This is a genomic window from Nocardiopsis sp. NPDC055551 (assembly GCF_053619415.1).
In genome coordinates, this window is the sequence record NZ_JBSHJJ010000001.1 from 613627 (window position 1) to 841726 (window position 228100).

Below are 228100 nucleotides of genomic sequence, written 5' to 3' on the forward strand. Positions count from 1 at the left end.
GGGCCCAGGGGAGCGGTGGCCCGCGCTTGGCCGTCGGCGTCCTCTCGCAGCGCGAGCCACTCGGCGGTGAAGGCCTCGGGCGCTTGGTCGGATGTCGGGCTCAACGGGATTCCTCCGTGCGGAGAGGGCCGCCGGGGGCGGATGTTCTTGCCTCCACAGTGCCGGTTCGGTCGGGTCGAAGTGGGTGGTTCACCGAACTGCGACCCGTGTTCTCCCTCTGCGCCGGGTCCTACCCGTTGAGCCGCGGTTTCATGGGGCGGTCGGTTCCTCAGACCTTCTTGGCCAGCTCGGCGTACTGGGGCAGGTCGCGGACGGTGCGGCGTAGGAAGACCCGGTCCGCGAGTGCGACGTCGACGACTTGGGGGGCCAGTTCCTTGATCCTGTCGCCGATCTCGCGGTCGACGGGGTAGTTGTCCTTTCCGCCCAACCAGTGGTTCCAGACCCGTGCGGTGTGGGCGATGGTGGAGTCGATGGGGGAGTCGGTCATGGGGGGCCTTTCAACTCGGATGCCCGTTGTGGGGCGGGTTCTGCATCCGGAGTCTGGTGCCCGGGTGGGCCGGTGGGCAAGCCCGATCAGGTGGGAAGTGGGCGGTTTCCGTCCTTGTTCCGGGGTTCGGGGTCCTGGGTGGTGGGCTCGGGCATGTCGATGGTGTCGCGCAGGCGGACGTCGGGCAGGAAGAACGCCACGGCCAGGCCGACGACGGCGATGCCGGTGGCCACGAGGAACAGGTCGCCGGTGGCCGATCCGTAGGCGTTCTCGACGATGGTGCGCAGGAACGGCGGCATGCCGGCCAGGTCCAGGGTGTCGGCGTCGGCGCCGCCCTTGGGGAGTGTGACGCCGGAGGCGGTCAGGCCGTCGGTGATGTTGTCGGCGACCCGGTTGGCGAGGATGGCGCCCAGGACCGAGACGCCGATGGTGCCGCCCAGGGATCGGAAGAAGGTGATCGCTCCGCTGGCGGCGCCGAGTTGGCTCAGGGGCACGGAGTTCTGGACGACCAGGACGAGGTTCTGCATGGACATGCCCACACCCATGCCGACGGCGAGCATGCCCAGGGAGACCAGGAGTAGTGGTGTGTCGGCGTCGATGAAGGACAGGGCGACGAAGCCGATGGTGAGGGTGGCCAGGCCGGTCAGGACGTAGGGCTTGACGCGGCCGGAGCGGGAGACCATCCAGCCGGCGATGGTGGAGGCGCCCATGGTGCCGAGCATCAGTGGGGTGGTGAGCAGGCCGGCGGCGGTGGGGGAGTAACCGCGGGCGAGTTGGAAGTACTGGCCCAGGAACACGGCTCCGCCGAACATGGCCATGCCCACGGCGACGCTGGCCAGGATGGCGATGGCGGTCTCTCGGCGGGTGACCAGGTGCAGGGGGATGACGGGCTGGGCGACTCGGCCTTCGACCCATACGGCCAGGGTCAGGAGGATGACGCCGCCGGCGACCATGGCGGCGCTCTGCCAGGAGAGCCAGGCGAAGGATCCGCCGACGAAGGTGACCCACAGCAGCAGGGTGCTCACGCCCGCGGCGATGAGGGTGGCGCCGACGTAGTCCACGCGGGTGTCGAGCTTGCGGACGTCGTTCAGGTGCAGGGTGCGGGCCAGGACGACGAGGGCGACCACCATGAAGGGGATGCCGATGAAGAAGCACCAGCGCCAGCCCAGCCAGGAGATGTCGGTGAGGGCGCCGCCGATGAGGGGTCCGCCGACGGTGGCCACGGCCATGACCGATCCGAGGAGGCCGTTGAGCCGGCCGCGTTCCTTGGGGCTGACGAGCGCGCCGATGATGGTCTGGACCAGGACTTGGGAGGCGCCCATGCCCAGGCCTTGGATGGCGCGGAAGCCGATGAGTTGGCCGGTGTTCTGGGCCAGGCCGCACAGGAGTGAGGCCAGGATGAACAGGACGATGGAGATCTGTAGGAGCAGTTTCTTGTCGAAGAGGTCGGCGAGTTTGCCCCATACGGGTGTGGACGCGGTGGAGGCGAGCAGGGTCGCGGTGACCACCCAGGTGTATTGGGACTGGGTTCCTTGGAGGGAGCCGACGATCTGGGGGAGGGCGACCGAGACGATCGTGCCGCTGAGCATCGTCACGCCGAGCACGATGAGGAGTCCGGTGAGGCTGCGCCTGACGGTCTTGCGTGCGGTTTTGTGGGTTTGAGGGGTACTCAAGGGCCGACCTCGGGAAGCTGAAGGCGCAGGTGGAGAAATCCTGCTTGCGGAGCAAAAATACAGAGTAAGAATTTTTGCAGTGAGTGCACGATATCATCGCGGATGTCCGTACCACGTGCGAAGCGGGCGAGAAGCGGATCACACCCGGGGTGGACTCAGACCTGGTCCAGGACGTGACCAAGGGCGCGGGCGGACTCGTCCCAACCCCGCAGGGTGGTGCGGCGCGCGTGCGCCGCGACCCGCCATCGGTGGCGCGTGCGGGGATCGCTCAGCCAGAGGCGTAGTGCCCGGGCCCATTCCTCGACCCTCCCGGCGGGCACCGACATGCCGGGTGTGCCCGAGTGGGAGGATCCGCCCAGGGCCTCGGGAACCCCGCCCACGTCACTGGCCAGAACCGGGACGCCCCGGGCCAGGGCCTCGGTGACGACCATTCCGTAGGTTTCGGCCAGGGAGGGCAGTACCAGCAGGTCGGCCCGGTCGTAGGCGGCGTCCAGGTCCGCGCCGCGCAGGGGGCCGGTGAAGCGCACACCCGCGGGTGCGGGTGGGGGCCTGCCCGGGCCCACGCACACGCATTCCCAGTCCAGGTCGGTGAGGTGTCGCAGTGCCTCGAAGAGCACCCGGTGTCCCTTGCGAGGGGTCAGTGAGGCCACGCAGAGCAATCGGGGCGGGGTCCCGGGCGCCGTGCCACGGGCGAGAGGGGCCGTTTCCACGCCCGGGGGCACCACGGCCACCTCGGGCAGGCCATGGTGCGCGCTGAGGTGAGCGGCCGCCCACCGGCCGGTGGCCACCACCGCGGAGCACGATTCCAACACCCGGCGTTCGCGCGAGTCCAGGTCACGTGCGGTGTCGGGGTCCAGTCCGCCTTCCATGGCCAGCGGTAGGTGGACCAGTACCACCGGGCGTAGCCGCCGCGCGTGGGGAACGATCACCTCGGGCAGCGCGCAGGCCACCAAACCGTCGAGCAGCACCCGACCGCCGTCGGGCACCCGGTCCAGGGCCCGCTCCAACGCCCGTGTCCCCGCCGGGCCCGGGCACGGCCACGCACCCGGTAGGGCGACGATGCCCAGCCCGGTCCCGGCCCGGGCCAGGCGCAGGTCGTACAGGGTGCCGCCGCTGGGCGTGGTGGAGTCGGGGACCAGGAACGGGATCGTCAAAGGTCGCGTTGGTAGCGGGCCCAGGCCACGTGGGACTCATGCAGGGTCACCGAGATCGAGGTCAGGCCCCGCGCGTTGGGTCCCATCGCTCCTTGGGCGACGCGTTCGGCCAGGCGGTCGGCGATCACCTTGGCCAGGTACTCGGTGGAGGTGTTGACGCCGGCGAACTCGGGGACCTGGTCGAGGTTGCGGTGGTTCAGCTCGCCCACGACCCGGCCGAGTTCGCGGGTGGCGGCGCCGATGTCCACCACGATGTTGTCGGGGTCCAGCTCGGGTCGGTGCAGGGTCGCGTCCACCACGAACGTGGCCCCGTGCAGGGCCTGGGCGGGGCCGAACACCTCACCGGTGAGGCTGTGGGCGACCATGAGGTGGTCGCGGACGGTGACGCTGAACAAACGGTCCTCCTCGCTTCGGGTCAGTGCCGGGGCGGGTCGTAGGAGATGCGGTGGCACAGCGCGGGCCGGTGCCCCTGGGCGAGTTCGGGCAGCAGTGCGGGCAGTTCCTCGAAGTGGCTGTGTCCGCTGAGCAGGGAGTCGAAGGCCGGGTCGGTGAGCAGACGCAGAGCCAGCGCCAGGCGTTGGGCGTGGTCGTAGCGGGACCTGCGGGCCGGGGAGATCATGCCGACCTGGCTGGCGCGTACGGCCAGGCGGTGGGAGTGGAAGTCCTCGCCCAGCGGCAGGATGACCTGCCGGTCTCCGTACCAGCTCAGTTCCACGACCTCGCCCTCGGGGTGGAGCAGTTCCAGGCAGCGGATGAGGCCCGCTTCGCTGGCGCTGGTGTGGAAGACCAGGTCGCGATCGCCCACGGCGTCGTCGGGCAGGGCGAACTCGACCCCCAGGCGTTGGGCGACCTCGGCCCGGTCGGGGTCGATGTCGACCAGTTGTACGTGGGTTCCGGGCATCTGGGAGAGCAGGCGGGCCACGCAGCAGCCCACCATGCCGGCGCCGACGACGGTGACCTGGTCGCCGATGAGGGGCGCGGCGTCCCAGAGGGCGTTGACGGCCGTTTCGACGGTGCCTGCCAGGATGGCGCGGTGGGCGGGAACACCTTCGGGTACGGGGGAGACGGCCGCGGCGGGGACCACGAAGTGGGTCTGGTGGGGGTAGAGGGTGAAGACGGTGCGCCCGAGCAGGTGGGAGGGGCCTTGTTCGACCACGCCCACGTTGAGGTAGCCGTACTTGAGGGGCCCGGGGAAGTCGCCCTCTTGGAAGGGGGCGCGCATGACGCCGTACTGGTTGGGTGGGACCCCGCCGCCGAAGACGAGGGTCTCGGTGCCTCGGCTGATGCCGGAGTGCAGGGTGCGCACCAGGACCTGGTCGGGGGCGGGTTCGGGTAGGTCGACCTGTCGGATCTCGCCTTGTCCGGGTGAGCGTACCCAGAAGGCGCGTGCGGTCCGTCCCATTGACTCAGCTCCCTTCGGTGGCGGTGGTCCGGGGTGGGCGCGGGCGCCACAGTCCCGCCACGTCGCGTGTGAACGACCACGACAGCGCGGTCAATGCCGTGGCCACGGTGATGGTCGTTGCCGGTGGGGGAAGTATGCCCGAGACGGCGACGGTGAGCACGATGGGTTGGGCGGCGGCGATGGTCTTGCGGGCCGGGGCGGGCGGTAGGGGGTCGTGTAGTCGGGGCAGGACCAGGGCGGCGGCGCCGAACAGGTAGCGCATCGCGCCGATCAGTAGTACCCAGGGCCCCAGGTCTTGGGCGACCTGGACGCTGAGCACGAGGATGAGGAAGGCGTCGGCCTCCATGTCGAAGCGGGCGCCGAAGTCGGAGCAGGTGCGGGTGCCGCGTGCGACGAGGCCGTCGACCGCGTCCAGCGCCATCGCGGGCACGGCGAAGACGATCAGGGCCCAGGTGTGGTCGCCGTCGGCGACCAGGGCGGTGACGACGCCGATGAGGACGACGCGGGCCGAGGTGACCAGGTCGGCCGGGCCCAGGGGCCGGTGGTGGTAGCGGCGAAGGGCCGCCCCCAACAGTGCCGTGGCCAGGAGCGTGTACAGGATGGCGGCCGTCCAGCCGGGTGCGCCCAAGCCGGTGGTGAGGGTCAGGAGCGCCAGTAGGGCCGCTCCGGCGCACACGGCGATGGTGAGCGCGGTGGCCGGCCGGGCGCTCAGGTGGTGGCCGGCGCGGTCAGTCACGGGTGCCGCCGGCTCCGAGGCCGGGGGAGTGGTCCAGGTGGGGGAGGTCGTGGCCGAGCCGGTCGCGTTTGGCGGTCAGGTAGTCGATGTTGTCGGTGTGGGCGTCGACCAGTAGCGGTAGGCGGGTGGTGACCTTGAGGCCGTGGTCTTGGAGGGCGAGGACCTTGTCGGGGTTGTTGGACAGCAACCGGATCGAGCGCACGCCCTGGTGGCGCAGGATGCGGGCGGCGGGGGCGTAGTCGCGTACGTCCACGGGCAGGCCCAGCGCGGTGGCCGAGTCCACGGTGTCCAGGCCACGGCGGTCCTGTAGACCCATGGTGCGGACCTTGTCGAGCAGGCCGATGCCGCGGCCCTCGTGGCCGCGCAGGTAGACCAGGACACCGCGTCCCTCGACGATGACGCGGTCCAGGGCGGCGTGGAGCTGGTCGCCGCATTCGCAACGCAGCGCGCCGAAGACGTCACCGGTGACGCATTCGGAGTGCACGCGCACGAGGACGTCCTCGACGTCGGTGACCTCGCCCAGGACCAGGGCCAGGTGTTCCCTCCGGTCGACGGGGTCGCGAAAGGCCAGACACCGCAGGTGTGCCCCTCGCAGGGCCAGTCGGGATTCGGCGACGTCGTCCTCGCCCAGTGGGTGCTCGCTCATCGGCCTCCTTCTCCCGCCGCCGGAGGCGGCACACCCGGGCGCTTGCCCCATCGCCGTGGCCACGAAACCTGGTCCGGGCCCTGGCCCATGATCCACGGGGGTTATCGTTCGGGCGCCGTCAAGGTTCTGGAGGTGCCGGCGGTGGGATAGCACGCTTTTTCGCTATCACGCCAAAGGTGCCGAAGGTTCTTGACTCCCAGGCGCCCGAACACGCTGAAGCGCTAGCGGAGGCGCTTAGAGATAGGGCAGTTGGATTCGGATCTCTCCGCCCAGGGTGGACTCGCCTTGCAGGGTCAGGGAGTCGCCGCTCCAGAACCGGCCGGGGTCGTAGTAGCCGGGGCTTTTGCCCTTGGGCAGCAGGCCCATCTCCTCGTAGGTCAGGGCGACGACCTCGGCGCAGTAGGCGGTCTCCAGGCGTCGCTCGCGCGCGGCGCGGCCGAAGGGCATGCGTCCCAGGGCCCAGCGTCCGGCCAGTTGGGCGGTGGAGGGGAAGGGGGTGCCGTTGAGTCGGGCGACCGTGCGCAGGGCGGCGTCCTCCATGGCCCGGTCGGCGAGTGGGTCGAGTTGGCGCAGCCAGCCCTGTTGGCCGTAGCGGCGGCCCCACACCAGGACGGCGTCGCGCAGGTCGTGCAGTTGGACCCCGCGCTGGTGGGTGCCGGTCCACATGTCCACCAGGGAACGGCCCAGTTCGGCGTGCCACATCAGCGGGGGCAGGTCGTCGATGACCAGCGACATCCCGACGTGGTTGACGGGGCTGTTGGTGGTGATCTGGATGGCCCGGTCGGGCACGCTGGTGCCCCGGAAGACCCACAGGTCTCCGGTGCGGGTCGACTCCACCGCCTCGTCCAAGGACATGCTCATGTTCGTCACAAGGCCTAGCCTAGGAGCCATGAAGTGGTGGAAAGCGTTGGGAGTGGCCGCTTTCGTGGGTGTGGCGGCCAGTGGGGTGGCGATCGTGCGTGCCGAGCGGCAGCGTCGTGCCTACACCCCGGACCAGATCAGGGAGCGTCTGCACGCCCGGGCGGCCGAGATCGGTCAAGGTGAGGGCGGTGGGGTGGGGGCGCCGGACGTGCCCCAGGAGAGGGCCGAGGATCGCTCTTGGGTGGGTCGGACGCGGGCTCTGTGGCGGCGTCTTTCCCGGGCGGCGCGCCCAGGGGTGGGGCGCTCCGGTCGGGACGGGTAGCGCGAGGCCTCGCCCTCGCCCCCACCTCCGCCGGGTTCTCACGTGCCCGGCGCCCTAGCCCTGGATGTAGGCCAACAGGTTGCGTTCCACCTGCGGGTCGGGGGCCGGCTCCAGGGGTGGTTCGCCCCGTTCGCGATCCCACGCCAACACGTCGGCGGCGGTGGTCTCCAACGGGGTGGAGGGCAGTCCGACCTCGCGTGCGCGACTGAAGTCGCGTTGGAAGGACTGTTCCCAGGTGCGGTCGGAGCGCACCAGGGGGAAACGGGCCATGACGGTCTCCGGTGGCACCAGCACCAGGTCGATGCCGGCCCGGGCCGCCCGGGCGCAGGTGTGGATCATCTCGGACAGGGTGAGGGGGCGGGCCGGGCCCATGGCGTTGTACACCCCGCCCAGGTCCTGTTCGAGCAGGCGCACCACCAGGTGGGCCAGGTCGCGCACGTCCAGGATCTGCACGGGTTGGCCGGGGTCTCCGGGTAGGACGACCTTCCCGCCCCGGGCGACTCTTCGTACCCAGTAGGTGAACTGGTCGACGTTGTCGTGGGGTCCGGCGAGCATGCCGGGGCGCACGATGGTGGCGCGATCACCGAAGTGGGTGTCGAGTTCGTGTTCGCAGGCGACCTTGAGCGTCCCGTAGGTGGTCGCGCCGATCACCTCGGTGTTCCACTCCGGTTCCTTCAAGGGGGCCGTCTCATCGGCGCCGGGGCCGGCCCCGGGGGCGTACACGGCGTTGGTGGAGATGAACAGGTAGCGGTCCACCCGGTCCTGGAGAACCCGGGCGGCCTGGCGCACGTGACGCGGGACCATGCCGCTGACGTCCACCACGGCGTCGAAGGAACCCTCCTCCAGGGAGGACAGTTCCCCATCATCACGGTCTCCGACCAGGCGTTTCACCCCTGGGAAGAGCTCGGTGCCGGTCCGGCCCCGATTGAACAGGGTGACGTCGTGGCCCCGCTCTATGGCGTTGGTGACGATGAACCGGCCCACGAAGGAGGTACCGCCCAGTACGAGAATCCGCATGAGTGTCGACTCTAGCGGGAGGTCATCGCACCGCCCCGCACCGGCACCAGTGGTGGTTCACATGGGTTTGTCCAAGAACCCGACGTTTTCGAGCAGGGTGATGTGGTCGGTGTTCAGAGTGTGCAGGAAAGCGCCGATGTCGCGGTGCGGGGCCCGGTGCAGGGGAGCGCTGGTGCGCACCAACCCCACCTGGGACAGGCCCTCGCCGCCCAACCGGGAGGCGGGGGTGGCGGGTGGATCGACCCGGTACAGACGCCAGGCGCTGCCCCTGGGGGCCGAGGCCAGCAGCATCATCGGTCGGCTCCACACCAGCAACGCCCAGGCCTTGGGGCCTTGGGCGTGCACCAGCACGGGCCCCGGCCCCTGGACTCGCCGGTCCAGGAGTTCGACGACCCGGGCCGCCACGGGTACGGGGTTGGTGAAGGAACCGTGCACCCGGTACAGGCCGGAGTCGAACCCCACGGTCCAGCCCGGATCACCCGACTCCACCAGGAGGTCGGCCAGGTGATCGTCGTCCTGGGCGGTGACGGGTTCCGGTGGCGCGGTGGCCGGGACCAGGGCGGTGAGCGTGCCCTGCCCGGTGCGGGTCAGGGCGCTCAGGCGCGAACCCAGGGTCAGGGCGTATCGCCCCTGGTGGTCCTCCCACTCCAGGAGCCCACCGTGCGCGGGGTGGCCGTCGGGGACGGTGCGGGCCTGGGCCTTCAACCCCGCGTCGGCCAGGACGCGCAGCGCCCGCTCGGTGTCCTCGTCGGGCCAGTCCGGGGGCAGGGCCAGCACCACCCGCTCCGGGGCCAGGTGTCGGGCCAGGGACCGCAACGTGGGCGCGTCGGCGCCGCGCAGCGGGGCGTACAGGCACAACTCGCTCACGGGGCCTTGCGGTAGCCGGGTCAGCAGGGAGTCCTCACCGTCGTGCAGGATCCGGGCGTCGGACTCCACCGGGTCGGTCAGCAGCAGATCCTCCACGAGGTCGGCCACCAGGGAGAGACGCTCGGCCATGGCGGCGGGCACGGCGGGCGCGCTCGCGCGCAGACGCAGCCACGCGCCCAGGTCGGCCAACGCCCAGGGCACCCCTTGGGGGCCACCGCTCAGTACGGTCCAGGGACGTCGCTCCGCGGCCGGGGCGCCACCGCCGAAGGCCGCCACCACGTGTGCTCCACCCACCAACAGCGCCAGTTCGGGCAGTGGGTCGGGGGCATCGGCCTCGATCAGGGCCAGGGTGCGGTCGGGCCGGGACAGCGCCGCCGGTTCGGCCCCGGGCGCGGTGGCGCCGAGCACGGTGATCGCGGCGCCCATCTCCTGTGCGGTGGGCAGCACGTGACGTTCCAGGGCCGGCAGGTCGAGCCGGTTGCCGATGAGCACGAACTCTTGGAGGGCCGTGTCATCGGTACGCGCGGGCCACTCGCGCAGTAGGGCGAGCGGGGACAGGGTCACAAGCGGGCCTCTTCTCACACCGGGAACGTCGTCGAGTCTAGAACAGGGGACGAGGAGTCCTCCTACCCCGGTACGCGGGTGGCGTGAGCGGGTGCGACGATGAGGGCGATGTCGAAGAGTCCGCCTTGCCGAGCGCTGCGCGCCGGGGTGTTCACCCTGGTGTGCGCGAGCCTGTCCGCGATCGGACACGCGCTGAGTTCGGGGCAGGACGTACCACTGCTCGGATTGGTGCCGGGCGGCGCGCTGGTGTGGGTGATGGCCTGGGCCTCGACCACACGGCGTCTTGGGGTGTGGGCGTTGACCGCCCGCATGCTCTGGGGCCAGTTCGCGCTGCACGTGACCTTCAGTGCCGCCCAGGGATGGGGTGGCGGCCACGGTGGCCACGGTGTGGGCGAGATGGCCGCGCAGTCGATGCCGGCGTGGGCCATGATCGCGATGCACGTGGTCATGGCGTTGGTGAGCGCCTGGTGGTTGCGGTTGGGCGAGGACGCCCTCTTCGCCTTCTTACGGTTCATGGCGCTGTCCCTGGTGCCGTTGTTGCTGGTGGTCGGGGCGCTGCCGAGCCCGGAGCCGGTGCTCGCCTCCCGGTTCGCTCCACCGGACCGGCCGTTGCCGGCCGGGCCTTCGGTGCTGCGCCACACCCGGGTCCTGAGAGGTCCACCGGTCCTGCTCGCCGCCTGAGGGCGAGCGTGAACCGGCCCCTGTGGCGCGCCCGGCGCGCCGTGGCTGTGGTCGGCGTGTTCGTCCGCGGGGCGGCCCTGGCGTGTTCCCTCGGCGCCTCGTGGCGTCGCCAGGACGCCCGCGCCCTCCTGACCTCGGTCATGCCCTCCATGGGTCGTGCCGTGGTCGGGTGTGGACGCGTGCGATGACCGAAGGCTCGAATGTGATGACCGTGGGTGAAGGCGGTGTGCGCGCGACAGTGGCGACCACACCGGTGACCTCGAACGAAGAAGACCCCTCGAACCTGTCCCGTCTGGCGTTGCGCGCCGGGCGGGGCGCCCCCGAGGCGATCGACGCGCTGTTCACGCTGACCCGTGAGGACGTGCGGCGCTACATCGCTCGCAGGGTCGACCCGACCTGGGTGGACGACCTGACCCAGGAGACCTACACCCGTGCCCTGCGCGGCCTGCCCCGCTACTCGGGTCGGGCACCGGTGCGGGCGTGGTTGTTGTCGGTGGCCCGCCACACCGTGGTGGATCGCTACCGGGTGCGCGAGCGCACCCCGCGTACCGATCCGGTACGGGACGTGGAGGGCTGTCTGGGCGACGGGGCGGCCTCCCCTGGCCGTTTCGACGAGTACCTGGCGCTGGCGGCGCTGCTGGAGGAGTTGCCCGAGCAGCGCCGCCGGGCCTTCGTGCTGACCCAGGTGCATCGGGTGCCCTACGCCGAGGCCGCGGCGCTGTTGGGGGTGCCGGTGGGCACGGTGCGCTCGCGTGTGGCGCGCGGGCGCAGGGACCTGGCCCGGCTGGTGCGCGAGGCGGCGTGAGGGTCCACCGCGTGTCCTTGGACGTTGATCAGATGAGAACGGAAAGACCTGACATGAATGAACCCGTGACCGCCCGATCCGCCTCGTCCCGGCTGTGGCGGCCTGTAGGTGCGGTCGTGGCCGCGACCGCGCTGTTGAGCGGGGTGGCCTGTTCCGCCGGTGGTGGCCTGGACGAGGTCGAGCACTACATGGACCTGTCCGATGAGCCGATGGCGGCCTCCGCGGCGGAGTTGGTGGACGTGGACGGTGAGGCCTGGCGGTTCACCGACGTGGACCCCGACCGGCTCACCCTGTTGTTCTTCGGATACACGAGCTGCCCGGACGTGTGCCCGATGACCATGGCCGAGATCGACCTGGCCCTGGAGGAGGCGGGGGAGGTCGCCGATGACGTGGACGTGGTCATGGTGACCAGTGACCCGGCCCGGGACACCGACGAGCAGTTGCGTTCCTGGTTGGACCGCTTCGACCCCGGGTTCCAGGGGGTGCGGGGCGAAATCGAGGACATCGTGGCGGCCGCCGGCGACTACGGGATCCCCATCGAGGCGCCGCAGGAGACCGAGGGCGACTACCTGGTCTCCCACGGTGGGCGGATCATCGTCCTGACCGAGGGTGGTGAGGCCGCCGGCATGTTCGACGAGGGGGTGGAGGCCGACCAGGTGGCCGAACTGCTTCCGGTGTTGGCCGAGGAGTTGTTGTGAGGGGGCCCTCCCGGCGTGGACTGTTGACCGGTGGAGCGGCCGGGGCGGTGGGGTTGGCCGCCGGTGGCCTGTTGGGTGCGGGTGTGAGCCGCCCGGAGCCCGACCCGGCCTTGGCGGTGACGCTGTCCCGGGGCGGGTACCGGGACGGGTTGCCGCCGGCGTTGCTCACCCCCACCCCTTCCCATGTGCGGGTGGTGGCGCTGGAGGTGGTCGGGGACGGCCCGGAGGAGGTGGCGGCCCGGGCCGGCGAGGTGTTGGAGTCCTGGGGGGAGGAGATCCGGGCGTTGCACGAACACGGGCTGGAGGGGGTGGTGGAGGGCGCGCCCACCCAAGGGCTGCGTCCGGCCTCGTTGGGGGTCACCCTGGGGTTGGGCGGCTCCCTGTTGGAGCGGGCCGGTCTGGGCGATCGGAGACCCGAGGAGCTGGAGGATCTGCCCGACTTCGCCGGCGACCGACTCCGTGAGGAGTGGTGCGGCGGGGATCTGATGCTGCACGTGGGCGCGGAGGACCCGGTGGTGGCCGGGGCCGCCGCCCGCCACCTGGTCGACCTCGCGGGAGGGCGTGTGCGGGTGCGGTGGGCGCTGCCGGGCTTTCGGCGCGGCGCGGTCACCGCCAAGGACCCCTCGGCCACCCCGCGCAACCTCATGGGCCAGGTCGACGGCACGGTCAACCCGCACCCGGACCAGGCGGTGTTCGCCTCGCAGGTCCTGGCCGCCCACCCCGAACCGGCCACGGCGTGGATGGACGGTGGCACCTACGTGGTGGTGCGCCGGATCCGCATGCTGTTGGAGGGCTGGTTCGCGCTCTCCGAAGACGAGCGGGAACGTGTGGTGGGTCGGCGTCTGGACGATGGGGCGCCCCTGGGCGGTTCGAGGGAGGACGATCGGCCGAACCTGGTGGCCCGGGACGATGGGGGGCGGCCGGTGATCGCCCCGGACGCGCACATCCGGTTGGCCTCCCCGGAGAACACCCTGGGGGCGCGCATGCTCCGGCGCGGCTTCGACTACGACCTGGGGTGGGACTCGGAGGGGAGGGTGGACGCGGGATTGTTGTTCACCGCCTGGCAGGCCGACCCGCGTACCGGTTTCACCGCCGTGCAGCGGAGTCTGGACGAGGGCGGGGACGCGCTCGGTGAGTACATCCGCCATGAGGGGAGCGCGGTGTTCGCGGTGCCGCCGGTGAGGGACGAGGGGCAGGTGCCGGGATCGGAGTTGTGGGGGTGAGCGTCGGTGGCCTGTGGCACCACCACCGTCGAAGACGTCCCCGGCCCGCTGCGGGTCGGGGACGAGGTCACCGTCACGATCGATTTCGCGAGTGGGGTCGAGGCGCGGTTGGAGGTTCCGGCGCGGGAGATGACCGGGGGGTCGGACCAGGGCGAGCATTCCGAGGGGCACGACCACCACTGAGGTCACCCGAGCGCCACCCCGGAACCGTGTCCATGACCAGGAACAACAGCAGGGACGCCCCCAGGACCGGCATGGTCCGGGCCAGGGCGGTGGACTTGCGCACCCGGGTGAGCAGGGCCCCGGTCAGCAGTGCGAACAGTGACCCCGCGGCCCCTCGTACCCCCAACACCAGGCCCAGCAGCAGGGGGCCGTGTTCGACCAGCACCAGGCCCACCATCGCCACGGGGAGCATCTCGGCCCCCAGGTCGCCGAGGCCACGGCCTGCCGGCAGCAGGCGCAGACGCCGATGCCGTAGTGCCCCCGGAACCCACCCCACCGCACGCCCCTCGCCCCAAATCATCGACCAGCGGCCAGTGTGCCGGACCCGGAGCCGCCCACACGAGTGGTTTTCGCGCCTGCGGGGGGGTGGGCAGGCGAGGTGGTACGGGCCGGTGTGGTCCGGTGCCGAGGCGAGAGCGGGTGGACGGCTGATGGACGTGTGCGAGTTCGGTCACGGGGAGGAGGCGGGTGGGTGCTCCCGGTTGTCCGAAAATGATTACCGACTGGTAGGTTCGCTTTGTTACCCGTAAGTAAGAAGGCGAGCAGACCCGTGCACGAGGGCGCCCTGACCCGGCTCAGATCCGTACCCCACAGCCGTTTTCGGCTCTTCGTCCTGCACCACGCGGGCGGCTCGCACCTGGGATACCGCGGGTGGGTTCGGCACTTTCCCTCCGACTGGGAGATCTGCCTGGTGGACGCCCCCGGGCGGGCGCGCAGGTCCGGCGAGGAACCCTTCCGCGAGGCCGGATCCCTGGCCGATCACCTGTGCGACGTCGTGCGTCCCGAACTCGACCGCCCCTACGGTCTGTTCGGGCACAGCATGGGCGCCCTGATCGCCTACGAGATGACCCACCGCCTGACCGAAACACCGCCCGCCTGGCTGGGCGCCTCCTCTTGGAGCCCCGCCCCCGGCCCCGAACGGGCCCAACCCCGACATCGCGTCCCCTCCGGACGCCTGCGTGAGGCCATCGCGGAGATGGGCGGCACCCCGCACCACGCGCTGGAGGACCCCGAGCTGTGGGCCTACGTCGAACCGCTGGTCCGCGCCGACCTGCAGGTGGTCGACACCTGGAGCCCCGACCCCCAGGCCCCGCCCCTGCGGGTTCCGCTGTCGGTCTTCGGTGGCGCCGAGGACCTCGGTATGACCCCCGAGCGCCTGTCCGGTTGGGGCGACCACGTCCAAGGCGACTTCGCACACCACACCCTGCCCGGCGGTCACTTCTACTTCACCGGCCGCACCGGCGAGCTGGTCGCGCGCATCACCAAGGACATCCAGGCCGTCCTTCCCTGACCCCCGGACTTGTCCACAGGCCACCTCACCGAGGGTGGCGCGGGGGCCTTCGTTGTGGTGACCTGGACCTATCGGGGGATCTCGCGCGCCGCCGGCCGCGGTGTGACCGCTCCCTTCCACGAAAAAACCTTCGCCCGGATGTCGAGAACCCGTGGCCCGCTCCGTCCCAGGGATGAAGGCGACCATGATGGGTCGCGGAGACCGAGGAGGATCACCATGGCCAAGTATCTGTTGCTCAAGCACTACCGGGGCGCTCCGGCGGCGGTCAACGACGTGCCCATGGACCAGTGGACGTCGCAGGAGATCTCCGCGCACATGAAGTACATGCGCGACTTCGCCGACCGGCTGGAGAAGAGCGGGGAGTTCGTCGACGCCCAGGCCCTGGCCCCAGAGGGCACGTTCGTGCGCTACGACGGAGAGGGCCGGCCGCCGGTCACCGACGGTCCCTTCGCCGAGACCAAGGACCTCATCGCCGGATGGATGGTCATCGACGTCGACAGCCGTGAACGCGCCCTGGAACTGGCCGCGGAGCTCTCGGCGGCCCCCGGCGCCGGCGGGCGGCCCATCCACGAGTGGCTCGAACTGCGACCCTTCCTGACCGAGCCGCCCACCATCGAGGACTGAGCCGGTGGACGAGGTCCTGCTGCGCGGCCTCACCCCGAGCGTCCTGACGATCCTGGTCCGTCGCGGAGCCGAATTCGCGGCGGCCGAGGACGCCGTGCAGGACGCCCTGGTCGAAGCCCTACGTGTGTGGCCCACCGATCCACCCCGGGACGCCAAGGGGTGGTTGGTCACCGTGGCCTGGCGACGGTTCCTCGACGCGGCCCGTTCCGAGAGCGCCCGCCGTCGACGAGAGGAACTCCTCCAAGGAGAACCGGAGCCCGGGCCCGCGCCCGGGGTGGACGACACGCTCCGGTTGTACTTCCTGTGCGCCCACCCGTCCCTGAGCTCCTCGTCGGCGGTCGCGCTCACCCTGCGCGCGGTCGGTGGGCTGACCACCCGCCAGATCGCTCGCGCCTACCTGGTGCCCGAGGCGACCATGGGTCAGCGCATCAGCCGCGCCAAGCGCACCGTGGCCGGGGTGCGCCTGGACCGTCCTGGCGACGCGGCCACCGTGCTGCGCGTCCTCTACCTGGTCTTCAACGAGGGCTATTCCGGTGAGCTCGACCTGGCCGCCGAGGCGATCCGGCTCACCCGCCGGCTCCACGCCGCCTTGGACCATCCGGAGTCGGCCGGGCTGCTCGCCCTCGTGCTGTTGCACCACGCCCGGCGCCCCGCGCGGACCACGTCCGAGGGGGCTCTGGTGCCGCTGGCCGAACAGGATCGGCGTCGTTGGGACACCGGGGCGATCTCCGAGGGGATCGGGATCCTGCGGGCGGCCCTGGCCCGGGACCGGTTGGGCGAGTACCAGGCCCAGGCCGCCATCGCCGCGCTGCACGCCGACGCGCTCAGGGCCGAGGAGACCGACTGGGTACAGATCGTGGAGTGGTACGACGAACTCGTCCGGCTGAACCGGAGCCCGGTGGTGCGACTGAACCGAGCGGTGGCCGTCGGGGAGGCCGACGGACCGGCCGCCGGCCTGGCGGCGCTCGCCGAACTGGACGAGTCGTTGCCCCGCCACAGCGCGGTGGCGGGGCATTTGCACGAGTGTGCCGGTGACCTGGACACCGCGGCCCGCTTGTACGCCGAAGCCGCCCGCAAGGCCACCAACCTGGCCGAACGCGAACACCTGACGCGCCGGGCGGCACGTCTCAACCACCGCCCGGGGCGTTGAGGTTCGACCATCTCAGCCGAGGGTGGGCAGGGTGCTGGTGCCCAGGGCCACCACGAACCCCGGACCGTCGGCCTCCAGCGCCACCTCGCCCTCCAACCGGGCCTTGACCCCGCCGCCGCTCTCGACCACCTTCAGGGCTCGGGCGTCCAGGTCGCCCAGGGCACCACCGACCTCTCCGTGCGGCCCATCGGTCAGGTGCACCAACACCACCTGCTCGCCCAGGGTGCGCAGGAACGTCATGTGGTGCTCACCGGTGTCCAACCAGCGCAGACCCCCCGACTGCAGCGCCGGCAGCTCCCGGTGCAGCGCCAACAGTCGACGGTGGGCCGCCAGCACCTCGGTGTCCCAGTCCCGGGTCCGGTGCCAGGGCATCGTGCGCCGCGAGTTCTCCCCATCGCGCCCCAGCAGCCCGATCTCGTCCCCGGCGAACACGAACGGGACCCCCGGCAGGGTGGCCTGGGCGGCCACACCCACCGCCTGGCGCACCGCGTCACCCACCACCGTGCGAAAACGCGCCGAGTCGTGGGTGCTCAGCGCGTTCACGCTGTGCGTGCGCACCCGCCAGGGCAGCCCCGCGTTGGCCGCCCGCAGCGCCCGCACCGCCTCGGCGGCCCCGCTGGAGGGCAGCGGAGCCGAGGTGTGCGTGGCCGCGTACCGCACCCCCTCGGGGCCGGTGTTCAGCCACGCCCACACCGGGCGGGTGAACCCGGCGTAGTTCATCACACCGTGCCAGCCGTCGTGGCGGGTGTCGGGGCCGGCGTCGTAGAAGTGCTCGGCCAGCAACCATGCGCGTGGGGCGGCCTCGCGCATGCGCGAGGCGATCTCACCGGACACTTCGTGGTTGAGGTCCAGGGCGCCCAGGCGACCGGTCATGTTGGCCACGTCGATCCGCCACCCATCCAGCGGATCCTCGCCGACCAGGCGTGAGACCAGTACCGAGTCATCGGCTCCGTACACGCGCTCGCGCAGTTCGGTGTCGGTGTAGTCGAGCTTGGGCAGGGAGCGCACCCCCAGCCAGCTCACGTACTCCTCCGGATGGGAGGTGAAGTGGTAGAAACCGGCCTCGGCCGAGTCGGCGTCGGCCTTGGCGGCGCGGAACCACTCGTGCTCGTCGCCGGTGTGGTTGGTGGTCAGGTCGCCCATCACCCGCATACCGCGCGCGTGCGCCTCGCGGACCAGGGCGCTCAGTGCCGCGTCGCCGCCCAGCCAGGAGTCGACCTCGTCGAAGGAGGAGGCGTCGTAGCGGTGGGTGGACCTGGCGGGGAAGAAGGGGGTCAGGTACACCACCTCGGCGCCCAGGTCGGCCAGGTGGTCCAGGTGCCGGCGCACGCCTTCCAGGGTGCCGCCGTAGAACTCCCGGGACGCCAGGAGGCCGGACCCGGCGGGTTCGTGGTCCCAGTCCCGGGGCAGGGCCCACTCGGGGTGGTCGGCCGGGGAGTCGACGGAGTCGTCATCGCGGGCGAAGCGGTCGGGGAAGATCTGGTAGACGGTGGTCGCCGGTACCCAGTCGGGTGGCGCGGGGGAGTCCAGGAGCCGGAAGTCGCCGTCGTCGGTGACCTCGTGGTCGTGCGGGCCCTCCTGGTTCAGCCAGGTGTAGTGGCGATCGCGCACGATGGCGAACCGGTAGGTGGTGACCACCTCCAGCCGGGGCAGGTCCACCCCGTACCAGCTCACCCCTTCGGCCTGGTGTTCCAGGCGGGCCTCGACCAGTACGGCCTCGCCGTCCTCCACCAGGCGCGCGTACACCCCGTCGGCGTCGCCGGGGACCCGAACCCGCACGTGGACGTGGTCCCCGTTCACGGTCAGGTAGTCGGGGGAGCCGTCGTGATGGGGGTCGTGGCTGAACCGCATGTGGGGACACTCCAATGAGGCCGGTTGGAAGAATCTCCCACATCATTGCAAGAAAACGTCGCGTACGCGAAAGAGTTTTCGCCCGTTTCTTGCGTTGAGGGGTGTGAAGGCCGCCGGAGCCGGAACCGGTCGGCTCCGGCGACCTCCTTCACGCGACGGGAACCGGCCGCCGCGTGCGTTCGGTCAGGCGCCGGCGTTCTCGGCCAGTTCGTGGGCGATGTCGGGGATGAAGGAACCGGCCGGTCCCGCGCACCCGTCGGCCTCGCCGGGCAGCTTCACCCACACGAAGGCGTCCACGACCGGGCTGCCGGTGTCGGAGGTGGTCGGGGTGCCCAGGGCGCGGCCGGGCGGGTCGCACCATTCGCTGTCGTCGGCGGGGCCGTTGCCGTTGCGGCTGGTGTCCACGATCGCGGTCAGGTCCAGGCCACTGGCGGCCACGATGGCCTCGGCGTGGGAGACCTCGTCGGCCGTGGTGCGGTAGTTGGAGACGTTGGTGGCGATGCCGTGGGCGGTCTCGCCCGCGTCCACGCCGTGCAGCAGCTCGGCGATGTCCTCGGGGGTGTGCCAGTTCGAGTTGCCTACGTCGAGGTAGACGCGCGCCTGGTCGGAGGCCTGCCGAAGGGTGCCGCCGGCGTAGGAGATGGACTCCATGACCTCGGCGGGCGGTTGGCCCTCGCAGCTGCCCATGAGCGAGAGCGCGTCGGGCTCGATCACGATGGTGGCGGGGCGACCGTCCAGACCGGCGGCGAAGGAGTCGATCCAGGAGCGGTAGGACTCGTGGTCGGGGGCGCCGCCGTCACTGTGGTTTCCGCAGTCACGGCCGGGGACGTTGTAGACGACCATGACGGGTACGGTGCCGTCGGCCTCCGCGGCCGAGGCCAGGGCGTCCACCTCGGCCTCGATGGTGGTGGGGTCGTAGTTGGCGAACCAGGTCGCCTGGGCCACGCTCGCGATGCGCTCCTCGATGAGCGCGGCCCGTGGGTCGTCGGGGTTGTCGGCCACCCATCGGGCCGCGGAGGCGTCGGGGTTGACGTAGAACCCGCTGTCCTGGGTCGCTTCGGGGACTTCTTCGGCGTGGGAGACGGTCTGTGCGGGGGTGGCGCAGCCTGCGACGAGCAGGCCCAGCGCCACTGTGGTCACGGCCCTCAGGGCCGTGCGTGGTGTCGTCATCTCTCGTTCACTACTCCTAGCGGATCGGAGTCGGGGGATAGGGATGGACCAGAATGTGGGAGCGCTCCCAATTTGGAACCCTAGCGACCGCCGCGCTCCGTGTGAAGGGGGTCACGGAAAGCTTCCAGCGTCGGAACCTCCGGTCGAGGAGGCCCTGTCGGTCAACGCCCAGGCCTGCCGGGGCAAGGTATTCGGACTCATGTGGCAGCCCCCCTGTGCCGGTGCTTCGTAGAGCGCTAACGTTGTGATATGAGCCTTGAGCTGCCAACCGACCGACTCCTGATCAGGGAGTGGGAGCTGGACGACGCCGAATCGGCCCTGAGGGTGTACGGGGCCGACGAGGTCGCGCACTGGCTGACGCCGGAATGGCAACCGGTGACCGACGACAGCGCCATGCGCTCGGTGCTCCACGCCTGGATCGAGGCGGGACCGAACCTGATCCCACCCGCCGGGCGCTGGGCGATCGTTCGCAAGGAGGACGGAGAGCTGGTGGGAGGGCTTTCACTGAAGCTGCTCCCGCCCTTCGAGGAGGACTTCGAACTGAGCTGGGCCCTTCGACCGGAGGTGTGGGGCCAGGGGTACGCGACCGAGGCCAGCCGGGCCATCATCGCCTGGGCCTTCGAGCAGGGCATCGAGGAGGTGTTCGCGGTCGCCCGGCCCAAGAACGAAAGAGCCATCGCGGTGGCCCGAAGACTGGGTATGGAATGGGTCGGCGAGACCGAGAAGTACTACAACATGCGTCTGCAGGTCTTCCGCCTGCGACCGGGATAGTCCCACCTTCCACAGGCACGGGGTCCGCCGGAGGCATCGACGGGCCCTTCGCCATGGCGGGCTCGCCCCCGCCGACTCAGGGTGCCGTCGGGCGCGGGGGATCGGCGACCACGCCCACCCCCACCAGGTACCGGTACACCTGGCCGGCCAACGCCGAGGCCAGCCCCACCGGCACGGCGTTGCCGATCTGGCGGGCGATCTGCAGCTTGCTCCCGCACCAACGGAAGTCCTCGTCGAAACCCTGGATGTGGGCGGCCTCCATGTGCGTGATCGGCCGGTGCTCACTGGGATGCAGGTAGCGCCCCTTCTCGGGTTTGAAGAACTCGGTGCGGATGGTGACCGAGGGGCGATCCGTGCGCAGACGGCCCATGACGTCACCGGTCCCGGTCCGGTGCCGCAACCAGGCACGCGTGGACAACTCCGGTGGCAGGTCGTTGCGGTTGCCCCCGGGCGGGATCGCCTCATAGCGCAGGCGCGACAGGGGCCTGGGGTTACGGCCCAGGTGCAGCTCGAAGGTCCGGTAGGCCCCGGGAAGCTCGACCCCCAACGGTGCGCAGGAACGCGCGGGCAGTTCGGTCGTGGTGGTCGCGCGCGGGGTCTTGGCGAAGATCGACTCCACCGTCTCCCACGGCGACAGCGGCGCGCCGCCCCCCAACATGGGTTCGACCGGTCCGGGCATCGGGCCACCGTGCCGGACGCGGGTGTGCGTGGGGCGGGGGTGGTCCAGGCCCGACCCTTCGGGGGCGGCGGCTAGCACGTCTCGTCGGGTGGCCAGCACGATGGCCCGCCGGCGGGCCTGGGGGACCCCGTAGTCGGCCGCGTTCAGCACCCGGGCCTCGGTCAGTTCGTACTCGCCCAGCAGCCCGCCCGGGTCCTCGGTCTCGGCGCGCAACAGCGCGTACTCTCCCGAGTCCAGGAACCTCGCCACGTTCTCGATCACGAACACCTTGGGACGCAGGGCCCGCACCACCCGCACGTACTCACGCCAGAGCACGTTGCGCACGTCGCCCTGGTCGCCGAGCAGGTTCTTCTTGTTGAGCGCCGAGAACCCCTGGCAGGGTGGGCCGCCCAGGATGACGTCCACTTCCTCTTGGACCACACCGGGATCCCAGGCCTCGATGTCACCGGCGTGGACGCGTTCGATACCGGTGTGCTCACCGAAGTTGGCCGCGTAGGTGGAGGCCGCCGCCAGGTCGTGCTCGACCGCGCCCACGGTACGGAAAGGGGAGTCGTCGCGTCCTGGTGTCCGGTAGGAGTGGAAGCCCGCGGTGAGCCCGCCACACCCCGAGAACAGGTCGACGATGGTGATCGAGTCGTCCGTGAGCATGAGGTTCAAGATAGATGAGGCGTCTCGCGTGGGCGAATCGTTAGGATCGAGGGCGATGGACGCGCGACGGCCGACACGAGCGGCGAACGAGGGCACCCGTAAGAGCATGCGGTCCAACAAGGGGCGTGACACCCGGCCCGAGTTGGCGATCCGCCGCAGGCTGCACGCGGCCGGGTTGCGCTACCGGGTCTCGGCGCGGCCCCTGGCGGGGTTTCGGCGCACGGCCGACCTGGTGTTCTCCCGGATCAAGGTCGCGGTGTTCGTCGACGGTTGTTTCTGGCACGGTTGCCCCGAACACCACACCAAGGCCGCCACCAACGCCGGCTACTGGGCGGAGAAGGTGCGCGTCAACCGGGCACGCGACGCCGCGACCAACGCCCGGCTGAACGAGGAGGGGTGGCACGTGGTGCGGGTGTGGGAGCACGAGGACCCCGACGCCGCGGCCGCGCGCGTGATCGCCGAGGTCCGCGCCGTGCGCGGAACACGCCCTAGGACAGGAAGCGGCTGATCCGCTCGACCTCTTCCTCGGAGAGCCGTACGGCGGCCGCGGCCGTGTTCTCCTCCAGGTGCGCCACCCTCGAAGTGCCCGGGATGGGCAGCATCACGGGGGAGCGGTGCAACAGCCAGGACAGTGCCAGCCGGACCGGGCTGATGTCGTGTTCGGCGGCGATGGAGGCGAGTGGGGAGTGGGGTGAGGCCATCTCCCCGCTCCCGACCGGCGCCCAGGGCAGGAAGGCGATGCCGTCCTTCTCACACTGTTCGAGTACGTCCTCGGACTGGCGGAAGGAGGGGGCGTACTGGTTCTGTACCGAGACGATCGGGGTGATGGCGCGGGCCGCCGAGAGCTCGTCCACACTCACCTCGCTCAGCCCGATGTGTCGGATCTTGCCCTCTTCGCGCAGCTCCACCAGGGCGCCGAGCTGGTCGGCCAGCGGCACCTGGGGGTCGATCCGGTGCAGTTGCAGCAGGTCGATGCGTTCCAGGCCCAGGTTGCGCAGGCTCAGCTCCACTTGCTGCTTGAGGTAGGCGGGGTGGCCCAGTCTGTGCCACTGGGAGGGGCCGGTGCGGGCGAACCCGGCCTTGGTGCCGATGACCAGGTCCTCGGGGTAGGGGTACAGGGCCTCCCTGATGAGCTGTTCGCCGATCTGGGGGCCGTAGGAGTCGGCGGTGTCGATGAAGTCGATGCCCAGTTCGACGACGCGGCGCAGCACCGCCAGGGCCTCGTCGCGGTCACGGGGCGGGCCCCACACCCCCTCGCCGACGAGGCGCATCGCCCCGAACCCCAGGCGATGGACGCGCAGGTCACCGCCCAGTGTGAGTGAGCCCGCCTGCCGTGCGATGGGGGTGGTGATGTGTGCGTCGGTCACGGTGTCCCTTCCGAAGCGGCGCCAGGGCCGGATTCCCGCCATGGTGTCAGTTCACCGGCGGCGCGGCTCGTTCTCGCGTGGTCGTGTCGCCGCCGGGTTCGGGCAGGATCCCAGCCCGGGCTCGGGCCCCGCAAGGCCCGAGCCCATGCGCGGGTGCGAGGTTCCGGGTCGGGTGAGGCCTTCAGCGGGTGGCGTCGCGGCGGGCCACGGCGGCCAGGTCGGCCTCGATCCGGGCGGTGGTCTCCAACAGCGCGGGCAGCAGGTCGCGGCGCACGTCGTCGATGGAGGAACGGTTGGCGTGGGCGGAGACGTTGGCGGCGGCGATGACCTTGCCGTCGGTGTCGCGGATGGGCGCGGCCAGGGAGCGCAGACCTTCCTCCAGTTCCTGGTCGACGATGGCGTAGCCCTGTTCGCGTACCTTGAGGATCTCCGAGCGCAGCCGGGCGGTGTCGGTGATGGTGAAGCGGGTCAGGGAGGGGAGTTCGACCCGGTCCAGGTAGCCGGTGAGGGCGGCCTCGCCGAGCCCGGCCAGTAGGACACGGCCCATGGAGGTGGCCGCGGCGGGGAAGCGGGTGCCCACGGTGATGGCCACGGCCATGATCCGGGAGGTGGCCACGCGGGCCACGTAGAGGACGTCGTCGCCCTCCATCACCGATACCGAGGCGGACTCGCGCACGCGCTGGGAGAGGTCCTCCAGGTGTGGTTGGGCGACGTCGGGCAGGCCGGCGGAGGCCACGTAGGCGTAGCCCAGTTCCAACACGCGCGGGGTCAGGCAGAACATGCGCCCGTCGGTGCGCACGTAGCCCAGGTCCACCAGGGTGAGCAGGAAGCGTCGGGCGGCCGCGCGGGTGAGGTCGGTGGCGCGGGCGACCTCGCTGAGGGTCATGGAGGGTCGTTCGGCGGAGAAAGCGCGAATGACGGTCAGTCCCCGTTCCAGGGACTGGACGAAGTGGGCTCCGCGTCGAGGCGCGTCTTCGGTGGTCATGGAGCCTTCCGGGTCGGGGGGTCGGGTGCGTTCCGCCGTCGGGCGCTGCTCGGCCCACGGACGATGTTCTCATACCGAACACATGTCGAATCTCTTGACCCGTTCTGTGACCGGCGCTACTGTCGTACCCAAGATGTTCGCACTGTGAACATGCATTCGCTATACGAACGGGAGGGTAGCTATGGCCGTGCCCCTGGACGAGGCGGTCGGGCAGCTCGTCCACGACGGAGACACCGTCGCCTTGGAAGGCTTCACCCACCTCATCCCCGTGGCCGCCGGGCACGAGATCATCCGTCAAGGTCTGCGCGACCTCACCTTGGTGCGGATGACGCCCGACATCGTCTACGACCAGCTCATCGGCGCCGGTTGCGCGCGCAAGCTCGTCTTCTCCTGGGGTGGCAACCCCGGGGTCGGCTCGCTCCACCGTTTTCGAGACGCCGTCACCCACTCCTGGCCGGTCCCGTTGGAGATCGAGGAACACAGCCACGCCGGGATGGCCAATCGCTACGTCGCGGGCGCCTCCGGGCTCCCCTTCGCCGTGCTGCGCGGCTACAGCGGTACCGACCTGATCGGCAACAACCCCCACATCAAGACCATCGTCTGCCCCTTCACCGGGCAGGAGTTGGCCGCCGTCCCCGCGCTCAACCCCGACGTGACCGTCATCCACGCCCAGCGCGCCGACGCCGCCGGCAACGTGCAGCTGTGGGGCATCACCGGGATCCAGAAGGAGGCCGCCATGGCCGCCGACCGGGTCCTGGTCACCGTCGAGGAGGTCGTCGACGAGCTCGAAGCCGTGCCCGGCCAGGTGGTCCTGCCGGCCCGGGTCGTGGACGCGGTCAGCGTGGTCCCCGGTGGGGCCGCCCCCTCCTACGCCCACGGTTACTACGAGCGCGACAACGCCGCCTACCGGGACTGGGACGCCGTGGGGCGCGACCGTGAGGCCTTCGGCGCCTGGCTGGCCGAACTCACCGGGCCCACCGGTTCCCAGACCCCATCGACCTCCGACCCCGAACCCGTGGGAAAAGGCGCATGACCACCCTGACCTGGACCTCCGACGAGATCATGACCGTGACCGCCGCGCGCTCGCTGCGCGATGGCATGTCCTGCTTCGTCGGCATCGGTCTGCCCAGCACCGCCGCCAACGTGGCGAGCCGCACCCACGCCCCCGACCTGTGGATGATCTACGAGTCGGGAACCCTGGGCGCCTCCCCGGACCACCTGCCGCTGTCCATCGGTGACGGGATCCTCGCCGAGACCGCCGACACGGTGGTGTCGGTGCCCGAGGTGTTCAACTACTGGCTCCAGGCCGGGCGGATCGACGTCGGTTTCCTCGGCGCCGCCCAGATCGACCGCTACGGCAACATCAACACCACCGTCATCGGTGACTACGCCGACCCCAAGGTGCGTCTGCCCGGAGCGGGTGGTGCCCCCGAGATCGCCGCCTCCTGCCGCGAGGTCATCGTGATCATGCGGCACGGTCGACGGGCCTTCGTCGACAAGGTCGACTTCGTCACCTCGGTCGGGCACGGCGCGGGCCCCGGTGATCGGGAACGGTTGGGGCTCACCGGTGCCGGACCGGTGCGGGTCATCACCGACCTGGGCGTGCTCGAACCCGACCCGATCACCCGCGAGCTCACCCTGGTGGGCGTGCACCCGGGTGTGGAGGTCGCCGACGTGCGCGAGGCCACCGGTTGGGACCTGAGGGTCGCCGAGGATCCACGGCGCACCCCCGAGCCCACCGGCACCGAACTGTCCGTTCTGCGCTCCCTGACCGGTGCGGCCCGACCCTGACCCGATACCGTTTACCTAACGCCGTTAGGTAACTGTACGCCCCACACCCCAGGAGACACCGGTGACCGACGTCCACGTTCTCGACGCCGTCCGCACCCCCTTCGGTCGATACGGCGGCGCCCTCTCGGGCGCCCGCCCCGACGACCTGGCCGCCCACGTGGTCCGCGCCCTGGTCGAGCGCGCGCCCCACCTGGACCCCGCCGCCCTCGACGAGGTCCTGCTCGGCAACGCCAACGGCGCGGGCGAGGAGAACCGCAACGTCGCCCGCATGGCCGCCCTCCTGGCCGGCCTTCCCACCTCCGTGCCCGGGGCCACCGTCAACCGACTGTGCGGCTCCGGGATGGAGGCGGCCGTCCAGGGCGCCCGCGCCGTCCAGACCGGCGACGCCTCCCTGGTCCTGGCCGGGGGAGTGGAATCCATGAGCCGGGCCCCCTGGGTGATGCCCAAACCCACCAAGGCCTTCCCCGTCACCGACGGCACCCTGCACTCCACCACCCTGGGCTGGCGCATGGTCAACCCGCGCATGCCCAAGGAGTGGACGCTGTCGCTGGGGGAGAGCACCGAAAGACTCGCCGACCGGTACGGCGTCGACCGCGCCGACCAGGACGTCTTCGCCCTGGCCAGCCACACCAAGGCCGCCGACGCCTGGGCCAAGGGCGTCTTCGACGACGAGATCGTCCAGGTCGAGGGCGCCCACCTGGAACGTGACGAGAGCATCCGCGAGACCTCCCTCGACAAGCTCGCCTCCCTCAAGCCCGCCTTCCGCGAGGAGGGCACCATCACCGCGGGCAACGCCTCCCCCCTCAATGACGGCGCGGCCGCCCTGCTGTTGGGTGACGACGCCGCGGTCCGGGCCACCGGGCACGAGCCCCTGGCCCGCCTGGTCAGCCGGGGCGTGGCGGGGGTCGATCCCGACGTCTTCGGCATCGGCCCCGTGCGCGCCGCCGAGATCGCCCTGGACCGAGCGGGCATCACCTGGTCCGACCTGTCGGCGGTGGAGCTCAACGAGGCCTTCGCCGCCCAGTCCCTGGCCTGTATCCGCGGTTGGAAGGGGCTGGACCCCGACATCGTCAACCCCAATGGCGGCGCCATCGCCATCGGTCATCCCCTCGGTGCCTCGGGGGCGCGCGTCATCGGCTCACTGGCCCACCAACTGCGCCGCAACGGTGGCGGTTGGGGGTTGGCCGCCCTGTGCATCGGGGTCGGTCAGGGGTTGGCCGTCGTCCTGCACGCCTGAACGGGCACGCCTGAAAGGATCAGCACCATGTCCGACACCTCCCACGAGGGTCTGTACGTGCCCGGCTACGTGCGCGACCACGACACCCATCCCCCGCTGGACCACCCGTTCTACAAGAGCACCTCGCTGCGCCACCCCCGGCGTCCGCTCACCCTGCTCCCGCACATGCTCACCGAGATCACCTCACCCGTTTTGGGCGAGGACCGCGTCGTCGGTGGCGACCACGACCTGACCCGCCAACACGACGGCGAAGCCCAGGGTCAGCGCATCATCGTGCACGGGCAGGTCCGTGACAGCGACGGCCGCCCCGTCCCGCACACCCTCGTGGAGATCTGGCAGGCCAACGCCGGTGGCCGTTACCGGCACACCGCCGACAACTGGCCCGCGCCCCTGGACCCGAACTTCAGTGGTGTGGGCCGTGTCCTCAGCGACGACCAGGGTCGCTACCGGTTCGTCACCATCCGCCCGGGCGCCTACCCCTGGAAGAATCACCAGAACGCCTGGCGTCCCGCCCACATCCACTTCTCGCTGTTCGGCCGCGCCTTCACCCAGCGCCTGGTCACGCAGATGTACTTCCCCGACGACCCGCTCTTCTTCCAGGACCCCATGTGGCAGTCGGTCCCGGACGAGAGGGCCCGCGAGCGCATGCTCGCCCGTTTCGACTACGACACCACCGAACCCGAGTGGGCCCTGTCCTACCGGTGGGACATCGTGTTGCGCGGACGCGAACAGACCCCGTTCGAGTCCGAGGAAGAGGTCCTGGAGGACGACGAGTGAGCACCCATCCCACCACCCCGTCCCAGACCGTGGGCCCCTACCTGCACATCGGCCTGCCCTGGCCCGACGGCCCCTTCGCGGTCGCCGAGGGCACTCCGGGCGCGGTGTGGTTGCGCGGCACCGTCTACGATGGCGCGGGCTCGCCGGTCACCGACGCCCTGATCGAGACCTGGCAGGCCGACCCCGACGGTCGCTTCGACCACCCCGACGACCCGCGTGGGGCCCGGCACCTGCCCGGCTTTCGTGGGTTCGGGCGCTGCCCCACCGACGACACCGGCTCCTACGCCGTCCTCACCCTCAAACCCGGCCCCGTCCCCGGGCCCACCGGGGACCAGGCCCCGCACGTGGACGTGTCGGTCTTCGCGCGCGGCATGCTGCACCGCGTGGTCACCCGCCTGTACTTTCCGGAGGAGGAGGGCGCCAACGCCCAGGATCCGGTGTTGAACACCATCGAGGACCCGAGGGCGCGCGCCACCCTCATCGCCCACCGTGAGGACGACGGCTACCGCCTGGACATCCACCTGCAGGGCGAGGACGAGACCGTCTTCTTCGACATCTGAGCACAGCGAGGAAACCGCCATGACCGGCCTGTTCGACGGGGTTCTCGACCGAGGCCCCGTGGGTCCGCTCACCGACGACACCGCCTGGCTGCGGGCTCTGCTGGAGGCCGAGTCCGCCCTGGCCGGGGCGTTGGCCGACACCGGACTCATCACCGTCGAACAGGCCGGTGCCATCGCCGACGCCTGTGTCGCCGACCGCTACGATCCCGTGGCCCTGGGCGCGGCGGCCGCCGGCGGGGGCAACCCCGTCATCCCCCTGGTCAAGGAGCTGACCGCACGGGTCCGTGCGAGGGACCCCGAAGCCGCCCGGCACGTACACCGCGGTGCCACCAGCCAGGACGTCATGGACACCGCCGCCATGCTGGTGGTGTGCCGGGCCGGTCGCGCGTTGCACACCGACCTGACCCTGCTGAGCGTCGACCTCGCCGACCTGGCCCACCGGTACCGCACCACGCCCATGCCGGGGCGCACCCTCCTCCAACAGGCCCTGCCCACCACCTTCGGCGCCGTCGCGGCCGGCTGGGCCCAGGGGTTGAGTTCGGCCGCCCGGCGGCTCGACGAGGTCCTCACCCACCATGTGGCCGCCCAGCTCGGCGGCGCGGTGGGCACCCTGGCCTCCCTGGACCCGCACGGCCCCGACGTGGCCGCCGCCTACGCCGCCCGCCTGGAACTGCCCGAACCCCCGTTGCCCTGGCACACCGAACGCGGGCGCGTGGCCGAGGTCGCCGCCGTCCTGGGACGGGTGTGCGGTGCGGCCGGAACCGTCGCCCAGGACGTGGTCCTGCTCGCCCAGACCGAGGTCGGGGAGGTCACCGAGGAGGGCGGTGTCGGGGTCGGGGGGTCCTCCACGATGCCGCACAAACGCAATCCGGTCGCGGCGGTCTCCGCCCTGGCCAACGCCCGACAGGCCCCCGGGCTGGTCGCCACCCTCCTGGCCGCGCAGATCCAGGAACACCAGCGTGCGGCCGGTTCCTGGCACGCGGAGTGGCTGCCCCTGACCGACCTGCTGCGCCGGACCGGTTCGGCCGTGTCCTGGCTGCGCACCGGCGTCGAACGTATGCGCGTGCACCCCGACCGAATGCGCGCCAACCTCGACCTCACCGGCGGCCTGGCCCTGAGCGAACGCCTGACCACCGACCTGATCCCCGAACTGGGTCGTATGGAGGCCCACCGCCGGGTCACCGAGGCCTGCCGGGAGGCGGTGGCCCAGGGCCGCGACCTCGTCGACGCGGTCACCGAACGCCTCGAAGGGGCACGCACCTCCGAACAGGTCCGTGCCCTGCTCGACCCGTCCGCCTACCTGGGCGCCGCCCCCGTGTTCACCGATCGGGTCACGGGTAGGACCGGCCCGGATGGGATCGGCCGGCCGAGTCGTACCGACAGTGAAGAAGGAAGTCCATGAGCGTTGAACTCCACCACACCGTGAGCGGCCCGGCGGACGCCCCGCCCCTGGTCCTGGGGGGTTCCCTCGGTACCACCCTGGACATGTGGGAGCCGCAGGTCCAGGCCCTGTCCACGAACTTCCGGGTGATCCGGATCGACCATCGCGGACACGGGGACTCGCCCGCGCCGGAGGGCCCCTACAGCATGGCCGACCTGGGCGGGGACGTGTTGGCCCTGCTGGACCGGCTGGGCATCGAACGCGCCCACTACGCGGGGCTGTCCATCGGTGGGATGGTCGGTCAGTGGTTGGCGATCAACGCCCCCGAACGGATCGACCGGCTCGTCCTGTTGGCGACCTCTCCCCACATGGGTCCGGCGCGGAACTGGCGCGACCGCGCCGCCACGGTGCGGGAGAAGGGCACCGTCGCCCTGGCCGGCACCGTGGTGGAACGTTGGTTCACCCCCGGCTTCGTCGAGGAGTATCCCGATGAGGTCCGTGTGCTGCGCGAGCAGATCGTGGCCACCCCCGACCAGGGGTACGCGGGCTGTTGCGGGGCCATCGAAGGCCACGACACCCGCGAGGACCTGCACCGTGTTTCGGCCCCCACCCTGGTGGTCTCCGGGGCCCAGGACCCTTCCACCCCGCCCGAGGAGCACGGCGCGCTACTGGCCGAACGCATCCCCGGGGCCCGCTCCGTGGTGCTGGAGGGTGCCGCGCACCTGCTCTCCTGGGAACGCGCCGGCCGGGTGAACACGCTCATCACCGAACACCTGACCGCCGCGGACCGGTACGCCGCCGGCATGCGGGTGCGCCGGGGCGTGCTCGGTGACACCCACGTGGACCGGGCCGAGTCGCGCAAGACCGAGTTCACCGAACCCTTCCAAGACCTGATCACCCGGTACGCCTGGGGTGAGATCTGGACCCGCCCGGGGTTGGATCGCCGTACCCGCAGTTGCATGGTGCTGACCGCCCTGGTCGCGAAGGGGCACTGGGGCGAACTGGCCATGCACGTGCGCGCCGCGCTGCGCAACGGGTTGAGCCCGGACGAGATCGGTGAGGTGTTCTTGCAGGCCGCCATCTACTGCGGGGTGCCGGCCGCCAACAAGGCCTTCGCCCTCGCCCAGGAGGTCTTCGACGAACAGGACTGATCCCCTACCGGGCGGTCCAGGGTCGGAAGTACCCCACGCGGGGGTGCGCCGGTCATGGCTTGAAGGCGACCCCGGAGAGCTCCCAACGTTTGACGCCGGGATCGGCCGGCCGGGAGATGGGGTCGCGGTCGGGGTTGCGCCAGGTGGAGCAGTCCACCTTGCGCGGCTCCTCCTCGCGACCGTCGGTCCAGGCGCTGACCACCTCCAACCCCTCGAATACGGCGGCGGCCTCCTGGGGACTGCGCACCCGGCCCCAGGGGGTGCCGAAGGACAGGATCTTGTCGGTCATCCAGGCTGCGGCCTCGGGGTCGTCGGAGACGATGTGGGAGAAGATGATCGCAGACCCGGGGGCGAGCCGTTCCACCAGCCCGCGCACCATCCCGAAGGGGTCGCTGTCGTCGGGCAGACAGTGCAGCAGGGACACCATCATGACGCAGACCGGCCGGTCGGGGTCGATGAGCTTGACGGCCTCGGGCGAGCGCAGGATGCGGTCGGTGTCGCGGATGTCGGACAGCAGGAACGCGGTGGTGTCGGTGTCACCGAGCAGGGCGCGTCCGTGGGCGAGCACGATCGGGTCGTGGTCGATGTACAGGACCCGGGCCCGGGGGTTGGCCCGTTGGGCGACCTGGTGGGTGTTGTCGGTGGTGGGCAGGCCGGCGCCCAGGTCGAGGAACTGGTCGATGCCGCGCGAGCTCACGTAGTCCACGGCCCGGCCCAGGAAGGCCCGGTTGTCGTTGGCGAAGGAGACGAGTTCGGGGATGCCCGCGGCGAGTTCTTCGCACGCCTTGCGGTCGGAGGCGAAGTTGTCCTTTCCGCCCAGCAGGTAGTCGTACATTCGTGCGATGCTGGGGGTGTCCATGTCGATGTGCGGGGGGAAGCGATCGGCCATATGAGAATACCAATCAGGGCTAGTTGTTCGAGTTCGTCTCCAGGTGAATGGTAACCGTGTTTCGTCGGACTTACCGGCGTTCGGCGAAAGAAAAACGGGTGGGCCGTTCAGGGGGTCTCGAATTGGGGGAGCTCGTCGGCGACAAGTCCCGGTGCGGCGGCTCTGACGCGGTCTCCGGTGCCTGAGGGGAGGGTGGGAACAGGGGGTTGTGGTATCGGGTTCCAAAATGAGTCGGGCGAAAACCGATCCGTGGTTATCGCCCCCGCGGCCAAAACATCACCGGAGCCTTCTTCCCTCGAATACGAAGAGTCCTCCCCGTCGTTCTCGACGCTCGGAAGTTCCCTATCACCCGTGGAGAGGTCCCGGACCAGCGCGACCAACGACCGTCGGTCCAGGCCCGCCCACCGGGTCAGCACGAACGGGTCCGCGTCGGCCTGTTCGCCCAGTGCCGCGGCCACCGCTCGCAGATGGGCGCACCGTCCACGCCAGTGCTCGCACGAACAGGTCGTGACCAGGTCCCCCCACCCCGCCGGGACCAGGTCCAACCCCAACAGCGCGAACACCCGCGCCGCGGCCTCGGGCAGTTCACCGGCCAGTAGCCGGGCGCGGAAGAGCGGTTGGGAGGCCAGCGCGGCCCCGACCCGGGACCACTCACGCTCGGGCCACACGGCGCGGATCAGGCTCACCTCGTGAGGGCCCACCCGGGCCAGCGCCTCGCCGGGGCGCACCCGCAACCCGGTGACGGTCTCGGCGCCCCCCGAACCCGCCAAGGCCTCGCCCACCAGAGTCGACCAGCTCATCCGGCCACCGCCTCGGGTGCCAGGCGCACCACCTCGCGCAGGTCCTGTACCGACAACCCGCCCAGCCACTCCTCGCCGGTGGTCACGGCGGCGTCGGCCAGCGCGCTCTTGCGTTCGATCATCTCGTCCACACGTTCCTCCACGGTGCCCACGCACACCATCTTGCGCACCTGCACGTCGCGGCGCTGACCGATGCGGAACGCCCGGTCGGTGGCCTGGTTCTCCACCGCCGGGTTCCACCAGCGGTCCACGTGCACCACGTGGTTGGCGGCGGTCAGGTTCAGGCCGGTTCCGGCGGCCTTGAGGGAGAGCAGGAACACGGCCGGTCCCCGCAGCGTCTGGAAGTGCTCGGTCATGTGCTCGCGGTCGGCCCGGGAAGTGCCCCCGTGCAGCCACAGCACCGGAACCCCCAGACGAGAACGCAGGTAGGGCGCCAGACGCTCGCCCCAACGCGCGTACTGGGTGAAGCACAGCGCCTTGTCGCCCTCGGCCACGGCCTCGCCCAGGATCGCCTCCAACCGCTCCAGCTTGCCCGAACGCCCCGCCAGGGCCGACCCGTCCCCCAGGAACTGCGCCGGGTGGTTGCAGATCTGCTTGAGCCGCGACATCGTCGCCAACACCAGCCCCTTGCGCTCCTTGTCGTCGGCCTCGGCCAGACGCTCGCCCATCTCGTCCACCACGGCCTTGTACAGCGAGGCCTGCTCGGGGGTGAGCGTGCACCAGGTGCGCATCTGGTGCTTCTCGGGCAGGTCGGCGATGATCGACCGGTCGGTCTTCAACCGGCGCAGCACGAACGGGCCGGTCAACCGGCGCACCAGGTCCGTGCCTCCACCACCACCGTCGCCGCCCGAGCCGCCGGGACCGTCCAAGGACGCCGCGCCACCGTCCACCTCGGCCTCGGCGCGGTCGGCCACCGCGCGTTGGAAGTCGGCGGACGTGCCCAACAGCCCGGGGTTGGCGAACTCCATCACCGACCACAGCTCACCCAGGTTGTTCTCCACCGGGGTTCCGGTGAGCGCGATACGGGTCGCGGCCGGCAGTGAACGCACCGCTCGCGCCTGGCGGGTGTCGTGGTTCTTCAACGCCTGCGCCTCGTCGCACACCACCCGGTGCCAGGGCATGCCCGCCAGTTCGTCGGCGTCGCGCGCCACCACTCCGTAGGTGGTGACCACCAGGTCGCAGTTGCCGACGATGCGCGCCATCGCGTTGCCCGTGGGCCGGTCCGGTCCGTGTTGGACGTGCACCCGCAGGTCGGGGGCGAACCTCTCCGCCTCGCGCCGCCAGTTGCCGACCAGCGACACCGGGCACACCAGCAGGGTGGGACCGGGGGCGGACCCCTCGGCGCGTTCGTCGGTGAGCAGCGCCAACAACTGCACGGTCTTGCCCAACCCCATGTCGTCGGCGAGCACCGCGCCCAGGCCCAGTTCGCCCAGGAACCGCAGCCAGGAGGCACCGCGGTCCTGGTAGGGGCGCAGCGCCCCCTTGAACCCGACCGGGGTGCCCATGGGGCGGGGCTCGGCCTTGGCGCCACCGTTCAGCAGGGCGCCCAGGGGGCCGTCGGCCACCACGTCCGCCACCGGCAACGGGACGGGCGCGGCCCCGATGGCGGCCCTCAGCGCCTCTTCCCGGCCCATCGGTCGCCGTGCGCCGCGCCGCATCAGCTCCAGCGCCGAGGCGACCCGCTCGGGGTCCATCTCCATCCATCGGCCGCGCACGCGTACCAGCGAGCGTTTGAGCCGGGCCAGTTCGGCCAGCTCGGTGAGTTCGTCCTCGCTCAGCGCGGTGGTGTCCTCGGGGCCGGTCAGCAGCGCCTCGAAGGACACGTCCACCAGGTCCATGGGGCTCACCCCGCCGCGACGGCGGCGCGCGGGTTCCTCGGCGACGGTCATCCGCAGGGCCAGGCCGTCGCGCCGGCTCCATTCGGGCAGTACCACGGAGAACCCGGCCTCGGTCAGACGTCGGGCCCCCTCGCCCACGAAGGCCTGGGCCCCCGCGGTGTCCATGAACAGTCGGGCCGGGGCCAGGTCGGCCAGGGCCCGGCTCAGGGCGGGCAGGTGGCGGGCGGCGCGGCGCAGGTCGGCCAGGGCCGTGCTGGCCACGTCCCGGGGCAGCCACGCGGCGCCCTCGCCGAGCCAGACCTGTTCCAGGGGCAGTCGCAGGCCGGGATCGGTGGTGGAGCGGACCCAGAACTCCAGGGTCCAGGGGCGAGGGCCGTTACGCGGCCCCTCTGGTTCGGGTTCGCGCAGTACGAACACCAGTCGGGCGCGGCCACCGCCGCGCACCCGGTCCCGCCACTCGCGCAGGGGGCCGCGCAAGGCGTCTGCGGCGTCGTCGTCCAGGCGAGTGCGTTCGGTGGTCAGGGCGGTGGCCAGCCGTGCGGCGGGGGAGGGGAGCCCGTCCCCGTGGACGTGTTCGGGGGCCCGGGCCAGCCGGCGGGCCACGGCGTCGGTGAGCAGTTCCAGGGGCGCCAGCACGCAGGAGCGGGCGGCCTCGGCGCGTTCGGGGCCGTTCAGGTGGGCGATGGCCGCCGGTGGCAGTGCTTCGGTGAGGGCGGACAGGTGTTCCTCGGCGGTGTCCAGCGGGGCGGGCCGCCAACGAGCACGCGGTGGGGTACCGACCAGGTCGGGTAGTACGCACCCGGCGTGGACCAGGCGTTCGGCGAAGGCGTGCACGCCGCACAGGTGGGTCAGGGCCGGTCCGATCCGGGGTGCGTCAGCGTCGGTCGGTCGCGTGCGCAGGGAGCCGAGGAGGAGGTCGGCTCCGACCGTGTCCAGTGCCAGGGCGGGGACACGCCAGGTCCCGAATCCGCCGGCCGGTCCCGACGTTCGTTCTCCAGGGGCGGGGGAGAGGGAGCGCAGGGGGAGACCGTCGGCCTCGGGCAGGGTCAGGAAGGACTCGTTCGGTGCGAGGCGCTCCGGTGGAACCCCGGCCCGGGTGAGCAGCGCGCGCAGCCCGGCCAGATCCTCGGCGAAGGGGTGCGCGCCCGGTGCCGGGTCGCTCACCGCCTCGCCCTCGGCCCACACCATCAGTGTGTCCCTGGACCACATCCCGTGCAGAACCCGCACCGCGCCCCCCTGTTGAACACGCCCGACGTCGCCGGCCCCCAGTATGGCGGGGACCGGCGACGTTTCCGTGTTCGGGTGGGGAGGCCCGCCCTCAGAGCCTGGCGGGCACGGTGTTGCCCACGGCCAGGATGCCCTCGCGCATACGTACGCGCCACAGCAGGAATCCGCCGAGCACGAAGAAGGCCAGCAGTGACAGGATCGCCACCCGGTAGCCGCCGGTCATGGCGACCGCGATGGTGACCACCAGCGAACCCAGGAACGTGGAGCCCTTGTCGGAGATCTGGAAGAGGCTGAAGTACTCCGCCTCTCGACCCTTGGGGATGAGCTGGGAGAACATCGAACGGGCCAGGGACTGGGTACAGCCCAGCACCAGGCCGATGCCCACGCCCAACGCGATGAACAGGGGCACGTTGCCCTCCGGCATCACGTAGCCCAGGCCCACCAGCAGGCCCCAGACCACCAGGCTGCCCAGCACGGTCTTCTTGGGGCCGATGTGGTCGGCGATCCGGGCGGTGGCGAACGCCCCGGCGAAGGCCACGAACTGGATGATGAGGATCGTGACGATCAGCACGTCCTGGCTCAGGCCCAGGTCCTGGGTGGCGAAGGGCGCCGCGTAGCGGATCGCGGCCTGGACGCCGTCGTTGAAGAAGATGAAGGCGAAGAGAAAAAGCACCGTATTGGGATATTTGCGCATGTCGCGCACGGTTCTCCCGAACTGGCGCAGTGACTCGCCGACCTTGGCGCGTCCGTCCCCGCGCGCGGCCAGTGCCCCGTAGCGGTTGCGCAGCGGTTTGATCGCCACCACGGTGAACCCGGCCCACCACAGGCCGACCGTGACGAAGGCGATGCGGGCCGCCATACCGATGTCGTCGGAGGTCAGCACCAGAACCAGGTGGACCGCCAGCAGCAGGGCGCCGCCCAGGTAGCCCAGGCCCCAACCGAAGGCGGAGACCCGGTCGCGTTCGTCGGCCGTGGCGATCTCCGGCAGGAACGCGTTGTAGACCACGATCGACAACCCGAACAGCAGGTTGGCGCCCAGGAACAGGACCGAGGCGAGCAGGTAGCCGTCGGTGGCGAAGTACAGCCCGGTGGTGCAGGCCGACCCGGCCACGGCCAGCCACAGCAGCCAGCTCTTCTTGTGCCTGGTGTGGTCGGCCAGGGCGCCCACCAGCGGCAACAGGATGATCTGTAGCAGGATCGCCACGGTGGTCAACGCCGGGTACAGCGCGTTGGGGTGGACGCTCAGGAAGTCCAGGCCCAGCGGGGTGAGGGCCAGGGAACCGTCCCGGCACGCCTCGGCGTTGGGGGCCCCGGCCGACGCGCAGGCCAGGTTGCTCAGGTAGGGGCCGATGAGGACGGTGACCACCGAGGTCATGAACACCGAGTTGGCCCAGTCGTACATGTACCAGCCGCGTTGTTCGCGTTTGCGCTGGGCCGGGTCGGGCGAGGGGTCCTGCCCTTGGATCCGGTCGGGGGTGGTGGACATGGGGGGCTATCCGTTCTTCGGGGTGGGGCGCGTGTCCTGGTTCCAGCGGCCCCGTCGGATGAGCAGGTCGCGCAGGGCGGAGGTGTTGTCGGTGACGATGCCGTCGACACCGGCGTCCAGGAGGCGTTCCATCACCTCGGGTTCGTTGATGGTCCACACGTGCACCTGCATGCCGATCCGGTGCGCGGTGCGGATGACGTCCCGGCTCAGCAACGGGAACCCGTTGCGCTCCAGCGGGATCTGGGCGCACACCGGGGTGCGCCCGGCGATGGGACGCAGCAGCGTCGACAGGGAGGCCACGCGAAGGCGGGCCACGTCCACGGGGCCGCAGGAGGTGGCCACGCGAGGACCGTACAGCCGGCGGGCCCGGTCCAGACGGTCCTGGTCGAAGGAGCCCACGCACACCCGGTCCCAGGCGTTGGTGCGGCGCAGCACCTCCAGCAGGGGCAGGACGGCGCCGTCCGACTTCAGGTCGATGTTGAAGCGGGCCTCGGGCCAGGTACCGAGCAGGTCCTCAAGGAGGGGCACGGGTTCCTTGCCGGCCACCCGGGCGCGGGCCACCTCGGCGTAGGGCAGGGCGGAGATGGCACCGGTGCGGTCCGTGGTGCGGTCCAGGGTGTCGTCGTGGAAGGCCGTGAGCACACCGTCTCGGGTGGCGTGCACGTCCGTCTCCAGGTACGTGTAACCGAGGTCGACGGCGTGTTGGAAGGCCACCGCCGTGTTCTCCAGTTCGGTGCGGCGCACTCCCTGGTCGTCGGTGAGCCACCCGCCTCGGTGCGCGAGGGCCACGGGGACTGGGGAGGAAAGGTAGGCGTGTGTCACGTGGCCCAGTATGACGGTTGTGGTGTTGAGGCGTTCGCGGTGGTCGGGTCGTGCCCGAGCGGGAAAAGCCGGAATGCCAGGTGGCACGGGCGCGGGTTCGGCCGCTCCTTGAAGGGGTGTAGGTAGTTCGTCCCCCCGAGGAAGGGAACTGTTCATGTCGCACACCTGTGGGACCCACCGTTGCCACCGTGCCTCCTGCGAGGGTCGGCGCTCGCCATGGGCGCCGGTGCGCACCCCCGCGCGCACCCCGCTGCGGCGCATGTCGGTGGGTCGTTGCGGCGCGCCGCTGTTGGAGGGCCACCGCACGCCGGCCGACGTGCGCCGGCTCGCCCAGCACATGGCCGAGGTGCTCGTGGGTCGCCGTGCGCCCGAGGTGCTGCGCGCGCACCTGACCGTGCCGGTGCGCGAGGAGTTGCGCCGGTTGCGGGGCAGCGTCGTCTGCGTGATGACCCCGCGTCTGACCAGGGTCTTCCATCAACCGCTGGGCGCCGGCGGGATGGAGGCCAGCGCGGTGATCGACTGTGGCGACCGCGCGCGGGTGTTCGCCTTCCGGCTGCGCAAGGAGGAGGGGCGGTGGGTCTGCACGAGGTTGGAGACCGACCGACGCCGCTGACGGTGCGGGGATGGAGCACACGCCGAATCTGTCCGGAAAGCCGGAATAGTCATGGATTTTCCATGGTGGGCGCGGATAAGGTCCCCAAGGAAACGTCCCCCGGACCGGGGGCCGGCCCGGCCGACGGGCTCCCAGTACCCAAGGGAAGGAGACGGCGGGCGGCACCCCGCGCCCGCCACTCATCGAATGAAACCCGCTGACATCGCACACCTGCACGGCATCAGCGCACCGTCCCTGGCACCCGACGGCTCCCGCGCCGTCTTCGCCCTGGTCCGTCCGGACCTGGAGGAGGACGCCTACCTCGGTTCCCTGTGGAGCGTGGCCACCGACGGTTCGGAGCGACCGCGTCGGCTCACCCGGGGGCTTCGCGACAGTGCGCCCCGTTACTCCCCGGACGGTCGTTGGATCGCCTTCCTACGCCCGGACGAGAACAAGAGGGCACAGATCCACGTCCTGCCCGCCGATGGCGGCGAGGCCTGGAAGATCACCGACCATCCGCTCGGCGCCGGTGACCTCTCCTGGAGCCCCGACTCCACCCGGCTGGCCTACACCGCCCGGATCCCCGAGGAGGGGCGCTACGTCGACGGCACCCCCGGCCAGGAGGCGCCGCGCCGGATCAGCACCCTCAAGTACCGGATCGACAACCTGGGCTTCCTCGTCGACCGGCGACAGCAGATCTTCGTCAGCGCCCCGATCGATCCCACCGGTGAGGTGGGCGAACCGGTTCAGGTGACCGACGCCGAAGCCGACCACGGACGTCCCCTCTGGACGTCCGACGGCACCGAGCTGGTCTTCGACGCGTCCCTGCACGAGAACAGGGAGTACGACCTCTACGAGGACGTGTGGGCCTGCGCACCGGAGAAGGGCGCCGAGCTCCGCCGTGTCACCCGAGGCGACCTGGGCGTGACGTCGGTGGGCCTGTCCTCGGACGGCTCCACGGTGTACTTCGTCGCCGACGAGCTCGGCGACGAAGGCACCGACTTCGTGGGCAGGGTCGGTGGTCTGTGGTCGATGCCCCTGGACGGCTCTCGCGAGCCTCGGCGCCTGACCGACACCGAAGGTCCGCGTATCAACGGCCTGGGCACCCTGGCCACGGACCGGGGCGTGCTGGTGGCAGGGGAGAACCGCGGGGCCCTCGAACTGTACCGGGTCACCCCCGAGGGGGAACGTGCCACCCTGCTGGGCGGGCGCGTGGAGGTGCAGGGCTTCGACCACGCCGGCGGGGTCACCGTCGCGGTGGCCGCGGGCGAACACGACAGCGGTGAGCTGTACGTGGTCGGGGACGGCGGGACCCGTGCCCTGACCTCGTTCTTCGAGGGTGTGGAGCCGCTGCCGGTCACCGAACTGCTCGCGCACGCCCCCGACGGTCACCCGGTGCACGGTTGGGTGTCCACGCCCCGGGGCGAGGGCACCCACCCGGTGATCCTGATGATCCACGGCGGGCCCTTCGCCCAGTACGGGTGGCAGCTCTTCGACGAGACGCAGGTGTACACCGAGGCCGGGTACGCGGTCGTCTACTGCAACCCGCGGGGTTCGTCCGGCTACGGCCAGGAGCATGGACGGGCGATCATCGGTTCGGTGGGGTCGGTCACGGCCACCGACCTGCTGGCCTTCCTGGACGCGGCGCTGGAGGACGAGCGGCTGGACGGTTCCCGGGTCGGCGTGCACGGGGGCTCGCACGGCGGGTTCATGACCACCTGGATGGCCGCGCACCACGGTGAGCGGTTCCGGGCGGCGATCAGCGAGCGCGCCGTCAACGCCATCGACAGCTTCCAGGGAGCGTCCGACATCGGGGCGTTCTTCCCCGAGCCGCTGTACGGGCCGCCGGACTCCTGGCCCAAGGAGAGCCCGCTCACCTACGCCGACCAGATCGACAAGCCGTTCCTGATCATCCACTCCGAGCAGGACTGGCGCTGCCCGCTGGAGCAGGCCCAGCGGTTGTTCGTCTCGCTCAGGAAGCGCGGGCACCAGGCGCAGATGCTGCTCTTCCCGGGGGAGGGGCACGAGCTGTCGCGTTCGGGCCTGCCCAGCCACCGGGTGGCCCGCTTCGAGGCGATTCTGGACTGGTGGGAGAACCACCTGTAGGGGTCGCTCGTGGGGGCGCCCGATCAGGGCGCCCCCAGGGTCGGGGGCCGGATACGCACGTGTGTTCGGCCCCCTTCCCCCGTTCGATGTGAGTCGCGTCACGGTCAAGCGGGGGCTTGGTCTGGTTTTGACCCCGATTCTTCGGGAACAATGAGCCCTCATCCTCGCCTGCTGGGGGATTCCCGAACAAATGACACTCACTCGCAGGTCAGCGGGGGTCCCAATGGAAGGTCACGAAAAGGTCGCGTCCACCCCGGGGGATGAATTAGTGTTCCCTCAGGTCGGTTCGCCCCGATTCGTCACCACCCGGTGACAGTGTTCCGGCCTGCCGTTGCACTCTGCTCAGCTCGCTCAACAGCCGCCCTTTTCCCAGGAGCAGAGGCCGTCACGACGCTCGGCGACCCCTCGCGGCCCATCTTCGCCGCCCGCCGGATCCCCCTTACTCGCAGCCCCACGCCGACCCTCGGCGTGCCTTCGGGCTGCCCTGTGTCGGTAAACGGGTGTGGGAGAAAGGCAGTCGGTGTCTTGACTCGCAACCCCGAACCCACCCGCCGTCTCACCACGGTCGGCTTCGTCGCGCTGGGCGCCGTGGTGCTCTCCAGCGGTGTGGCGCTGGCCGACCCCTCCGAGTCGGAGGCCCGGGAACGTTACGAAGAGCTCCAGGAAGAGTTGTCGGTCCTCAACGAGGCCTACAACACCGCCGAAGAGGACCACGCGGCCGCCGAGGAAGAGCTGGAGGAACTGCAGGAGCAGCTCGAAGAGGCGCAAGAGGCCCTCGATGACCGCTCCGAGCGCATTTCCAGCATCGTGCAGAGCTCCTACACCAACGGCTCGGGCGACAGCTTCGGCATCTTCTTCGGTGGTGACGCCGACAGCGCGCTGCAGAACATCGCCGACGTCGACTTCATCTCCACCGGCCAGCAGGAGATGCTGTCCGACTACGTGATCGACGTCGACCACTCCGAGGAGCTGTACAACGCCGCCCAGGACACGGAGGAGGAGGCCGCCGAGGCCCTCACCGCGGCCGAGGAGGCCATGTCCCAGGGCGAGAGTGCCCTGGACGAGCAGGCCGAGGTCCTGGAACAGCTGGGCGGGGTCGATCCGACCGCCTCGCAGGCCTCCACCTCCGCCGACGCCGGTTCCTCCGGTGGCACGGCCGCGGTCTCCGGCGACGTGCAGGCCGTCCTCGACTTCGCCCGCGCCCAGATCGGCAAGCCCTACGTGTGGGGCGGCACCGGACCCGACGGCTACGACTGCTCCGGGCTGACCCAGGCCGCCTGGGCGCAGGCCGGCGTGAGCCTGCCGCGCACCACCTATGACCAGGTCAACGCGGGCACCTCGGTCTCGCGCGACCAGCTCCAGCCGGGCGACCTGCTGTTCTTCTACAGCGCCTCCGCCCCGAGCCACGTGGGCATCTACTCCGGCAACGGCATGATGATCCACGGCTCCAACCCGTCCAAGCCGCTGGAGGAGATCGACCTGGCCTCCTACTGGGACAGCGTCTTCACCGGAGCCGTCCGGCCGGGCTAGACACCGGTTCCCGCGCCAGGGCACGAGCTTGATTCGGGCCTGCGCGTCCTCGCTCCGACGGGTCGCGTATTCTTCCCCGCATGGGACGACTCATCCTCCAGATCGCCGCGGGTGTGGCGGTGGTGATCGGAGTTTTCTGGATCCTGTCGGTGCTGGTGGGACTACTGGTGTGGTTGTTGATGATCGCCCTGGTCATCGGTGTGGTCTTCCTGGGCGTCAAGATGCTCCAGACCGATTCCCGCCGCTGAACCCGCCCACGCGCCCCTCCGCCGGCCCCTCTTCGGGGCCGGTGGAGGAAACGGCGAGAAACCGACACAGCGGGCGAGCGTGACGCTCACACTCGGTGAGGAATCATCGCTATAGTGACTCTGTGTCACTGAATAAGCACGTGGGGTCTCATGTCGACGGGGTATCGCACCGCGGCCGGGTGGAACGCGTCAGCGCCCGGGTCTTCCGCAACGACTGGAACGCGCTGACGCCCCCCATCACCGGCCGCTGGACACCGGAACTCACGGTGAGCGTCGTCATCCCCGCCCGCGGCGGCCAGGACCGACTCGACCTCGCCCTGGCCTCCCTGTCCGTCCAGACCTACCCGGACCACCTCCTGGAGGTCGTGGTCGTGGACGACCACTCCTCACCACCACTGCTCCTACCCGAACACCGCCCCCGCCGATGCCGGATCGTGCCCGCCCCCGGTCACGGCTGGGGCGCCGGATACGCCCGCGCCTACGGAGCCCACGCCAGCACCGGCGACATCCTCGTGTGGATGGACGCCGACATGGTCGCCACCGGCGACTTCGTCGAGGCGCAGGCCCGCTGGCTGCACACCCACGCCGAGTGCGTCACCCTGGGCCGCGTCCGCTTCAGCGACACCGAACCCGACAGTGTCGGGTCCCTCCTGGACGCCCTGCGTTCGGGCGGGCCGGAGCGGATCCTGACCGACGACCGACGCCATACGTGGGTCGAGCGACTCCTGGACCACAGCGACCGACTGCGCGAGGCCGACCACCTCGGCTTCCACGCCCACATCGGCGCCGCGGCCGCTCTGCGACGCAGCCTCTACGAGGCCGCCGGTGGTGTGGACCCCGACCTCGACCTGGGGCAGGACACCGAGTTCGGCTATCGCCTGTGGCAGGCGGGTGCGGTCATGGTGCCCGAACCCGCGGCCACCGCCTGGCACGTGGGCCCGGCCGTCACCGCCCGCACCCGTCTGCCCTCCGAGCGCTTTCGCACCGAGGTCCTGGCCGAGCTCATGCCGCACCCGCACGCCTACCGCGAACGGGTGCCCGTCGAACGGCGCCGCATCCCGCTGGTGCACGCCGTGGTCGAGGTCTCCGGCGCCTCCTACGACCTGGTGCGCGGCTGCGTGGACCGGCTGCTGGGCGGTACCGAGGCCGACCTGGTGGTCACCCTGGTCGCCGACTGGGCGGGGGTGCGTGAGACGACCCTCGAACACCAGGGTCTGGACCTGCGTCTGATCCAGGCCAACTACCTGCGCGAACCCCGCATCACCTTCGCCTCGGTCGCCCCGCGCACCGGGTTCCCCTCCCCGTTCCTGTTCCAGCTGCCGGTGGCCTGGGGGTTGGGCGAGCTGAGCCTGTCACGGTTGCTGGCCGGCGCCGAACGCTCCCGATCCGGTCTCATCGAGCTCTTCCAGGCCTCCTCGCCCACGCGGGACACGAGGGTGCGATTGTGGCGCACCCGTGCCCTGGCCCGGGCCATGCGGGTGCGGCGAGAGGACGAGGAACTGACAGACGTGGTCGCCCAACTGCACGGGCGTTACCGCATCCACGGCGGCGAGGGCACCCTGACCGATCTGACCCTGCACCGTTCGGTGCCGCCGATGCCCGTGCCGGCGTCCGAGATCCGATACGAGGAGGATCCGGGTGTTGCGGGCGGCCCGAAGGGGGAACCGGAGGAGGAACAGGACGGGCGTGGAGCGGCCGAGGACCATCACCCGAAGGAGGAGCCCCCGCACGGCATGGTGCGACGGCGCGGCCTGGGGCGAAGGATCCGGGCGCTGTGGCACCGGGCCTGCCGTGCCTGTGGTCGGGATATGCCCGAGGGCGACGAGTCCGCCGACCCGGGAGGTCCGCCCACGGCCGGGTAGATGGGGGAAGACACCCACCCGAACGGGGACGGACCCCTTCGTATACCGCCACTTCGCGCCATCGGTGACTCTGCGCGATACGGTCTGCGCACAAGGTATCGGATCGCGAACGTGAAAGGGGCGCGCCACAGTGGTGACGCGCCCGCGATTCCCACACCTGTCGAAGATCCCCGCAGTTGGCGGACGGTGCCCTCAGATCAGGAGTTGATCGCCTCGATCGAGTCCAACAGGTTCTCCCGCAGGTTGTCGTTGACCGGCGTGGAGTCGGTCTCGGCGGAGGCCGCCTCCTGACCCTCGGGGCTGACCACGTAGTTCAGGAACGCCTTGACCCGCTCGGCCTCGCCCTCGTCCGGGTAGTCCAGGCAGGCGGTCTCATAGCTGACCAGGACCAGCGGGTAGCTCCCCGGCTCGGTGGTGCCGTAGTCCAGGTCCAACGCCAGGTCGTACTCGCTGGTGTTCTCCTCGCGGCGCGGGGAGTCGGCCACGACCTGGGCGGCCGCGTCGGGGGCGATCTCCACGAACTCGTCGCCCACACCGATGTTCGCGGCGGGCAGGCCGTGCAGGTGCGACATCTCCACGTACCCGATGGCGCCCTCGGCGCGCGAGACGGTGTCGGCGATACCGCTGTTGCCCTGCGCGGACTCGCGCGGGGCCAACGGCCACTGGCCGCCGGGCTCGTGCGGCCAGGAGTCGGGAGCGGCCTCGGACAGGTACTCGGTGAAGTTCTCCGTGGTACCGGAGTCGTCGGCCCGACTCACCTGGGTGATGGCCAGGTCGGGCAGGTCCGCGTCCGGGTTGTCCTCGGCGATCTCGGGGTCGTTCCAGTGCGTGATGTCCTGGTTGAAGATCTTGGCCAGGACGTCCGGGCTCAGATTGAGCGAATCCACGCCCTCGACGTTGAACACCACCGCGATGGCCACCACGTAGGCGGGCAGGTTGATGGTGTCGGAGTCACCGCAACGCGCCAGGGCGTCGGTGTTCTCGTCGGGGTCCATGGCCGCGTCCGTCCCGGCGAAGGCCACCGCGCCGTCGATGAACTGGTTGCGCCCACCACCCGAACCGATCGAGTCGTAGTAGATGCGCGCGTCCTCGCAGGCCGACTGGAAACCCGCGATCCAGGTGGTCATCGCGTTCTCCTGGGCACTGGAACCGGCGCCGTTCAAGCTGCCGGAGAAGCACTCCAGGTCGTCGGGGACCGCCGGCCCCGCGCCCTCGACGGCGTTGTCGCCGCCGCAGGCGGTGGTCGCCAGCATCAACCCGGCCAGTGCGGCCGAGGCGGCGCCCCGGTAGACGTTGGCCCGGCGTCCGGGACGGTCCTGGGTGCGGGTGCGCTTGTTGGGCGGGAGCACGCTGCTTCTATCCCCTTCGTCGGTGGCGGTGGTCCTCGTCGTCTTCACCGTCGGCCGCCGATATCCGGCGCGTTGTCGCTGGTAATGGAACACCGCCGATGAATTCAACCATGATCGGACCGCCTTCCCCAACGCGGGTGTGTGTGGAACCGGACGCATCCGTGGCGACTCGGGGGACTATAGGTGTACAAGAGATGAACTAGGGGTTTTCGACCGGTGAAAGGTAGCGGGACGCGCCCTGGAAGCGGGTTCCGTTCGGGCCCCTCACCAGGGCCGGAACCGTGTGCATGACACGCCGACGACCGGGGCACGGAATCGGATGATGAGCGCTGACAGAACGCCCCACCGCACACCCGAGTCCACCTACCGCCTGCAGTTGGGCCCCGATCTGACCCTGGACGAGGCCACCGGAACGCTCGACCACCTGCACCGGATGGGAGTGGACGCCGTCTACCTCTCACCCGTGCTGGCCGCCACCCCCGGATCGGACCACGGGTATGACGTGGTCGACCCCACACGGGTCTCCGATGTCCTGGGCGGGCCGGCCGCGCTGCGGGCGTTCGCCGAGAGAGCCCACGCCCTGGGACTGGCGGTGGTCGTCGACATCGTCCCCAACCACATGTCGATCGCCCGACCCGACGCGAACCCGTGGTGGTGGGACGTGCTCGCCAACGGGCGCGATTCCGTCCACGCCCGATGCTTCGACATCGACTTCGACTCCGGGCCCATCCTGGTCCCGGTCCTGGGCGACGACGGTGACGACGGACGCGCCGCCTTGAGCGAACTCACCATCGCCGACGGCCACCTGGTCTATTTCGACAAACGCTTCCCCCTGGCCGAGGGCACCCACACCCCTGGCGAGGACGTGGCCGACGTCCACCCGCGTCAGCACTATCGGCTGGTGTCCTGGCGGCGCGGTGACGGCGAACTCAACTACCGGCGCTTCTTCGACGTCGACCACCTCGCCGCGGTGCGGGTGGAGGACCCCGGGGTCTTCGACGCCACCCACGCCGAGATCCTGCGCTGGGGCCGCGAAGGCCTGGTCGACGGGCTGCGCGTGGACCACGTCGACGGACTCAGCGACCCCGGCGGATACCTGCGCCGCCTGGCCGAACGCTTCGGCGGCCGGATCGTGGTGGAGAAGATCCTCGCCCCGGGGGAGAACCTTCCCGCGTCCTGGCCGGTCGCCGGAACCACCGGCTACGACGCCCTGCGCCAGGTGTGCGGGGCGTTCGTCGACCCCGGAGCCGAACCGATCCTGACCACCCTGGCACGCGACCACGGGGTGGCCACCGACGTCCCCGAGATCGACATCCAGGCCAGGGGTCACGCGGCCGGGGAACTCCTGCACACCGAGGTGCGCCGCATCGCCGCACTGATCCCGCCGGAAGGAACCGACCCTCGCCGGGCGGAGGAGGCGGTGGCCGAACTCCTGGTCTCCTTCGACGTCTACCGCTCCTACCTGCCCGAAGGCGAGGACGACTGGGCGCGCGCCGTACGCGCCGCCGCCGACCGCCGCCCCGACCTGCAACCGGTCCTGAAGGGCATCGACCGCTCGGTGCGCACCGACCCCCACGGTGAACTCGCCCGCCGCGTCCAACAGACCAGCGGCATGGTCGTGGCCATGGGCACCGAGAACACCGCCTTCTACCGAGGCACCCGGTTCGTGGCCCTCAACGAGGTCGGCGGCGACCCGGCCGCCTTCGGGACGAGCGTGGCCGACCTGCACACCGCGCAACTGCGCCGAGAGGCCACCGAACCGCACACCATGACCACCCTGTCCACCCACGACACCAAACGCTCCGAGGACGTGCGCGCCCGCTTGGCCGTGCTTTCGGAGATCCCCGGCGACTTCGCCGACGCCGTACGCCGATGGAGTCCGCGCGCGCCCCTGCCCGAACCCGCCCTGGACCTGCTGGGCTGGCAGACCCTCCTCGGCGCCTGGCCCATCGACGACGAGCGACTGACCGACTACCTGCTCAAGGCCGCCCGCGAGGCGCGGCTGGGCACCTCCTGGACCCACCAGGACCCCGAGTTCGAGGAACGGATCCGTTCCTGGCCCGACCGGCTGCGCGCCGACGCCGACCTGTACGCCCAGGTGCGCGCGTTCGCCGAGTCCATCACGGCGCCCGGATGGAGCAACTCCCTGGGCCAGAAGGCCGTCCAGCTGCTCGGTCCCGGCGTGCCCGACGTCTACCAGGGCACCGAACTGTGGGACCTGTCCCTGGTCGATCCCGACAACCGGCGCCCGGTCGACCACGAGGCGCGCGCCGAACCACTGGCCCGGATCGAGGCGGGGTGGCGTCCGCGCGTCGACGCCGACGGCGCGGCCAAACTCCACCTGGTCCGCACCTGTCTGATGGCCCGCCGCGACCTGCGACCCACCGGCTACCTGCCGTTGAGCGCGCAAGGGCCGGCCGCCGACCACGCGTTGGCCTTCGCCCGTACCACCCGCGGCTCCCACGGCCCGGCGCTGGCGGTGGTCGCCACCCGCCTACCGCTGACCCTGGCCGACGCCGGTGGTTGGGCCGACACCGTGCTGCCCTTGCCCTCGGGGCCGGGGGGCTGGGTCGACCTGCTGACCGCTCGCCCCATCGTGCCCGAGCGCGTGGACGGCCTCACCACCGCCCACCTCGCCGAGGTCCTGGACCGCTACCCGGTCGCGGTGCTGGCCAGAGGTCGAACGCCGGTAGGCTGACCGCGATCATGACGAACACCCACACCGGTCCCCGCCTGCGCATGCCGCAGCGCGTGGCGGACGCCCTGGCCTGCCCCGTCTGCGGGAGCGCACTGTCCCGGGACCCTCGCGGGCTCACCTGCGCGGCACGGCACGGCTTCAACGTCGCCCGCGAGGGTTACGCCGGGCTGCTCACCGGAGCCACCCCGCCCGGAACGGGGGACGGCAAGGAGATGGTCGCCGATCGGCTGCGCTTCCAGGCGGCCGGGCACTACGACCCCATCGGCCGGGCCTTGGCCGAGGCCGTGGCGGGCGTCGGCGCGGACCCGTTGATCGTGGACGTGGGCGGTGGCACCGGCCATTACCTGGCCCAGGTCCTGGAGGCGACGCCCGGCGCGGTGGGACTGACCACCGACGTGTCCAAGTTCGCCGCCCGCAAGGCGGCCAAGGCGCACCCCAGCGCCGGGGCGGTCACCGCCGACTCCTGGCGCGCCCTGCCCCTGGCCGACGGGGTCGCCGACGTCCTGCTCAACGTGTTCGCCCCCCGCAACGCCGCCGAGTTCCACCGCGTCCTGGCGCCCACCGGGACGCTGCTGGTGGTCACCCCCGAACCCGACCACCTCACCGAGCTACGTTCCGCCCTGGGGTTGTTGGACGTGGACCCCCGCAAGGAAGAGCGCCTGGCCCAGAGCCTGCACACCCACTTCACACCGGTCCAGGCGCGACCGGTCCGTTTCGAGATGGACCTTCCGCACCCGGACGCGCTCACCGTCGTGGGGATGGGCCCCAGCGCCCGCCACATCACCCCCGAGGAGCTGGCCGAACGCGTGGCCGTCCTGCCCGACCCCGTGCGCGTCACCGCCTCGATTCGCCTGGGAACCTACCGCCCCCTGCCCCAGGGCGCCTGAGCGGGAACGGTCAGAGGAGCCTGCCCAGGGGCAGACCCGCTCGCCTGCCCTCGGCGTAGGACAGCGCGTCCTCCAGTTCGGCCACGGCCAACCGCATCCGCTCCACCACCGCCGGGTCGTCGTACTCACCTCGTTCGTCCACGCGTGACCCGGCCCGGGAGACGACCACGCAGTCGACCAGCACCGCGCCCAACAGGGTCAACGTCGGCATCAAGGGCGCGTGGGCCCGCATGCCGCCGGCCTGCCCGGGGGAGGCGCTCACCAGCAGGGTCGGCTTGCCCACCAGTCCGCCCGAACCCACCAACCAGTCGATGGCGTTCTTGGTGACCCCGGCGGGACCATGCGCGTACTCGGGCGTGGCGATCACCAGCCCTTGGGCGCGCGCGGCCAGGTCCCGCAGCTCACGCACCGAATCCGGCCAGGATCCCTCGTCGTTCTCGACGTCAGGGTTGAACAACGGCAGCCGACCGGCCAGATCCTCGCCGACCACGGTGACGGCCGTACCCACCCGTGGCACCAGTCTCAACAGGGCCGCGTTGAGCGAACCCCGCCGAAGACTCCCGCAGATCCCCAACACCAGACGTTCTTCCATCACCCCACGGTCTCATGGCGCCCCGGTCCGAACACCCCGGTTTCCGGGGTCCGGGCCGTCAGGGCGGCGCGCGAACACCCTCGGTAGGCTGCCCGTCATGCGCCGCTCCTCCATCCTCCTCCTTCTCGCCGTATTGTCGTCCGGTTGCGCGGTGGCCCCCGACATCACGGCGGACGCCGATACCCCCACGCGTCCGTTGGAGGAGTACCTCGCCGATTTCGAGGACCCCGACTCGGAGATCTCCGAGATCGGCCCGGACGAAGAACTCCTGTGCCGGGGGGAGCGCTCAGAGGAATGCGCAGAGGACGGCGCACTGCGTTGGTCGTTGCCGTTGGAGGGCACGTACCTGCTGCGGTCCGCCTCGTACGAGCCGTTGGCCCTGCGGCACGTGGACACGGGTGCGCACGGTCTGCTCGCGGATCCCTGGTCGGATCTCGGCCTGTTCACCGCCATCGAGATCGAGGGTCGGGACACCGTGGTGTACGCGGAGAACGCGCGGATCCGGGCGTTGGACGCCGCCACCGGCGAACTACGGTGGCGGGTCGACCTGGGGGAGGCCCTGGACGACGGATCCTTCCTGCACTCGGGATCGGGCGGTCTCCACCAGGAAGGGGACGACCTCCACGTCATCTTCGACCGGGGGCTGGTGGTGCTGGCCCTCGACGACGGGGAGGTGGACACGGTGGTCGAGACTTCGCACTCACTGGGCACCCTTTCCTCGGTGGCGGACGGCCACGCCCTCTTCCGACAGGGCCGGGAGGACCCCCTGTTCACCGCGATCGACCTGGAAGAGGCCGAGGTCGTCTGGAACGGGCGTGTGCGCGACGACGTCGCCGAGGAGGCCCCCGAATACGTGGGCGCCTACGGGACCCACGCCTACTTCACCTGGAACACCGAATACGACCCCGCACTTCTCCACCTGTCCCGGTGGGAGGGCTGGTTCGCCCGTGTCGATGTGCGCACCGGAGAGCTGGAGCATCTGATCGTGGACGACTTCGAAGGGGTACGGAGCTTCTCGAAGCTGTCCGGGATCCACCCGGACGGCTACGTCGTTCTCCACGCGGTGGAGGACGACGTGCAGTACGCCTACGACTTCGTGACCGAGGAACTCCTCTGGGAGGCCGAAGGGACGCGAGGCGACCTGACTCCGGTGAACACACCGTCGGGGCCCGCCTTCGAACATCGGGGTGGAGAGATCCTGGACGCGGTCACCGGCGAGTCGCTCCCAGAGGACACCGAGGTCCAGGCACTGTCGCCGGCGACACCGCGCCACGTGTCCCTCACCGACCACGACCGTGAACGTGACCGCCTTGTCTCCTGGGTGGAACTCAGGGACGGCCAGCCTGGGCCGGTGGGGCTGGGCACCTACGGGTTGCTGAGCACCGACGAGATCGTTGTGGCGTTGGCCTGCGCCCCCGACGGCATCGGGGAGATCGGCGCGGAGAGCCCTTTCGAGGGCGTTCCGTGTGAAAAGCCCCGTCTGTACGCCCTCAACCAGGTCGCCTGACGCCCCCTCAGGGGCGGACCGACCGCGCCCCGACCCTCAACTCCGGCCGGCGGGCGTCAACATCGAACACGCGGTGTCCCCGCAACGCACCAGTTCCGCGGTGTGCGGGTCCTCCTCCTCTCCCACACGCAGCCACGCCATGACCGGCCGGCCTCCCTCGTCCACCCGCAGTGACACCCACCCGGGGGACACCGGGTAGGACCCCACCGTCACCGACTCGGTCTCCGCGCAGGAGGTGTCGGCGCAGCTCACGTATTCGACCGTGCGTGAGGTCAGGTCGTGTCCGAGCAGCCGGGGCAGGCCCTGTGGGTCGAGATCCAGAGCCGGGGCCGGTCTGTTCCATCCGGGACCGAACACCTCCACGGACTCGAACCGCTCGCAGTGCTCGTCGGCGCAGTCCAGGAAGTGGACGGCACCATCCAGGGTGGCCCGGTAAGCGATGGCGGGCGTCCCATCGGGACGCACCCGCACCTCCGCTCCGGCGTGACTCCGATGGTTCAGGTCCCAGGCCCGGGTGACGTCGGACGCGGGGACCAGGACGGTCTCCGTCACGTCGGCGCAATCCACCCCGGCGCACGAGTACAAGGTGAGGGCTCCAGAACCCGGATCGTGCACGGTGACCCGCGCGTCGCCGTTCGGGGCGACCGCGACGTCGACGAGGCCGTCGTGCGCGGTGCGAGGTCGGGCGAAGCCGATCCAGGGGGCTCCGGCGGCCCTGGTCAGCTCGGTGGAGGTGTACTCGCCGCAGTCGGTGTCCTGACAAACGAACAGCGTCAGCATGGTCTCGCCCAGACCGACGGAGGGGACGGCGCTGACCACGTGGGCGCGCCCGCCGCCTTCTTCGAGCCACACTCGGGATCGACTCTGCCAGTCCAGGGTGGTCCGGTCGCGGCCGGGGACGTCCTCGTACGCTCCCCATTCCCCGTCGACCTCACCCTCGGGGACCAGGAACACGTGGTCGTCCCGGCAACGGTCCTTCCCACCACAGCCGGCCTCTTCCCAGATGACGGAACCGGGGGGCGCGTCATCGGGGTAGGGGAATCTGACCGAGCGCAGACCGTCTTCGGTGGCCATGGCCAGACTGTCGGCTCTCCCCGCACCCGGGATCGCACATCCCTCGGGGAGGTCGCACAGGGCAGGCTCCGAGCCCAGGACGACAGAGGAGCGGTCCGGGACGAGAAACAGTGAAGGCTCACCCTGGTCCTCGTCCATGGGCGAGGACCACCGGTCGTAGGCGGGTATCTCCCAGGGCCCATCGGTCAAGACCAGATCGAACAGGGGAGCGGGCACCCACAGGCCGACCAGGAGCACCCCCGACAGGGCCACCGGCGCCCAGCGGTGACCCGACCCGGTGAGGTCGTCCTCCACCGGAGGGCTGTCCTCGCCTTGCTCGAAACGATGTGCCTGCCGGTGGTACAGCGAGGCCAGGGTGAGCGCCCTGGCCGAGACCGTCAGACCGATCATCGCCAGGGTCCAGACGAGTACCGCTCCAGCGGGCCCGCTCACCTGGTGGAAGCCGAACACGACCACCGCGAAGGTGAGGGGGAGGGGGATCAGGCACACGACCCACCCACGCCGTAGGGGATGCCGGCGCAGGATCTGTAGGACCTCCCGCCATGAGCCTGGGCCGAGCGCGACCCCGGCGAGGGGGAACCACAGGGGTGGCAGGGTGATGAACAGCAGGGACCACAGAGCCACGGTCCATCCCGGATGTACCTGTTGGTCGAGGATCAGGTACAGACCCGACGGGAGTGCGAACGCCGCCATCGTGGCGGGCGACGTCGTGGCCGCCTCACGCAGGGCGGTGCGCAGTGGTCGGTTCCGGCCGTCGTGGACCAGGGCGAGGAAACGTACCGCCACCGTCCAGGAGCAGGCCATCAGAACGAACGCCAGGGCCGCCGTGATCCACAACGCCCACGGGGGAAGGGTTTCCTGCAAGGGCGCGTACAGGTGTGGTTCACCGTTGATCAGCACCCCGTGGTGGGACAGGAACCAGGGCGCCGCCACGGCCAGGAGCACGGCCACGACTATTTGGGGCAGCGCGAAGACGGCGAACACCGGGCAGACCAGACCCAACGGCAGTCGATCCAGGAACTCCTCCGGCGGCGGTTGAAGCGGAGGGTGTGCGGGGGCGTGGTCACTCGCGGTCATATCGTAGGACCCTAGCGAGCTCCCCTCGACCGGCCGATCCGGGCCCTGACAGACTCGGGTCGAACCACCACCGGCCGAGGAGGACCCGCTTGCCCAGAGAACACGAGGAGACCGTCGCCGCGCAGCTGAGACCGGAGGCCTTCGACGCCCAGTTCCGCGCCCAGCACGGCAGCCCCTTGCTCGCCGAACTGTGGGCTCGGGCCTGGGGCGATCAGTACCCGGCCGAGGTACGCCCCGACAGCGGATGCCCCTGGCGTCTTCTCGGGCTCATGGTCGCCGACCTGCGCCCGACCCCTGGAGCCACCGTCGTCGACCTGGGCTGCGGTCCGGGCGGGCCCGGCCTGTGGCTGGCCCGCGCCACCGGAACCCGGTTGATCGGGGTGGACTGGTCGGCCGTCGCGGTGGAGATCGCCACCGAACGCGCCACCCACTGGCTGCCCGCCGAACGGGTGGAGTTCCGCACCGGCTCGTTCACCGACACCGGGCTCGCCGACGGTGTCGCCGATGCGGTGATCAGCGTCGACGCGCTGGCCCTGGCCACGGACCCTCATGAAGCCCTCGCAGAGGTGCGCAGAGTGCTGCGCCCCGGCGGCGCCCTGCTCTTCACCGGTGTCGAACCCCGCACATCGGACGAGGCGGCCACGGCCTGGGCGGAGCCGCTGCGCACCGCCGGATTCCACCCCGGACCGCGCACCGAACTGCCCGGCGAAGGCGCCGCGTGGGGCCGTCTCTACAGCTCGATCCGCGAACACGAGGCGCCACTGCGCGAGCAGATGGGGGACCGGGCCACCGAGATCCTGCTCGCCGAGGCCGACATGATCGAGCCCCACATCGAACAGCTGTCCTGGGGCGTGGTCCGCGCGCAGGCCGTCGGGTAGTGCGGGGGGCGGTTCGACCTTCCCCACCCCGGGGTAGGTCACCGTGCGTGAACGAACCGAACCACCCCGCCACCCCCGGACGCGGCGTCCACGGCGACTTTTCGGTCTGGGTCCCCGAAGCCCACCGGGTGCGCGTGCGCGTCGACGGCAGCGACCACCCCATGGACCGCGACGACCACGGCTGGTGGCACGTCACGGTCCATGGGGCCGGACCCGGATCCGACTACGCCTACCTGGTGGACGAGGACGACCAGGCCCTGCCGGACCCGCGCTCGCTGTGGCAACCCGAGGGCGTCCACGCCCCCGGCCGCGTCTACGACCACGACGCCTACGCGTGGGCCGACGGGGACTGGACCGGACGCCCCCTCTCCGGGGCCGTGATCTACGAACTCCACGTGGGCACCTTCACCCCCGAAGGCACCCTCACGAGTGCCGTGGACCGCCTCCACCATCTGGTCGAACTCGGCGTCACCCACGTCGAACTCATGCCGCTCAACGCCTTCGACGGCACCCACGGTTGGGGCTACGACGGGGTCCTGTGGTCCGCGGTCCACCAGCCCTACGGCGGACCCGACGCCCTCAAGGGGTTCGTCGACGCCTGCCACCGGCGTGGGCTCGCCGTGCTGCTCGACGTGGTCTACAACCACCTGGGCCCCTCCGGCGCCTACCTGCCGCGTTTGGGCCCCTACTTCCTCGGTGAGAACGCCTGGGGCCCCTCCCTCAACCTGGACGGCCCCCACTCCGACCCCGTCCGCGACCTGGTCGTCCAGGGCGCCTTGGACTGGCTGCGCCACTACCACCTGGACGGGCTGCGCCTGGACGCCGTGCACGCGATGAGGGACGACCGCGCCGTACCGATCCTGGTCGAACTCTCCGACGCCGTCGACGCCCTGGCCACCGGGCTCGGCCGCCCCCTGTCCCTGATCGCGGAGTCCGACCGCAACGACCCGCGCACCGTCCTGCCCCGTGAGGCCGGCGGATCGGGCATGAGCGCCCAATGGTCCGACGACCTGCACCACGCCCTGCACGTGGCGCTCACGGGGGAGACCCACGGCTACTACGCCGACTTCGCCGGTCCCCAGGTGCTCGCCGACGTGCTGCGGCACGTGTTCCGGCACGACGGAGGGCCCTCTTCGTTCCGAGGGCGAAGCCACGGCGCACCTGTCGATACCCACCGGCTCCCCGGCAGCCGGTTCCTGGGCTACCTGTCCACCCACGACCAGATCGGCAACCGCGCCCGCGGCGACCGCAAGGGCGAACACCTCTCACCCGGTCTGCTCACCTGCGGCGCCGCGCTGGTGCTGTGCTCGCCCTACACCCCGATGATCTTCATGGGCGAGGAGTGGGGCGCCACCACCCCCTGGCCGTTCTTCGCGTCCTTCACCGACCCGGCCCTGATCGAGGGGGTGCGCGCCGGGCGCCGCCGCGAGTTCGCCGCCCTGGGGTGGGCCGAGGAGGACATCCCCGACCCCATGGACCCGGCCACCCGCGAGGGCGCCGTCCTGGACTGGTCCGAGCCCGAGCGCGAACCCGGGGCGGTGGTCCTGGAGACCTACCGGGCGCTCATCGCCCTGCGCCGCGCCGAACCCGAGATGGCCGACCCGCGCCTGGACCGCTTCGAGGTCACCGCGGGCGAGGACGGCCGGGTGCTCGTGCTGCACCGTGGTCGCCTGCGGCTGGTGTGCAACCTGTCCGCCGATGAGGCCGCGGTCGAGTTGGACGCCACCCCCGGGGAACCGTTGCTCGCCACCGGACACCCCAGGGTCGAGGGCACCAGGGTCGAGGTGCCGGGCGAGTCCTTCGCCGTCCTACGTGTTCGACCCGCCGGTTCGGGCCGTTTCCGGTAGGAAGGCCCGCACCCACTCGGTCAGGTGCTCCAGCACCATCTGCCCGGTGGGGTCCTCGGCCCGGTCGATGACGGCGGCCTGGAAGGCGTGCGACATGGCCTCGTACACCCGCAGGGTCACCGGGCTTCCGGCCTCGTCGGCGGCCTTCGCGAACCGCAGGGTGTCGTCCAACAGGGTCTCGTCCTCGCCCACGGCCAACAGCAGGGGCGGCAGCCCGGTGAGATCGCCGAACAGCGGGGACTGCGGGGCCTGGTCGGGGCGCGCGCCGTCCAGGTACCCGCCGATCAGGGTGGTGAGCATCTCGCGGTCCACACCCGGATCGTGCGTGGTGTTGGTGTCCACCGATGGGCTGGACAGGGTCAGGTCGGTGGGCGGGGAGTAGGAGATGACCGATGCGGGCAGAGTCACGCCCACGGCCTTGAGTTCGAGCAGCATCGACAGGGCCAGGGTGCCCCCGGACGACTCGCTGAGCACCACCACCCGTTCCGCGGGCACCCCCTGGTCCAATAGGAAGCGGTAGGCGGCGACCGCGTCCCGCAGGGGCGCGGGGAAGGTGTGCTCGGGCGCCAGACGGTAGTGCGCCACGAACACCGGCAGGCCGGTGGCCCGGGAGACGTGAGAGGCGAACAGGTTCATCAGGTCCGGCATGCGGTGGTGGAATCCACCGCCGTGCAGGTACAGGATCACCCCGTCCCGGGCGGGTGCTTCGGTCGTGCTGATCCACGTGCCCTCGCACGCTCCCTCCCCTGCCGGGACCGACTCGGCCACCACGTCCTTGGGAAGGTCGAAGGTGCGTTCGTGCAGGGTGGACAGCCTGCGCATGAGGCCGGCGCGGGCGGTGTCGAGGTCGATGGTGGCGGGTACGCGTGTTGGATCCATGACGCCGGTCTATCAGAGCGAAGATACGCCGGACAACGGGTTTTCGCTCCGGCGTCACCCGCTTCCCCGCCCGTGGTCTTCGCCGCCGTCACCGACGTGGCCCGACCGATCGCTGTGAGGGGGAGCCCCGGCTGTTCACGGGGCTCCCACGGCTCAGTTCACGCCTGCCGGGACGGAGCCCGGCGTCGAGACGTCCTCGGGGCCGACCGCACGCCCCGCCACGTAGGTGCGGCGCACCGCACGATCATCTCCCAGGATCGACAACGCGAAGATCAGGTCGGAGACCGACTCGGCAGTGTTCGTTCGCCGTGACAGCAGCGGGGTGGCGTGTGGGTCGAGCACCACCAGGTCGGCCTCGTGCCCCGGTGTGAGGGTGCCGACGTGGCGGTCGATGTCCAGGGCGACGGCGCCGCCCAGGGTGGCCAGGTACAGCGAACGCAGGGGATCCAGGCTGTGGCCGCGCAGCTGCGCCACCTTGTAGGCCTCACCCATGGTGGAGGGCAGCGAGAACGTGGTGCCCGCGCCCACGTCGGTGCCGAGTCCGACGTGCACGGGACGCTCGGGGTCCAGCGCCTCGTGCAACGGGAACAGACCACTGCCCAGGAAGTTGTTGGAAGTGGGGCAGTGCGCGATGGCGGTATCGGTGTCGTGGCAGAGCCGGAGTTCGTCCTCGCCCAGGTGCACGCCGTGGGCGTACACGGCGCGCCGACCGGTCAGACCGTGGTGGTGGTACACGTCCAGGTAACCGGAACGCTCGGGGAACAACTCGCGCACCCACGCGACCTCGTCCCGGTTCTCGGACAGGTGACCGTGCACGTGGACGTCGGGGAACTCGCGCCACAGCTCACCGGCGGCCGCCAGCTGTTCGTCGCTGCTGGTGGGGGCGAAACGCGGGGTGATCGCGTACATGTTCCGGCCCTTCCCGTGCCAGGCGCCGATCAGGTCCCGGGAGTCCCGGTAGCCGCTCTCCACCGTGTCGCGCAGGGCCTCGGGCGCGTTGCGGTCCATGAGGACCTTGCCGGCGATCATCCGCATACCGAGGGTGGAGGCCGCACCGAACAGGGCGTCCACCGAGTGGCGGTGCACGGTCGCGAAGGTCAGCGCCGTGGTGGTCCCGTTGCGCAGCAGCTCCGAGAGGAACCGGCGGGCCATCGCGGTGGCGTGCGTCGGATCGGCCATCTGCTCTTCGGCGACGTAGGTGTGGTTGCGCAACCAGTCGATGAGTTGGTCGCCGTGGGCGGCCATCATGTCGCTCTGCGCGTAGTGCGCGTGGGAGTCGATGAAGCCGGGCCCGACCAGACAGCCCGGGTGGTGATCCACCCGTGTGCCTTCGGGGAGTCCGGGCAGGACGTCGGTGGCCGGTCCGACCTCCCGGATCAGCCCGTCCTCGACCACGACCACCCCGTCGACCTGGTGGACGAAGCACTCCCGTATCGGTACGCGGAAGGGATCACCGGTGAAGTAGACGAGGTCTCCGCGTACGGCCGAGAGTTCACCTGCGGGGCAGGGCGGTGTGAGGGGCATCGGTCACGTCCTTGATCGGGTCCGGGGACAGGAGCGTGTCCGCGTAGACGGGGTAGGGTCCCCGCGGAACGCGGTGGGCTCCTCCTCACCGAGCGTATCCAGGCGGCCGCCCTCGAACAGGGCGGCCCCGGCGACGAGGCCGGCCACGGTGATGGGCCCGATGTCCCGGTCCGAAGGGTCACTCCAGGGGGCCGGTCCAGGTGGCCTCGTCCTCGGCGTTGGTCATCACCACGGTCAGGTCCTGAGCGCTCTGCGGCGCCTCGCACTCCATGTCCATGGTGTGGGTCCCCGCCTCGGCCTCCGTGACCGGAGCGTCGCTGGTCGCGGGGGTGCCGGCCTCGTCGAAGAAACACTCCACGGACATGTTGCCCAGGCCGAACACCCGGCCGAGTTCGGGCACATCCACGGTCAGGGTGAAGCCGGCGTTCCCGGCTCCGTCGGTGGTGACGTCGTCCACGGTGTAGACCACGTCCTCCTCGATCCCTTCCTGGAACTCCTCCTCGTAGGCGCCCACCGGGTGCGGGAAGACGGCCGGCTCCCCGAAGGCCAGAGTGTCCCCGGCGTCGGGAGCACCGCTCTGGTCCGAAGTGCCCGGGGCGCCGCCCTCCCCCTCGTCGGCCTCATCGGTCGGGGCGGACCCGGTGGTCTCCTCCTCGGTGGCGGAGGTCTCCACCGGGTCCTCCAGCGCCATCTCCGCAGGGGAGGCGCACGCGGCAGCGGCGAGGACCAACGGCAACAACAGTGCGTAAGGCATTATTCGTCGCATAAACCCACGTTAGGTGAGGTCGGTGCGCGATCCCCGGCCTGGCCGGGGCCTCAATCGGTCAGAACACGCGTCAACGTCACCCACTGTCCGGGCGTCACCAACCCCACCGGTGCGCCGGCCGCGACCCGCGCCGTGCCCAGTGCCCTGGTCACCTTCCGTGCCGGGTACGCGCGGCGCAGGGACGCCGAAAGCGAACCGCCCACCCCACCGAAACCGAGTTCCACCAGGCACCGGTACTCGTCCAAGTGCTCCCGGGGCAGCAACGGTTCCTCCCGGGCGCGCAGCACCAGAACACCCGAGTCCACCCGTGGCACCGGACGGAACCTGCGCCGGTCGATCCGCCCGGCCAGGGTCCAGGACCACTCCGGCCAGCTCAGCACGGTCACCTTGCTCCACCGCCCGTAGGCCCCGGTGCGTTTGCGGGCGTACTCCAACTGGGTGACGAGCGTGGCCGAGGTCAGGTGGCGGGCCTCCAGACACCAACGGACGATGTCGGAGGTCCGTGAGTACGGGATGTTGCCGACCACCACGAAGGGGGAGCCCGGTGGACGCGATCGGGTGAAGTCCCCGCGCACCACCCGCAACCCGGGTGCGCGCTCCCGGTAGCGTTCGGCCAGTCGGTCGGCCAGACGCGGATCGAGTTCGTGGGCGATCACCCGCCGCGCGTCCCGGGTGAGGTGGCGGGTGAGGGCGCCCTCACCCGGACCCACCTCCAACACCAGGTCCTCGGGTCCCACTCGCGCGGTGCGCACCACCCAACGGGCGGTCGCCGGATCGGCGAGGAAGTTCTGGGACAGACGTCGACGGTCGTTGTTCCTGGCGCGTGCCATGCGTGCGTGGTCCGTTCCGCCACCGGGGGTGGCCGACGAGGGCGTGAACGGCACGACGGGACCCACGCCCGGCCAGGGCGCGTCAGAAAAGGGACAGGGTCCGCCGGCCGACCGCCCGAAAGGGAAAAGGGGCGTCGGCTGAGACCGGACCGGCGAAGACGCGGGTGCGACGAAGGACGAACCCGGCACCGCCGACGTCGCGCCGATGAGGACGCGGGAACGGCGGTGCGCTCAGAGGGGTTCGGCTACCGGGCCGGCTGAGCGGACCGGAGTCGTGCGTAGGCGACCGCGGGCCAGGCCTGCGGACCCTGGAAGATCGCGTGGAATGCTGCCATGACGTCCACGTTAGGGGAGGGCCATCCGCGCGGGCAACGCATTTTCCGCGAGGGCCATACTCCGGAAAACGGGTGGCCGTACCCGTCCCGAACACGGGATACTCGTCGCCATGGCCGACTTCTCCACCTTCGACACCCGCCACTATCGCACCGTGGACGTGGCCACCGGCTACGACGGATGGTCCACCACCTACGAGGACTCCGTCCTTGACGCGATGGACCTGGGTCTGCTCGATGGGCTCACCGCACCCGACTGGGGCACGATCGACCGCGCCGCCGACCTGGGGTGCGGAACCGGGCGCACCGGCGCCTGGCTTCGAGAACGCGGGATCTCACACGTGGACGGTGTGGACCTGAGCGCCGGGATGCTCGCGCTGGCCGAGAAGCGCGGCGCCCACGCCACCCTCGCCCGAGGCGACGTGCGCGCCACCGGACTGCCCGCCGGTTCCTACGACCTGACCATCGCCTCGCTCATCGACGAGCACCTGCCCGGGCTCGACCCGCTCTACGCCGAGGCGTGGCGGCTCACCCGCCCCGGCGGGTACTTCGTCCTGGTCGCCTACCACCCGCAGTTCATCATGGTCTCGGGGATGCCCACCCACTTCACCGACGCCTCCGGTGAGGACGTCGCCATCACCACGCACGTCCACCACGTCGGCGACCACGTGCGCGCCGCCCTGGCCGCCGGGTGGCGGCTGGTGGCGTTGGAGGAGGCCGTGGTGGACGAGGGCTGGGGGGCGGCCAAACCCAAGTGGGAGAGGTTTCGCGGTCATCCCATCTCGGCCGCCTTCGTTTGGACCCGCCCCGCCTGAGGGGCCGCCGTCAGGGCGCGGTGAGCATCCGCGCCCATAGGTCCGCGTGGTGTTCGATGTGGTCGGCGGCCGGGCCCCAGTGGTCGGCGTGGCCCTCGGCGTGCAACCGCGCCCAGGGTTGTGCCCCGGTCCGCGCTCCCTCCTCCAGCAGTTCGAACATGCCGCGCACCCGGTGCAGCGCGGCCCAGGGCAGCGCCGCGCGCTGTTCGAGGTCGCAGCCGTAGCCGTCGGCCAGCGCCCGCAGACGCCGGCCGTCGATGTCGGGATCACCGCCGGCGTGCAGGGGTGCGAACCCGTGCGCCGCGTAGCCCAGATCGCCCATCCGGGTACCCGGGGCGGCGCCGTCCCAGTCGATGAAGCACCAGTGAGGCTCCGCGTTCCCGGTGTCCCGCCCGCCGACGACCAGGTTCCACGGGGCCAGGTCGTAGTGGCAGATGACCTCGCCCTCCTCCGGCGGGAAGACCGATCCCCACACGGGTTCGCCTCGCGGGATGAAGTCGGTGGTCAGGTCGTGCAGGCGCCGGATCAGCGCGCCCACCCGCCGCAGCCCGGCCGTGGACATCGGCGCCATCCGGTCGGCCAGGGTCCCGGGCACGTACTCCAGACACTGGGAACCCTCCGGGTGCCGCCCGTGCGTGGCGGGTGCGGCCGGATAGCCGTGCCGGTTCAGGTGACGCAGGAGTTCGGTGACGGCGGGGGAGGAGGGCAGCCACGGCTTGCGCACCGTGGCGCCCACGCGCAGCACGCTCTCGGCGACGTTGCCGCCCTCCAACACCTCGACGTCGTCCGGGGCGGGTTCGGTGGAACTCATGCGCCCCATCCTGACCGGGCGAGCGCCCATGGTCCATCGAATTCAGCGGGCTTCCCGGGCGAGGGCCTCTGCTTCGGCGGCGTCGAAGCGCGCGTCGCTCAGCCGGATCAACGGCAGCAACAGCAGCAACATCGACCCGCCCAGCAGCAGGTACATCGGCCTGAGCCCCATGAGGGAGGCGAGTACCCCGCCGGTGGCCGCGCCCAGCGGCATGGTGCCCCAGGCCAGTAGCCGGAAGACGCTGTTCACCCGGCCGAGAAGGTGGTCGGGGGTCAACCGCTGGCGTAGCGACACCACGATCACGTTCCAGACCATGATGGCGACACCGCCCGCGCACAGGCCCGCCGTCACCACCCACAGGTTCGTGCTCAGCCCGGGTACCCCGAGCAGCAGGGCGAACCCGACCACGGAGACGCGTAGCGCCCAGGTGCGCCCGCACCACCGTTCGGCCCACTCGACCAGGAAGGACCCGATCAGGCTGCCCACGGCGGTGGAGATCAGCAGCAGGCCGAACGCGGCCTCGTGCAACCCCAGGTGCGAACCGGGGCCCACCGCGTAGAGCACGAACACCGCGAAGGCCGCCTGGGTGGCGAAGTTGGACGCCCCGACCATGAGGGCGAACCGGCGCAGCAGTCGATTGCCCCATAGGAACCGCACTCCTTCGGCGATCTCGGTGCGCATGGTGGTGGCCGGCCCGGTCCTCTTCACCCGGAATCGGCCCTTGACCAGCAGCAACATTCCCACGGCGGCGGCCCACAGCGCCGCCGGGGTGACGAAGGCCAAGGCGACACCGACCGCCACCAGGGCGCTGCCGAGTGGCGGGCCGATGAACTCCTGCCCGGTCAGTTCCGCCGCGTACAGGCGGCCGTTGGCCCGGGACAGACTGCTCCGGGGGACGATCTGCGGAAGGATCGACTGGGCGGAGGTGTCGTAGAGGGTCTCGGTGACCCCGATGGCGAAGGCGAACGCGTACAGCAGCCAGATCGAACCGAACCCCAGGGACAGGGAGAGCACCAGCAGCACGAGGAGGGCGGCGCGCACGACGTTGGCGCCGACCATGGCCACTCGGCGGTCGAGCCGGTCGGCCAGGGCACCGGAGGGTAACGCGAAGAGTAACCAGGGCAGGCTCAGCGCGGTGGCCACTCCGGCGATCAGTAGGGGTGAGTCGGTCAGGCGCAGGGCCACCAGGGGCAGGGCGGCCTTGAGGGCGCCGTCGGCGAGGTTGGACAGCCCTGAGGAGGTCCATAGCCGCCAGTAGGGGCCGCCCAGTGGTCCGGGGGCGGTCGTGGTGGTGCCGGACGGAGGGGTGGAGGGCGTGTGCCCGTCGTTCTCGGCCATGGATCGACGATGACAGATCGATTGATAAAACTCAATCGATTGGCTTCAATCTATCGACCCGGTAGCGTTGCCCACATGAGTGAGTCGGAGCCGGCCCCGCCCGCCGCGTTCGAGCCGGGCAAGCGCCGCCCCGCCACCGCCCAGGAGGCCAAGGCCCTCGGGCACCCCCTGCGCCTGCGCATCCTCCGCGAGTGCCGATTGCGCGAACTCACCAACAAGGAGCTCGCCGACCGCCTGGAGACCTCACCCGGCACGGTCCTCTACCACGTCCGGCAGTTGGTGGAGGCGGGGCTCCTGACGGCCGCCCCGGTCCGCACCGGCAGTGGGGGAGCCCTGGAGAAGCCCTACCGTGCCACCGCCGTGACCTGGTGGCTGGACGGTCCGCTCGCGGACGAGGAACCGATCGCGCGGGCCGCGCCGGTCCAGGCCTTCCAAGACGAACTCGCCCAGGCCGGGCCCGAGTCGCTGCGCACCTACGCCCGCTTCGTCCTGCACCTGAGCGACGACGGGCTCCAGGAACTGGACCGGCGAATCCTGGCCATTCTGGACGAATACGTGGCCACCGACGAGGAACGCCTCGACCAGCCCGCCTACGGCGGCATCTTCGTCCTACACCGCCCCGCGGACTGACCCCGCGGTCATCCGTTCGGCCTCGTCGGCTCCGCCGGCCCCGGGCACGGTCGTGGCGGGCTCAGAAGAACTGCCAGGGCCCCTTCGGCGGTCGCTGATCCACCCCCGGACGCGACCAGTCGCACACCCCTTCCGCGAAGACCTCCCGGGCTCGTTCGGCCTGTTCGTCGTCGAACTCCACCGGATGCTCACTCTCGTCGAAGGGGGTGAGCCGGCACTTGACCACGTCCGAAGCGAGCGGGCCGCCCGCCACCGTCCGCGGCGAACCGTGCACGGGGAAGGCGTCCGCGCACCGGTCGCCCTGACCGGCCGGCAGGGGCAGTTGGGGCGCGACCACACGCTCGCCCCCGATCCAACAGGAATCGGTCAGCCAGTCCGGGCGGGTGCGCTCCACCCGCTCGATCGGGGTGGAGCGCGGGCGCACCCGCGCGTCGTCGGCGGCCGCGCTCACCCAGGAGTCCAGCTCCCTCAGTGCGCGCCCGGCGACCGGGCTCGATGAGTCGAAGACCCCCGACCGGTAGGGCTCGACCAGCATCACGTGGTTGGCGTCGGTGCCGTTGGCCTGGACCAACCGCTCCCGGGTGGAGAAGGAGTGGTAGCGCATGTGGATGTCACCGCCCGGTGTGTCGTCCTGGTAGGGGCGGTGGTCCACCACGGGGACGTCGGCCAGCCCGCCGCCCCCGTGCAACAACCGGCCGCTGCCGTAGGCCGCCGCGATGGCCTCCGGGTCGCCCTCGGTACGTTCGGCCACCACCTGACCGTCCGCGTCGAGTCCACCGATGTGCTCGTTCAGGTGCAAGAACGCGTCCACGTCGATGTCCCCGGCCATCAGCGCAGACAGACCGTACTGGACACCGACGTTGTCCAACGGCCGCCGGGGCAGCCCGGTGCCGGGATCGGTCCCGTAGACGTTGACGGTGTGCGAGTACAGGTCGCAGCGCGCCCCGTCGGGGTTGTCCTCGGGGTGGTAGCGCTCGGATTCGGGCAGTGAGTCCGGGCACACGCCCCGCGGATCGATCCGCGACGCCGCGCCGGCCATCGCCGTCACCCCCTCGGGGCCACCGAACCCGGAGACCTCGCCCACCTGATCGGGGGTGAGCGCCTCGGGGTGCCTCTCGGCGTAGGAACGCAGCAACAGCGCGTCGGTCGCCGCCGGAGTGGTCGCGAAACCCACGTCCGGGTAGCTCTGCGAGACCAGGATCCCGTCCAGCAGCCCGGGCTGGTTGTCGGTGATCTGGTGGGCCTGGTACGAACCCCCGGAGGACCCCCAGCCCAGGGTGTGGTCGGGGGAGCCGTAGGCGAGGGTGAAACGTTCCTTGGTGGCCGCCATGGTCTCGGCGGCGAGGAGGTCGTTGCAGTTGTTGCCGAACACGTTCAAGGACGCCGAGGCCACCGCGTACCCCTGGGAGAGCATGCCGTGGTCCACCACCCCGGCGGTGTGGTCGCCCTGCGTGTACCAACCGCCCGGGCAGCCACCGCCGAACTTGTACACCAGGCGCCGATTCCAACCTTCGGGGGAGGTCCACGGGTCGGGTTCGGGGTCGCGGGGATCATGCAGTAGGGCCGTCTCGTACACCGAACGGTTGGCCGTCCCGGTCTCCACCCGCACGGTGTAGGGCACCTCCGCCCCGGTGGAGGTGGTCGTGGTGGCCACGTCGGTGGGCAGCCGGTCCCGGTCCGGCAACGCCTTGAACTCCTCGTCGGTGGATCGGTACACGTACCCCACACGGGTGGTGACCGAGCAGTCCTCGTCCAGGGCGGCGCCCAGCGTCCCGCCCCAGGCCAGGTCGAAGTCCTCGGTCCGACACACGAACGGTTCCTGGTGCGGCCCGGAGAACACCGGCCCCGACAACGGGTGGGCGGTCACGATCAGCTCCACCGGTTCGGGCGCGGAGCCGCCCTCCCGGGTCGTCTCCTCCTCCGCGGCCTCGATCGAGGCCACCAGTGAGTTGGTCCCCTCGGACAGGTTCGAGACCGTCCCCTCCAACACCGGGCCCACCCCGGGTAGAAGCACCCGCCGCAGCGCCTCGGTGACGTCATCGCCATTCGATTCCAGCCGCACCCGGTGGGGTTGGTGGGGGGCCGGCGGCGTCACTCGGACCAGTACCGTCTCGCCCATGACGGTGTCGGGCCGAGAGGACAGCACCTCGACGGCGAGCCCGTCCTCGGCGGTCCGCGAAAGGGGCTCCAACGGCGCCGCCGAAGGGGGAGTGTTCAGCGCGGTGGCGTGTTCGGGCACCGCGGCGCCCGAGACGGAGAACAACGTCGCGACACCGGCCGCACCCGCGCCCAGGGCCACTCGTCGCCAGGTCGTCCTCATCACGGCGCCCCCGGACATGGAGGGGCGGCGGCGAGGGTCGGGGGCCGAAGAGGAACGAACCGGTCGATGGCACATGCCGGCATGCTCTCCGCGCCACGTCCCCGCGAAGGGGGGACGCACCGTGTCGGGAACCGGCTTTGCATTCCCATGCCGCCATCGATACCCGGAAAGACGACAGAACGAACAAAAAGGCCGGGTGTTCGGATCCTTCCTGATCCGGACACCCGGTCCATGTGCGTGTTCGCGGGATCAGGCCCGCTGGATCTCCCGACCGCTGATCCGGGCCGGGACGATCTTCAGGACCTGGTCCCGCGGGCCGGCCGCCCATGGTCGCGGCATACGGCCCTGCGGGACGCGTTCCAACTCCCCGTCGTCACGGACCCACCGGCAACGCCCCGAACACAGCACGCTCCACCCCTCACGGCGTTCCTCGTCGAGGTGGTCGACCTGGAAGGCCGCGTACCCGCGCGCGTAACGCATGATGGAGCCGGCCAACGTCGAGCGGAACACGATCGTGTCGTTGAGCAGCGCGTAGTTGACGGGCAGCACCGTCGGCGCGGCGTCCCCGTCGATGGTGAAGGCCACCCGCCCGATGTCCCGTGTGGCCAACAGGTTCAGACAGGTCTGACGCTCCAGGACGGTGAACGAGACCTGCCCGCCGGTGGACAGGTCCGCGCCCAGCGATCGCCGCTCGCCCTCGTGTAGACGTTCGGTGCCCGCGAACTCCTCCGACGCCGTGCGCTGTTCCGGTGGCGATCCGGGTCCCGTGTCCCGCCCGCTCCTGGACGCCCCGGCGTCGCTTGTTCCAACCACCACAAGCCCCCCGAAATCCGGTACCTTCCGTGCATCCGCCCTCTTCATCGTCGTCCGTCCACGAACACCGGAAAAGGGGCCGGGATCCCCCTGATCCACGGCGAAGGTCCTCGTTCGCGCATTACCCGTCGGGACACAGGACTCAAACGGGAAGGGACGTTCGCCCCCTCTGGTGGCGAACACACCCGGATAGGGTGGTAACACCTGGTCCGAGCCTTCGGACCGAGGGCGAACACACGGCTCGCAACCGCCCGACGGTGCGCCACAACGGGCGGCGAAGGCCCACAACCCAAGGCGGCGCTGCCGCCTCAGGTCACCAGTGCTATGGAGGTGCGCACCTGATGGGCGGCGACAGATCGATCCGGGTGTTCCTGGTCGACGACCACGAGATCGTCCGGAGAGGCGTGGGGTCACTCCTCGACGACGAGGAGGGCATCGAGGTGGTCGGCGAGGCCGGTACCGCCGCGCAGGCCCTGGCCAGGGTGCCCGCGCTCCGACCCGACGTGGTCGTACTCGACGTTCGACTCCCCGACGGTGATGGTGTCACCGTCTGCCGGGAGATCCGGTCGATGCTTCCCGACACCCACATGCTCATGCTCACGTCCTACTCCGACGATGAGGCCCTCTACGGGGCGGTCATGGCGGGTGCCGCCGGCTACATCCTCAAACAGATCCACGGAACCGACCTCGTCGGCGCCGTCCGCACGGTCGCCCAGGGGCGATCCCTGCTGGACCCGGAGTCGACCGCGCGCATGCTCAAGCGATTGCGCGACGAGGCCGGCCGCAAGGACCCGCTCAGCGAGCTCACCGAACAGGAACGCCGTGTCCTGGAGCTCATCGGTGAGGGACTCACCAACCGGGAGATCGGCGCCAGGATGTACCTGGCGGAGAAGACCGTGAAGAACTACGTGTCCCGAGTCCTGGCCAAGCTCGGCATGGCCCGCCGTACCCAGGCGGCGGCCTACGCGGTGCGTCTGTCCATGGACCAGAGCGCCTGAGCCGTGCGGAACGGACAAGGAGTCGGGCCTCCCGAAGGGGGCGGGCCCGGCTCCTTGTCCGCTCTCAGGGGTTGTCGAGGCAACGGGATTTCGAAACGCCTCGGATCCGACCGCCGGGCCCGATCAACCTTCCAGGGTCTGTCCCTCACGCTGGACGGGCGCGGACCACTCCACCACCGTGCCCTCGCCGGGGCCGGAGGCCACCGCCATCGCACCGCCCAACTCCTCGGCGCGCGAGGCCAGGTTGCGCAACCCGCTGCGCGCCACTCCCTCGGGGACGCCACGGCCGTTGTCGGACACCCGCAACACGACCTCACCGTTGTCCACCGACAGCTCCACGTCCACCGAGGTCGCCCCCGAGTGCCGGGCCACGTTGGACAGCAGCTCACGCAGCACCGGGATCAGGTGCTCGCCCACCCGCTCGTCCACGGCGTTGTCCACCGGGCCCTGGGTGAGCAGCCTGGGCGCGAAGCCCAACGTCTCAGCGGAGGCGTTGACCAACTCCAGCACCCGCGAACGCAACCACGAGGAGTCGTCCTCACCCGAACTCTGTAGGGCGAAGATGGTCGACCGGATCTGTCGGATGGTGTCGTCCAGGTCGTCCACCGCGCCCTGCACCCGCTTGGAGGAGGTCGCGTCGTCGATCCGTCGCACCGTGCCCATCAACGTGATGGCGGTGGCGTACAGCCGCTGGATGACGGTGTCGTGCAGGTCGCGGGCGATCCGGTCCCGATCCTCCAGCACGCTCAACCGTTCCGAGTCCAGGCGGGCCTCGGCCAACTCCAGGGCGACCGCCGCCTGGTTCGTGAACGACGACAACATGTTCGACCAGCTGTCCTGGAAGTCCTCTCGGCCGCGGTCCCGGGCCAGCACCAGCACACCTCGGGCCCCGTCGGGCGGACCGAACGGCAGCACCAGCACGGGACCGACCCCCATCCGGGTGAGGAAGCCGACCCCGAGGTGCTCGAACTCGGACACGTCCGTCTGAAGTGGGGTGCCGCTCAGGTAGACCCGGCCCAGCAGGGTGTCCTCGGCCCGGGTCAGGGTCGCCCCGCGCGCCCCCGCCGCCAAGGACTCGCACTGGTCCTCGGGGCCGTCCCACACCCGCACCGTGAGGGTCTCGGGGTCCTCGCCGGGCATGGCGATGATCGCGATGTCGGAGTGCGCCATCACCCGGGCCCGGCGCGCCACCAGGCGCAATACCTCCTCGGGTGCGGCCCCGGACAGCAACCGGGTGGTGATCTGCCCGGAGGCGTCCAGCCAGGTCTCACGGCTCTGGGTCTGCGCGAACAGTTGGGCGTTCTCGATCGCGGTGCCCGCGGCCGTCGCCAGGGCGCGCATCAGGAGTTCGTCGTCGCCGGTGAACTCCGTACCGTCGTGCTTGTCGGTCATGTAGAGGTTGCCGAACACCTTGTCGCGGATGCGGATCGGCACCCCCAGGAAGGTGTGCATCGGCGGGTGCCCCTCGGGGAACCCCCGCGACTCGGGGTGGTCGCTCACCTCTTTGAGCCGCAACGGCTCGGGTTCCTTGATGAGCAGCCCGAGGATGCCCTCGCCCCGGGGCCAGTGGTCGATGGAGGAGATCTCGTGGGGTTCCAGACCCACCGGGATGAACCGACTCATGTTCCCGTCGGGACCGATCACCCCCAGGGCTCCGTAGCGCGCGTTCACCAGTCCGGTGGCGGTCTCGGCGATCCGCAGCAGGAGGGGGTCCAGTTCGAGGCCCTCACCGATGGAGATGACCGCTTCCAGGAGGGTGTGGACGCGTTCCTGTTTGCGGGAGATCTCGGTCAATCGGGACCGGACCTCGTCGAGCAGGTCGTCCAACCGAACCTGGGGCAGGGACAGCCGGTCGTGTTCGTGAGGATCGAAGTGGTCGCCGTCTGTCTCACTCATGGGGACTCTTTCCGGCTGCTGTCCAAAGGTTCCACAACCGAGTCTATGGGCGTTCTGTACGGGTTCGACTCGCCCCCACGAACTACGACGTGCCTCAAGTCACCCACCCTGACCGGCTACTTTCCCGAGCTGTCACTCCGTCGCACGCAAGTGCCGAAGGCCTCCGGTAAAGGGGTCTTTGGACCATTCTTCACGGCGGTCCCACCCATGTCCCTTTCCCGCCGGACTTCACCTGCTCAGTGCTCCGTCGACAGGTGGCCGGCCTTACCGAGAGCGCTTCGGTCTCTTCCGCTGAGAACCTCGGAGCAATGCTGGTGGACGTTCGCGTACCACTTGAGACCCGGGGCCGAGGGATTCGGCCCCGATGACCTTCCGGCGCCCGAACCCGGCGACCTCGATGGTGAGGTCGGTGGCCCCGGCCAGGTCGGTCAGGTCCACCGGACCTGGTCCACGTACCAACAATGTTCGTAGGCGCGGCATGTCCCGAAGCCACATGGGTGGGCGCATGGTCGCCGCACCATGAATCAGTTCCAGACGACGTACCGCCGGTAGCGACGCGAGTACCTTCGCCGATGCCGGGGTGGTCGCCAAGGCTTCGCTCAGCTCCAGATCCTCGAGCAGTGGAAGTTCCCTCAGCGGAGTCAGATCCAGTTCCGGGTTCACCTCTCCGTAGTAGAAGAAATGGGACAGAGATTCGCTCTGACTAGCGATCCCTTCGATGTCCTTGAGTTCCGGACAGCTCAACAATCGGACCTTCTCCATCGAATCCGGAACGGTCGCAAGGTAGTTCAGATCGGAAATTGTCTTGTCATGCCGGATCGAGAATTCGCTCAGGCGATCCACCGGAAGGAGGTCTCGGAGCGGCTCGCGCGGGAGCCCGTACCCGAACCCCATCTCTTCCAGGGTCACCATCTCGCTGAGGAGTCCCAGGTCATCGGTGAGGGCAGGGTGCGAAAGCACGATTTGCTCGAGAGGACTGTCGATGAGGGGTGCGATGCTGGGGGTGAAGGTGAGGCCGAGGCACATCAGGAGACGCAGCGAGGGCATTCCGCGTAGTGGTTCCAGATCGATGTTCCACTGCTCGTCAGACGAATCCGGGCTCAGGATGAGCGAGACCAATCGGGATATCCTCGACAACGTCTTGACGGAGTCGTTCGCACGACCCCTCAAGACAAGTGATCGGATCGCTTCGATTTCATTGTGGGAGGCGATGAGATCGAGGTGTTCGGCCCAGATGGGGAAGGCGTAGGTATAGGTGGTGAGGGTGTCGACCAAGAGCACTTCGGCGAGCTCTACTGAGGGGTCGCGCTCCCATGCTTCGTCCACCGCGAAGAACGTGTCCCTGCCGCGGAAAGGTAGAGCCTGTTCGATGACGGAATATGATCCGGGCCCGCCGATATGGGACGCCGCCCTGATCGACTTGGCGGCCTCTCGCGCGTTGGTCGGTGGGGTACGGGCCAGGAGCGGCAGAGCGGCCTCGCCCACCAGACTCAGTGCGTGCACGTGTTCCTTGGTTCTCGGCGGGAGGATGCGCTGAACCCTCTCGGTCACCTCCGAGTGGAGCCGTTCGGCGAGTTGAGGTGAGGTCTCCAGGCAGGCGAACGCCACCAGCAGTAGCCGGTCGTGGTGTTTCTTGACCTGGTCCGCGCGTTCCAGTAGCCCGGTGACCAGTTCCTCGCGCTGGGCCGGGGTGGCGTGTCCGGCGGCCATGACCACGACCTCGTGCCACTGGTCGTCGTGGGCGTGCTTGACCAACAGCGGGAGACTGTCCTCCTCCACCAGGGCCTTGGCCGCCAGGTACTCCTCGAAGGTGCGGTGCAGGAAGCTCACCCGGTCGACGGTCGGGCACTGGAGCAGCCCGCTGCGCACCCTCAGATGCGTGAAGACCTCCTCCGGGCCCTCTTCGATGTGGTGCATCGCGGCCAGGAGCCTGCCGACCTGACGCTTGGCGGTGGTGATCGGGGCGTCCGAACTGCCGTTGAGGATCAGCCACTTGGCCAGCTCCTGCAGCAGGAGCACCAACTCCCGGCGCGAGAGGTCCACGCCCGGGACCCCGCGCTGGTGGTCGCGCTCCTTGAGCAGCATGGCCAGCGCCGCCTCGTACACCTCCATCCGATCCCGTGGCAGGGACGTGTGCCGATCCCGGTGCAGCGCGCACAATAGGGCGCAGAGCAACGGTGTGGAGGCGATGGATCTCAAGTGGCGTTGGCCCAGCACCTTCCGAGTGAGTTCGGCTTCGTGCCGGGTCAGCACCGCGCGTTCGGTCTCTTCGGTGACCTCACCGCGTACCGCTTCGTGCCAATGGTGGATGAAGGCCCGTACGTCCTCCTCACCGAGTGGTTGGAGCTCGGCGGCGGTGAACCCCTCCGTGTCCAACCAGGACTCCGAGGCCGCACCGGGCCTGGTGGTGACCACGTAACGGCAGTCGGGAAAATCGGTGAGCAGGCCACGCAGCCAACGGCGGGCGGCCTCACGCTGGCTCTGTGGAAGTTCGTCCACCCCGTCAAGCAGAACGATGCCCCGGCCCTGGGACATCACCGTGGTGGCCCAACCCGCAGGGGCCTGATCGGCCAGGTGACGGCCGGTGTGCCGGACGAAGTCGGCGGGCTCGGGCAGGTCGCGGTCCACGTACTCGCGCAGCGGAACCAGGAAGGGCACCGACCCGGTCCAGGAGGCCATCGTCTCGGGGAAGTCTCCCTGTCCGGCCCGCACACCCACCCAACGGAGCAGGGTGGTCTTGCCCGAACCCGCCGGACCGCGCAGGAAGGTGCGCCGGTGCAGGGCCAGGACCTGCTCCACACGAAGATCACCGGTCGGGTAGGGAGAGTCATGATCGAAGAGGTCGAGCTCCCTCTCCCGCCACTCACCGGACACCCGCAGGCTCAGATACGCCGTGCTCAGCGGATATCTCCTCGTTCCCGCTTCGGTGCCGAACAGCTCCAGCACGTCCCACCGCTCCGCCGCCTTGCGGCGGTAGGCGGTCAGGAAAGCCGCGTCCTCGTCACGCTCGCGTCCGGCGAGTTCCTCCTGCCTCGGCACCCGGTCCAGGAGTTCCTCGACCTTGCCCAGGAGCAGCGTCTCCCGCCGCAACAACTCGGTGAACGCACCCGTCTGGAACCGTGGCAGCGCCGACAGGGTCGCCATCACGTACGCGCACGACTCCGGCAGCACCCGGTCGTATAGGGCCACCGCCGCCTGACTCAGGTCCCGGGTCGCCCGTGGCGCCTTGGCGCGCAGGTACCGCTCCAGGTACAGCGGATCCAGGTCCTGCTCGAACAGGGTGCGGTCGGTCAGCCCGGCCTTGTCGAAGGTGTCGGCCACGGCGAGCACCGCCGCCTCGCGTTCGTTCTCGGCCAGTCCGCGGAACTCGTGATCGAGGTAGCCGAGCACCCGTTCTGCGACGCTCTCCTCGATCTCGTCGAAGCGGCGCTTGAGTCTGCGCCGCTCACGGCTTCCGGTGACCTTCTCCTGCACGAGGTCGGCCACGGTGGTCGCGGCGCTCTCGGCGAGCGGGTTGCCGATCCAGATCCCACAGGCGGCCTTGACGACCGACACGCCCAGTTTCAGCGCGGCTTCGAACACGAACGCTCCGGAGGGGGAGGGGACAGGGGGTCCCTCCAGATTAGAACGAGAAGGGCCGGTTCGGTGGGTTTTCCACAGCCCGAACCGGCCCGGTCCCTCGGGCCCGCCCGCTCCGTGCGGGCAGGCCTCGTCCTCCCTACAGCCCTTCGGTGGTGAAGACCGTGTCCGGTTCGTCGGCGAATCCGTCGGGCCCGCCCAGGAACACGGCGTACTCGTCGTCGGCCGTGCGGTACATGGACTGTTCGGCGGTGCTCAGCACCAGGTCGGCGTGCCCGTCACCGTCGTAGTCGGCCAGCGAGTGGTGGCGCAGGTAACCCAGGTCGGAGGAGGGCACCGGCACGGTGACCGCGCCCTCACCGGTCGGTCCCTCGGCTCCGCCCAGGAGCAGGGTGGCCTCGGAGTAGCCGTGGAACGGTCCGGTCATGGCGACGACGTCATCGACACCGTCGCCGTCGACGTCGCCGGCCAACAACCCGTTGCCGAACCCGTCGCCGTCCTCGGCCGCGCCGGGAACGCCCTCGGTGTCACGGTCGACGCGCACCGGATCGGCGTCCAGGTAGCCCTCGGCGGAGAGGTGGGTGTCCACGTACCCGGGGTGCAGTTCGTCGTCGTGGCCGGGCTCGTTGTTGGGGATTCCGCTCACCCCGACGAGCAGGTCGGTCGCGCCGTCGCCGTCGACGTCGGCGGGCACGTGTTCGTGTCCGGGCGCGGTGTCGCCCACGATCTCCTGGGCGGGGCCCTCCGGACCCGAACGCAGTACCACGTGGGATACGGGCGACTCGTCGGAACCGCGGACCAGCAGTAGGTCCTCGTAGGCGTCGCCGTCGGCGTCGAAGGACCTGATCGTCGCGTCGTCCGCGTCGCTCGGCAATGGAAGTTCGTCGGTGGCGGCGGGGGCGCCCTCACGGTCGAAGGGGCCGTGGTGGAAGGTGCTCTCCCATTCGTTGGTGGGGGTGCCCATGAGGCTGTCCAGGACCGCGACGTCGGTGTCGCCGTCACCGTTCATGTCGCCCACGGCAAGGGAGATCGCGTTCATACCCGAGGGGTGGTCCACCGAGAGCCAGGGCAGCGGGACGGCCGGCCCGACGGGGCCCTCCGGACCGCCCCACACGAGGTATCCGCCGTCCTGGGCGTCGACGATGAGGTCGGTGTGACCATCACCGTCCAGGTCGCCGGTGTCCATGACCAGCATGTATTCCTGTTCCCCGGACAGCTCCAGGTCGGATCGGGTCAGGACCGCGGAGCGTTCGACGTCGAGTCCGCCCTCGCCGCCGAAGAGCGCCCCGACGTACGGTTCGCCCTCGAACTCACCGCCCACATACCCATGGACGGGCAGCAGGGGGAGTCCGTCCACGAGGATGCCGGTTTCTCCCCGGGCGGGGGCGGCGTCGGACAGGTCGGTGGTGGCGTTTGCACAACCGGCCGCGGCGATCAGGGTGAGGGCCAAGAGCGGTGGGAGGGTGAACCGTTGCTTCATGCGGGAGGTCTTTCGACGGAGTGGGTGCTCGTGTGGGTTCGACGCGCGGGCATCGAAATCCGTTGACGGAACCCTACTTATGGGTGCAGGTTTCCTACGGAACCGGGTGTCGAAAGGGGTCGGTCCCGTTCGGGCGCACGAGGAAGCGGGCCGGGCGGCGATGCCGTCCGACCCGCTCGGGGTGGGGGAGTGATGCCTTCCAGGTGCTACCGGGTGACCTTCGCGGAGATCTCGTCCAGGTCGGCGTCACTGGTCTCCTTGCCGACCAGCAGGGCGCCCAGGGTGATGCACCCGACCAGGATCAGGTAGCCGCCGACCCAGGCCAGACCGAAGGTGCCGGCCAGCCAGGTCGCGATGTAGGGCGCGAAGGAGGCGCCCAGCAGGCTGGCCAGGTTGTAGGCGGCCGAGGCGCCGGTGTAGCGGACCCTGGTCGGGAACAGCTCGGGCAGGACCGCGGCCATGGGGCCGAAGGTCAGACCCATCAGGGACAGACCGATGATCAGGAAGGCCATCACGCCGAAGGTGCTGCCGCTGCCCAGCAACGGGCCCATGGCGAAACCGAACACGATGATGGCGACGGTGACCGTGACCAGGGTGGGTTTGCGACCGAAGCGGTCGGCCAGCAGACCCGAGATCGGGGTGAAGATCCCGAAGAACACCACACCGATGAGCAGGAACACCAGGAACTGCGAACGCTCGTATCCCAGACCGGTGACCGGGTCGGTGCCGAAGCCCAGCGAGAACACCGTCATCAGGTAGAACAACACGTAGGTCGCCAGCATGATCAGGGTGCCGATGACCACGGCCGGCCAGTTGCTGCGGAACAGCTCGACGATGGGGGTCTTGACGCGCTCACCGGAGGCGACGATCTTGGCGAAGGCCGGGGTCTCGTGCAGGGTCAGGCGCACCCACAGGCCGATGACGATCAGCACGATGGAGATCAGGAAGGGGATCCGCCAGCCGTAGGCCAGGAACGCCTCGTCGCTCATGGCCTGGCTCAGGATGAGGAAGACCCCGTTGGCCAGAAAGAACCCGATCGGCGCGCCCAACTGTGGGAACGTGCCATAGAAGCCGCGCTTGCCGGCGGGGGCGTTCTCGGTGGCCAGCAGTGCCGCGCCGCCCCACTCGCCGCCCAGTCCCAGTCCCTGACCGAACCGGCACAGCGCCAGCAGCAGGGGCGCGGCCACGCCGATCTGCGCGTAGGTGGGCAGTAGGCCGATCGCCACGGTGGCGATGCCCATGGTCAGCAGGGACGCCACGAGGGTGGTCTTGCGTCCGATGCGGTCGCCGAAGTGACCGAAGAGCCAGGAACCGATGGGGCGGGCCACGAAGGCGATGGCGAAGGTCGCCAGCGACTGCAGGCGGGCCGCCATCATGTCGCCCTCGGGGAAGAACAGGTAGGGGAAGACCAGGACCGCGGCGGTCGCGTAGACGTAGAAGTCGTAGAACTCGATGGACGTGCCCACGAGGCTCGCCGTGAGGACCTTCCGCTTGGGGTTGGTCGGGGGTTGCGCCGACTCGGCCGGTGGCCGTTGCGGCGACGGTTTCCCTGCGGAGACGTCCGTCATTTGACTTCTTTCCAGGTCAGTGCGGGTTGATGGCTGGATATTAGTCCCCGTGGACACTATGTGGAACATTTGTCTCGCCATGTGGACGCATGGGGGCGATGTCCATGTCGGGGGTAAGGCTTGAACGCGAAAACCCCTGCCATCTCGGGCTTTTGGCGTCCTGGGTGATCAGGGCCACTCGGCATGATCGATTCTTGGCGGTGCAGACCCCCGGCTTCAGCCGTGGGGTTAGGTGCTCTCCGTATCCGGTAGACTACTTTTCGTCCACGACAGCCAAGTGGACACGCGCCGCAGGGCATGCGGTGCCAGCCTGTGGAGACCTCGGGGTTGCCCGGTCTGTGAAGCAGGAACCAGCTACGGCCGCGAGGCGCGTAGCGCCACCCGGCCGTCAGGCCGGGTCGGAATCCCCCGGCTTCAGCCACGGGGAGGAAGTCAAGTCACGCCCGCCGGAGTCCGTCTCGTCATGTGGATGGAAAGCGGCTCTCCGAGCCGAGGAGGACCCCATAGCACAAGGACTCCTGGTGCTCAGCGGCGCCGCCTATTCCGGACTCGCCGCCACCGCTCGCGGGCCGGGGCCCTGGTCGCTTGACGGGGCGCGGGGTCAGCGGCGGCGGGTCGGGGGGTTCTTCCCCGAACGGATCCGCGGCACCCCGCTGACCCGGACCACCCGGGTGCAGTTGTCCCGGAAACGCTTCACCAGTTCGCCGTTGGGTCGATCACTGCGTTCCACCCACTCCCGGGCGGCGCTCGCCCCGGCGCCGCCCGCCCGCTGTCGCCGGTGCAGTCGGCGTTCGCGCACCAGGTCGGTGGCCTCCACGTACCAGAGTTCGGCCAACAATCCCCGAACCTGATCCCAGGGGGCGTGATCGGAGGCCAGGTAGTTGCCCTCGGTCACCACCAGCCGGGTGTGCGGTTCGATCACGTGGCGCGCGGCGACGGGTTCGTGCAGCCGACGGTCGTAATCGGGCACGTAGACCGGGTGGTCGGTCTCCACCGGCAACCGGCGCAGCATCGCCAGGTAGCCGTGGACGTCGAAGGTGTCGGGGGCGCCCTTGCGGTCGCTCCTGCCCAACCGTTCGAGCCGGGCGTTGGACAGGTGGTAGCCGTCCATGGGCAGGTAACCGGCGGTGTCCGGGCCCAAGGTCTCGTTCACCGTGTGCACCAGGTAACGGGCCAGGGTGGACTTGCCGGCGGCCGGTGCACCGGCCAGCCCGAGCACGGTACGGCGGGTGTTCTCCCCACCGGCGGGGGGAACCATGGCGAGGACGTCGGCCACGAGGGAGTCGAGCATGGACTCCAGCCTACGTCGAACCGGGGCCCTACACCCGATCGGCCCGCAGATCGGACAGGCACGCTCCGATGATCGGGGCGCAGAGGTCGGGCAAGGGCACCGACGGATCGATGAGCCACCGCACCAGGCAGCCCTCGATGGCGCCGATGAGTACGGCCGCCTCGGCCGGGCCCGAGCCGGGGCGTAGGTCACCCTCCCGGGCGCCTTCGCGCAGCAGTTCGGTGAGCATGGCCCGGTGGTCGCGGTACACGGAGTCCATGTCCGGGGTACCGGCCGGCCTCGGGGTGTGTTCGGCCGCCCACAGGTCGGTCAGGACCCGGGCGGGGTCGGGCTGTTCGGCCCACGACTCCAGGGTCGATCGCAGTAGTTCGGTGAGCCGCTCCACCGCCGGGCGGTGCGGCTCTCGTGCGCCGCGCGGCGGGTGGGCGGTGCGTTCGGCCACGAGCGAGACCTCGGCGGCCACGTCCTCGCCCCCGGTGGCGGCGAGGCCCTCGCGGTACAACACCCGGATTGCCGAGGAGCGGATCTCCTCACGCCGTGCCGCTTGGTCGACCCGTTCGGGAGCCATCCGCGCCGTCCTCCTGGTGTGCCGGGTGCGTCTTCGGAAGCATAGGGCCCGGTGCAGGCCGGTCCGGACCCTGGCGAGTGCCGCCAGGCGCGGAGCCGAGGAGGGGCGGGGCCGCCGGCGATCGGCGGCCCCGCGAAGCGTCAGGGGGCGTGCCCGACGAAGGCCAGGGCCTGGCGCACCAGGACACCCTGGCCACCCTGCATCTCCTCGCGCACCTGAGGGCTGGTGGCCTCGTCCGGGGTGAACCACACCAGGTCCAGGGCGTCCTGGCGGGGCTGGCAGTCACCGCTCACCGGAACGACGTAGGCCATGGCCACCGCGTGCTGGCGGGGGTCGTGGAACGGGGTGATCCCGGGGGTGGGGAAGTACTCGGCGACCGTGAACGGCTGCGGGGAACTGGGGATGCGGGGCAGGGCCACCGGGCCCAGGTCCTTCTCCAGGTGGCGCAGGAGCGCGTCACGCACCCGTTCGTGGTAGAGAACCCGGCCCGAGACCACCGAGCGGTTGAAGCTTCCGTCGGAGCCGGCCCGCATGAGCAGGCCCACGTGTGTCACCTCGCCGCTCTCGTCGACTCGGACGGGCACCGCTTGGACGTAGAGCACGGGCATGCGGCCACGGACATCCTCCAACTCCTCGGAGGAGAACCAACCGGGCTGGGTGTCGGCGGTTTCGGTCATGGGGTGCGCGGCCGTCGTCCGCTCGGGACGGTCGATGGGCCGCTCCCTCCCTTCGCTCTGGTCGTGTCCCTCGATGCGGTCATCCTCCCGTGCCCCGAGGGGTTCGGGAGCACCGGCCGTCACATGGGCGTCCAAGTACCGCTTTTACCGCACGGGAGTCGAGAAAGCACGGTGCGGGTCCGTCTTCGGGAGTGTCCGAGAGGGATCTGTGTGGGCTCTGTGGAGCGTGCCCCGGGTCGGGATGGTCGGGAGAACGCGCGGTGAGGTGAGACCGAACCATCCGCGGAGCCACATCGACGAGATTTCGGGGGTTTTTCTCATCAAAAGCCTCCCGCAACCTCTCTGAAGAGGTTACGATCTCGTACGCGGTTGCGTAGTGGAAAGGTTACGTCCGGTGAGAGGTGGCCCGAGTGGCGAAGGATGTACCGTTCTCGGCCCGGGAACGTATCTCCTGTACGGGGGTGACGGTGGTGCGCGTCCACGGCGAAGTGGACCTGGCCACCGCCGACCGGCTGCGTGAACGTCTCCTCGACGTGGTTCGGAACTCCCGTTGCGACTGCCTGGTCGTGGACATGTCCGGGCTCGGGTTCTTCGACGCCAGCGGCGTGCGCGCCCTGGTAGCCGTCCATCGAGTCCTCAAGGCGCGGGGCGCGCACATGGTCCTGGCCGAACCGTCGTCCATCGCCGAACGGGTCCTGGAGGCCCTGGGAATGCGGCGCCTGTTCGACGTCTATCCGATCGTGGAGATGGCGCTGACCCACACCAGCGGGCTGTGCGCCGACGGTCCGCCCTTCAGGGACAACCCCGTCTCCTGACCCGTGTGACCCGGTCAACGAGGTGGCCTCGATGTCGGGCGCCCGCGGGGAAGCCGGGTGCCCGACATCGAGGCTCCACCTATCTCGCTCGGACACTCGGCCCCGGCGTTCGACACCGCCGCCCGGTCAGGGAAGTACCGTGGGGCGTGAGCCCTCGGCCTCGCCGGTGGTCTCGGGGCGTTCCAGGAAGGGCGCGAGCAGTTCCGGGACCGCCTCGTCCGCCCAGGCCAACCCCTGTCCCAGCCCCACGTCCAGGGCGGCGTACATTCCGTCGCCCGCGGCCGTGGTCGCCGCTACGTCGGCCAGCCCCAACCTGCGCTGGAAGGGCGATCGGGTGATCCGCCAACCGATCACCGCCGACCGTTCCAGGGTGACGGTGTCCCGCACCGCCATGCCCTTGCGCAGCACCAGGTACTTCGGGTGCAGGCCGTGCCCCAGACCTCGGTAGGAACCCACCGCGTACCAGAACGCCAGCACGCCCAGCACGATCGCGAGCGCGAACCAGCCCCACCCGGGGGTGGCCTCCACACCCTCGACGACCAGCGGGATCGGCACGATGTTCTCCTCGATCGTGCGCGCCATCTCCCACCAACTCTCGGTGGCGACCATGTGCAGCCACGCCAGCCCGCCGGCCAACGCCACCCCCATCAAGGTCACGAAGGTCGCCCGGGTGAACCGGCGGCGCAACGCGGCCCTGGGGTGCGTGGCCAACGGAACATCCAACGGGGACCGCTCCTGACGCATCAACGCCGCGCCCAGGGCGCGCGCCCGGGAGCGGGGCATGGCCGGGGACAACCTGCTCTTGGCGCTGGTCTTCTTGTCGTCGCCGCTCTCCAACCCGGTCGCGACCGCCTGGATGCTCGCCCCGCGCACCGAACGCAGCACGAAGGGCTCGTGCAGGACCACACCGTTCAGGCGGCGGCCCTCGACCGACAGGGAAACGCTGGTCAGCAGGCCCCGGCGCAACCGCACCGTGCCATCGGGTTCCCGGGTCAGGCGGTAGTTCCACCAGGTCTCCAAAGCGGCCAACAACAGGATGACCACACCGGACAGCAGAAGACCCACCAGGAACAGGGGAACCACGAGCAGCAGCCGGGACATCACGAAGTCGGCCATCTGCTGTGAACCGGGCAGCCCCGCCTGTTCGGAGATCCACTCCCACCCGTGCCCGCCCGACTGGGCGTTGGCGCCGATGAGGGCGGCGATGACACCGAGACCGATACCGAAGGTGGCGGTGGTGGCGGGCGCGTAGGCGAACCAGCGCGGGTTCAGTCGGGCCAGCTCGACGCCGTCCTCGTCGAGCGAACCGTCCTCCCCCTCGGCCGGTGCCCGGGAGGCGTCGTCGGCCCCGGACCGCCGCAACAGCTCACGGCGCAACCGCTCGCCCTGCTCGGCGGTGACGAACTCCAATTTCAGCTGGTCGGCGCCGGACCCCACCTTCTCGCCGGTGCCCACGGTCACCGTGCACAGCCCGAAGACCCGCACGTAGATCGGGGCGGCCACGTCCACACTGCGCACACGTTCACGCGGGATGGAGCGGTAGGCCTTGGCGATGATGCCCGAACGCATCTCCATACGGTCGGCGGTGACCCGGTAGCGCACCGCGCGCAGCCGCAGCATGTCCAGGTAGGTCATCAGGGCGATGAACGCGCCGGTGGCCGGCAGGGGCAGCAGTGCCCACAAGGGCTGGTCGACCACGACCAGGACGACGGTGGCGACGATGGCGGAGGGGACCATGAACAGCGCCACGATCACCGTGTTGGCCCACACCGACAAGGGGCTCAGCCCCGGCCAGTCGCCGGTCGGTTCACCGGTCTCGGCGGGGACCTCCTGCCCTGGCGGGTTCGGTTCCGGTGCGTGCGCGTCCGCCGGGGTCGGGTCCGTCTCGGGGCGTGCGACGTTGGGGACGGGTTCTTCGGGTCGGTGGTCGTCGTGGGAGGTCATGTCGCGTCCCCCGGAACCGCTTCGGTGTTGTCGGTGAGCTGGTCGGCCACCTCGGTGGCGAGGGTGTGGTCGAGTCCGCTGATCTCGATGGGTCCGGCGGCGGAGGCCGTCGTCACGGTCACGCTGGACAACCCGAAGGCTCTCTGTAGTGGTCCGCGCGCGGTGTCCACGGTCTGGATGCGCGACATCGGCGCGACCCGCCACTCCTGCCACAGCCAGCCGCTGGAGGTGTACACGGCGGTGTCGGTGATCTCCCAACGATGCACGCGGTAGCGCCACCGCGGCATCACGACGGTGATGAGCAATCCGATCCCGCCCACGATCCCGGCCGCGACGAGGAACCAGAACCGCACGGGTTCCCAGATCAGCGCGGGCACGACCGGGATGACGGTGAGGAGGACCGTCACGGACAGGGCCTGGGTCGACCACCAGCCCACCGCTCGACGGTCCACTCGGTGGTTGGGCGGTCGCAGGCGCAGAGCGTCGTTGCTCATGGCGTCGACGTCTCCTCTCGGTAGGGGGCCGCCGGGGCGGACTTGCCATTAAAAGTGATATCACAATGCTATGATCAAGTCATCACCTAAGGAAGGGACCGAGATGAGTGAGACCCCCGGCGTCACCAGACCCGAACCCCAGTACCGCGAACGCGCCGCCTTCGGGTACGGCGGGATCCCCATGTTCGTGGTCGCGATGGTCCTCCTCTTGGGCGGCGTCGGCATCGCCCTGCTGCCGCTGCTGGACCTGCCCATGTTCCTCATCGCGCTCGGTGTGGTCGTGGCGCTGATCGGCGCCGTCCTGTCCTTCGGGCTCACCATGGTCGCCCCCAACGAGGCCCAGGTCGTGCAGTTCTTCGGCCGCTACATCGGCACCATCCGCACCGACGGCCTGCGCTGGGTCAACCCGCTCACCGTGCGCAACGCGATCTCCACCCGGATCCGCAACCACGAGACCTCCGTCATGAAGGTCAACGACGCCTCCGGCAGCCCCATCGAGATCGCCGCCGTCGTGGTCTGGCAGGTCGAGGACACCGCACGCGCCTCCTTCGAGGTCGACGACTTCATCCAGTTCGTCTCCACCCAGACCGAGGCGGCCGTGCGCCACATCGCCGGCAAGTACCCCTACGACTCCTACGGAGAGGGCGACGGCACCTCCCTGCGCGACAGCGCCGACGCCATCACCGAGCAGCTGTCCAAGGAGGTCGCCGAACGCGTGGACGCCGCGGGTGTGAAGATCGTGGAGTCCCGGTTCACCCACCTGGCCTACGCGCCGGAGATCGCCCAGGCCATGCTTCAGCGTCAGCAGGCCGGTGCGATGATCGCCGCCCGCGCCGAGATCGTGGAGGGCGCCGTCAGCCTCGTGGACCGCGCCTTGGAACGTCTGGCCGACGAGAACGTGGTGGACCTGGACGAGGAGCGCAAGGCCGCCATGGTCAGCAACCTGCTCGTGGTGCTGTGCTCCGACCGCCCCGCCAGCCCCATCGTCAACGCCGGGACCCTGTACCAGTAGATCCGGGTGAGGTGCCTTGTCCGAGCGCAAGAAAGTGCTGCTGCGGCTCGACCCCGCCGTCCACGACGCGCTCGCGCGCTGGGCCGGGCATGAGTTGCGCAGCACCAACGCCCAGATCGAGTTCCTGCTACGCCGTGCGTTGGACGACGCGGGCCGGATGCCCAAAGAGGTGCGGGACATTCCGCGTCGTGGCAGACCACGAAAGCCCGAGGCCGCCTCCGATGAACCCGAAGCGGAGCCCGAGGAGGGGCCGGAGCGGACATGACGAAGCCGGGTGCCCGAGGGGGACACCCGGCTTCGTGTCGTCGTGGTGGGGGTTACACGCTGTTCTCCGGCTTCTGCGTTTCCTGCGCCGTCTTCGCATCCTCCGCCTCCTTCGGTCCGCCGACGTGCCGACGCCAGTCACCGTCCAAGCGCAGGAGCCACTGCGGTACGACCCGTACCGGGAAGGGCAGTTCGGTCTCCAGGACGTCCTCACCGAACACCGGGGCCACCTCCGTGTACTCACCGTCCTTCAACCGGAATTCGATGATGCTCGGCTTGTCGGGATCGGGAGTGAGGACCCAGTACGAAGGAATGCCGAAGGCGGCGTACTCCTGCCGTTTCGTGTGGTGGTCCCGGAACACGCTCTCGGGTGAGACCACCTCCACCGCCAGCAGCGGAGGTGTGGTCGTGTAGGGCATCTGGAAATCCTCGCTACGAATCACGGCCAAGTCCGGGACTCGGTAACGCGTGCGTTCCGCATTGAGAATCACCCCTGGACCGTCCATGATCAGGAGCCCAGACGGCGCGCAGTTGCTGAGGTGGGCGGTGAGACGTGCGGTGGCCAGTGTGTGGAAGCTGACGGGGGCGGGGGACACGTCAAGCCTCCCGTCGACCAGCTCGTAGCGCCGCCCGTCGTCCGGAATCTTTCGCAGATCCTCCACGGTGAGCGGTGCCGGTCCCGGGTCCGTCTTGTCGGTGGTCATGACAGTCGTCGCTTCCTCATTCGCATGGAGACCAGCGTTGCGGAGTTCTGGGGAGCGTGAGGTGGAAATAGCGAAATTCGCGAATAAGAACCCACATCATTCGGCTCCTGGTATCGGCCAAAAAAGAAGGGGTGGGACCGGCCGGTGCCGATCCCACCCCCTTCCGCGTCGTGCCTAGCCGAGCGCCGCCGCGGCGGCCCTTCCGGCCGTGCGGCCGGAGAAGATGCAGCCGCCCAGGAAGGTGCCCTCCAGGGACCGGTAGCCGTGCACGCCACCGCCGCCGAACCCGGCGACCTCGCCGGCCGCGTACACCCCCGGCAGCGGGGTGCCGTCGGCGCGCAGCACGCGGGCGTCCAGGTCGGTGTGTAGGCCGCCCAGGGTCTTGCGGGTGAGGATGTGCAATCGCACGGCGATCAGCGGGCCCGCCTTCGGGTCCAGGATCTGGTGCGGGGTCGCCACTCGGGCGAGCTTGTCACCTCGGTAGTTGCGAGCGCTGTGGATCGCCATGACCTGGAGGTCCTTGGTGAAGGTGTTGACCATCTCGCGGTCGCGGGCCACCACCTCGCGCGTCACCGTGTCGGCGTCGAGGACCTCGTCACCGGCGACCTCCTTCATCTTGCGGATCAGCTCGGGAAGCCGGTCGGCGACCACAAAATCGGCGCCGTGCCGTTTGAACGCCTCCACCGGGCCGGGGGCGCCCGGCAGGACCCGTTGCAACACCAGCTTGAGGTCCTTGCCGGTCAGGTCGGGGTTCTGCTCCGAACCCGACAGGCCGAACTCCTTCTCGATGATCTTCTGGGAGAGGACGAACCACGTGTACTCGTGGCCGCTCTTCATGATGTGGTCCAGGGTCCCCAGGGTGTCGAACCCGGGGAGGTAGGGAGCGGGCAGCCGCTTGCCGGTCGCGTCCAGCCACAGTGACGACGGGCCGGGCAGGATACGGATGCCGTGCTTGTCCCAGATGGGGTCCCAGTTCTGGATGCCCTCGGTGTAGTGCCACATCCGGTCGCGGTTGATGATCTCACCGCCGGCCTTCTCGGTGATGCCGAGCATCCGCCCGTCCACGTGGGCGGGCACCCCCGAGAGCATGTGCTCGGGGGCCTTGCCCAGACGCTCGGGCCAGTTCTGTCGGACCAGGTCGTGGTTGGCGCCGATCCCGCCGGCGGTGACGACGATCGCCTGGGCGCCCACCTCGAACTCGCCCACGGCGTCCCGATTACTGGCCCGCCCACGCTCGACGTCGCTGGGGGCCAGCACCGTGCCACGCACCCCGCTGACCGTCCCGTTGGTCACGACCAGTTCGTCCACTCGGTGGCGGAAGCGCAGCTCCACCAGTCCCTTCTCGACGGCGGCGCGCACCCGGCGCTCGAAGGGGGCGACCACGCCGGGGCCGGTGCCCCAGGTGATGTGGAAGCGGGGCACCGAGTTGCCGTGCCCGTTGGCCAGGTACCCGCCGCGCTCGGCCCAGCCCACGACGGGGAAGATCCTCAGTCCCTGTTGACGCAGCCACGAGTACTTCTCCCCGGCGGCGAAGTCGACGTAGGCCTCGGCCCATTTGCGCGGCCAGGCGTCCTCGGGTCGGTCGAAGTCGGCGGTGCCCATCCAGTCCTGGAGCGCGAGCTCCTTGGAGTCCTTCACACCCATACGGCGCTGTTCGGGGGAGTCCACGAAGAACAGTCCGCCGAAGGACCAGAACGCCTGGCCGCCCAGGGACTGTTCGGGTTCCTGGTCCAGCAGGATCACCCGCTTTCCCGCGTCGGCCAGTTCGGCGGCCGCGGCCAGTCCGGCCAGCCCTGCCCCGACGACGATCGCGTCGGTCTGGTCGGTGCTCATGGGTGACTCCTCGCCGGTCCTGGTACGTGGTGGTCAAGACTGTGCACCGGCCCGGGTCCAACGGCAAGGGGCATGTGCGCCGTGCGCCACATCCTTTGTCAGGGTGTGACAAACCGGCCGTCACCGGGCGTGAGCGCGCGGCGTGAATTCGTGAGAAGGGTGAACACCCGAGAGCGCGCCAGGCCGCGAGGACGTCCCGCGCACTCTCTCCGTTCATCTCGCGGGCACTTTTCCCTTGCTGGGGGTGTTCGGATCGTCGCCCTTCGGGGTCGATCGAGGTCAGGTGTCGAACCTATTTTTTCCTCCCGTGGGGCGCGTGGACTCCCGATGGCGCAAGGGTTCCCGCGAAATCGGACATCGGGCACATGGAACACGTTATGAACCAACAGTTGACACGCGTCACACCGTGATCCAATCTGGTTAACCGTTAACAGTTAACCGAAAGGACGACATGTCGGAGATCCTGCCCATCAGGCAACGGGCACTCGGCGAGAAGGTCGCCGGAGAACTCCGGCGCCTGATCATCACCGGGCGCTACGCCCCCGGTGCGTCACTGGTCGAGGGCCACCTGGCCGAGCAGTTCGACCTGAGTCGCGGACCCATCCGCGACGCCCTCAAGGTCCTCGCCTCCGAGGGACTCATCGACACCAACCGTCGCAGCGCCACCGTCGTGGGCCTGGGCGGGGACGACATCGACGAACTCTTCTCGCTGCGCGGATCCCTCGAACGGCTCGCCTTGGAGATCGGGCTGAACAAGGACCGGGACAGGCTCACCGACGGCCTGCGCGCCCCCCTGGAGCGGATGCGCAAGGCCCGAGAGGACCGGGATCCCGACGCCTTCACCGCCGCCGACGTGCACTTCCACTCGGTCTTCTACGACGTCGCCGGCCACCGGCGCCTCGCCGACGTGTGGGCGCAGTACCGGCCCACCATCGAGGTGCTCCTGCTGGCCTCCAACGAGCGCTACGAGGACCTGGGCCCCTCCGTCCGCGCGCACGAGATCCTCGCCGACCTGATCGAGACCGGTGAGCCCGACGCCGTCTTCGACGAGCTCCGCGGCCACCTGGACAACGCCAGGCTCCGGCTCAGAGCCCCTTACACGCAGCCCACGTCCAACTGACCCCACGGGACGGTCCCGTCCCCAAGACCCTCGGCCCATGTTCCGCGACCCTTCCACGGAGCCGGTTCCACCGAAAACGGAGAACACCATGCGTTCCACCATCTTCCGCCTGTCCGCGGCCGCACTGGCGGTCACCGCCCTCACCGCCGGTTGCGCCGACCGGGGCGGCGTCAGCGAGGACGCCTCGGACTACCCCAGCCAGGAACTCACCCTCGTCGTGCCCTATGACGCGGGCGGCGCCTCCGACCTGGCGGCCCGCACCCTGGCCGCCGAAATGGAGGACACCCTGGGACAGGGCATCGTCGTGGAGAACCGCAGCGGCGGCGCCGGGTCCGTGGGCCTGGAGAACCTCGCCGGACAGTCCGCCGACGGCTACACCATCGGCTACCTGCCGGTCGAGAGCGTCATGCTCGGCTACCAGGGATACGAGGTCGACCCGGCCGACTACGACCTCATCGGCCAGATGGTGTCGGTGCCCGCCACCATCGCCGTCCCCGAGGACAGCCCCTACGAGACCCTGGACGACCTCGTCGAGGCCGCTCGCGTCGAGCCCGGTTCCATCGCGGTCTCCAACTCGGGCGCCGGTTCCATCTGGGAGGCCGCCACCACCGAGCTGGGCCAGGTCACCGACACCGAGTTCCAGCCGGTGCCCTTCGACGGCGGCGCCCCCGCGGTCACGGCCGCCGTGGGCGGTCAGGTCGACGCCGTGGTCGCGGGCATCTCCGAGACCGCTCCGGCGCACGCCGACGACCAGCTCCGTGTCCTGGCCGTCTTCGATGCCGAGCCCTCCGAGTCGCTGCCCGACGTGCAGACCGCCACCGAGCAGGGTGTGGACATCGTGATCGGTGGCTGGGGCGGCATCGGCGCGCCGGCCGGTCTGCCCGACGGGGTCCGTTCCACGCTGGAGGAGGCGTTCAGCGAGGGGGCCTCCTCCGAGGAGTTCCAGACGATCATCACCGACTCGGGCAACATCCCGGTCAACGTGCCCTCGGACGAGTTCGCCGAGTTCGTCGACGCGGAGTACACCCGCTTCGGTGAGCTGCTCGAAAGCCAGGACTGAGCCCCATGGGTGACACGACCACGAACCCGGACGCGCCCGTCACGAGCGCGGCGCGTCCGGGACGCAGACTGCGGGACCTGATTCCCGCCTTGGCCGCCGCGGCCTTCGCCGTGGTCGCCTTCGTCTTGGCCTCGCAGGTCCCGGAAGGGGCCCGACTCACCCAGTTCAGCCCGAGATGGTGGCCGGAGATGTTGGCCGCACTCGTCCTGGTGCTGAGCGTGTGCCTGGCCGTGGGGGCGCTGTTGCGCCCGACCGTCAGGGTGGAGGAGGACGTGCCCGAGGAGGCCACCGGCGAGGGGACGTGGCGGCTCACCGCGATGCTCGCCTCGATCGTGGGCTACGGCGTCCTTTGGTACTTCATCGACTTCCGGGTCTCCACGGCGTTGCTGTTCATCGCCCTGACCTGGTTGGGCGGCGGCCGCGGGTGGAAGGCACTGCTCCTCTTCCCGATCGTCGTGACCGCGATTCTCTACCTTCTATTCGGCGTCCTCCTGAGAGTGCCACTTTGACCTCTCTCCTGGCTGAAGCAGGGAGATTCTTCCCTCGCGGGTCGAGTTTTCTGTTTCACGGCCGGTCGCCGACCCGAACCAACGGCCAGGGACGGAATACCGCCCATCGGTCTCACACCGGCTCCACAGACATCACTTTCCGCCGGCCCGGCGGTAGGCCGGCTCGGACTTGGTTCTCGTCCGAGCCGACGCAGGTCAGGTTAACAGCGGCTCAGGTATCGGTGTGCGGGTTCGGCGATTCCGATGGGCGGTGGTTCGCCCCGGGAACAGTTCACCGTTCCCTGTCCTGCTCCGCAGGGGCTCTATTCCTCACTGGCCTGAAGACCAGTGTCTCCTCGAAGGGATTCCGATGAGTCCGATCGTCGAGGGCTTCAGCGCCCTCCTGGACCCCCTGGTCCTGCTGTGCATCGCCGCGGGCGCCCTGCTGGGCATGCTCGTCGGCGCCTTCCCCGGCGTGACCGCCACCATGGCCGTCGCCCTGGCCAGTGGTTTCACGCTCTCCCTGGACCCGCTTCCAGGGTTGGCGGTCCTGCTGACGATCTACGTGTCGGCGAACTTCGGTGACCGGGTACCGGCGATCCTCGTCAACACCCCGGGCACCCCGGCGTCCATCGCCACGACCTTCGACGGCTACGCCATGGCCCGCCAGGGCAAGGCGGGACTGGCGCTGACCTCGTCCGCGTTCGCCTCGGCGTGGGGGACGCTCGTCGGCGTCGTCCTGCTCATGGTCGCCGCGATCCCGCTGTCCAGGCTGGCCCTGAACTTCGGCCCCGCCGAGATGTTCGCGCTGGTCGTGTTCGGTCTGACGATGATGATCGGTGTGTCCGGCGGGCGGATCGTCAAGGGCCTCATCGCGGGCGGCTTCGGTCTGCTCCTGGCCACCGTCGGCCGGGACCCCATCACGGGTACGCCCAGGTTCACGTTCGGTGCGTCCGAGCTGTCCGACGGCATCCCCTTCATCGCCGCGATCATCGGCCTCTTCGGTATCGCCGAGGTGATGAACCAGATCCTCGTGCACCGCAAGGGCAAGGGGGTGGAACCGATCAAGGAGTTCGGTCGCTGGTTCCCCACCCGTCGGGACTGGCGCACCATGCTCAAGCCGATGGCCATCGGCAGCGGCGTGGGCGGCGTGGTCGGCATCGTGCCCGCCACCGGCGGTGACATCGCCGGAATCCTGGGCTGGGACCAGGCGCGCCGCCTCTCCAAGCGACCCGAGGAGTTCGGCAAGGGATCGCTGGAGGGCATCACCGCCGCGGACACCTCGTCCAACTCCACCCTCGGCGGTTCGGTCACCACGACCCTGGCCCTGGGCCTGCCCGGCGACTCCGTGATGGCCGTGATGATCGGTTCCATGGTGGTCTGGGGCATCCAACCCGGCCCGTCCCTGTTCTCCAACCAGCCCGACCTGGTCTACAGCATCGCCGGGATCATGCTCATCGCGACCGTGGTCGCACTCGTGATCAGCGTCCTGCGCATGCGCGGTGTGGCCAAGCTCCTGGAACTGCCGCAGCACTTCCTGTGGGCCGTCATCCTCGTGTTCTGCATGGTCGGTACCTACGCCGTGAACAACAGCGTCTTCGACGTGGCCGTGATGCTCGTCTTCGGTGTCGTCGGCCTGTTCCTGAAGCGCTTCGGTATCCCGCCCGGCCCGGTCGTCCTGGGCCTGATCCTCGGTGGTCTTGCCGAGGGCAACCTGCGCCGAGCCCTGGAGATCGGTGGGCCGGCGAACATCCTGACCAGCCCCATCGCGCTCGGTCTGCTGGCCGTGAGCGCGCTCGCCCTCATCGTGCCTCCGGTGCGCAACGCCTGGCTCGCACGCCGTGCCCGATCCGCCGAGCGCGCCGCCACTCCGACGTCCTGACCCGGCGGCGGCCACCCTTTCCGCACCCTTTTCGCCCCTTTTCCACCCGAGGAGAAAAACCCATGTCCGTCCCCGCCAAGGTGATCACCGCCCTGCCCACCCCGTTCGCCCTCGACGAGGCCCTCGACCCGGGCAGCGCCACCGCGCTGTTCACCGCGGTGCGCGACCGCGGGGTCGACGGTGTGTTCGTCGCCGGCACCACCGGCGAGTTCACCGCCCTCGACGACGCCGAGCGCATCGAGGTGATCCGCCTGGCCCTGGACGTCTTCGGGCCAGAGGGGGTCTACGCCCACGTCGGCGCGGCCGCGCCTCGTCAGGCCGAGTCCCTGGTCCGTGCCTCCGTGGCCGCCGGGGCGACCCGGCTGGCGGCCATCACCCCCTACTTCCTGCCCTCGCCCGAGGACGCGATGGTGCGCTACTACGAGCGCCTGGTGGCGGCGGCCGGCGACGCCGAGGTGCACGCCTACCTGTTCCGGGCACGCTCCACCACCCCGGCGGACCCCTCGGTGCTGCGTCGTCTGCACGAGGCCGGTGTCCGCGGCGTGAAGATCAGCGGGGAGAGCGACGAGTCGGTGGCCGCCTACCTCGCGCGGGCTCCCGAGGGGTTCGACGTCCTGTCCGGCAACGACATCGCCTTCGAGGAGTTCGTGCGCGCGGGCGGCCTTGGCGTGGTCTCGGGTGTCTCCTCCGTCTTCCCCACGCCGTTCGTGGCGCTGCGCGACGCCCTCAACAGCGGTGACGTCGAAGGAGTGCGCGCCGCACAGCCCCTGGTGGAGCGCGCCGTGGCGGCGGTCAAGAGCGGCAGCATCCCGCACCTGAAGGCGGGCCTGGAAGTACAGGGGATCTCCGCCGGGCCCGCCCGTGTGTGCGGCGACGCCGTCTCCGAGGCCGACCTGGAGGTCCTCAAGGAGACCGCGCGGGCCTTGGCCCTGGCCTGAACCCGACGACGGTGCTAGTGCGAGAGGTGTGTGAGCGCTCATGGCGCTGAAGAAGATCATCAACCGGCCCGAGGACTTCGTCGACGAGGTCACCGAGTCGCTGCTCATGGCGCACCCCGACCGGCTGCGCGCGGCGACCGGGGACCGCAGGGCGCTGGTGCGCGCCGACGCGCCCGTCCGGGGACGCGTCGGCATCGTGACCGGGGGCGGCTCCGGCCACCTGCCCCTGTTCCTGGGCTACGTGGGGCAGGGCCTGGCCACCGGTGTGGCCGTGGGCAACGTGTTCTCCTCCCCGTCCGCGGAACAGATCGCCGCCGCCACACGCGCGAGCCACGGTGGGGCCGGGGTGCTGTACCTGTACGGCAACTACGGCGGTGACGTCTACAACTTCGACCTGGCCGGGGACGTCGTCGCGGCGGAGGGCGTGGCGACGGCGACCGTTCTGGGGACCGACGACGTGCTGTCCGCGCCCCGTGGCAAGGAGGCGACCCGGCGCGGGGTGGCGGGGTTGTTCTTCGCCTACAAGACGGCGGGCGCCTCCGCCGAACGCGGCGACGACCTGGAGAAGGTGCGGTCGGTCGCCCAACGCACCGTGGACGCCACACGCACGATGGGCGTGGGCCTGTCGCCCACCATCCTGCCCGCCGCGGGGGAGCCCACCTTCACCCTCGACGAGGGGGAGATGGAGGTCGGGATCGGCATCCACGGCGAACCCGGGAGCCACCGGGGCCCGTTGGAGACCGCCGACCAGATCACCGACCGCTTCCTCACCGAGATCCTCGGCGAACTGGAACCCGAGGCGGGGGATCGGGTCGCGGTCCTGGTCAACGGACTGGGCTCCACTCCGCTGGAGGAGCTCTACCTGATCTACCGTCGGGTCCACCAGGTCCTGGGGGAGCGTGGCGTGCTCATCCACCGGCGCTACATCGGCGAGTTCGCGACGAGCCTGGAGATGGCGGGGGCCTCGGTCTCCGTGCTGTCGCTCGACGACGAACTGGCCGAACTGGTCGACGCCCCGGCGGCCTCCCCGTTCTTCGGCCAGGGCAACACTCCCGCGCCGAGCGCGCCTACCGAGGAGACGCGTGCGCCGGGCACCGAGTCCGGTGCGGGAGCGGCCCCCGCCGTGCGCCGCACCGGTTCGGTCAGCGCGCTGCGCACCACCCTGATCGCCGTCATGGAGCGCATGCCCGCCCACGCGGAGGAGCTGCGTCTGCTGGACTCGCGGCTCGGCGACGGCGACCTGGGGATCACGGTCTCCTCGGGCGCGTCGGCCGTTCGTGAGGCGCTGCTGACACTGCCCGAGGACGCGCACCACGCCGACGTGCTGCGCACCGCGGCGACGGCGTTCGCGGCGGCCAACCCCTCCACGTTCGCGGCCTTGACCGGCGCGGGTCTGCTCGCCGCGGCGGCCGAGTCCGAGGAGCTTGCCTCCGTGTCGGTCCGTGACGCCGAGCGCCTCACCAGCGCCGTGTCCCGCAGGGTGCGGGAGAGGGGCGGAGCCGAGCCCGGCGACAAGACGTTCGTGGACGGCCTGCTGCTGGTGGAGGAGGCGTTGGCCGACGCCCGGGACCCGAAGGCGGCCGCCCGGGACGCGGTGTCCGCGGCCGGACGCGCGGTGGAGGAGACCAGTGGACTGACGTCGGCCAAGGGCCGTGCGGCCTGGGTGGGTGAACGCGGGGCCGGTGAGCGTGACCCCGGTTCGGTCGCCCTCCTGCGGTTCCTGGAGGAACTGCGCGACGTCCTGTCCTGAGACGGGTCCCCGTGGTGTGCCGTGAGGGGAACACCATGGGGACGCCGCCGCTCGGGAGCCCGTGATGTCGGTCCGACACCACGGGCTCCCGAGCCCCCTCCGTCAAGCCCCGAAACGCACCAGTGACCGGCCGCCCTTGCCCTGCCGCATGCGTTCGAAGGCCTCGGGGACACCGTCCAAGGGGATCTCGTCGGTGACCATCGCCGACAGGCGCAGATCACCGGAACGCACCGACTCGGCCAACAGCGGGATGTCGCGGTCGGGGTCGCTGGAGCCGTACACGCATCCCTGGACGGTACGACCCTGGTGGAACAGTTCCAGGGCGTTGAAGGACACCTCGTCCTTGACCGATCCGAGGCCGACCACGGTCACGGTCCCGCCCCTGCGCACACTGTTCCAGGCCGTGCGCACCACCTGGGCCTTGCCCACCACCTCGAAGGCGTGGTCGGCCCCGCGCCCGCCGGTCAGCCCTCGCACGGCCTTGTGGGTGCTTCCATCGGCGACCAGGAAGTCGGTGGCGCCCAGGGAACGGGCCAACTCCTCCTTGTCGGGGGAGACGTCCACCGCGATGAGGGGGCCGGCCCCGGCCATCCGGGCGGCCTGGAGCACGGACAGACCGACCCCGCCCAGCCCCAGGACCACCGCGGACCGTCCCTCGCGCAGGCGCGCGGCGTTGTTGACGGCGCCCCATCCGGTGACCACCGCGCATCCCAGCATGGCCCCGACCGCCGGGTCGATCCCGTCGGGAAGCGGGATCACGGCCTTGGCCGAGACGACGGTGGCCTCGGCGAAGGCTCCCGTGCTCAAGCCGGCGTAGACGGGGGTGCCGTCGGTCAGCTCGGCGTAGGGGACCAGGGTGCCGTCCAGGGCGTGCTCGCACAGGTAGGGCTCCCCTTGGAGGCAGAACCAACACTCCCGGCAGGCGGGCGCCCAGTTCAGGACGACCTGTTGACCGGGCGTCAGGTGCTCGACCCCGGGGCCGACCTCTTCGACGGTGCCGGCGCCCTCGTGGCCCAGGACGGCGGGCCAGGACTGGGCCAGGGTGCCGTTGGACAGTGACAGGTCGGAGTGGCACACGCCCGCCGCCGCCAGACGTACCCGTACCTGTCCGGGGCCGGGGTCGGGCAGGACCAGGGAACGGATCTGGGGGAGTGCGTCGGTCTCGTGGAAGACGGCGGCCTTGACGGTCGTGCTCATGATGGGGGTACTCCAATCGGGGAACTGGCGCGACTCTAACAATACCGGCCGGTCGGTCTGTTGGTCGGGGGTGTGCTCGAATGGGCCGGGCGAGGCGCGCCCACGCCCGGAAAAGTCCGTTTCAGGGAGGTTCGTGGAAAAGTCGATATTGGCGCCCGCACGGTGTGGGTATCCAATGAATGTCCGCCCGGAAACGCGCGGTGGTAAAGGCCTGAACCACCGCGGGCCGTTCGGCCTCCGGGGCACCTCGATGGGGAGGTTCCATGGCTCCACCCACAGACCCGGCGCCGGTGGCGGCGCCCCGGCACTATTTGATGTGCCGTCCCACCTACTTCGCGGTGGAATACGCGATCAACCCCTGGATGAACCCCACCTTGATCGTGGACCGCGACCGCGCCGTTCGCCAATGGGAGGGGCTCCGCGACCTCTACCTGTCCCTGGGACACCGCGTGAGCGAGATAGCCCCCATCGAAGGCCTGCCCGACATGGTCTTCGCCGCCAACGGTGGCCTGGTCGTGGACGGTCGGGTCTACGGGGCCCGGTTCGCCAGCGCCGAACGTACCCCCGAAGGGCCCGCCTACCTCGACTGGTTCCGTAAGGCCGGCTTCGTGGAGACCAAGGAACCCAAACACGTCAACGAGGGTGAGGGCGACTTCATCACCCTGGACGACGTCATCCTGGCGGCCACGGGCTTTCGCACCGAGGCCGCCGCCCACCAGGAGGCCGAACGACTCCTGGACCGACCGGTCGTCACCCTGCAACTGGTCGACCCGCGCTTCTACCACCTGGACACCGCGCTGTTCGCCCTGTCGGGGCGGCGGATCGCCTACTACCCGGGCGCGTTCTCCGAGGGCAGCCGCCGGGTGCTGGGCGCCCTGTACCCCGACGCTCTCCTGGCCACCGAGGAGGACGCCGCCGTCCTGGGCCTGAACGCCGTCGCGGACGGCCACAACGTGGTCATCGCCGCCGAGGCCACCGCGCTCGCCGACCGGATCCGCGCCCTGGGATACACGGTTCACCCGATCGAACTCGACGAACTCCGCAAGGCCGGGGGCGGCGCCAAGTGCTGCACCCTGGAACTGCGCGACCCACCCTCCTGAGGACCGAGCGAAAGGGGCGGACGCCGCGCACCACCGTGCGGAATCCGCCCACTCAAACATGCCCGAATGTGGGATGTGCCACCCGGCGAAACCATTGCGGGCACGGGCGCACAGGTCACACGCGCGACGCCGGGCGGCCCCGAGACACGCGGCCCCACTCGCCTCCGGCGTCCCCACGCCACTTCCATCGATCCCATTAGGGTCGGTTCCCGTGACGACCAAACAACGCAGACTCCCGCGCCAGGTCAGGGAACAACAACTGATCGACGCCGCCGTCTCCGCGTTCTCCCGGGGCGATTACCACACCGTCAGCGTGGAGGAGATCGCGGCGGCCGCCGGGACCTCCAAACCGACCGTGTACCACTACCTGGGTTCCAAGGAGGGCATTTTCACCGCCTGTGTGCGCCGGGAGATGGAACGACTCATCGAGGCCATCCGCGGCGCCGTGCACGCGCCCCACCCCGCCGACGACGATCCGCTGCGCCGAGGCATACGCGCCTTCTTCGCGTTCGTGGTCGACAACCGCGAGAGCTGGACCGTGCTCTACCGGCGCGCCGCCGCCCAGGGACAGCCCTTCGAGGCCGAGACCGTCCGCGTGCGCGACCGTGTCACCGCGGAGATGGCCGACCTCATCACCGCCTGCACCCGCGACGACTACGGCGACATGGACGCCCGAGACGCCCAACTACTGGCCCGGGTGGCGGTGAGCACCGCCGACGCCTTCGCCGACTGGCTCCTGGACCACCCGGACGAGACCCCCGACACCATGGCCGGACACGTCGCCGAACTCACCTGGTCCCACCTGCGCACGCGCGGACCCGCCGGGGTCTGAAAAGCGGCCCGAGCATCGAAGTCGGTGGGTGAATCTCTTGAGGGGACGAGCGCTCAGACGCGGGGCTCCCGCGTCACCAAGCCGCAGTCGTTCAGGATCCGCACCGCGCTGTGCTCGACGCCGCTGTGCTCGTCGATGAGCTTCTCCACTCCGTCGGGGAGCAGGTCGCGAGGCCGCCACCACCGGCGCAGTTCGGCTTCCCCGACCACGTCGGCGATGGGCTTGGTGGCGTGCCGCTCCAGTGTGGTCGCGAACGGGACATCGAAGTAATAGCAGTGCGCCGTCTGCCGGTAGTCGCCCACCAAGCGGGTGAGCATGTCCCCGTAATGGTCGACGTAGAGGATGCCTTCCACCACCACATGAAAGCCGTGTTCCAAAGAGTGGCGGGCCATGAGGTCGAGCAGGTCGATGTTGACGCCGCCCGGGAGGTCCCTCTCCCTGAGGATGTCGCGACGCACCACGTCCTGGGGGATGATCGCGAGGCCGCGCCCGTACCTCGCCCGCAGCTCTCGGGCGACGGTGCTCTTGCCCGACGCGGAGTTTCCGCGCAGCACGATCAACCGAGGGCGGCAGGGGTGGAGTTCGTCGCCTCCCAGCGGAGTCATGGTCATGACCCTAGGCCAGAGCACATCACCCAAGGGCCGCAGCGAGCCGGTCCCGAATCCCCGACATGGGCGGATCCGTGTGATCACACCATCTAGGACGTCGGAGACCTTTAGGTTCGGGATATGGCCCTCAGCTACCTCTGGCACGGCGACCAGTATCCCCCGGCAGACCTGCCCGTCACGCAGGTGTACGGGTACGTGTTCGACGACCTGGGGCGCGTGGTCGTGCTCTACGACGAGGAACCCGGTGCGTGGAACCTGCCGGGAGGGACACCAGAGCCCGAGATCGATCAGGGTTCCGTTGCCACGCTGGAGCGGGAAGTGTGGGAAGAGGTCCAAGTCCGCTTTGACGACGCCGTGTACCTGGGCTATCAGAGCGTGAGCGAGGCTGACGAGCGGCCACTGCGTGCCCAACTGAGAATGGCCGCCCGCTTGGTCGCGGTCGGCGAGCGAGCCCCGGACCCGGACAACGGCCGGGTTCACATCCGGCGCCGGTGTTCCCTGCCTGAAGCCGAGCGCCTGCTCGACTGGGGTGCGCCGGCACGGGAACAGTTCAAGAGGGCTGCGAAGGTCGCCGAACAGCGGTGGCGATTTCCTGTTCGCGAGCAGGCCCTTGCGGTGGTGGACTGAGCCTCCACGACATCCGGTGCCACCTGCGCACACGCGGATCCGCCCTGGACCCGGGCGGATCCGCGTACGGCGTCAGGCCAGGGCGCTCATCACGTGCTTGACGCGGGTGTAGTCCTCCAGGCTGTAGGCCGACAGGTCCTTGCCGTACCCGGACCGCTTGAAGCCGCCGTGCGGCATCTCCGAGAGCAGGTCGCCGTGGGTGTTGAGCCACACCGCGCCGAAGTCCAGCTCGGCACAGACCCGCAGGGCCCGCGCGTGGTCACGGGTCCACACCGACGAGGCGAGTCCCTGCTCGACCCCGTTGGCCAGTTCGATCGCCTCGCTCTCGTCCGCGAAGCGCTGCACGGTCACGACCGGGCCGAAGACCTCCTCTAGCACGATCTCGTCGTCGGCGCGCAGCCCGGACACGACCGTGGGCGCCAGGAAGAACCCGGCCTCGCCCACCCGGTGACCACCCGTCTCCACTCGTGCGTGCGCGGGCAGGCGTTCCAACAGTCCGGTGACACGGTTGAACTGGTCGGCGTTGTTGAGCGGCCCGAAGTCGCTCTCTCGGTCCGAGGGCAGGCCGGTGACCTGGGCCGACGCCAGACGGGTCAGTTCGGCGACGAACGCGTCGTGCACCCCCTCTTGGACGATGACGCGGGTGGCTGCGGTGCAGTCCTGTCCGGCGTTGAGGAAACCGCCCGCGATCACACCTGCGGCGGCGCCGGCCACGTCGGCGTCGTCGAAGACCACCGCCGGGGCGTTGCCGCCGAGCTCCAGGTGCACGCGCTTGATGTCGTCCGCGGCGGCCTTGGCCACCTGCGCCCCCGCCCGGGTCGAACCGGTGACCGAGACCAGGCGCGTGGCCGGGTGTTCCACCAACAGGCGGCCGGTGTCGCGGTCGCCCACCACCGTGTTGACCACACCGGCGGGAAGCGCCCGTGCGGCGATCTCGGCGAGCAGGACCGTGGTGGTGGGCGTGCTCTCCGCCGGTTTGAGCACCACGGTGTTGCCCGCGGCCAGCGCGGGACCGATCTTCCACACCGCCATCATCAGCGGATAGTTCCATGGGGTGATGCCCACGCACACGCCCACCGGTTCGCGGCGGACCCAGGAGGTGCGGTCGGTGGCGTACTCGGCCGAGGCCTTGCCCTCCAGGTGCCGGGCGGACCCGGCGAAGAACCGCAGGGTGTCCACGCAGAACGGGATCTCCTCGTCCAGGAACGAGGCGCGCGGCTTGCCTGTCTCGCGGCACTCGGCGTCGGCGAACTCCTCGGCGCGTGCGGCCAGGTCGTCGGCGATCGCCAACAGGGCGTCCTGACGTTGTGCCGGTGTGGCCCGGCGCCAGGATCGGAAGGCGCGTGCGGCGGAGTCCATGGCGGACTCCACCTCGGCGGGTCCGCAGATCCCGGCCCGACCGGCCACCTGTCCGGTGACGGGGTCGACCAGGTCCAGGGTCGCATCGCCCGCCGGGTGCAGGGGCTTGCCGCCGACCAGGCTGTGCAGGGGCTCGTGGCTGTCCATGGTGGTCCTTCACTCGAAGTCGTTGGTGGTCAGTGCGACGCGGTCGTCGGCGCGTCCTCGGTGGCGGGCGCGGGGGCCGGTTCGGTCTCCTCCCGGGCCGGCACCAGGCGTGGCCGCTGCGGGCCGAACACCGAGCGCGGCTCGGGGAAGAGGAACAGCGCCGCCGGGTAGGCGACCGCGGCGGTCACCAGCGCCACCGGGAGGCTGATGTCGATGCCTGCGGTCAGGTTCCCCAGGGGTCGACCAGCAGCGGGGTGTTGGCGAACAGCAGAGCGGCCACCGCCGACAGCGATCACGCCGCAGGAGATCGCGCGCAGCAGGGCCTCGCTGGACAGCCCCAGCCGGCGCGCGGCGCCGTTGACGCGCGCCCCGAGAGCGGGGTCGACCGTCCGGTGCGGACGGCGCTGTCCCGGAACGGGACACGGGGTTCGGTCAGGACATGGGACCGTCCAGGCGCGTGGGGGCGAAGCCCGCCCGTCGCCCACCACCACCCTCAACGGACGCCTACGGCGCGAATATCTTTATGTGCATGGGCAGCACCACCACGCTCGGGCCCGGGGCGGCCAGCGCCGCGGTCAGGTCGGCTCCCACCGTCTCCGGTGAGGTGAGGGTCGCGGGCACCCCGAACGAGGCCGCCAGGGCCACGAAGTCGGGTCGGGTCAGCTCGGTGTGGGTGGCCTCCCCGAAGGCGCCCTCCATGTACTCGCGCAGGATGCCGTAGCCGCCGTCGTCGACGATCAGCCAGGTCACGTCCAGGTCGTGCTGGCGGGCGGTGGCCAGTTCCGCGATCGAGTACATGGCACCGCCGTCACCGGAGACCGCCAGCACCGGACCGTTTCCGGTGGCGGCCGCGCCCAGCGCCGCCGGGAACCCGTATCCGAGCCCGCCGGAGCCCTGCGCGGAGTGCATCGCACCATCGCGCGGGTCCCACGCCGACCACGCCCAGTACGCCAACACGGTCATGTCCCAAAAGCTCGGCGCGTCGTCGGGCAGGGCATCGCGTACCGCGGCCAGGACGGTTTGTTCGGCGGCCAGGTCCTGCCCGGCCAGCCGTTCGGCCACCCGGGCCAGAACCCGGGCGACCTCGGTCTCGACCTCGGGGTCCTTCGGGCGTGGCCGAACCTTCGCGGCCAGCGCCTCCAGGGTCAGGGCCGCGTCGCCGTGGATCCCCAACGCCGGGACGTTGGATTCGAGCTTGCCGAGGTCGGCCTCCACCTGCACCACACGCCCTCGGGGCGCCATGGTGTGGTAGTTGCTCGACAACTCGCCCAGACCCGAACCCACCACCAAGAGCACGTCGGCGTCCTCCAGGTACTCGGTGGTGTACCGGTCCTCGATCCACGAGCGCAACGAGAGCGGGTGGTCCCACGGGAAGGCGTCCTTGCCGCCGAAGGTGGTGGCCACCGGAGCACGAAGGGCCTCGGCCAGCTCCAGCAGCGCCTTCCGCCCGCCCGAGCGGCTCACCCCGCCACCGGCCAGCACCACCGGACGCCGCGCCCCGTCCAGCCACCGGGCGGCCTCGTCCACCACCTCCGCGCGCGGAACGAGCGGGGCGGGAGTCCCGGACACGTCCGTCACCGGCGGCACCACCGTCGGCTCCAGCAGCACGTCCTGTGGGATCTCCACCAACACCGGGCCCGCGGGCGCCGCCGCGGCGATCCGCCAGGCCTCGGTCAGCGCCGAGGGGATCTGCGAGGCGTGTCGGACCGTGAACGTCGACTTGGTGACGTTGCCGAAGGAGGCCGTCTGTTCGGGAAGCTCGTGCAGGTAGCCGTGCCGGCCACCGCCCAACCCCGCCCGCGGCACCTGGCTGCTGATCACCAGCACCGGCGCGGAGGCCGCCCGGGACTCCTGCAACGAGGCCAGGGTGAGCAGCGCGCCGGGCCCGGTGGAGACCAACAACGGGGTGACCTCATCGGTCACCCGGGCGTGCCCGTCCGCGGCGAAGGCCGCGTTGTTCTCCACCCTGGCCGACACGAACCGCAGCCCGGGCGCTCGACGCAGCGCGTCGAACAGCCCCAGCGCGTGCTGGCCGGGGATACCGAAGCACACCCGGGCCCCCAACGCGGTCAGGGTCTCGGTGACCAGGTCGCCACCGTTGCGCGGCGCGCTCTCACCCATGTCGATCAGCCCTCCGTCTTGCGCTGGTGGTTCAGGGCCAGCAGGCTCACCAGGTCGTAGGCCACGTGCGAGGCCGCCGTGGAGGTGATCTGGGCGTGGTCGTAGGCCGGGGCGACCTCCACCACGTCGGCGCCCACCAGGTTCAGGTCGGCCAGCCCGCGCAGGATCTCCAGCAGCTCTCGGCTGGTGATCCCGCCGGCCTCCGGGGTGCCGGTGCCCGGGGCGTGCGCCGGGTCCAGGACGTCGATGTCCACCGACACGTACAGTGGCCGGTTCCCGATGCGCTGACGCAGCGCGTCGGCGATCTCGTCCACGCCCTTGCGCAGCACGTCGGCGGCGGTGACGATGCCGAACCCGAAGCGACGGTCGTCCTCCAGGTCCCGCTTGCCGTACAGGGGGCCACGGGTGCCCACGTGGGCGATCGCCTCGGTGTCGAGGATGCCCTCCTCCACCGCGCGTCGGAACGGGGTGCCGTGCGTGTAGGGCTCACCGAAGTAGGTGTCCCAGGTGTCCAGGTGGGCGTCGAAGTGCAGCATGGCGATCGGGCCGTGCACGCGGTACAGGGACCTGAGCAGGGGTAGCGCGATCGTGTGGTCGCCGCCCAGGGTCACCAGGCGGGTCCCGGCGCGCACGAACTCCGAGGCGCCCTGGTCCAGGGTCTCCACGGCGTCCCCGACCGAGTACGGGTTCACAGCGATGTCTCCGCCGTCCACCACCTGGAGGCGCTCGAACGGGGACACGTCCAGGCCGGGGTTGTAGGGACGCAGCAGCCGGCTGGCCTCACGGATCGCCGAGGGGCCGAAACGGGCGCCGGGACGGTAGGAGACACCGGTGTCGAAGGGCACCCCGACCACGGCGATGTCGGCTCGTTCCACCTGGTCGATGCGGGGCAGGCGGGCGAAGGTCGCCGGGCCCGCGAAGCGCGGCACGAGGCTGGAGTCGGTGGGTCCGATCGGTGCGTTCATGTGATCCATTCCTGTGTCGTCGGTTCCGCGATGGGTGTCAGCGGTCCCGGGTCGGGTCGGTGGACGCGACGCTCGTGGCGTCCTCGTCGGTTCCCGTCGCGGTCTCGTCGCCGGTGTCCTGGCCGCGCAGGCGGCGCTGCCACAGCTCCAGTACCGCGGGGTCGGTGGGCGGGGTGAGCAGACTGACGGCCACGTAGACCACCAGCGCGGTGCCCAACCCCACGTAGATGGGTTCGTTGGCGAGCAGGCCGGTGATCGCCATGGTCACGATGACGGCCACGGAACCGGCCAACATCGAGGCCAGGGCGCCCGCGCGCGTTCCGCGACGCCACACCAGGCCACCGAGGATCGCGACGAGCAGGCCGCCGACCAGGATGTTGTAGGCCAGGGTGAGCGCGGCGACCACGTCGTCCACGGCCAGCGCCACACAGATGCTCGCCATACCCAGGACCAGTGTGAACACCCGGTTGGCGGCCACCTCGTCCTCCTTGTGGTCGTCCTCGGCGGACCTCTTCGCGCCGAACAGGGCGCGCACGCGCGGCCACAGGTCGGTGGAGGTCACCGTGGAGCAGGCGATGAGGGCGCCGCTGGCGGTGGACATCACCGCGGACAGGGCGGCGGCCAGGACCAGACCGGCCACGCCCACCGGCAGGGTCGCCTCCACCATGAGGGTGAAGGCGTCGTCGGGGTTGGCCAGGTTCGGGAACATCACCGCGCCGGCGGTGCCGATGAGCGCGCCGCACACTCCGTAGATCAGGCAGTACACGCCCGCGCCGATGCCGCCCACCTTGGCCACCTTGTCGTTGCGGCCGGTGAAGACGCGCTGCCAGATGTCCTGGCCGATGAGCAGCCCCAGCGAGTAGATGACGAAGTAGGTGAGGATGGTCTGCCCGCCGATGGCGGTGGGGTCGAAGTAGGTGGGGTCCAACGACTCGCGCATCCCGGAGAAACCGCCGGCCGACCACACCGCCACCGGGGTCAGGATGAGCAGGAGCCCGATCGTCTTGATCGCGAACTGGGCCATATCGGTCATCGTCACCGACCACATGCCGCCCATCGTGGAGTACAGCACCACGATGGAACCGCCCAGGATGATGGCGACCACGCGCGGCAGTTCGAACAGACCGCTGAAGATGGTGGAGAAGGCCAAGGTCGAGGGCACCGTCAGAACGAAGGTGTAACCCCACATGACCAGGGCCGACACGATCCGGGAGTCACCGCCGTAGCGCAGGTTCAACATCTGGGAGACGGTGAAGACCCTCAGCCGCGAGATGCGCTCGGCGAAGAACAGGTGCAGGGCCAGGATGCCCACGCCGATGGCCACGACCAGCCAGGCGCCGGAGATCCCGTAGGTGTAGCCCAGGCCGATCCCGCCAACGGTGGAGGCGCCGCCCAGGACCACGGCGGCCATGGTGCCCGCGTACATCAGCGGACCCAGGCGGCGGCCGGCGACCAGGTAGTCGGACTTGCTCTTGGCGCGACGCATGCCCCACCAGCCCAGGCCGATCATGCCCAGGAGGTAGGCGGCGATCACCGCGGTGTCGATGAGCATGAAGCTCCTTTGCGGGGAGTGGTTCGGGGGCAGGCGGGGGCGTCGTGCGGGGGTCGGGCCATGGAGATGTTGACGCAGGTCACATCGCTTCGGTCAGCGTAGGTAGTCGGTAGGCTCCACTCCAGTGGCCGAACCGCACCACTTCCCGGTGAACTTTGGATGAATCGTCCAGTCGTCGCGGAAGGCGTCCTCGTGTACGTCATGTCCAGGACACGAGGATCGGCTCGGACGGGTCGGCGGGACGAGGGGGACCAGGACATGGCGAAGAGCGGGGGCGACACCCACCACGTGCCGTTGAGCGTGGTGGTGGCTCGCCGCGACCTGGGCCTGACCACGGTGGTCGAGGCCGGGGACCCACCGATCACCTGGGCGGTGGCGAGCGAGCTCGTCGTGGCCGCCGACTATCTGCGCGGTGGAGAACTCCTCCTCACCTCCGGGGCCAACCTGCCCACCGACACCGATGAGGTGCGCACCTACGTGGCCTCCCTGGTGCGCGCGGGGGTCGGGGCACTCGGCTTCGGGGTGGCGCCCGTCCACCGGGCCGTCCCCGCCGACCTCGTCGAACAGTGCCGGTCGCAGGGCCTGCCGCTGCTGGAGGTGCCACGGAACTCGCCCTTCGCCGCGGTCAGCCGCGCCGTGGGCGAGGAACTGGAAGAGCGCCACCTGCGCGACCTGCGCCGTTTGGGCGAGTCCCACCAGGCCCTGGCCCGCGCGGTCACCGCGCCCATCCCCGCCGAACGGGTGCCCGCGGTGTTGGCCGACGCTCTCGGAGCCTGGGTCGCCCTCGTGCCCGCCGACCCCACCGCATCCGTGCGCCGTACCGCGGGGGCCCCGGCCGACCTGGACCCCGAACTGCGTACCCTGCTCACCAAACTCACCGCCCCCACGGGTCCGCGCAGCGCCAAGGCCGACAGCGGCCCGGACGAGGTCTTCCTGCACACCGTGGGCACCCCACCCGAACACCAGGGCGTGGTGCTGGTGGGTCGCCCCGAACCCCTGGGCATCACCGACCGGGAGGTGCTGCGCACCGCCACGGCCCTGCTCGACCTACTGCTGCGCGCAGAGGGTGAGGAACCGCCCGCCCCGAGCCTGCCGCTCATCGCGCTGCTGTTGGACGGCGAACTGAACCCCCGCGCCATCGCGGCCCTGACCGGGCTCACCGACACCCGCGCTCCCGATCCCCGCTCCGCCACCTCGGGTGAGGCCCCCCGGGGCGGCTACCGGGTCCTGCGGGCCGCACCCGCTTCCCGAGGGCACCGAACCGCCGCCGCGGCCCTGCCCTTGGGCACCCACCTGAGCGACCTGGTCTCCGGCGCCGAGGAGGGCGGCGGTGTCGTGCGCGCCGTCCTCGCCGACCGGGGCGAGCGGTCCCATCACGACCATCTCGAACTCCTGCGTTCCCACGGGTGGATCGGCGCCCTGAGCGCGGCCGTGGCGCCCGAGGATCTGCCCGACGCCGACCGCCGGGCCGCGACCCTGCTGGTGCGCGCCCGCGTCGTGGGCGAGCCACGGCTGTGGTCGGCCGCCACCGACCCCTTCGACGCGCTCATCGACCCCGAGGGCGCCGGGCGGCCCGCCCGGGAGATCCTCGGCCCGCTCGACGAGGACACCCCGGCCGCGCACACCCTTCGTGCGACCCTGCACACCTGGCTGGCACGGCACGGCAACTGGGATCGGGCCGCCACCGACCTGGGCGTGCACCGCAACAGCGTCCGCTACCGGATCGGTCGGATCGAACGGGACCTGGGCGTGGACCTGGCCGACCCCGAACAGCGCATGCGCCTGTGGTTCGCCCTGACCCGGCGCCCTTGAGGGGCACGGGAACCTTCACGGGAGCTCGCACGGGCCGATGCACGTGCGAGCAGCCGACCGAAAACCCGTGAAAACTGGGTTCACCTGTGCGAACGAGCGAATGACAGGGTGAATTAGGGTCTCGCCGATTGGCCGCATCCGGCCATTTTCGTCGACGTTTCGTGAGCCGCTTCGATTCTGGGGATGTTACCCATCTCTAACCCCACCCGTATGACCTGCGCACCCCCGCGCCGAAACCCCCATCGGTGGCACGAAACCGGTTATCTCGCCGAAAAAACCGCACGAGTGCGTTCGGTGTGACCCAAGGATAATTCGAGCAGGAATCGGAAGGATCGAACCGGAATGACTTCCGAAACAAGGGCCTGTCCCGGTTCTCTCGGTCCCGCCGCAGCCGAACCAGGAAACTGATGCCCAACGGGAACCCCGGTCCTTCGGGGCCCGGCCACGTAGAAGGAGGAAGGGGCGAGCCCTCCCGTCTCCAGACGGGGGCACATGCCCCGAGGACCCACATGACGTTTCCATCACTGGACACGGCACTGCCCTCCGGGGTGGACGCGCGCGAGCACGCCGATCTGCTCCGCCGATCCCACGACGCGCTGCTCGCGGGGCGCCCCACGCCCACGCCGTTGCGTCCGGTGATCGAGGACTCCTGGGAACGCATGCGCGGATTCGGCATCGATCCCGACTGCGGACCCCCACCACGGATGGCCCGCCTGGACGAACTCCAACGCCAACGCGACGCCTCACCCATCGCCGAGGTGTTGCCGCTGATCCGTCGTTCCCTGGTCTCGGTGGCCGACCAGGCCGACCACATCATGCTGGTCACCGACGCCTCGGGGCAGGTGCTCTGGCGCGAGGGATCCCATCGGATGCGATCGGTCGGCGACCGGGTCGGGCTGGTGGAGGGCTCCTTTTGGAACGAGGGCAGCATCGGCACCAACGCCATCGGCACCGCGCTGGTGGTCGGTCGCCCCGTGCAGGTCTACTCCGCCGAACACTTCGTGCGCAACCTGCACGCCCTCACCTGCGCCTGCGCCCCCGTGCACGACCCCCGGGACGGGCGACTGCTGGGCGCCATCGACGTCACCGGTCCGGTCTCCACCATCCACCCCTCCACCCTGGCCCTGGTCAACGCGGTCGCCCAACTGGCCCAGGCACATCTGCAAGGGCTGCACCACACCCACCTGGAACGGTTGCGCTCGGTCGCCGCGCCCCTGTTGGCCGGACTGACCCGACCCGCCCTGGTGGTGGACGACAGCGGTTGGACCGCCGCGGCGGTGCACATGGAACCGGTCCGGCGGGTGCTGTTGCCCAAGCACTGCGAGAGCGGGACGGCCTGGATCCCCGCCCTGGGCGAGTGCGGCCTGGAACCCCTGCCGGGCGGCTGGCTCATCCGCCCGCGCCCCGGGGAGCGGGCCGGTTCCACCTCGGTGACCCTGGATCTGCGCAGACCCGGGGCGTCCACGGTGACGGTGGCCGGCCCGAGCGGCGAGTGGGTGCACAACCTGACCCCGCGCCACACCGAACTCCTCCTCCGGTTGGCGGTGCACCGGGCGGGGCGTTCGGGCGCCGAGTTGTCCAAGGACGTGTTCGGCGCCGACGCCCACGTGGTCACCGTGCGCGCGGAACTGTCCCGGATCCGGCGCAACCTGGGTGGCGTGATCGAGAGCCGCCCCTACCGTTTCGCCGACGATGTCATGGTCCGGGTGATCGGTTCACAGACGTCGGTGAACCTGCTCCCCGCTTCGTTGGCGCCGGGGGTGCGGGCCCTGCTGGAGCGGGACGGGAGCACGCCCCTGTGCGACCACCCCGGCTGAATCCCCCGACGTCCCGACGCGTCGCCATATCGCCACTCTGGGTGGGAAAGTCGCAACCTGTTGCAACCGTTGCCGAGCGTGGGCCGATGGGATCAACTTGGGGATGCGCGGCCCGCCCACCGGTGGAGGCCTCCGGGCAAGAGAGGGCACGGAGGAGTTCACCGGTGCGGGGCGCGTCCGTGTCCTACGGACCTTGAGGGGGGTTACGGGGGTAAGGGCGGACGCGTTTTCGGGGAGTGCTCCACGGGAGGTTCGGGGGAATCCTCCGGCGAGCGTACGCGTATGATGCGGTGCGGCCCGGACCGTCGTGTGAGTTATCGGGCCGCACCGCCATAGGCGACTTCAGCCGGATTCGGGGGCGGCGGACCCCTCTTCGCCCGCGAGTTCGTTCGGCTCTGCCGTCTCTTCTGGCTCCGGTTCCAGCGGCGCGCACTGGAAACAGTCCATGGTGAAGACCTCGTCGCCGTCGACGGCCCCGGTGAAGACACCGGACAGGCTGTCGTCGCCCGCGGCGCGTTCGGCCAGGGCCTCGGACGAGAGTCGGCCCTCGAAGCGCAACTCGGCGCCGTCGCGGTCCAGTCCCTCACAGACCACCTCCAGGCCGCCGCTGACGGGCTCCGCGTCCTCTTCGGCGGTCCCGCCCCGGATGCCGTCGGCGGTGACCGTGTGCTCCTCCTCCCGTGTCGGCTCCGCCGATGGGGACGGTGATGGGGAGCCGGAGGCCTCGGGTTCCCCGATGGCAGCGGGAGGGGCGCAGGTGAGCGTGCCGTCGACCGGATGGCCCTTGCGCGCGAAGGCGCGTTCGACGCCCGGTCGTAGCACCGAAGCCGACAGGGCGTCGGCGGCCCGTGCCAGTTCCAGTCGTTCGGCGTCGATCTCCTGCTCCGTGGGTGCCGGGTCGGTGCACGAGGTCAGCGCGCCGCACAGCAGCAGCGTCGCGGAGATGCTGAGGGTGGTCGAGCGGACGCCCATGGTCTCCTCCGGTTCTCGGGTGACGCGCCCGTCACCGGGAGCGATGGTCCATCGCACCAATGTCCTCGAAAGCCCAGGAAACACCCATGTCCGACTCGGGTGGTAAGGGTGAAAAGTGCGTCATGTTCTGGTCATTCATGTGTGAGTCGGGTCGCGCACCCGGGTACCGTCACCGACGCGGCGCTCGAACGCCCGCGACGATGTGCGTCAGAGCACAGGAACGCCCTGATGGGGGGTGCCGCACGACCACTGGGCTAGACTCCGGATATTTCCCGAACCGTGTTCCACGGTTCGACACGACCCGACCGACTCACCGAGAACCGCATACGGCCCGGCCGTCACGGTGGCCTCGCGTGAACCAAGGGGACCCGCCCGGCGTCGAACCAGGAATCAACGAAGATCTCCCGGGACGACCCGGTAGACCCCACAAGACCGTCCTTCCTTCGGAGGTGGACCGTGTCCGCTGACCACCGAGAACAGCAGCCCGGCCAACAGGGCTCGCGTATCGACCCGCACGTCGGCCGCTACGCACATCGAGCACAGGGCATGGTCGCATCGGAGGTCAGGGCACTCTTCGCAGTCGCCTCCCGCCCCGAGATCGTCTCCCTGGCGGGCGGCATGCCCAACGTCGCCGCCCTGCCGCTCGACCAGATCGGTGACCTGGTCAAGGACGTGGTCTCCGAGGAGGGTGCCGCCGCCCTGCAGTACGGCTCCGCTCAGGGCGACCCCGTCCTGCGCGAGCAGATCTGCGACTACATGACCCTCGAAGGCGTCCAGTCCGTCCCCGACGACGTCATCGTCACCGTCGGATCCCAGCAGGCCCTGGATCTGATCACCCGCGTCTTCGTCGACCCCGGCGACATCGTGCTGACCGAGGCGCCCACCTACGTCACCGCGATCAACACCTTCGCCGCGTTCCAGGCCGACATCCGCCACGTGAGCATGGACGACGAGGGCGTCGACGCCGACGAACTCGACCGCGCCCTCACCGCGGCGGCCAAGGCCGGGCGCACCGTCAAGTTCTTCTACACGATCCCCAACTTCCAGAACCCCGGCGGCATCACCATGTCCGCCGAGCGCCGCGTGCGGGTGATGGAGGTCTGTCGGCGCCACGACGTCCTGATCATCGAGGACAACCCCTACGGCCTGCTCCGCTATGACGGCGAACCACAGCCCACCCTGTACTCGCAGGGCGACGGCAACGTCATCTACCTGGGGTCGCTGTCCAAGACGCTCTCGCCGGGCCTGCGCATCGGCTGGGCGTTGGCGCCCTCGGCGGTGCGCGCCAAACTCGTGCTGGCCGCGGAGTCGGCGATGCTCAGCCACTCCACGTTCAACCAGCTCGTGGTGCGCCGTTACCTCAAGACCTTCCCCTGGCGCGAGCAGATCAAGGCGTTCAACAGCATGTACGGCGAGCGGCGCGACGCCCTGCTCGGCGCGCTCAACACGATGATGCCGGACGGCTGTACCTGGACCCGGCCCGAGGGCGGGTTCTTCGTCTGGGCGACCCTTCCCGAGGGCATCGACGCCAAGGCGATGCTGCCGCGCGCGGTCAACCACCGTGTCGCCTACGTACCCGGCACCGGCTTCTTCGCCGACGGTCGTGGCCGTGACAGCATGCGGTTGAGCTTCTGCTACCCCACACCCGAACAGATCCGGGAGGGCGTGCGCAGGCTCGTCGGAGCCATCGAGGGCGAGATGGACCTGCGCGACACGTTCGGTCCCGCCATGGCCATGCCCACCGAGGGCAGCCAGGCCCCCACCCCCGACCTTCCCTGACACCCCGTGAGGGGCACCAGCCACCATGACAGCAGCACAGAAGGAGGTCCGCGCCGTGGCCGACCTTGACCGGGTCCTCGTCCTCGCCGGGGGACTGTCCCCCGAACACGAGGTGAGCGTCCAATCCGGCCGCAGCGTGGCCGAGGCCCTGCGCCGACTCGACGTCGAAGTGCAGGTCGCCGACGTCGACTCCGGCCTTCTCCAGCGCTTGGCCGACGACCCGCCCCAGGTGGTCTTCCCCGTCCTGCACGGCTCCGCCGGTGAGGACGGCGCGATCCGTGAGGTCCTGGAATTGGCCGGGGTGTCCTACGTGGGCGCCCGCCCCCAGTCCTGCCGGCTCGCCTACGCCAAGCCCGCCGCCAAGGCCCTGCTGGCCGAGAAGGGCGTTCGGGTGCCGCGTGGCGCCACCCTGCCCAAGTCCGCCTTCCACGACCTGGGCGCGCCCGCGCTCCTGGACAAGCTCATCGAACGGCTCGGGTTGCCGCTGTTCGTCAAGCCCGACCGTGGCGGTTCGGCGTTCGGCGCCACCCCCGTGACCTCGGCCAAGGACCTGTCCACCGCGCTGATGTCCTGCTTCGCCTACAGCGACTCCGCGCTGGTCGAGGAGTTGGTCCAGGGCACCGAACTGGCCGTGGGCGTCCTGGACACCGGTTCGGGGCCAGTGGCGCTGCCCCCGGTGGAGATCGTTCCCGACGGCGGGGTCTACGACTACGCGGCCCGCTACACCGCCGGTCGCACCGAGTTCTTCTGTCCGGCCCGTCTGGAGGAGTCGGTACTGGCCGCGGCCACCGAGGTGGCGCTGACCGCGCACCGCGCCCTGGGCCTGCGCGACCTGTCGCGCACCGACCTCATGGTCGCCCCGGACGGCGAGGTCGTCTTCTTGGAGACCAACGTCGCCCCGGGCCTGACCGAGACGTCCACCTTCCCGATGGCGGCCGCGGCCCAAGGGCTGGACTTCGCGGTGCTGTGCCGCGAACTCGCCCACCAGGCGCACCTGCGCGGCTGAACCGACACCGGCCGATGGAACACCGACCGACGAAAACCGGGTGGGCCGCCACGCCACGGCGGCCCACCCGAACACGGTCCCGGAAGGGGCCCGAACCCGTGTCACCGGCTCGGAACCTCCAGGGCCGTCTCGATCGCATCACGGACCGTGCCCTGGAGCAAGGGGACCTTGTACCCGGTGGCGGGCAGGGGAGAGCACCGATCGGCCAGGGCGGTCAACGCCTCCTCCACCCGATCGGGCAGGTCCCCGCCGGGTGCCGCGTCCACCAGGGCGCCTTCCACCTCGGGTAGTCGCAAGGGGGTGCGCGCCACCGCGCCCACCGCCACCGCGGCCCGCTCCACCGGCCCGCGGCCCTGGTCGGCGCACTCCAGCCGAACGACCACCTCCACCAGCGGCCACTCCGCCCGGGAACGTCCGGTCGCCCTTCGATGGGCGAAGCGCTCGCCCGGGGACGGGACCGGCAGTGACACGGCCGTCAACAACGTGCCCGGACCCAACGTGTGGTCACGTGTGGGATCGGTGCCCTCGTAGAGGTCGGCCACCGACACCTCGGAGTCCGGGCCGCCCTCCAGGCGCACACTCGCCTCGTAGGCCAGCAGCGCCACCGCCAACGTCGACGGGTGCGGGGCCACGCACGGGCCCTGGTCCACCACCACTCCGCGCAGGTGGTCGCCCTCCCGGGCCGGACAGGAGTCCCCACCGGTCTGGAAGCAGTCGAAGGCAGGGTTGCGCAGGTAGGCGCAACGATTGCGCTGGAGCAGGTTGCCGCCGAGGGTGGCCGTGCCCCGGATCTGCGGGGTGGCCAGGGCCCGTGCGGTGGCGGCCAACGCCGGATAGGCCGTGGCCAGGGCGGGGTCGGCTCCCAACGTGGCGACGGTGGTCATCGCCCCCACCAGGGCCGAACCGTCGGCCTCCCAGACCACCTCGTCCAGGTCGGACACCCCCAACAGGTCCACCAGGGGTCCGGGGGCGATCACCCCCGCCTCCAGGCAGGCGGTCAGGTCGGTGCCCCCGGCGCGCGGGCGCACCCCCCGCCGGGCCAGGTCGGCCGACACCTCGGTCACACTCGTGGGTCGGGTCACGGTCATCGCGTCGCTCCGATCAGTCGGTCCGGGCGCAGGGGCAGGTCGTGGTGGCGGACGCCGGTGGCGTCGAAGACGGCGTTGCCCAGCGCGGCGGCCACCCCCACCACCGACACCTCGCCGAGCCCGATCCCACCACCGGGCACGTGCTCGAAACCCTCCTGGTGGAAGTACACCTCGGTCTCGGGAACGTCGCCCATCCCGGGTAGCCGGTACTCCTCCAGGTCGTCGGAGAGCACCACCCCGGTGCGCGGGTCGTCGCGCCGTTCCTCGAACAACGCGTAGCCCACCCCCTGGACGACGGCGCCCTCGCACTGGTTGCGGGCCATGCGTTCGTTGTAGATGCGCCCGGCGGCGATCCCGGCCCAGCACCGGGTGGGGCGCACCCGGCCCAACAGGGTGTCCACCTCCACCTCCATCACGTGTACCGCTCCGCTCATCCCGCGTCCCACCGCCAGGTCGCCGGCCATGTTCGGGGTGAGCCGCCCCCAACGGTCCAGGCCACGCTCGCCCACCACCGAGGACCCCTCGGCCAGGGACAGGGCCTCCTTGAAGGTGTGCTCGGGGATGGGGCCCGACGCCGGCACGGCGGGGGAGTGCTCGCGCAGGGCCTCGCGCAACCGGTCGGCGGCGTCGGCCGCGGCCGGTCCCATCGAGGTGGTGGTGCGGCTGCCGAAGGAACCGGTGCCGTGTACCGAGGACCCGTGCCCGATCTCCACGGTCAGGCCGTCGGCGCCGATGCCCAGCCGCTCGGCGACCACGTCGCCCAACACCGTCCGGATGCCCGTGCCGATGTCCTGGGTGCTCGAACGCACCACCAGCTCACCGCCGCGCACGGTCAGTTCCACCCGGGCCTGGGGACCGAGCAGGTAGGGCCAGCCCGCGGCGGCCAACCCGACGCCGCGTCGGAACCGGCCGGTGCTCTCACCACGAGGACGGTCCCGCCACAGCGGCAGCTCCGCCACTCGTTCGTACAGTGCCCGACGCTTGGGGTTGCCGTCCCACCGACGCCGTAGCGACAACGGGTCCTCGCCCAGCCGCGTCGCCATGGTGTCCACGGCCTGTTCCAACGCCCACGCCATCGGTGGTCCGCCGGGTCCGCGCATCGGCTCGCCCGGGGGTCGGTTGGTGACCACGTCGAAGTCGCGCACCCGTCGAGGTGAACGCCCGTACATCAGCGCGGCCAGGGTGGCGACGTTGGAACCGACCGACACCCCGCCGTCGCCCACCGAGTCCACGGCCAGCGCACGCAGGTCGCCCTCGGAGTCGGCCAGCAGGGCCACCCGGGTGCGGTTGCCGGGCCGGTGGCCGGCGTCGACGAGCTCCTCGGAGCGTTCCAGCGACACCCGCACCGGCGCGTCCACCAGCCGGGACAGTTCCACCGCGGCCACCGTGTCCGGGGACAGGGCGCCCTTGGCGCCGAACCCACCGCCCACGTACTCGGTCACCACGTGCACCCGTTCCCGGGGCAGGTCCCAACGCTCGGCGACCTTGTCGACCATCCGGCTCAGGGCCTGGGTGGACACGTGCAGGTGCAGGTCTCCACCATCCCAGGAGGCCACGCTCACGTGCGGTTCCAAGGGGGTGTGCACCTGGGTGGCGGTGGTGTACTCCTCGGCCACCAACAGGGGGTCCTCGCGCAACCGGGCGGCGCGCAGCCGGGAGACGGCCGTGGGGCCGCGCCAGCTCACCACCCCGGGACCGCGCACGTTGCCGTTCCACGCGGACCTGGGACCGGGCGCCTCACCGTAGTCGAGGGCGGCGGCGCGTTCGGCCTTGGTCGGGTACACCAGTGGTGCCCCGGGCTCGCGGGCGGCGTCGACGGTGGTCACCGAGGGCAACGGCTCCAGGTCCACCCGTACTGCCGCGGCCAGCCGCCGCGCCTCGGCGCGGGTGGGCGCGGCCACGGCGGCGATCGCCCGCCCCACGTGGCGGACGGTACGGTCCTCGCCCAGCAGGTCCACCAGGGGAGCCCGACCGCCGTCGCCGTCGGGCGCGGGGCGCACCTTCAGGACCCGGGCGTGGGCCACGGTGGAGCGCACGATCACCCCGGTCCAGGTGCCCGGCGGGGCGTGGTCACCGCTGAAGCGGGCGCGTCCGGTCACCTTGGCGGGGGCGTCCGCGCGCGGCGGCGCCTCGACGGGTTCGGTGTCGAACCCACCGGCGCAAGCGGCGGCCACGGCGGAGAAGATCCCCTCGTAGGCCCCGCATCGGCACAGGTGTCCGGCCAGGGCGTCGGCGATCGTGTCGCGGTCCGGCGCGGTGTCGCCGTGCTCGGCCCGCCAGGCGTCCACGAACACGGAGGCCTCCACCACGAAGCCGGGTGTGCAGTAGCCGCATTGGAGGCCGTCGTGCGCGGCGAAGGCGCGCTGGACGGGGTGGTCGCCGCCCAGTCCTTCCACGGTGGTGACCGAACGTCCGGCCAGGTGGGCGGAGGGAAGCAGGCAGGAGGCGGTGGGGGAGCCGTCGACCAGGATGGTGCAGGCGCCGCACACTCCGCTTCCGCAGGCGATCTTGGTGCCGGTCAGGCCGAGCGTGTCGCGCAGGTGCTCGGCGGCGTTGACTTCGGGTTCGTCGGGGGTGGGCGTGGGGGCGCCGTTGACCGTGGTGTCCATGGGGCGTCTTCCCGGGCAGACGAAAGTTGTCACTGTCAACTTAAGTGGCGCTTTCCTCCGCTGTCAAAGACCTTTTCGCCCGAAGCAGCGGCTCGGACCCGAATTCGCGCCCGGTTCGACCGCCTCGCCGCCTCGGGCTTCGCATACTGTGGCGGGCGACGAAAGTACACGTCATCCCCCTCCCGAGGATTCCCTTCATGTACCTCACCCCGCCCCCTCGCATCCATGGCTGGGTCGAGTCCGGCTTCGAACCGGTCCGCGAGGCCTTCCAGAACAACTTCGCCGAACACGGGGAGACCGGCGCCGCCGTGGCCGTCCACCACGCCGGCCGCCCGGTGGTCGACCTGTGGGCGGGGACGCGCGACCCCGAGACCGGGGCGCCCTGGGAGTCCGACACCCTCACCCTCGTCTTCTCGGCCACCAAGGGGGTCACCTCCCTGGTCCTGGCACACGCCCACTCACGGGGTCTGTTCGAGTACGACCGACCGATGGCCCACTACTGGCCCGATTTCGCCCGTCACGGCAAGGATCGCGTCACCATCGGCGAACTGCTCTCCCACCGGGCCGGTCTGCCCTACCTGGACACCGAACTCACCCCCGACCTGCTGGCCGACCACGACCGGCTCGCCCAGGTCCTGGCCGACCAGGCGCCCGCCTGGAAGCCCGGCACACGGCACGGCTACCACAGCGTCACCATCGGCCTCTACGTCAACGAGCTGCTACGCCGGGTGGACGGGCGCACCGTCGGCGCGTACCTGGCGGAGGAACTCGCGGGCCCCCTGGGCCTGGATCTGTACGTGGGACTTCCCGCGCGGATCGGCGATGAACGGTTGGCCCGCCTGACCGGAGGATCCTGGCGCGACCTGGCCACCGACCCCACCGCCGTCCCCCTCGGTCACGTACTCGCGCGCTGCCTGCCCTGGAGCATCGCCGCGCGCACCTTCGCCAACCCACCGCTGCGCACCGCCGACGAACTCGCCGGCCCCGCCTACCGATCGGTGGAGTTGCCGCACGGCAACGGCTTCGCGACCGCCCGCTCGTTGGCCGCGCTCTACGGCGAGTTCGCACAAGGCGCGCCGATACTGGGTGTGCGCGACGAAAGCCTGCGGGCCCTGGAGGAACGGCCCGCACCGCCCCGCGAGGGGGAACGCGACGTCAACCTCAAGGTCCGCACCCGCTACTCGTCAGGACTGTGGAAACCCTTCCCCGAATGGCGGTTCGGCACCGACGACCGCGCCTACGGCAGCCCGGGGGCCGGTGGCTCCTTCGGCTTCGCCGACCCGGCGACCGGCACCGGCTACGGCTACGTCCCCAACCGGATGGGTCTGCGGATCTGGAACGACCCGCGCGACGTGGCCCTGCGCGGCGCCCTGGATCGCTGCCTGGCCACGGTCATCCCCTGAGGCGGCGGACCCACCCCGAACACACCCGTGGCCGGGGTACCGAGCCCCGGCCACGGACGAACGGAACCCCTTACAAGCCCATCGCGTGCATGGTGAAGTGGAAGGAGAACACCGCGGTCAGGATCCACATCAGCCAACCGACCTCGCGGAAGCGGCCCTGAGCGGACTTGATCACCGTGTACGCGATGATGCCGATGCCGATCCCGCTGGCGATGTCGTAGGCGAACGGCATCATCACGATCGTCAGGAACGAGGGGATGGCCACCGAGAAGTCGTCCCAGGCGATCTGCCCCACGTGCATCATCATCATGGCGCCGACCAGCACCATCGCCACCGATGCGGCCTCGGCCGGCACCATACCGAACACCGGGGCGAAGAAGATCGCGCTGAGGAAGAACAGCCCGGTGACGACACTGGCCAGACCGGTACGCGCCCCCTCGCTCACCCCCACGGTGGACTCCACGAACACCAGCGTCGCCGAGGAACTGGTCAGACCACCGGCCACGGCGCCGGCGCCGTCGGTGATGAGGATCTGGTTGACCCGGGGCATCTGCCCGTCCTCGTCGGCGATGTCGGCCTTGGTGCCGATGGCCAGGATGGTGCCCAGCGCGTCGAAGAACCCGGCCAGCACCAGGGTGAACAGGATGACCCCGGCGGTGGTCGGTCCGGCCGTGGTCCAGGCACCGAACAGGTCCACCTGGAACAGCAACCCGAAGTCGGGGGCCGCGAACGGGCTGTCGGGCAGCTCCGGCACACCCCCGCCCCAGGACTCGGGGTCCAGGCTCAGCGCGTAGTGCAGGACCACCGCGAGCACGGTGGCACCGATGATCCCGTAGAAGATCGCACCGGGAACCCGGCGGGCCAGCAGCACCGAGGCCAGGATCAGTCCGGCCACGAACACCAGGATCGGCCACCCGTCAAGGTGTCCACCGCCGCCCGCGGCGCCGATCTGTAGGAGGCTGTCGCCGTCACCGGCGCTGACGAACCCGATGTTGGCCAGGCCGATCAGGGACACGAACAGGCCGATGCCCACGCCGATGGCGAGTTTGAGGTTGTACGGCAACGCGTTCATCACCGCGGTGCGCACCCCGGTCAGGACCATGAGGATGATGGCGATGCCCTGCCACACGACCAGGCCCATCACTTCCGGCCAGGCCATCACCGGCGCCGCCTGGTAGGCGACCACCGCCATCACGCCGAGGGCCGCCGCGCAGGCGATGGGGGCGCGGCCCACCACACCCATCATGATGGTGACCAGCCCGGCGGCCAGGGCGGTCATGGTGGTCAGCTGACCGGCCGAGAGCTGGTCGCCGTTCACGTCGGTGACGCCGCTGAGGATGATCGGGTTCAAGACGATGATGTAGGCCATCGCCATGAACGTCGTCAGCCCTCCGCGGACCTCCTGACCGAAGGTCGACCCCCGTTCGCTGACGAGGAAGAAGCGGTCGAGCCAGGATCGATCCGTTGGGGAGCGCTCCGCGGAACGCGCTCCGGAGTCGTCGAGTCGGGTCATGTCCCCTCCTGGAGGGATATGAGCACGGCGAAGCCGTGTTTTAAGGGGGGTTGACTACTCTGTGTAGTCGGATTCGGGCACGAGGGGACGTCGTCGTCCCCTCGGCCGCCCACCCCGGGGCCGAGGGCGTCGGCAGGATCCGAGGCGGGCGGGTCTTGGTGGGGAGGGACGACGGGCGCTTGCCGCCCCTCCCCGGTCCGATGGGTGCCTCAAGGCACGCCGGGCGACCTACAGGTCGATCCCCACGATGTCCTCCGGACGCACCGGCGCGTGCGTGAGCGGACGCCTGGTCGCGTCGCGCACCGCGGCCACGATCGCCGGGGTCGACGACAGCGTCGGAGGCTCGCCCGCGCCGCGCAGACCGTACGGAGCGTGCGGGTCGGGTCGCTCCAACACGTCGATGCGCATCGGCGGGGTGTCGAGGATGGTCGGGATGAGGTAGTCGGTGAAGGACGGGTTGCGGATCTCGCTGTCCTTGACCTGGATCTCCTCCATCAGCGCCAACCCCAGACCCTGGGCGGAACCACCCTGGATCTGACCGGCCAGCTGCTGCGGGTGCAGGATCTTGCCCACGTCCTGGACGGCGTCCAGGGCCACGACCTTCACCAGGCCCAGCTCCACGTCCACGTCCACCACGGCACGGTGCACGCACATGCCGAACTGGTTGTGCGAGTCGCCCTGCCCCAGATCCGGGTCGATCATCTCGGTGGGCCGGTGGTGGTACTCACGGGTGTGCTCCACCACCTCGCCGCCCTGGGCGGACTCGCCCAGGAGGTCGGCCAGGGACACCAGCACACCGTCGGTGGCGGAGACCAGCTTGCCGCCGTCCAACGCCAACCCGGTGTCCCCGATCCCGGCCGGAACCAGACCCTTGTCCCGGGCCAGTTGGAACACCTCGGCGCGCACCGACGCGCACGCCGTGCGCACCGCGCCACCGGTCATGTACGACTGACGCGAGGCCGACGAGGAACCGGCCGAACCCACCTGGGTGTCGGAGGGCGCGATGACGACCTTCTCCACACCCAGTTCGGTGCGGGCGATCTGGCCCTTGACGGTCACCAGTCCCTGGCCGACCTCCGCGGCCGCGGTGTGCACCAGCACCACCGGTTCGCCGTTGACGACCTCCAAACGGACACGGGCGGTGGAGTAGTCGTCGAACCCTTCGGAGAAGCACAGGTTCTTGAGGCCCACGCCGTACCCCACGCCGCGCACCACACCCTCGCCGCGGGTGGTTCCGGCCACGCCGCCGGGCAGGGTGCGCTGGTCGGTGGGATCCTCCAGCTCGGTGCGCTCCACCGGCATCGGCAGGTCACGGCATCGCTCCAACATCTCCGCCATGGGCAGCGGCATGTCGATCTCCTGGCCGGTGATGATCCGGGAGCCCTGCGCCATGGCGTTCTTGACCCGAAGGTCCACCGGGTGCATGCCCAGCTTCTCCGCGAGCTTGTCCATCTGCGACTCATAACCGAAGCAGGCCTGCACCGCGCCGAAACCGCGCATCGCCCCGCACGGCGGGTTGGTGGTGTACACCCCGTAGGCGTCCACCAGCACGTTCGGCACCTCATAGGGGCCGATTCCCAGGGAGGAGGCCACGCCCACCACCGCGGGGGTGGCCGACGCGTACGCGCCGCCGTCCACGATGATCTCCAGGGTGGCGTACAGCAGGGTGCCGTCCGCCTTGGCGCCGTGCTCGTAGCGCATCTTGGCCGGGTGGCGGTGCACGTGCCCGTAGAAGGACTCCTCCCGGTTGTAGACGAACTTGACCGGCTTGCCGGTGTGCAGCGCCAGCATGCACGCGTGGATCTGCATCGACAGGTCCTCGCGGGCACCGAACGCGCCGCCCACGCCCGCCAGGGTCAGCCGCACCTTGTCCTGGGGCAACCCCAGGGCCGGCGCGATCTGCTTCTGGTCCACGTGCAGCCACTGGGTGGCCACGTACAGGTCCACCCCGCCGTCCTCGGCCGGGACCGCCATGCCCGACTCCGGACCCAGGAACGCCTGGTCCTGCATGCCCACCTCGTACTCGGTGGCCACCACGGCGTCGGCCTCGGCGCGCAGCCTCTCCAGGGTCTCCTCCTGACCCTCCTTGGAGCCGGCCACGTCCACGAACGAGCCGGTACGGATGGGCTGGTAGCGCAGCCGGTTACCGCTCTGGTTGTACTCGGGGTGCTCGGGCAGTTCGCCCTTGTCGTGCACCAGCGGGTAGTCGGGGTCCAGGGCCGCGCGCCGGGAGTCGCTCACCGGGGCCAGCACCTCGTAGTCGACCTTGATGCGCTCCATCGCCCGTCGGGCGGTCTCGGGGTGGTCGGCGGCCACGATCGCCACCGACTCGCCCTTGTAGCGCACCTTGTCGAAGGCCAGCACCGGCTGGTCCTGGTGCTCCAGGCCGTAGCGCTTGGTGCCGGGAACGTCCTCGTGGGTCAGCACCGCCTGCACACCGGGCACCTTGAGCGCCTCGGTGATGTCGATGCCGAGGATCCTCGCGTGCGGGTGGGGGCTGCGCAGGGTGGCGCCCCACAGCATGTCCTCCATCCACATGTCCGACGAGTAGGCGAATTCGCCGGTCACCTTCAGCGTGCCGTCCGGGCGGCGCGGGCTGGCGCCCACGCCGTCCTTGGTCGTGCTGGAAAGGTCCGTGACGGTACGGGTCGTCGCCGCCATCAGCGGCTCACCTCCTGGGTCAGACTCCGGTGTGCGGCGCGGCCGCGCGCGGCGGCGCTCTGGGCCGACAAAGTGCGCATTTCGCCGTGGTCGACGACGGTGTTCCCGCCGACGAGCAGGCGCTCCAGGGGCGGCGTGGGACCGAACACCATCGCCACCACCGGGTCGTCGATGACATCGTGGCCGAACCCGTCCACCCGCCACAGGGCCAGGTCGGCGAGCTTGCCCACCGACAACGACCCCAATTCGCGGTCGCGGCCCAGCACCCGGGCGCCACCCAGCGTGGCCATCTCCAGGGACTGTCGGGCGGTGAGGGCCTGCGGCCCCTTGCGGGCCCGGGCCATCAGCAGGGCCTGGTGCATCTCGCCGGCCATCGAGGTCAGTTCGCTGGAGGCGGGACCGTCCACGCCCAGACCGACCTTGGCGCCGGCCTCCAGCAGTTCGGTCACCCGGCAGATGCCCGCGCCCAGGCGGGCGTTGGAGGTGGGGCAGTGCGCCACACCGGTGCCGGTGGCCGCGATCCGGCCGATCGCGGAGTCCGACAGGTGCACCGCGTGCGCGAACCACACGTCATCGCCCAGCCAGCCCAGCTTCTCGGCGTACTCCACGGGGGTGCACCCGAACTCGGCCAGGCACTTCTCCTCCTCGTCGAGGGTCTCGGCCAGGTGGGTGTGCAGCCGCGCCCCCTTGTCACGGGCCAACGTCGCGGCGTCGACCATCAACTCCCGGGAGACCGAGAACGGTGAGCAGGGGGCCACCGCGATCCGGGTCATGGAGTCGAAGGAGGTGTCGTGGTAGGTGTCGATCGCCGCGGCGGTACCCGCCAGGGCACCCGCCAAGGACTCCACGACACTGTCCGGGGGAAGACCGCCCTGGCTGTGGCCGCGGTCCATCGAACCGCGCGCCAGGTCCAGACGAATACCCACCTCACGGGCGGCCTCGACCTCGGCGGCCACGATGTCACCGCGCCCGGCCGGATAGATGTAGTGGTGGTCCGAGGCGGTCGTGCAGCCCGACAGCGCCAGGTGCGTCAGTCCGGCCGACGTCGTCCCGGAGACCACCTCGGCGTCCAGACGGTGCCAGATCTCGTAGGAACCCACCAACCACTCGAAGAGGGTGCCGTCGGCGAACAGGCCCTGGGTCGCCCACTGGTAGAGGTGGTTGTGCGTGTTGACCAGACCGGGGGTGACCACGCATCCACGGCCGTCGATCCGCTCGAAGTCGCCCTCCACGATGGGGGCGGGGCCGGCGCCCACAGCGGCGACGCGCCCATCGCGCACCACGACGTGACCGTCGGCGTACTCGGGGCCGTCCACCGTCACCACGTGGGCGCCCTCGATCACGATGGCCTTGCTCATGAGGCGCTCCCGGCCTCGGCGCGGCGCTCGGCGGCCAGGTGCACCGCGTCGATGATCTTCTCGTACCCGGTGCAACGGCACAGGTTGCCGGCCAGGGCCTCACGGATCTCGGCGTCGGCCGGGGCGTCCTTGCCGCAGCCCACGGTGCGCTCCAGCAGGTCGTCGGTCTGCACCAACAGACCGGGGGTGCAAAAGCCGCACTGCACGGCGCCCGCCTCCACGAACGCCTCCTGAACGTCGCCCAGGGTACGGTCGCCGCCCTTGCCCGGCTCCTTGGCCAGACCCTCCACGGTGCCGACCTCGCGGCCCTCGGCCTGCCCGGCGGCGATCATGCACGAACACGCGGTCACACCGTCGAAGTAGACCGTGCACGACCCGCATTCGCCCTGTTCACAGGCGTTCTTGCTGCCCGGCAGGCCCAAGCGCTCCCGCAGCACGTACAACAGGCTCTCGCCCGGCCAGACGTTGTCGGCGGTGACGTCCTCACCGTTGACCTTGAAATTCACGCGCATCGTGAGGACTCCTTCCGGTAGTCGGTGACGGACCAGCTCAGGGCACGGCGGGCCATGACCGACAGGGCGTGCTTGCGGTAGTCGGCGCTGCCGCGCTGGTCGTCGATGGGACGGGCGGCCGCGGCCACCAGATCACCGAAACGGCGCACCACGGACTCGGCCAGGGGACGACCGTCCTCCCAATCGAACTCGGCCTCCAAGAACTCCTCGGCGGCCTCGGCGCGCAGCGGGGTCGGCCCGGCCGAGCCCACCCCGGTGCCCACCTTCCGGTTGTCGGTGTCCAACGCCAGCGAGAAGGAGGTCACGGCGATGACCATGGCGTTGCGGGTACCGATCTTGGCGAATTGTTGCGGCCCGGTGGCGCGCGGAAGCAGGATCGCGGTGATCAGCTCGTCCTCGGCCAGGGCCGTCTTGCGCAACGACAGGTAGAAGTCGCGCGCCTTGACCCTGCGGGTGCCGCGCACCGACGCCACCTCGATCTCGGCGTCCGTGGCCAGCAGCGGCGGATGAGACTCCCCGGCGGGGGAGGCCCCGCCCAGGTTGCCGCCGACGGTGCCCCGGTTGCGGATCTGTGGGGAGGCCACCGAACGGGAGGCCTTGGCCAACGCCGGCGCGGCACCGCTCAGGTGCTCGATGACCTTGGTGTAGGGGACCCCGGCGCCCAACCGGGTGTGGTCACCGTCGGTGCCCCACTCGGTCAGCTCCGGGACCCGGGTCAGGTCGATCAGGGCCGGAGGTCGGCTCTTATCGAAGTTCAACGCCACCATCACGTCGGTACCGCCCATGATGGGCACACCGTCGGGGTGGGCGCTCCTGGCCTCTAGGGCCTCCACCAACGTGGAGGGCCTCAGGAATTCCATGCTCGTCCTCGTCCTGCGCTGTGGTCCGGCCGCGTCCTGGTCGACGCGAACCTTCGATGGAACCGGCGATCTCGGTTACTAGGGGGCGATCTTGTGAAGTACACCACTCGAAATCCAGACCAGACCAGGCGTCGATGACATGAAGTGACCTGGGAACGAACAGCGATCGTTGGTCGTTTCCTCCAAATGACATCGGTGAGAACATCGAGGGACCCGGCCGCGGTGCCCCACGGGCCCATCTTGGGACACACTGTGTCCTGAGCCGGAGCCATCCCAGGTGGGGACACGCCCACACGAACACGAAGGAAGTCCATGCAGATCAGTGACCTGCTCGCCGTCAAGAGACTGCACCTGCGGTTCCTGACGGGGGCGGAGCACGCCCACCGCGACATCCGGTGGGCCTACACCACTGACCTGCTCGAACCCGCGCGTTACCTGCGCGGCGGCGAATTCGTGCTCACGGGCATGATGTGGCGTACCCGACCAGAGGACTCCGAGACCTTCGTGACCTCGATCCTGAGCGCGGGCGCCGTGGCCGTGGGCGCCGGAACCGCCTTGGGCGAGATTCCCGACGACCTCATCGCCGCCTGTCGCGCCCACGACGTACCCCTCGTGGAGATCCCCGCGGAGACCTCCTTCGGCGCGGTCACCGAAGAGGTCCTGCGTTCGCTCACCCAACGCCGCTTCACCACCATCGCCGAGACCCGCGACCGGCACCGTCGCCTCATGGCCGACGTCGCCTCCGGAGCCGACTTCCCCGGGGCGTTCGCCGCGGCCGCGACCCAGGCCGGACTCCGGGCCTGGGTGCTCTCCTCCACCGGCCGCACCATCGCCTCCGTCGAGGACCCGCTCACGGCCACAGAACGCGAACACCTCGCCGCCAAAGCCCTCACCTGGTCCTCCTTCCCCCACGGCACCCGGCTTCCGGGGGAGAACGACGGCGGCCGCGCCGTCACCGTCCTTCCCGTGCGGGCCAAGGAGTCCCACCCGCTCTCCGGGTGGCTGCTGGTGGTCACCGGCGACCACACCGACTGGAGCGAGGAGGTGCACGAAACCGTCGCCGAACTCGTCTCCATCGGCGTCCTGGCCCGAAGCCGCGAGGAGGAACGCGCCCTGACCACGGCCCGGCACCTGGAGGGCCTGCCGCGCCTGCTCGCCGCCCAGCGCTTCGACGAGGTCACCGCGCTGCTGAGGGGCACCGGTGACAGACCCGCGCCCGACGACCGCTCCCACGTGGTGGTCAGCGCCATGATGCTGCCCGAACCCCGGGTGCCCGATCTGGCCCGCCGTGTGGTCGCCGAACTGGTCGCCGACCACCCCGGCGCCGTCGTCACCGGCGACAACGACGCCCTGGCGGTCATCCCCGTGGAGGGCACCGACGAACAGGCCCGAGCCCGGGGCGAGGCCCTGCGCACCGAACTCGTCCACCGTGCCCGGGTCCTGGAACCCGGCCTGCTCGACTACCGGCTGGCCATCGGCCTGAGCTCCGCGGCACGCGGCATCGGCGAACTGCGCGGCGCCGCCGTGGAGGCCCGCCACGCCCGTCGCCTGGCCGAACTACGCGGCGGCCGCTCCCGCGTCATCGCCGGAGCCGAGATCGACTCCCACGAACTCTTGCTGGCCTCGGTCCCCGAGGAGGTGCAGACCTCCTACCGCGAACGCCTCCTGGGCCCGCTCATCGTCTACGACCGCGACCACCGCTCCGAGCTGGTGGAGACCCTGGAACGGTTCCTGGACCACTCCGGTTCCTGGCAGCGCTGCGCCGCCGCCATGCACGTCCACGTCAACACCCTGCGTTACCGCATCGGTCGGGTGGAGGAGTTGACCGGGCGCGACCTGAGCAACCTCGAACATCGCGTCGACCTGTTCCTGGCGCTCAAACTGCGCGACTGAACGCGGTCTGTCACCGGCCGGGTCTAGGGTTCGGTGCGTGAGCACCGACCTTCTCGCCAAGACCGAGATCACCGACGCCGACCTGTCCGAACTCGACCTGCGTGACGCCCTGGCCGAGGACCCGGGCGCCCCTCGGATCCTGACCCGCTGCGACCTGCGCGGGGCCGACCTGCGCGACGCCCACCTGGTGAACGCCCGCCTGGTCGACTGCAGGTTGGACGGTGCCCGCCTGGAACGGGCGGTGCTGGAGGGAGCGGTGGTGACCGGTGGCAGCGCCTCGGGTGCTTTCCTGAACCACTCCGACTGCACCGACGCCCGCTTCGAGCGCGTGGACCTGGCCAACACCCGCTGGCAGGGCGCCCTGCTCACCGACACCGCCTTCCACGGCTGCCGGATGACCGGCGCGGGCCTGAACTCGCTGCGCGGCATCGGCTACACCTTCGCCCAGTGCAACCTCATGTTGGCCCGCTGCAAGGGGATCGTCCTGCGTGGACAGACCCTGGAGGGCCTGCGCATGGACGAGGCCGACCTGGCGGCGGCGGACCTGCGCGAAACGGTGTGGGTGGAGTCGCGCCTGCGTGGCGCGCACCTGGTGGGCGCGAAGTTCGGCGGGGCCGACCTGCGCGGCGCGGACCTGGGGGAGGTGCCCCTGGAACAGGCCGGTTACCTCAGGGGAGCGACGATCGGCCCGGTCCAGGCCGGACTGATCCTGGCCTCTTTGGGCATCACCGTCGCCGAGTAGGCGGGACGAGGGGCGAGGCGTCGCAGGCCCCGCCCCGGCAGGTTCAGCGATCGGAATTTTTCGGGTGGCGCAGACCCGGGGCTTCAGTCCTGGGGATAGCCGCCTTTCCGCGAACGGGAACATTAAACAGCCCTTTGCCATACAGTGAGTTGCACGTCCGTCACCCTGTGCTCGAACCGCAACATCACCTTCCAGTGCGCCTTCCACGTGGTCTGGTGCCCCAAGTACCGGGGCCGCGTCCTCGGCGGTCGCATTGAGGAACGGCTGAAGCAGATCGTGCGCGAGGTCGTGACCGACAAGGAAGCGTGGCTGGTGGAGACGGAGGTCATGCCCGACCACGTGCACCTGCTTGTGGAGGTCGCCCCCCAGTTCGGAGTGCGCTGGCTTGTCAAGGCCATCAAGGGCCGCTCCTCCCGACTGTTGCGCGACGAGTTCCCGCACTTGAAGTCCCGTCTGCCGCTCCTGTGGACGAACAGCTACTTCGTGGCCACCGTCGGAGGCGTCCCGCTGGTAGCGATCAAACAGTACGTGCACAACCAGAAGAGCCGCTGAGAGAGGAGGTGTTCCACGATGTTGACGGGTCGCCGCTACCGGCTTGCCCTGACCGACGATCAGGAGGCGATGTGCACCGAGTTCGGTGACATCTGCCGGGCCGTGTGGAACACCGCCCTGGATCAGCGCCGCCAGTACGTGGACCGCCACACCCGGGGCCGAAACGGTGAGTTCTGCGGATACCACCTTCAGGCCGGGCAGCTCGCCGAAGCCAAGGCGGAAGAGACCTGGCTCAAGGCCGCCCCCTCGCATGTGCTTCAGCAGACCTTGAAGGACCTGGACCGGGCCTGCCGGGAGAAGGGCACCTTCAAGGTGCGGTGGCGGGCCAAGCACCGGTGGATGCCCTCGTTCCGGTTCCCCGCTGGGAACCTCATCACCATGGAGAAGCTGAACCGCAAGTGGTCACGGGCCAAACTGCCCAAGCTCGGATGGGTGCGGCTGCGCTCCTCCCGCCCGATCGGCGGAACCATCCGCTCGGCGACCGTGTCCCGCAAGGGCGGTCACTGGTCTGTGTCGTTCCTCGTGGAGGACGGGCTGTTCACCCCCGAGCACCACCCGGGCACCCCGGTAGGGGTGGACCGGGGCGTGGCCGTGGCGGCAACCTTGTCCACGGGCGAGTTCCATGACCGGCCCTTCGTCACTGACGGAGAGAAGTCCCGACACATGCGGTTGCAGCGCAAGCTGTCCCGGCAGAAGAAGGGGTCGACGAATCGGACCAAGACGCTCAAGGCCATGGGCCGCATCACCACCCGGGCTGTGGACCGGCGCGGCGATTTCACCGCACAGACCGCTCACACGCTGACCACCCGGCACAGCACGGTCGTGTTGGAGGACCTTCGCACCACCAACATGACCGCTAGTGCCTCGGGCACCGTGGAAGCACCCGGCAGGCAGGTACGCCAGAAGGCCGGGCTCAACCGGGCCATCCTCGACAAAGGGTGGCACCGGCTCGAACTCGCGCTGCGCAACGCCGCGCGTGAGACCGGCACGCAGATCGTGTTGGTCGATCCCGCGTACACGTCTCAGACGTGTCACCGGTGTCTGCATGTGGATCCGAAGTCCCGCAAGAGTCAAGCGGTCTTCGAGTGCACCAGGTGCGGTCACCGGTGTCACGCCGATGTGAACGCGGCCAAGAACATCCTTCGCGCCGCAGGGCATGCGGTGCCGGCCTGTGGAGACCTCGCCGTTAGGCGGTCCGTGAAGCAGGAACCAGCGTCCCCGCAAGGGGCAGCGCACCAACCGGCTTTGCCGCTGGTTGGAATCTCCCGCCTTTAGGCGTGGGGAGGAAGTCAAGCACAACCGGCCGGCCCACCCCTGGACGGTGGCAGAACTGGCCGAACGGTGCGGGATCTCCCGATCGGCCCTGGCCCGCGCCTTCACGGCCCTGGTGGGTACCCCGCCCATGACCTACCTGGCGGAGTGGCGGGTGTGCATGGCCGCCGAGCGGTTGCGCACCACCGACGAGACCGTGGACACCATCGCCCGCCGGGCCGGCTATTCCACCGCCTTCGCTCTCAGCGCCGCCTTCAAACGCGTTCGCGGCACCACCCCCACCGCCCACCGGCGCGGAAAACCGGTGGAGACGCCCGCCCCGGCCGCCCTGACCTGAAACCGAGGATCGGGGGCGGTCGCAGTCGCAGTCGACATGGTCGACGACGTAGGCCTTGAAGAAGTCATCGCCGCTGACGGTATCGGCGCCGCGGACCGGGGTCAGTCGGTCAGGACGCGGCGCAGCCACGGTAGCCGCTGACCCCGCGCGCTGCGGCTGAGGGCCGCGTCGGCGGCGATGGCGTCGAAGGAGTGGTAGCCGCCCGGCCACACGTGCAGCTCGGCGTGCCCGCCGACCTTCCAGATCCGGGATGCGAACTCGACCACCTCATCGCGGAAGGTCTCCGCCGTCCCCACCTCCAGGTAGGCCGGGGGCAGGTTCGACACGTCCTTCGCCCGGGCCGGTGCCGCGTAGGGCGAGGTGTCCGGGCCGCCCTGCGCGCCCTGGAGCAGGCAACCCCACCCGGTGTCGTTGGAGGTGCGATCCCACGTGCCCACACCCGCCATCTGGTGGGCGGAGACCGAGTCGTTGCGGTCGTCCAGCATCGGGTAGAGCAGCAACTGCGCGCGAACCGCCGGACCACCGCGATCACGGGCCAACAGGTTGACGGCGGCGGCCAGACCGCCTCCGGCGCTGGCACCGCCCACCACCACGCGTTCGGGATCGACCCCCGACTCGGTGGCGTTCTCGTGCAACCACACCAACCCCGCGTAGCAGTCCTCCACCGGGGTCGGGTGCGGGTGCTCGGGCGCCAACCGGTAGCCCACCGACACCAGGACCAGGTCCAGTTCACGTGCGAGCTGAAGCAGTTCGGGGATCTCACCGCCGCGATGGGTTCCGCCGATCATCCCGCCGCCATGGATCCAGTACAGCGCCCCGGTGGTCGCGGTGGTCTCCTTCGGCCGCCACACGATCAACGGCACCGGGTGCCCTTCCGGTCCCGGCGCGGTGCGCTCGGACTCGACGAAGTCCCCGCCCAGTGTCATGTCGGTCTCGTCCCCGGGGGCCAGACGAGCGGCGCGGGCGCGTATCGCGTCGATCTGCTCCGGGACGATACCCGGCGGCATCTCGGCGTTGACCTGGGCCAGGGCGGGCAGCAGTTCGGGGTCGAAGGACGGGCGGGGAGTGGACATCGAGGCCTTCCACGAAGGAGTGACTGAGGTGGCGGAACCCTACCGAAAGCGACATCGGGGCCCGGTCGGCACCCCGCCCCTGGGCGTCGAATTCCCCGGCCCCTCAGCCGTCCAACGCCCGATCGATGAGTGCGTGCGCGCGCGGCACCCGCCGACGCCCCTCGTCCATCCACAGGCAGTCCTGGAGCAGCCGCACCCGCGTCCAGGCCCGCGCGCGGTCCCGGTCCAGCCCGGCCACCTCGGTGAGCAGGTCGAACCTGCGCCTGGTGGCTCGCACCGGGTCGCCGGTCTCCTCCGCCTCGACCCATCGGTTGCGCAGGGCCGGCAGCAACTCGAAACCGGGATCGCCCACCAGTGGCTTGGGATCGATCGCCAACCAGTCGCCCCGGTCGGTTCCCCGCAGCGGTGCGAGCACGTTCTCGTAGTGCAGGTCCCAGTGCAGCAGTCGGTCGCCCGGGTCGGCGGCGAGCTCCTCGGCGATGGCCGCCCAGCGTTCCAGCACCGATCGCCAGGGCTCCTCCAGATGGGCGGCCCTGGCCTGTCCTCGATCGGCGATGTCACGGGTGATGGGCCCGAGCCCGCGCATCCCCTCCGGGCCCGGGTGGGCGGTCAGCCGAGCCAACAGGGAACCGATGACCTCCAGGGCCGGTTCCAGGGGTTCCTCGTCCAGACGTCGACCCGGGTCGAGGGCCTCCAACAGCATCGCCCCGGTCCGAGGGCCGTGGTCGAGCAGTCGAACCGCGCCCTCCCCGTTCCAGACGCGCAGGGCCAGGGGCTCCCCTTCGGTCTCGGGATCCTGGGGCTGGATCTTGAGCACCGCCGAAGTGCCATCGGCGCGACGTACGGGCACCACCAGGGCCACCGCCCCGTGCATGCTCTCGCCGGCCACGGTCAGCCCCCACTCGTCGAGGTGCCGCACCGTCAGCCCGGGAAGCCGGCGCGCCCACTCCGGGCCGAAGAAGGAGGTGACGGATTCGACCAGGGCCCGTGGCACGGTGACGGGGTGGACGGAGGCGTTGTCCATGAAAGGTCTCCTCGGGTCGGGTCCGCCCCACGATGGCGGGTACGGGCCGGTGCTCGCACCCGCTTTTCGTCATCCGTTCCGCACCCTCCGACGCACCGGGCGCCCCTGTGCCCGTCGTCCCCTGCTCAGCGCGTCGACCATCCCGCCCAGCGCCGGTTTGCTCCGGTAGTCCTCGTCGAAGGGCAGCGCGGAATCGTAACCGGGGAACCATTCGGGGATCCACGAATGGGCGTCGGTCACCCCCCACACGCTCACGCCCACACAACGCGAGACCTCCAGGCACGCCTCCACGGCCCGCCGGTACTCCTCGGCCTGGTCCGAGACCGCATCGTCGGTGACCGGTTCGGCGATGCGCACGTCCAGTTCGCTGATCTCCACGTCCAGGCCCAGGTCCGTGAAGCGTCGCATGTTCTCGGCCAGGTCCTCGGGTACGTCGCCGTGCACGAAGTGCCCTTGGAACCCGATGCCGTGCAACGGCACCCCCTGCTCCAACAACCCGGAGGCGAGCTCGTACAGGGCGTCGGCCTTGTCCCCGCCACCCTCGATCCCGAACTCGTTGATGTAGAGCCGGGCCTGTGGGTCGACCTCGTGCGCCATCCGCAACGCCTCGGCGATGTAGTCCTCGCCCAAGGTCTGGTACCAGAGGTTCTCGCGCAGCTCGGGGCCGCCGTCCTCGAAGGGTTCGTTGATCACGTCCCAGGAGTCGACCCGACCCTGGTAGCGGCCCAGCAACGCCTCCATGTGCTCGCGCATGACCTCGCGCAGCTCGTCGGCGTTGTAGAAACCCTGCGCCAGCCACTCGGGCTGCTGGTTGTGCCACAACAGGGTGTGTCCGCGGATGTCCAGGCCGTGCTTCTCGGCGAAGTCGACCACGGTGTCGGGGCCGCTCCAGTCGAACTCATGACGCTCGGGCTGGACGTGCACCCACTTCATCGTGTTCTCCGCGGTCACCGCCGTGTAGTGGTCGGTGACAACGTCCTGGTAGTCCGAATCGTCCCGCAATGGGTCGACCGCCACGGCCACACCCAACTTGATGCCGTGCGACTCGGCCAACCCGGGCAGGTCGCTCCCCGGTTCCTCCGCCGGTCCGGGCAGGACCAGCACCGCCACCGCCACCACCACGAGGACCACCACGCACACCGCCCCCACCGCGAGCAGCGGCCCTCGCCCGCGTATGGTCGTGCGCCCGATCCCCTCGGCCGTCTTCCGCACCCTGTGGCCCCCGCCCTCTAGTGACCGACGGTGACCGGGAACGTGGCCAGACCACGGACGGTCAACGTGTCGCGCCGGGTGGGCATCGCCGTGGGCCGCAGCCCCGGGACCCTGCGACTCAGCGTCCGCAGGGCGATCTGCCCCTCCAACCGGGCCAGCGGGGCGCCCAGGCAGTAGTGCGTTCCGCCGGAGAAGGCCAGATGCTCCGCGGCGTCGGGCCGGGTGATGTCGAAACGGTCGGGGTCGTCGAAGTGCTCGGGGTCGCGGTTGGCGGACCCGAGCAGGCAGATGACCTGCTGACCGGCGCCGATGGGAACCCCTTCGACCTCGGTGTCCGCACGGGCCCAGCGCCCGGTGAGCTGGACCGGCGAGTCGTAGCGCAGGGTCTCCTCCACCGCCCCGGCCGCCATCTCCGGGTCATCGGCCAGGCGTTCCCACTCCTCACGGTGGCGAAGCAGCGCCATCGTCCCGTTCCCGATCAGGTTCACCGTGGTCTCGAACCCGGCCACCAACAACAGACGGAACATCGACCCCAGCTCGGAGGCGGTCAAAGCGCCCTCATCGAAGTGGGCGACCAGATCGGAGACCACGTCCTCACGCGGGTCCGCCCGCCGTTCGACCATCAAGCGTTCGAGTAACGCGTCCAAATCCGCCGTAGCCTGTCGGATCCGGCCGAGCTGGCGCGCCGAACGGGCCCCGTCCAGGGCGGCGCCGATGACGTTCCCGATGCGGTCGAAGTCGGCCCGATCCTCCTCCGGAACCCCCAACAGGTGACTGATCACCATGATGGGCAAGGGCTGGGCGAAGTCGCGCATCAGGTCGAACCCACCGCGCCGCACGGCGCTGTCGATCAGATCGTCGGCGATCTTCTGGATCACCAACCGGTAGTCCTCCATCCGGCGAGGGGAGAAGGCCGGCTTGGCCAGCTTGCGCAACCGGGTGTGGTCGGGCGGGTCGCGCTGTAGGAACGACAGGTCCATCACGTCGAACTGATCGGGGACCGCCATCTCCGAGGGCGGCGCGACTCCGAAGGCACGGTCGCGCAGGACCCGATGGACGGCCGCGCGCGTGGTGGCGGCGTGGAAGGGCAACCTGCTGGAGACCACCGGACCCCGCTCGCGCAGCCGCCGATAGGTCGGAAAGGGGTTCTCCCGCCAAGGCCAGTGCAGGAGGCGGCTGGGGTGGTCCCCGCTCTGGGCGGCCAACCACGACACGCCGTTGGCGGTGCGCAGTCGCGCGTCGATACGAAGGGTCTGGAGAGTCTTCACGGGCACGCCTCATCCTGTCGGTGGTGTGTTACGACCCTAGATCGGCCTTCCCCCGTGAACCGGTCCGCCCGCCTGGTTGGCCGTGTGTGGCCAGGTGGGAACCATCGGTCCCGGTCCACTCGTTCCCCGAGCCCTTTCGCAGGTGTGCGGTGGACGCGGCGAACTCCACGCACCGGCACGGGATCACACACGTCGACGGTGGTTTCGGTGGGGGCGCCACGCCCTAGACTGGGGCCTCGTTCCACTAAGGACAACGCCGTACAGGCCGGAGGTAGAGGACGTTGGGGCCGCTAGAGAGCACTGATCCGGAGCGGATCGGCCGTTACCGGCTGATCGGGCGCTTGGGCGCCGGTGGTATGGGTCAGGTGTTCTTCGGACGCTCGGCCGGCGGCCGCGCCGTCGCGATCAAGCGCATCCATCCGCACATGGCGGCGGACACCTCCTTCCGGGAGCGGTTCGCCCGCGAGGTGAACGCGGCCCGTCAGGTCAGTGGTGCGTTCACCGCACCGGTGATCGACGCCGGGCCCGACGACGAGGTGCCCTGGCTGGTGACCTCCTACGTTCCCTCACTGCCCCTGGACGAGGCGGTGCAGGCGCACGGTCCGCTGCCGGAGTCGTCGGTGCGGGTGCTGGCCGCCGGCCTGGCCGAGGCACTGGCCGAGATCCACCGGGTGGGGTTGATCCACCGCGACCTCAAGCCCGGCAACGTACTGCTGTCCGAGGACGGCCCGCGAGTGATCGACTTCGGGATCGCGCGGGCCACCGACGGCACCGCGGCCACCCAGTCGGTGATCGGCACCCCGGGCTTCATGAGTCCCGAACAGGTGCAGGGCGAGGCGCTCACCCCCGCCAGCGACCTGTTCGCCTACGGAGCGGTACTGGCCCACGCGGCCTCGGGTGGCGGGCCCTTCGGCGAGGGCAACATGCCCACCATGGTCATGCGCATCATCAGCAAGGAACCCGACCTGTCGGGTGTGCCCGAGTCGCTGCGGCACCTGGTGGCGGCCTGTCTGTCCAAGGACGTCAAGGGTCGCCCCGGCCCCGGCGAGATCCTGGACTACCTGGGCGACGTGCACGCCGGTTCGTCCTGGCTGCCGCCCGCGGTGATGATGGGCGTGCAGGAACAGGTGGCCAAGGTCAACAAGGCCCTGGCGACCTCGGCGGCCGACCCTGGCGCCACCGGTGGTCACCAGCGCACAGAGGTGCTGGGCGCGGGCGGGGTCGCGGCCCTGGGCGGGGCGGCCGGAGCGGTCGCCGGAGCCGCCGCCGCGGGCGCGATGGGTGATGACCAGGCCACCCGGGTGGCCGGCCATGGGCAGGACCCCTCGGCAGGGGAGACCTCGGTCCTGGGCGGTCAGGGGCAGCAGACCGGGCAGGGATATCAGCCCACCCAGCAGTATCAACAGGGCTACCAGCCCACACAGCAGGGATACCAGCCCACGCAGCGGTTCCCGGGTGCCCAACAGCAGGCGGGTCCGCCCGCCACCGCGGGTTATGACGCCACCCGACAGCAGCGGCCCGCGGACGATGACCCCTACGCCGACCTGTACGGGGAACGTCGCGGTGCGACCGATCCGCGCCAGGACCAGTATCGCCAGGCCGAGGAACAGCGTCGCCGGCAGATGGAGCAGCAGCGCCATCAGGCCGAGGAACAGCGCCGTAGGCAGGAACAGCAGGACGAACAGCGCCGTCGGCAGGAGGCCGAGCGTGCCCACCGTGACCGGCTGCGCGCCGAGCAGGACGCGGCCCGTCGGGCGCAGTCGGAGGCCCGCCGCGCCGACCAGCCCGGCCTGTGGGGCTTCGTCAAGTTGCTGCCGTTGCTCATCATTCCGCTGATCCAGATCCCGCTGGGTTATGGCGCGGCGCTGGCCTGGACGTGGTTCACGACCGAGACCGACGTGTGGACGGGCGTTCCGTACTACTTCGAGCCCTGGAGCATGGACTCGTTCTGGCACGCGACCATGCTGGGCTACTTCATCCTCAACAACCTGGTGGCGTTGGAGTTCCTGGTGCGGTCGTTGCGGACCTCGTTCGTGACCGGCGCGGTGCTGGCGCTGGGTGTGATCGCCGCGACCAACGGGTTGCTGTACAGCTTCGGTTTCTGGGCCTGAGGCTCCGAAGGCACACCGAACCGACTCAAGGCGGGGGCGGGGGACCGACAAGGTTTCCCGCCCCCGCCTCATTGGTGTGATCAGTCGGCGTCGACGCAGCTCGTAGCGGCTATGGCCTCGAAATTCGGGTTCACTTAACGTGTGCTCAGTTGAGCTGTGCGTGAAAAATCAGCCCGGAACCCTATTGTGGCGGGGTTTCGCTCTTGTTAAGTTGCACCACAAGCTGCATGGGAACGCTCCCAAATTCGGGTTCCCGTGAATGGTAGTCACAAAGACCGACGGAGAAGCACCGTGCACCGACCCCGCTCCCTGGTGTCCCTGGCGGCTCTCGCCCTCACCATCCCCCTCCTGGCCCACGCCGCGCCCGCGTCGGCCGAGACCGGACTCCACGTCGACGACCAGGGTCGCCTGGTCCACGCCGACGGCACCGAACTGATCATGCGCGGCGTCAGCCACCCCCACGCCTGGTTCACCGATCGCACCCCCACCGCCCTCGTCGACATCGCCGACCTGGGCGCCAACACCGTGCGCGTCGTCCTCAGCAGCGGCGACCGCTGGGACCGCACCGACGAAGACCAACTCCAGGACATCGTCGCCCAGTGCGCAGACCTGGGTCTGGTGTGCGTGTTGGAGGTCCACGACACCACCGGCTACGGCGAGGACGCCGAGGCGGCCACCCTGGACCAGGCCGTCGACTACTGGATCGACGTCCAAAGCACCCTCCAGGGCGCCGAAGACCACATCATCGTCAACATCGGCAACGAGCCCTACGGCAACGACGAGACCACCAACCAGGGCTGGGCACCCGACACCTCCGACGCGATCGTGCGCCTACGCGAGGCCGGGTTCGACCACACACTGGTCGTGGACGCCCCCAACTGGGGCCAGGACTGGCAGGGCACCATGCGCGAGGCCGCCCCCGAGGTCGCCGACGCGGATCCCCACGACAACACCGTCTTCTCCATCCACATGTACGGCGTCTACGAACAGGAGTCGACCGTCGTCGACTACCTGGAACACTTCACCGACGCCGGAGTTCCCCTGATCATCGGCGAGTTCGGCCACGACCACAGCGACGGCGACCCCGACGAGGACGCCATCATGGCCCACGCCGACCGCCTGGGACTGGGCTACATCGGCTGGTCCTGGAGCGGCAACAGCGGCGGCGTGGAATACCTCGACATGGTCGAGGACTTCGACGCCGACCGGATGACCGGGTGGGGAGAGCGCATCTTCCACGGCCCCAACGGCATCGCCACCGGTGACTGAGGAACGCGCTCCGCTCAACACCGAACCCCCGCGAACCCCCCTCGAAAGGACACCCCCATGAGAACGCTCGCCAGGACCGGAGCCCTCACCGCCTCGGCCGCCCTCGTCGGCGGCCTGGCCCTGACCTTGAGCGCGGAGTCGGCCGAGGCGCACGGCGCCTTCACCTACCCGGCCAGCCGCACCTACGCCTGTTACGCCGACGGCATCGAGGGCGGCCAGGGCGGCAACGTCGAGCCCACCAACCCCGCCTGCGCCGACGCCCTGGAGGAGGGCGGCAGCTACCCGTTCTGGAACTGGTTCGGCAACCTGATCAGCGACGCCGACGGCCGCCACCAGGAGGTCGTGGCCGACGGCGAGCTGTGCGGTCCCACCGCCGACTTCGCCGCCTTCAACGCGGTGCGCTCGGACTGGCCCACCACGTCGCTGCCCTCGGGGCAGACGGTCGAGTTCCACCACAACGCCTGGGCCCACCACCCCGGCACCTTCTACACCTACGTCACGAGCCCGGGTTGGTCGCCCGACTCCCCGCTGAACTGGTCCGACCTGGAGCTGATCAACGAGGTCACCGACCCGCCGCTGAGCGAGGGCGGAGTCGAGGGCGCCGAGTACCGCTGGGACGTCGACCTGCCCGAACGTTCGGGTCAGCACATCATCTACGTGGTCTGGGAGCGCTCCGACAGCCCCGAGGCCTTCTACAACTGCTCCGACGTCGTCTTCCAATAGGCGGCCTTCGTCTCGCGCCGCCGCTTCGCCCGGGCCCATCCGTCGCCCACCACCGGCTCTCGGCGAAGGAGACGCTCTGGCGCCTTCGGTGTGATGGTGAAAAGCGTGCCATCCCACCGTCGGCACCTCCTCGGGTTCCCGGAGGACAGGGCCTGAGGGCGCCCGAAAGGCGACCCCTCGTGATCCTCCCTCTGGGGATGGGGCCCGGTCTCGCAGGAGGAGGCCGGGCCCTCGACCCGTTCACCGCCCGGGAGCCACCCGGCGCACGACCCGGTCACCGGCGCCGAGGCGCCTGGCCCAGCAGGTGGACCAGGGCGCGGCGAGCCGAGTCCACGTGCTCCTCGGCGGCCCGGGCCGGCTCCTCGCCGGGGCCGCGGCTCATCAGGCGCACCAGGTGGTGGTGTTCGGCCACCAACAGGTCGCGATAGTGGGCCTGGTCGTGTTCGATGCGGGTCAGCTGGATCAGGCGTACCTGGGAGCGCACGCCGTGCCAGGCGTCGGTGAGGCGGCTGTTGTCGGCGATGGCGTAGACACGGTCGTGGAAGGCCAGGTCCAGGGCGATCAGGGTCAGTCCGTCGGCGTCACCCTCCAGGGCGCGTGCCATGGCCTGGACCAGTGATTCGAGTTCGGCCAGGTGGGCGGGGGTCATGCGGGAGGCGGCGGTGAGGGTGGCCAACCGGTCCAGGGCGGCCCGCACGGTGTAGACCTCGTCGACGTCCTTTGGACCCACATCGATCACGCGGGCGCCGCGGTGCCACTCGCTGCGCACGAGCCCCTCGCGTTCGAGCATGGCCAGTCCCTCGCGCACCGACCCGCGGCTCACGTCCAGGGAGGCGGCCAGTTCGACCTCGCGCAGGGGAGAGCCGGGGGAGACCCGTCCGTCCAGGATGGACTCTCGGACGCGGTCGGCCGCTTCGTGGGCCAGGCCCCGTCTGCGGGCTCGTCGCATTCCACCGTTATCGCCGTCGTCTCGTGCCACGTCGCAAAAGTGTACGGCGTACACCGGCGCGGACAAGAATCCTTCGGGTCTCGGTACCGCTTCGATGTACAAATGTTGACATTGTGACAACACAGGGTCGAATATGGGGCCCCGTACGGGGTTTCGACTCCGTGGTCCGGGTCCCGTCCTGACCCGGACCACGGGCTCTCCGATTCTCTCAGGGTGCCCCGGCCCTTCTTCACGCCCGCGCTCGTTCGCGGTGCCCTTTCCTCTCTCGCGTCGCCCTCGAAGGCGCTGCCCAGGCTCGGTCATCCGACCTTTTCGCTGTTCACGTGTCTGAAATGTGCCTCAAGCACGTCTTGACCCGGTGATCGGGATCACTTATGTTCACCTTAAGAACACGTGTTCGCAAAGCGTACATCCGTGTGTTTCGCGCCCCCCGTTGGAGATCCCATGCGCCTGTCCCCGGCACTCGCGGTCGCCGCGTCCGCCGCACTCCTGGCCACCGCGGCCTGTTCCCCCTCAGAGGAGGGCACGGGCGAAGGAGAACTCACCACCGTCACCGCCGGCGTCATCCCCATCGTGGACGTCGCCCCCATCTACCTGGGCGTCGACCAGGGGTTCTTCAGTGACCGCGGCATCGACCTGCGACTGGAGTCCGGTTCCGGCGGCGCCGCCATCGTCCCCGGCGTCATCAGCGGTGAGTTCGACTTCGCCTTCAGCAACATCGTCTCGCTCATCGTCGCCCGCGAGCAGGGACTGCCCCTGACCACGCTCACCAACGGCGTCACCAGCGCGGGAGAACAGGGCGCCGACTTCGGTGGCGTGTTCGTCCTCGACGACAGCGACGTCACCGGCGCCGCCGACCTCGAAGGCCTGACCGTGGCCGCCAACAACCTCAACAACATCGGCGACACCACCGTCCGCCAGTCCGTGCGCGCCGACGGCGGCGACCCCGCCGAGGTCGACTTCGTCGAACTGCCCTTCCCCGACATGCCCGCCGCGTTGGAGACCGGCCAGATCGACGCCGTCTGGGCCGTGGAACCGTTCGCCTCCACCATCCGAGACGCCGGCCACCGCGAGATCGCCTCCAACTTCGTCGACACCCACCCCGATCTGTCCGTGGCCGCCTACTTCACCGGCGAGGACCGCCTGGCCCAGGACCCCGAACTCTTCGCCGACATCACCGCGGCCCTGGAGGAGTCCCTGGCCTACGCCGAGGACAACCCCGACGAGGTCCGCCGCATCCTCGGCACCTACACCGAGATCGACGAAGCGGTCATCGAGCAGATGGTCCTGCCCCGCTTCCCCGCGCGGATCAACGACGAATCCGTCCAGACCCTGGCCGAACTGATGGTCACCGACGGACTCATCGAGTCCGAGCCCGACCTGGACGCGCTCCTGCCCTGACCCGCCCACGCCCCACCTTCCGAACCACCACAGCCCCCCGCCGGTGTCCCCATCCAGTCCCTGTCCCGTCCCAGGAGAGAACACATGACCGCGAACAAGACCACCCTGGGGGTGCTCGCCGCCGGCGCAGCACTCACCCTGACCGTCACCGCCTGTGGCGGTGAGGCGGACGGCGCCGCCGACGAGGGTGGACTCACCCCCATCACCGTGGGCGTACTGCCGATCACCGCGGTGGCCCCGCTCTACCTGGGTGTGGAACAGGGCCTCTTCGAGGAACAGGGTCTGGACGTGACCATCGAGACCGGCGGCGGTGGCGCCACCACCGTGCCCCGTGTGGTCAGCGGCGAACTCGACTTCGCCTTCGGCAACCTCGCCTCGGTCATCATCGCCCGTGAGCAGGGACTACCCCTGACCGTGGTCGCCAACGGCATGACCACCACCGGCGACGCCGCCACCGACTACAGCGCCCTGGTCGTACCGCCCGACAGCGACGTCACGAGCGCCGCCGACCTCGACGGCGCCACCGTGGCCATCGACAACCTCAACAACATCGGCGACACCTCCGTGCGCAACTCGGTGCGCGTGGCCGGTGGCGACCCCACCGACCTCGAATTCATCGAACTCGCCTTCCCCGACATGCCCAGCGCCCTGAGCAACGGCCAGGTCGACGCCGCCTGGGTGGTCGAGCCCTTCCTGACCATCGCCCTGGAACAGGGCGCCACCGAGATCGCCGGCAACTTCGTCGACCTGCACGAGGACCTGTCCATCGCCGCCTACTTCACCGGCGAGGAACTCCTCCAAGGCGACCCCGAGACCGCGGACGCCTTCACCGAGGCCATGGACGCCTCCCTGGCCTACGCCGAGGACAACCCCGACGAGGCGGCCCAGATCCTCACCACCTACACCGAGATCGATGAGGCGATCATCGACGACCTGCGCTGGCCGCGCTTTCCCACCGAGATCGACACCGACGCCGTGGCCACCCTCGCCGACCTGATGGTCACCGACGGCATCCTCGACGCCGACCCCGACCTGGACACCCTCATCCGATGAGCACCGCCACCACTTCGGCCCCGACCCCGGGTGGCACCCGCCGCCCGGGCGCTCGGGCGCGCACCGCACCCAATCGGCCCCTGCTCGGTCTCCTGGGCGTCGCCGTCTTCCTCCTGCTCTGGGAAGCCACGCCCCGCCTGGGCGTGGTGCCCGAACGCTACTTCCCGCCCGTCTCCGAGGTCCTGACCACCCTCGCCGAACGCGCGCTCACCGCCCCGTTCTGGCAGGCCGTGGGGCACACCCTGTACGGATGGGCCCTGGGGCTGGCCATCGCCTTCGTCGCCGCCGTCCTCCTCGGCTTCGCCCTGGGAGCGGCACCACGCGTGCGGGCCTTCACCACCTCCACCGTCGACTTCCTGCGCCCCATCCCGTCGGTGGCCCTGATCCCGCTGGCCGTGCTCATGTACGGCACCGACATCCGCTCCACCCTGCTCCTGGTGATCTACGCCTGCTTCTGGCTCATCTACATCCAGGTGCTCTACGGGGTCGCCGACGTCGACCCGGTCGCCGAGCAGACCGCCCGTTCCTACGGACTGGGACGTCTGGCCCGCATCCGCCACGTCGTGTGGCCCACCACGCTGCCGTACCTGATGACCGGGCTGCGCCTGGCCGCCGCGGTCGGACTCATCCTGTCCATCACCGCCCAGCTCATCATCGGCTCACCCGGCATCGGACAGCAGATCACCACCGCCCAACAGGGCAACGCCATCGCCCTGGTCTACGCCTGGATCATCGCCACCGGCATCCTCGGCGTGGTCATCAACATCGGTGTGCGCGCCCTGGAGCGTCGAGTCCTGCGCTGGCACACCTCCGTGCGCGGGGAGGCCACCACATGAGCCGCACCACCCTGGGCGAGTCCACGCCCCCCACCCACACCCCGCCGACGAACCCGACCGAACAGGAGAGCCCCGTGGCCCGCACCCGGCGGCGCCGCCCCGGCGGCCGAGGACCGGCCGGCGCGGCCCTGCGCACCGCGCACGTCCTGCTCCTACCCGCCGTGCTCATCGGCGTGTACTGGGCCTTCACCGCACAACCCGGCGCCGGCTTCTACACGCCCACCCCGTCCGCCATCGGCACCGCCTTCGTCGAACTGTGGTTCTCCGAGCGGTTCTTCGTCGACGTCCTGCCCAGCCTGGGCCGCCTCGCCATCGGCTTCGCACTGGCCGCCCTCATCGGAGTCGGCCTCGGCGTCCTCCTGGGTCTGGACGCTCGCGTACGCGCCGCCATCGAACCCGTCCTGGAGTTCCTGCGCGCCATCCCGCCGCCCGTCCTGGTGCCGTTGATGATCATGCTCGCCGGCATCGACGACACCATGAAGATCACCGTCATCGTCTTCGGGTGCGTGTGGCCCGTCCTGCTCAACACCGTCGAGGGCGTGCGCGCCGTCGACCCCGTCCTGTCCGACACCGCGCGCTGCTACGGCATCACCGGCACCACCCGCCTGCGTGTGCTCATCCTGCGCTCGGCCAGTCCCCAGATCATGGCCGGCCTGCGCCTGGCACTGGCCCTGGCCATCATCCTCATGGTCATCAGCGAGATGTTCGCCAGCTCCAGCGGCCTGGGCTTCGCCATCGTGCAGTTCCAGCGCACCTTCGCCATCCCCGAGATGTGGGCCGGCATGGTCCTGCTCGGAATCATCGGCTTCCTGCTCTCGGCCCTGTTCGAACTCGTCGAAGGCCGCGTCCTGGGCTGGTACCGCGGCCTGCGCGCCGCACACCGGGGAGAGTGACCCATGACCAGCACCCACGAACACGCCTCGCACCACCTGGGAGAACGCCCCACCATGCTCAAGGTCACCGGTCTGCAGAAGATCTACAACGGGGGCGCCACGGCGGTGGAGGCCGTGCGCGACCTGACCTTCGAACTCGCCGAAGGCGAACTCGTCTGCCTCGTCGGACCCTCCGGCTGCGGCAAGACCACCCTGCTCAAGTGCATCGCCGGCCTCATGGCCCCCACCAGCGGCACCGTCGAGCTGGACGGACGGCCCGTTCTCTCACCACCACCGGGCATGGCCGTGGTCTTCCAGGAATATGGACGCAGCCTCTTCGCCTGGATGAGCGTGCGGGACAACGTCGAACTCCCCCTCAAGGAGAAGAAGCTCCCCAAGGCCCGCCGCGCCGAACTGGTCACCGAATCACTCGCCGCGGTCGGCCTGACCGACTTCGCCGACGCCTACCCCTGGCAGCTCTCCGGCGGCATGCAACAGCGCGTGGCCATCGCCCGCGCCGTGGCCTACGAGCCGCAGGTGCTGCTCATGGACGAACCCTTCGCCGCCGTGGACGCCCAGACCCGAGCCGACCTGGAGGACCTGGTCCGCCGGCTCTGGAAGCGCCTGGGCGTGACCGTCCTGTTCGTCACCCACGACATCGACGAAGCCGTCTACCTGGGCGAACGCGTCCTGGTGCTGTCCAACTCACCTACAGTCGTCCAGGACGACATCACCGTGGACCTGCCCGCCGAACGCGACCAGCTCACCACCCGCCAGGACGAACGCTTCACCCACCTGCGCGCCCACGTCTACGCGCAGATCCAACAGGCCAAGAAGGGCACCACCGAACCCGCCGCCTAGGGCCTGACCCCTCCGAACGGCCGCATCACCAACGAAACACAAGGAGCCCATCGTGAGCCTGCTCGACGCCGACAAGTTCACCTCCGCCGTCTTCACCGGCACCTGGACCCCGGCCAAGGGGGGCGACACCGAGGTCGTCTCGCCCTCCTCGGGCACCGTCCTGGGCCGCATCGGCATCGCCGACGCCGACGACGTCCACGAGGCCGCCGAACGCGCGGCCAAGGCCCAGACCGGCTGGGCCGCCACCTCCTTCGAGGAACGCGCCGCCATCCTGCGCCGGGCCGGAGACATCCTCAACGCCAACGCCGAGGAGATCTCGTACTGGTTGAGCCACGAGGGCGGCGCCGCCGCCGGCATGGCCGGCTTCCAGGTACACGTGGCCTCCGAGGAGTGCTACGAGGCCGCCGCCCTGGCCTCCCAACCGCACGGCGAGATCCTGCGCACCGCCAAGCCGCGCCTGAGCTTCTCCCGCCAGGTGCCCGTGGGCGTGGTCGGGGTCATCGCGCCCTTCAACGTCCCGCTCATCCTGGGCATCCGCTCCGTGGCCCCCGCGCTGGCCGTGGGCAACTCCGTCATCCTCAAGCCCGACCCGCGCACCGCCGTCTGCGGTGGCGCGGTCCTGGCCGAGGTGTTCCGTCAGGCCGGAGTCCCCGAAGGCGTCTTCCAGGTCCTGCCCGGCGGCGCGGAGGCCGGCCAGGCCCTGGTCGCCACCCCGCCCGTGCGCGTCATCTCCTTCACCGGATCCACCCCGGCCGGACGCAAGGTCGGCGAGGCCGCCGCCCGCCACCTCAAGCGCGCCCACCTGGAACTGGGCGGCAACTCGCCCCTGGTCGTCCTCGACGACGCCGACGTGGACGCCGCGGCCTCCATCGGCGCCTGGGGCTCCTTCCTGCACCAGGGGCAGATCTGCATGACCACCGGCCGCCACCTGGTGCACGAGTCGATCGCCGACGCCTACGTCGAGAAGCTCGCGGCCAAGGCCGAGGCCCTGGTGGTGGGCAGCACCGAAAAGGACGGTTCCGCACTCGGACCCGTCATCGACGCCGGTCAACGCGACAAGATCCATGGGCTGGTGACCGACAGCGTCGAGGCCGGCGCCGAGCTGCGCGCCGGTGGCACCTACGACGGCCTGTACTACCGGCCCACCGTCCTGGACCGGGTCACCCCGACCACCGCGGCCTACGCCGAGGAGGTCTTCGGTCCGGTCGCCCCGGTGGCCCGTTTCTCCACCATCGACGAACTCGTCGAGATCGCCGGTGCCACCGAGTACGGGCTGTCCTTGGGCGTGATCACCACCAACCCCATGCGGGGGCTGGAGATCGCCGATCGCATTCCCAGCGGCATCGTGCACATCAACGACCAGACGGTCGACGACGAGGCCGTGGCGCCCTTCGGTGGCGTGGGCGACTCGGGCACGGGCTCGCGCTTCGGCGGCACCCGCGCCAACATGGAGGCCTTCACCGAGACCCAGTGGGTGACCATGCAGGCCGACCCCGCCCGCTACCCCTTCTAGATCGACCGGCTCGTTTCGGGGCCCGGCCGGGCCCCGAAACGACCCGAGTCACCCGCGTTACCCGTGCTGAGCACGGATCCCGTCGAGGAGGAAGTCGGTGCGGCGGTCGTACGCGTCCCGGGACGGGCGGGTGCCGTGTTTGAGGGCGAGCGCGTTGTCGACGATGAGCGCGTGGAGATCCTCCGTCGTGAACCCGGGTCGTAGGGTTCCACAGGCGTGACCGGCCGCGACGAGTTCGTCGTTGATCTCTCCCGCTGCCCGACAGATGTCCATGAGCTGCCGTGAGTGCGGGTACTCCTGCAGCAGGACGTCGTTGGCGGTGGGTTGGCGGTACTGCAGATCGCGGATCGCGGTGAGGTAGTACGCGACCCGCTCTCCAGCTCCTTGGAGGGAGCGCGCGTGGTCGATGACGGCGTGGAGCTCGTTCGCGACGACCTCTTCGATGACGGCCTCGATGAGTCCGACCCGGCCACCGAACCGGTTGAAGATCGTGGCCTTGCTCACCCCCGCCGCCTTGGCCACCTCTTCCAACGGCACGCTCAGACCCCGCCCCTGGAAGGCGTCGATCGCGGCACGGCGGATCTGCTCCGTGTTGCGCCGGGCGTCGGCGCGCAGCCGAGGCTTCGGGGGTGTCCCATCCGTCATGTTCCCCACCGTCCCTCGCCACCGCCACCGTAATTTGACTCGTGGGGTCAGGTTATCTAGCGTCGACGACGGAAGCGAAATTGACCCCACTGGTCAACTTGTGCGACGGCGTGCCGCCGGGGTGCCCACCAGTGCGGGCACACAAGGAAGGGCCGCGAACATGATCGTCGTCACCGGTGCCACCGGCTCCCTCAACGGGGCCACCGTCGAGCACCTCCTCAAGCGCCTGCCGGCCGATCGGATCGGCGTCAGCGTGCGCGACGTCGCCAAGGCGCGGCACTTCGCGGACCGCGGTGTACGCGTACGACAGGCCGCCTACGATGACCCGGCCGCCCTGCGCCACTCCTTCGCCGGCGCCGACCAGGTGCTCCTGGTCTCCGGCAACGACCCGACGGCCGACATGGTGGGCCTGCACCGCAACGCGATCGAGGCGGCGGTCGCGGCCGGCGCCCACAGGATCCTGTACACGAGCCAACAGGGCGCCACGACCGAGGGCCCCTACCCACCGGCGGCCATCCACGCCGCCACCGAGGAGATCCTCGCCGGTTCGGGGGCCGCGTGGACCTCCTTGCGCAACGGCTTCTTCACGCACGACTTCGAAGCCATGCTCGGACCCTGGCGACGCACCGGGACGATCGCCGCCCCGGCCGACGGGCCCGTCCCGTGGACCGCCCCCGCCGACCTGTCCGAGGCCACTGCGTTCGTTCTCTCCGGTGACCGCTCCTTCGACGGAGCCATCACCCTGATCTCCGGTGAGGCCGTCACCCTCGACGACTTCGCCGCTCTCCTCTCCCGCCTCAGTGACCGCACCATCGAACGCGTCGTCGTGGACGACGAACAGTGGGTCGCCGATCAGGTGGCGAACGGTCTTCCGGAGCAGGCGGCCCGCTTCATGCTCACCATGTTCCGCGCGACCCGCGAGGGTTACTTCGCCGAACAGGATCCGCTGTTGGCCGAACTCCTCGGTCGTGAACCCCGAGGCGTCGCCGCCCAGCTCGCGGAGCAGATCGCCGTCTGAAGGGCTCGGGCGACCGATCGAGGGCGAGCGCCACGGGATTCATCGCCGTGGAGATTCCTCCCGAGGAGACCATTCCGGCCGATGGTCGGGGTGGTCGGAGAACGGAAGGGCGAGCAGGGGAAGAACGACTTCCTCGTACTCGCGGAGCAGAGCCTCCCCTTCCGGATGTTCGACCAGGTCGGCGTGGAGCAGTTCGTACCGTTCGATGAGGCGCCTGGTGGACTCCAACCTCCTCAGGGCGTGCGCGGGGTCGTTCCGGACGATGTGCTCCGAGCGCGCTCGCTCTCCTGGACCGCCTTCGCCGGAGGTCGGCGCCACGGTCTCGCCGTCGGCGGACTCCACACGGCCCGACCGGGCCGACCACGTCCGCGCGGCGGAGGAGGCTCCAGCGGCGAGCGCGCCCCGCCAGTGTTCGTCCATCCGCGCCCGCAGGAACGAGACCAAAGCGTCCAACGAATCCCCCTGATCGTCTCGGTGTTCCCTGACGTTTCCGACCGTCGAGGGAACACCGGCCCGGACCATCCCTGGAAAACCCTACAGCGGGTTTTCGGAGTCACTTCGATCGGATGTGGGGTCGAGGGTCGGTTCCGTCGCCCCGGGCTCGGGTCCGGGGCGAGCGGTTCGCCCAACACGCTCCCCGCTCGACCTCACGGCCAGGGCCACCGCGCCCATCACCGTCAGCACGACCACGAGCCCGCCCCAGACCATGGGCTGAGTGATGAGCATGTCCCCGGACTCCTGCCCGGGTGTCCTCCCGCCGTCCCGGCCGGTGACCGTGACCAGCAGGACCACGACCACACCGGCCGCGGCCAGCAGCCGACCGCCCAGCCGCAGCAGGGGACCGGCGCCACCGCCGAGTGCGGCCCGGGTGAGCCTCTCCTCGTGTCGTAGCGGTGTCAGCAGCCGTGCCAGGAACAGCAGGGCCACCGGGAGCTGCAACCCCCACACGATGGTGCGGAACCAGCCGTCGAACCACACGTTGGTGCCGTACAACAGGGTGTGCCACGCGCTCAGGACGTAGACCAGGATGACGAACCGATGCAGTACCCGCCACAGGCGCGAACCCGTCCACGCCCGAATGTAGAACGACAACCCGAGGGGGATCGCCAGGTAGAGGGCGATCAGGCCGAGGAGGATGGCGACCTGGCCGGTGCCGGTCGCGTACCCGCCGGGGACGAAGACGTCGACGAAGGCCGACCACACCAGCCGTGCCGGTGACAGTCCGTCCTCGTTCTGGCGGAGCAGCTCCAGGAAGAACGCCAGGGCGTGGGCGAACATCAGCCCGATGGTGGTGATGCTGGTGACCCGGTGCCAGTGCTCCAGACGGGCGTGGGAGACCGGCGACCAGGACACCGGTCGGGTCGAGCGCAGCAGTCCGAGCATGACGGTGATCCACGCCCACAGCATCGCCGACCAGCCGAAGGCCTGGCACGCCCAGTACAGCCAGTACATCCGAGCGTCGGCCAGGTGCGGCATGACCTCCAGGGTCGCCGAGGTGCCGTCGTCGATGCGCTGATACAGGACCACGAAGATCACCGCGGTCACCACCAGTGCGGCGGTGGAGTCGAAGAGCAGGTTGCGCAGGTCCGCGCGCAGTGTTCGGCGGTCGAGCCGGGGCCGGGGTCTGGCGGGGGAGGACATGGTGGCTCCAGGTGAGGGGTGGGCGACCGGTTCCGAGGCCGAGGGGAGGCCGGGGAGGGAACACGGACCGAAATGGCACGCTAGCGGAAAGTCGGCGCCGGGCCCAGGCCTGTTGAACGCTCAATCATTATTGGGAGGGCGGGATGTCCTCTGTGAGCTGGGAAAATTCCATGCAAGCGCTTACCACAAAGAAAGCGCTTGCCAGGTCTTGGCGTGTGTCCACTACTCGTCGGAGCAGACCTCGAAGTCGCCCCATCCCCGCTCGGTGCCCTGCCAACTCGAACGGTCGTGGGAATCGACGGACTCCCCGTCCACGGTGACACCGTCATCCCGGTAGTGACCGACATGATGGTCGACCGCGCCGTCGCCCTCGGTCTGGAACACCTGCAACTCGGCTCTGCCGTCACCATCCGGGTCAGCGGCCCGTGCCCCGTACACGAACCCCTTGAAGTCGATGCGAAGGGGGCCGACCCTCTCACTGGTCAGATCCTGGGCCAGCGGCCCGAAGTGCACTTCGTGCACCGGCATGTCCTCCACCGGATCGTCGCCCAGGTGCGGCGTCGCGAAGAACAACGCCAGGTCCACGTAGCCGTCACCATCGAAGTCCCCGAGGGTGCCCCGCGCCTCCCGCTTCGGATCCTCCGAACCCGCGTAACCCAGCCTGGCCAAGGCGTCGTCGAGGTCGGCCTCCCACGAGTCCCCGCCGCCCTCGACGGTGATCACACCCTCCCGAGCCGGGTCGCGCACCTCGTCCAGGTGCCCGTCGCCGTTCACGTCGGCGCGCAGCACCGTGCCCTCGGAGTTGGCGCACACCGCCATCGGGGCGTGGTCTCCGGGTCCGGGGGCGGCGGGGCCGGGTTCGATTCGCTCCGACGAGAACGTGAGCCAGGTGAACCCGGCGATGGTGAGCAACCCGAGCCCGGACACGGCGGCGATGCCGAGGAAAAGGGGGCGTCTTTGCGGTGGCGGGGGGAGCGCGCCGGTTCCGGGCGGAAGGGGGGTCGACATCCCGACACCGTAGACGGGCGCGAGGACCCGACTCAACCCATGGCACCCCCGGCGGGCGCCCGACGTCCGAGAGCGCTCCTCCCGGCGCTCCGACACCACACGGTCGACCGTACGATCGAGCGCATGGCCAACGAACACCACCACTCCCTCACCTCCCTCGAACGGCGCCTGGACACCTGGGCGAACGGGCGTTTGGAAGCCCTCCAAGGGCGCGTGGGCGGGGGAGTGCTGGAGTTCGTCGTCTTCACCGTCAAACAGGCCTGGGCGTGCGTCTTCGGCGCCGCCATGCTCGCCCTGCTGGTCGCCACCCACCTGTGGTACCCCGAAGGCGTCGCGCTCTCGCGCAGCGATGCCCTGGTCATCGGAGCGGTCGCCATCCAGGCGCTCATGCTGCTCCTGCGCCTGGAGAGCGGACGAGAGCTCTGGGTGATCGTGCTGTTCCATCTGGTCGGTACGGCCATGGAGATCTTCAAGACGTCCGTGGGCTCCTGGGAGTACGGCGGCGACGGGCTGCTGTGGATCGGCGGGGTACCGCTGTACACGGGGTTCATGTACGCCGCCGTGGGCTCGTACATGGTGCGCGTGTTCCGCCTGTTCGACCTGCGCTTCGACCACTACCCGCCACGTTGGGCCACCGCCCTGCTCGGCCTGGCGATCTACCTCAACTTCTTCGGCCACCACTACCTGTTCGACGCCCGCTGGGTACTGCTGGTCCTCATCGTGGTCCTGTACGCCCGCTGCACCATGCACTTTCGCGACCACCGATCCCGACCCTGGCGCCGCATGCCCATCCTGGCCGCGTTCGGCGGCGTGGCCTTCTTCATTTGGGTCGCCGAGAACATCGCCACCGCCGCCGGATCCTGGATCTACCCCCACCAGGCCGACGGCTGGCAGATGGTCTCCCCTGCCAAACTGGTCGCCTGGCTGCTGCTGATGATCATCTCCGTGGTGCTGGTGACCTTCGTCTACCGCCCCCGCCCCCTGCACACCCCACCGCAGGACCACGAACTCACCCGGTGAAAATCGCCAGGCCCGCCGAGGGTGGCGAACGGGTCAGCGCGGAGTGGTCTCGTCAGCCGCCTCCATGGTCCCGCGTTCGCGCAGCAGGGTGTGGGCGAAGTCGATCGCCTCGGGGGTGCTGTCGAATACCGAGCCTCGCTCGAACAACCGGGCGCCCGCGCCCAGTGCGGTCAACGCCCGTGTGTGATCGGGCCGCACCCCCGACAACAGCACGCAGATTCCGCGTCGCTCCAGACGCTCGATCGCGTCGCCCAGCACCAAGGCCCCGGTGGCGTCCACCGTGCTGACCCGCGACATCCGCAGGATCACCACGGACACGTCGGCCACCTCGGTCAATTCCAACAGGAATCGGTGCGCGGCGGCGAAGAACAAGGGCCCGTCCAGCCGGTAGGCGACGATGTGCTCGTCCAACAGGGCACGTTCCCGCGCACCGTGGTCACCGGGCGGCCCCTGGGACAACTCCACCCGGTTCAGTCGGGCATCGCGCGACACCGCGCGCAGTGCCAGGAACGCGGTGACCGCCATCCCCAGCAGCACCGCCGTGACCAGGTCCAAGGCCAGGGTGGCCACCGCGGTCAGCACCAACACCACGGCGTCGCCTCGGGTGGAACGCATCATCGCGCGCACCGACCCCACCTCGACCATCCGCACGGCGGTGGCCAACAGGACACCGCCCAGCGCGGCCAACGGCACCAGCCCCACCAGCGGGGCGGCGAGCAGCACCACCATGGCCAACACCAGGGCGTGGGAGGCCGCGGCCAGGCGACTGTTGGCGCCCGAACGCACGTTCACGGCCGTGCGCGCGATCGCGGCGGTCGCCGGCACGCCACCGAAGATCGGCACGACCACGTTGGCCACGCCCTGCCCGAAGAGCTCACGGTCGGGGTCGTGCCGTTCGTCGACGCGCATTCCATCGGCCACCGTGGCCGACAGCAACGACTCCAGAGCGGCCAGCGCCGCCACCGCCAGGGCCGCGCTCATCAGCGGGCCCACGGCGGAGGGATCCAGGAACGACAGGGAGGGCGTGGGAAGGCCGGCGGGCAGGGCTCCGATCGTGGGCGTGGACAACGGACTCAGGTGCACCAGCAGGGTCGCGGCGGCCACCGCCAGCAGCGAGAACGGCAACGTGGGTCGCCACCTGGCCCCCACCAGCATCACCGCGGCCACGCCCAGGGCGATGAGCAGGGGTGTCCAGTCCGGGTCGGCGCTGAAGTCCCTGACCAGGGAGAGCGCGCCGGCCAGGACGTTGTGCCCCTCCGGTTGGGGCAGACCCAGCACGAACGGGGCCTGTTGGAGGGCGATGACGACGGCGATGCCCAGAGTGAACCCCTCGATCACGGGTGCGGGAACGTAGCGCATGTACCGTCCGCCCCGTGCCCAGGCCAGGACCAGCAGGATCAGCCCCGCCATCATTCCGACCATGAGCACACCCGTGGGCCCGTGCACGGCCACGATGGGCACCAGCACCACGGTCATCGCTCCGGTGGGTCCCGAGACCTGGAGGTTGGAGCCACCGAAGACCGCGGCCAGGAACCCGGCCACGATCGCGGTGACCAGCCCGGCCTGAGCGCCCAGTCCGGAGGAGATACCGAAGCCCAGGGCCAGGGGCAGCGCGATGATCGCGACCGTCACCCCGGCGAGCAGGTCACGGCCGGGGGAGCGGCGCATGGTGGTGAAGTCGGAGCGCCGGGGCAACAGCGCGCGAGTGTTCGTCCACAACCTCCGCCCGATGCCCCGGGAGTGAGTCGTCTGTGCCATCTCAGCCCTCACGCAGCTCTGCCAACAGTTCCTCACGGCCGGTGCTGAGCTCGGTGAGGATACGGCGGGCGGCGCCCAGGAGGTCGGCGACGTCGGCGCCGGCCAGCTCGTAGACCACCGTGGATCCCTCTCTGCTGGAGGTCACGATGCCCGAACGGCGTAGGACGGAGAGCTGTTGGGAGAGGTTGGAGGGCTCCACGTCCACGTCGGCCAAAAGGTCACGGACGGCCTTGGGGCCGTCCTGGAGCAGTTCCAGGACGCGGATGCGGACGGGGTGGCCGAGCATGCGGAAGAACTCCGCCTTGGCCTGGTACAGGGGACGGTGCACAGTGGACCTCGGGTTCGGGGACGAGACGATCACATCCACCATATGTTGAATTGAAGAAATCTTCATATCGTCATGGTGTGAACTCGATGGTCGGGCGATCACCCGGTGAGGCCCGGAAGCACCTCGGGGCCCACCCGGCACACGTACTCGCGGAACAACTCCACGGCCGGGGGCTCGTAACCACCGCCCGAACCCTCACGGGGCCACACGATGCCCACCGGCCGCTCGGCCTCACCATCGATGATGACCAGCTCCACCGTGCCGCCCAGCGGACCCCTGGGGCGGGCCGGCAGCACCGACACCCCCAACCCCGCCGCGACCAACCCCCGGGCCGTACTGATGTCGTCGGCCTCGAATGCCACCGTGGGCGTGAACCCGGCCCGATCGCTGAGCCGATCGGTCAGATGCCGCACCCCCCGACCCGGCTTGAGCAGGATGAAGTCGTCGCGCGCCGCCGCCAACGACACCTCACCCCGCCCGGCGAGCGGGTGCCCCTCGGGCACCACCAAACGCAGGTACTGGGTCTGCAACACCTGGGAGACCAGCCCCTGGCCCGAGGGCAGGGGAGAGGTCAACGCCAGGTCCGCGCCGCCCGACGACAACCGCCGCAGCGACTGCGCCCACGGTTCCTGGGTCAGGGTGAAACGCACCCCCGGGTGCTCGGCGCGAAAACCCCGCAACAGCACCGGAACCACCTCCACGCCCAGCGTGGGCAGGAACGTCAACGCCACCCGGCCCTCCTCGGCGCCGGTGAGCTCGGCCACACCCTGGCGCAGATCCTCCAGCGACCGCTCCACGTGCGGGAGCAGTGTCCGCCCCGCCCGGGTCAGTCGGATCCCACGCCCGGTGCGTTCGATCAACGCGATGCCCAATTCCTCCTGAAGTCGGGCCAAAGCCCTGCTCAGCGTGGGTTGTGGCATGTTCAGGGCCGAGGCCGCGTGGGTGATGTGCTCGGTCTTGGCGATGGCCGACAACATCCGCAATCGGGGCGCCAACACCTGGGTCAGGTCGCCGACCTCAACGCTATCCATGCAGATCAGTATGCATGAACGTGAAAGCATGCATTGGACGTATGAAAGCGGGCTTCCTAGCGTTGAACCATGACCATGACCGTGACCAGCGCACCGCCTTCGACCGACCCCAGACCCAGGGCCGGCACGTCCGCCTATCGGCGCACGGTCATCGCCCTGATCGCCGCGGCCGTCGCCACCTTCGCCCAACTGTGGTCGGTCCAACCGATCCTGCCCGCCATCGCCGCGGGGTTCGGCACGTCCGCGGGACAAGCCGCGCTCACCGTCTCCCTGGCCACCGGCGGCCTCGCCGGCTTCACCCTCATCTGGAGCGGTGTCGCCGACCGCATCGGCCGCGCGCGCGTCATCGGTCTCTCCCTCCTGCTGGCCATCGTGCTGGGCACCGCCGCGCCCTTCGCCACCGAACTCTGGACACTCCTGCTCCTGCGCACCCTCCAGGGCGCCGCCCTGGGCGGGGTCTCGGCGGCCGCCGTGGCCTACCTCGCCGAGGAGATCCACCCCCGCGACGCACCCAAGGCCACCGGCCTGTACATCGCCGGCAACCCCCTCGGCGGCATGGGCGGACGCCTCCTGGCGGGCTTCGCCGCAGAACACGGCGGCTGGCAGTGGGGGATCGCCGCCAACACCATCCTGGGCCTGGTCGCCCTCGTGGTGTTCGTCCTCGTCCTGCCCCGACAGACCAAGGGCGCGCCCACCACACGCCCCACGTCGACCGACGACACCCTCGGCATGGGCAGCCGACTCAAGGCCGCCATGACCACCCCCGGCCTGGTGCCCATGTACGCCCAGGCACTCCTGTTGATGGGCGCGTTCATGGCCGTGTACAACGTCCTGGGCTTTCGCCTCACCGACGAACCCTTCGGGCTCTCCCAGGCCGTGGCGTCCCTGCTGTTCCTGTCCTACACCGCCGGCATGCTCGGCTCGGGGCTGGCCGGATCGGCCACCCTGCGCTGGGGACGCTACGGGGTGCTCACCACCGCCACCGTCCTACTCCTGATCGGACTCGGCGGGCTGTTCACCACCTCGGTGATCCTCCTACTGGCCACCCTGTTGCTGCTGACCTTCGCGTTCTTCTGCGCCCACGCCACGGCCTCGGCCTGGGTGGGATCCCACGCCACCACCGGCCGCGCGCAGGCCACGGCCGTCTACACGCTCGCCTACTACCTGGGCGCGAGCCTGTTCGGGTGGTTGGGAGGCGTGGTCTACGACGCCGTGGGCTGGAGCGGGACCGTCGCCTTGGCGATGGCCCTCACCGTGCTCGCGGGCCTGTGCGCCCTGCGCCTGCGCCGACTCTCGACCACCTGAGCCCCCCACTCGTGAGCGCTACATCGGGCGCACCGTGAGGCTCTGCTCGGCCCGGCCGACCTGCCCTCGCCGATCGTGCAGGGCCGAACTGGTCAGCCCCAGCCCCGTGGGACCGAAGGCCACCGTGGTGTCCAGCCCGACCCACTCGCCCTCCGGCTGTCGGAACAGGTGCACGGTGAGGTCGACGTTGGGGAACATCCACTCCAGGGGCGACTCGCGCACCGCGACACCGTTGGCGGTGTCGAGCAGCTTGACGAAGGAGGCCACCGGCCCGGCCTTCTCGCCCGCCACCAGTTCCACGTCGGTGGAGAGCCACGCCGCGCCACGTCCCGGCACGGCGGGAGCGATCGGCCGCGCGTCCAACGAGGCGATGTAACCACCGGGCCAGATCTCGCTGAGCGGCTTCTTCTCCAGGCCCTCCGGATCGGGCAGGGGATCGGCCGCGCCGCCCTCGACCGCGCCGGTCTCGCCCGCCACGAGCGACCACGCCCGCGCCCGCACGGCGGTGCGGTCCCCGATCTGGACCAACGCCTCGACCAGCTCGATGGTGCGCCCGGGGCGGATGGTGTTCACCTCGACGTGGCACTCGTCCATCGCCAGCGTGCCCAGGATGTCGAAGCCGATCCGGGAGAGTTGTAGTCCCCGCTCGGCGGTGTGGGTCTCGATGGCGTGGGTGATGAGACCGCCCAGTGGGCTGAAGTGCTGCTCGGCGGTGTTCCAAGCGCCGCTGACGTGCTCGGTGGGAACGAAGCGGTCGTCGCCCACTCGGACGAAGTAGGCGTTCTGGGACTGGGACAAGGAGTTCTCCTGCGCTACGGGGCCATGCCGAGTGCATCATCTCCGATGCTCACCCGGCCGGGACCCGCCACCCCCCCCACGAGCCGCCGAAGCCCCACCGAGTCCCCGCCCCATCGGTTCCGGTCGTGGTGTTCAGGCGAGCACCCCTTCGACCACGCTCACCCCGCGTCCTGGCACGATGCGGTTCAGACGGAGCCCGGCACGCTCGAACAGTTCCGCGAACCGGCTCGGGGTCCGCTGCTCCCCACCACAGTGCACGAGCATGCTCAGGTCCATGAACCTGGCCGTCCGCGCCGGCTCGGTGCCCTGGGGCATCACCACCTCGGCGAGCAGGACCCGCCCGTGGGGGAGCATCGCCCGGCGGCAGTGCGTGAGGACCTTGGCGGCGTCGGCGTCGTTCCAGTTGTGGATGACGCTGGCGAGCAGGTAGGTGTCACCACCGGCCGGCACCGCGTCCAGGAAGTCGCCGCCCTCGACACGGCAGCGCTCGGAGAGTTCCCCTCGAAGGAGCGCGGGTTCGGCCCTCTCGATGACCTCGGGCCGGTCGTAGAGCACGCCCCGCAGGTGCGGGTTGGCCGACAACACCAAGGACAGCAGGCGCCCGCGCCCGCCCCCGACGTCCACCAACAGCTCGCTGAGACCGAAGTCGTAGTCCTCGGTCAGGGATCGGGTGAGCTGCGCGGAGATGTCGCTCATGCCCTGGTCGAAGAGCGCGGCGACCTCGGGGTGACGACGCATGTACTCCCAGACGGGAACACCGTGGACGGACTCGAACACCGGACCTCCCACACGCACGGCCTCGGCCAGGTGGGCCATGGTGGACCGCTCTGTCGGGCTCCCCAACCAACGGGCGTACCCGCGCATGGACGCGGCGGAGTCCTCCCGTAGCGCCTCGCCCAGGTCGGTGAGGGCGAAACACCGCTCCGGGGACTCCCGGACCAGTTCCAGATCGGCGCAGGCGCGCAGCAGTCGGTGAAGGGCCTCGGCGTCGGCGTCGACCCGAGAAGCGATCTCTGCCAGGGGCGAGGGTTCCCTGGACATGGCATCGGCGACGCCGAGCTCGGCCGCAGCACCGACGGCCGCCGCGACCCAGCTGGAGGTGATCAGCTCGAACAGCCGGACGGAGGAGACGTCGAGCGGAGCGGAAGTGGTGGGGAGCGTCACGGGGTGGATACCTTTCGCTGATTTCCTCGAACGGAGGTGTCTCTGAGGGCGGAACGGCCCCGGGAAACCGAGCGACACGTTACATTACTCCAGGTGGTTGACCCAATACAGAAAGTGGAGATCCCTGTGGAGGTCCCTGAACCCGAACTCCAGGACCATGTCCGGCGGACGCTGCGTGTACTGAGCACACGACGGGCCGTCCGCTCCTTCAACGACGAATCCGTGCGGGACGAGCTCCTGGATCCCCTGCTGGACAGCATGCTCGCCGCACCCTCCGCCTCCAACAAACAGGCCTGGGCCTTCGTCGTCGTGCGACGACCGCGAACCCTGCGCCTGATCCACGCCTTCGCCCCGGGCATCATCGAACGTCCGCCGCTGATCGTGGTGGCCTGCTTCGACCGTGGGCGGTCCGTGGGAGGAAGCGCCTGGGACGAGGGCATGCTCTGCGTGGCGATGGCCGTGCAGAACCTCCTGCTGGCGGCACACGCCCTCGGACTGGGAGGGTGCCCCACCGCCAGCTTCCGCAAGGGCCCGGTGCGCAGGTTCCTGAGACTGCCCCAACACCTGGAGCCACTCCTCCTGGTGTCGATCGGACACCCGGCCCCGAACCCGCGCACCACCGCACCCCGACGCGACCGGAACGAGGTGATCAGTCATGAACACTGGGGCTGACCAGTGCCGAATCGACGAGGAACTGTTGTTGCTCGCGGCCTACCTGATCAGCAGTGGCCGAGGCCTGCTGGAGGAACCCCGTGACTACGGGCCACTGCGTTGCCTGGACGCCGCCCGCCGCGTCCTGCGCCTGCGAGCCAGGACCGGTGGAGACCAGAGCCCGGAACTGACCTCCCTGAAGGAGCGCATGGACGAGGTCATGTGCGGTGCGATGGTCGATCGGGACCTGGCCGCCCTGCTCGACGAACTGTGTGATCGACTCGCCGCCGTCGTGGAGGAACCCGGTGCCGTCACCGCCTGAGAGCCCACGCCTGAACGACACCGAGGAGGTCTTTCAGGCCCGGCCCTTCACCCCCGCCTGCGGACGCCTCGTCGAACGCGGAGAGCACGCGCTCATCGGGATCAGCGCCGGCAACGGCTACTTCAGCCAACACAGGATCGCCCAACTCCTGGAATGGACGGGCCGGCGCTTCGGCGCGGTCGACCTGCTCTACGCGGACCTGCACATCGACACCATGCACCGGGCGGCCGGCGCCGAACAGGCACAGGCCTCCAGACGGGCCTGCCGGTCGCTGAGGGACGTGCGCCGGCGGATTCGACGCGCGATGGAGGCGGTGCGGGTACCCGCGCGGGTTCGCTGCCTGGCGTTGTCGGAGACCGTGGACACCCCCGGCTACCGATCGGCCAACGAACGCGTCGAACGGGCGATGAGGGAGGACTCGGCGGTGGGGCGCGCCTGCGAGGAGCACGTCCGGCGGATCATCGCCCCCGAACCGGACCCGGACGGAGCCCGGTTCCGAGCCGGTCTGTCCTACCTGCGAGCGGAACTGCCCTTCCTGCTCAACACCCCGGAGGTCCTGTCCGTGGACACCTCCGTGTGCTGCTACCACGATCTCCTCCCGGTCCTGGTGGGGCTGCGAAGGGAGACCTCCTGCCTGCACCCCGGGCAGGGACACCTCGTGCTCAAGCCCCTCACGACACCGTCCAACTGAGCGGGGCCCCGACACCTGTCGGGGCCCCGGCTCGGTCACGACACCGGACGCACGTCCATGATCGACTCACCGTCCGGAACCCGACGCACCTCGTGCAGGGACAAGCCCACCGAGGCGAAGAGCGCCTCGTACTGTTCACGGGTGCGCAACGGAGCCCCATAGAGCACGAACATGCTCAGACTCATGGCCTCCAGGAACTCGCTCGGTCGCTCCCGCTCTGGGAGGTGACCCACGATCAACAAGCGCGAGGCCGACCCCATCGCCTCCCGAACGTTGCCCAGGATCAGTGCGGCGTCGGGATCGGCCCAGTTCTGCATCACCCGCGCCGCGAGATACACGTCCGCGCCCCGGGGCACCCCCTCGAAGAAGTCGCCACCCATGACCGAGCACCGATCCTCGACCCCCGCCTCACGGAGAAGTGGAGGAGCGCCCTCCACCACGTGCGGAAGGTCGAAGAGGATTCCCCGCGCAGACGGGCACGCGCGCAGCACGGCCGCGATCGTGGCGCCCTCACCACCGCCCAGATCCACCACCGTTTTGGTTTCCGACAGATCGATCTCGCGCAGCAACGGCGCGGCCAGGGCGGAGGAGTTCATGGCCCGGTTGAACACTGCGGCGGCCGCCTCCCGCTCACTCAGGTAGGCGAACAGCTCCTGACCGGTGTGGATGGCGAAGGCCGAGCGGCCCGAACTCACCGAGTGGCCCAGACGAGTCCAGGCCTGGAAGAAGTCGCCGTGCGTGCACATGCGGAACAGGTCCCGCAGCCCTTGGGGGTCGTCGATACGCAGGTGATCGCCCGCAGGACTCAAGGCGAACACACCTGGGTGGGGTTCCTCGATCAGTCCGGCCGCGAGTGCCGCGCGCACGAGGATCAGCAGACGTTCCTCGGGGACACCGAGCTCCCGCGCCACTTCGTCGAGGGGGCGCGGGGAGCAGGCCAATTCTTCGACGGCACCGAGCTCGATCAGTGCGGCCACGGCGTGCATCAACATCGCGGAGGAGACGATCCTGGCCAGGGGCCGGTCGGTTCGTGCGGGCAGGGTGGTGTCCGGGCGCTCCACAAGATTCCCTTCGGTGGTTCCATTGTCACGGAAGGTGACGATGCCAGTTCGAAGGGTGTGGCGTGAGGTCTTTCGTGAGAGAGGGGTCCCGGCCCCGCACCTGGTTTCGGGGTCGGCCGAAGCGATCGTGATCAGGTTCTTCTTCTGTCCCCGAACACGGGTTCGCTCAGGCTAGGCTGACCCCCACAACTCGAAAAAAAGCGAGCCCGCCCGGTGCTACCAACACCGAACGGGCTCTGACCACCAACCTGAGACAACCAGGAAGGCGGCTGGGAGTGCATCCTAAGCCTACAGCGTCCCGCGCCCGAAGCCGGGGGGTCGCTTCGCGTGTCACCCTCACGTTCCACCTCTTTCCGGAGGTGACGCCGTGAGCTACGCGACCATCGTCCGAGGCAGCTTCGGTGGCGATCGATTCACCAGGGTGCTCAACGCCGCGGTCCGTGACAAACGCCTGTCCTACAAGGCCCGTGGTCTCCTCATCTTCATCGCCTCGCACCGTGAAGGGTGGGGCATCGGCTTGGGGCAGCTCATCGCCAACTCCCCGGGTGGTACGGCCGCGATCCGCTCCGGACTCAAGGAACTCGAAGCCGCCGGCTACCTGCGCCGTTACCGGGTCCGCGACGAATTGGGGTGCCTCGGTGGTGCCTACTGGGTGATCACCGACGATCCCGAGTCCCTGCCGGAACGAGTCGCCGAGCTCGCCCGCTCCCTGGAGGGAAAGGCCCTCGTCCTGCTGCGAAACAGCAGGTCAGAGCCTAAGTGCGATTTTCCAGAGTTGGATGACCCACCAGAGGAAAATCGCACCCCTAAGAAGACCAACCACAAGAAGACCAAGACACAAGAACAAGGGGAGGGGGAGGAGGACGCGCGGGCGCGCGCGAGCGAGCTCCCCACCACCGACGCCGACGGCGACCAGTGGGGCGTCCCCGACGCCGAACGTCCCGCCCCCGACCGGGGCGGTCTACTGGAACGCACCGTCATCCCCCAGATCGCCGAGGAGACCGGCCTGGGGCTCCAACCCTGGCAACATCGCCGCCTGGTCCTGGAACATCTGCCCGCCGCGCTCCGGGCCGTCGAGGAGCTGGCCGATGACCGCGTGGGCCCCACCGAACTCCTGGAGTGGCTGCGGTCGGACCACGACACCACGATGTCGCTGTACGCGGTCCTGTCCACCCGTTGCCGCCCGGCCCACCTCGTTGAGGCGCTGCCGATCTGGGTCGCCCGCAACCGCACCCCTGGCGGCCTGCCCGGTCCTTCAACGCCCAAGGTCCCTCACCCGCGCCGAGAACCGGACCCGATGGCCGACAGAGATCCCTTCACCCGGGCGGGCGCACCGCCCACGTGCACGGTCCACCCCGGTATCGCTCTGGCCACCGACGCCACCGGACTGCGCACCCGCTGCCACAGGTGTGAGGATCTTCCTGGCACTGAACCCTTCGCCGTTTTGGACGAACCGGCCGGCGCCCTGATGGGTGTGCTCGACGAGGCCCTACCGGATACCGCACCCGCACCGCCCGAACATTGTGGGAACCGCTCCTGTCACGAACAGCGCCGACACGTCATTCGCTTCAACCCACAGACCGAGGCCCATGAGGACCTCGGCCCTTGCCCACGCTGCCATCCCAGTCGGATATGGGAGACCGCCACATGACCCCGACCCCGCGCACGTCCGGCCGTAACGGGCCTGGATGATGCTCCCGAGGCCTCACCTTGGCGAGGGGCGTAGACCTCCGTATGCTCGGAATGCTCAGGCCTTCGTATGACTGATAACGCGGAAGTAACGCTCCGCGTCGTTGCAGGTCATTAACTGTGAGCCCCGCGCACGCGGGGATGGACCGACCTCGGGGGGACCTCTTGCAGCACACCACCTGTGAGCCCCGCGCACGCGGGGATGGACCGCGGTGAGGTTGCGGTAGTGGTGCAGGGCGTTGGTGAGCCCCGCGCACGCGGGGATGGACCGGTCAGATGAGTGATGTCCGGGTGTGCCCGGCCGTGAGCCCCGCGCACGCGGGGATGGACCGAGAGGGTGGGGGGTGTCGGGGGGGTCATCCTGTGAGCCCCGCGCACGCGGGGATGGACCGCTCAACGGACGCCGCCGCTTCGACGTGCGGGAGTGAGCCCCGCGCACGCGGGGATGGACCGTCGAGGCCTACGCGGCCATCTTCGACACCCCGGTGAGCCCCGCGCACGCGGGGATGGACCGCGGTCCATCGTCGGCTGGAGCGAGTCGCCCAGGTGAGCCCCGCGCACGCGGGGATGGACCGACGGTGTTGTACTCGTAGATCTCGGTCTGCTGGTGAGCCCCGCGCACGCGGGGATGAACCGATGTCGGCGTCGGTGGAAGCGAGCCCAGCCTCGTGAGCCCCGTGCACGCGGGGATGGGCCGATCCGCATGCCAGGGGTCGAGACCAGGTGCGAGTTTCGTGTGCCCAGGTTCGCTCTCAAGGTCGGCGAACCTGGCATGTTGCGAGGCGCACGCCGGTACGCTCCACGAGACCAAGAGCAGCCAGACGTGAGGGGCTTTGTGGTGCGGGAGATCGAGACCAAGTACAAGGTGGTCGATACAGAGGCCGTGCTGGCAGCGTTGAAGTCCGCCGAGGTGGCCATGGGCGACCCGGTCTTTCAGGATGATCAGGCCTACGCCCTGGCCGGGTGGACCCCCGACCAAGGCAAGATCGGATTCACCTTCGCCCGTCTGCGAACCCAGGACAACACCCACCTGCTGACCACCAAGACCCCACTGGCCAACGCCATGGAGTGCACCGAGCACGAAACCGCGGTGGCTGATCATGAACAGATGCACGGCGCCCTGTTGGCGCTGGGGTACGAGCCCACGGTCCGCATCGTCAAAGAACGTCGCACAGGCCGTTCGGGAGCGATGGGGGTGTGCGTCGACATCGTCGAGGGCGCCGGCACGTTCCTGGAGCTGGAACTGGTGGTCGATGATGACCGGGACGGCCTTCAAGCCCAATCGGAACTGGACGAGTGGGCCCGCCGGCTCGGGGTCGAGATGGAGCGCACCAATGACACCTACGACATCCTCGTACGCCCGGATCTCACCTGAAGAGCCGGCCCGTTGGCAGACCGGGCGCGACCCAGCGCGCAGGCGTTGAACGGCGCCTGCGCAACATCTTGACCAGGCCCTCCCCTCCGTGAATGGGGCAGCGTGGTCAGCATCGTGCCTCGGACATCAGCTTGCGGGGGTCTCATCCCATCTGGCCTTGTTCAACCTTGATCTGGAGCAGCCGCGGAGAAACCGCGAACCCATGACGGGAGTACGCCGAAACCGCCCTGTCGCTGGAGTGCACCGTCACCCGCTCAAGTCCCAGTTCACTCGCCCACGCCAAGACTGTCTCGATCAGCTCACCGCCCAGGCCACGGTCGCGCTCGTCCGGCGCGACGTACACGCACTGCACATCACCGGACATCCGCTCGAACGCACGCGGAAGCGGCACACGCTGTGTGATCGCCAGCCAGGCCATCCCGATGACCGCATCTCCGCGGACCAGCACCATGCACCGATGGGAGGACTCGCTCTCCCGGGCCCACGCCACGAATCGGGGAACGAACTCCTCCAGCGTGGTGTTGGGAGTTCCGTAGAGCTCCTGCATCCACCGCCATCGCAGCCCGGCGACAGCAGCTAATTCGTTAGACCGAACCGAGCGAATAGCGATGTCGTTCATGGCTTCATCCTGGCGCAGATGCGCCGGCACGAGAGCCCTCTCAGCTATTCCCGCACGAATCCTTGGAACGCCACCACCATGTCGCAACAGGCCCGTTGGATCACCGGGCAGGTTCTCCAAGTCGCCGGAGGCCATGCGTTGTAGGGGTGTCTGTAGTGGGTGCTGCCGCCTCAGGTCCAGCGGGCCATGATCAGGCGTTTCTCGTCCAGCACTTCCGTGGGGGTGAATCCGGCGTGGATGAAGAAACGGACGCGGTCCTCGTAGCCCTCGCCCCCTTCGGGGATGAGGAAGACCCACTCGACCTTCGCCGCGAGGGCCTCTTCCATGAACTTCTCGATGAGATCTCCGCCGATCCCGTGGTGGCGCTGTTCCTCGTCGACGACGATCGCCAAGATGTACCCGTGCGGGGGAGGGGCCGGAGCCCCTGGACCCTCGTACTCTCCGTCGAGGATTCCCTCCAACCAGCCGACGATGTGACCGCCTCGCTCCGCGACCAGCACGACCAGGTAGTCCGGCCACAGGTTCTCGGGGTAACCCTGCAGGTCGAAGTGCGGAGCCTCCTTGGTGATCAGCGTGGCGATCCCGGGCCCATCGTCCGGGACGGCGTCACGCACCACCATGTCCATACCCCCATGCTCCCGCCACCGGCCGTGTGTGCCAAGTAGGCGCAACCGATTCGGAAAACCCCACCCGAAGGGGTGAGGTGGGGTCCCGGGCGAGCGAATCGGAGATGGATCAGGTCATCCGCTCCCTGGCTTGGTCGAACGCACGGGCGAGCTCGAACAGACGCACCATTCGGCCCGCCCAACCCCTGGTCGTCTGGTTGTTCTCGCCGAACGCCTGGGCGGGCACATCGATGTCGACGATTTGTCGCAGGCCGAATGCCGGTTCCTTTTCCTTCCGCGGCGGGGGAGTGGCCTGTCCATGTGCCGGACCTGGCCGGTAGTACCTCTTCCGCCGGCTCCGACCCGGGCGACGCCCGAACCTTCGCATGTCTCGGCATCCAGATGGCACCGAGACGTGGAAAGGTCGATGGTTCGCGGATGCACGTCCGAATCTCTTGTGCTCTCACGCGGCCGATAAGCCGGAATCGGAGGTTCGGCCGACGTATCGGCGGTCCTGGGTCGGTCCTGTCCGCAGGTCGGGTCGGTCGTTCTCTGGCAAAACGGGGCGAATCGCAGTGTCGAGGGGGCAGACATCGGTCCGGAATTAGTTTAAGATTCAACTTGTTGGAGCGAGTGATCGACCGACTCAGGAGAGGATGAAGGTTCATGGACGTGCGCCCCGCAGGCATCCACCACGTGACCGCCATCGCGAGCGACCCCCAGGCCAACGCCGACTTCTACCTCAACGTCCTGGGCATGCGCCTGGTCAAGCGCACCGTCAACTTCGACTCCCCCGAGACCTACCACCTGTACTACGGCGACCGCGCCGGTAACCCCGGCACCATCATGACCTTCTTCCCCTGGCCGGACGCGCCCAAGGGCAGGATCGGCGCGGGGCAGGCCACCACCACGACCTTCTCCGTCCCCGAAGGTTCCCTGGGCTGGTGGGCCGACCACCTCTCCGCGCTCGACATCCCCTTCACCAGTCCCACCGAGCGCACCGACGAGGACGTGCTGAGCCTGCGCGACCCCGACGGCCTGCTCATCGAACTGGCCGCGAGCGCCGACCACCACGACACCGACCCCTGGGACGGGGGAGCGGTCCCCACCGACCACGCCATTCGCGGCATCCGCGCCGTCACCCTGACCGAACAGGACGCCGACGGCACCGCACGGATGCTCGGCGATCAGCTGGGTTTTCGGCTGCACAGCGAGAGCGGCGGCCGGATGCGCTTCCACACCAACGACTCCGGTGACGGAGTGGGCACCATCGTCGACGTGTTGGCCGATCCCAAGGCCGAGCGCGGCCTGGTCGCCGCCGGCACCGTCCACCACGTCGCCTACCGAGCCCCCGACACCCCCGTCCAGGACGCCTGGCGTCAGCGCCTGGCCGATGACGGGGTGGGGGTCACCGAGATCCGCGACCGCAGCTACTTCACCTCGATCTACTTCCGCGAACCGGGCGGGGTGCTGTTGGAGATCGCCACCGACGGCCCCGGCTTCGACTACGACGAACCCCTGCTGGAACTGGGCCGTTCGTTGAAGCTGCCGCCGTGGCTGCAGCCCCGCCAGGACCAGATCGCCGCGAACCTGCCCCACCTGGAGGTGCCCCGGTGACCACCACCGAGGACTTCGTCCACGTCTTCGAGCCGGCCACCGCTCCGGACGAGCCCACACTGTTGCTGCTGCACGGCACCGGTGCCGACGAGCACGACCTGTTGCCGCTGGGCCGTGCCCTGGCCCCGGGCGCCGCGCTGCTCTCACCGCGCGGCAAGGTCAGCGAGAACGGCATGAACCGTTGGTTCCGTCGCCTGCGCGAGGGTGTCTTCGACGTCGAGGACCTGATCGAGCGCACCGCCGAGCTGGCCGAGTTCGTCAAGGCCGCCACCCTCACCTACGACCTGGACCCGAAGCGGATCGTGGTGAGCGGTTTCTCCAACGGCGCCAACACCGGCGCGGGGCTGCTGTTGCTGCACCCGGGGCTGGTGGCGGGGGCGGCGCTGTTCGCCGGCGGTGCTCCGTTGCAGGGGCGCGAACCCGATCCGGTGGACCTGTCGGGGACCCGGGTTTTCCTGGGCAGCGGCGTCACCGACCCGATCACCACGATCGATCAGGCGCGGCTGGTGGCCGCCCAACTGGGGGAGCGGGGCGCGAACGTGCGCGCCGAGGAGCACCCCGGGGGACACCAGTTGCCGCAGTCGGTGGTCGCGCGGGCTCGGGATTGGTTCGCGCAGGCGGCCTTCTAGGACCTGAGGGCCCGTCCCTCGGGCCCTCATCGAACGGCGGTGGCGTTCCCTGTACCTGGACGTCACCGCTTCTTCATACCCTCTGATGAATCTACAACGTCAAGGTGGGCGTTCTGTTCACTCACAGGACTCGACCACCCCTTCATGGCCCATAACGAACCGTCGGCATCCGACACCTTGGGTGCCGAGGGCACTCCCGTGCTATCGGCCATCGAAAGGGACAATCAACCAGGTCCGCTGACAAAGCGGTCGGTCAGGCCGTCTAGATTGGCACGCGTCCCCTTCCCCGCCCCTGAGAAGAGCCCATGATCCCCTCTCTTGCGCCACAGGTCCGCTGATGGAACCCGAGATCCTGGGCCTGCTGTTGCTGGCCGCCGTCGCCGCCGGATGGGTCGACGCCGTGGTCGGGGGAGGAGGCCTGCTCCTACTGCCCGCCCTGATGGTCGCCGCCCCCACCACACCCCTGGCCACCCTGCTGGGCACCAACAAGCTCGGCGCGGTCTTCGGCACCGTCTCCGCCGCGGTGGCCTATGCCCGCAGGGTCCGACTCGACCGCCGGATCATCGTGCCCACCGCCGCCCTGGCCCTTCTCGGGTCGGGGCTGGGCGCGGCCCTGGCCACCGCGCTGACCGCCGACGTCCTCAAACCCGTCATCATGGTCGTCCTGGCCGGAGTGGCGCTGCTGGTCGTCTTCCGCCCGACCATGGGCACCAGCCCCGATCCGGCGCTGCGCACCCGCAACCGAATCCTGGCCGTCCTGGCCCTGGCCGGTCTGGGCGTGAGCTTCTACGACGGACTCATCGGCCCCGGCACCGGCGTATTCCTCATCATCGCCTTCACCGCGGTGCTGGGCATGGACTTCCTGCACGCCTCCGCCGCGGCCAAGATCGTCAACGTGTGCACCAACACCGGCGCTCTGGTGGTCTTCGCCCTGGGCGGGCACATCAACTGGGCGCTGGGCCTGGGGCTGGCGGTGTGCACCATCATCGGCGCGCAGGTCGGCGCACGCATGGCGCTACAACGCGGTGCCGGGTTCATCCGGATCGTTCTGCTCGTGGTGGTGCTGGCGCTGCTGGTACGCATGGGATGGGACGTCTTCGCCTGACCCGCACCCCTCACCAGGAGACCCATGACCGCAATGAGGCCCGTGCCCGCCCGAGCCGAGCACTCCACCCCGATCGCCCACCTGCGAGACGACCACGCCCGGCGACTGCGACGAGGCGGGATCGACCAGTGGGCCCCCGGGGAGGTCGCTCCCGCACAGGTAAGGGCTCAGATCGAGCGCGGCCAGTGGTGGGTGCTGGAGGAGGACTTCCTGGTGGCGGCCGTGCGCGTGTTGGAGTCCGACCCGCAGGTGTGGCCCGAACCCGGGCCTGAGCCGGCCCGTTACGTCCACGGACTCATGGTCGACCACCGGGCCGCCGGTCGGCGACTGGGGGAGGGGTTGCTCGCCTGGGTCGAGGCCAGGGCCGCCCGCGCCGGGTGCGCTCTGGTGCGGTTGGACTGTGTGGCCGCCAACCCCGCATTGTGCGCCTACTACGAGCGTCTGGGCTACCGGGCCCGAGGCCGGATGTCCTTCGCCGAACACCTGGCCTGGCACCCGGTCATGCGCTACGAGAAGCCGGTGGCCCGCACCGCTTGACCGGCCCCTCCTCGGCCCCTCACCCCCTGTGCGGGCGCCCCCGAGAAATCGGCGCCTACGCACGCCCGCCCGGGGCGCGCACCCCGAAAGCCGGGGTGAGGTCGAGCAGGTGGGGGACGAGTGCGTTCGGCGCCACGAAAGGTCTCCGCTTCAGGACGGTTCAGGTGGTGGCGATCAGCGGGTGCGGGTCGTGGTGGGGAGGTGGTCTGGCCGATCCCGTACCTTCATTATCGTCCAAGTCAGATATGATCGCCGAATGACGATCAATGACACGGATGGATGTCTCGCCACGACCGCGGGCGTGGGCGCCGCCGAAGCCCTCTTCCACAGCCTCTCCGACGGCACCCGGCTGGCCATCGTGCGCCGCCTGGCCCAGGGCGAGGCGCGGGTGGCCGACCTGGTGGCCCAGCTGGGACTGGCCCAGTCCACGGTCTCGGCGCACGTGGCGTGTCTGCGCGACTGCCACCTGGTCCAGGGCCGCCCCCAGGGACGGCAGGTGTTCTACTCCCTGGCCCGCCCCGAACTGCTGGACGTGCTCGCGGCGGCCGAGACGCTCTTGGCCGCGACCGGCAACGCGGTCGCGTTGTGCCCCAACTACGGGACCGATAGCACCACGGCGGAGATGCTCGGTGAGTGACGCATGCTGTGGGGGCGCACAACCCCGCCCTGGAGAAGAAACCGAGGAGCACGAGCCGGAAACGCTGTGGCAGGTGGGCGAGATCCGCTTCGCCGCCGTGGCCGCGCTGCTCCTGGTGGCCGGCTACGGCGCTACCTGGGCCGGAACCCCCGACTTGGTAGGGGCGGCGCTCAAGACAGCCGCTCTGGCCGTCGCGGGGTGGACGTTCGTGCCCTCCACACTGCGTCTCCTGGCCCAGGGCAGGATCGGCGTGGGCACGCTGATGACCATCGCCGCCGTGGGCGCGGTGCTGTTGGGCGAGGTGGGCGAGGCCGCGATGCTGGCCGTGCTCTACACCATCGCCGAGGGGCTGGAGGAGTACTCCGTGGCCCGCACCCGGCGCGGCCTGCGCGCCCTGCTGGACCTGGTCCCCGACCAGGCTCGTGTACTGCGCGACGGCGTGGAGCACACCGTCGACCCGGCCGAGTTGGCCGTGGGCGACACACTGGTGGTACGCCCCGGCGAACGCCTGGCCACCGACGGTCGTATCGCCGTCGGACACACCAGCCTGGACACCTCCGCCATCACCGGCGAGTCGGTTCCCGTGGAGGCCGGCCCCGGGGACGAGGTGTTCGCCGGGTCCATCAACGGCACCCGCGCGGTGGAGGTCACCGTCACCTCCACCGCCGCCGACAACTCCCTGGCCCGCATCGTGTCCATCGTGGAGGCCGAACAGGCCCGCAAGGGCGCCGGACAGCGCCTGGCCGACACGATCGCCAAGCCACTGGTGCCCGGGGTGATGGTCGCCGCCGTGCTCATCGCCGCCCTGGGGTCCCTGTTCGGTGATCCCCTGACCTGGATCGAACGCGCCCTGGTCGTGCTGGTGGCCGCCTCCCCGTGCGCGTTGGCCATCTCCGTTCCCGTCACCGTCGTCGCCGCGATCGGCGCCGCTTCCAAGCACGGCGTCCTGGTCAAGGGCGGGGCCGCCCTGGAGGCCATGGGCCGCGTCAGGTCCGTGGCGCTGGACAAGACCGGCACCCTGACCCGCAACCGCCCCGCCGTCATCGAGACCCTCCCGGCTCCCGGACACACCGTCGAGCGGGTGCTGGCGGTGGCCGCCGCGCTGGAGGAGCGCAGCGAACACCCGCTCGCGGCCGCGATCCTGGCCGCCGCCCCCGCACCCGAACGGGCCGAGCAGGTCGAAGCGGTCACCGGCGCCGGACTCACCGGTGTCCTGAACGGCCGCCGCGTGCGGCTGGGCCGCCCGGGCTGGATCGACCCCGCCCCTGTGGCCCAGGACGTGGAACGGATGCAGAACGCGGGTGCCACCGCCGTCCTGATCGAGGAGGACGGCACCCTGCTGGGCGCCATCGCGGTGCGCGACGAACTGCGTCCCGAAGCGGTGGAGGTCGTCTCCGCGCTGCGCGGCGCGGGCTACCGGGTGGCGATGCTCACCGGCGACAACCCGGCCACCGCCGCCGCCCTGGCGGCACAGGCGGGCATCGACCCCGGGGATGTGCACGCCGACCTGCGCCCGGAGGACAAGTCCCGTCTCATCGGCCGACTCCGCGAACACGGACCTGTCGCGATGGTGGGGGACGGGGTCAACGACGCCCCCGCCCTGGCCACCGCCGACCTGGGCATCGCCATGGGCGCGATGGGTACCGACGTGGCCATCGAGACCGCGGACGTGGCACTGATGGGAGAGGACCTGCGCCACCTGCCCCGGGCGCTGGCGCACGCCCGCCGCTCCCGGGCGATCATGTGGCAGAGCGTGGGGCTGTCGCTGGCCATCATCATCACCCTGATGCCCCTGGCCCTGTTCGGTGTCCTGGGCCTGGCCGCGGTCGTACTCGTGCACGAGGTGGCCGAGGTCGTGGTCATCGGCAACGGCATCCGCGCCGGACGCACCCGCCACCTGGGCACCGCCCTCGCCCCGACGCCGCCCATGCGCGCGGCGCGGCGAGATCGTGAAGCCACGGCGAGCCGCCAGACGTTTCGATGAGGAGCACGAGAGGTCGCGGGCCTGAGCAGCGGGGATGCGTGTCGGGCAGTACGCCCACCCGACCTTTTGCGCGAACGGCAAGAAGACGTGCTTAAAACGCATGTCCGTCCTAGGGTGCCGGGCATGAACCACGCACACGCCCACACCGCACACCAGGCGCATGGGACCGACACCGAGGTCCAGGCGGAAATCCTGGACCTGGACGCCGAGGTCCTCGCCGAGCACATCGCCTCCATCACCGCCTGGCTGCCGATGGAGACCGCCCCACACCACATCGTGGATCTGGGCTGCGGTACCGGTACGGGCACCTTCGCCCTCCTGGACCGCTTCCCCGACGCGCACGTCACCGCCGTCGACTCCTCCACCGAACACCTTCAGCGCCTGCGCACCAAGGCGTGCGCCCTCGGCGTCCAGGACCGCGTGCGCACGGTACAGGCCGACCTCGACGAACCCGCCTGGCCCGACCTCGGCTCACCGGACCTGGTGTGGGCGTCGGCCTCGATGCACCACATGGCCCGACCCGACCGCGCGCTGGGCAACGTCCACCACGCGCTCGCGCCCGGTGGCCTGTTCGCCGTCGTGGAACTGGACGGCCACCCGCGCTTTCTGCCCGAGAACGAGCCGAAGGACCGGCCCGGCCTCGAAGAGCGCGTCCACGCCGCGGCCGACCGTCTCCAGCGCGAACACATGCCTGACCGCGGCGCCGATTGGGGGCCGATGCTGACCGCCGCCGGCTTCACGGTAGAGGGCGAACGCACCGTCGCCGTCGACATCGAAGGCGACCGCAACGAGGCGATCGGCCGCTACGCCCTCGGCGTCCTGCGACGCCTCCGCGGTGTCATCGCCGACAGGATCTCCCCCGAGGACCTCACCGCGCTCGACCGGCTCCTGGACACCAGCGGTCCGCACAGCGTGCTGCGTCGCGACGACCTGACGGTACGCACCGAACGCACCGTCTGGGCCGCCCGTCGCACCTGACACGAGGGTGGAGCAGGGAGCGCCACAGGATGCAGCGGTGGATCCTCACCGGCCGGCGAACAGACCACGCGCCCCCGACACCGATGCCGTGCGGTCCCGGCGCACGAGGGGCGCTCCCGGATCGTGGCGGCCGGGGTCGACGGCGCACACGATCACGGAGGGGTGTGCGGTCACCGGTAGGTCCACACCTGGCCGGTGGCCTCGGGAAATCCAGCCCCCCGCCGGCTCGCCGGAGCTTCGGCACGAGCACGCCTACACCGCCGGGTCCATCTCACCCGTCAAGGCCGCGGTGACGTCCTCGACGATGCGGTGAGCGCCGTGGTGGTTGGCCGCACCCCAAAAGTCGTGGTCCACCCGATAGACCTGCTCCTTTCGCACCGCGTCCAGGTTCGACCACACCCCGTCGGTGAAGGTGTCCGGAGCTTCGGCGAAACCGGACCCGGCCATGACGAACACGACATCGCCATCGCCCTGCTCCAGGTTCTCGTAGCTGCGTGAGATGAAGTCGGTCTCGCCCTCGGCCTCCAACTGGGTCTCGGGCCGGGCGAACCCCAGGTCGTCGATGACCTGACCGGGGAAGGACGTCGGAGTCTCCAACCGGATCTCCGTCTGGTCCTGCAACCGCACCAGCGACACCTCGGTCCCGGCCGGCTCCACACCCGCCTCCTCGATCCGGGCACGCGCCTCCTCGATGGCGCTGTCATAGGCGCCCAACGCCTCCTCGGCCGCCTCCCGGGCGTCCAGGACCTCGGCGACCTCCTCCAGATGCCCGCGCCAGGAACCGGTGCCCTCCCACTCCAACAGCACGGTGGGGGCGATCGCCTCCAACGAATCCAACATCTGGGCCTGCGAACCCATCGGGGTGTCCACACCGATGATCAGATCCGGTTCGGCGGTGGCCAACTCCTCGATGTTGACGTCGTCCTCCACAGGGGAGTTGGTGACCAGCGTCAACCCACCACCGTCGACGTCGGCGGGCAGGAACGGCGCCAACCCCTGGTCGGCCGAACCCGGGGTGCCCATGGTGCCCACCACCTCGTGCCCCAGACCGGTGACCGCGGCCAGGGTGGGACGCCACAGCACGGCCACGCGCTCGGGCTCGGCGGGGATCTCCACCTGACCGTTGGCCCCCTCCACGGTCCGGGTGTCCCCACCCTCCGAATCCCGGGAACCGGTCTCGTCGGAGCCGGGCCCGCACCCGGTCAGTGCGAGCACCCCAACCAGGGGCAGGCAGGCCAAGACGAGCAGGGGACGCGTGTGCGACATCGTTGGGGGACCCTTCCGTGCGAACATGACGTAGGTAAGGCTAACCTGTCTCAGTGGTGTTCGTCCGGGTTTCCCCGGTGCCGTACGATGCGACGTCGGCACCGCCGGCGCCATCATTCCCCCCACAACCACCATCCGTACCCGCACCAGAACGGGGAAGCCGTGGCCCTGCGCGCGCCCACACCAACGCGCCCCACCCTCACCCGACGCGTGATCCGCCCCATCGGCCTCATCGTCGCCCTGGCGGCCCTGGCCGTGTGCGCACTGCTCAGCGTCACCGTGGGAGCCAAACCCATCCCCGCCGCCGACGTCTGGACCGCCCTGACCGCCTACAACGGCGGCTACGACCACGACGTCATCCGCACCCTGCGCGTACCCCGCACCATCATCGGTGTGTTCGTGGGCGCCGCCCTGGGCATGGCCGGCGCCCTCATGCAGGCCCTGACCCGCAACCCACTGGCCGAACCCGGCATCCTGGGCATCAACTCCGGGGCCGCGGCCGCCGTGGTCATCGCCGTGTTCCTGTTCGGCCTCAGCGGCTCCGGGCTGGTCTGGCCCGCCTTCATCGGCGCCGCCCTGGCCGCCGTGGCCGTCTACGCCCTGGGCTCACGCGGACGCGCCAGCGCCACCCCGGTCCGCCTGGCCCTGGCCGGCACCGCCCTGGCCGCCGTCCTACAGGGACTGATCTACGGGGTCATCGTCCTCAACGACTTCGTGTTCGACCGCATCCGCTTCTGGCAGGTGGGCTCCCTCACCGGACGCGACCTCGACCTGTTCTGGCAGGTCGCCCCCTTCCTGGTCGCGGGCATCGTGCTCACCCTGGCTCTGGGACCCTCCCTGAACGCGATCGCCCTGGGCGACGACCTGGCCGCCACCCTGGGCGCCCGCATCCCCCTGATCCGCGCCGGTACCGCCGTGGCCGTCATCCTGCTGTGCGGAGCCGCCACCGCCGCGGCCGGACCCATCTGGTTCGTCGGCCTGATCATCCCGCACGCCGCCCGGGTCATCACCGGACCCGACCAACGTTGGATGCTGCCCTACTCCGCCGTCCTGGGCGCGATCCTGCTCACCGCGGCCGACACCGTGGGGCGCGTCATCCTGCCCGGCTCCGAACTGGAGGTCGGCATCATCACCGCCTTCGTGGGCGCACCCCTGTTCATCGCCCTGGTCCGCAGTAGAAAGATGGCCCAACTGTGAACAAGACCCTGGCCCCACCACGCTCCGACGAGCACACCCACACCCGCCCGCACGGCACCGTGGCCTGGCGCAGCAAGGGCGAACGCCTGTCGTTCCTCCTACGCCCGCGCACCCTGATCGTGTGCCTGGTCCTGGCCCTGGTGAGCGTGACCACCCTGGTGGTCTCGGTGACCGTCGGCGACTACGAGATCCCCCTGTCGGCGGTACCCGGCGCCCTGATGGGCTACGGCGAACGCCTGGACGTGTTCTTCGTCCAAGGCCTGCGCCTGCCCCGCGCCCTGACCGCGATCGGAGTGGGCGCCGCCCTGGGCATCGCCGGCGCGGTCTTCCAAAGCCTCTCGCGCAACGCCCTGGGCAGCCCCGACATCATCGGCTTCACCTCCGGGGCGGCCACCGGCGCCGTCTTCGCCATCCTCGTCCTGGGCTCGAGCCGCCTGGTGGTCTCCCTGGGAGCCGTCGCCGGCGGCCTGATCACCGCCGCCGTGGTCTACCTGCTGGCAATGAAGAACGGAGTACAGGGCTACCGACTGGTACTGGTCGGAATCGGCGTGTCGGCCATGCTGGCCTCGGTCCGCGACTACCTCCTGACCCGCGCCGAACTCACCGACGCCCTGGGCGCACAGATCTGGATGATCGGCAGCCTCAACGGACGCGGCTGGGGCGAGGTCGCCGCCGTCTGGATCGGCTTCGCCCTCCTGGCCCCGGTGCTGTTCGCGGTGGGCCAACGCCTGCGGTTCATGGAACTGGGCGAGGACGCCGCCCAAGGCCTGGGAGTGAACACCCGCTCCACCCAGGTCATCGCCCTGGCCGCCGCCAGCGCACTGACCGGCGCGGCCATCGCGGTGGCCGGACCCATCGGTTTCGTGGCCCTGGCCGCCCCCCAACTGGCCCGACGCCTGACCCGCACCGGCGGCACCACACTGATCGGCGCGGCGCTCATGGGCGCCACCCTGCTCGTACTCGCCGACCTGGTGGCCATGCGCGCCCTGGCACCCACCCAACTACCGGTGGGTGTGGTCACCGCCGTCATCGGCGGCAGCTACCTGATCTGGTTGCTGTACACCGAATGGCGCAGCGGCCGCGCCTGAACCGCCCGCCCCGAACCCCTTTGACGTCCCGCGCACCGCGAAGAGAGCGACGATGAACGACCAGACCCGCCTGACCGGCCAAGACCTGACCCTCGCCTACGACCAACGGGTCATCTCACGCGAGCTGGCCGTCACCATCCCCGACAACTCCTTCACCGTCATCGTGGGCCCCAACGCCTGCGGCAAGTCGACGCTGCTGCGGGCCCTCTCACGCACGCTCAAACCCTCGCAGGGAAACGTCCTACTGGACGGACAGGTCATCGGCTCCTACCCGGCCAAGGAGGTGGCGCGCCGCCTGGGGCTGCTGCCCCAGACCTCCATCGCCCCCGACGGGATCGGCGTGGCCGACCTGGTGGCCCGCGGACGCTTCCCACACCAGAGCTTCCTACGCCAGTGGTCGGCCCAGGACGAGGCGGTGGTGACCCAGGCCATGGAATCCACCGGAGTGACCGCCCTGGCCGACCGCTCGGTGGACGAACTCTCCGGTGGCCAACGCCAAAGGGTGTGGCTGGCGATGGTGCTGGCCCAACAGACCCCACTGCTGCTGCTGGACGAGCCCACCACCTACCTCGACATCGCCCACCAGATGGACATGCTGGACCTGTGCGCGGACCTGCACACCGAACAGGGCCACACCCTGGTGGCCGTGCTGCACGACCTCAACCACGCCTGCCGCTACGCCACCCACCTGATCGTGATGCAGGACGGCGCGATCGTGGCCGAAGGCGACCCGGCCACCGTGGTCACCGCCGACCTGGTGGAGAAGGTCTTCGGCCTGCCCGTGCGCATCATCGCCGACCCCGAGACCGACACCCCGATGATCGTGCCGCTGGACCGGCGCGGAGTACGACGAGACCACGGGTGAAAGGGGCCTGCGGCGCGGGGTCGGCCCAGGAGTCAGCGCCGCAGCAGGGCGCGCAACTCCTCAACGACCAGGCCGGGATCCTCCTCGGCCATGAAGTGACCGCAACCCACCGTGTCGTGGCGCAGGTCCTTGGCCCAGCGCCCCCACAGCGCGGCGGCGTCATAGCCCAGGGCGGCGCCCCAGTCCTGCTGCAACACGGTCACCGGCATGCCCAACCGGTTCCCGGCCTCACGGTCGGCCAGGTCGTGTTCCAGGTCGATCCCGGCCGAGGCACGGTAGTCGGCCACGATCGAGGGCACCGCACCCGCGCACGCCCGCAGATAGGCGCGACGCACCGGGGCGGGGATCGCCTCGGGCGAGTTCGCCCACAGGTCCAGGAAATGTCCGAAGAACTCCTCCGGAGCGGCCTGGATCATCGCCTCGGGCAGACCGGGCGGCTGCGCCATCAGGTACAGGTGAAAGCCCACCGCCCCCTGCACGCCCCGCAACGCCTCCCACATCTCCGGTACGGGCAGCACGTCCAACACGGCCAGATGGGTGACCGCCTCAGGGTGGTCCAACCCGGCCCGGATACCCACCAGCGCGCCCCGGTCGTGCCCGGCCAACGCGAAACGCTCATGCCCCAACGCACGGGCCACAGCCACCACGTCCGCGGCTATGGTGCGGTTGGAATAGGTATCGGGCCCACTCTCGATGGGGTGATCACTGTCCCCGTACCCGCGCAGGTCCGGACAGATCACGGTGTGGTCCCCGACCAGATCGGCGACCACGTGCCGCCACATCAGGTGCGTCTGCGGGAAACCGTGCAACAGCACCACGGCCGGCCCTGACCCGCCCACCGCCACGTTCAACGACACACCCTCGGCCACCGGGACACGGCGGTACTCCAAACCGGTGATGACACTCGACATGCGAAGCTTCCTCTCCAAGAACCGAAAAGCGGATGAGACCAGCCTGTCGGCCCCCGATGAGCAACCGATGAGCACGCGATACCGTGACCCCTGCCCGGACAGGGCAAGGAAGACGGGGGAGAGCCGGTGACCACACGCCTGGGAGTACTGGGGCCGATACGGGCCTGGGACGACCACGGCCACGACCTACCGCTCAAAGGACCCCGACACCGCCAACTCCTGGCCCGACTGACCATCGCCCACGGCCGCGTCGTCCCGGTGAACGTACTGGTCGAAGACCTGTGGGAGGACCAGGACCCACCCACGAACGCGATCGGGGCCCTACGCACCTTCGTCGCCGCCCTACGCCGGTCCCTGGAACCCGACCGCACCCCACGCACCCCACCGACCCTGCTCATCACCCAAGGCCCCGGATACGCGCTACGCACCCGCGCGGTGGACGCCCACACCTTCGAATCCGACCTGACCCGCGCACGCTCCACCACCGACCCCCACCAGGCCGCACACACCCTGGAACAGGCCCTGCGACTATGGCGCGGCCCCGCCTACACCGACGTCGCCCACACCACCTGGGCCAAGGCCGAACGCGCCCGCCTGAGCCAACTACGACTCCACGCCGTGGAGACCCTGGCCCACGCCCACCTGGACACCGGCCACACCGCCCGGGCCATCGCCGACCTGGACGCCCACCTGGCCGACCACCCCTGGCGCGAACAGGCCTGGCAACTCCTGGCCACCGCCCTCTACCGCGCCGGCCGCCAAGGCGAGGCACTCCAGGTCCTACGCCGCGCCCGCACCCTGCTCGCCCACGACCTGGGCCTGGACCCCGGACGCGCCCTGCGCCGCCTCGAACACGACATCCTCCACCAGGCCGACCACCTCGACCCACCCGAACAACCCACCAACGTGGTCGACGAGCTCTGGCACAGCACCGCCCGCGCCTACCGGGCCGCCCCCGGCCCCCGAGCCCGCCTGGAATCCACCGTGGGCCTCCTGCGCTCCCTGGCCCTGACCGGCCCCGAAGGACTGGTCGGCGCCCGACAACGCCGCGTGCAGGCCATCGACGCCGCCCGGGAACTGGGCGACCCCGAACTCACCGCCCGCGTGATCGGCGCCTTCGACGTGCCCGCCAACTGGACCCGCTCCGACGACCCCGACCAGGCCGCCCACGTGGTGGCCGCCGCCGAGGACACCCTGACCGGACTGGGCCCGAACGCGCACCCGGCCACCCGCTCCCGCCTGCTCACCACCATCGCCCTGGAATCACGCGGAACACGCTCCCCACGCCCACACCAGGCCGCGTCCGAGGCCGAGGGCCTGGCCCGGGAATCGGGAGACCCGGCCCCGTTGGCGTTCGCGCTCAACGGCCGATGGATGCAGACCTTCCACCGCACCGGACTGGCCACCGAACGGGGACGCGTCGGCGACGAACTGGTCCGAGTCTGCGCCCGCCAGGGTTCGGAATCCTTCGAGATCCTGGGGCACCTGATCGGGATACAGACCGGCGCGGCACTCGCCGACGTCGAGCGCGCCGATCACCACGCCGAAGTGGTCGAAGGGTTGGCCCACCGCCACGAACGCCCCTTGGTGGAGGTCTTCACGACCTGGTACCGGGCACTACGCCTGGACCTGCGAGGCCAGGACCCCGAACAGGTGGCCCACGCCTACCGGGAGGCGGCCGAACGCACCACCACGGCCGGTATGCCCGGCCTGGAACAAGGGCTGCGGGCCCTGGCCATGGCTTGCCTGCGGCTGCGTCATGGCCTGCCCTGGCAAGAGGAACCGGGCGCCGAGTGGGGGCCGCACACGCCCTGGGTGCTCCCCTTGCGGCTGCTCGCCCAGGACCGGACCCAGGAAGCCGCCCAAGTCCTGGACCGGTTCACCGACCCCGACCCGGGGTTGCTCATGGAGGCCCACTGGGCGCTCATCGCCCACGCCGCCCTGACCCTGGACCACCGGGCCGCACTGCACCGCGCCCACACCGCCCTGACACCGGCTCGCGGTGAGCACGCCGGGGCCCAGAGCGGGCTGTTCACCGCGGGTCCGGTCACCGACCTGTTGGAGCGCATCGAAGGCGCCCTCTGATCCCGGAGTGCCCCGCGCGTGGAAGTGCTCCGCGTGCTCACCCGCCCGGACCGGGTGCAGGCCCTCGCGGCTCCACCAGCACGTCCGATGCCGGGACCAAGGTGGTCCCGCCCGCCACGACCCTGAGCGTGTCCGGTGCCGAAAGGCGCTCTCCGCCCGCGTCACAGTTCCTTGATGCGGGCCAACACCGAACGCAGGGTTTCGGCGTCGGGTCGGTGTGTCCCCTGGGCGGAGGAGTGCACCATCACCCGTCCCTGGTCCGCCAGATCCGACAGCAACACCCGCAGCACCCCTGGTGCGAACCCCGAACGGGCCGACACCTCGGCCACCGACACCGGGCGCACGCACAGCGCCAGGATCGTCTCCAGTTCCGGGTCCAGCTCGGTCGGCTCCACCGACGGCACCGCCACCACCTGGGTGCTCAGAGCCAGGTCCGCGCGGGTGGGGTGGGTGCGGCCCCCGGTGAGTGAATAGGGGCGGATCAGGCTCGATTCGGCCGACCACCCCTGGTTCCGATGCGGTGACGGACTCATCTGCTCCCGCCTTCCATGCGGGTGAGAGTCGACGGGTGCGGGCCGTCCCGTTCCATCGGAGCGTTCATCGACCTGCCCGACCGGGTGGTCGAATCCTCCCTGTCCAGGGCCTGGCCCCGCGCTGTGGCGCTCGCCGACATCGGCATCGTCCTTCCGTCTGATCGAGGAGTTCGCGGATGCGCGTGAGGGGGCAGGGAGCGCGGTGGGGGAGAGGGCGTCGATGGTCTGGTCGGCCGCGTTCGCGGGTGGTGGCGAACAGCGCCCGCAGGTTGAACAGGGTGGGGCGGGGGCGTGCCCTTCGGGGGAGTGGTGGGCGTGGCCGGGGGCCGCGGGTGGGGGGCGGAGTGGAGTGGAGGGAGGGGGATGACCACATCGAGCCAACCCCCGCCGTGGGGGTTTGGCAAGGGGCGGTGGGTGTCCGGATCCGGCTGTGGGGTTGGGGTTTTCGCGAGCTGGAAGGGGTTCCTGGCACACCCCTCCATTCACACACTTATTAATCTACGTCGTAAAGGCGTGGGTTCGGTATTGACTCACCTCCACAAACATTGATCGAGCGGCTTCGCCGCACCGACAACAAAAGGGCTTCTTCGTGGGCGGAATGGGGGTGATGGTGGGGTCCGGCTCGGGTAGGTACCGGCCGGAACCGGCCAATCACGGATTGGCACCTCAAGCGGCACCCAACCCCGAAGGGGGAGTCATGGTCCGGCTCGATGACGAACAGATCAGGGAAGGTCTGGAGCGGCTCACGGAGTGGGAGTGGGATCCGGAGACGGTCTCGATCCACCGCACGGTGAGCCTGCCGGACTTCCTTGGTGCGATCGCCCTGGTGAGTGAAGTGGCCCAGGCCGCAGAGCAGGCCGAGCACCATCCCGACATCGACATCCGCTACAACACGGTGCGGCTGAGCCTGAGCACCCATTCGGAGGGTGCGGTCACCGACAAGGACATGGCCCTGGCGGCTCGGATCGATGAGCTGGTGGCGGCGACGGTCCCCTCGGACTGACCCCGCGGGGCGTCGGCCCTCGTTGGTCCGGCGCAGGGTCGGCCTGGTGCCGGCGGCCGGTCATCGGGCCAGCGAGGCCGTGACCGCCGGCCTTTCGACGCGTGGGTGGTCTTCGTCGGGGGAGGGCTCAAGAGCCGTTCGAGGGCGGGATCACCGAGATCGTGCCCTGAGCCACGGCGCACAGCGTCTCGACGCCTTCCTCGTCCACCGCGAACAGATCGCACCGGCAGACCACGCGGCTACGGCCCGAACGCACGACCCGGCCATGGGAGCGCAGCACGGTTCCGGTCGCGGGGCGCAGGTAGTCGATGGTAAAGCCGGTGGTGAGGACCGAGGCGCCGGCCACGGTTCCCGCTGCGAAGGTGAGCGTGTTGTCGGCCGCGTAGCTCAGGACCCCGCCGTGCAGGTATCCGTTCTGTTGGAGCAGGTCCTCGCGGATGTCCAGTTCCAGGATGGCCTCCGCGTCACCGAAGGCCGTCAGGCGGGCGCCGATCAGGCCGCTGAAGGGCTGTTCCGCCAGGATCTTTTGGGCGAACTCCAGACCGGCGTCGTTCATGGGGTCCCCTCGGCTCTCACTTTGATAGTGAAGTGAGGTTCTCGCGAACCAGGAGCCTCTGTCAAGATTCGACCCATGGCCGAACCCGATCAGCGCCTGTACTTCCTCCTGCAGCGAGCCGCGCACCGACTGCGCACCGACGCCGACCGTCGCTGTCTGGAAGCCGCAGGCGTCACCACCGCCCAACTCGGGGCCCTGTTCGCCCTGCGCGACCGCCCCGGCATCACCCAGCAAGAGCTCGCTCGCACCCTGGGATCGGGCGAGTCCGCCATCACCTCCCTGGTGGCACGGCTGACCAAGGCCGGACTGGTCACCAAGGACACCCACCCCGCTCAGTATCGTGCGGTGGTGCTGAGACTGACCTCGGCGGGGGAGGAGAGTCTGGCCGCCGCCCGACCGGAGATCGATCGGTTCAACACCGAGGCGCGGGCGCTGTTGGGGGAGGAGGGGTTCGATGGGGCGGTGGAGGCTCTGCGGAGGTTGGCCCTTTGGGAGCCCTGAGGGATCGGGGTGTCCTTGGGGTCTTTAGGATCGGTTCCCATGACCGAAGACGCTCTGTCCGTTTCCCGTGCCTATGACGAGGTCGCCGAACTCTACGCGGAGCACGCGGGTTCGGCCTTCGCGGTGGATCCGTTGCATCGGGCCATGGTCGACGCGTTCGCGGACATGGTGTGTTCCTCCGGTGGTGGGACGGTTTTGGACGCCGGTTGTGGGCCCGGGCACATCAGCGCTCACCTGGTGCGGCGGGGGTTGGCGGTGGTGGGTGTGGACCTGGCGCCGAAGGCGTTGGTCCTGGCCGGCGACGGCTGCCCGTCCGGGGGGTTCGTGGTGGGACGGTTGGAGGAGCTGCCGCTGGTGGGCGGTTCCGTGGCGGGGGTGTTGTCCTCGTACTCGATCATCCATACCCCGCCTGAACGCCTGCCCGGTGTCCTGGCTCAGATGGTGCGTGTCCTGGCCGGTGGTGGGTATTTGTTGGTGTCCTTCCAGAGTCAGGAGGACCCTACCGGGCCGGTGGAGGTCTTCGATCACCAGGTGGCCACGGCCTACCGCTATGGCGTCGACCATGTGTTGGCGCCGTTGCGTGAGGCGGGGATAGTGGAGGTGGCCCGCTGCGTCCTGGCCGGGCGTGAGGATGCTCGACGCGGGTTCGCCCAGGCGCATCTGTTGTGCCGCAAGGAGCATCCGAGCACGTGAGCGGTGTCGGGCGCGGCCGGGTGGGAATGGGAACGGCCCCGGCGAGCTGTTGCTCGACGGGGCCGTGGCGTGTGCCGGACAAATGCGGTGGTCGCCTCGCGGCGGGTTGCGCGACGCGATTCCGAACCGCCCGCGAGGGGCGTGGTATTCCGCGAAGGCGGTGTATGGCGCCCGGGGGACACTTGCTACCGCATCTGCCTGTAGTGGGTGTAACGGGTGGTGGGTTGTGAGTATTTCCGGGGTGGGGATGTTTACCGGCGAGGGATCGGGTAGGGGATTGGGTGAGCACCTGCGCACCCCGGGGATCAAGGGGGCGGCCGTAACGGCCGATTGGTCCCGGGTCGTCTGAGGCGGGTGTGGGGCCGGGCGCCTACGGGGGTTGTGCGCGCGGCCTGAGCCGGACCCTCGTTATCGGGGGATGTGCGAGATCCGGCGTAGACGGGAGCCCCCGCGGTCTTGGGCCGCGGGGGCTTTTCCCTGTCCGGGGTCAGGTGTGGGTGGTGCCTTTGACGTAGTGGGCCAGGTGTTGGCCGGTCAGGGTGGTGGCCTGGTCGATGAGGTCTGTCGGGGTGCCTTGGAAGACGATGTGTCCGCCGTCGTGTCCGGCTCCGGGGCCCAGGTCGATGATGTGGTCGGCGTGGGCGATGACGGCCTGGTGGTGTTCGATGACGATGACGGTGGTGCCGGTGTCGACGAGTTGGTCGAGCAGGGTGAGGAGTTGTTGGATGTCGGCCAGGTGGAGGCCGGTGGTGGGTTCGTCGAGGATGAGGATGTTGTCCTTGCCGCCCATGTGGGTGGCGAGTTTGAGGCGTTGGCGTTCGCCGCCGGAGAGGGTGGTCAGGGGTTGGCCGAGGCTGATGTAGCCCAGGCCGACGTCGTGTAGGCGGGTGAGGATCTTGTGGGCGGCGGGGGTGTGTGCGGGGCCCTGGTCGAAGAAGGTGTGGGCTTGGTCGACGGACATGGACAGGACTTGGCTGATGTCGTGTCCGTCCAGGTGGTGTTGGAGGACGGCGGGGGCGAAGCGTTTGCCTTCGCATACGTCGCAGGTGGTGGTGATGCCGGCCATGATGCCCAGGTCGGTGTAGGTGACGCCGATTCCTTTGCATTGGGGGCAGGCGCCTTGGGAGTTGGCGCTGAACAGGGCGGGTTTGACGTTGTTGGCTTTGGCGAAGGCTTTGCGGATGGGGTCCAGGAGCCCGGTGTAGGTGGCGGGGTTGGAGCGGCGTGAGCCGCGGATGGGTGCTTGGTCGATGGCCAGGACGTCGTCGCGTCCGGCCAGGGATCCGTGGATGAGGGAGGTCTTGCCGGAGCCTGCGACGCCGGTGACGACGGTCAGGACGCCCAGGGGGATGTCGGTGTCGACGTTCTTGAGGTTGTGGGTGGTGGCGCCGCGGATGGGCAGGGTGCCGGTGGGGGTGCGCACGGTGGGTTTGGGTGTGGTGCGGTCGGCGAGGTGGCGGCCGGTGGTGGTGGGGGCTGTGCGCAGTTGTTCGACGGTGCCTTGGAAGGTGATGTGTCCGCCGTTGGTGCCTGCTCCGGGGCCGAGGTCGACGACGTGGTCGGCGATGGCGATGGTGTCGGGTTCGTGTTCGACGACCAGGACGGTGTTGCCTTTGTCGCGAAGGCGCAGCAGGAGGTCGTTCATCTGTTGGATGTCGTGGGGGTGCAGGCCCGCGGTGGGTTCGTCGAAGACGTAGGTGACGTCGGTGAGGGAGGAGCCCAGGTGGCGGATGAGTTTGGTGCGTTGGGCCTCGCCACCGGAGAGGGTGCCCGCGGGGCGGTCCAGGGAGAGGTAGCCCAGGCCGATCTCGACGAAGGAGTCCAGGGTGTGGGCCAGGGTGGTGAGCAGGGGCGTGACGGTGGGTTCGTTCAGGTCACGGACCCAGTGGGCGAGGTCGCTGATCTGCATGGCGCACAGGTCGGCGATGCCTGCGCCGTTGATCTTGGCGGAGCGGGCGGTGGGGTTGAGGCGGGTGCCCTGGCATTGGGGGCAGTCGGTGAAGGTGACGGCGGTGTCGACGAAGGCGCGGATGTGGGGTTGCATCGCTTCGCGGTCCTTGGCCAGGAAGGTTTTGCGGAGTTTGGGCAGGAGGCCTTCGTAGGTGAGGTTGACGCCTTCGACCTTGACCTTGACGGGTTCGTGGTGCAGGAGGTTGTGGAGTTCTGTGGGGGTGTAGTCGCGGATGGGTTTGTCGGCGTCTACGAGTCCGGAGGCGGCGTAGAGGCGGGTGGTCCACAGGTTGTCGGATTTGTATCCGGGGATGGTGAAGGCGCCTTGGTTGATGGATTTGGTGTCGTCGTAGAGGTGGGTGAGGTCGAAGTCGGTGATCTTGCCGCGGCCTTCGCAGTGGGGGCACATGCCGCCTTGGCGGCTGAAGTTGACCTTGGTGGCTTTGGCTTGTCCGCGTTCGACGGTGATGGCGCCGCCGGCGCGGACGGTGGGGACGTTGAAGGAGAAGGCGTTGGGTGCGCCGATGTGGGGTTGGGCGATGCGGCTGTAGAGGATGCGCAGGAGGGCATTGGTGTCGGTGGTGGTGCCGACGGTGGAGCGGGGGTCGGAGCCCAGGCGTTCTTGGTCGATGATGATGGCGGTGGTGAGGCCGTGGAGGAGGTCGACGTCGGGGCGGGGGAGGGTGGGCATGAAGCCTTGGAGGAAGGCGCTGTAGGTTTCGTCGATCAGGCGGCGTGATTCGGCGGCGATGGTGTCGAAGACCAGGGAACTCTTGCCGGATCCGGAGACGCCGGTGAAGACGGTGAGTCGGCGTTTGGGCAGGGTGAGGTCGACGTTGTGGAGGTTGTTGGCGCGGGCGCCGTGGATGTCGATGGTGGGGTGGTCGTCGGCGGGGTGGGTGGTGTTCATGTGTGCTCCCGGTGTGTGCCTGTGCTGGTCAGGCTATGCCGGGGGTGGGGGTGAGGCTTCTTTGTTCGTGATGGGTGTCGGGTGGGTTTTGGGTATGGGTGTGGCCCCGGTCGGGGTGGTGGCCGGGGTGTGAGGGTGGGGGTGTCAGCGTAGGTGGGAGCGGCGCATTTTGCCTGAGGCGGTGCGGGGGAGTTCGTTGACGAAGTCGATTTTGTGGGGTGTGGCGTGGGGGGCGAAGTGGGTGGCGACCCAGTCGCGTAGTTCGTCGGCGAGTTCGGGGGTGGGGTGGGTGTGGGGTCGCAGGACGATGCGGGCGCCGACGAGGTGTCCGGCGATGTCGTCGGGGATGGCGTAGACGCCGACTTCGTCCACGGCCGGGTGGGTGGTCAGGACGGCTTCGACTTCGGTGGGGCCGATGCGGTAGCTGCGGGTGATGATGGCGCCGTCGTCGCGGGTGTTGAAGTGGAGGTTGCCTTGGCGGTCGATGATGCCGGTGTCGCCGGTGAGGTGGTGGGTGTGCTCGGGGTTGTGGCGGATGTCGATGGTGTTGTCGTAGCCGTGGTAGCCCTCGAACCAGTCCAGGGGGCTGGTGGGGTGGTGGATGGCGATGCGTCCGAAGACGCCGGCGGGTGCGGGTTGGTCGTCGATGGGGTCCAGGACGTGGATGTTCCAGCCGGGTAGGGCGGGTCCGATGGCGCCTGGGGGTAGGTGGTGGGTGTGTTCGGGTAGTTCGGGGTCGTTGGGGATGCCGGCGCACCAGCCGAGTTCGGTTTGTCCGTAGTGGTCGCGGATGGGGACGCCGAAGAGGTCGGTGGCCCAGTCGATGACGTCGGGGGCGAGGGGTTCGCCGGCGCTGGCCAGGTTTTGGACGATGATCTCGGGTGGCAGGGCTTTGGTGGCTGCGCGCAGGGTGCGGTAGGTGGTGGGGTCTGAGGCGAAGTTGGTGACTTGGTGTAGGCCGAGGACGTCGAGGGTGAGTTCGGGGTCGAAGAAGCCTGCTCGTAGGGCCAGGGAGTTGTGGCCGGCGAGTAGGGGTGAGATGAGGCCGTGGTAGAGGCCGTAGGCGGAGCCGGGGTCGGCGGTGTTCCAGTAGGTGTCGTGGTCGGTGAGGCCGAGTCCGTGGTGGTGGTAGGCGTGCATGGCGGCCAGGGCGCGGACGGGGACGCGGGCGCCGCGGGGTGGGCCGATGAGGTTGGAGACGTAGAGCAGGGCCAGGGTGGTGTCGGCGGTGGTGGTGGGTGGGGGTGGTGTGGGGTTGGGGTGGGTGGTGAGGGTGGTGAGGGTGTGGTCGCCGGGGCGTAGGGGGTGGGTGCCGGTGGTGGCGATGTGCCAGGTGGGGGGTGTGGGGTGGTGGGGGCCGGGGTCGAGTTTGGTGCGGTATTCGTCTTGGCAGATGACCAGGTGGGCGCCTGAGTCGGTGAGGCGTTGGGTGATGGCGTGGGGGGCCAGGGAGGACAGGAGGGGGACCAGGACCGCTCCTAGGCGCCAGGTGGCCAGGGCGGTGATGGTCAGGTCGATGCCTTTGGGCATGAGGGTGGCGATGCGGTCGCCGGGGTTGATGTCGAGGGTGGCCAGGCCGGCGGCCAGGGCGGTGGAGCGTTGGTGGAGTTCGCCGAAGGTGAGGGTGGTGGCCTCCAGGGTGGGGCCGATTTCGGTGGTGGCGGTGGTGTGGGGGTTGTGGCGTTCGCAGAGGAGGTGGGCCACCGACGTGGTGGGGGTGTGGTAGGTGGCGATCCAGTCGCGTAGGAGTTGCGCCGGGTCCGACATCGGTGGTGTTCCTTGTTCTTCGGGTGGTGGGTGGTGTTTCAACACTATGTGCATCTGTGGGTCGCGTCTCACTGGTGGGTGGGTGCAGGATGTGGTCATGGACAGTGCTCTTGTGGTGGAACGTTTCGGTTTGGGTGAGGATGTTCGGGGGTGGTTGGCGCAGGCTGAGGCGTTGCCGGGTGCGGGGTTGAGTGTGCCGGTGGGTGCTGGGGCGGAGCGGGTGTGGGAGTTGTTCGCTTTGGCCGAGGCCGATCGTGTGGAGGTGGCGGACCTGTGGCCGGGTGAGGGTGATGGCGGTTGGCCGCCGGAGTTGTGGTACTTGGTGGATTTGATGTGTCGGCGATTGTGGGCCGATCGGGATCTGCCGATGGGGGAGTGGCGTCCTTGGCCGAAGTTGGTGGAGGTGGAGGACGCGCGGGTGCGGATGGCGTCGCTGGTGGCGTTCGCCGCGATGGTGCCCGAGCAGTTCGCCCGGCATGCCTCGTTGGGGATCGAGGAGTCGGTGACGGTGGCGACGTTGGCGGATGTGGGTGTGCAGGTGGCCCGGTCGCGGTGGTTGTTCGGGCGTTTGAGTGTGGAGACGGCGGCGTGGGTGGCGGCGCAGTTCCGGGGTCGGTTGTATTGGGTGGGCGGGTTGCAGTTGGAGCCGGCTCGTTTGGGTGATCAGGGGCCGGTGACGTGGTATTCGCCGCAGGAGGCGGCGGGGTCGGGTCCGGGGATGGGTGTGGGCGATCCGGTGTTGCGGTTGCACATCCCCACGGGTGGGTTGGATCCGGTTTCGGTGGATGGGGCGTTGGCGCGTGCGCGTGGGTTCGCTCGGGAGCATTTGGGGATGGATCCGGTGGTGGCCACGTGTACGTCGTGGTTGTTGGATCCTTATTGGGGTGAGGTGTTGGGGGAGGGGTCCAACATCGTGCGGTTCCAGCGCAGGTTCACGTTGGTGGGTGAGGGGTCTCCGGGTGAGGGGGATGTGTTCCGGTTCGTGTTCGGGATGGCGCGGGTGGATGTGGGGGCGGCGCCGCGGCGGACCCGGTTGGATCGGGCGGTGGTGGAGCGGTTGGAGTCGGGTGAGGGTTTGAGGGTGTGCACGGGCTGGTTGCCGTTGCCGTGAGGTGTGTGGTGTGGGGGTCGCCTGGTGTGGGTGGCCCCCTTTTTTCTTTGTGCTTGGGGGTTGTGGGTCGGGGCATTTTGCCGCCGCCAATGATGGGAGCCCTGGGCGGGTGGTCGGTTCCCTGGTGGGGTTCTTCGACTCGGGTGCGGGGTGGGTCCTGTGGGGTGTGGTCCTTAGGGATGTTGGATGTGGCCGTCTCGGTGGGAGGGCTGTGTGGCGGAAGGTGGGGGCTTTGTTGTGCGCGGAGGGGTTCGTCCGGGTGTTGTCCACCGGTACCTCCGATGCCGAGGGCGCTGACGGGAGGATGCTGCCGGAGCTGGGCGTGCTGGAGCTTTCGGAGCGAGTGGTCGGGCCGGGGCGGGCGTTGTTGTCGGGTCGGGTGATGGGGTTTGGGCGCCGAGGTGGGTGTGTGTCGGTGGTCGTGGGGAGGCCCGCGACCATTCAACTTGACATAATGTGCATTATCGGCGTTTTGGGGAGGCCTGTGGGGAAGGGGTTCTTGTGTCTGTGTGGGTGTGAGGGAACGCGGCGTGGGCCGGCTGTGCGTCCGTCGAGGTGGGTCTTGTGGCGGGCTGGTGTGTGGTGCTGAGCGCGGTGGGTCGTCCACGGGTCGGCGAGCTCGGGCCGGCGTCGAGGGGCGTTGTCGGGTGATCGTCGATTCGGGGCGCTGTGTGTGCCTGGTGGCCGAGCGTGATGCCTGCGAGTTCGAGCCTGGCGCACGTGTGGGTGTTCGGGCAGGTCGTTGGTCTGTGGCCTGTGGACGACGGCGTTGTCCGGTGTGTGGGTCGCGCAAGGGTCGTCGGCGGCTTGCGTCCTGATGCTCACCCGGAGTGGCCTGGGTGTTCGTGCGCTGCGGCCCCGACCGCGCCCTCGCCGGCACGGGTGAGCACTCGGGGCCGTGGGTCTCCCCGTTCGCGGCTCGGGCCGGTGGTGGGTGTTTCCGAGCGACCACTCTCGCTGGGCGATATCTCCATGTTTCATGCATAAACGGTGTTATGCATCATTTTGAGGTGTTTTGGCGACACATGACCGTTTTAGCGTGCGAGTGACGAAGAGGCATGGCAGGTAGTGCACGCCCCCTCTTGCCTTGTGGCCGGGCAGGTGCTTGCGCCACTCCTCTCTGCCCCCGTGCTTTCGAACAGATGTGCGCCTGACTGATGGGGTCCGGCTTCCTCGCGTAGGCACGAACCATCGCCCCTTCTCCCCCGCCTCGGCGGCCCAAGAGCCGGCGTCCGTCCGTATTTCGACTGAATGCGCAGTTCAGGTCGGGTGAACACACGCTCCCGCTCCCCCGGCGCCGGCGCTCACAGTCCCAGGGCGGCACGCACCTGAGGGTGTTCGAACGTACGTACACACCAGGCGAAGTGGCCGTCCTCGCCCCGATCCGAATAGGCGTTGGCGCCCGCCAGCCCATAGGCGGCCCGATACACCAGCGCGCGCTCGCGCTCGATGCCCGACTCCCCCACCCATCGGGCCAACAGGGTCTGGTCGAACTCGCGGGCTCGGGGCCCGTACATGTCGTAGAACCCGGCGGCGGTGGCGGTGTCGAACAGCGGATCGCCCGCCGTGGTGTGAAAACCCCAGTCCAGTACCGCGGTGGGCTCGCCTTGGGGGGTGGCCAGGATGTTGGGCGGGCACAGGTCGCCGTGCACGATGCGCGCGGGTGGGTCGGGGACGCGGTGCAGGCGTTGGGTCAGTGCGCCCAGCAGGGTGTCCAGGTCGGGAAGGGCGGCGCGCAGGGAGGGGGCGAAGCGCCTGGTGCGGCGTTGGACCAGGGCGGCCAGGGCCTGTCCCCACATGGTGTGGCCCTCCCACAGGGGGCGGGTCTCGTCCAGGACCGGTAGGGCCCGGGTGGCGGCTCCGGCGTGTGTGCGGGCCAGGGCGGCCAGGACGTCGGTGAAGGTGTCCTGGGCTTGGGCGTGGGTGAGGGTGCCTTGGGTGAGCAGGGTGTCCAGGGCGGTTCCCCTCAGGTGGGGTTCGATGGTGATGGTGGTGTCGTGGTGGTGGCGGATGTGGAGGATACGGGGGGTGGCGAAGGGTGGGTGTTGGGCGGCGAGTTCGTCGTAGAAGGCTTGGAGGGGCAGCAGGTCGGTGCTGGTGCGGGTGTGCCAGGCCTTGGCGATGAGGTCGTCGCCCAGGGGGCCCGGGCCCAGGTGGTGGACGGTGCCTTCCATGCCTTGGCCGAGGGGGCGGGTGTGGTGGTGGCCCCATTGGGCGTAGGTGGTCTTTGTGGTCATGGTGGGGATCAGGTTAGTTCCTGTGTTCGGGGGCCGTGGGTGTGCGACGCTCCCCCGGTGTGGAAGGGGATCGGGGGCCCTCGCCGTTCGGGGTGGGTGGTGCGCGCACACCCGTGCCGAAGCGGGCAGGATGTGGGGTATGAGTGGCGATGCTGTGTTGGTGGAGCAGGCGATCGAGCGGTATTTGGTGGCGCGGCGGGCCGCCAAGCCCTCGCCGCACACGGTGGCGGCCTACCGGCGGGATCTGGTGGCGGTGTCGGGGTGTGCGGCGCGGGTGTTGGGGTGTGGTGTCGATGGGGTGGTGTTGGGGTCGTTGACCTCGCAGGTGTTGCGGGAGGCGTTCGCGGATTTCGCCGAGGAGCGGGCGGCTTCGAGTGTGTTGCGGGCGTGGTCGACGTGGAACGGGTTCTTTTCGTTCTGGGTGGCCGAGCAGGTGGTGGCGGGTAATCCGATGTCGGCGGTGCCGCGGCCGCGGGTGCGTCCTTCGACTCCCAAGCCGTTGATGGGTGAGGACACCCCGGAGCGGTTGTTGGAGGCGTTGGCGCGGGGTGCGCGTCGGGCGCGGGATCCGTGGCCGGAGCGGGATCTGGCGGTGTTGGCGTTGGCGTTGTTGACGGGGATGCGGTCGGCGGAGATGTTGTCGCTTCGGGTGGAGTCGTTGGGTGGGCGCCCTGGGGAGCGGCGGATTCGGGTGGTGGGCAAGGGGGGTGGGGAGCGGGTGTTGCCGATCGAGGTGCCGTTGGAGGCGTTGTTGGAGGCGTATTTGGTTTCGCGGCGGGCGCGGTTCGATGGTCCGGTGCGGGGGTCGGACGCGTTGTTGGTGGACAACCGGGGCCAGGGGTTGCGTCGGGGTGGGTTGCAGTACTTGGTGAAGCAGTGTTATCGGCATGCGGGTGTGCATGATCGGGTGGCGCGGGGGACGTTGGTGCACGCGTTGCGGCACACGTTCGCTACGAGGTTGGCCGAGGACGGGGCCTCGGTCACCGAGATCATGCATTTGTTGGGGCATGCGTCGGTGACGTCGTCGCAGGCCTATATCGAGGTGACGTCCAGGGCTCAGCGGGAGGCCGCCGGGTCCAATCGCACCTATGGGGTGTTGCGGAGGTTGGCTCAGGAGGGGGCTTGAGGGGGTGGCGTGGTGGCTACTCTGTTGGGCGTGAACGAGTCGAGTTTTGTTGTGTCCAGTGTGAACGTGAACGGGTTGCGTGCGGCCTCCAGGAAGGATCCTGGGTTCGTGTCGTGGTTGGGGGCCACGGAGGCGGACGTGGTGTGTTTGCAGGAGACGCGTGCCGAGGCCGATCAGTTGCCGGCTCATGTGGTGGAGCCGGATGGGTGGCATGTGGTGTTGTGTCCTGCGGTGGCCAAGGGTCGTGCGGGGGTGGCGATCTATTCGCGGGTGGTGCCCGATGCGGTGCGGGTGGGTTTTCCGGGCACGGAGTTCGAGGACGCGGGCCGGTATGTGGAGGCTGATTTCGGTTCGGTGACGGTGGCGAGTTTGTATCTGCCCTCGGGTGAGGTGGGTACGCCGCGTCAGGAGGAGAAGGAGCGTTTCATGGAGATGTTCCTGCCCTTTTTGGTGGAGCGGCGTGCGGAGGTCGAGGCGTCGGGGCGTGGGTTGGTGGTGTGCGGGGATTGGAATATCGCGCACACTGAGGCGGATTTGAAGAATTGGCGGGGGAATCGGAAGAATTCTGGGTTCTTGCCGCAGGAGCGTGCTTGGTTGTCGCGGGTTTTCGATGAGGCGGGGTATGTGGACGTTGTGCGTTCGTTCTTCCCTGACCAGGAGGGCCCGTATTCGTGGTGGTCGTATCGGGGTCGGGCCTTTGACAATGACACCGGGTGGCGGATCGATCTTCAGGTGGCCACGCCGGGTTTGGCGGGTGGGGCACGTGAGGGTGTGGTGGAGCGTTATCCCTCGCGTGAGGAGCGTTGGTCCGATCACGCGCCGGTGACGGTGCGTTACGCGGTACGGGGATGAAGGGGGGTTCGGTGATGGGTGTGCCGATCGTGTTGGTGCACGGGTTGCGGTTGTCGTCGAGTATGTGGCGGCCGCAGTTGGAGTTGTTGCGTGCGCAAGGGCGCACGGTGGTGGCACCGGATCTGCCCGGGCACGGGTCGCGGCGGGGTGAGGAGTTCTCGCTGGGGCGTGCGGTGGACACCGTTTCGGAGGCCATCGATGAGGTGGGTGGTGGTGCCTTGTTGGTGGGTTTGAGTTTGGGTGGGTTCGTTTCGATCGCCACGGCGGGGGTGCTGGGGCCGGGTCGGGTGGCGGGGTTGGTGGCGGCCAGTTGCACGGCCAAGCCGGCGCAGTCGCTTGCGCAGGTGTATCGGATTCCGGCGGCGTTGATGGATCGGTTGCCCGATAAGGGGGCCACGCTCAATGAGCGTTTTCATCGGTTGACGTTGCGTGATGGTGCGGTCGATGCGGTGTTGGATGGTGGGTTGGCGGTGGAGGCGGCCACGGCGGTGATCGATGAGATCTCTGATATGGACGCGATCGCGGCGTTGCGTGCTTATGAGGGTCCGGTGTGGTTGATCAATGGGGCGCGTGATCATTTCCGGATCCATGAGAAGCAGTTCTTTGATGCTTGTGGTGATGGGCGGTTGGTGAATGTTCCGCGGGCCGGTCACATGGTGAGTTTGGATCAGCCGGTGAATTTCTCGCGGATCGTGGGAGATGCGGCCGATGTGGTCTCGGTCGGGCAGGGGCGTTCGGTGGTGGAGGCGGGCACCGAGGAGCGTGCTCGGGCGCAGGCCGAGCAGGAGCGCGCGGAGCTGGAGTCCGACGGGATGTGAGGTGTGGGGGCGCGGGGGTGCGGGGGTGTGGGCCCGGGTGGGTCCACTCCCCCGTTCTTTTGTGTGTTCAGGTGCGGTGGGCGGGGTCGTCGTTGGAGGTGCGTTGGCGTGGTGGGCTGAACAGGGCCGCGGGCCTTGGGCGCTCGGGTAGGCGGAAGAAGATCATGGGGTTGTGGGTGGACTCGTGTACAGGGGTGTGCAGGTCGAGTTCGTCTTTGAGGTCGCTCAGGGCCCGGTGGTGGTGGGGTGCGCGGGCGGCCGAGGCGGTGAAGTAGTCGGTGGTGTTGTCGGCGAGCCATTTGAGGACGACGGCGCCTTCGGTGAAGGGCAGGGCGTAGCGCTGGTGGAAGACGTCGTGGACGCTGATGGGGATGTGGGCGGGCAGGGTGGGCAGTAGGTGGTGGATGTACCAGCGGGCGAACCAGCCGTTGTGTGCGGCGTCCAGGAACAGGTAGTCGGTGCGGGCGGGCATGTGGGTGATCTTGGCGCGTACGTCGCCTTGGGTGAAGGTCCAGCGGTCTTGGGTCAGGTCTTGGGGTACGTGGCGGGTGGCGTGGTCGACGATGTCGAAGGAGTGCAGGTGCCCGGTGCCGTTGTCGCGTAGGGCGGACAGGATCCAGGTGGTGGACCAGCCGTAGTAGGTGCCGATCTCTACGACGTTGGCGGGGCGGTGGTGGCGTAGGAGCAGGTAGGTGATCTCTGCTTCGAGGTCGTCGAGTTGGGGGGTCATGGTGGGGTCGGCCTGTTGGTGGTGGTGGCGTAGTTGGTCGCGTACGCGGGACAGGTCGTGGTGGTGTGTTCGGTACAGGTGGGTGATGAGGTCGAGGTCGATGGCCGCTGGTGTGGTCATGGTGGTCTCCCCCGGTGATGTGCTGCCCTTTTGAGTGCTGAACGTAGCAGTGTTGTTACTTTCTGTTGGTGGTGGTGTGGGGTGTGTCGTGTTCTCAGGTGGGTCGGGCGGGTTGGATGAGGCCGGAGTCGTAGGCGGCGATGACGGCTTGGGCGCGGTCGCGTACGCCGAGTTCGGTCAGGGTGTTGGACACGTGGGTTTTGATGGTTTGTAGGCCCAGGTACGGGTGTGCGGCGATTTCGGTGTTGGTGAGGCCTTGTGCGATGAGGGTGAGGGTCGAAGCGGCGCGGTGAGGTGGCCCATGGTGGGGATGGTTGCACAGGGGGCGGGTGTGCGCCTCCCTCTTGGGGGAGACGGGATCGTGGTGGTGGGTTCGTTGGTCGTTGGGCGCGGGGTTTGGGGGAAGGGTGGTGATCCTTTCGTCCTATGGTGGGGCGTGTGAGAGGCAGTGAGAGATCGTCGCGAGAGACGACACAGGACGAGGACGGGTCGGGGCTGGCGCATTCGCTTCGCCGCCGGCACATGGCTTTGATCGCGATCGGCGGTTCGGTGGGGGCCGGGCTGTTCATCGGTTCGGGTGCGGTGATCCAGACCGCGGGTCCGGCGGCGATCTTGTCCTATGCGTTGGCCGGGGCTTTGGTGTTCTTGACCTTGCGCGCGTTGGGCGAGATGGTCGTGGCGGTGCCGGCGGGTGGGTCTTTTTCCGACTATGCGCGGTTGGCGTTCGGTCCGCGGGCGGGGTTCACCATCGGGTGGGTGTACTGGTGGATGTACGCGGTGTTGGTGGCCGCGGAGTCGGTGGCCGGTGCCACGATCCTTGGGCAATGGGTGGATGTGCCCGGTTGGGCGTTGGCGCTGGTGGTGTTGTTGGCCATGACGGTGGCCAACCTGATCTCGGTGAAGGTGTTCGCTGAGACCGAGTCGTTGTTCTCGCTGGTCAAGGTCGCCACGATTGTGGCGTTCTTGTTGGTGGGCGGGTTGTACGCGTTGGGGTTGTGGAGTGGCTCGGGTGGGTCGTCGGTGGCCAACCTGTGGCAGATCGGTGGGTTCGCTCCCAATGGGTGGGTCGCGGTTCTGGGTGCCACGGTGGTGGTGTTGTTCGCCTTTGGTGGGGTGGAGATCATCACGGTGGCGGCCGGGGAGAGTGATGAGCCCGAGCGTGGGGTGGCCTCGGCGATCACCAATGTGCTCTGGCGGATCGGTCTGTTCTATGTGGCCTCCATCGTGGTGGTGGTGATGGTGGTGCCGTGGAATTCCACGGAGTTGGACCGTAGTCCGTTCGTGGTGGTCATGGAGACCGTGGGTGTTCCGGGTGCGGCGTTGATCATGGAGGTCGTGGTGCTGATCGCGGTGTTGAGTGTGCTCAACGCGGCGATGTACACCTCTTCGCGGATGTTGTTCACGCTCACTCGTCAGGGGGACGCGCCGCGTGTGTTGCGTGGCACCAATCGGCGTGGGGTTCCGGTGCGGGCGATTCTGTTGGGCACCGTGGTGGGGTATGCGGCGGTGGTGGCCGACTATTTGTTCCCGGGTCGGGTGTTCGGGTTCTTGGTGGCCTCCATCGGGGCGATCCTGTTGGTGTTGTTCTTGGTGATCTGTGCTTCGCAGTTGGTGTTGGGTGCTCGGGTGCGTCGTAACGCTCCTGAGCGGTTGACGTTGCGGATGTGGGGTTTTCCGTATCTGACGTGGGCGACGTTGTTGGGGTTGGGGGCGGTCTTCGTGTCCATGGCGGCGTTGCCCGAGCACCGTCAGGCGTTGTGGGCGTCGGTGGGTGCGGTCGTGGTCGCGGTGTTGGTGTATGAGGTGCGTCGTCGGTTGGGTCCTGAGCCCAGTCGTCGGGTGTTGGGTGTGCCGGGTCGGGCGGGGCCGGAGGAGTTGGACGCGCTCGTGGGTCCGGGTTCGGTGTCTCGTGCGGGGCCCGGTTCGAGCGGGGGTGAGTCCTCTGAGCCGGAGTGATCGCGCTCACGGTGGGTGATTGTTCGGTTGTGGTGGCGTTCTGCCCTTGGGGGTGGGACGCCACCGTTGTTGTGGGGCCAGGGGTGGGGGGTGTCGTCGCTGGTGAGGGGTCTTTGACGGCGGGGTGGGTGGTTTGTCCGGGTGGGGGGCGAGGGTGCCTTGGTCGGTTTTTGTCGCTATCGTGCTGCCAACCCCTGAGAGGAGCACCCCCGTGCGACATTTCGTCGGCTTCCTGTCGGGCCTTATTTTGGGCCCGGTCCTGCTGCTGGTGTGCGGCTGGGCCTTCGCGCATCTGCGGGGCCTGTACGCCGCCGACCTGAGTGTGCTGTCGGGCACCGGACCGGTCGCTCTGGCCGGGTTGGTGGGCGTGGGGCTCCTGCTGGCCCTGGTGGCCGTGCCCCCGCGTTTGACCCCGATGTTGCCCTTCGGTGCGGCCCTGGTGTTGGCCGGGTTGAGCGTGCTCTCCCTGGTGCGCCCGCACCTGGTGGAGCGTTTGCCCGTGGTTCCGGGCAGTGAGGGCGCCTTGGCGCTGCTGCCCTTGGGCGTGTTCGTCCCCTTGGCGCTGGTGTTGTTCGCCCCGTTGTTCGTGGGCGGTCGCTGGGTGCGCTCGGATGAGGACGGTCTCAGCAAGGAGGAGTACTTCGAGGGGCTCTATGAGGACGGTGAGGGTCGCTCCGATCGGCGCAGTGCGCTGCGTTCGGAGCCGGTCGCGGCCGTGCATGAGCCTCGGCACCGCCTGGAGGACGACTGAGAGGAGTCCTGGCCCCCGCCCCACGATTCTTGCGGCCCTCGCATCCGATCTTCTCGGGTGCGGGGGCCGCGGGTCCTCTCAGCGCCAGGTGGGTCCCCACCCCTTGGAGTGGGAGACTCCGGGCGGTAGTGGTGGCAGGTCCGGTCCGGTGGTGGGGCGCTGGGGCTCGGGCGCGGGCCGGGGCGCCTCGGGTTCGGGTTCGGGGTCTGCTTCGACGTCGGTCGGGGCCGGCTCGGGGTCTTGGCCCGCTCGCTCGTCCTGGTCGGCCTGCACGTCCTGGGGCTCGGGCGTGGGCGTGTCGGTGACCTGGGGTGGGGGCACGAAGCCGCGCACCCGACCGGCGGATTCGGTGTCGGGTTCCAGCACGAGTGGTTGGGGCAGGGGTGGTTCACCCTGATCAGGGGTGTGTGAGGGCAGGGTCTCGGCCGGGGCGACGCGCTTCCACCACAGGAGTGCCTCCTCGGGCTCCAGTTCGGAGTCCACTTCCAGCCAGCCGCTCACCTGGGGGTGGCGACGTTCGGCGTTCCAGGAGCGGGGGTAGGGCTGTTCGTCCAAGATGATGACGTGTTCGCCGTCGATCCTGGGGATCTCCGCGGGTAGGCCCTCGTTCCACACCCAGGAGCCGTCGTGGGCCACCAGGTTCCACCAGCCCCACACGGTTTGGGCTTGGGGGTCGGTCTCCGCGGAGCGGTAGGCGGCGGCCCAGCGCGGGTCGGGGGGTGTTCCCGCCAGGCCTTGGGCGTTGGGGCCGATGAGGGCGGCGGCGAGCAGGGTGTGGAGTTGGAAGTTGTCGCCGATGCCGTCGAAGAGGACACGGAAGGCCCGGTGTGAGGCGCGGTCCATGATCAGGGCGGAGGTGGCCTCTGCCATGCGCAGCAGGGTGCGCACCTCGTCGAATTCGTAGAGTTGGTCGCTGAGCTGGTTGGTGATGGCCACCAGTTGGACGTGCAGGATGGGGTCGCGGCGCAGGTGGGAGCGTACCTCGGGGTGGCTGAGCATGGTTTTGCCGGCCAGGCCCAGGCGGCGGCTGGTCCACCAGCACATGGTGGCGGCGGGGGCGTCGTTGCCCAGGTGTGCGGCCACGCGTGCTTCGGCGTCGGCGGTGACGTGGTCGGGGTCGGGTGGGGTGCCGCCGCCGGTGCGGTCCCAGGCGTCCAGGAAGGCGACGGCGCCGTTGCCCATGGTGCGCAGTAGGTGGAGGATTTCGATGCCGGCGGGGCCGGGGTCGGTGTCCATTTCGACCAGGGCGCCGGCGACGACGGCCAGGTCGGCCAGGACTCCGGGGGCGGCGTGTTCGCCGGCGAGCAGGGGGGTGAGGGCTTCCAGGGCCAGTTCCCGTTCGGAGGCGGGGATTTGGGAGGCCAGGAGGTAGACCTTGTGGACGGCCGGTGGGAAGCGGTGGGGGTCTGTGGCGACGGATGCGTCGATCAGTTCTTGGAATGCGGTGCGAAACTCGTCGACCATGGCTACGTCCCCTTTCTCACGCAACCAACCTAATGTTTCATCAGGGAAGGATCGCACGTTAACGGGCTATTTCGGGTGTTATTGGTGGGTTTGTTGGTGATTCGAGATGGGATCCTCACAGCCCCAGTCGGGTGACGGCGTTGTCGTCCAGGGGGTTGGCGGTGCGGATGTAGTCGTGCACCGTGGCCGGGTTGGTCCATCTGCCCTGGCGCATGATCTCGCGGTCGGCGGCCCCGCTCAGGGCGGCCTGGGTGGCGAACCCGGCGCGCAGGGAGTGCCCACCGAAGTCGTCCGGATCCAGTCCGGCGCGCTGGGCGTAGCGTTTGACCAGGTCGCCCACGGCGCGTGGGGACATGGAGCGCTCACCGATACGGCCGTGGCGGTCCACCGAGGGCAGCAGCGGGCGCCCGGTGCCATCGGCCAGGTCCAGTTTTTCGAGGGTGGTGCAGCTGTGGGCGGTGGGCTCGGGTGCGCCTTGTAGCCCTTGCAGGTGGGAGCGAAGGGCGTGGGCGCCGTGGGTGGCGTGCACGCGCACCAGGTGTGACCAGTCGGTCAGCGCGCATACGCAGCAGGTGGTGCGGCGCCGCCCTTGGGGTAGGGCCACCTGTTGGTGTTTGCGGCCCTCTTGGTCGGTCTTGGTGGTGTGCAGGGCCACCACCACGGTGGGGGCGCCGGTGGTGGGGTCGGTGGCCAGGGTGAGGTCGTCGAAGGTGAGCGCGGCCAGTTCGGAGCGGCGCAGTGCTCCGGCGAACCCGGTCAGGAGCAGTAGGGCGTCGCGGCGTCGGGCCACTCCCCCGGGGTGTCCCTCGGCCGGGCGTGCGGCCAGTAGCCCTTCCAGGGTGGACAGGATGACGGGGGCCTTGCGGCGCGGGCGCCTTTTGCGGGTGCGGCGGATGCCGCGCAGGGTCATGCGTACGACTTCGGCGCGGGTGGGTGAGTCCAGGCCGTGGGCGCCGTGGACGGCGGCGATGGCCGCGGCTCGTCGCTCCAGGGTGGAGGGGGCCAGGGCCCAGTCGGTGTCGTCGGGGGTGCGGGCGCGGGCGCACACGGCCAGGTAGACGGCCACGTCGGTGGGGTCGGCGGGCAGGGAGGTGCGGCCCTCGGCCAGGCACCAGGCGCAAAAGGAGGTCCAGTCGGCGCGGTAGGCGCGCAGGGTGGCCGGGGATTGGGCGCCGGCCAGGAAGGTGCCCAGTAGGTGGGCCTGGTCGGCGTCGAAGCGTTCGCGTACGCGTTCCAGGGCGCGGGTGTCCACGAGTACGCCGTGGTCGTGGTGGCGCAGGCGGCTGCGTACGGTGACGGGGAGTGCGCCGTCGGTGTCGATGGTGGGTGCTTGGGTGGTGTCCACGTGTTCCATTGTGGCCGGTGGTGGTTCGGGGTCGTGTCAGGCGTGGCCGGGTGGGAGGGGTTTCAGCCGAACAGGTGGGCGCTCAGGGCGTCCCAGATCTCGGTGGGCGGGGAGACCAGGAACAGCAGGGTCAGGGATAGGGCCAGGGCCACGGCGAAGCACAGGGCGGCCATCTTGCGGCGCGTGAGCAGGGCCAGGGTGGTGCCCAGTGCGGGTATCCCCCAGGCCATGATCAGTAGCCATACCAGGGCGTTGCCCATGGCGCGCACGGCTTGGCGTTGTTGTTCGGCCATCAGTTGGGCGGCCGCTTCGGGGTCGTCCATGCGGGGGTCGCCGGGGGCCGGGTCCGTGCCCAGCCCGGCGAAGAGCAGTCCGGCCAGGGCCAGGGGTGTGCCCAGGGCCCAGGCGATCCACAGGATCACCCACAGGGCGGTGAGGCGCCGGTCGGGTGGGGAGCCCACCACCACGGGGGTGCGTTTGAGGGTGCGTTTTTCGGGTGTGGTGCCCGCGGGGACGCGTCCTTGTTCGGCCTCCCCCGTCGGGGTGGTGGCCGGTTGTTCCTGGGGTTTGCGGCGTTTGCGCTTCTTGGGTGACACGGGCCGGAGCCTACCCGGCCATGCCCAGCAGGTGAACGACCACCACGAACACCACCGGCCAGGCCAGTAGGGCCAGGGACCACAGGGCGGCGCGGCGGTCGCCGGCGACGGTGGCCACGGCGGCGGCCAGGAAGGGCAGGCCGACGGCGGCGCCGAAGGCCAGGGTGAACCATTCGGCGGCCGATCCGGCGTGGGCTTGGGCGTCCAGCCCCATCAGGTATCCCAGGGGGCCAAGGGTCAGGGCGAGCAGGGCCAGGATGGCGATGACGACGCGGATCCCGGTGGGGTGGCGGGTGTTGCGGCCGCCCTCGGGGGCGGAGGGTCGTTCAGACACGGGGGCCGTTCGGCCTTTCGACAAATGCGGGTGGTGGTCCGGGTCAGGGGCGCGCGGCGTCGCGGCCCGCGGGCATACCGGGTACCCGTCACGGGGGTGAGCCGGGGTCGTGGTGTGCCATCTAAAACGTACTCCACCAGGGATGTGTCCGAAACCTGGGAGGGGCGTGTGCCTCACTGGGCCGGCCAGGGTCGGGCGGTGGTGACCAGGCCGGTGAAGGAGGCCAAAAGGCGTAGTTCGTCCACGGTGCGGGGGGTGGTGGTGAGCAGGTCGGGTGAGTGGATGACCAGGGCGAGGAGTTGGGCGCGGGAGAGGGCCACGTTGAGTCGGTTGCGGTCCAGGACGAAGGAGGGGCCGCGGCTGGTCTGGGCGGCGTTGGAGGTGGTCATGGAGCAGATGACGGCTGCTGCCTCTTGGCCTTGGAACTTGTCGACGGTGCCCACGCGTACCCCTTCCAGGGCGGGGTGGTCTTGGCCTGCTCGGGCCAGGGCGCGGCGTAGGGCGCGTACCTGCAGGTTGTAGGGGGCCACGACCAGGATGTCGGTGCCGGTCAGGGGGCGTGGTCCTTGTTCGGGGTCGGTGGTGAGGTGTTCGTGGGTCAGGCGCAGGGCGGCTTGGAGGACCGCGTCGATCTCTTCGGGGCTGTGGGTGGTGCGGCCGGTGTGGGTGATGGGTTGTGAGTACACCCCGGGGTGCAGGGTGCCCAGGGTGCGGGTCGTGGTGGTGGGGTGGGCTTGGAGGCGTCCTTGGTAGGACAGGGCGGAGACGGGGGCGCACACGGCCGGGTGCATGCGCCTGGTCTGGTCCAGGAAGTAGCCCAGGGCGGGGTCGATGATGGCCTGGTCGGCCATCAGGTGTTGCAGGGCCGAGGCGTCGGCGCCGTCGGTGTGCACGCCTTGGACGACCTGGGGTAGTTGTTGTGGGTCGCCCAGTAGGACGAGGTTGTGGGCGGAGGCGGACACGGCCAAGGTGTCGGCCAGGGCGAATTGTCCGGCCTCGTCGATGATGAGTACGTCCAGGGGGTCGGCGATGGTGTCGGCGCCGGACATGCCCCAGGCGGTGCCGCCGATGAGGACGGGTTCGCCCTTGGTGGTGTGTTTGGTGCGCCAGTTGGCCAGGACCTGTTGGCTGGAGGGTTGGTACCAGGGGGCGTCGGGGTCCTTCTTGCCGCCGCGGGGGCGTTTGGCGGCGGCCAGGGTCAGGCCTTGGTCCCGGGCGGCGCGCAGGGCGGCGGACATGACGTTCTCCACGGCTTTGTGGCCGGTGGAGCACACGCCCACGCTGCGTCCTTGTTTGATCAGGTGGGTGATGAGTTGGGCGGCCAGGTAGGTTTTGCCGGCTCCGGGTGGGCCTTGGACGGCCAGGTAGGAGTGGTCCAGGCGGTCCACGGCGCTGATGGCGGCGTCGATGAGGTCGCCGCCGCCGGTGGGTTGTGGCAGGGGGCCCGGGGGGTTCAGGCGTGGGGGGATGCGGCGTAGGGCGTCCAGGCCGGGGTGGGCGGGCCAGGTGGGCAGTTCTTGGGCGGCGGTGTGGGCGACCCCTTCCAGGGCGCCGTCCTTGGGTTTGGGGTCGATGGGCGATCCGGGCAGGGCGGCCACGGGGGCGGCGGAGATGGTGTCCTCGGGTGGGGCGCTCTCCAACAGTTCGAGGGAGTCGGGTTCGGCGGCCAGGACCTTGGCGGGGTGGGTGGTGGCGGCCTGTCCGGGGGCTCCGGGGTGCAGTAGGTGGACGCTGTCGCCGACACCGAAGGGGTTGGGGTGGGCGCGGTCCAGGCGCATGGTCACTTCGCGGCGTGCGGTTTTTTGGCGGCCGGTGGGCTCTTGCCATCCGCCCACGTGGACCTGCCAGGGCACGGCGCAGTTGGTGTCGGTCTCCAGTTCCGGCAGGGGTGCGCTTTGGCGTTGGAAGTGTTCGCGCCAGGGCGGGGAGTTCTCGCGCCGGTAGTAGCCGACCAGGGCGGCCAGGGCGGCGCGGGGGTGGTCGTCCTCGGTGCGCTGGTCGGGGTCTTGGGACACCCCCTCCAGGAGGGGGCCGGTCAGGGCGGCGTGGCGGGCGGCCTTCTCGGCCCTTTTGCGGGCGCGTTCGGCTTCTTCCTCGGTGAGTTCGCTCTGGATCAGGGGGCGGGTGGTGATGCCCTGGTGGGTGCGGTGTTCTTCGAGCCAGTCGCGTAGGCGTGCGGTGGAGTGGCAGTCGTCGCGGTTGTAGGCGGCGATGTCGTCCAGGACCCGTTGTGCGGTGGCGGGGTCGTGTTCTTGGCGGGCGGCGAGGTAGGCGGCGTAGGCGTCGATGCTGGAGGCGGCGGTTTTGACGTCGCCGGAGCGGGTGGTGTCCAGGTAGAGGGGTTCGAGGTACTTGATGGAGTAGGAGCGTTGGGATACGCGCAGGCTCTTGCGGACCACGGTGTACAGGTCGATGAGGCGGTGTTCGCGCAGGAGCCGGTCGACTTCCTCCTCGTGGGTGTTGTACTCGGAGCTGAGGTGTTTGAGGCGGTCCACCTCGTAGGAGGCGTAGTGGTAGATGTGGGCGCCCTGGTCGGCGTCGATACGGGCCAGGGCGAAGTCGACGAAGTCCTGTAGGGCCTTTTTCTCCTGGGCGCGGTCGTGGGCCCAAAAGGCGTGGAAGGTCTCGTTGCCCTGGGGGTCTTCGGTGGTGGCGCCGAAGAGGTATTCCAGGCCTCGTCCGCCCTGGGTGGAGTGGTAGGGGTAGCCCTCCATGTCGAAGAAGAGGTCGCCGGGGGCCGGTGCGGGCAGGGTGGCCAGTCCCTCGGGTGAGAAGACCTCGGCGGTGACGGTGCCCTGGGGGTCGGTGGGTGTGCGGGTGGTGTCCTGGCGTACTTGGAGTAGGGCTTGGGCGCGTAGTTGGTCGAAGGAGCGGCGGGGCAGGGTGGTGGGCCGGTCGTCTTCGGTGGCGGCGGCCAGGGCGTCGATGGTGTTCAGGCCGGCGTCGGTGAGTTTGGTGGCCTGGTCGGTGCGCAGGCCCGCGACCAGGGACAGGTGGCGGGCCACCACGCGTCCTTGGGAGCACCAGGTGTTGTAGCCGCAGCCCTCGCAGGTGGGGCGGGGTTGTCCCCAGGTGGGGGTGGGCAGGGCGGGTTCGGTGGCCAGGTGGTCGAGTAGGCGGGTGGTGATGGTGGTCAGGATGGGGGTGAAGTCGGCGGTGGGCAGGGTGTGGGTGTGTCCGTCGCCGGTGAGCAGGTGCATGTGGTGGGGGGCGGGGCCGTGCAGGTGGGGTACGGCCTGGGCGTAGGCGGCCAGTTGGACGATGGCGGCGGGGCCGGGGCGGCGGGCGAGTTTGGTGTCCCAGGGTTCGTAGGTGCTTTGACCGGTGTGGTCGGGGCGGGGTCGGCCGGTGGTGGTGTCCAGGTCGGAGCGGATGAGGAAGTCGGCGCGTCCGTGGAAGGCGACGCGATCGGTGAGGCGGTGGTGGAAGACGCCCTGGTAGATGACGGGGACGCCGGCGGCCATGGCCTGGGCGGTCTGGTGGGCGGCGCGGGCCAGGTCGTGGTCGTCGGGTTCGGGGTCGGCGATGGTGGTGACCTGGCCGAAGACTTGGCGTAGGCGGTCGAGTTCGGCCTTTTCGTGGGCGTGGCCGTGTTGGGCGATGAGGGCGTCGACGGGTTCGGGTCGGGGTGCGCCGGGCACGTGGGCGGCCAGGGCGCTCTTGAGCGTGGTGCGGTGGTCGCATTCGAGGGTGTCGACCAGGTCGGTGGGTGAGATGACCCATCCGGAGGTGGTGCGGAACAAGGCCCTGCGCTCCCCTTGTGTGTTTCGGTGTTCGTGGTGGTGCGGGATTGTGTCACGTGGGGGTGACGTGTGGGGTTCGCCCGCTGGTGGGGTGGGGTCCCTGGGCGGGAATTGTACGCCGCCGGGGGTGGGTGGGGTGGGTGGTGACATGGATGGGGGCGCCCGGGATGTGGTCCCGGGCGCCCCTTTGGTGTGTGTGGGTGGTGGGTGTTTTAGCCGACGACCTGCCAGGAGACGGTGCCCACTCCGGAGCCGGTGCCGATGATCTCGTCGAAGGCGGCCGTGGACAGGTCCAGGCAGCGTCCGTCGATGTAGGGTCCGCGGTCGTTGATGCGCACGGTCACCGATTTGCCGTTGCCGGGGTTGGTGACCTGGACCATGGTGTCGAAGGGCAGGGTCTTGTGTGCGGCCGTCATGGCGTTGGTGTCGAAGGTTTCGCCGTTGGCGGTGGTGGCGCCGTGGAAGCCGTCGCCGTAGAAGGAGGCCTGGCAGGTGCCGCCCTCGCCGGAGCCTTCGGAGGGTGATTCGGTGGTGGTGTCCTGCTCTTCCTCCTCTTCGGGCTCGGGTTCTTCGGCGATGGTGGTGCCGGCGGCCGACTGGGATTGGGTGGCCCCCTGGCGGGCGTTTTCGGCGCGCTCGCGTAGTTCGGGGGTGACCTCTTCGTCGTCGGTGGAGGCCTGTAGTGGGTCGGGTTGGGCCTGGGGGACGCCCACGGCGGTGGTGGCCTCTTCGGGGCCGGCGCCGGAGGAGATGACGGCGGCCGCGGCGCCGCCGCCCACGACCAGGGTCAGGCCGGCGGCCGAGGCCACGATCAGGGCGCGCTTTTTGCGTGAGCGTGCGGCTGCTCGACGTGGGCCCAGTGGCGCGGGGGCCGCTGGGGTGTAGGCGTCGGCGTAGGTGGCCGTGCCGTCGTCGAGGTGGTCGTCCACCGGTGGGTTCTGGGGCTGGTGTTTGCCCACGACGCAGTCCTTCGAACGGGAACAGTTCAGGGCGGGCCCTCTCCTGGTGCTTGCGGGGCACGGTCAGGGTCAGGTGCGTGGTGCGCCTGCCCGCGTGGGCCCCCCGGGGGGTGGGGGCGGCACGGGTGGAGTGGGGCCGCCGGTGTCAATGGCGTTGCACGGGGTCTGAGCGCAGAGCTTAGGAGTAACGCGAGGGTAACGGTACCGGAAAGGGGAGGTTTGTGGAACTTCTCACCGATGTGGGCAGAGGGTCTGGTGGGGGTTTTCAGGGGTGGGTGGTGTGGGGGCGCAGGTCGGGGCGTCGTGGGGGTGGGTGTCCGTTGAAGAGGGTGTGGGCGGGATCGGGTAGGTCGATGCCGCTGAGGTGGGCCACGGCCTGGGACATGGTGGGGTTGTCCAGGTGTCCGCCCACGGCGGTGATGAGGGTGGTCATGGTGGGCAGGGGTGGTGCGTCCAGGGTGGTGATGGCGTAGCGGGCGGCCACCGCGGGGGTGCGGGAGGCTCCGGCCCAGCAGTGCACCAGGACGCTTTTTCCTTCGGCGCGCAGGGTGGCCACGGCCGCGGCGGCCTGGTCCAGGGTGTAGTGCAGGTTGGGGTTGGCGCCTGGGGAATCGTGCAGCCATACGCGTACCCAGTCGGGGCCGGGCAGGTGGGGTGCGTCGTGGGGGTGGGTGCGGCACAGGGAGACCACGGCGTCGGTGGCGGTGGGGTGGCGGCGTAGGTGGGCCAGGTTGCCCAGTAGTACGTGGGGGTCCAGGGGGTGGGGGACGGCGAAGGGGGTGAAGCGTTGACGGTCCTCTTGGTTCAGGGGGGCTTGTGGCCATTGGGCGGGGTCGGAGTGGGTGGTGATCGCTTGGAGGGCGGTGGTGATGGGGGTGTGGGGGTCGGTGTGTTCGCTGAGGTGGCGCATCGCTTGCAGGGGTAGGGCCGAGGCGCCCCAGCGGGCTCCGGCCAGGGCGCCGGTGTACAGGGCGGCGGTGTGGCCGCCGGTGCGGTGGGCGGCGGTGATGGCGTCGACCAGATGGGTGCAGGCGAAGGTTCCGCGGGAGGGGGCGTTCGCCGGTAGTGGGGTGTGGGTCAGGGCCCGCCAGGAGGCGCCGTAAGGGTTGTGGTCGGGGGTGTGTTCCAGGGCGCCGGGGTGGTCGGGGGTGTGCCCGGTACGGACCAGGGTGCGCAGGGTGTGGGCCCAGGCGCGGGCGGTGGGGTCTTGGGGAGGGTCGGTGGGGGCGGCGGTGGTGAGTGCGCCTTGCAGGGCGGTGTGGATCAGGTGGTTCAGGGTCGGGTCGGTGGTGGCCTTGGTGGGTGGGGTGCTCACCATGGCGGCCGCGGCCAGGGGGCCCAGCAGGGCGCCGGCCGCACGGTCGGGTTCGGGGTGTCGGTGGTCGCGTCGGGGGTCGGGTGGTGAGGGCACGGCCGTCCTCGTTTCGGAGGTGGGGTGGGCCGGTCCGGGTGGGCCGGCCCCTTGGGGTGTGTGCCCTGGGGTGGGATCGCTCGATCGGGGCTTGCCGGTTGTGGCCACTCCTTGTGCGGGACTCTCTCGGGTGCGCTCGGGCGGGGTGGGAAGGGCTTGGGGGTGGCGGTCCACGGCGGGGTGGACGATGGCCGGGGCCGGGCACGGGGGTGTGCGGGCCACGTTCGAGCGCGCGGCCGGGAGGTGGCCATGGAACAGGCCGGTGGCCCCGGGCGGCTTGGTCAAGGTGGGCGTGCGCCACCAAAGGTTCGGCGACCAAGGTCGGGCGGACGCAAAGGAGCTCGCGTGCGCCCAGGGTCGGGAGGAGGGCGGGTTTCAGCATGGGTGGGTTTCCAGGGCCAGGCGGTAGCCGCGTTTGACGACCGTTTGGATGATCTTGGGGTCGCCCAGGGCGGTGCGCAGGCGGGCCACGGCCGTTTCGACGGCGTGGGTGTCGGCGTCCTGGCCCAGGCAGGTGAGTAGGTGGGTGCGGCTTTGGACCTGTCCGGGGTGGTGGGCCAGGGCGCGCATGAGACGCATCAGGGTGGGCGAGAGGGTGTGGACGGTGCCGTCGACCAGGACGGCGTGGCCGCGCAGGCGCAGTCGGTGGCCGGCGATGGTCAGGGTGGGGAATCGGGCGGGTAGTGCCTGGGCCAGGGTGCGGACCTGGGCGCCGATGCGGGCGCGTTCGGGCCACAGGGTGGGGATGTCGTAAGCCATGAGGGGGCGTGCGGTGACCGGTCCCACGCACATCGCCATGACGTGGTGGCGTAGGGCGCCCACCAGGGCGGGGCCGGTGTGGGTGGTGTGGGCGTGGGTGAGCAGGCCGGCTGCGGCGGGGGCGCTGGTGAAGGTGACCGCGTCCACTCCCCCGGTGGTGATGGCCTCGATGAGGCGGTCCAGGGGTGCGGTGTGTTCGGGTGGGGTCCACCGGTAGACGGGGACCTCGATGACCTCGGCGCCGGCCAGGCGTAGGGCGGCGGTGAAGTCCGGGAGGGGTTGGCCGTGTAGTTGGACGGCCACGCGCAGGCCTTGGACACCGAGGTTCAGCAGGTGGTCCAGGACCTCGGCGGAGGATTCCGAGGGTGGTGACCATTCCTCGGTGAGGCCGGCCGCGCGGATGGCGCCCTTGGCTTTGGGGCCGCGTGCCAGTAGGCGTGAGGAGCGCATGGCCTGGAGCAGGGGTTGGGCGGTGCCCCAGGTCTCGCAGGCCTCGACCCATCCGCGAAAGCCGATGCCGGTGGTGGCCACGACGATGTCGGCGGGGGTGCGGGTGAGTTGTTCGGAGACCGTGGCCAGGCGTTGGTCGTCGCTCAAGGGGACGATGCGCAGGGTGGGTGCGGCGATGACCTGGGCGCCCTTGCGGTGGAGTAGGGCGGTGAGTTCCTCGGTGCGGCGTGCGGCGGTCACGGCGACGGTGAACCCGGCCAGGGGTGCGGTGGTGCTCACGGTGTTCCTTGGGGTGTGGTGCCGATTTGGAGCATGCCGTGGTGTTGGCGTACGGGCCAGGTGGACAGGCGGATGTTGTCGTTGTCGAGGCCCTGGCCGGTGCGCAGGCTGAAGACGTGTTTGAGCATGGGTGAGGCGATGGTGGGTTCGCCTGAGCGGTCGCCGACGATTCCGCGGGAGATGACGGCGGCGCCGGTGTGGGGGTCGAGGTTGTCCACGGCGTACAGGTGGCCGTCGTGGGTGCGGAACAGGGCGATTTGGTGGTGGTCGGGTAGCAGGACGGCCAGGCCGATCTCGGTTTCGAGGTGGTGGGTGGGGCAGGCGTCGATCCAGGTCGGTGGTGGGGCCAGGGTGGTCATGGGGTGGTCTCCTTGGTGGGTGGGAGGGTGGGCATGCCCAGGGGGGTGGGTGTGGGGACGGGTTGGTCGCGGGTGGTGGTGAAGGCGATGGTGGGGTCGGGGGTGTGCGGGGCGTTGGTGAAGGAGACGAAGCGGGCGAGTTTGTCGGGGTCGGAGAGCACGGCGGCCCATTCGTCGGTGTAGGAGGCCACGTGGTCGGCCATGGCCGCTTCCAGGTCGGCGGCGATGCCCAGGTGGTCGTCGACGATGACGGCGCGCAGGTGGTCCAGGCCGCCGTCCATGGCCTGGATCCAGGTGGCGGTGCGTTGGAGACGGTCGGCGGTGCGGACGTAGAACATCAGGAACCGGTCGATGTGGCGGATGAGGGTGTGGGTGTCCAGGTCGGTGGCGAGCAGTTCGGCGTGGTGGGGGGTGAAGCCGCCGTTGCCGCCCACGTACAGGTTCCAGCCGGTGTCGGTGGCGATGACCCCGAAGTCCTTGCTGCGGGCTTCGGCGCATTCGCGGGCGCATCCGGACACGGCGGCCTTGAGTTTGTGGGGTGAGCGCAGGCCCCGGTAGCGCTCCTCCAGGCGGATGGCCAGGCCCACCGAGTCTTGGACGCCGTAGCGGCACCAGGTGGTGCCCACGCATGATTTGACGGTGCGCAGGGACTTTCCGTAGGCGTGTCCGGACTCGAAACCGGCCTGGACCAGGCGTGTCCAGATGGCGGGGAGTTGTTCCAGGCGGGCGCCGAACATGTCGATGCGTTGGCCGCCGGTGATCTTGGTGTAGAGGTCGAAGTCGCGGGCGACCTCGCCGATGACGATGAGTTTGTCGGGGGTGATCTCACCGCCGGGGATGCGTGGCACCACCGAGTAGCTGCCGTTGCGTTGCAGGTTGGCCAGGTAGCGGTCGTTGGTGTCCTGCAGGGTGGCCTGTTCGCCGTTGAGGATGTGGCCGTGGCCTTGGGAGGCCAGGATGGAGGCGATGGCGGGCTTGCACACGTCGCAGCCGCGGCCGGTGCCGTGGGTGGCGATGAGCTCGGAGAAGGTGGTGATGGTGGTGGAGCGGACGATCTCCCACAGTTCGGTGCGCGAGTGGGTGAAGTGTTCGCACAGGGCGCTGGATTGGGTGATGCCCGAGCGGGCCAGGATCTGCTTGAGCATGGGCACGCACGAGCCGCAGCTGGTGCCGGCGCGGGTGCGGGACTTCAGCGCGGGCACGTCTTGGGCGCCGTCGTCGATGGCCTGGCACACCTGGGCTTTGGTGACGGCGTTGCAGGAGCAGATCTGGGCGTGGTCGGGCAGTTGGTGGGTGCCCGGGCCGGTCTCGCCCGAGGGGCTGATCAGGGCCAGTGGGTCGCCGGGCAGGGGTTGTCCGACCAGGGGGCGCAGGGTGGCGTAGGCGGAGGCGTCGCCGACCAGGATGCCGCCGAGCAGGGTGGTGGCGTCGTCGGACAGGACGAGTTTGGCGTAGCGGCCTTTGGCGGCGTCGTTGACGACCACGTCCAGGGCTTGGGGTGCGCCGGCGTGGGCGTCGCCGAAGCTGGCCACGTCCACGCCCAGGAGTTTGAGTTTGGTGGAGGTGTCGGCGCCGGTGAAGGTGGCGTCGCCGCCCAGGAGGCGGTCGGTGAGGACTTCGGCCATGGCGTTGCCGGGGGCGATGAGGCCGTAGATGGTGCCGTTGTGGTGGGCGACCTCGCCGATGGCGTGGATGGTGGGGTCGCTGGTGGTGCAGGTGTGGTCGATGTCCACGCCTCCGCGTGGGCCCAGGCGCAGGTCGGCGGCTCGGGCGAGTTCGTCGCGGGGGCGGATGCCGACGGAGAACACGACCAGGTCGGTGTCCAGGTGGGTGCCGTCGTCCAGGAGGAGGCGTTGTGCGCGGCCGTTGGGTCCGGGTTCGATGGCGGTGGTGGCGGTGTTGGTGTGTACGTGCACGCCCAGGTCGGTGATCAGGCGTTGGAGGAGGGCTCCGGCTCCCTGGTCGATTTGGGTGGGCATCAGGTGGGGTGCCAGTTCGATCACGTGGGCCTCAAGGCCCAGTAGGCGAAGGGCGTTGGCGGCTTCGAGGCCCAGGAGGCCGCCGCCGATGACCACGCCGGTGTGGGCGCCTTGGGCGTCGGTGGTGAGGTCGTCCAGGTCCTGGATGGTGCGGTAGAGGTGGCAGCCGGGTAGGTCGTGGCCGGGGATGGGTGGCACGAAGGGGCTGGAGCCGGTGGCCAGGACGAGGCGGTCGTAGGGCAGGGTGCGGCCGGTGTGGGTGGTGATGGTGCGTTGGGTGCGGTCGATGGCGGTGGCGCGTTCGTCGACGTGTACGTGGACGTGGGGGCCGCTCACTCGGCCCAGGGACAGGTCTTGGGTGGTGGCGCCTTCGAGGTAGGTGGACAGGGCCACACGGTCGTAGGCGGTGTGGGGTTCCTCGCCCACGACGGTGATGCGCCATCGGTGGTCGTGGTCGCGGTCGTTGAGGGCTTCGATGAGTCGGTGGCCGACCATGCCGTTGCCGATGACGACGAGTTCTTCCACGGGTGGTCTCCTGCGTGGTCGGGGTGGGAGGTGTTTTTCAGGCAACCGGTCGGGTGTTTCCCCGGGGTCAGATGGTGGTTTCGTGGGTGTTTCGTTGTGCTGTCGGTGCAGGGCCGGGGGTGTGTGATCGGTGGCGTGGACAGGGTGGGTGCGCCGGGGGTGGGTGTTGTGGAGCGCGGGTCGGGTGAAGTGATTTGAGGGTTGTTCTCCCCTGATCGCTGATGGTGCGTGGTTTTTCTGCTCCAGGTCTCACAAAGCAGTTCAATGACACACTCGAAGGTAGGAGTGGGGCGGGCGTCCGGGTCGGCCCTGTGTGCTGAGGAAGGGGTGTGTGCGATGAACGAGGAGGAGGTCATCGCTTTGGTGGCCGCTCTGGGGTCGGTGCGGGTGGATCGGGCGAGTAAGGAGAGTGGGGCGCCCCAGGTGGCCTGGGGCGATACCTTCCTCACCTATGAGCCGCACGGGCGGGCCGGTGGGCGGGGGTTCCAGCCGTTCGTGACGGTGGTGACCAAGGACTATCCGGGCTTTGACACCGTCTCCGACCTGGACCGGGAAGGGGTGTTCCGGGTCAACGTCGCGGTGGGAAGGGCCCTGTTCACCGAGGTGGTGGGCCACTCCCCCGCCGAGCACGCCGCGGTCGGCGCCGACGTCGACTTCACCGAGTCGGATCGGTTGTTGCCGCATCCGGTCTACGCCGTGCAGGGGTGGGTGTCGGTGGTGTGCCCGGGCCCGCGCACCGGTGACCGGTTGCGTGAACTGGTGGGTGCGGCCTGGCGGCGGGCGGTGGCGCGCCATCAGGCGCGAACCACTGGGCAGGTACCCTAGGAAAAGTTACAAATGGGGTGAGTGGTGGGAAGTAACCGGCTTCGCTCGGTGTTGTGATCGCCGAATCGAGTGTGTGCGGCGGTGGTCGTCCGGCGTCGTCGAAGTCGGCGCTCATCGACCGGGAAGGGGCCTTGGAGTTGAACGATGGCGAGCCCGAACAGGATGAGCGGGTCCCGGATGAAACGCTCCCCCGGGACCGGGGCCAGGACAGGGAGCGGGTCTTGGCCCTGCCTTTGGTCGAGGGTTTGGTGACGTTGGGTTCCGAGGACGCGCCGGTGTGCTCGGACGGAATCTGTCTCTGAGCGGGGATGACATTGAGAATCGAAGTATGGTCCGACATCGTCTGCCCGTGGTGCTACATCGGCAAGCGTCGTCTGGAGCGGGCGTTGGCGGACTTCGAGCACGCCGAGGAGGTCGAGATCCTCTGGCGTAGCTTCCAGCTGGACCCCACCTTCCCCCAGGGGGTGAGCGAGCCGGTCTATGACTCCCTGGCCAAGAAGATGAACGCCCCACGCGAGCAGGTTCAGGCCATGACCGAGCAGGTCCAGCAGGTGGCCGCCCAGGAGGGGTTGCGCTATGACTTCGCGGGCGGGGTCATGGTCAACACCTTCGACGCCCACCGGTTGACCCACCTGGCCCGTGAGCACGGTCTGGGTGATGCGGCGCACGAGCGGCTGATGAACGCCCAGTTGGTGCAGGGGCGTGTGCTCAACGACGTGGACACCCTGGTGGAGCTGGCCGGCGAGATCGGTCTGGACACCGAGCGGGCCCGCACCGTGTTGGAGGGCGACCAATACGCCGACCAGGTGCGCGCCGACATCGAGGAGGCCCGCCGCCTGGGCGCCACGGGTGTGCCCTTCTTCGTGCTGGACCGGGCCTTGGGGATCTCCGGAGCCCAGCCGCTGGAGGTCTTCAGCGCGGCGTTGGACAAGGCCTACGCCCAAAAGGGCTGATCGAGGGGTTCACCTGCGAACGCGTGAGGGGGCCGGCGTCCCGGGCAGGGCGGCGGCCCCCTTCGTCGTGTCCGGTCCCGGGGGGGCGAGGGTGCTTTCGCTCGGATGGGGGCGGTGCCCCGTCCCCGTGCGGGGAGGCGGGGCACCGGACCATGGGGCCCGGGTCCCTACTGGATGGGGATCTGGGGGATCTCACCGAAGGCGCCCGCGTACAGGGTCATCTCGGTGACGTCGGCGGCCGGGGCGGGAAAGACCGCCAAGGCCAGGTACTCCTCGCCCGGGCTGAGGGTGTGGATCTCGTCGGCGAAGTCCTCGTACTCCTCCTCGCCGGTGCTGATGCGGATCACGTAGCGGATCAGTCCGGAGTCGGCCTCCTCCAGACGGAAACCGCCCATGGTGCCCTCGGCGTACTGGGCGGGGCTGCCCGGCAGGCGCGCCTCGTCACCCTCCAGGTCCGCCTCCAGATCGCTCAGGGTGGAGTTCTGGAACCCCACCACCTGGAACAGGTAGGCGCCGTCGCGCACCAGCGGGTAGACGTTCAGGTCGATGTCGTTGTGGGAGACGGTGGTGTGCACGTCCATCTCCTCGAAGTAGGGGGCCGGGTCGGCCACGTGGCGTTGGGCGGCGTCCAGGCCTTCGGTGTCCTCGCTGTCGGTGGCGTCCATGGGCACCTCGTAGAAGAACTCCACGCGGCGGTTGCGGGCGCGGGCCTCCTCGTCGTCGTCCCCGCCCTCCTGGGCCAGGAGTTCGTCGGCGCCGCGCCCCTCGGTGGCGAAGGTGAAGCCCTGCCCCAGTTCCTCTTCGATGAGTTCACGGGCGGCCTGGGCCCGCTCCTGGGACAGGGTCTGGTTGTGGCTGTCGGAGCCGGTGGAGTCGGTGTGGCCGATGACGGTGATCTCGGTGCCCTGGGCCAGGTTCTCGCGCAGGGAGGCCGCGGTCTGGCGGATGGTCTCGGCCGCCTCGTCGGTGGGGTCGGCCTCATCGACCTCGAACATGTTGTCCGAGTGCAGGGCGATGGTCTCCTGGTCACCGGAGCGGGTGGTGGAGGCGATGGGGCTGTCGACGAAGCTCTCCATGGACTGGCGGTAGGCGTCCACGTCCAGGCCCGGTTCGGGTACGTCCTCGGGGTAGAAGATCTCCTCGGGCAGCTCGCCCTGTTCCCAGGTGTCGGGGTCGATGTGGTCGTAGACGTTGGGTTCGGGTGCTTCGGTGAACTCGTCGACGTGGGTGATGGGGACCCCGGGGACGTAACCCAGTCCGGCGCCGGTGAAGGTGAGGGTCCGTACGTCCTCGCTGGGGGCGGGGAAGTAGCGGCGCATGGGCAGGGGCAGACCTTCGTGGGTGGGCAGGAAGGGGTCGCCCTCCTCGAAGTAGGTGCCGTAGTTCTCGCCGTGCTCTTCGTTGTTCAACACCCGAAGGACCTCGCCGGAGAGCGGGTCGACCATGCGGATGGGGGCCACGGCGCTGGTGACGGTGCCGGGCAGGGGTTCGAGGATGTTGTGGGTGACGTCGATCATCATGTACTCGCCGTTGGATTCGAGTGCGTTGATGACGACCTCGAAGGCGACGTCGTTGCCGTCTTCGACGAACATGCGGCCCTGGCGGGTGTAGGGAAGCTCCGGTGCGGGGCTCTCCTGGGCCTGTTCGGGGCTCTCCTGGGCCGGGGGCCCGTCCTCACCGTCGGTGAGGTCGCGGACCAGACCACAGGAGCTCAGGGCCAGGCTCAGCGCCAGAGCCGCGCCGATCGCGCCGAGGGCTCGTTGGGACATGTGCGGGGGCTCCTTGTGCGTCTTCGGCCGTTGGGGAGGGCCGGGGGTTGTGGATCGCTTTGCCGCTCAGACGCTTGGGAGCCGATTCTGGTTCGGTCACCGGGCAAAAGGGCTCGGGCCGATGGTGGCCCCGGGGCCCGCACCGAAGACACGGTATTCGGTTGGGAGGGTGACCGGTTTCGGTCGCGGTCTTGGGGTGGGCGGTGGTGGTGGGCCATGGCGCGCCGGGCGGGGAGGTGCTTCGATGTTGTGGGGCGGTTCCCCCGGGTGGGTCGTCCCCGGCGAGGGAGGGTGGGCGTGTGGATGTGACACAGGTGGTGTTCGGGTTCGTTCCGGTGCTGGCCGTGGTGTTGACGGGCCTGTTCGCGGGGTTGTTCCTGGGTTTTTCGATGGCGGTGATGCCCGGCCTGGCCAGGGCGCGGGACCAGGCGATGGTGGAGTCGATGCAGCGCATCAACTCCGCCATCCTCAATCCGATGTTCGCGCTGGTGTTCGTGGGTGCGCCGGTGGCGGTGCTGGGCTCTACGGCGCTCTTGTTCGCGGCCGGCGCGCACCACTCGGCGCTTTGGACGGGGGTGGGGTTGGCGGCGTTGGTGGTGGCGGTGGCCGTCACCTTCGCGGTCAACGTTCCGCGCAACAACGCCTTGGACGCCGTGGGTCCGGCCGCCAAGGCGGAGGATGTGGCGGCGGCGCGGTCCGCCTTCGAGCCGGTGTGGGTGCGCTGGAACAATGTGCGCACCCTGATGTCGGTGGTCGCTTTGGTGTGCTGTGTGGTGGGTTTGTCCCTGCGCTGAGGTGGGCCCTGAACAGTTGCGTGAGTGGACCGAAACCCCGGGGGTGTGGTCGTTCAGGGCACGGAGGCGGGAGTGGGGATGGGGCCGGCCCGGCCCAGCCCCGCCAACAGGGCGTCGACGTCGCGCACGCAGCCTCCGCAGCCGGTGGTGGCACGGGTGTGTTCGGCGATGGCCTGGCGAGTGCGGGCCCCCTGCGACCAGGCCTGTTCGATCTCCTCTGCTCCCACCGCGTTGCACCGGCACACCGGGGCCGGGGCGGGGGTTCGCTCATCGGTGGTCGGCAGGGGGCGTCCCTGGACCAGGGCGAGGCGGTCGGCGGGCACGGGCGCGGCGGTGTCGTAGAGCTGGGACAGGGTGGCCGCGGCCTCGGGGAAGCCGAGTAGGACCGCGCCCACCACACGCTCGTGGCGCACCGACAACTTGGCGTAGCGGCCCCCGTGGGGGTCGCTGACGGTGACGGTCTCCACCTGGGGGCCCTCGTCCTCTTCTTGGACGCGGCCGAACGCGGTCAGTTCGATGCCCTGGGCCTTGAGACGTGTCTGTGGGCGGGCGCCCCGGTAGCGGGCGCCCGGTTCGGCTCCGGTGAGGCGACGGGCCAGTACCGCGGCCTGTTCCCAGCCCGGTCGGATCAGCCCGGCCCCTCCCCCGGGGTGCTGGGCGCAGTCGCCGATGGCGTGGACACGGCTGTGCGAGGTGGTCAGGTGGTCGTCGACCACGACACCGTGTTCGACCTCGATACCGGCGTCCTTGGCCAGTTCGACGTTGGCGCGCACCCCCGCGGTGACCATCAGGGCGTCACCGGCCAGGACACGGCCGTCGTCCAGTTCCAGGCCGGTTGCGGGGATCCATCGGTGGGCCACCCGCCAGGAGTGCACGCTCACGCCCAGATCCTGGTAGAGGCGGGCCAGGATCTGGGCGGCCGGTCGGTCGATCTGGCGGCGCATGATCCAGGGCGAGGACTCCACCAGGCTCACCCGGGCACCGCGCTCGACCAGACCGCGGGCGGTTTCCAATCCAAGGACGCCGCCGCCCAGGACCACCACGGGTGAGCCCGGGCGGACCAGGGACAGCGCGCGTTCGCAATCGTCCAGGTCGCGTAGGGCGCACACCCCCGTGCCGGGGGTGTTGTCGGGGGTGTTGACGCCTGGGATGGGTGGCAGGGCGGCGCGGGCTCCGGTGGCCAGGACCAGGTCGTCGAAGTCCAGATGGGTGCCCTCGTCCAGTTCCACGCGTGCTCGTGTGGTGTCGACGCGGGTGGCGGTCACGCCGGTGCGCACGTTCACCCCGGGGGTGTGGGGTATGGGCAGTCGGATCTGTTCGGGGGTGTGGGTGCCGGCCAGGACCTGTGGGAGCAGGACCCGGTTGTAGGCGGGGTGGTGTTCGGCGCCCACCACGCGCAGGTCCACCCGGGTGCCGTCGGGGTCCAGGCGGGCGATCTCCTCTGCCAGGCGCGCGCCGACCATGCCGTTGCCGATGACCACGATCCGGCGCGGGGACGGGTGGGGTCTCACGGGGTTCCTCCGGTCGGTGGGGTCGGGGCCGGTTCCAGGCGCACGGCGGCGACCTTGAACTCGGGCATGCGGCTGGTGGGGTCCAGGGCGGGGTGGGTGAGGTTGTTGGCGGCCTGGGCCCCGGCGTAGTGGAAGGGCATGAACACCGTGTCCAGGCGGGCGGTGGGGTCAAGGCGTACCCGGGCCAGGGTGGTGCCGCGCCGGGAGGTCAGGTGGGCCCAGTCGTTGTGGGTGAGTCCGGCGCGCGCCGCGGTGTCGGGGTGCACCTCCACATACGCCGAGGGTTCGGCGTCGGTGAGTTCGCGAACGCGGCGGGTCTGGGCGCCGGACTGGTAGTGGCCCATGAGGCGGCCGGTGGTGAGGATGAGGGGGTGGTCCTGGTCGGGTTCCTCGGCCGGTGGGCGGTGATCGACGGGGGTGAAACGGGCGCGCCCGTCGGGGTGGGCGAAGGAGTCCAGGAACAGGCGGGGGGTGGTGGAGCCGTCTTGGGGAAGTGGCCAGTACAGTGCCTGCTCGCCGTCCAGGCGTTGGGGGCTCAGCCCGGAGTAGTCGGCCGCTCCGCCGGCGGAGGCGGCGCCCAGTTCGCTCAGGATGGTGTCGGGGTCGGTGGGAAAGGCCGTGTGGGGGTGGCCCAGGCGGGTGGCCAGGGTGTTGAGGACGTGCAGGTCGGTGCGTACCCCCGGTGGTGGCGGTGTGGCGCGGCGTCGGCGTAGGACGCGTCCTTCGAGGTTGGTCATGGTGCCCGATTCCTCGGCCCATTGGGTCACCGGCAGGACCACGTCGGACATGGCGGCGGTCTCGGACAGGACGAAGTCGGCGGTGACCAGTAGGTCCAGGGATCGTAGGCGTTGGTGTACGTGGGTGGTGTGGGGTGCGGACACGGCCGGGTTGGCGCCGAAGAGGAGCATGGCGCGGGGTCCGCCCGGGGTGCCCAGGGCGTCGAGGAGTTCGAAGGCGCTGCGACCCGCTCCAGGCAGGTCTTGGGGGTCCATGCCCCACACCTGGGCCACGTGGGCGCGTGCGGTGGGGTCGTCGATGTGACGGTAGCCGGGTAGTTGGTCGGCTTTTTGTCCGTGTTCGCGGCCGCCTTGGCCGTTGCCCTGGCCGGTGATGCACCCGTAGCCGGAGCCGGTGCGGCCGGGTAGGCCCAGGGCCAGGGCCAGGTTGATCCAGGCGGAGACGGTGTCGGTGCCCTTGGTGTGCTGTTCGGTGCCGCGTCCGGTCAGGACGTAGGCCGATCGCTCGCGTGCGGCTCGGCCGAGCAGGTCGGCGGTGGCGCGGATCTGGGCGGCGGGTACCCCGGTGACGGGTTCGGCGTGTTCGGGCCACCAGGCGGCGGCTCGCTGCCAGGCGGTGTCGAAGCCGCTGGTGCGGGTCTGGACGAAGTCGGGGTCGCCCCATCCTCTGGTGAGGGTGGCGTGCAGCAGGCTCAGGGCCAGGGCGGTGTCGGTTCCCGGGCGTGGGGCCAGGTGGAGTCCGCCGTTGTCCAGGGCGGTGCGTGCGGTGGCGGTGCGGCGCGGGTCGATGACCACCAGGCGGGGTGCGCTCAGGTGTCCCATCATCGGTGGCATGGTCTCGGCCGGGTTGGCGCCGGCCAGCAGGACCACGTCGGCGTGGGCGAGGTCGGTCAGGGGGAAGGCCATGCCGCGGTCCAGGCCGAAGGCGCGGTTGCCGGCGGCCGCCGCGGAGGACATGCAAAAGCGGCCGTTGTAGTCGATCTGGGAGGTGCCCAGGGCCAGTCGGGCGAACTTGCCCAGGAGGTAGGACTTCTCGTTGGTCAGTGCTCCGCTGCCGAAGACCGCGACGCTGTCGGGGCCCGATTCGGTGCGCAACGAGAGGAGTCGTTGGACGATGTGGTCCAGGGCGGTGTCCCAGTCCACTTCGCGCAGGGGTGAGGTGCGGTCCTTGCGCATCAGGGGGCGGGTGAGTCGGTCGGGGGTGTTGAGGACCTCGGCGGAGGTCCAACCCTTGCGACACAGGCCTCCCCGGTTGGTGGGGAAGGGGGCGGGTCGCACGGTCAGGGTCCCTTGAGGGGTGGGGCTCAGGTCCATGGCGCATTGCAGGGCGCAGTAGGGGCAGTGGGTGCGGGTGGCCTGGTCGGAGGGGGCGGTCATCGTGTGGCCGTTCCGGTGGGCGAGGTGGTGTGCGGGCGTAAGTAGACCAGGTACGTCAGGGCCGCGCACACCAGGTAGAACACCGCGAAGGCCGCGAAGGCGGGTGCGGTGGATCCGGTGGCGGCGAAGGACTCGCGGAAGGTGACGTTGACGCCCACCCCGCCCAGGGCGCCGACCGCTCCGATGAGTCCGAGCATGGAGGAGGAGGTGTCCCTGGTGCGTTCCAGGGCCTGTTCGCGGGGTTCTCCGGCGGCGATGGCGTCCTTGGCCCTGGCCGCGTGGATGGTGGGGATCATCTTGTAGGTGGAGCCGTTGCCCAGGCCGGTGAGGGTGAACATCACCGCGAACGCGCCGACGAAGAGCGTGAGGTGGGAGCCCTGGGCGGCGAGCAGGAGCACTCCGGCGCACACGGCCATGGCGGTGAACACCCACAGGGTGAGGCGGGCTCCGCCCAGGGAGTCGGCCCATCTGCCGCCCACCGGGCGTAGCAGGGAGCCGATGATCGGGCCCAGGACGGCGATCGCGGCCGAGGTGAGGGGGGTGAGTCCGAACTGGGTCTGCAACAGCAGGGCGAAGGCGAAGCCGGTGCCGATGAAGGATCCGAACGTGCCGATGTAGAGCACCGACATGATCCAGAAGTGGCGGTCCTGGATGGCCGAGAGTCGGGCGCGGGTGTGGCTTGGGACGTGGGGCAGGTTGTTCATCGATCGCAGTGCCCACCAGGCCACCAGCAGGATCAGCGGGGCGTAGAACAGGGGCACCAGGTGTGCGGCCGAGGTGGTGAACAGGGCGATGACCGCCAGTCCCACCAGTTGGACGGTGGCCACCCCGATGTTGCCGCCTCCGGCGTTCAACCCCAGGGCCCGCCCCTTTTCGCGTTCGGGGAAGTAGGAGTTGATGTTGGCCATGGAGGAGGAGAAGTTGCCGCCGCCCAGCCCCGCGGTGGCGGCCAGGGTCAACATCAGCCAGAACGGGGTGTTCGGGGCCTGGATGAGGAAGAACGCGGCCGTGGTGGGCACGATCAGCAGTGTGGTGGACACGATGGTCCAGTCGCGTCCACCGAACAGGGGTACGGCCAGGGTGTAGGGCACCCGTAGTACGGCGCCGATCAGGGTGACCACCGACAGCAACAGGAACTTCTGCTCCGGTGTGGTGGAGAAACCGTGCTCGGGGGTCATGAACAGCACCAGTACCGACCAGATCGACCAGACCGAGAAGCCGACGTGTTCGGAGGCGATGGAGGCCCACAGGTTGCGGTGGGCCACCCTGCGGCCGGTGCTCTCCCAGAAGGTGTGGTCCTCGGGGTCCCAGTGGGTGATCGGGCCGGGTCCGATGCGTGGGGCTCGCACGCCGGTGTGAGCGCTCATGATCGGTGCCTTCCTGTGCGAGGGCTGCTTGTCGTGGCCGACGGTAGGAAGCGGGGGTTACCGGGACGTGTCGTGAGGTAACGCGCGGGAAACAGTGGGCTCACCCGGCCTGGGCGCCGGTGGTGAGAACGGTGGTGGCGTGCCCCTTGTGGGAGGGGGACAGCGCGGGGCCGGATGTGAAACGGTGTCGGGGTGAGCCCATTCGTGGAATCCTTCGACCCCGTCACGGCCTCCCACCCTGACCTGGCCGCTTGGACGGCGATCTTCACCGCGGGGCAGGGCGAGCTGTCGGGTGGAGCCCCTCGGGCCGAGGACCTGGCGGTGCGGTTGCGTTCGCGGCGGGCCGGTCAGGGGTGGCGGTGGGCCTCGCGTCTGTCGGCGGGGGATCCGGTGGTGGGGGTGGCCGAGCTGCGAGGACAACCCCACGATGAGCGGATCGGGTTCCTGCGCCTGTTCGTGGCCCCCCGGGCCCGCCGCATGGGTATGGGGAGCGAGCTGCGCGAGACGGTGGTCGAGCGGGCGCGGGCGTTGGGCATGGAGCGGCTCCAGAGCACCGTGCTGGCCGGTGAGCCGGGTGAGCCCTTCGCTCGGGCCAGCCCCTACCTGCGCACCCTGTTGCGGTTGGAGTTGCAAAAGCAGTACCTGGACGAGGCCACGCTGCGGCGCTGTTGGTCGCTGGCGGCCACCCCGGCACGCGGTTATCGGCTCACCCATTGGGAGGGGCCCGCCCCCGAGGAGTTGGTGCGCTCGTTCGGGAGGGTGATGGGGCATCTGTTGGACGCGCCCGGAGCGGCGTTGCAGATGGTGGCCCGGTCCTGGGGGCCGGCGCAGGTGCGCGAGTGGGAACGCAAGATCACCGAGGACGGTTCACGTCTGGTGGTGGGCGCGGCGCTGGATCGGATGTCGGATCAGGTGGTGGCGGCCACCGTGTGCACGGTCACCGGTGGTGTGGTGGCCGATCAGCACGACACCGCGGTGATGCCGGCCCATCGTCGTCGGAAGCTGGCCAGCCGGGTCAAGGCCACCCAGGCGCTGCGGGTGCACGATCTGTTCCCGCACGTGCGGGCGCTGGCGGTGACCATCAACCAGGAGAACGCGGCGATGCTCGCGGTCAACCGGTCGTTGATGTATGAGCGGGTGGCCGAGCGTTTGCTGGTGGAGGAGTGCCTGGCGGCGCGCTGAGCACCTGGGTGGGGGTCTGGGGTCAGCGCTGGTTCTTCTTGGCGCTGGAGGCGCCGAAGCACAGTGCGAACATCACGCCGAAGGCGATGCCCATGGCCACGCTGTCGAAGAGCAATCCGAAACACAGGCCCAGGGCCACCCCCAGACCCAGGTTCATGCCCTGCCCGTACTTGCCGCCCATGTTCCCTCTTCCGTTCGGTGTCCCTGATCCGACGTCGTCGGCTCCCGTCGGGTTCCCGACGCCGTGTGTGCGCGCCCCGGGCGGGGCGCACACACGGTGGCTCAGACGCCGAAGGCCTCCGGGTAGCGGATGGTCCCGCGCGGTGTGGGCCGTGAGGGGTCCAGGGCCAGGGCCATCATGGCCTCGTCGGGCACCTCGAAGGGGGCGCGCACACCGAACCCGGAGGCCGGGGTGAAGCCGAACCTTGGGTAGTAGTCGGCGTGTCCCAGTACCAGGACGAGGTTCTCGCCCATCCGCTGTGCGCTCTCCAGACCGGTACGGATGGCGGCCGAACCGGCGCCGGTGCGCTGGAAGGCGGGCAGGACCGAGCACGGGGCCAACGCCAGCGCGGGGGCGCCGTCCACGTGACAGCGCGTGAACAGGGCGTGGCCCACGACTCGACCTTCGTCGGTCTGGGCGAGGATCGACAATCCCTCGATCCAGGCCTGGGCGTCGGCGCGCAGGGCCTCGACCAGGTCGGCCTCGGCCTCGGTGTCGAAGGCCGCCGCGTTGATGGCGTGGATGGCGCCGATGTCGGCACCGGTCTCGGGTCGGGTGGACCAGGTTCGTGTGGGGTCGGACAACTCAAGGACCTTTGCTCGTGGGGCCCCGTCGTCTGTTCAGCTCAGGGCCCGGTGTTCGGGGACGTTGTGGGCGCTGCTCGTGGCGGCACCGGCTCTGAGGGGCATCGACTCACCCGTATCTCGGTCTGCGGTGGCCGGCTCTCGGCTCCGCGCCGGTCAACGTTAACAGTGGTCTCGCTGTTGCCCGAAGCGGTTTTTCCCAGACCCGACGCGGAACCGCTCGGCGGGCTACCGTGTCTTATTCGTGGGGCTTTCCGGGTCGGTGAGAGTCCTGGTGACGACGGTGGAGGATGACGCGGTGGAGTTGTTCGAAGAGGGTGCCAAGGTCTTGACCCAGGAGATGGTCAAGGGCGGATGGACCGTGGTGCAGGCCTGGGTCACCCGCCTGTTCAAGGGTGATGCGGCCAAGAAGCAGGAGGCCTTGAGCGAGTTGGAGCGCTCCCGAGCGGATCTGGAGGAGGACCCCACGCTCCTGGAGGATATGCAGCAGGAGTGGAAGACCCGGCTGCGCCGTCTGCTGCGCGAGGACCCCCAGGCCGCGACCGAGCTGCGCGCCCTGTTGGACGAGGTGGCTCCCCAGCGGGGCGGGGACACCATCGTCAACACCGCCCGTGACATCGGGGGTGGCAGCTTCGTGATCCAGGCCGGGCACGTGCACGGCGGTATGCACGAGTACAAGGGCGACCACGTCGACATGAGTGGCGCGCGGGCCCAGGGGGACATCATCGGTACTCAGTACAACGACGGGTCCCGGGACCGTGAGGACTGAACGGGTGGGTGCTCAGCGCGCCGACAGGCTCAGCTGAGAGCCCCTCTCCTCGAACCGGGCGAGCTCGGGTTCGGGTGCCACGGCCAAAGGTCCGCCCAACCCGATTCCGGCCGGGTGTTCCCACATCGCGAAGGGCTCGATCACGCGGTCGAGCCTGCCATGGGTCGGCTCGGTGGAAAACCCTTTGTGTGTTGCTCGTGCGCCTTTGTAGGTTGCTCGTGGACCCATCGTCGTGAGGACAACAGAGGAGACGGCGCCGCGTGACCCCACCTGCTCTTGAGACCTGACATCTTTCGCTCTTCTTGAAGCCGGCCCTGGTGTCGGCTCTGCCGGGCCGCTCTCGCGCGCCCGGTGAATCAGCGTTCGAGGCCGCGCGTAATCGGTCTCGTGTCAGGTCTAGAGAGTGCTGTGTCTTCTCAACCTCATATCGTGCTGCCCTGGGTGGTCCGTCGTACCCGGTTGCCGCTGCTGTCGATGCGGTGCCCGAACTGTCGGGCCGGGTCGTTCACCACCGGACAGGGCAGGTTCCGTGTCAACGCCAATGGCAAGCTGCTGGACGTGTGGCTGTTGGTCCGCTGTCTTGCGTGTGATCACACGAGCAAGCTGGCCGTGCACGAGCGAGCGGCGGTCGGGTCCTTCGATCCGGCGACGCTGGATGGCTACCTCGCCAACGATCCGGGGGCGGTGGCGTCCTGGTTGTTGGATCCGCTCATGGCCCGGCGTCACCGCTTCGCCCTGGACTGGGAGGGGGCCTGGCGGTTGGAGGTCCCACAGGCCGGGTTCGATGAGCGGTGGCCGGTCCGAATCCGGGTCCACTTTCGGGATCCGGTGCCGGTGCGCCGTGATCGGCTCATCGCCCAAGGGTTGGGGCTGAGCCGCAACGAAGTGCGGTCTCGGGTCAAGTGCGAGGCCTCGTTGCGTCGTTCGACGGTCGCCGGGTTCACCTTCGTCTTGATGCCCCGGGACTGACCGGGGGCACGTGCGAGGGGTGAACATCACATCCGGTGGTGGCTCCGTGGGAATGGGGTCGCCACCGGATGACCGAATAGGATTCTGGTTGTTGTGGCCGACAAAGCTACTCACCGGTAACATTGGTGCATGAGCCAAGATCGCCCCGCCGAAGAGTACGAGTTCGACCGGGACACCCGTGTCCACAAGAGCGCCGATGGCGAGTTCACCGCCACCCTCACCGACGGGTGGACCACCTTCACCTCCCATCCCAACGGTGGCTACGTGTTGGGCACCGCCCTCAACGCCCTGGGTCAGACCCTCGCCCAGCCAGACCCCCTGGCGGTCTCCGCCTTCTACCTGCGCCCCGCCGCCCCCGGCCCGGCCGACCTGCGTACCGAGACCATCCGCGAGGGGCGCCGCACGGCCACCGGCGCCGTCGTGGTCGAGCAGGGCGGCAAGGAGATCCTGCGCGCCACCGCCACCTATGGCGACCTGAGCGTGGAGGGACGCGAGCTGCACCTTCAAGGTCCGCCGGAGCTGCCTGCCCCCGAGGAGTGCCAGGTGCCGAGCGAGTTCTCCGGCGAGGTGGAGGGCATCACCATCGCCCGGCGCGTCGAGTACCGCTACCCGCGCCGTCCCGCCTGGTTGGACGGGCAAAAGGACGGTCGCCCCGAGGTCGAGTTCTGGATGCGCTTCGCCGACGGTCGCGACGCCGACACCCACTCCCTGCCCGCCATGGTGGACTTCGCGGTCCCGGCGGTGCTGGAGATCGGTGAGTTCAACACGATCACCGTGGAGCTGAGCACCCACGTGCGCGCCCGGCCGGCCCCCGGCTGGTTGGCTTGTCGGGTGTTCACCAGGCACCTGTCCCATGGTCTGCACGAGGAGGACATGGAGATCTGGGACGGTCAGGGCACTTTGGTCGCCCAGGCTCGCCAGCTGGCCATGCTGATCTGAGGGCTGTCCGCGTGTGAGGGCGGGTGCCGTTCGGGGCCCGCTCCGACCACTAGAACCCAAGATCACCGGGGGCGGGCCCCGCCCGTTCGTGGTGGGACCCGGGTGAGTTCAGTGGTCGGTGCGGGACTGTAGGCGTTCGTGGCGTTGGCGGGCGGCCTGGGCGGTGCCCAGACCCAGCCCGTAGGCCAGTTCCTGCCAGGTCATTCCGCGCCCTTTGGCCATGGTGAGCAGGCCCGCCTCCATCTGGTCGAACTCGGCGCGGGCCAGGGGCACCAGGGTCAGGGCGGCGGTCAGGTCGGCCTCGTCCACGGCCGGGGCGCCTTCGTCGGGTACGGCGGTGCCGGCGGTCAGGTCGCACACGCGTTGGATGGCCTCGTGGGCGAACATGGGCAGGCGGCGCTCCTGCCACAGGTCGCGTGCCTCCCCGGTGGCGTGGCGTTCGGTGATGCGGAAGAGGGCCTCGGGGGCGCGGGCGCGGCGGATCCGTTCGGGGTCGGGTCGGCTGAAGGGGTGCTGTTCGGTACTCATGCTTCAACTATGCGTTGGCATGAGAATGTTGTCAACAGAATGTTCAAATGGATTGTTCAAGCCCGATTGCGCAGGGCGCGGGCGGTGCGACCGCGCCAGAGCACCCCTTGGCGGGGTGAGAACAGGTAGGCCAGGGTGAACAGGGCGGCCTGGGCGAGCACGACGCACCCGCCGGTGGACACGTTCAGGTGGAAGCTGGTGAAGACCCCGCTCACCGAGGCCGTGACCGAGACCGCCATGGCGATGAGCAGCATCCGCTCGAAGCGGTCGGTGAGCAGGTAGGCGGTCGCACCGGGGATGATCACCATGGCCACGACCAGGATGATGCCCACCGCCTGCAGCGCCACCACCACGGTCACCGACAACAGGCCCAGCAGCAGGGTCTCCAACAGGCGCGGGTTGACGCCGATGGCGTGGGCGTGGACCGGGTCGAAGGCGTACATGGTCAGGTCGCGGTGCTTGTACCAGACCACCGCCAGCACCACCGCGGCCAGGATCAGCACCTGGAGGATGTCGGTGTCGGAGACCCCCAGGACGTTGCCGAAGAGGATGTGGCTCAGGTCGGTCTGGCTGGGCACCCGGGAGACCAGGACCAGCCCCAGGGCGAACAGGGCGGTGAAGACCACCCCGATGACGGCGTCCTCCTTGACCCGGGAGGTGCGGTTGACCACCCCGATCAACGTGACCGAACCGGCGCCGAAGACCAGGGCCCCCAGGGCGAAGGGCAGCCCGAACATGTAGGAGAGCACCACCCCGGGCAGTACGGCGTGGGAGACCGCGTCGCCCATCAGGGACCAGCCCACCAGGGTCATCCAGCACGAGAGGACGGCGCACACCAGCCCGGCGACCAGGCTGACCAGTAGGGCGCGTTGGACGAACTCGAATCGCATCGGCACCGTGAACCACTCTACGAGCGCGGTCACCGTGTCCATGTGGCCCCCTCCGAGGCTTGGATGCCGAACGCCTCCAGCAGCACGTTCGGTTCGAGTACCTGTTCGGGTGAGCCGTGGGCGATGACCCGGCCCTGTAACAGGAGCGCCTCGTCGCACAACGCGGGCACCTGGGACAGGTCGTGGGTGGAGACCAGCAGGGTGTGTCCGGCTCGGCGCAGTTGGAGGAGTAGTTCGATGATGGTGGCCTCGGAGCGTTTGTCCACCCCGGCGAAGGGTTCGTCCAGCAGCAGCACGGCGGCGTCCTGGGCGATGGCGCGGGCGACGAAGGCGCGTTTGCGCTGGCCCCCGGAGAGCGCGCCGATCTGGCGGTCGGCCAGGTCGGTCAGGTCGGTGCGGGCCAGGGCGTGCTCGACGGCCTCGCGGTCGGTGGGGCGCGGTCGGCGTCGGCCTCCCATGTGGCCGTAGCGGCCCATCATGACCACGTCGCGGACCCGGACGGGGAAGGCCCAGTCGACCTGTTCGGACTGGGGGACGTAGCCGAGCAGTCCTTTGCGGCGGGCGGTGGCGCTCTTCATGCCCTGGACGCGTATGCGGCCGCGGTCGGGTGTGACCAGGCCGAGCACGGTCTTGAACAGGGTGGACTTGCCCGAGCCGTTCATGCCGAGTAGGCCGCAGACCCGCCCTGGCTGCACGGACACGCTCACCTCGTCCAGGGCCAGGACGTCGCCGTAGCGGACGGTGGCGTCCTTGACCTCGATGGCGGCGCTCACGGCCTCCTCCTTGCCTTGTGCGGGTGGGCGGCTCATGTGGCGGTCAGGCCCTCGACGATGGCCTCGGCGTCGTGGCGCAGCAGGTCCAGGTAGGTGGGAACGGGCCCGTCTGCCTCGGAGAGGGAGTCGACGTAGAGGGTCTGTCCCATCCGTGCGTCGGTCTCGCGGATCACCGACTGTTGGGCGCCGTCGTTGACGGTGCTCTCGCAGAAGACGGTGGGAACGTCGTTGTCTTGGACGAACTCGGCCACGGCGGCGATCTGTTGGGGGGTGCCCTCGCTTTCGGCGTTGACCGGCCACAGGTATCGCTCGGTCAGGTCGGCGTCGCGAGCCAGGTAGGAGAAGGCGCCCTCACAGGTGACCAGGGCCCGGGCGTTGTCGGGGACCTCGGCCAGTTCGGTGTCCAGGTAGGTGGAGACCTCGTTGATCTCGTCCTTGTAGTCCTGGGCGGCTCGGGCGAAGTCGTCGGCGCCCTCGGGGTCGAGTTCGGTCAGGGCGGCCTGGATGTTGTCGACGTAGGTCAGGGCGTTGGTGGGTGACATCCAGGCGTGGGGGTTGGGTCCTCCCTGATGGTCGCCGGAGGAGATGGGGATGGTCTCGACGTCTTGGGTGAGCACGGCGGTGGGGGCCTGGACGCGTTCGGTGAACTGGGCGAACCAGGCCTCAAGACCCAGGCCGTTCTCCAGGATGAGGTCGGCGTCCTGGCCGCGGACGAGGTCGTCGGGGGTGGGTTCGTAGCCGTGGATCTCGGCGCCGGGGCGGGTCAGGGAGGCCACGCGTACGCGGTCGGCGGCGATGTTCTCGGTCATGTCGGCCAGAACGGTGAAAGTGGTCAGGACCAGGGGGCGACCGTCGTCGTCGGAGGCCTGTCCGGTGGAGGAGGTGCAGGCGGTCAGACTGAGCGCGGGGACCAGGGCGCAAACCGTGACCAACCAGGTCTTTGAAGACAACCCATCTCTAATGTTCGGCACGCCTAACTTTTACCACAGTCGAGACGAACCCACACATGCCGCTGTCGACTTTTCGGTGTGGGATACGACCGTTTCGCGCCTCCTGAATCCGTTGTAGTCATTGCAGTCATTACTGCAATGACTGTACGGTGAAGGCATGAGTGAACCCACCGAAGCCGAACTCGCCTTCGTCGACGACCTCGCGGTCTTCTTCGAACACGAAGGCATGCCGCTGATCGCCGGACGCGTCATCGGCTGGCTACTGGTGTGCGATCCGCCCGAACAGAGCGCCGCCCGCCTGGCCGAGGTGCTCCAGGTCAGTCGCAGCTCCATCGGCAGCGCCACCCGGATGCTCACCCCCAGCGGGCTCGTGGAGGGGGTGCGCAAACGCGGCCACCGCCAGGAGTACTTCCGTATCGCCGCCGACGGGTGGAGCCGCATGCTCCAACGCCGCTACGCGCAGACCACCGAGTTTCGTCGCGTCACCGAACGCGGACTCGCCGCACTACAGGACGCCTCACCGCGGCGGCGCGAGCGCCTGGAGAACGTGCACGAGCTCTACGGGTTCCTGGAGACCGAACTACCCGCCCTGCTCGACCGCTGGCGGGACCGACAGCGAAAGGACACCTCATGAGCAAGGCCGGCACAAGACCCGACGACTTCCACCGCGAACACATCGACATGCCCCAGGGCCGCCTGAGCGTCATCACCCAGGGCCCCGAAGGCGCCCCGCCGGTGCTGTTGCTGAGCGGGGGCGGGGTGGACAACGCCACCCTGAGCTGGCGCCACCTCATCCCCGACCTGGCCCGCGACCACCGGGTCATCGCCCCCGACTGGCCCAAGCAGGGACACAGCCGCGACTGGAACGGAATCGCCGACCACGCCGCCCTGCGCCGCTGCGTCACCGCGATCCTGGACCACTACGACGTGGACCGGACCGGGGTGGTGGGCATGTCCCAGGGCGGGGCGATGACCCTGGACACCGCCATCGAACACCCCGACCGGGTGGAACGCGTCGTGGCCATCAACCCGGGCGGCGTGCTCTCCTTCGCCCCCGGATACCACCAACTCCTGTGGCTCACCGCCAAGAGCCGCCTGCTCAACACCACGCTGCCCGGTCTGATGGTCGGGGACCGGCGC

203 protein-coding genes, 3 pseudogenes and 1 CRISPR repeat array (2 of these 207 running past the window's edge) are annotated in these 228100 nt (G+C 69.9%); of the genes and pseudogenes, 99 read left to right on the forward strand and 107 right to left on the reverse strand.

The window, feature by feature from the left end:
- The 9 genes and pseudogenes from ACWGSK_RS02470 to ACWGSK_RS02510 form a co-directional block, all read right to left on the reverse strand.
- On the reverse strand, nt 1-104 hold the start of the coding sequence (locus ACWGSK_RS02470; RefSeq protein WP_452455055.1) for an SAM-dependent methyltransferase. The gene continues 748 nt to the left of window position 1, outside the view; only the first 104 of its 852 coding nucleotides appear in the window; its start codon is at nt 102-104; the stop codon falls past the left edge of the window.
- Between the two features lie 197 nt (nt 105-301).
- Nucleotides 302-487, reverse strand: a pseudogene (locus ACWGSK_RS02475) (SAM-dependent methyltransferase); the annotation flags it as partial.
- Nucleotides 488-573: 86 nt separating this feature from the next.
- Nucleotides 574-2160, reverse strand: a complete 1587-nt coding sequence (locus tag ACWGSK_RS02480; protein WP_358509314.1) for an MDR family MFS transporter — start codon at nt 2158-2160, stop codon at nt 574-576.
- Between the two features lie 155 nt (nt 2161-2315).
- Nucleotides 2316-3314: a glycosyltransferase family 4 protein gene (locus ACWGSK_RS02485; protein WP_358509311.1), complete on the reverse strand. Its 999-nt coding sequence runs from the start codon at nt 3312-3314 to the stop codon at nt 2316-2318.
- Complete coding sequence (locus ACWGSK_RS02490) at nt 3311-3709, reverse strand: 6-pyruvoyl trahydropterin synthase family protein (protein WP_358509308.1); 399 nt, start codon at nt 3707-3709, stop codon at nt 3311-3313. The genes ACWGSK_RS02485 and ACWGSK_RS02490 overlap by 4 nt, the downstream gene beginning before the upstream one ends.
- A gap of 20 nt (nt 3710-3729) precedes the next feature.
- Entirely contained in the window at nt 3730-4716 is a 987-nt protein-coding gene (locus ACWGSK_RS02495; protein WP_358509305.1) for a zinc-dependent alcohol dehydrogenase, read from the reverse strand.
- 4 nt (nt 4717-4720) lie between these two features.
- The gene (locus ACWGSK_RS02500) at nt 4721-5452 is read right to left on the reverse strand and encodes a CDP-alcohol phosphatidyltransferase family protein (RefSeq protein ID WP_452455056.1); all 732 of its coding nucleotides are present in this window, start codon (nt 5450-5452) and stop codon (nt 4721-4723) included.
- Nucleotides 5445-6098: a GTP cyclohydrolase II gene (locus tag ACWGSK_RS02505; protein WP_358509300.1), complete on the reverse strand. Its 654-nt coding sequence runs from the start codon at nt 6096-6098 to the stop codon at nt 5445-5447. The genes ACWGSK_RS02500 and ACWGSK_RS02505 overlap by 8 nt, the downstream gene beginning before the upstream one ends.
- Nucleotides 6099-6332: 234 nt before the next feature.
- Nucleotides 6333-6953: a hypothetical protein gene (locus ACWGSK_RS02510; RefSeq protein WP_452455186.1), complete on the reverse strand. Its 621-nt coding sequence runs from the start codon at nt 6951-6953 to the stop codon at nt 6333-6335.
- 34 nt (nt 6954-6987) lie between these two features.
- On the opposite strand from ACWGSK_RS02510, the gene ACWGSK_RS02515 reads away from it, so the two are divergent.
- On the forward strand, nt 6988-7281 hold the full coding sequence (locus ACWGSK_RS02515; RefSeq protein WP_358509297.1) for a hypothetical protein: 294 nt from the start codon (nt 6988-6990) through the stop codon (nt 7279-7281).
- 54 nt (nt 7282-7335) lie between these two features.
- Here ACWGSK_RS02515 and ACWGSK_RS02520 read toward each other — a convergent pair whose 3' ends face one another.
- Nucleotides 7336-8298 carry an NAD-dependent epimerase/dehydratase family protein gene (locus tag ACWGSK_RS02520; protein WP_358509294.1) on the reverse strand — a complete coding sequence of 321 codons (963 nt, stop codon included), beginning with the start codon at nt 8296-8298 and terminating at the stop codon, nt 7336-7338.
- Nucleotides 8299-8355: 57 nt separating this feature from the next.
- On the reverse strand, nt 8356-9729 hold the full coding sequence (locus ACWGSK_RS02525; RefSeq protein ID WP_452455057.1) for a hypothetical protein: 1374 nt from the start codon (nt 9727-9729) through the stop codon (nt 8356-8358).
- Nucleotides 9730-9828: 99 nt separating this feature from the next.
- On the opposite strand from ACWGSK_RS02525, the gene ACWGSK_RS02530 reads away from it, so the two are divergent.
- Genes ACWGSK_RS02530 through ACWGSK_RS02550 form a run of 5 tightly spaced genes read left to right on the forward strand, consistent with a single transcriptional unit; the run spans nt 9829 to nt 13136 of the window.
- A complete protein-coding gene (locus ACWGSK_RS02530) occupies nt 9829-10410 on the forward strand; it encodes a hypothetical protein (protein ID WP_358509288.1) in 582 nt (193 codons plus the stop codon).
- Between the two features lie 8 nt (nt 10411-10418).
- The gene (locus ACWGSK_RS02535; protein ID WP_452455058.1) at nt 10419-10598 is read left to right on the forward strand and encodes a hypothetical protein; all 180 of its coding nucleotides are present in this window, start codon (nt 10419-10421) and stop codon (nt 10596-10598) included.
- A 17-nt stretch (nt 10599-10615) separates the two neighbouring features.
- Complete coding sequence (locus tag ACWGSK_RS02540; protein ID WP_452455059.1) at nt 10616-11215, forward strand: sigma-70 family RNA polymerase sigma factor; 600 nt, start codon at nt 10616-10618, stop codon at nt 11213-11215.
- A gap of 53 nt (nt 11216-11268) precedes the next feature.
- Nucleotides 11269-11913, forward strand: a complete 645-nt coding sequence (locus ACWGSK_RS02545; RefSeq protein ID WP_358509282.1) for an SCO family protein — start codon at nt 11269-11271, stop codon at nt 11911-11913.
- On the forward strand, nt 11910-13136 hold the full coding sequence (locus ACWGSK_RS02550) for a Dyp-type peroxidase (protein ID WP_358509279.1): 1227 nt from the start codon (nt 11910-11912) through the stop codon (nt 13134-13136). Before ACWGSK_RS02545 ends, ACWGSK_RS02550 begins: the two co-directional genes overlap by 4 nt.
- Before the next feature lie 73 nt (nt 13137-13209).
- On the opposite strand, the gene ACWGSK_RS02555 is transcribed toward ACWGSK_RS02550, so the two are convergent.
- A complete protein-coding gene (locus ACWGSK_RS02555; protein WP_452455060.1) occupies nt 13210-13635 on the reverse strand; it encodes a hypothetical protein in 426 nt (141 codons plus the stop codon).
- 273 nt (nt 13636-13908) lie between these two features.
- Between ACWGSK_RS02555 and ACWGSK_RS02560 the strand changes: the two genes are divergently transcribed.
- The 3 genes from ACWGSK_RS02560 to ACWGSK_RS02570 all read left to right on the forward strand — a co-directional run bounded on the left by ACWGSK_RS02560 (nt 13909) and on the right by ACWGSK_RS02570 (nt 16423).
- Nucleotides 13909-14649, forward strand: coding sequence for a thioesterase II family protein (locus ACWGSK_RS02560; RefSeq protein ID WP_358509270.1), 741 nt, complete (start codon nt 13909-13911; stop codon nt 14647-14649).
- A gap of 216 nt (nt 14650-14865) precedes the next feature.
- A complete protein-coding gene (locus tag ACWGSK_RS02565; RefSeq protein ID WP_358509268.1) occupies nt 14866-15273 on the forward strand; it encodes a YciI family protein in 408 nt (135 codons plus the stop codon).
- 4 nt (nt 15274-15277) lie between these two features.
- Nucleotides 15278-16423 (forward strand): RNA polymerase sigma factor, encoded by a 1146-nt coding sequence (locus ACWGSK_RS02570; RefSeq protein ID WP_452455061.1) that lies wholly within the window; start codon nt 15278-15280, stop codon nt 16421-16423.
- A gap of 12 nt (nt 16424-16435) precedes the next feature.
- Here ACWGSK_RS02570 and ACWGSK_RS02575 read toward each other — a convergent pair whose 3' ends face one another.
- Nucleotides 16436-18274, reverse strand: a complete 1839-nt coding sequence (locus tag ACWGSK_RS02575; protein WP_452455062.1) for a glycoside hydrolase family 13 protein — start codon at nt 18272-18274, stop codon at nt 16436-16438.
- 183 nt (nt 18275-18457) lie between these two features.
- A complete protein-coding gene (locus ACWGSK_RS02580) occupies nt 18458-19444 on the reverse strand; it encodes a glycoside hydrolase family 6 protein (protein WP_358509259.1) in 987 nt (328 codons plus the stop codon).
- 249 nt (nt 19445-19693) lie between these two features.
- On the opposite strand from ACWGSK_RS02580, the gene ACWGSK_RS02585 reads away from it, so the two are divergent.
- Nucleotides 19694-20215 carry a GNAT family N-acetyltransferase gene (locus ACWGSK_RS02585; protein WP_358509256.1) on the forward strand — a complete coding sequence of 174 codons (522 nt, stop codon included), beginning with the start codon at nt 19694-19696 and terminating at the stop codon, nt 20213-20215.
- 76 nt (nt 20216-20291) lie between these two features.
- Here the strand turns inward: ACWGSK_RS02585 and ACWGSK_RS02590 are convergent, their stop codons facing one another.
- The gene (locus tag ACWGSK_RS02590) at nt 20292-21542 is read right to left on the reverse strand and encodes a DNA cytosine methyltransferase (protein ID WP_452455063.1); all 1251 of its coding nucleotides are present in this window, start codon (nt 21540-21542) and stop codon (nt 20292-20294) included.
- A gap of 55 nt (nt 21543-21597) precedes the next feature.
- Between ACWGSK_RS02590 and ACWGSK_RS02595 the strand changes: the two genes are divergently transcribed.
- Nucleotides 21598-22050 carry a very short patch repair endonuclease gene (locus tag ACWGSK_RS02595; RefSeq protein ID WP_452455064.1) on the forward strand — a complete coding sequence of 151 codons (453 nt, stop codon included), beginning with the start codon at nt 21598-21600 and terminating at the stop codon, nt 22048-22050.
- On the opposite strand, the gene ACWGSK_RS02600 is transcribed toward ACWGSK_RS02595, so the two are convergent.
- Nucleotides 22031-22909: an aldo/keto reductase gene (locus ACWGSK_RS02600; protein WP_452455065.1), complete on the reverse strand. Its 879-nt coding sequence runs from the start codon at nt 22907-22909 to the stop codon at nt 22031-22033. The genes ACWGSK_RS02595 and ACWGSK_RS02600 overlap by 20 nt on opposite strands.
- A 181-nt stretch (nt 22910-23090) precedes the next feature.
- Complete coding sequence (locus ACWGSK_RS02605) at nt 23091-23894, reverse strand: IclR family transcriptional regulator domain-containing protein (protein WP_358509244.1); 804 nt, start codon at nt 23892-23894, stop codon at nt 23091-23093.
- Nucleotides 23895-24075: 181 nt separating this feature from the next.
- Here ACWGSK_RS02605 and ACWGSK_RS02610 point away from each other — a divergent pair, with 181 nt between their 5' ends.
- The 7 genes from ACWGSK_RS02610 (at nt 24076) to pcaDC (ending at nt 30791) form a co-directional block, all read left to right on the forward strand.
- Nucleotides 24076-24927 (forward strand): CoA transferase subunit A, encoded by an 852-nt coding sequence (locus ACWGSK_RS02610; protein WP_358509241.1) that lies wholly within the window; start codon nt 24076-24078, stop codon nt 24925-24927.
- Nucleotides 24924-25685, forward strand: a complete 762-nt coding sequence (locus tag ACWGSK_RS02615) for a CoA-transferase subunit beta (RefSeq protein ID WP_358509238.1) — start codon at nt 24924-24926, stop codon at nt 25683-25685. Before ACWGSK_RS02610 ends, ACWGSK_RS02615 begins: the two co-directional genes overlap by 4 nt.
- Nucleotides 25686-25746: 61 nt before the next feature.
- Complete coding sequence (locus ACWGSK_RS02620; RefSeq protein ID WP_452455066.1) at nt 25747-26922, forward strand: thiolase family protein; 1176 nt, start codon at nt 25747-25749, stop codon at nt 26920-26922.
- 27 nt (nt 26923-26949) lie between these two features.
- A complete protein-coding gene (pcaH, locus tag ACWGSK_RS02625) occupies nt 26950-27699 on the forward strand; it encodes a protocatechuate 3,4-dioxygenase subunit beta (protein WP_452455067.1) in 750 nt (249 codons plus the stop codon).
- Nucleotides 27696-28259: a protocatechuate 3,4-dioxygenase subunit alpha gene (gene pcaG / locus ACWGSK_RS02630; protein WP_358509229.1), complete on the forward strand. Its 564-nt coding sequence runs from the start codon at nt 27696-27698 to the stop codon at nt 28257-28259. The genes pcaH and pcaG overlap by 4 nt, the downstream gene beginning before the upstream one ends.
- A 19-nt stretch (nt 28260-28278) precedes the next feature.
- Nucleotides 28279-29661, forward strand: a complete 1383-nt coding sequence (pcaB, locus tag ACWGSK_RS02635; RefSeq protein ID WP_452455068.1) for a 3-carboxy-cis,cis-muconate cycloisomerase — start codon at nt 28279-28281, stop codon at nt 29659-29661.
- Nucleotides 29658-30791, forward strand: coding sequence for a bifunctional 3-oxoadipate enol-lactonase/4-carboxymuconolactone decarboxylase PcaDC (gene pcaDC, locus ACWGSK_RS02640; RefSeq protein ID WP_452455069.1), 1134 nt, complete (start codon nt 29658-29660; stop codon nt 30789-30791). Before pcaB ends, pcaDC begins: the two co-directional genes overlap by 4 nt.
- A gap of 52 nt (nt 30792-30843) precedes the next feature.
- Here pcaDC and ACWGSK_RS02645 read toward each other — a convergent pair whose 3' ends face one another.
- The 5 genes from ACWGSK_RS02645 to ACWGSK_RS02665 all read right to left on the reverse strand — a co-directional run bounded on the left by ACWGSK_RS02645 (nt 30844) and on the right by ACWGSK_RS02665 (nt 37853).
- Nucleotides 30844-31680 carry an SAM-dependent methyltransferase gene (locus tag ACWGSK_RS02645; protein ID WP_358509220.1) on the reverse strand — a complete coding sequence of 279 codons (837 nt, stop codon included), beginning with the start codon at nt 31678-31680 and terminating at the stop codon, nt 30844-30846.
- 107 nt (nt 31681-31787) lie between these two features.
- Entirely contained in the window at nt 31788-32480 is a 693-nt protein-coding gene (locus ACWGSK_RS02650; RefSeq protein WP_358509217.1) for an SWIM zinc finger family protein, read from the reverse strand.
- Nucleotides 32477-35545 (reverse strand): DEAD/DEAH box helicase, encoded by a 3069-nt coding sequence (locus ACWGSK_RS02655; RefSeq protein ID WP_358509214.1) that lies wholly within the window; start codon nt 35543-35545, stop codon nt 32477-32479. Before ACWGSK_RS02655 ends, ACWGSK_RS02650 begins: the two co-directional genes overlap by 4 nt.
- A gap of 91 nt (nt 35546-35636) precedes the next feature.
- Entirely contained in the window at nt 35637-37031 is a 1395-nt protein-coding gene (locus ACWGSK_RS02660; RefSeq protein ID WP_452455070.1) for an MFS transporter, read from the reverse strand.
- 6 nt (nt 37032-37037) lie between these two features.
- Nucleotides 37038-37853: a glycerophosphodiester phosphodiesterase gene (locus ACWGSK_RS02665; protein WP_358509208.1), complete on the reverse strand. Its 816-nt coding sequence runs from the start codon at nt 37851-37853 to the stop codon at nt 37038-37040.
- A 154-nt stretch (nt 37854-38007) separates the two neighbouring features.
- On the opposite strand from ACWGSK_RS02665, the gene ACWGSK_RS02670 reads away from it, so the two are divergent.
- The 5 genes from ACWGSK_RS02670 (at nt 38008) to ACWGSK_RS02690 (ending at nt 44191) form a co-directional block, all read left to right on the forward strand.
- Complete coding sequence (locus tag ACWGSK_RS02670; protein ID WP_358509205.1) at nt 38008-38466, forward strand: Rv3235 family protein; 459 nt, start codon at nt 38008-38010, stop codon at nt 38464-38466.
- Nucleotides 38467-38652: 186 nt separating this feature from the next.
- Nucleotides 38653-40551, forward strand: a complete 1899-nt coding sequence (locus tag ACWGSK_RS02675) for an alpha/beta fold hydrolase (protein ID WP_452455071.1) — start codon at nt 38653-38655, stop codon at nt 40549-40551.
- A gap of 525 nt (nt 40552-41076) precedes the next feature.
- Nucleotides 41077-42081, forward strand: coding sequence for a C40 family peptidase (locus ACWGSK_RS02680; protein ID WP_358509199.1), 1005 nt, complete (start codon nt 41077-41079; stop codon nt 42079-42081).
- Nucleotides 42082-42161: 80 nt separating this feature from the next.
- Complete coding sequence (locus tag ACWGSK_RS02685) at nt 42162-42329, forward strand: hypothetical protein (protein ID WP_358509197.1); 168 nt, start codon at nt 42162-42164, stop codon at nt 42327-42329.
- A 179-nt stretch (nt 42330-42508) separates the two neighbouring features.
- Nucleotides 42509-44191 carry a glycosyltransferase gene (locus ACWGSK_RS02690; protein WP_358509352.1) on the forward strand — a complete coding sequence of 561 codons (1683 nt, stop codon included), beginning with the start codon at nt 42509-42511 and terminating at the stop codon, nt 44189-44191.
- Nucleotides 44192-44388: 197 nt separating this feature from the next.
- On the opposite strand, the gene pstS is transcribed toward ACWGSK_RS02690, so the two are convergent.
- On the reverse strand, nt 44389-45540 hold the full coding sequence (gene pstS / locus ACWGSK_RS02695) for a phosphate ABC transporter substrate-binding protein PstS (RefSeq protein WP_358509194.1): 1152 nt from the start codon (nt 45538-45540) through the stop codon (nt 44389-44391).
- A 322-nt stretch (nt 45541-45862) separates the two neighbouring features.
- On the opposite strand from pstS, the gene treY reads away from it, so the two are divergent.
- The gene (treY, locus tag ACWGSK_RS02700; protein ID WP_452455072.1) at nt 45863-48238 is read left to right on the forward strand and encodes a malto-oligosyltrehalose synthase; all 2376 of its coding nucleotides are present in this window, start codon (nt 45863-45865) and stop codon (nt 48236-48238) included.
- 8 nt (nt 48239-48246) lie between these two features.
- Nucleotides 48247-49125, forward strand: a complete 879-nt coding sequence (locus ACWGSK_RS02705) for a putative RNA methyltransferase (protein ID WP_452455073.1) — start codon at nt 48247-48249, stop codon at nt 49123-49125.
- 10 nt (nt 49126-49135) lie between these two features.
- Here the strand turns inward: ACWGSK_RS02705 and ACWGSK_RS02710 are convergent, their stop codons facing one another.
- The gene (locus ACWGSK_RS02710) at nt 49136-49717 is read right to left on the reverse strand and encodes an NADPH-dependent FMN reductase (protein ID WP_452455074.1); all 582 of its coding nucleotides are present in this window, start codon (nt 49715-49717) and stop codon (nt 49136-49138) included.
- A gap of 97 nt (nt 49718-49814) precedes the next feature.
- On the opposite strand from ACWGSK_RS02710, the gene ACWGSK_RS02715 reads away from it, so the two are divergent.
- Entirely contained in the window at nt 49815-51224 is a 1410-nt protein-coding gene (locus tag ACWGSK_RS02715) for an outer membrane protein assembly factor BamB family protein (RefSeq protein ID WP_452455075.1), read from the forward strand.
- Nucleotides 51225-51260: 36 nt separating this feature from the next.
- Here ACWGSK_RS02715 and ACWGSK_RS02720 read toward each other — a convergent pair whose 3' ends face one another.
- Nucleotides 51261-53375 (reverse strand): hypothetical protein, encoded by a 2115-nt coding sequence (locus tag ACWGSK_RS02720; protein WP_452455076.1) that lies wholly within the window; start codon nt 53373-53375, stop codon nt 51261-51263.
- 89 nt (nt 53376-53464) lie between these two features.
- Here ACWGSK_RS02720 and ACWGSK_RS02725 point away from each other — a divergent pair, with 89 nt between their 5' ends.
- Both ACWGSK_RS02725 and treZ read left to right on the forward strand, forming a co-directional pair.
- A complete protein-coding gene (locus ACWGSK_RS02725) occupies nt 53465-54253 on the forward strand; it encodes a class I SAM-dependent methyltransferase (RefSeq protein ID WP_452455077.1) in 789 nt (262 codons plus the stop codon).
- A gap of 47 nt (nt 54254-54300) precedes the next feature.
- On the forward strand, nt 54301-56100 hold the full coding sequence (gene treZ, locus ACWGSK_RS02730; RefSeq protein WP_452455078.1) for a malto-oligosyltrehalose trehalohydrolase: 1800 nt from the start codon (nt 54301-54303) through the stop codon (nt 56098-56100).
- Here the strand turns inward: treZ and ACWGSK_RS02735 are convergent.
- The 4 genes from ACWGSK_RS02735 to erm all read right to left on the reverse strand — a co-directional run bounded on the left by ACWGSK_RS02735 (nt 56062) and on the right by erm (nt 60099).
- A complete protein-coding gene (locus ACWGSK_RS02735) occupies nt 56062-56979 on the reverse strand; it encodes an alpha/beta hydrolase (protein WP_452455079.1) in 918 nt (305 codons plus the stop codon). The genes treZ and ACWGSK_RS02735 overlap by 39 nt on opposite strands.
- Nucleotides 56980-57132: 153 nt before the next feature.
- Nucleotides 57133-58503, reverse strand: a complete 1371-nt coding sequence (gene guaD, locus ACWGSK_RS02740; protein ID WP_452455080.1) for a guanine deaminase — start codon at nt 58501-58503, stop codon at nt 57133-57135.
- Between the two features lie 178 nt (nt 58504-58681).
- Entirely contained in the window at nt 58682-59257 is a 576-nt protein-coding gene (locus ACWGSK_RS02745) for a hypothetical protein (RefSeq protein WP_358509179.1), read from the reverse strand.
- A 62-nt stretch (nt 59258-59319) separates the two neighbouring features.
- Nucleotides 59320-60099: an ErmE/ErmH/ErmO/ErmR family 23S rRNA (adenine(2058)-N(6))-methyltransferase gene (erm, locus tag ACWGSK_RS02750; RefSeq protein WP_358509176.1), complete on the reverse strand. Its 780-nt coding sequence runs from the start codon at nt 60097-60099 to the stop codon at nt 59320-59322.
- 445 nt (nt 60100-60544) lie between these two features.
- Between erm and ACWGSK_RS02755 the strand changes: the two genes are divergently transcribed.
- Nucleotides 60545-61246 carry a class I SAM-dependent DNA methyltransferase gene (locus ACWGSK_RS02755; protein ID WP_452455081.1) on the forward strand — a complete coding sequence of 234 codons (702 nt, stop codon included), beginning with the start codon at nt 60545-60547 and terminating at the stop codon, nt 61244-61246.
- Between the two features lie 10 nt (nt 61247-61256).
- Here ACWGSK_RS02755 and ACWGSK_RS02760 read toward each other — a convergent pair whose 3' ends face one another.
- Nucleotides 61257-62057 (reverse strand): phosphotransferase, encoded by an 801-nt coding sequence (locus ACWGSK_RS02760; RefSeq protein WP_452455082.1) that lies wholly within the window; start codon nt 62055-62057, stop codon nt 61257-61259.
- A gap of 42 nt (nt 62058-62099) precedes the next feature.
- Nucleotides 62100-63395 (reverse strand): MFS transporter, encoded by a 1296-nt coding sequence (locus ACWGSK_RS02765; RefSeq protein WP_452455083.1) that lies wholly within the window; start codon nt 63393-63395, stop codon nt 62100-62102.
- Nucleotides 63396-63470: 75 nt separating this feature from the next.
- Between ACWGSK_RS02765 and ACWGSK_RS02770 the strand changes: the two genes are divergently transcribed.
- Entirely contained in the window at nt 63471-64025 is a 555-nt protein-coding gene (locus ACWGSK_RS02770) for an ArsR/SmtB family transcription factor (protein WP_358509165.1), read from the forward strand.
- 61 nt (nt 64026-64086) lie between these two features.
- On the opposite strand, the gene ACWGSK_RS02775 is transcribed toward ACWGSK_RS02770, so the two are convergent.
- A complete protein-coding gene (locus ACWGSK_RS02775) occupies nt 64087-66345 on the reverse strand; it encodes a DUF6351 family protein (RefSeq protein ID WP_452455084.1) in 2259 nt (752 codons plus the stop codon).
- 249 nt (nt 66346-66594) lie between these two features.
- Nucleotides 66595-67158, reverse strand: coding sequence for a pyridoxamine 5'-phosphate oxidase family protein (locus ACWGSK_RS02780; RefSeq protein ID WP_358509160.1), 564 nt, complete (start codon nt 67156-67158; stop codon nt 66595-66597).
- Nucleotides 67159-67499: 341 nt separating this feature from the next.
- Between ACWGSK_RS02780 and ACWGSK_RS02785 the strand changes: the two genes are divergently transcribed.
- A complete protein-coding gene (locus ACWGSK_RS02785) occupies nt 67500-68156 on the forward strand; it encodes a response regulator (RefSeq protein ID WP_067601144.1) in 657 nt (218 codons plus the stop codon).
- Nucleotides 68157-68279: 123 nt separating this feature from the next.
- On the opposite strand, the gene ACWGSK_RS02790 is transcribed toward ACWGSK_RS02785, so the two are convergent.
- The 7 genes from ACWGSK_RS02790 to ACWGSK_RS02820 form a co-directional block, all read right to left on the reverse strand.
- A complete protein-coding gene (locus tag ACWGSK_RS02790; protein ID WP_358509157.1) occupies nt 68280-70052 on the reverse strand; it encodes a sensor histidine kinase in 1773 nt (590 codons plus the stop codon).
- A gap of 264 nt (nt 70053-70316) precedes the next feature.
- Entirely contained in the window at nt 70317-73634 is a 3318-nt protein-coding gene (locus tag ACWGSK_RS02795) for an NACHT domain-containing protein (protein ID WP_452455085.1), read from the reverse strand.
- Between the two features lie 136 nt (nt 73635-73770).
- On the reverse strand, nt 73771-75111 hold the full coding sequence (locus ACWGSK_RS02800) for an FG-GAP repeat domain-containing protein (protein WP_452455086.1): 1341 nt from the start codon (nt 75109-75111) through the stop codon (nt 73771-73773).
- 206 nt (nt 75112-75317) lie between these two features.
- Entirely contained in the window at nt 75318-76679 is a 1362-nt protein-coding gene (locus ACWGSK_RS02805) for an MFS transporter (RefSeq protein ID WP_452455087.1), read from the reverse strand.
- 601 nt (nt 76680-77280) lie between these two features.
- Nucleotides 77281-77970 (reverse strand): nucleoside/nucleotide kinase family protein, encoded by a 690-nt coding sequence (locus ACWGSK_RS02810; RefSeq protein ID WP_452455088.1) that lies wholly within the window; start codon nt 77968-77970, stop codon nt 77281-77283.
- 28 nt (nt 77971-77998) lie between these two features.
- Nucleotides 77999-78538, reverse strand: coding sequence for a TetR family transcriptional regulator C-terminal domain-containing protein (locus ACWGSK_RS02815; protein ID WP_452455089.1), 540 nt, complete (start codon nt 78536-78538; stop codon nt 77999-78001).
- Between the two features lie 140 nt (nt 78539-78678).
- Complete coding sequence (locus ACWGSK_RS02820; protein ID WP_358505013.1) at nt 78679-79215, reverse strand: NUDIX hydrolase family protein; 537 nt, start codon at nt 79213-79215, stop codon at nt 78679-78681.
- 461 nt (nt 79216-79676) lie between these two features.
- On the opposite strand from ACWGSK_RS02820, the gene ACWGSK_RS02825 reads away from it, so the two are divergent.
- A complete protein-coding gene (locus ACWGSK_RS02825) occupies nt 79677-80030 on the forward strand; it encodes an STAS domain-containing protein (protein WP_358505016.1) in 354 nt (117 codons plus the stop codon).
- A 126-nt stretch (nt 80031-80156) separates the two neighbouring features.
- Here the strand turns inward: ACWGSK_RS02825 and ACWGSK_RS02830 are convergent, their stop codons facing one another.
- Nucleotides 80157-81974 carry a PH domain-containing protein gene (locus ACWGSK_RS02830; protein ID WP_452455090.1) on the reverse strand — a complete coding sequence of 606 codons (1818 nt, stop codon included), beginning with the start codon at nt 81972-81974 and terminating at the stop codon, nt 80157-80159.
- Entirely contained in the window at nt 81971-82468 is a 498-nt protein-coding gene (locus ACWGSK_RS02835; protein ID WP_358504590.1) for a PH domain-containing protein, read from the reverse strand. The genes ACWGSK_RS02830 and ACWGSK_RS02835 overlap by 4 nt, the downstream gene beginning before the upstream one ends.
- 103 nt (nt 82469-82571) lie before the next feature.
- On the opposite strand from ACWGSK_RS02835, the gene ACWGSK_RS02840 reads away from it, so the two are divergent.
- Both ACWGSK_RS02840 and ACWGSK_RS02845 read left to right on the forward strand, forming a co-directional pair.
- Entirely contained in the window at nt 82572-83480 is a 909-nt protein-coding gene (locus ACWGSK_RS02840; RefSeq protein WP_358504593.1) for an SPFH domain-containing protein, read from the forward strand.
- A 16-nt stretch (nt 83481-83496) separates the two neighbouring features.
- Nucleotides 83497-83745: a hypothetical protein gene (locus ACWGSK_RS02845; protein WP_358504596.1), complete on the forward strand. Its 249-nt coding sequence runs from the start codon at nt 83497-83499 to the stop codon at nt 83743-83745.
- A gap of 52 nt (nt 83746-83797) precedes the next feature.
- On the opposite strand, the gene ACWGSK_RS02850 is transcribed toward ACWGSK_RS02845, so the two are convergent.
- Nucleotides 83798-84448: a Uma2 family endonuclease gene (locus tag ACWGSK_RS02850; RefSeq protein WP_452455091.1), complete on the reverse strand. Its 651-nt coding sequence runs from the start codon at nt 84446-84448 to the stop codon at nt 83798-83800.
- Between the two features lie 174 nt (nt 84449-84622).
- On the reverse strand, nt 84623-86281 hold the full coding sequence (locus ACWGSK_RS02855; protein WP_452455092.1) for an FAD-binding dehydrogenase: 1659 nt from the start codon (nt 86279-86281) through the stop codon (nt 84623-84625).
- Nucleotides 86282-86732: 451 nt separating this feature from the next.
- On the opposite strand from ACWGSK_RS02855, the gene ACWGSK_RS02860 reads away from it, so the two are divergent.
- The 6 genes from ACWGSK_RS02860 (at nt 86733) to ACWGSK_RS02885 (ending at nt 93519) form a co-directional block, all read left to right on the forward strand.
- The gene (locus ACWGSK_RS02860) at nt 86733-87401 is read left to right on the forward strand and encodes a GntR family transcriptional regulator (protein WP_452455093.1); all 669 of its coding nucleotides are present in this window, start codon (nt 86733-86735) and stop codon (nt 87399-87401) included.
- Nucleotides 87402-87489: 88 nt separating this feature from the next.
- Complete coding sequence (locus tag ACWGSK_RS02865; protein ID WP_452455094.1) at nt 87490-88461, forward strand: tripartite tricarboxylate transporter substrate binding protein; 972 nt, start codon at nt 87490-87492, stop codon at nt 88459-88461.
- Nucleotides 88462-88466: 5 nt separating this feature from the next.
- On the forward strand, nt 88467-88970 hold the full coding sequence (locus ACWGSK_RS02870; protein ID WP_452455095.1) for a tripartite tricarboxylate transporter TctB family protein: 504 nt from the start codon (nt 88467-88469) through the stop codon (nt 88968-88970).
- A 349-nt stretch (nt 88971-89319) separates the two neighbouring features.
- On the forward strand, nt 89320-90831 hold the full coding sequence (locus tag ACWGSK_RS02875; protein WP_358504613.1) for a tripartite tricarboxylate transporter permease: 1512 nt from the start codon (nt 89320-89322) through the stop codon (nt 90829-90831).
- A 62-nt stretch (nt 90832-90893) separates the two neighbouring features.
- Nucleotides 90894-91769, forward strand: coding sequence for a dihydrodipicolinate synthase family protein (locus ACWGSK_RS02880; RefSeq protein WP_358504616.1), 876 nt, complete (start codon nt 90894-90896; stop codon nt 91767-91769).
- Between the two features lie 40 nt (nt 91770-91809).
- A complete protein-coding gene (locus ACWGSK_RS02885) occupies nt 91810-93519 on the forward strand; it encodes a dihydroxyacetone kinase family protein (protein ID WP_358504619.1) in 1710 nt (569 codons plus the stop codon).
- Nucleotides 93520-93621: 102 nt separating this feature from the next.
- Here ACWGSK_RS02885 and ACWGSK_RS02890 read toward each other — a convergent pair whose 3' ends face one another.
- A complete protein-coding gene (locus ACWGSK_RS02890; RefSeq protein ID WP_358504622.1) occupies nt 93622-94716 on the reverse strand; it encodes an alcohol dehydrogenase catalytic domain-containing protein in 1095 nt (364 codons plus the stop codon).
- Between the two features lie 263 nt (nt 94717-94979).
- On the opposite strand from ACWGSK_RS02890, the gene ddaH reads away from it, so the two are divergent.
- On the forward strand, nt 94980-95816 hold the full coding sequence (gene ddaH, locus ACWGSK_RS02895; protein WP_358504625.1) for a dimethylargininase: 837 nt from the start codon (nt 94980-94982) through the stop codon (nt 95814-95816).
- A 211-nt stretch (nt 95817-96027) separates the two neighbouring features.
- Nucleotides 96028-96648 carry a TetR/AcrR family transcriptional regulator gene (locus tag ACWGSK_RS02900; RefSeq protein ID WP_358504628.1) on the forward strand — a complete coding sequence of 207 codons (621 nt, stop codon included), beginning with the start codon at nt 96028-96030 and terminating at the stop codon, nt 96646-96648.
- A gap of 53 nt (nt 96649-96701) precedes the next feature.
- On the opposite strand, the gene ACWGSK_RS02905 is transcribed toward ACWGSK_RS02900, so the two are convergent.
- The gene (locus tag ACWGSK_RS02905; protein ID WP_358504631.1) at nt 96702-97259 is read right to left on the reverse strand and encodes an AAA family ATPase; all 558 of its coding nucleotides are present in this window, start codon (nt 97257-97259) and stop codon (nt 96702-96704) included.
- 117 nt (nt 97260-97376) lie between these two features.
- Between ACWGSK_RS02905 and ACWGSK_RS02910 the strand changes: the two genes are divergently transcribed.
- Nucleotides 97377-97883 carry an NUDIX hydrolase gene (locus ACWGSK_RS02910; RefSeq protein ID WP_452455096.1) on the forward strand — a complete coding sequence of 169 codons (507 nt, stop codon included), beginning with the start codon at nt 97377-97379 and terminating at the stop codon, nt 97881-97883.
- 72 nt (nt 97884-97955) lie between these two features.
- On the opposite strand, the gene ACWGSK_RS02915 is transcribed toward ACWGSK_RS02910, so the two are convergent.
- The 5 genes from ACWGSK_RS02915 to ACWGSK_RS02935 all read right to left on the reverse strand — a co-directional run bounded on the left by ACWGSK_RS02915 (nt 97956) and on the right by ACWGSK_RS02935 (nt 104027).
- Nucleotides 97956-99389 carry an aminobutyraldehyde dehydrogenase gene (locus ACWGSK_RS02915; protein ID WP_452455097.1) on the reverse strand — a complete coding sequence of 478 codons (1434 nt, stop codon included), beginning with the start codon at nt 99387-99389 and terminating at the stop codon, nt 97956-97958.
- 29 nt (nt 99390-99418) lie between these two features.
- Nucleotides 99419-99586 (reverse strand): hypothetical protein, encoded by a 168-nt coding sequence (locus tag ACWGSK_RS02920; protein WP_452455098.1) that lies wholly within the window; start codon nt 99584-99586, stop codon nt 99419-99421.
- A 307-nt stretch (nt 99587-99893) separates the two neighbouring features.
- The gene (locus ACWGSK_RS02925) at nt 99894-101510 is read right to left on the reverse strand and encodes a thiamine pyrophosphate-binding protein (RefSeq protein WP_452455099.1); all 1617 of its coding nucleotides are present in this window, start codon (nt 101508-101510) and stop codon (nt 99894-99896) included.
- Between the two features lie 5 nt (nt 101511-101515).
- Complete coding sequence (gene speB, locus ACWGSK_RS02930) at nt 101516-102475, reverse strand: agmatinase (RefSeq protein WP_358504643.1); 960 nt, start codon at nt 102473-102475, stop codon at nt 101516-101518.
- 37 nt (nt 102476-102512) lie between these two features.
- A complete protein-coding gene (locus tag ACWGSK_RS02935) occupies nt 102513-104027 on the reverse strand; it encodes a sodium:solute symporter (RefSeq protein WP_452455100.1) in 1515 nt (504 codons plus the stop codon).
- A 258-nt stretch (nt 104028-104285) separates the two neighbouring features.
- Here ACWGSK_RS02935 and ACWGSK_RS02940 point away from each other — a divergent pair, with 258 nt between their 5' ends.
- Nucleotides 104286-105839 carry a PucR family transcriptional regulator ligand-binding domain-containing protein gene (locus tag ACWGSK_RS02940; protein ID WP_452455101.1) on the forward strand — a complete coding sequence of 518 codons (1554 nt, stop codon included), beginning with the start codon at nt 104286-104288 and terminating at the stop codon, nt 105837-105839.
- Nucleotides 105840-106348: 509 nt separating this feature from the next.
- A complete protein-coding gene (locus tag ACWGSK_RS02945; protein WP_452455102.1) occupies nt 106349-107656 on the forward strand; it encodes a GAF domain-containing protein in 1308 nt (435 codons plus the stop codon).
- Nucleotides 107657-107998: 342 nt separating this feature from the next.
- On the opposite strand, the gene ACWGSK_RS02950 is transcribed toward ACWGSK_RS02945, so the two are convergent.
- Nucleotides 107999-108685 carry a hypothetical protein gene (locus ACWGSK_RS02950; RefSeq protein WP_358504654.1) on the reverse strand — a complete coding sequence of 229 codons (687 nt, stop codon included), beginning with the start codon at nt 108683-108685 and terminating at the stop codon, nt 107999-108001.
- A 399-nt stretch (nt 108686-109084) separates the two neighbouring features.
- Here ACWGSK_RS02950 and ACWGSK_RS02955 point away from each other — a divergent pair, with 399 nt between their 5' ends.
- A complete protein-coding gene (locus ACWGSK_RS02955) occupies nt 109085-110407 on the forward strand; it encodes an aminotransferase-like domain-containing protein (RefSeq protein WP_452455103.1) in 1323 nt (440 codons plus the stop codon).
- A 25-nt stretch (nt 110408-110432) separates the two neighbouring features.
- Nucleotides 110433-111413, forward strand: a complete 981-nt coding sequence (locus tag ACWGSK_RS02960; RefSeq protein WP_358504656.1) for a D-alanine--D-alanine ligase family protein — start codon at nt 110433-110435, stop codon at nt 111411-111413.
- 101 nt (nt 111414-111514) lie between these two features.
- Here the strand turns inward: ACWGSK_RS02960 and ACWGSK_RS02965 are convergent, their stop codons facing one another.
- Entirely contained in the window at nt 111515-112501 is a 987-nt protein-coding gene (locus ACWGSK_RS02965; RefSeq protein ID WP_452455104.1) for an FAD binding domain-containing protein, read from the reverse strand.
- Nucleotides 112498-115110 (reverse strand): molybdopterin-dependent oxidoreductase, encoded by a 2613-nt coding sequence (locus tag ACWGSK_RS02970; RefSeq protein ID WP_358504661.1) that lies wholly within the window; start codon nt 115108-115110, stop codon nt 112498-112500. The genes ACWGSK_RS02965 and ACWGSK_RS02970 overlap by 4 nt, the downstream gene beginning before the upstream one ends.
- A 197-nt stretch (nt 115111-115307) precedes the next feature.
- Here ACWGSK_RS02970 and ACWGSK_RS02975 point away from each other — a divergent pair, with 197 nt between their 5' ends.
- On the forward strand, nt 115308-116513 hold the full coding sequence (locus tag ACWGSK_RS02975) for a serine hydrolase domain-containing protein (RefSeq protein ID WP_452455105.1): 1206 nt from the start codon (nt 115308-115310) through the stop codon (nt 116511-116513).
- A 70-nt stretch (nt 116514-116583) separates the two neighbouring features.
- Here the strand turns inward: ACWGSK_RS02975 and ACWGSK_RS02980 are convergent, their stop codons facing one another.
- The 5 genes from ACWGSK_RS02980 to ACWGSK_RS03000 all read right to left on the reverse strand — a co-directional run bounded on the left by ACWGSK_RS02980 (nt 116584) and on the right by ACWGSK_RS03000 (nt 123417).
- A complete protein-coding gene (locus ACWGSK_RS02980) occupies nt 116584-118026 on the reverse strand; it encodes an NCS2 family permease (protein ID WP_452455106.1) in 1443 nt (480 codons plus the stop codon).
- Between the two features lie 228 nt (nt 118027-118254).
- Nucleotides 118255-120687, reverse strand: coding sequence for a xanthine dehydrogenase family protein molybdopterin-binding subunit (locus ACWGSK_RS02985; RefSeq protein WP_452455107.1), 2433 nt, complete (start codon nt 120685-120687; stop codon nt 118255-118257).
- A complete protein-coding gene (locus tag ACWGSK_RS02990; protein WP_358504672.1) occupies nt 120687-122045 on the reverse strand; it encodes an 8-oxoguanine deaminase in 1359 nt (452 codons plus the stop codon). Before ACWGSK_RS02990 ends, ACWGSK_RS02985 begins: the two co-directional genes overlap by 1 nt.
- Nucleotides 122042-122557 (reverse strand): (2Fe-2S)-binding protein, encoded by a 516-nt coding sequence (locus tag ACWGSK_RS02995; RefSeq protein WP_087100726.1) that lies wholly within the window; start codon nt 122555-122557, stop codon nt 122042-122044. Before ACWGSK_RS02995 ends, ACWGSK_RS02990 begins: the two co-directional genes overlap by 4 nt.
- Entirely contained in the window at nt 122548-123417 is an 870-nt protein-coding gene (locus ACWGSK_RS03000) for an FAD binding domain-containing protein (protein ID WP_452455108.1), read from the reverse strand. Before ACWGSK_RS03000 ends, ACWGSK_RS02995 begins: the two co-directional genes overlap by 10 nt.
- 312 nt (nt 123418-123729) lie before the next feature.
- On the opposite strand from ACWGSK_RS03000, the gene ACWGSK_RS03005 reads away from it, so the two are divergent.
- From ACWGSK_RS03005 to ACWGSK_RS03025, 5 genes and pseudogenes are all read left to right on the forward strand, one after another.
- Nucleotides 123730-125310, forward strand: coding sequence for a PucR family transcriptional regulator (locus tag ACWGSK_RS03005; protein WP_452455109.1), 1581 nt, complete (start codon nt 123730-123732; stop codon nt 125308-125310).
- A gap of 37 nt (nt 125311-125347) precedes the next feature.
- Entirely contained in the window at nt 125348-126052 is a 705-nt protein-coding gene (locus ACWGSK_RS03010) for a pentapeptide repeat-containing protein (protein WP_358504681.1), read from the forward strand.
- Between the two features lie 144 nt (nt 126053-126196).
- Complete coding sequence (gene tnpA, locus ACWGSK_RS03015; protein WP_358504684.1) at nt 126197-126604, forward strand: IS200/IS605 family transposase; 408 nt, start codon at nt 126197-126199, stop codon at nt 126602-126604.
- Nucleotides 126605-126622: 18 nt separating this feature from the next.
- Nucleotides 126623-127879 carry an RNA-guided endonuclease InsQ/TnpB family protein gene (locus ACWGSK_RS03020; protein ID WP_358504687.1) on the forward strand — a complete coding sequence of 419 codons (1257 nt, stop codon included), beginning with the start codon at nt 126623-126625 and terminating at the stop codon, nt 127877-127879.
- A pseudogene (locus ACWGSK_RS03025) lies at nt 127860-128213 on the forward strand (helix-turn-helix transcriptional regulator); the annotation flags it as partial. The gene ACWGSK_RS03020 and the pseudogene ACWGSK_RS03025, both read left to right, overlap by 20 nt.
- Before the next feature lie 101 nt (nt 128214-128314).
- Here the strand turns inward: ACWGSK_RS03025 and ACWGSK_RS03030 are convergent.
- The 4 genes from ACWGSK_RS03030 to ACWGSK_RS03045 all read right to left on the reverse strand — a co-directional run bounded on the left by ACWGSK_RS03030 (nt 128315) and on the right by ACWGSK_RS03045 (nt 132790).
- The gene (locus ACWGSK_RS03030; protein WP_452455110.1) at nt 128315-129286 is read right to left on the reverse strand and encodes an alpha/beta hydrolase; all 972 of its coding nucleotides are present in this window, start codon (nt 129284-129286) and stop codon (nt 128315-128317) included.
- Nucleotides 129287-129389: 103 nt separating this feature from the next.
- Nucleotides 129390-130310, reverse strand: coding sequence for an aminoglycoside phosphotransferase family protein (locus ACWGSK_RS03035; protein ID WP_452455111.1), 921 nt, complete (start codon nt 130308-130310; stop codon nt 129390-129392).
- A gap of 69 nt (nt 130311-130379) precedes the next feature.
- A complete protein-coding gene (locus tag ACWGSK_RS03040) occupies nt 130380-131522 on the reverse strand; it encodes an endo-1,4-beta-xylanase (RefSeq protein ID WP_452455112.1) in 1143 nt (380 codons plus the stop codon).
- Between the two features lie 17 nt (nt 131523-131539).
- On the reverse strand, nt 131540-132790 hold the full coding sequence (locus ACWGSK_RS03045; RefSeq protein ID WP_452455187.1) for a cytochrome P450: 1251 nt from the start codon (nt 132788-132790) through the stop codon (nt 131540-131542).
- 281 nt (nt 132791-133071) lie between these two features.
- Here ACWGSK_RS03045 and ACWGSK_RS03050 point away from each other — a divergent pair, with 281 nt between their 5' ends.
- From ACWGSK_RS03050 to ACWGSK_RS03060, 3 genes are all read left to right on the forward strand, one after another.
- Complete coding sequence (locus ACWGSK_RS03050) at nt 133072-134901, forward strand: serine/threonine protein kinase (protein WP_452455113.1); 1830 nt, start codon at nt 133072-133074, stop codon at nt 134899-134901.
- Nucleotides 134902-135192: 291 nt separating this feature from the next.
- Complete coding sequence (locus ACWGSK_RS03055) at nt 135193-136170, forward strand: glycoside hydrolase family 5 protein (RefSeq protein ID WP_452455114.1); 978 nt, start codon at nt 135193-135195, stop codon at nt 136168-136170.
- A 57-nt stretch (nt 136171-136227) separates the two neighbouring features.
- On the forward strand, nt 136228-136893 hold the full coding sequence (locus ACWGSK_RS03060; protein WP_358504706.1) for a lytic polysaccharide monooxygenase auxiliary activity family 9 protein: 666 nt from the start codon (nt 136228-136230) through the stop codon (nt 136891-136893).
- A gap of 274 nt (nt 136894-137167) precedes the next feature.
- Here the strand turns inward: ACWGSK_RS03060 and ACWGSK_RS03065 are convergent, their stop codons facing one another.
- Nucleotides 137168-137872 carry a GntR family transcriptional regulator gene (locus tag ACWGSK_RS03065; RefSeq protein ID WP_452455115.1) on the reverse strand — a complete coding sequence of 235 codons (705 nt, stop codon included), beginning with the start codon at nt 137870-137872 and terminating at the stop codon, nt 137168-137170.
- A 414-nt stretch (nt 137873-138286) separates the two neighbouring features.
- Between ACWGSK_RS03065 and ACWGSK_RS03070 the strand changes: the two genes are divergently transcribed.
- From ACWGSK_RS03070 to ACWGSK_RS03095, 6 genes are all read left to right on the forward strand, one after another.
- Nucleotides 138287-139243 (forward strand): ABC transporter substrate-binding protein, encoded by a 957-nt coding sequence (locus ACWGSK_RS03070; RefSeq protein WP_358504711.1) that lies wholly within the window; start codon nt 138287-138289, stop codon nt 139241-139243.
- Nucleotides 139244-139327: 84 nt separating this feature from the next.
- Nucleotides 139328-140296: an ABC transporter substrate-binding protein gene (locus ACWGSK_RS03075; protein WP_452455116.1), complete on the forward strand. Its 969-nt coding sequence runs from the start codon at nt 139328-139330 to the stop codon at nt 140294-140296.
- Nucleotides 140293-141132, forward strand: a complete 840-nt coding sequence (locus tag ACWGSK_RS03080) for an ABC transporter permease (protein WP_358504717.1) — start codon at nt 140293-140295, stop codon at nt 141130-141132. The genes ACWGSK_RS03075 and ACWGSK_RS03080 overlap by 4 nt, the downstream gene beginning before the upstream one ends.
- Nucleotides 141129-142025: an ABC transporter permease gene (locus tag ACWGSK_RS03085; RefSeq protein WP_358504720.1), complete on the forward strand. Its 897-nt coding sequence runs from the start codon at nt 141129-141131 to the stop codon at nt 142023-142025. The genes ACWGSK_RS03080 and ACWGSK_RS03085 overlap by 4 nt, the downstream gene beginning before the upstream one ends.
- A 54-nt stretch (nt 142026-142079) precedes the next feature.
- Entirely contained in the window at nt 142080-142865 is a 786-nt protein-coding gene (locus ACWGSK_RS03090) for an ABC transporter ATP-binding protein (RefSeq protein ID WP_358505025.1), read from the forward strand.
- Nucleotides 142866-142917: 52 nt separating this feature from the next.
- A complete protein-coding gene (locus ACWGSK_RS03095; protein WP_452455117.1) occupies nt 142918-144378 on the forward strand; it encodes an aldehyde dehydrogenase family protein in 1461 nt (486 codons plus the stop codon).
- A gap of 57 nt (nt 144379-144435) precedes the next feature.
- Here ACWGSK_RS03095 and ACWGSK_RS03100 read toward each other — a convergent pair whose 3' ends face one another.
- Nucleotides 144436-145023: a TetR/AcrR family transcriptional regulator gene (locus ACWGSK_RS03100; RefSeq protein ID WP_358504725.1), complete on the reverse strand. Its 588-nt coding sequence runs from the start codon at nt 145021-145023 to the stop codon at nt 144436-144438.
- Between the two features lie 160 nt (nt 145024-145183).
- Between ACWGSK_RS03100 and ACWGSK_RS03105 the strand changes: the two genes are divergently transcribed.
- On the forward strand, nt 145184-146041 hold the full coding sequence (locus ACWGSK_RS03105) for an NmrA family NAD(P)-binding protein (protein ID WP_358504728.1): 858 nt from the start codon (nt 145184-145186) through the stop codon (nt 146039-146041).
- A 39-nt stretch (nt 146042-146080) separates the two neighbouring features.
- On the opposite strand, the gene ACWGSK_RS03110 is transcribed toward ACWGSK_RS03105, so the two are convergent.
- The 3 genes from ACWGSK_RS03110 to ACWGSK_RS03120 form a co-directional block, all read right to left on the reverse strand.
- Nucleotides 146081-146494 carry a DUF6221 family protein gene (locus tag ACWGSK_RS03110; RefSeq protein WP_358504731.1) on the reverse strand — a complete coding sequence of 138 codons (414 nt, stop codon included), beginning with the start codon at nt 146492-146494 and terminating at the stop codon, nt 146081-146083.
- Between the two features lie 81 nt (nt 146495-146575).
- Entirely contained in the window at nt 146576-147682 is a 1107-nt protein-coding gene (locus ACWGSK_RS03115; protein ID WP_358504734.1) for a ferric reductase-like transmembrane domain-containing protein, read from the reverse strand.
- A 222-nt stretch (nt 147683-147904) separates the two neighbouring features.
- Nucleotides 147905-148690: a hypothetical protein gene (locus ACWGSK_RS03120; protein ID WP_358504737.1), complete on the reverse strand. Its 786-nt coding sequence runs from the start codon at nt 148688-148690 to the stop codon at nt 147905-147907.
- 123 nt (nt 148691-148813) lie between these two features.
- Between ACWGSK_RS03120 and ACWGSK_RS03125 the strand changes: the two genes are divergently transcribed.
- Nucleotides 148814-149710 (forward strand): DUF817 domain-containing protein, encoded by an 897-nt coding sequence (locus ACWGSK_RS03125; RefSeq protein WP_358504740.1) that lies wholly within the window; start codon nt 148814-148816, stop codon nt 149708-149710.
- Nucleotides 149711-149743: 33 nt separating this feature from the next.
- Here the strand turns inward: ACWGSK_RS03125 and ACWGSK_RS03130 are convergent, their stop codons facing one another.
- From ACWGSK_RS03130 to ACWGSK_RS03140, 3 genes are all read right to left on the reverse strand, one after another.
- Entirely contained in the window at nt 149744-151468 is a 1725-nt protein-coding gene (locus ACWGSK_RS03130) for a SulP family inorganic anion transporter (protein ID WP_452455118.1), read from the reverse strand.
- A 1-nt stretch (nt 151469) separates the two neighbouring features.
- The gene (locus tag ACWGSK_RS03135) at nt 151470-151796 is read right to left on the reverse strand and encodes an ArsR/SmtB family transcription factor (protein ID WP_157090978.1); all 327 of its coding nucleotides are present in this window, start codon (nt 151794-151796) and stop codon (nt 151470-151472) included.
- Nucleotides 151797-151894: 98 nt separating this feature from the next.
- Entirely contained in the window at nt 151895-152827 is a 933-nt protein-coding gene (locus ACWGSK_RS03140; protein ID WP_452455119.1) for a LysR family transcriptional regulator, read from the reverse strand.
- 75 nt (nt 152828-152902) lie between these two features.
- On the opposite strand from ACWGSK_RS03140, the gene ACWGSK_RS03145 reads away from it, so the two are divergent.
- Complete coding sequence (locus ACWGSK_RS03145; RefSeq protein ID WP_452455188.1) at nt 152903-154132, forward strand: MFS transporter; 1230 nt, start codon at nt 152903-152905, stop codon at nt 154130-154132.
- 18 nt (nt 154133-154150) lie between these two features.
- Here the strand turns inward: ACWGSK_RS03145 and ACWGSK_RS03150 are convergent, their stop codons facing one another.
- Both ACWGSK_RS03150 and ACWGSK_RS03155 read right to left on the reverse strand, forming a co-directional pair.
- Nucleotides 154151-154930 carry a thioesterase family protein gene (locus ACWGSK_RS03150; protein WP_452455120.1) on the reverse strand — a complete coding sequence of 260 codons (780 nt, stop codon included), beginning with the start codon at nt 154928-154930 and terminating at the stop codon, nt 154151-154153.
- A gap of 132 nt (nt 154931-155062) precedes the next feature.
- Nucleotides 155063-156094 (reverse strand): methyltransferase, encoded by a 1032-nt coding sequence (locus ACWGSK_RS03155; RefSeq protein WP_452455121.1) that lies wholly within the window; start codon nt 156092-156094, stop codon nt 155063-155065.
- A 126-nt stretch (nt 156095-156220) separates the two neighbouring features.
- Between ACWGSK_RS03155 and ACWGSK_RS03160 the strand changes: the two genes are divergently transcribed.
- From ACWGSK_RS03160 to ACWGSK_RS03170, 3 genes are read left to right on the forward strand one after another with little or no spacing between them, the layout of a single operon-like run.
- Nucleotides 156221-156766 carry a nitroreductase family protein gene (locus ACWGSK_RS03160; protein WP_452455122.1) on the forward strand — a complete coding sequence of 182 codons (546 nt, stop codon included), beginning with the start codon at nt 156221-156223 and terminating at the stop codon, nt 156764-156766.
- The gene (locus ACWGSK_RS03165; RefSeq protein ID WP_358504756.1) at nt 156750-157067 is read left to right on the forward strand and encodes a DUF6092 family protein; all 318 of its coding nucleotides are present in this window, start codon (nt 156750-156752) and stop codon (nt 157065-157067) included. The genes ACWGSK_RS03160 and ACWGSK_RS03165 overlap by 17 nt, the downstream gene beginning before the upstream one ends.
- The gene (locus tag ACWGSK_RS03170; protein ID WP_358504759.1) at nt 157051-157758 is read left to right on the forward strand and encodes a tRNA-dependent cyclodipeptide synthase; all 708 of its coding nucleotides are present in this window, start codon (nt 157051-157053) and stop codon (nt 157756-157758) included. The genes ACWGSK_RS03165 and ACWGSK_RS03170 overlap by 17 nt, the downstream gene beginning before the upstream one ends.
- A gap of 35 nt (nt 157759-157793) precedes the next feature.
- On the opposite strand, the gene ACWGSK_RS03175 is transcribed toward ACWGSK_RS03170, so the two are convergent.
- Nucleotides 157794-158819 carry a methyltransferase gene (locus ACWGSK_RS03175; protein WP_452455123.1) on the reverse strand — a complete coding sequence of 342 codons (1026 nt, stop codon included), beginning with the start codon at nt 158817-158819 and terminating at the stop codon, nt 157794-157796.
- Nucleotides 158820-159186: 367 nt separating this feature from the next.
- On the opposite strand from ACWGSK_RS03175, the gene ACWGSK_RS03180 reads away from it, so the two are divergent.
- Both ACWGSK_RS03180 and ACWGSK_RS03185 read left to right on the forward strand, forming a co-directional pair.
- Nucleotides 159187-160470 (forward strand): hypothetical protein, encoded by a 1284-nt coding sequence (locus ACWGSK_RS03180; protein WP_452455124.1) that lies wholly within the window; start codon nt 159187-159189, stop codon nt 160468-160470.
- A gap of 158 nt (nt 160471-160628) precedes the next feature.
- A CRISPR array of direct repeats spans nt 160629-161205; the repeat unit is 29 nt; unit sequence GTGAGCCCCGCGCACGCGGGGATGGACCG.
- Nucleotides 161206-161346: 141 nt separating this feature from the next.
- Nucleotides 161347-161883, forward strand: coding sequence for a class IV adenylate cyclase (locus tag ACWGSK_RS03185; protein WP_358504768.1), 537 nt, complete (start codon nt 161347-161349; stop codon nt 161881-161883).
- A 142-nt stretch (nt 161884-162025) separates the two neighbouring features.
- On the opposite strand, the gene ACWGSK_RS03190 is transcribed toward ACWGSK_RS03185, so the two are convergent.
- Together ACWGSK_RS03190 and ACWGSK_RS03195 are read right to left on the reverse strand one after the other, a co-directional pair.
- Entirely contained in the window at nt 162026-162502 is a 477-nt protein-coding gene (locus ACWGSK_RS03190) for a GNAT family N-acetyltransferase (RefSeq protein ID WP_358504771.1), read from the reverse strand.
- A gap of 170 nt (nt 162503-162672) precedes the next feature.
- Nucleotides 162673-163128 carry a GNAT family N-acetyltransferase gene (locus tag ACWGSK_RS03195; RefSeq protein WP_358504775.1) on the reverse strand — a complete coding sequence of 152 codons (456 nt, stop codon included), beginning with the start codon at nt 163126-163128 and terminating at the stop codon, nt 162673-162675.
- A 645-nt stretch (nt 163129-163773) separates the two neighbouring features.
- Between ACWGSK_RS03195 and ACWGSK_RS03200 the strand changes: the two genes are divergently transcribed.
- The 7 genes from ACWGSK_RS03200 to ACWGSK_RS03230 all read left to right on the forward strand — a co-directional run bounded on the left by ACWGSK_RS03200 (nt 163774) and on the right by ACWGSK_RS03230 (nt 170594).
- Nucleotides 163774-164724 carry a ring-cleaving dioxygenase gene (locus tag ACWGSK_RS03200; protein ID WP_358504778.1) on the forward strand — a complete coding sequence of 317 codons (951 nt, stop codon included), beginning with the start codon at nt 163774-163776 and terminating at the stop codon, nt 164722-164724.
- Nucleotides 164721-165353, forward strand: a complete 633-nt coding sequence (locus ACWGSK_RS03205) for an alpha/beta hydrolase (RefSeq protein ID WP_358504781.1) — start codon at nt 164721-164723, stop codon at nt 165351-165353. Before ACWGSK_RS03200 ends, ACWGSK_RS03205 begins: the two co-directional genes overlap by 4 nt.
- A 337-nt stretch (nt 165354-165690) precedes the next feature.
- Nucleotides 165691-166458: a sulfite exporter TauE/SafE family protein gene (locus ACWGSK_RS03210; protein ID WP_358504784.1), complete on the forward strand. Its 768-nt coding sequence runs from the start codon at nt 165691-165693 to the stop codon at nt 166456-166458.
- A gap of 24 nt (nt 166459-166482) precedes the next feature.
- Nucleotides 166483-166995, forward strand: coding sequence for a GNAT family N-acetyltransferase (locus ACWGSK_RS03215; RefSeq protein WP_358504787.1), 513 nt, complete (start codon nt 166483-166485; stop codon nt 166993-166995).
- A 256-nt stretch (nt 166996-167251) separates the two neighbouring features.
- Nucleotides 167252-167632: an ArsR/SmtB family transcription factor gene (locus tag ACWGSK_RS03220; protein ID WP_358504790.1), complete on the forward strand. Its 381-nt coding sequence runs from the start codon at nt 167252-167254 to the stop codon at nt 167630-167632.
- A complete protein-coding gene (locus ACWGSK_RS03225; RefSeq protein ID WP_452455125.1) occupies nt 167625-169616 on the forward strand; it encodes a heavy metal translocating P-type ATPase in 1992 nt (663 codons plus the stop codon). Before ACWGSK_RS03220 ends, ACWGSK_RS03225 begins: the two co-directional genes overlap by 8 nt.
- A gap of 123 nt (nt 169617-169739) precedes the next feature.
- The gene (locus tag ACWGSK_RS03230; protein WP_452455126.1) at nt 169740-170594 is read left to right on the forward strand and encodes a class I SAM-dependent methyltransferase; all 855 of its coding nucleotides are present in this window, start codon (nt 169740-169742) and stop codon (nt 170592-170594) included.
- A gap of 45 nt (nt 170595-170639) precedes the next feature.
- Here the strand turns inward: ACWGSK_RS03230 and ACWGSK_RS03235 are convergent, their stop codons facing one another.
- Both ACWGSK_RS03235 and ACWGSK_RS03240 read right to left on the reverse strand, forming a co-directional pair.
- A complete protein-coding gene (locus ACWGSK_RS03235) occupies nt 170640-170768 on the reverse strand; it encodes a hypothetical protein (RefSeq protein ID WP_452455127.1) in 129 nt (42 codons plus the stop codon).
- Nucleotides 170769-170846: 78 nt separating this feature from the next.
- Nucleotides 170847-171860 carry an iron-siderophore ABC transporter substrate-binding protein gene (locus ACWGSK_RS03240; protein ID WP_452455128.1) on the reverse strand — a complete coding sequence of 338 codons (1014 nt, stop codon included), beginning with the start codon at nt 171858-171860 and terminating at the stop codon, nt 170847-170849.
- Nucleotides 171861-172022: 162 nt separating this feature from the next.
- Between ACWGSK_RS03240 and ACWGSK_RS03245 the strand changes: the two genes are divergently transcribed.
- The 3 genes from ACWGSK_RS03245 to ACWGSK_RS03255 are packed head-to-tail and all read left to right on the forward strand — an operon-like array spanning nt 172023 to nt 175010.
- Nucleotides 172023-173057: a FecCD family ABC transporter permease gene (locus ACWGSK_RS03245; RefSeq protein ID WP_358504802.1), complete on the forward strand. Its 1035-nt coding sequence runs from the start codon at nt 172023-172025 to the stop codon at nt 173055-173057.
- The gene (locus tag ACWGSK_RS03250) at nt 173054-174145 is read left to right on the forward strand and encodes a FecCD family ABC transporter permease (protein WP_452455129.1); all 1092 of its coding nucleotides are present in this window, start codon (nt 173054-173056) and stop codon (nt 174143-174145) included. Before ACWGSK_RS03245 ends, ACWGSK_RS03250 begins: the two co-directional genes overlap by 4 nt.
- Nucleotides 174146-174197: 52 nt before the next feature.
- Complete coding sequence (locus ACWGSK_RS03255; protein WP_358504808.1) at nt 174198-175010, forward strand: ABC transporter ATP-binding protein; 813 nt, start codon at nt 174198-174200, stop codon at nt 175008-175010.
- Between the two features lie 32 nt (nt 175011-175042).
- Here ACWGSK_RS03255 and ACWGSK_RS03260 read toward each other — a convergent pair whose 3' ends face one another.
- Complete coding sequence (locus tag ACWGSK_RS03260; protein ID WP_358504811.1) at nt 175043-175921, reverse strand: alpha/beta fold hydrolase; 879 nt, start codon at nt 175919-175921, stop codon at nt 175043-175045.
- A 126-nt stretch (nt 175922-176047) separates the two neighbouring features.
- On the opposite strand from ACWGSK_RS03260, the gene ACWGSK_RS03265 reads away from it, so the two are divergent.
- Nucleotides 176048-178006 (forward strand): BTAD domain-containing putative transcriptional regulator, encoded by a 1959-nt coding sequence (locus ACWGSK_RS03265; RefSeq protein WP_452455130.1) that lies wholly within the window; start codon nt 176048-176050, stop codon nt 178004-178006.
- Nucleotides 178007-178167: 161 nt separating this feature from the next.
- Here ACWGSK_RS03265 and ACWGSK_RS03270 read toward each other — a convergent pair whose 3' ends face one another.
- Nucleotides 178168-178539, reverse strand: a complete 372-nt coding sequence (locus ACWGSK_RS03270; protein WP_452455131.1) for a DUF742 domain-containing protein — start codon at nt 178537-178539, stop codon at nt 178168-178170.
- A 697-nt stretch (nt 178540-179236) separates the two neighbouring features.
- Here ACWGSK_RS03270 and ACWGSK_RS03275 point away from each other — a divergent pair.
- Nucleotides 179237-179542, forward strand: a complete 306-nt coding sequence (locus tag ACWGSK_RS03275; RefSeq protein ID WP_358504821.1) for a 4a-hydroxytetrahydrobiopterin dehydratase — start codon at nt 179237-179239, stop codon at nt 179540-179542.
- Nucleotides 179543-179669: 127 nt separating this feature from the next.
- On the opposite strand, the gene ACWGSK_RS03280 is transcribed toward ACWGSK_RS03275, so the two are convergent.
- On the reverse strand, nt 179670-180098 hold the full coding sequence (locus ACWGSK_RS03280) for a PaaI family thioesterase (protein ID WP_452455132.1): 429 nt from the start codon (nt 180096-180098) through the stop codon (nt 179670-179672).
- Nucleotides 180099-180173: 75 nt separating this feature from the next.
- Here ACWGSK_RS03280 and ACWGSK_RS03285 point away from each other — a divergent pair, with 75 nt between their 5' ends.
- The gene (locus tag ACWGSK_RS03285; RefSeq protein ID WP_452455133.1) at nt 180174-180599 is read left to right on the forward strand and encodes a MarR family winged helix-turn-helix transcriptional regulator; all 426 of its coding nucleotides are present in this window, start codon (nt 180174-180176) and stop codon (nt 180597-180599) included.
- A gap of 39 nt (nt 180600-180638) precedes the next feature.
- Nucleotides 180639-181292, forward strand: a complete 654-nt coding sequence (locus ACWGSK_RS03290; protein ID WP_452455134.1) for a class I SAM-dependent DNA methyltransferase — start codon at nt 180639-180641, stop codon at nt 181290-181292.
- 487 nt (nt 181293-181779) lie between these two features.
- Here the strand turns inward: ACWGSK_RS03290 and ACWGSK_RS03295 are convergent, their stop codons facing one another.
- Complete coding sequence (locus tag ACWGSK_RS03295) at nt 181780-184152, reverse strand: ATP-binding cassette domain-containing protein (protein WP_452455135.1); 2373 nt, start codon at nt 184150-184152, stop codon at nt 181780-181782.
- Between the two features lie 144 nt (nt 184153-184296).
- A complete protein-coding gene (locus tag ACWGSK_RS03300) occupies nt 184297-185919 on the reverse strand; it encodes an AMP-binding protein (RefSeq protein WP_452455136.1) in 1623 nt (540 codons plus the stop codon).
- A 97-nt stretch (nt 185920-186016) separates the two neighbouring features.
- Between ACWGSK_RS03300 and ACWGSK_RS03305 the strand changes: the two genes are divergently transcribed.
- Nucleotides 186017-187030, forward strand: a complete 1014-nt coding sequence (locus tag ACWGSK_RS03305) for an acyltransferase domain-containing protein (protein WP_358504839.1) — start codon at nt 186017-186019, stop codon at nt 187028-187030.
- A 1304-nt stretch (nt 187031-188334) separates the two neighbouring features.
- Here ACWGSK_RS03305 and ACWGSK_RS03310 read toward each other — a convergent pair.
- Nucleotides 188335-189267, reverse strand: a complete 933-nt coding sequence (locus ACWGSK_RS03310) for a phosphotransferase (protein WP_452455137.1) — start codon at nt 189265-189267, stop codon at nt 188335-188337.
- 139 nt (nt 189268-189406) lie between these two features.
- Between ACWGSK_RS03310 and ACWGSK_RS03315 the strand changes: the two genes are divergently transcribed.
- From ACWGSK_RS03315 to ACWGSK_RS03325, 3 genes are read left to right on the forward strand one after another with little or no spacing between them, the layout of a single operon-like run.
- The gene (locus ACWGSK_RS03315; RefSeq protein ID WP_358504845.1) at nt 189407-190393 is read left to right on the forward strand and encodes a tyrosine-type recombinase/integrase; all 987 of its coding nucleotides are present in this window, start codon (nt 189407-189409) and stop codon (nt 190391-190393) included.
- 30 nt (nt 190394-190423) lie between these two features.
- Nucleotides 190424-191245 (forward strand): exodeoxyribonuclease III, encoded by an 822-nt coding sequence (locus ACWGSK_RS03320; RefSeq protein WP_358504849.1) that lies wholly within the window; start codon nt 190424-190426, stop codon nt 191243-191245.
- A gap of 14 nt (nt 191246-191259) precedes the next feature.
- Nucleotides 191260-192063 (forward strand): alpha/beta fold hydrolase, encoded by an 804-nt coding sequence (locus tag ACWGSK_RS03325; RefSeq protein ID WP_358504852.1) that lies wholly within the window; start codon nt 191260-191262, stop codon nt 192061-192063.
- Between the two features lie 67 nt (nt 192064-192130).
- Here the strand turns inward: ACWGSK_RS03325 and ACWGSK_RS03330 are convergent, their stop codons facing one another.
- Together ACWGSK_RS03330 and ACWGSK_RS03335 are read right to left on the reverse strand one after the other, a co-directional pair.
- The gene (locus ACWGSK_RS03330; RefSeq protein ID WP_452455138.1) at nt 192131-192913 is read right to left on the reverse strand and encodes a class I SAM-dependent methyltransferase; all 783 of its coding nucleotides are present in this window, start codon (nt 192911-192913) and stop codon (nt 192131-192133) included.
- A gap of 94 nt (nt 192914-193007) precedes the next feature.
- A pseudogene (locus ACWGSK_RS03335) lies at nt 193008-193202 on the reverse strand (LuxR C-terminal-related transcriptional regulator); the annotation flags it as partial.
- 233 nt (nt 193203-193435) lie between these two features.
- Here ACWGSK_RS03335 and ACWGSK_RS03340 point away from each other — a divergent pair.
- Nucleotides 193436-194869: an amino acid permease gene (locus ACWGSK_RS03340; RefSeq protein WP_452455139.1), complete on the forward strand. Its 1434-nt coding sequence runs from the start codon at nt 193436-193438 to the stop codon at nt 194867-194869.
- Between the two features lie 211 nt (nt 194870-195080).
- Entirely contained in the window at nt 195081-195620 is a 540-nt protein-coding gene (locus ACWGSK_RS03345) for a hypothetical protein (RefSeq protein WP_358504861.1), read from the forward strand.
- Nucleotides 195621-195698: 78 nt separating this feature from the next.
- Here the strand turns inward: ACWGSK_RS03345 and ACWGSK_RS03350 are convergent, their stop codons facing one another.
- The 10 genes from ACWGSK_RS03350 to nirB form a co-directional block, all read right to left on the reverse strand.
- Nucleotides 195699-197084, reverse strand: a complete 1386-nt coding sequence (locus ACWGSK_RS03350) for a hypothetical protein (protein WP_358504864.1) — start codon at nt 197082-197084, stop codon at nt 195699-195701.
- A 115-nt stretch (nt 197085-197199) separates the two neighbouring features.
- Nucleotides 197200-198438 carry a site-specific integrase gene (locus ACWGSK_RS03355; RefSeq protein WP_358504866.1) on the reverse strand — a complete coding sequence of 413 codons (1239 nt, stop codon included), beginning with the start codon at nt 198436-198438 and terminating at the stop codon, nt 197200-197202.
- 53 nt (nt 198439-198491) lie between these two features.
- A complete protein-coding gene (locus ACWGSK_RS03360; protein WP_452455140.1) occupies nt 198492-199025 on the reverse strand; it encodes a hypothetical protein in 534 nt (177 codons plus the stop codon).
- A gap of 10 nt (nt 199026-199035) precedes the next feature.
- On the reverse strand, nt 199036-199359 hold the full coding sequence (locus tag ACWGSK_RS03365) for a hypothetical protein (protein ID WP_358504870.1): 324 nt from the start codon (nt 199357-199359) through the stop codon (nt 199036-199038).
- 173 nt (nt 199360-199532) lie between these two features.
- On the reverse strand, nt 199533-203102 hold the full coding sequence (locus ACWGSK_RS03370; RefSeq protein WP_452455141.1) for a TM0106 family RecB-like putative nuclease: 3570 nt from the start codon (nt 203100-203102) through the stop codon (nt 199533-199535).
- Between the two features lie 212 nt (nt 203103-203314).
- Nucleotides 203315-204061 carry a septal ring lytic transglycosylase RlpA family protein gene (locus ACWGSK_RS03375; RefSeq protein ID WP_358504876.1) on the reverse strand — a complete coding sequence of 249 codons (747 nt, stop codon included), beginning with the start codon at nt 204059-204061 and terminating at the stop codon, nt 203315-203317.
- A 265-nt stretch (nt 204062-204326) separates the two neighbouring features.
- Entirely contained in the window at nt 204327-205472 is a 1146-nt protein-coding gene (locus ACWGSK_RS03380; RefSeq protein ID WP_452455142.1) for a dual specificity protein phosphatase family protein, read from the reverse strand.
- Between the two features lie 375 nt (nt 205473-205847).
- Nucleotides 205848-206960: a uroporphyrinogen-III synthase gene (locus ACWGSK_RS03385; RefSeq protein ID WP_358504882.1), complete on the reverse strand. Its 1113-nt coding sequence runs from the start codon at nt 206958-206960 to the stop codon at nt 205848-205850.
- A complete protein-coding gene (gene nirD / locus ACWGSK_RS03390) occupies nt 206957-207319 on the reverse strand; it encodes a nitrite reductase small subunit NirD (protein ID WP_358504885.1) in 363 nt (120 codons plus the stop codon). The genes ACWGSK_RS03385 and nirD overlap by 4 nt, the downstream gene beginning before the upstream one ends.
- Nucleotides 207316-209823: a nitrite reductase large subunit NirB gene (gene nirB, locus ACWGSK_RS03395; RefSeq protein ID WP_358504888.1), complete on the reverse strand. Its 2508-nt coding sequence runs from the start codon at nt 209821-209823 to the stop codon at nt 207316-207318. The genes nirD and nirB overlap by 4 nt, the downstream gene beginning before the upstream one ends.
- Nucleotides 209824-210159: 336 nt before the next feature.
- On the opposite strand from nirB, the gene ACWGSK_RS03400 reads away from it, so the two are divergent.
- Nucleotides 210160-210648: a DUF6194 family protein gene (locus ACWGSK_RS03400; protein WP_452455143.1), complete on the forward strand. Its 489-nt coding sequence runs from the start codon at nt 210160-210162 to the stop codon at nt 210646-210648.
- Between the two features lie 314 nt (nt 210649-210962).
- A complete protein-coding gene (locus ACWGSK_RS03405) occupies nt 210963-211601 on the forward strand; it encodes a DsbA family oxidoreductase (protein WP_358504929.1) in 639 nt (212 codons plus the stop codon).
- Between the two features lie 167 nt (nt 211602-211768).
- Here the strand turns inward: ACWGSK_RS03405 and ACWGSK_RS03410 are convergent, their stop codons facing one another.
- Nucleotides 211769-213370, reverse strand: coding sequence for an OmpA family protein (locus ACWGSK_RS03410; protein ID WP_452455144.1), 1602 nt, complete (start codon nt 213368-213370; stop codon nt 211769-211771).
- 305 nt (nt 213371-213675) lie between these two features.
- Between ACWGSK_RS03410 and ACWGSK_RS03415 the strand changes: the two genes are divergently transcribed.
- The gene (locus tag ACWGSK_RS03415) at nt 213676-214164 is read left to right on the forward strand and encodes an anthrone oxygenase family protein (protein ID WP_452455189.1); all 489 of its coding nucleotides are present in this window, start codon (nt 213676-213678) and stop codon (nt 214162-214164) included.
- A 53-nt stretch (nt 214165-214217) separates the two neighbouring features.
- On the opposite strand, the gene ACWGSK_RS03420 is transcribed toward ACWGSK_RS03415, so the two are convergent.
- From ACWGSK_RS03420 to ACWGSK_RS03430, 3 genes are read right to left on the reverse strand one after another with little or no spacing between them, the layout of a single operon-like run.
- On the reverse strand, nt 214218-215675 hold the full coding sequence (locus ACWGSK_RS03420; RefSeq protein WP_452455145.1) for an FAD-dependent oxidoreductase: 1458 nt from the start codon (nt 215673-215675) through the stop codon (nt 214218-214220).
- On the reverse strand, nt 215672-217789 hold the full coding sequence (locus ACWGSK_RS03425; RefSeq protein ID WP_452455146.1) for a molybdopterin oxidoreductase family protein: 2118 nt from the start codon (nt 217787-217789) through the stop codon (nt 215672-215674). The genes ACWGSK_RS03420 and ACWGSK_RS03425 overlap by 4 nt, the downstream gene beginning before the upstream one ends.
- Nucleotides 217786-219156 carry an MFS transporter gene (locus ACWGSK_RS03430; RefSeq protein WP_452455147.1) on the reverse strand — a complete coding sequence of 457 codons (1371 nt, stop codon included), beginning with the start codon at nt 219154-219156 and terminating at the stop codon, nt 217786-217788. The genes ACWGSK_RS03425 and ACWGSK_RS03430 overlap by 4 nt, the downstream gene beginning before the upstream one ends.
- Before the next feature lie 192 nt (nt 219157-219348).
- On the opposite strand from ACWGSK_RS03430, the gene ACWGSK_RS03435 reads away from it, so the two are divergent.
- Nucleotides 219349-220338, forward strand: coding sequence for an N-acetyltransferase family protein (locus ACWGSK_RS03435; RefSeq protein WP_452455148.1), 990 nt, complete (start codon nt 219349-219351; stop codon nt 220336-220338).
- A 22-nt stretch (nt 220339-220360) separates the two neighbouring features.
- On the opposite strand, the gene ACWGSK_RS03440 is transcribed toward ACWGSK_RS03435, so the two are convergent.
- Both ACWGSK_RS03440 and ACWGSK_RS03445 read right to left on the reverse strand, forming a co-directional pair.
- Complete coding sequence (locus tag ACWGSK_RS03440; RefSeq protein ID WP_358504947.1) at nt 220361-220519, reverse strand: hypothetical protein; 159 nt, start codon at nt 220517-220519, stop codon at nt 220361-220363.
- 101 nt (nt 220520-220620) lie between these two features.
- Nucleotides 220621-221142, reverse strand: a complete 522-nt coding sequence (locus tag ACWGSK_RS03445) for a GNAT family N-acetyltransferase (RefSeq protein ID WP_358504950.1) — start codon at nt 221140-221142, stop codon at nt 220621-220623.
- A gap of 274 nt (nt 221143-221416) precedes the next feature.
- Between ACWGSK_RS03445 and ACWGSK_RS03450 the strand changes: the two genes are divergently transcribed.
- Nucleotides 221417-221911 (forward strand): hypothetical protein, encoded by a 495-nt coding sequence (locus tag ACWGSK_RS03450; RefSeq protein WP_358504953.1) that lies wholly within the window; start codon nt 221417-221419, stop codon nt 221909-221911.
- Nucleotides 221912-221923: 12 nt separating this feature from the next.
- Here ACWGSK_RS03450 and ACWGSK_RS03455 read toward each other — a convergent pair whose 3' ends face one another.
- On the reverse strand, nt 221924-222055 hold the full coding sequence (locus ACWGSK_RS03455) for a hypothetical protein (protein ID WP_358504956.1): 132 nt from the start codon (nt 222053-222055) through the stop codon (nt 221924-221926).
- 285 nt (nt 222056-222340) lie between these two features.
- Here ACWGSK_RS03455 and ACWGSK_RS03460 point away from each other — a divergent pair, with 285 nt between their 5' ends.
- Nucleotides 222341-222880 carry a DUF1062 domain-containing protein gene (locus ACWGSK_RS03460; protein WP_358504959.1) on the forward strand — a complete coding sequence of 180 codons (540 nt, stop codon included), beginning with the start codon at nt 222341-222343 and terminating at the stop codon, nt 222878-222880.
- Nucleotides 222881-223009: 129 nt separating this feature from the next.
- The gene (locus ACWGSK_RS03465; protein ID WP_452455149.1) at nt 223010-223819 is read left to right on the forward strand and encodes a thioesterase family protein; all 810 of its coding nucleotides are present in this window, start codon (nt 223010-223012) and stop codon (nt 223817-223819) included.
- Between the two features lie 108 nt (nt 223820-223927).
- Here ACWGSK_RS03465 and ACWGSK_RS03470 read toward each other — a convergent pair whose 3' ends face one another.
- The 4 genes from ACWGSK_RS03470 to ACWGSK_RS03485 are packed head-to-tail and all read right to left on the reverse strand — an operon-like array spanning nt 223928 to nt 226981.
- A complete protein-coding gene (locus ACWGSK_RS03470) occupies nt 223928-224347 on the reverse strand; it encodes a DNA-binding protein (protein ID WP_358504965.1) in 420 nt (139 codons plus the stop codon).
- A 56-nt stretch (nt 224348-224403) separates the two neighbouring features.
- Nucleotides 224404-225279, reverse strand: coding sequence for a metal ABC transporter permease (locus ACWGSK_RS03475; protein WP_452455150.1), 876 nt, complete (start codon nt 225277-225279; stop codon nt 224404-224406).
- The gene (locus ACWGSK_RS03480) at nt 225267-226010 is read right to left on the reverse strand and encodes a metal ABC transporter ATP-binding protein (protein WP_452455151.1); all 744 of its coding nucleotides are present in this window, start codon (nt 226008-226010) and stop codon (nt 225267-225269) included. The genes ACWGSK_RS03475 and ACWGSK_RS03480 overlap by 13 nt, the downstream gene beginning before the upstream one ends.
- A gap of 32 nt (nt 226011-226042) precedes the next feature.
- Nucleotides 226043-226981, reverse strand: coding sequence for a metal ABC transporter substrate-binding protein (locus ACWGSK_RS03485; RefSeq protein WP_452455152.1), 939 nt, complete (start codon nt 226979-226981; stop codon nt 226043-226045).
- A 136-nt stretch (nt 226982-227117) separates the two neighbouring features.
- On the opposite strand from ACWGSK_RS03485, the gene ACWGSK_RS03490 reads away from it, so the two are divergent.
- Entirely contained in the window at nt 227118-227594 is a 477-nt protein-coding gene (locus ACWGSK_RS03490) for a GbsR/MarR family transcriptional regulator (protein WP_358504974.1), read from the forward strand.
- On the forward strand, nt 227591-228100 hold the 5' portion of the coding sequence (locus tag ACWGSK_RS03495; RefSeq protein ID WP_358504976.1) for an alpha/beta fold hydrolase. Its footprint extends 378 nt past the window's final position; the window shows 510 of its 888 coding nt (coding positions 1-510); the start codon lies at nt 227591-227593; the stop codon falls past the right edge of the window. The genes ACWGSK_RS03490 and ACWGSK_RS03495 overlap by 4 nt, the downstream gene beginning before the upstream one ends.

Bases quoted from the DNA above. Each gene is read 5' to 3' on its own strand.
- ACWGSK_RS02495 (WP_358509305.1), bottom strand. From the start codon at position 4,716: ATGGGACGGACCGCACGCGCCTTCTGGGTACGCTCACCCGGACAAGGC.
- ACWGSK_RS02505 (WP_358509300.1), bottom strand. From the start codon at position 6,098: ATGAGCGAGCACCCACTGGGCGAGGACGACGTCGCCGAATCCCGACTG.
- ACWGSK_RS02510 (WP_452455186.1), bottom strand. From the start codon at position 6,953: ATGTCCTTGGACGAGGCGGTGGAGTCGACCCGCACCGGAGACCTGTGG.
- ACWGSK_RS02515 (WP_358509297.1), top strand. From the start codon at position 6,988: ATGAAGTGGTGGAAAGCGTTGGGAGTGGCCGCTTTCGTGGGTGTGGCG.
- ACWGSK_RS02520 (WP_358509294.1), bottom strand. From the start codon at position 8,298: ATGCGGATTCTCGTACTGGGCGGTACCTCCTTCGTGGGCCGGTTCATC.
- ACWGSK_RS02530 (WP_358509288.1), top strand. From the start codon at position 9,829: ATGAGGGCGATGTCGAAGAGTCCGCCTTGCCGAGCGCTGCGCGCCGGG.
- ACWGSK_RS02540 (WP_452455059.1), top strand. From the start codon at position 10,616: ATGACCGTGGGTGAAGGCGGTGTGCGCGCGACAGTGGCGACCACACCG.
- ACWGSK_RS02545 (WP_358509282.1), top strand. From the start codon at position 11,269: ATGAATGAACCCGTGACCGCCCGATCCGCCTCGTCCCGGCTGTGGCGG.
- ACWGSK_RS02565 (WP_358509268.1), top strand. From the start codon at position 14,866: ATGGCCAAGTATCTGTTGCTCAAGCACTACCGGGGCGCTCCGGCGGCG.
- ACWGSK_RS02575 (WP_452455062.1), bottom strand. From the start codon at position 18,274: ATGCGGTTCAGCCACGACCCCCATCACGACGGCTCCCCCGACTACCTG.
- ACWGSK_RS02580 (WP_358509259.1), bottom strand. From the start codon at position 19,444: ATGACGACACCACGCACGGCCCTGAGGGCCGTGACCACAGTGGCGCTG.
- ACWGSK_RS02585 (WP_358509256.1), top strand. From the start codon at position 19,694: ATGAGCCTTGAGCTGCCAACCGACCGACTCCTGATCAGGGAGTGGGAG.
- ACWGSK_RS02590 (WP_452455063.1), bottom strand. From the start codon at position 21,542: ATGCTCACGGACGACTCGATCACCATCGTCGACCTGTTCTCGGGGTGT.
- ACWGSK_RS02595 (WP_452455064.1), top strand. From the start codon at position 21,598: ATGGACGCGCGACGGCCGACACGAGCGGCGAACGAGGGCACCCGTAAG.
- ACWGSK_RS02605 (WP_358509244.1), bottom strand. From the start codon at position 23,894: ATGACCACCGAAGACGCGCCTCGACGCGGAGCCCACTTCGTCCAGTCC.
- ACWGSK_RS02610 (WP_358509241.1), top strand. From the start codon at position 24,076: ATGGCCGTGCCCCTGGACGAGGCGGTCGGGCAGCTCGTCCACGACGGA.
- ACWGSK_RS02615 (WP_358509238.1), top strand. From the start codon at position 24,924: ATGACCACCCTGACCTGGACCTCCGACGAGATCATGACCGTGACCGCC.
- pcaH (WP_452455067.1), top strand. From the start codon at position 26,950: ATGTCCGACACCTCCCACGAGGGTCTGTACGTGCCCGGCTACGTGCGC.
- pcaB (WP_452455068.1), top strand. From the start codon at position 28,279: ATGACCGGCCTGTTCGACGGGGTTCTCGACCGAGGCCCCGTGGGTCCG.
- pcaDC (WP_452455069.1), top strand. From the start codon at position 29,658: ATGAGCGTTGAACTCCACCACACCGTGAGCGGCCCGGCGGACGCCCCG.
- ACWGSK_RS02645 (WP_358509220.1), bottom strand. From the start codon at position 31,680: ATGGCCGATCGCTTCCCCCCGCACATCGACATGGACACCCCCAGCATC.
- ACWGSK_RS02650 (WP_358509217.1), bottom strand. From the start codon at position 32,480: ATGAGCTGGTCGACTCTGGTGGGCGAGGCCTTGGCGGGTTCGGGGGGC.
- ACWGSK_RS02660 (WP_452455070.1), bottom strand. From the start codon at position 37,031: ATGTCCACCACCCCCGACCGGATCCAAGGGCAGGACCCCTCGCCCGAC.
- ACWGSK_RS02670 (WP_358509205.1), top strand. From the start codon at position 38,008: ATGTCGCACACCTGTGGGACCCACCGTTGCCACCGTGCCTCCTGCGAG.
- ACWGSK_RS02675 (WP_452455071.1), top strand. From the start codon at position 38,653: ATGAAACCCGCTGACATCGCACACCTGCACGGCATCAGCGCACCGTCC.
- ACWGSK_RS02685 (WP_358509197.1), top strand. From the start codon at position 42,162: ATGGGACGACTCATCCTCCAGATCGCCGCGGGTGTGGCGGTGGTGATC.
- treY (WP_452455072.1), top strand. From the start codon at position 45,863: ATGAGCGCTGACAGAACGCCCCACCGCACACCCGAGTCCACCTACCGC.
- ACWGSK_RS02705 (WP_452455073.1), top strand. From the start codon at position 48,247: ATGACGAACACCCACACCGGTCCCCGCCTGCGCATGCCGCAGCGCGTG.
- ACWGSK_RS02710 (WP_452455074.1), bottom strand. From the start codon at position 49,717: ATGGAAGAACGTCTGGTGTTGGGGATCTGCGGGAGTCTTCGGCGGGGT.
- ACWGSK_RS02715 (WP_452455075.1), top strand. From the start codon at position 49,815: ATGCGCCGCTCCTCCATCCTCCTCCTTCTCGCCGTATTGTCGTCCGGT.
- ACWGSK_RS02720 (WP_452455076.1), bottom strand. From the start codon at position 53,375: ATGACCGCGAGTGACCACGCCCCCGCACACCCTCCGCTTCAACCGCCG.
- ACWGSK_RS02735 (WP_452455079.1), bottom strand. From the start codon at position 56,979: ATGGATCCAACACGCGTACCCGCCACCATCGACCTCGACACCGCCCGC.
- guaD (WP_452455080.1), bottom strand. From the start codon at position 58,503: ATGCCCCTCACACCGCCCTGCCCCGCAGGTGAACTCTCGGCCGTACGC.
- ACWGSK_RS02745 (WP_358509179.1), bottom strand. From the start codon at position 59,257: ATGCCTTACGCACTGTTGTTGCCGTTGGTCCTCGCCGCTGCCGCGTGC.
- erm (WP_358509176.1), bottom strand. From the start codon at position 60,099: ATGGCACGCGCCAGGAACAACGACCGTCGACGTCTGTCCCAGAACTTC.
- ACWGSK_RS02755 (WP_452455081.1), top strand. From the start codon at position 60,545: ATGGCCGACTTCTCCACCTTCGACACCCGCCACTATCGCACCGTGGAC.
- ACWGSK_RS02760 (WP_452455082.1), bottom strand. From the start codon at position 62,057: ATGAGTTCCACCGAACCCGCCCCGGACGACGTCGAGGTGTTGGAGGGC.
- ACWGSK_RS02765 (WP_452455083.1), bottom strand. From the start codon at position 63,395: ATGGCCGAGAACGACGGGCACACGCCCTCCACCCCTCCGTCCGGCACC.
- ACWGSK_RS02770 (WP_358509165.1), top strand. From the start codon at position 63,471: ATGAGTGAGTCGGAGCCGGCCCCGCCCGCCGCGTTCGAGCCGGGCAAG.
- ACWGSK_RS02775 (WP_452455084.1), bottom strand. From the start codon at position 66,345: ATGAGGACGACCTGGCGACGAGTGGCCCTGGGCGCGGGTGCGGCCGGT.
- ACWGSK_RS02785 (WP_067601144.1), top strand. From the start codon at position 67,500: ATGGGCGGCGACAGATCGATCCGGGTGTTCCTGGTCGACGACCACGAG.
- ACWGSK_RS02790 (WP_358509157.1), bottom strand. From the start codon at position 70,052: ATGAGTGAGACAGACGGCGACCACTTCGATCCTCACGAACACGACCGG.
- ACWGSK_RS02800 (WP_452455086.1), bottom strand. From the start codon at position 75,111: ATGAAGCAACGGTTCACCCTCCCACCGCTCTTGGCCCTCACCCTGATC.
- ACWGSK_RS02805 (WP_452455087.1), bottom strand. From the start codon at position 76,679: ATGACGGACGTCTCCGCAGGGAAACCGTCGCCGCAACGGCCACCGGCC.
- ACWGSK_RS02810 (WP_452455088.1), bottom strand. From the start codon at position 77,970: ATGCTCGACTCCCTCGTGGCCGACGTCCTCGCCATGGTTCCCCCCGCC.
- ACWGSK_RS02815 (WP_452455089.1), bottom strand. From the start codon at position 78,538: ATGGCTCCCGAACGGGTCGACCAAGCGGCACGGCGTGAGGAGATCCGC.
- ACWGSK_RS02820 (WP_358505013.1), bottom strand. From the start codon at position 79,215: ATGACCGAAACCGCCGACACCCAGCCCGGTTGGTTCTCCTCCGAGGAG.
- ACWGSK_RS02830 (WP_452455090.1), bottom strand. From the start codon at position 81,974: ATGACCTCCCACGACGACCACCGACCCGAAGAACCCGTCCCCAACGTC.
- ACWGSK_RS02835 (WP_358504590.1), bottom strand. From the start codon at position 82,468: ATGAGCAACGACGCTCTGCGCCTGCGACCGCCCAACCACCGAGTGGAC.
- ACWGSK_RS02840 (WP_358504593.1), top strand. From the start codon at position 82,572: ATGAGTGAGACCCCCGGCGTCACCAGACCCGAACCCCAGTACCGCGAA.
- ACWGSK_RS02850 (WP_452455091.1), bottom strand. From the start codon at position 84,448: ATGACCACCGACAAGACGGACCCGGGACCGGCACCGCTCACCGTGGAG.
- ACWGSK_RS02855 (WP_452455092.1), bottom strand. From the start codon at position 86,281: ATGAGCACCGACCAGACCGACGCGATCGTCGTCGGGGCAGGGCTGGCC.
- ACWGSK_RS02860 (WP_452455093.1), top strand. From the start codon at position 86,733: ATGTCGGAGATCCTGCCCATCAGGCAACGGGCACTCGGCGAGAAGGTC.
- ACWGSK_RS02865 (WP_452455094.1), top strand. From the start codon at position 87,490: ATGCGTTCCACCATCTTCCGCCTGTCCGCGGCCGCACTGGCGGTCACC.
- ACWGSK_RS02870 (WP_452455095.1), top strand. From the start codon at position 88,467: ATGGGTGACACGACCACGAACCCGGACGCGCCCGTCACGAGCGCGGCG.
- ACWGSK_RS02875 (WP_358504613.1), top strand. From the start codon at position 89,320: ATGAGTCCGATCGTCGAGGGCTTCAGCGCCCTCCTGGACCCCCTGGTC.
- ACWGSK_RS02880 (WP_358504616.1), top strand. From the start codon at position 90,894: ATGTCCGTCCCCGCCAAGGTGATCACCGCCCTGCCCACCCCGTTCGCC.
- ACWGSK_RS02885 (WP_358504619.1), top strand. From the start codon at position 91,810: ATGGCGCTGAAGAAGATCATCAACCGGCCCGAGGACTTCGTCGACGAG.
- ACWGSK_RS02890 (WP_358504622.1), bottom strand. From the start codon at position 94,716: ATGAGCACGACCGTCAAGGCCGCCGTCTTCCACGAGACCGACGCACTC.
- ddaH (WP_358504625.1), top strand. From the start codon at position 94,980: ATGGCTCCACCCACAGACCCGGCGCCGGTGGCGGCGCCCCGGCACTAT.
- ACWGSK_RS02905 (WP_358504631.1), bottom strand. From the start codon at position 97,259: ATGACCATGACTCCGCTGGGAGGCGACGAACTCCACCCCTGCCGCCCT.
- ACWGSK_RS02910 (WP_452455096.1), top strand. From the start codon at position 97,377: ATGGCCCTCAGCTACCTCTGGCACGGCGACCAGTATCCCCCGGCAGAC.
- ACWGSK_RS02915 (WP_452455097.1), bottom strand. From the start codon at position 99,389: ATGGACAGCCACGAGCCCCTGCACAGCCTGGTCGGCGGCAAGCCCCTG.
- ACWGSK_RS02925 (WP_452455099.1), bottom strand. From the start codon at position 101,510: ATGGGTGAGAGCGCGCCGCGCAACGGTGGCGACCTGGTCACCGAGACC.
- speB (WP_358504643.1), bottom strand. From the start codon at position 102,475: ATGAACGCACCGATCGGACCCACCGACTCCAGCCTCGTGCCGCGCTTC.
- ACWGSK_RS02935 (WP_452455100.1), bottom strand. From the start codon at position 104,027: ATGCTCATCGACACCGCGGTGATCGCCGCCTACCTCCTGGGCATGATC.
- ACWGSK_RS02940 (WP_452455101.1), top strand. From the start codon at position 104,286: ATGGCGAAGAGCGGGGGCGACACCCACCACGTGCCGTTGAGCGTGGTG.
- ACWGSK_RS02945 (WP_452455102.1), top strand. From the start codon at position 106,349: ATGACGTTTCCATCACTGGACACGGCACTGCCCTCCGGGGTGGACGCG.
- ACWGSK_RS02960 (WP_358504656.1), top strand. From the start codon at position 110,433: ATGACAGCAGCACAGAAGGAGGTCCGCGCCGTGGCCGACCTTGACCGG.
- ACWGSK_RS02965 (WP_452455104.1), bottom strand. From the start codon at position 112,501: ATGACCGTGACCCGACCCACGAGTGTGACCGAGGTGTCGGCCGACCTG.
- ACWGSK_RS02970 (WP_358504661.1), bottom strand. From the start codon at position 115,110: ATGGACACCACGGTCAACGGCGCCCCCACGCCCACCCCCGACGAACCC.
- ACWGSK_RS02975 (WP_452455105.1), top strand. From the start codon at position 115,308: ATGTACCTCACCCCGCCCCCTCGCATCCATGGCTGGGTCGAGTCCGGC.
- ACWGSK_RS02980 (WP_452455106.1), bottom strand. From the start codon at position 118,026: ATGACCCGACTCGACGACTCCGGAGCGCGTTCCGCGGAGCGCTCCCCA.
- ACWGSK_RS02985 (WP_452455107.1), bottom strand. From the start codon at position 120,687: ATGGCGGCGACGACCCGTACCGTCACGGACCTTTCCAGCACGACCAAG.
- ACWGSK_RS02990 (WP_358504672.1), bottom strand. From the start codon at position 122,045: ATGAGCAAGGCCATCGTGATCGAGGGCGCCCACGTGGTGACGGTGGAC.
- ACWGSK_RS02995 (WP_087100726.1), bottom strand. From the start codon at position 122,557: ATGCGCGTGAATTTCAAGGTCAACGGTGAGGACGTCACCGCCGACAAC.
- ACWGSK_RS03000 (WP_452455108.1), bottom strand. From the start codon at position 123,417: ATGGAATTCCTGAGGCCCTCCACGTTGGTGGAGGCCCTAGAGGCCAGG.
- ACWGSK_RS03005 (WP_452455109.1), top strand. From the start codon at position 123,730: ATGCAGATCAGTGACCTGCTCGCCGTCAAGAGACTGCACCTGCGGTTC.
- ACWGSK_RS03020 (WP_358504687.1), top strand. From the start codon at position 126,623: ATGTTGACGGGTCGCCGCTACCGGCTTGCCCTGACCGACGATCAGGAG.
- ACWGSK_RS03030 (WP_452455110.1), bottom strand. From the start codon at position 129,286: ATGTCCACTCCCCGCCCGTCCTTCGACCCCGAACTGCTGCCCGCCCTG.
- ACWGSK_RS03035 (WP_452455111.1), bottom strand. From the start codon at position 130,310: ATGGACAACGCCTCCGTCCACCCCGTCACCGTGCCACGGGCCCTGGTC.
- ACWGSK_RS03060 (WP_358504706.1), top strand. From the start codon at position 136,228: ATGAGAACGCTCGCCAGGACCGGAGCCCTCACCGCCTCGGCCGCCCTC.
- ACWGSK_RS03070 (WP_358504711.1), top strand. From the start codon at position 138,287: ATGCGCCTGTCCCCGGCACTCGCGGTCGCCGCGTCCGCCGCACTCCTG.
- ACWGSK_RS03075 (WP_452455116.1), top strand. From the start codon at position 139,328: ATGACCGCGAACAAGACCACCCTGGGGGTGCTCGCCGCCGGCGCAGCA.
- ACWGSK_RS03080 (WP_358504717.1), top strand. From the start codon at position 140,293: ATGAGCACCGCCACCACTTCGGCCCCGACCCCGGGTGGCACCCGCCGC.
- ACWGSK_RS03085 (WP_358504720.1), top strand. From the start codon at position 141,129: ATGAGCCGCACCACCCTGGGCGAGTCCACGCCCCCCACCCACACCCCG.
- ACWGSK_RS03090 (WP_358505025.1), top strand. From the start codon at position 142,080: ATGCTCAAGGTCACCGGTCTGCAGAAGATCTACAACGGGGGCGCCACG.
- ACWGSK_RS03100 (WP_358504725.1), bottom strand. From the start codon at position 145,023: ATGACGGATGGGACACCCCCGAAGCCTCGGCTGCGCGCCGACGCCCGG.
- ACWGSK_RS03105 (WP_358504728.1), top strand. From the start codon at position 145,184: ATGATCGTCGTCACCGGTGCCACCGGCTCCCTCAACGGGGCCACCGTC.
- ACWGSK_RS03115 (WP_358504734.1), bottom strand. From the start codon at position 147,682: ATGTCCTCCCCCGCCAGACCCCGGCCCCGGCTCGACCGCCGAACACTG.
- ACWGSK_RS03120 (WP_358504737.1), bottom strand. From the start codon at position 148,690: ATGTCGACCCCCCTTCCGCCCGGAACCGGCGCGCTCCCCCCGCCACCG.
- ACWGSK_RS03125 (WP_358504740.1), top strand. From the start codon at position 148,814: ATGGCCAACGAACACCACCACTCCCTCACCTCCCTCGAACGGCGCCTG.
- ACWGSK_RS03130 (WP_452455118.1), bottom strand. From the start codon at position 151,468: ATGGCACAGACGACTCACTCCCGGGGCATCGGGCGGAGGTTGTGGACG.
- ACWGSK_RS03140 (WP_452455119.1), bottom strand. From the start codon at position 152,827: ATGGATAGCGTTGAGGTCGGCGACCTGACCCAGGTGTTGGCGCCCCGA.
- ACWGSK_RS03145 (WP_452455188.1), top strand. From the start codon at position 152,903: ATGACCGTGACCAGCGCACCGCCTTCGACCGACCCCAGACCCAGGGCC.
- ACWGSK_RS03165 (WP_358504756.1), top strand. From the start codon at position 156,750: ATGAACACTGGGGCTGACCAGTGCCGAATCGACGAGGAACTGTTGTTG.
- ACWGSK_RS03190 (WP_358504771.1), bottom strand. From the start codon at position 162,502: ATGAACGACATCGCTATTCGCTCGGTTCGGTCTAACGAATTAGCTGCT.
- ACWGSK_RS03195 (WP_358504775.1), bottom strand. From the start codon at position 163,128: ATGGACATGGTGGTGCGTGACGCCGTCCCGGACGATGGGCCCGGGATC.
- ACWGSK_RS03200 (WP_358504778.1), top strand. From the start codon at position 163,774: ATGGACGTGCGCCCCGCAGGCATCCACCACGTGACCGCCATCGCGAGC.
- ACWGSK_RS03210 (WP_358504784.1), top strand. From the start codon at position 165,691: ATGGAACCCGAGATCCTGGGCCTGCTGTTGCTGGCCGCCGTCGCCGCC.
- ACWGSK_RS03215 (WP_358504787.1), top strand. From the start codon at position 166,483: ATGACCGCAATGAGGCCCGTGCCCGCCCGAGCCGAGCACTCCACCCCG.
- ACWGSK_RS03220 (WP_358504790.1), top strand. From the start codon at position 167,252: ATGACGATCAATGACACGGATGGATGTCTCGCCACGACCGCGGGCGTG.
- ACWGSK_RS03230 (WP_452455126.1), top strand. From the start codon at position 169,740: ATGAACCACGCACACGCCCACACCGCACACCAGGCGCATGGGACCGAC.
- ACWGSK_RS03240 (WP_452455128.1), bottom strand. From the start codon at position 171,860: ATGTCGCACACGCGTCCCCTGCTCGTCTTGGCCTGCCTGCCCCTGGTT.
- ACWGSK_RS03255 (WP_358504808.1), top strand. From the start codon at position 174,198: ATGAACGACCAGACCCGCCTGACCGGCCAAGACCTGACCCTCGCCTAC.
- ACWGSK_RS03260 (WP_358504811.1), bottom strand. From the start codon at position 175,921: ATGTCGAGTGTCATCACCGGTTTGGAGTACCGCCGTGTCCCGGTGGCC.
- ACWGSK_RS03270 (WP_452455131.1), bottom strand. From the start codon at position 178,539: ATGAGTCCGTCACCGCATCGGAACCAGGGGTGGTCGGCCGAATCGAGC.
- ACWGSK_RS03275 (WP_358504821.1), top strand. From the start codon at position 179,237: ATGGTCCGGCTCGATGACGAACAGATCAGGGAAGGTCTGGAGCGGCTC.
- ACWGSK_RS03280 (WP_452455132.1), bottom strand. From the start codon at position 180,098: ATGAACGACGCCGGTCTGGAGTTCGCCCAAAAGATCCTGGCGGAACAG.
- ACWGSK_RS03285 (WP_452455133.1), top strand. From the start codon at position 180,174: ATGGCCGAACCCGATCAGCGCCTGTACTTCCTCCTGCAGCGAGCCGCG.
- ACWGSK_RS03290 (WP_452455134.1), top strand. From the start codon at position 180,639: ATGACCGAAGACGCTCTGTCCGTTTCCCGTGCCTATGACGAGGTCGCC.
- ACWGSK_RS03295 (WP_452455135.1), bottom strand. From the start codon at position 184,152: ATGAACACCACCCACCCCGCCGACGACCACCCCACCATCGACATCCAC.
- ACWGSK_RS03300 (WP_452455136.1), bottom strand. From the start codon at position 185,919: ATGTCGGACCCGGCGCAACTCCTACGCGACTGGATCGCCACCTACCAC.
- ACWGSK_RS03305 (WP_358504839.1), top strand. From the start codon at position 186,017: ATGGACAGTGCTCTTGTGGTGGAACGTTTCGGTTTGGGTGAGGATGTT.
- ACWGSK_RS03310 (WP_452455137.1), bottom strand. From the start codon at position 189,267: ATGACCACAAAGACCACCTACGCCCAATGGGGCCACCACCACACCCGC.
- ACWGSK_RS03315 (WP_358504845.1), top strand. From the start codon at position 189,407: ATGAGTGGCGATGCTGTGTTGGTGGAGCAGGCGATCGAGCGGTATTTG.
- ACWGSK_RS03325 (WP_358504852.1), top strand. From the start codon at position 191,260: ATGGGTGTGCCGATCGTGTTGGTGCACGGGTTGCGGTTGTCGTCGAGT.
- ACWGSK_RS03330 (WP_452455138.1), bottom strand. From the start codon at position 192,913: ATGACCACACCAGCGGCCATCGACCTCGACCTCATCACCCACCTGTAC.
- ACWGSK_RS03340 (WP_452455139.1), top strand. From the start codon at position 193,436: ATGGCTTTGATCGCGATCGGCGGTTCGGTGGGGGCCGGGCTGTTCATC.
- ACWGSK_RS03350 (WP_358504864.1), bottom strand. From the start codon at position 197,084: ATGGTCGACGAGTTTCGCACCGCATTCCAAGAACTGATCGACGCATCC.
- ACWGSK_RS03355 (WP_358504866.1), bottom strand. From the start codon at position 198,438: ATGGAACACGTGGACACCACCCAAGCACCCACCATCGACACCGACGGC.
- nirD (WP_358504885.1), bottom strand. From the start codon at position 207,319: ATGACCACCCTGGCCCCACCACCGACCTGGATCGACGCCTGCCCCACC.
- ACWGSK_RS03400 (WP_452455143.1), top strand. From the start codon at position 210,160: ATGAACGAGGAGGAGGTCATCGCTTTGGTGGCCGCTCTGGGGTCGGTG.
- ACWGSK_RS03410 (WP_452455144.1), bottom strand. From the start codon at position 213,370: ATGTCCCAACGAGCCCTCGGCGCGATCGGCGCGGCTCTGGCGCTGAGC.
- ACWGSK_RS03425 (WP_452455146.1), bottom strand. From the start codon at position 217,789: ATGACCGCCCCCTCCGACCAGGCCACCCGCACCCACTGCCCCTACTGC.
- ACWGSK_RS03430 (WP_452455147.1), bottom strand. From the start codon at position 219,156: ATGAGCGCTCACACCGGCGTGCGAGCCCCACGCATCGGACCCGGCCCG.
- ACWGSK_RS03440 (WP_358504947.1), bottom strand. From the start codon at position 220,519: ATGGGCGGCAAGTACGGGCAGGGCATGAACCTGGGTCTGGGGGTGGCC.
- ACWGSK_RS03465 (WP_452455149.1), top strand. From the start codon at position 223,010: ATGAGCCAAGATCGCCCCGCCGAAGAGTACGAGTTCGACCGGGACACC.
- ACWGSK_RS03470 (WP_358504965.1), bottom strand. From the start codon at position 224,347: ATGAGTACCGAACAGCACCCCTTCAGCCGACCCGACCCCGAACGGATC.
- ACWGSK_RS03475 (WP_452455150.1), bottom strand. From the start codon at position 225,279: ATGGACACGGTGACCGCGCTCGTAGAGTGGTTCACGGTGCCGATGCGA.
- ACWGSK_RS03490 (WP_358504974.1), top strand. From the start codon at position 227,118: ATGAGTGAACCCACCGAAGCCGAACTCGCCTTCGTCGACGACCTCGCG.